Genomic DNA, 221843 nt, shown 5'->3' with positions numbered 1-221843 from the left:
ATTTGCACGGTGCGCCATCCGCGCCGGTATCCCATTATCCAAACATCGAGGGAGAGCGATATGGCGGGGGCAAAACCTGGCCCGACCGGGCTTATCAATACACTCGAAGAGACGCTGATTGCGCTGCTGCTGGGGCTGATGACCCTGATCACATTTGCCAATGTGGTGGCGCGATTTGTGTTCAATTCCAATATTCTCTGGGCGCTGGAGCTGACGGTGTTCCTGTTTGCCTGGCTGGTGCTCTTGGGCGCATCCTATGCGGTGAAGGTGCATGCCCATCTGGGGGTTGATGCGATCCTCAACATGGTGTCGGCGCCGGCGCGCCGGGTGATCGGGCTGATCTCGGTCGGCTGCTGCCTGGTGTTTTCGCTGCTGCTGCTGAAGGGGGCCTATGACTACTGGGCGGTGTTTGCCGATCTGCCGCCCACCTCCGGGCGCTGGTTTCCCACCGGTTTTGACATGTCAGCGCGCAGCCAGAGCTTCTACGAGGTGCAGGATGTGCCGATGGTGGCGGTGTTCGGATTTCTCGAAGAGCTGATCAACTACGGCGACTCCTACGAGAAACTGCCCAAAGTGGTGCCCTATGTGGTGCTGCCGCTGTCGATGCTGCTGATGTTGCTGCGCTTTGGTCAGGCGGCGGTGCAGATCCTGCGCGGCGATGTCGATCGTCTGGTGGCCAGCCATGAGGTCGAAGATGAAATTGCCGAGGTTCAGGCGCAGCGGGGGGAGCACGACTGATGGATGTCGTCCTATTGTTTTCCATGGTCATCGGCCTGTTGCTGATCGGGGTTCCGATCGCGGTGGCGCTTGGCCTCAGCTCGACGCTGTTCCTGCTGATCTATTCCGACAGCTCGCTGGCGTCGGTTGCGGGCACGCTTTTTGAAGCCTTCGAGGGGCATTTCACGCTGCTGGCGATCCCCTTCTTCATCCTCGCGTCAAGCTTCATGACCACCGGCGGCGTGGCGCGGCGGATCATCCGGTTCTCGATCGCCTGTGTCGGTCATCTGCCGGGTGGTCTGGCGATTGCCGGCGTCTTTGCCTGTATGCTGTTTGCAGCCCTGTCCGGGTCGTCACCGGCCACCGTGGTGGCCATCGGATCCATCGTGATCGCCGGGATGCGTCAGGTCGGCTACAGCAAGGAGTTCGCGGCCGGTGTGATCTGTAACGCGGGCACGCTGGGCATCCTGATCCCGCCGTCGATTGTGATGGTGGTCTATGCGGCGGCGGTTGAGGTCTCGGTGGGGCGGATGTTCCTGGCGGGCGTCATTCCGGGCCTGATGGCCGGGTTCATGCTGATGGTGACCATCTATGTGATGGCCAAGGTGAAGAACCTGCCCAAGGGCGAATGGCTGGGCTGGGGGGAAGTTGCAGCCTCGGCGGCCAATGCCTCGGTTGGTCTGCTGCTGATCGGGATCATTCTGGGCGGCATCTATGGCGGGATTTTCACCCCGACAGAGGCAGCGGCTGTGGCGTCAGTCTATGCCTTCTTTGTCGCGACCTTTGTCTACCGCGACATGGGGCCGCTGAAATCGGCGCCAAAACCGAAGGATCTGGGGCAGTTTGTGGCCATGCTGCCCAAGATGCTGGGGCAGACCGTGGTCTATTTCATCCCGTCCTTCTTTCACGCCGATACGCGCCATGCCCTGTTTGAGGCAGGCAAGCTGACGGTGACGCTGTTGTTTGTGATTGCCAATGCGCTGATCCTCAAACATGTGCTGACCGATGAGCAGGTGCCGCAGCAGATTGCCACCGCGATGCTGTCGGCCGGCTTTGGTCCGGTGATGTTCCTGATCGTGGTCAATGTGATCCTGCTGATCGGTGGTCAGTTCATGGAGCCGTCGGGGCTGTTGGTGATTGTGGCGCCGCTGGTGTTCCCGATTGCGATTGAACTGGGGATCGACCCCATTCATCTGGGCATCATCATGGTGGTCAACATGGAGATCGGCATGATCACCCCGCCGGTTGGTCTGAACCTCTTTGTGACCTCCGGGGTTGCGGGGATGCCGATGATGGCGGTGGTGCGGGCGGCGCTGCCGTTCCTGGCGGTGCTCTTCGTGTTCCTGATCATGATCACCTATATCCCGTGGATATCGACGGTGCTGCCCAATGCGGTGATGGGGCCGGAGATCATAACAAAGTAGCGCTGCGGCGCATCCCCCCGCATATGAAAAGGCCCGGGAGCAGTTCCCGGGCCTTTTTCTGCCTGGCGTTATGTCAGGGGCTTTGCCCCTCTGCGCTGGCGCGCATTCACCCCAGAGTATTTTGCGAAAGGTGAAAAGCGGGCACGGGGCGATGTCATCTTTCCCCAAATACTCCCGCCGGAGGCCGCGCCGTCAGGCGCGTTCAGTCGCTGGCGTCGAGAGCCGCGACAATGGGGGCGAAATCCGCAGCCTTCAGGCTGGCGCCGCCGACCAGCGCGCCATCGACATGGGCCACCGCGAAGATCTCCTTGGCATTGCTGGATTTTACCGAGCCGCCGTAGAGCAGTCGGATGGCATTGGCGGTTTCACCGCCGAAGCGTTTGACGAGGCTTGCGCGCAGGTCGTTGTGCACCTCTGCGATCTGTTCGACCGTGGGCACTTTGCCGGTGCCAATAGCCCAGACCGGTTCATAGGCGACCACCACACTCGTGCCGCTGGTGTCGTCCGGCAGCGAGCCTGCCAGCTGGGCGCGAACCACCTCCAGCGTCTTGCCGGCCTCGCGCTGGTCCTGCGTTTCGCCGACGCAGATGATGGCGGTGAGTCCCGCTGCAATGGCGGTTCTGGCCTTGGCGCGGACCATGTCATCGGTCTCGCCGTGATTGGCGCGCCGTTCGGAATGGCCGAGAATCACCGCGCTCGCCCCGGCGTCATGCAGCATCTCGGCGCTGAGGTCGCCGGTATGGGCACCGTAGGTCGCGCTATGGCAATCCTGGGCGCCGATGTCGACCTTGCTGTCGACGCAGACATTGGCTGCCCGGTAGAGCAGCGTTGCCGGGGGGCAAATCACCACTTCGGCTTTGGCCGACTTGCAGCTATAGGCCAGATTGCCCAGCTCGGTCAGCGCACTTGCGGTGCCGTTCATTTTCCAGTTGCCTGCGACCATCTTGCGACGCATCTGCGTATCTCCCTCAAAATCGGTGCTGCCTTCATGCCCCTGACGGGGGACAGCTTGCTGCTTGGCCTGTCCTAGCATTGTTCGGATTGGGGAACAATTCGCCTGTTCGCATGGAGCCTGTGGCCTGCACATGTTGAACAATACCGAAGTTGCGCGCCAAGGCTGCGAAAAACGGCAATGGGGCGTCTATTTTTTCAGGCTGCACGTCTGGGTTGTGATCTGCGTCTGCCCCAGTCCATCGGGGCTGGCAGGTCAGCCTGCGGGCATATCCTTGAAGCTGATTGATTCCCCGCAGCCGCAAGCCTCGGAGACATTGGGGTTGTTGAACTTGAACCCGGCCTCCAGCAGCGAGACCTCATAGTCGATTTCGGTGCCGAAGAGGAACATCTGCGCCATCGGTGCAATCAGCACACGGGCGCCATCCTGTTCGACCACCTCATCGTTGGGATCGGGGGTGTCGACATATTCCATCGTGTATTCCATGCCGGCGCAGCCGCCCTTTTTCACGCCGATGCGCAGGCCGGAATGGCCGCCCTTGTCCATCAGCTTGGCGATCTGGGCCGCTGCCTTGTCGGTGATGGTCACCGCTTGTTTGCCGGGAATGCCGAACATCTCTGTCTCCACTATCGCGCGTTACCTCCAATTTAGGGGGGCGATGGCGCAGGCTCAAGGGGGGAGGGGTCAAAGCCCCATGCAATTGGCATAATAGGTGACTGTTGCGGGCCAGTCGGAGAATACGCCGACAACCCCCACATCCTGGGCCAGCACATCAAGGACCTGGTAGACGGCCGCATCCGAGGTCACCGCATCCGAGATCGACTGGAAATACCATCCGCCGCCGCTGGTCAGCGGACCGGAGCGTTCCAGCGTCCAGGTGATGATGTTCAGATCGGCCTCCTGCGCGGCCCGTGTATAGGCGGAGGGCACGATCCGGTCGCCATCAAGCGTCAGCAGCATCCAGATCGGTGGGGCGATGTAATTGAGGCCCATCTGCTTCAGCTCCTGCATCGAGGGGCGGAAGGTTGCGGGATCCATCGGATCAATCTGCCCTTCATCGGCGTCATGGCGGGCAAAGCGGTCGTCGAGATAGACCGCCTGACGGCCGAACTCCGGCGTATGGGTGAGCCAGTATTTGATATCGCTGAGGTCAAAGCTCTGCACCCAGACATCCGCCGCAGGGATGCCGGCGGCGACATAGGCGTCGATCAGTTTCTGCGCATAGGCGTCCTGTGTCATCCCGTTGAAGGGCATGGCGACGGCGGGCGCCTTTAGTTCGGGCGTGAAACGGGCGCCCAGCTCGCGGAACAGGGCGATGCTGTCGGCATGGCTGAGCAGTGTTGCCTCGCCCTGATGCAGATTGCTGCGCCAGGGGGCCAGACCGCCCTGAAAGGCCTTGGCGCTGGTGGCGGTGGCGTCGCTGCTGTCCATCTTTGGCTGCAGGGTCATCAACTCTGCCAGCGTCAGATCGCTGGTGCGGCATTCGGCGGTGGCGGGGGTGTCGGCACTGGCCGGGGTAAAGGGCTTTGTGCAGTGCTCGGCGAGGGGGCTGGTGAGGATATCGGTGGTGGTGTGCAGATCGTTCTGCGAATGGCGGCAGACCAGTTCCAGGTCTTTGGTAAAGGTCACGTCGCATTCCAGGATCCCGGCGCCCATGGAGGCGGCGGCGCGGTTGCCCTCAACCGTGTGTTCGGGAAACATCAGTGGCGCGCCGCGGTGTGCGATGGAGAACTCGGTGGCTTGCGGGGTCTGTGCGGCGCAGGATTGCAGCTTCGTTTTCAGCGGGCCTTCGGGCAGGGCTGCGACCAGATACGCGGGGCGCGGCCCGTAGCTGAGGCTCATCGCCTCGGGCGCGGTGTCGGCGAGGGCGGGGCTGGTCAGGGCAGGGCCGGTCAGGAGCGGTGCGGCAAGGGCAAGTGCGATCAGCGACGTCGGGCAGGCGAAGATGCGGGGCAAAATATGGAACTCCAAATTGGGTGCGCGCGCCCGCGGGTGGTGTTGCGCGCTGCCGGGGCAGCTGTCGCGGAGGATCGGGCGGCTGCGGCTGAGGTGCCGCCAATAATAAGGCCGATATTACGGGGGGATGCGCCCTCGGGGCAAGGGGGCGGGCAGGGGGAGGCGCATTTATCCTGCGTTATGATCGCGCCACGGGACGGCCACGGGGCGTCGGCTCGGGCGTCAGCTCGGGCGTCGGGGCGGTCGGCAGGGGCGGCAGGGAGTGCAGCCCCGCGGCGGATATGACAAACGCGGCAGGCCAGAAGCGCTGCCGCGTTGCGGATGGTCGGTGCGGACGCAACGATGGGCGAGCGCAGGATCAGGCCAGATCGTTCCTGCGTGGGCTCACATGAAGCCCAGTTCGAGGCGGGCCTCATCGGACATCATGTCCATGCCCCAGGGCGGCTCCCAGGTGAGTTCGACATCGACGCTCTTGACGCCGGGCACCGGCGAGACGGCATCCACGATCCAGCCCGGCATCTCGCCGGCCACGGGACAGCCGGGGGCGGTCAGGGTCATGATGATCTTCACGTCATTCTCGGCAGAGATGTCGATCGTGTAGATCAGGCCCAGCTCGTAGATATTGACCGGGATCTCGGGGTCATAGACGGACCGGCAAGCGTCCACCACAGGCTCGTACAGCTCGTGGCTGACAGAGGAGGGGGCGATCAGCGGTGTGCCTTCCAGCGGTTCGGATGCGTTGGTCATTCGGGCCTCGGTTCGTTTCCTGACTGTTTATATAGGGAAGCCGGGGCCGGGGGTCCAGTGGCGGATCGGTGGCAGCTACGAGATGGTCGAGATTGGAGGCTTGGTGAAACTGAGGGATGAGCGGGCCGGGGCGGGTTCCGGCCCGATGCAGGCATGGACCGGGGAGCCTGGCTGACCAGGCTGCACATGCGCCACGATTGGGGTTGTTTTTTGCAAATAAGGCAGCCGTTCATTGTGGGGCAAAACGCTGATCGAGGGTGAGAGTTGTCCTTCAACTTCTAAAAAGGTCACTTGCTGAAGAAAAATGCGGCACTCCGTAACAATGGAATTGCTCTCTGCATCAAATAAGATTTTCAATAGAAATTGGTCCAAAAACAGATGACTGAAAGGGGGATAATGAGTGGAAACTGCTTCGATCCGCCTCGCCATAATTGATGATCATGCGATTTTCTTGCAGGGACTCTCCTACGTGTTCGAGAGCAGCGCTTTGGACCTGGACGTGACGAGTTTTACGACGGCCACCGATTTTTTGGCAGAGATAGACAGCGGTCGAACCTGGGATGTGGTCATCACTGATCTGGCGATGAAGCCGTTCAACGGGATCGCGCTGATCGGCGCGTTGCGCGCGCGCAATATTGGCGTTCAGGTGATCGTTCTGTCGGCGTCGGAAGATGCGAAAACACGGACCAATGCCCAGATGGTCGGAGCGTTTCGCTTTGTCCACAAATCGTGTGAAGAGCAGGTTTTGCTGGACGCCATCCTTGCTGCCGTCGATGAGGGGCCGCTACCGGCCAAATCTATTGAGAATGGCGCCCGTCGTACGATGTTCCAATCTAATGGAATGGACACGATCGTCCGCCCGAAACTCGGGCCGCAACAGCAGCGCATATTGTCGATGATGGCGGAAGGCCACACCAACAAGAGCATCGCCGGCGCCCTTTCAATCAGCGAGAACACTGTCAAAACTCATGCCAAAACGATCTTCAGGGAACTCTCTGTGGGCAACCGTGCCGCAGCGGTTCAAAGGGCGCGCGAATTGGCGCTGTTCTGAAGGCGGCTTTCCAGCGCGCGCCGCAAGTTGACTTCCCGGTCCGGCAATTCGATCCCGTTCCTGTCTTGACCGTGCCCATCGCCGACCGGGGCACGCAGGAGATAGGTCGTCGGCGCGAATTGCTGTAGGTCACTGATTTCGCTTTCGGAAAACGATTGCCCGGCGACGGGATCCAATACAATCAGATCGGGGACTTGTCCCAGCAGCGTGATCGCGTCTGCCGCTCCTTGGCAGGTGTCCGCATGGGCAAATTTCCAGTACCAGGACGAGACCAGATCCGCCCATGCGCCCATGTTCGGAAGGGTATCCTGCCCAATAACCAGGACAAAGGCCTGATCGCGCGCGGCCTCGACAGGCCGGTGTGACAGTCGCAGCGACACCTGCGTGCCTGTGGTTGTGCTGGACTTGATCTCAAATGTGCCGCCCAGCTCTTGGGCAAGTTCCCGTACGATGCCCAGGCCCAACCCCTGGCCATTGCGGGTTGCGGGCAGGTTTTCGCGTTGGCGCACCGCCTGAATCTGGTCCTGTGTCATGCCTCTGCCCCGATCCGTGACCTGCCACCAGCTCTCGTCGCCGGTCACGAAAACCGACAGCTGCACATATCCGCCGGAGGCCCCGTATTTTACTGCGTTGCTCAGGAAATTTCGCAGGATACGCTCCAGCTTGGGGCGGTCACTCTCGATGATCCCCAGATCATTTTTTACTACGAAATCACAGCCTAGTGCGGCAAATTGCGGGCGATACTCTTCGTCCAGCCGAGACAGCAGATCTGCCACGTCGATTTCGGTATGCGTCAGTCTTGATGCGGGTTGCTCCACATTCGAAAGCTCCTCGACCAGCGCCTCCTGACTGATCAATGCAAAGCGGATTTGACGCACCAAGACCGCCTGTTCCGGCGAAGTGGCCTGGCGATCCATCTCGGCCAGGAAGTTGCGCAGGGCCAATAGAGGCTGGGTCATGTCGTGCTGAATTGCCTTCAGGGAACGTTTGGCCGCGTGTTGGTGCCTGGCGGCTTCGGCAAATTGCTCCAAAGCCTTTTCAGCCTGCCGACTGACCAATTGGGCTGCGAGCGCATCCCTTGTCTTTTGACTGGCCGTTAAATTGGTGGCGAAACAGAAGCTGAAATAGAACAGGATGAACCCGCCATAGATACGGATCACGCCATCTGTTGTGATCAAGAGAAACAGGCCGAACGGCAGGAGTGAGCATATGGCAATGGCGAGGTAGCCAGGCCGGTACACGGTTCCTGCCATGACTCCACCGGCGGTGATTGATGTCAGAAACAGCCCCGCCATAAAAGTCTGGAGTTCAGATGTCGGGCTGGCCAGCTGGATCGCGCAAATGCCCCAAACCAGGCCGGTAAAGGCTGAGATCGCGATGTGGCCCATCAGGTACCGATCAACCTGTTCCGGGGTCTCCTCTGCCTGAGGCCAAGCGCGCGCGTAGAGAACCGTGATCACCACCATGATCGAAGCAAGGCCCGCCCATAGGACCGCCTCGCGGTAGAGATGCACGGAGGCGAGGCTGACGGCGATCAAGGCAATCAGAGTAAAGGCAAAGCGGGCGGAACCTCTGGCCCGCTCTCGCAACATACGGGCTTCTTCTGCCCGTATTTCGGCCGCGGTCGGTGGAACAAGGGCCTGGCTCATGCTGGGGTGGTTGTGACCGTCACATCACCTACCCGGCGCCAGAGATATCCTGCAACCGCCAGCCGCAGCACAGCGGGAAGCCCGGCAAAGAAGAATAGCAGGATGCCAAAGGTCTCCGGGCCATTTACGCCGGATTTGTCGAAACCGGCCAAACCCAGGATCGGAAAAGCGATCCCCATTGGCGCAACAAAGGCCATCTTGGAAGCCGCGTTTTTCAGGGCCAAATAGCTGGCAGCTCTTGGGTGGCCGCTGTCGGCTTCATCCCGAGCGACGATATCTGCAAGCATCGACGTTGGCATCACCGCGTCACAGGTCATGCAGGCCCCCAGGCCGACACAGATCACCTGCATCAATAGGATGTCGCCGGCGCCAACCATGTAGCAGCCCGACAAGACACCGGCGCAAATCGTGATCGCGACTGTCCAAGTTCGGCGCTTGCCGATCATGCTGGAAAGCCAGATCCACAGCGGCACAAAGACTGCCGTGCCCACCAGCAGCAGCAAGAACATCTGACCCACCACCGCAGGTGCATTCAGAACATGGCTGACAAACAGCACCAATAGGCCGACCGTCATCGCGTTGGCTGCCTGCACGGCAAAGAACGCAATCATCAGCCTGCGAAACGCGCGCTCCTGCAAGCAGTTACGCCACGCAGTCCACAGGCTTAAACGGGTCCGGGCCTCCCGGCTTTGCTGTCGCGGCGCCCAGATCAGAAAAAACGCCATTGCGACGGGCATCGTTATGAGAAAGGCCAGCGCCAATGTGCGCAGCGACAGACCCATCTGCGCCCCAATGATCACGGGCGCCAGTGACGCGGCCAGGGCGCCCAGGATTTGAAACACAGCCTTGGTGCCAGCCAGCACCGAGCGCTCGTGCACATTGGGAGAAATCTCCAAACCAATGCTGGAGTAAGGCACATCAAAAGCGGTCACAAAAAGCAAATAGCCGGAGATCACACAGAACAGATACACCGGACCAACCCCGTCCGGGGGCGAGAGCAGCAACCAGGCAAACAGCAAAACCCCGGGGAAAGAAAACAGCATCCACGGTACTCGGGGGCCGCGTGCGCCGAAGGTCCGATCGCTCAGCGCACCAATCAGCGGGTCCGTGAACACGTCAAACAAGCGACCAAACATAAACACGGCCCCTACAACCGCCAGCCCCAACCCCATGTCTATTGCGTAAAAGGTTGGCGCAAAGCTCACGATTGCGAAGCTGACCATGGCCAATGGTGCGCTGAGAACGCTGAAACAGAAAAGCTGCCAGCCGCTCATAACCCGATTGGTGGTTCTCATTATCTCCCCCAACTCATTTGGGTTATTTTGAACGCATTACTGTTTCCAATGGAATAACTTTCTGTTTCGCCCATAAAAATCACCCGTTCGGGTGATTGTCGCTCCCATCCTTAACTTATTAAAAATTAGCTTGTTTTTGCGTGTTTCTGGTCCCGGATCAGAGGTCGCAGGAAGGCTAGGGGATGGGGCCCGAAAGCTGTCCAATGACAATAACGGAGTATCACCATGGGATATCGCGGTCGTGGTTATCTGAGAAATACTGATATGGAAGTAGATGCGTCGGACGCATCCCGTGGACAATTCATCTGGACGCGCCGGGGAAACGATGAGGTCACCGGTTCCGAGTACCGTGACCGTATCTATACCGGACGAGGTGACGACACTGTAGAAGGCGGCGGCGGCAACGATGTCATGTTTGGTGGCAAGGGACGGGACACTGCGGTTTTTTCCGGTTCTGTGCTGGACTATCAGGTTTCAGGTTTTGGCCGTGGACCCTGGACCTATGTCCAGGGCGAGGACGGCTGCGATTTTCTGCACAGTTTTGAAGTGCTGCAATTCGACGATTTCACATTTGATCTGGCGGGCGACAACGCGCCTCTGGTGATCCTGCGCGATAATGGTTTGAGCACGTCAGAGGGTGACGCGCTGCAGTTCCAGGTGGATTACTACGACCTGGACGGGACATCGGTGGAACTGGTATCGGCAAGTGTTACCGGCGGCGGGACATTGACCGCGCAGGACAGTGGAGCCAGCCAGACCAGCCAAATCGGGGTCGGCGGCGGTGCAAGCCTGTCCTTTGATCCCGGGACCGCCTACGACAGTCTCGGCGCGGGCGAGAGCACAACCGAAACCGTGACGCTGGTGATATCGGATGACGAAGGCAATATCACAACTGTCACCTATGATATCGTGATCGAAGGACAAAACGACGGCCCTGTAGCCATGGCCGTGTCTGCGACCGTTGACGAAGACGGCCCGGCCGTCACCGTTTCGGCTGATTACTCGGACGTGGATGCCACCGACACCCACACATTCAGCATCGACACGAGTGCTACGCTGGGAACGGTCACCGACAACGGCGATGGCACGTTTGGCTATGACCCCAGCGGCGCGTTTGACAGCCTCGCGGTTGGAGAGACAGCAACCGACAGCTTTACCTACACTGTGGATGATGGCAATGGCGGCACTGCGACCGAAACCGTGACGATCACCGTCACCGGCCAGAACGACGCGCCGGTTGCCATGGCGGTAACCGATACTGCCGACGAAGACGGCCCTGCCATCACCATTGCGGCGGACTTCACAGATGTCGATGCCGCTGACAGCCACACGTTCAGCGTCGACACCACAGGCACGCTTGGCGCGGTCACCGACAACGGCGATGGCACGTTTGGCTATGACCCCAGCGGCGCGTTTGACAGTCTCGCGGTTGGAGAAACAGCAACCGACAGCTTCGCCTACACTGTGGATGATGGCAATGGCGGCACTTCCACTGAGACGGTCACTGTCACCATCACCGGCCAGAACGACGCGCCGATCATCAATGTCGCAAACTCTGATCTGGTGGAAGAGATCGGCGCGGGCTTTACCACATCCGGCAGCTTTGACGCGCAAGATTTCATCGAGGCCTTTGATCCCACAAGCGGCACGGCTTCGATCCAGACGGTCGGCGGTCAGGATGCGATGCGGGTGAATATCAACACCGAAGACAGGCGTGCGCCACACACCGTTTTTGATATTGTCGAGCAAGGCGCGCTGGAGGCCAGCGACAAGGTCGTCGTGACTGTTCAGGGTGAAGTCGCACGGACAGGCGGCGATCAGGACGTCTTTTTTGGTCTCACCGATGGTGTCGGCCAGGTGTCGTATTTCTCTGTCAACAGCAGGGCGGGACGCCTGTATAACGGCGAACTCAAGACGGACTCGCAGCCGGGAGACTCGCTACAGGATGGTGCGATTGAGCTGAACCTACTCAATCTGAGCGGCGGGCAGCAGAATACCTTTAGCCTCGAAATCGTCCTCGACGGTCTCAGCGATGTCATCTCGGTGTTCAGCAGTTCGGGTGCGCTGATTGGCACGTTCGATGGCTTTGACCCGGCGTCCTCAACACCGGATCAAACCAACGCGATTGATCCGTCTTTGGGTCTCAAGCTGTTCCTGGCGAGTGATGGTGACAACGAGACCAATTACTTTGTCGGCCTTGACTACGATATGGAGATCACCCGTCAGGGCACGATTGAATTCAACGATGTCGATGTCACGGATGAGCACACGGCAGAGATTGATGCGGTGCGCTTTGTGGGCGATGCAGGCGGGCTGACCTCGGCGCAGGCGCTGGCCCTGATCGAGCTCAGCGTGAACAGCACCGCAGCGCAAGCGTCCGGCTCCGTGGACTGGGCTTTTGACATAGGCGCGGTGGATGCGGCCTATCTGGCCGCGGGCGAGACGCTGATGATCGAGTATGACGTGACCGTGCAGGACGGCAACGGCGGCTCTGACACGCAAACCCTGTCGTTCACAGTGAACGGCACAAACGACGCCCCGGTGGCACAAGCGGTGACCGGCACGGTTGGCGAAGATCCGCAGGTCGCCAGTTCCGACAGCGTCGGGGCCCAAACGATCCCCAATATCGGGCGTTTCTATGTCTACGATTTCGACACGGGCACGGCGGCGTCTATCCAGCGCGACGGGGGCGCGAATTTCACCTTTGATCAGATCGCCGCGCAGTATCTCAGCGAGGGCAACGGCGTGATCGTCCAGCCCAACCCCAATAGCACCGGCTGGGCATTCGCGGGCGAGGTGTTCGTGGATGGGACGGGACAGACAATCGCCTCGACCGATTGGGTCATCAACGGGGGCAACGGCGATGTCGACCTGTCGAACCCTCAGTGGATTTTGTTTGCCGACACCAATCAGAACATCGACAGCATCGAGCTGGACATCTCAGGCCTGGATCTTGGAGGCGGTGTCACGGTGGATGCCCAGATTTCGGTCGGCCCGCTGAACTACGAGTTTTTGCGGACGGATGATCTGCGTGTCGACGGCGCTTCTTTCAGCTCAACCCTGAATGGCCCAAGCCCCTCGGTTACGGTTGCGGCGGATGTCACCGATCCTGACAGCGATACCTTTGTGTTCACGATCGACGACAGCGGCACCCTTGGCAACGTCATCAACAACGGCGACGGGACGTTCACCTATTCCGCAGACGGCATGTTCGAACACCTGAACAGCGGGGAGACGGCCACAGACAGCTTCGCCTACACGGTCGATGACGGCGATGGCGGTCTGGACACGGAAACTGTGACGATCACCATTTTGGGATCAGATGACATCCTGTTTGCCTAGGGGACCAGTACAGCAATCGAAGCAGGCACCACATCAAGGTGCCTGCTTTCGCACGGTTTGCGGTTGCAACTGTCCATTCGCCATACGTGTCTGGTGTCAGGGGGCGTTTCTGGCCGATGAGGCCGCCCGTGTCTGAAGCCCTGCCTTTCGGGGGATGCGGAGTGTTGGACGTTTGGCATGACACGGCTGCCAATGCTCATTCCCCCCTTTGCCGGATGTGCCGTCAGCAAGCGGCACCAAAGATGAACCGGCGGCAAACGTCAGTTCGCGGTATTCGCTCGACAGCCGGTGCCGGAGCTTCCCTAGGCTATCGAAGTTTCCTCGACGGCTTTTCGGACGGTCTGGAAAACCTCCCTCAACTCACTCTTTGAAATGCCACCGAAAGCGAGCCGCAATGCCTGTGGCACAGCAACGGTTGTCGCAAAGGGGTCTGCTCCCGATGCCGAGATGCCGTGTTCTTTCAGACGTGTGACGATAGGCTCGGCGCGGACACCCTTCTCCAACGGCAGCCAGGCAAAACCTGCATTCGGGTGCGACAGGATGCGCGCGCCACCCAACGCGGTCCGGCAGAGCTGCTGGCGCTCAGCGCCATCCCGTCTGCGGTTTTCCTCCGAAGCCACCAGCGTGCCATCTTCCACCCAGCCCGTGACCAGACCGGAAATCAGCGCCGGGGTGTTCCATGTCGTCGCCCGGATCGCTTCAAGCAGTCTGTCGCAGTGGTTTGCAGGGGCGATCACGTATCCCAGGCGTAGCCCCGTGGCGAGGCTCTTGGAGAAGCCGCCCACATGAACGGTACGCTCCGGCGCAAGCGAGATGAGGCTCGGCGGCGGGTCCGGCTCCAGAAAGGCGTATGCAGCGTCCTCGATCACCAGAAGATCATGTTTGCGCGCGACGCCGATCAGACGGTGGCGCGTTGGTTCGTCCATGACTGCGCCCAGGGGATTATGGACGGTGGGCATCAGATAGATTGCCCGGATCTTTCGGTCGCGGCACTGTCTGTCCAGATCATCCGGGTTCATCACGCCGTCCCGCCCGTCCACCGGGATGAGGTCAATCCCCTGCAATGTCGCGATGGATTTGAAGCCGGGGTAGGTCAGCGTGTCGGTGGCGATGGCGTCACCGCGTTGAAATAGCCCAAGGGCGATGATGGCCAATCCATGCTGGCCACCGGAGGTGACCAACAGGCATTCGGGATCAATGGGACCAAGCGTTGATGTGAGATTTTCGGCGATGATCCGGCGTTCGTGGGTGCGTCCGCCATGGGGCTGGTAGCGCAGCATCGCCTCAAGATCACCCGTGGTCGCAAGCCGCCGAAGGCCAGCACGCAGCATATCTGCATCGGCTGCGTCACCCGGCATGTTGAAGACGAGGTCGACGAGACCATCGCTGACGGTCTGTCGAACACCAAGCGTCGTCGGCAGGTCAAGGTCGCGCACATAGGTGCCGCGACCAGCCTCGCCGACAATCAGCCCGCGGCGTTCAAGCTCCCCGTAGGCGCGCGTCGCCGTGGCGAGGGCGACGTTGAACTGCTCCGCAAACGCCCGATGTGTCGGGAGTTTGGTGCCCGGGGCAAGCTTGCCCTGCCGGATCACTGCCGAGAGCATGTCGGCCAAGCGTATGTATCTGGATTTCCTCATCTCTTCACTGTAATTAGTACAATAGAAAAATTGTCATATTTAAAGGCTCATGGCATTCCGATCTGAAGTCAACCTTCAAGGTCCACCCCATGTCCAAACTTATCCCGATTTCGCTTCTTGCCTTTGGCTTGTTCACGGTGACATTCGCCGTGAACCTTCAGGCTCCGCTCTATGATGTTTATGCCGCCGAAAGCGACGTTGGGGCGACGGCAGTGACGGTCGCGTTCGCGGCCTATGTCGGAGGTCTCATGCCGACGCTGCTGCTGGTGGGCGGGCTATCGGATCGGATCGGTCGCCGGGTTCCGATTGCACTGGCGCTGATCTTCGGAGTCGTCGCAACCGCGCTGCTGGTGCAGGTGCCAAGCTGGACAAGCCTGGTCATCGCGCGCTTCCTGCTCGGGATCGGGACAGGTCTCGCGACGACTGCCGGAACCGCCTATATGACGGAAATTCGCGGCGCGGAGCGCGCAAGGAGCGCCGCTCTGATTGTCACCTCCGCAACATCGCTCGGCTTTGGTGGTGGCGCTCTGGCGACCGGTATCAGCCTTGGTGTGCAGGGGCCAAGTTTGCTGCCTGCGAGCTATATCGCGCTGTTTGTGGCAGCACCGGTGCTTGCGGTCCTTGTCCTTGCATTGCCGCGGGTCGATACGCCCAAGCCGGTATCGGTTCTGCGCCTGCCGGTGTTCCCGGCTGGCGTTTGGGTTTTCGGGGCCGCGATGGCGCTGGCCTGGTCCACGACAGGCATGACCATTGCGGTTGTTCCGCTGGAACTTGCCGCGAACGACCTTGGCGGCTGGACGGGCCTTGTCATCTTTCTTGCGATCTTCGTGGGCTTTCTGTGCCAGCCGATTGCCCGCCGCATGACCAACGAACGGGCGCTCGCCCTCGGGTTTGTCCTGATCCCGCTCGGCTTTCTCGTTCTTCTGGCCGGTGTCTGGCTGAAGGTTCTGGCATTTGTTCTGATCGGCACCTGCATCACCAGTGCGGCCAGCTATGGCTTTACCTATCTCGCCGCTCTGGCAGAGGTCTCGTTGCATGCGCCGGATGATCGGGCGCGGGCGACGGCGGGTCTCTTCGTTTATGCCTATTTCGGCTTCTCGCTGCCTGTGATTGCCAGCGGCGCACTGGCGGACAGGCTCGGCCTGCTGTCGGCCATGATCGTTTTCGCATCTGTTCAGATCGTGGTGACAGCGATCATCGTGATGCTATGGCAACGGCGACCCGTCCCGTCCTGCGCCGCTGTCAAAGCTGGGTAGCAGCGCAACCGCTAGTTTTGAAAGCCACGGTCCGTCTAAGGTGCGGTATTGGGTGATCTCGGCGGGCCTGAGCCTATCACGGTTGGCCTGGGACAAGCTTGGTCTGGTCTCTCGGCGCCGCATCGCCTCAAGTATGCTATCGGCCCACTGTTCTAATGCTGCTGATCGCATGGAAGTCTGTCTCATTCCGAAACTGCCTATCGGCTTATGCAACGACGCTTTTTAATAAACGTTCGGTCATCAGTGGTGCATCGACCCAAGGGTAATCAGGGATAGTGTTCATGCAAAGAGCAATGCCGATCATTCCCGATATGAGCGTGTCGGTCCTCACTTGAACATCGGCTGCGTCCGGAAGAACCTCTCGGATCAAATCTGAAAAGACTGCGAAATGTGCCAGGGTCTTCTCATCGCTCACGAAGGTACTGACATCCGCGCGGTTCACGTCGTTGGACATAAAGACAAGTCGAAAATGATCGGGATGATTGGTCCAATAGGCGACAAAGGTTTGTGCCGCCGACTGCAACCGCTCACTTGGAGCAGCGATATCCGTTAGCGTCTTCCGGATTTCATCTGACATGTCCGATAGGACGTCCGCCCAAAGGTATCGCAGGATATCTGTCTTGCCCTCGAAATGCGCATAGATCGTCATCGGCGCGCATCCAACCTCCTTCGCCAGACGCCGGATTGAAATCGCTTCGAAGCCTTCTGCTTGGTAAATCTCAAGCGCGTGCTTCCCAATTTTTGCCTGGAATCCAAGGATATCGGTCTCGCTTCGGCGAGGTCTGCCAGCGCGTCTAGCCATGGTTGGACACTCCAATTTAATCTGGAACGCGTCCCAAATAAATCTTGCAATGTCAAGTTTTCATTAATATGGAACGCGTACCAATTATTATTCAGCCTCAGCGCCAACCTCTAGGAGACATGAAATGAAGAAGATCAAACTACTGAACGCGGTCGTCGTGATCATTGGTGCCGTCATCGTCCTCCTAGGTTTGAACGTCGGCCTTGGCGGGATAAAGACACTGGGATGGCAATCGACACGTGATTTCGTTTCGATCACCGATGCGGCAGCATTCCATGCTCAAGATAGTCACATACGATTTATTGGTGGTGTCTGGTTTGGCGTCGGTGCTGTGTTCATGATCGGAGGTTTTGCAATGCGCCAGCTTCGCCCAACCTTGATCATTCTGTCGGCGATGATCGCAGTTGCGGGCCTGTTCCGACTAAGCGCCATGGACACCGGCGGGGTATTCAGCGCTGCCATTGCCCCTTCGTTCGCCTTCGAGCTTGCTGGTTTTCCGCTACTTGCATGGTGGCTGATGGTGTCTGCCAAACGAGAGGCCTAGGGACAGGATCAGAAGGTTTCTGCTGCAACGCGTGATTCACGGTTCCGAAAACGGAGCGGTGAATTGTCTGATTTTTTTGGCTGACGGATGCGCATATGGCGCGCTTTGAGCCCTTCTTTCCCAAGTTCCACGGCGAGCCCCGCGTTGATGGCCGACGTGTGTTGAGCGGAGTATCTTTATCAATCGCGATGGGTTGCGCTGGTGCGATGCTCCTCGGGAGTACGGCCCGCATAAGTCTCTCTACAGCCGCTGAACGCGCTGGAGCGAGAAGGCATCTTCGCGCGGATGATGGCGGGGCTGGCCGCCGGGCACGGCGAAGAACAGGCCGTGATGATTGACGCGACGTATCTAAAAACCCACCGCACAGCGACCAGCATGGCCGCGAACTATGGAGGATAAGGAACTGATCCAGTGGATCAATTCCCCGACGAAGGGAGGTGCGGCCGCCTGATCCCTTGCCCGGCAGGGCATTGCGCAGCAATGTCCAGAGAGGGGGCGAACCAAGTGTAGAATGAACACCAAGCTGCATGCCATCTGCGACAGCCAGGGCACCCGCTCGATCTGTTCGTTACCGACGGTCAGGTGCGACTACATCGGCGCGCGGGCGCTGCTCAGTGGTCTCCCAAATGTCGATTGGCTGCTCGGGGATCCCCGCCCAGTGCAGACCGGACGGGGCTTTGTTCAATCGTTGATATCGTGGTCGAAGTGTTTCACCTGGCCTTTGGGGCCCTTGAAGAAGTGGCGCAAGACCAGCCAGGCGATCAGCGAGAGGGTGGCGTAGATCAGCAGCAGCACCGGCAGGGTGATGCTGCCTGCGGGGGTGGCGACCAGCAGCAGGGCCACCAGCACCGCGCCGGCGGCAAAGCCTATCACGTCCTCGGCCCCGGCTTGATCCATATGGGAAAAGTCGGCGCATACAGCGGCAGCCCTGGTGCCCAACGCCCTGATCTTCATTCGCAAAGCCGAGTTCCTGGGCTGTTGGTCAAACCTCGACCACCTTGTCGGTGGATACGCCGGGTTTGATCATCGCGATGGAGGCATCAATCCATTCGCGCGCCTTCACATAGGCGTCATTCTGCCATGGGGTCGCGCGGCCGACGTTGAACCTGCGGTAGTAGCAGGTGCGATACCCCTGATAGGATTGCAGGATATCAAAGAAGGCCTGATCGCCGGGTCGGATCAAAATCCGAAGGCTGTCTGGCAGTGCAGACCCCTGCGGATCTGGCGGCGCGTGCTGACATCGTTGTGACGATGTTGGCCGATGGCGCGGCCTCTTATGCAGTGCATCTCGGCGGCGACGGATTGTTTGCCTCGACAGGCAGCGCGACCTTGGTGGAAATGGGCACGATGAGCCCTGACCACATCGCCGATCTGGTCGCAACGGCGCAAGAGAATATCCGGGTGATTGATGCGCCGGTCTCCGGGCGACACAAGCTGCTGCAAGTGCAGATCTGCTGGTCATGGCCGACTGCCGTGACGAAGATGCTGATCTTGCGACCGTATTCAATGCGGTGAGCCGACAAACCATCTATCTCAGTCAGTCCGGGGCAGGGGCTGTGATGAAACTGGCGGTGAATTCGCTGATCCACGGGATTATTCAGACGCTTGCCGAAACGATGACCCTGGCCGAAGCCTCCGGCATCACGTCTGAGCAGGCATTCGATGTGATCGTGGCCTCTGCGGCCTGTGCGCCAATGCTCAAATACCGGCGTCCGCTCTATCTGAACGAGGCAGATCACGATGTCACCTTTACCGTGGCACTGGCCCGCAAAGACATGGAGGTGACGGCACAGCTTGCAGATCGACGTGGCACTGCGATGCCGCAAGGCCGAACCACACTGGCCAAATTGATCGAGGCGGAAAAGGCAGGTTATGGCGCCCGCGATATGGCGTCGATATCGACCTACATGCGAAAGGATACACCATGAAAGCGGCGCTGTTTGTTGGCGGCTGGTTGGCACAGGCATATGGGGGATGCGTTCCGCGATCGCCCGACCTATCATTTCCTGATCGGCGGTCAGTTTGTGGCTCATTCCCCCGGATGGCCGGACAACCTGCAGCCGCGCGAAGACCATATTGATTCCGATGTGACCATCTGCAAACCCGACGATCCGATTGTGCAAGACATCAAGAGTTTCCGCCTGACGACCGAGCAATACCATATGCTCGTCGATCCATCGAACAAGGTCCTGGCGACCACGACGTTTTCGGGCGATCATCTGTGGTGGATCGAAAGCACCGTGATCCCGGTTGTCTGGAAACGCCGCTGGGACATGGGCCGCGTCTTCTATTGCTCAATCGGCCACGAGTTGGACGACCTGAAGGTGCCGCAAGTCACCGAGATCATCCGCCGTGGGGCCCTGTGGGCGGCACGTGGCGCTGCCTGATGACACGATATTCAAGTCATAATTATGAGGACACGATATGAAGCTTCTCCGCTACGGCGCGCCCGGCGCAGAAAAACCCGGACTTCTGGATGCGTCAGGCCGCGTGCGCGATCTGTCGGGCGTGGTCCCGGATATCTCTGGTGAGACATTGCGCCCCGCTGGCCTGAAGGCGCTGCACGGGCTGGACCCGGAAACGCTGCCGCTCGTTGACGGCACACCACAGGGCGATCTGCGCCTTGGGGCCTGTGTCGGGAATATCGGCAAATTTGTCTGCATCGGCCTGAACTACGCCGATCACGCCGAAGAGGCGGGGATGCCGATCCCCGAAGAACCCATCATCTTCAACAAATGGACCTCTGCGGTGGTCGGCCCGAATGATGACATTCAGGTCCCGCGCGGTTCGGTCAAAACCGATTGGGAGGTCGAATTGGGCGTCGTGATCGGCGAACCGGGCTCTTATATCGACGAGGCCAACGCGATGGACCATGTCGCAGGGTTTTGTGTGATCAACGATGTGTCAGAGCGCGATTTTCAGCTCAATCGGGCAGGCACGTGGGACAAGGGCAAAGGCTGCGATACCTTTGGGCCAACAGGGCCTTGGCTCGTCACAGTTGATGAGATCGCAGACATGGACAACATGGGGATGTGGCTGGATGTGGATGGCAAACGCATGCAGACAGGATCAACCGCGACATTGATCTTCAAGATCCCGCACCTCGTGTCCTATTGCAGCCAGTTCATGAGCCTGCAGTCGGGGGATGTCATTTCAACCGGCACGCCTCCGGGCGTGGGGATGGGTCAATCCCCGCAGCGGTATCTGCGCGGCGGAGAGGTTGTGACCTTGGGTATCGACGGATTGGGCGAGCAACGATCAAAGGTTTTGCCAGCCTGACAGGATCGCAATTGACACCGGCTTACTGAGCCGGTGTCACCTGATCTGCATGTGCGTTTTCCGCGATCTTCTGGGCCTGATCGCGCAAGATGAATTTCTGGATCTTGCCGGTTGACGTGCGCGGGATCGGCATGAACACGAACTGTCCGGGCACCTTGTAGGGCGCAAGCTGGTCCTTGCACCATGCGCGCAGTGTGGCGGCATCCACATGTTCACCTGTAGCCAGTTCCACAAAAGCACAGGGCGTTTCGCCCCATTTTTCGTGCGGCATGGCCACCACGGCAGCAATCGCGACGGCGGGGTGACGATAAAGCGCTTCTTCCACCTCAATGGACGAAATATTCTCGCCGCCCGAAATGATGATATCCTTGGAGCGATCCTTCAGCTGAATATAGCCGTCCGCGTGCCGCACGCCGAGATCGCCGGAATGGAACCAGCCGCCTGCAAAGGCCTCTTGGGTGGCTGTGGGATTGCGGAAATAACCCTTCATGACGACGTTGCCGCGAAACATCACCTCGCCCATGGTTGTCCCGTCGCGCGGCACGGGCAGCATGGTGTCCGGGTCCAGCACATCCAATCCTTCCAGCGGCAGATAGCGCACGCCTTGGCGCGATTTCAGCCGGGCCTGTTCGGCGGGCGGCAGATCGGACCAGTCCTGATGCCAGTCATTCACCACGGCAGGGCCGTAGGTTTCAGTCAGCCCATAGAGATGCGTGACATCAAAGCCTGAGGTTTTCATATCCGCCAGCAGCTTCTCCGGCGGCGGGGCGGCGGCGGTAAAGAATTGCACGGTATGAGCAAGTTGGCGCTTTTCGGCCTCGGGGGCCGAGATCATCAGCGACATGACAATGGGCGCGCCGCACAGGTGGGTGACGTGCTCATCTGCCAAAGCGGCCCAGATTGGTCCTGCCCGCACCTGACGCAGGCAGACATGGGTGCCGATGATCGCCGACAGCGTCCATGGGAAACACCAGCCATTGCAGTGGAACATTGGCAGCGTCCACAGATAGACCGCATGTTTCGCCATCGACGTCGTCAGCGCATTGCCCTGCGCCAGCAGATAGGCCCCCCGGTGGTGCGAAACCACACCCTTTGGATCACCTGTCGTCCCCGATGTGTAGTTGATCGAAATCGCGTCCCATTCATCCAGCGGCATCAGCCAGTCGAATTCAGGATCGCCCGTCGACAGGAAGGCCTCGTAATCCTGCGCATCTGCCTCGGTAACGGGTCCGCAGAATTCAGCGTCGTCGTATTGGATGACAAGCGGGCGCACTGTTGCCAGCGCCAGCGCATCCTGCATCAAGGGCATGAATTCGCGGTCTACGATGACGATTTTGCACATGGCATGGTCCAGCTGAAACGCCATCACCGAGGCATCTAGCCGGGTGTTCACGGAATGCAGGACCCCGCCACACATGGGAACACCGTAATGGCATTCCAGCATTGCGGGCGTATTGGCCAGCAGGGCCGACACGGTGTCACCGCGCCCGATGCCTTGCTCTGCCAAAGCACAGGCCAACTGACGTGATCGCGCATAAAACGCCGCATAAGTGCGCCGCAACGGGCCATGCACGATCGCAGTGTGATCAGGAAAGACCGAGGCCGCGCGTTCCAGAAATGTCAGCGGCGTCAGTGGCTGATAGTTTGCCGGGTTGCGGTCCAGATCGGTGTTGTAAGGGTTTGCGGTCATGGCTCAGGCGTCCTGCCATTGGGGCGCGCGCTTTTCGATGAAGGCACCAATGCCTTCTTCGGCGTCTTGCGCCAGCATGTTGTCGACCATCACACCCGAGGCGTAATCGTAGGCATCCGCCAGCGTCATTTCGCGTTGCGCGTAATAGGCGCGTTTGCCGGTTGCCAGCGTCATGCTGGATTTTGACGCAATCTTGCGCGCCAACTCCATCGTTACCGTTTGCAACGCGTCAGGTGCCGCGACGCGGTTCACAAGGCCGATTTCGGCGGCCCGCGCGGCTGAGGTTATGTCACCGGTCAGCAGCATTTCCATCGCGTGTTTGTCCGCCACATTGCGCGACAGCGCCACCATCGGGGTCGAGCAGAACAACCCGATGTGAACACCCGGTGTGCTGAATTGCGCCGTGTCCGCTGCAATGGCCAGATCACAGCTTGCGACCAGCTGGCAGCCTGCGGCCGTTGCGATGCCTGTGACCTCAGCGATGACGGGTTTGGGGCAATTCACGATGCCTTGCATCACGCCTGCGCACATCGCCATGACATGGGCAAAATAGGCTTTACCACCATCTCGGTTCAAACGCCCAGCGGTCATTTCCTTGAGGTCATGGCCTGCACAAAACGCAGGGCCATTGGCCGCCAGGACAATGACCCGCACATTTGGATCGGTCCCGGCGGCTGCAAACGCAGCACCGAGTTCCGCCAGCATCGCCTCGGACAAGGCATTGCGCCGACGCACGTCATTCAGGGTCAGGCGCAGTATGCCGTTTTCGTCCAGATCGCGCAGCAGGATGTCAGATGTGGTCACAGGGCTATTCCTTCTGAGTGCTACAGAATGTTGATTTCAACACTGTCGGCCAAGGTGTTCGCGATAAAGCAGTAGCGATGCGCGCGGTCCTGCATCTGCGCGAGCTGTTTGTCACTGACTGAAAAGCCGGTGTCAAAACGCACCACCGGATGCAGATCAATCCGCGTTACCGACATCTGGCCCTTGGGGTTCTTGCCCAGATGGGCCTCGGCATAATCGTGGTAGCTGGCCACCGGCCAGCCCGCCTTTGCGGCCAGCGCAAGAAAGGTCATCATATGGCAGCTCGACAGCGCCGAGGCGAGGGCCTGTTCGGGGTTTGTGTTCTCCGGGTTTCCGCCCCAATCGGGGGCGGAATCGACCAGCAGGTCATAGCGGTTGTTGTATTGCACGGTGTGCTCGTTCGAATAGGCACCGGTTTGCAGTACGGGCGCTGCGCGCTGCCAGTGCAGCTCAATCGCGAGATCTGACATTTCGGTATTCTTTCATGTAGCAGGACGTTAAGCGGCAGCGATCTGTTTTTTGGGATCATAGAACGGGCGCTCGCAGATTGTTGCGCGGACGGGGCCGGATTTCGTGACGACCTCAACCTGTGCACCGATGTTGGCGTGTTCCGCTGACACCATGGCCAAGGCGATGTTCTGCTCCAAACGCGGGGAATAAACCGCAGAGGTGACCTTGCCGATTGCTTCGCCACCCGAATTGATGTCCCAGAATGTCGTGTTGGGACCCGCAAGAGGATCGCCGTCGATGATCAGGCCGATCTGCTTACGGCTGACACCTTCGTCCCTGATACGGCGCAACGCGGCCTTGCCGATGAAATCAGCCTCCATGTCGAGGTTCACCAACCGGTCAAACCCAAGCTCAAAGGGGTTGGTGCCCATGTCGGCATCCGCGTGATACGACAACATCCCACCTTCGATGCGGCGGATGGAGGATGTGTGGCCGGGCTTGAGGCCAAATTCCAGACCGGCTGCCATAATGGTTTCCCACAGCAGATCGCCTTTGGAACCGTCGCGCAGGTAGATTTCATAGCCCAGCTCGCTGGACCAGCCGGTGCGGGACACGATCAGCGGGATGCCGTTCAGCTCGACTTCGCGCAGCCAGTAGTAGCGCAGGTCCATGATCCCGTCGCCAAACAGCGCGCGCATGATCTCGCCGGATTTGGGGCCTTGCAATTGCAGCGGCGAGACATCCGGCTCACCAATCGTGACATCAAGGCCAGAGTTGACCGCAACCCCCTGCGCCCAAAGAAGAATGTCGCTATCAGCAAGAGAGATCCAGAAATGGTTCTCGGCAAGACGCAGCAGGACCGGATCGTTCAGAATGCCGCCATCGGCGTTGGTGATGAGGATGTATTTGCACTGGCCCACGGCCATCTTGGACAGATCACGACAGGTCAGCATCTGGGTGAATTTGGCAGCATCCGGCCCGGTGATTTCCACCTGCCGTTCAACGGCCACATCACAGAGTATCGCGTCATTCACGAGGTTCCAGAAGTTCTGCTCAGGATCACCGAAATCGCGCGGGATATACATGTGGTTGTAGACGGAGAACCCCTGCGCGCCCCAACGCAATGTCGCGTCAAAATAGGGCGACTTGCGGATCTGTGTGCCGAAACCGAAATCATCTGCTTGCATTGGAACTACCTCCCGTTTTGTCCCCGACCGCTTTGATCGGAGACTGTCAAAACCTTTGCGAGATGTAGTCCAGGAGAGGCGGCAAAAGTGGTCCGAAGATTATCACTTCTCAGACCATTCAGGCCGTTTGGGGGGCCATATCAGGACCGATTGGGCCAGAGCGGCAATTTCGGATTTGCAGCGGCCAATTTCGAGAGGTTCGGCAAAGCTGATTTCACTTGGCGCGTGGCAAAATGGGTCATGTAGCGGTCAATGCCGAGGTTTTCGGCATGGAAATCTTCCATCAGGTCTTGAAACGCGGCGAGGCTGGGGCTGATGATCTTCATGATGTAATCGACCCCACCACCGGTGGCGATGCAATCAATGATCTCATCCCGGCTGTTGAGAAAAGCTTCAAAGCGCTCAAAATCAGCCTTTCGATGACGGCTGAGGGAAACCGTCACAATCACCTGCGCGAAATCTGCGAGCCGCTCCAGCGCGATATCGGCATGATAGCCGCGAATGTATCCGCCCGCTTTCAACCGGGTCAGCCGCGCCCAGCAGGGGGTCGCGGAAAGACCGCTCAGCTCTGCCAGCTTGGCCTTGCTCAACTGCCCATGCTGCTGGAGCGCGCTGAGAATGCGGATGTCTGCTGCATCAAGGGCAAGTCTCTTCATTCGCTCTGGTCTTTCTTTGTGTGGAAGCACGGTCATATGACCGACGATCACATGCTAGATTAGGATATCCCTACCTGAAAGCCCTCCGTCAGCTCAGTGGCTTTGCGACCGAAATGAGCGCGACCACGTCCAGCTGATCGGCGTTGTCCGCCAATATGGGGCGTATCTCCGTGTGATATCAGCATGTCGCGGGTAGACGTTTCGCAACGGCAGAGCAGACCGACCCGGAGCAGAAAAAGGTTTCGAGCCGCAGCCGGATCGCAGTTGCATAACATCCGATTGCAGACTGGACGCTGGATAGGATTTGCAGAGAGGAGAGTCTTGCAAGACAACATAGCCTCTGGCCGCTTCGGACGCATTGTTGCGTTCCAGTAGCGGAGACGGGCGCCAGCTCCGAATGTCGCTATCTATACACTGCTGAGCCTGACGGTTGCGGCTGTTGTATTGGATTGCGGGACTGGTGAGGCTAGGGGGGATCCCCGCCCAGTGCAGACCGGACGGGGCTTTGTTCAATCGTTGATATCGTGGTCGAAGTGTTTCACCTGGCCTTTGGGGCCCTTGAAGAAGTGGCGCAAGACCAGCCAGGCGATCAGCGAGAGGGTGGCGTAGATCAGCAGCAGCACCGGCAGGGTGATGCTGCCTGCGGGGGTGGCGACCAGCAGCAGGGCCACCAGCACCGCGCCGACGGCAAAGCCGAGGAACATGAAGCCCGGCGCCAGCACCTCGACGATGGCGAGGCCGATGGCAATCGCGATCCAGACCCACCAGACGGAGAGCAGGGCCGTCATTTTCCGGCCCCTTTCAGCATGTTGAAGGCGTTGCCGAAGGCCTCAATCGCATTGGCGGGCACCAGGATGGTCTGTTTGCCTTCCCCTGCGCCAAGGGCATTGAGCGCCTCGACCTGTTTCAGCGCCACCTGATATTGCGCGGCCTCCAGACCGTTTTCGGCAATGGCTTTGGCGACCACTCCGGTGGCATAGGCCTCGGCATCGGCCTGAATGCGGCGGGCCTTGGCGATCTGCTCGGCGGCGTAGAGCTCGGCGTCGGCGGCCAGTTCCACCGCGCGTTTCTGGCCCTCGGCCTTGGTCACCTCGGCGCGGCGGGCGCGCTCGGCGTTGAGCTGCTGCAGCATGGCGTCGCGGGTGGCCTGATCGAGGTTCACGTCAAGGATCTCGGCGCGGGTCACTTCGATGCCCCAGTCGTCAACGGCGCTTTCGACCAGATGCTGGATCTGACCGATCAGCTGCGAGCGGTTCGACTGCACCTCGTCCAGGTCCATCTTGCCGATCTCGGCGCGCACGATGCCGGCCACGGTGGTGGCAATGGCGCCGTCAACGTCGCGGATCCGATAGACGGTCTTTTCCGGTTCCAGAATGCGGTAGAACACCGAGGTGTCGATCTGCACCAGCACGTTGTCCTTGGTGATGGCGTCCTGGCTGGCGTTGGGCAGCTGGCGTTCCAGGATCGAGACCTTATGGGCGACGGAGTCGAGCAGCGGGACGATGAAGTTGATGCCGGGGCCAAGCACTGCATGCAGGCGGCCAAAGCGTTCGACCACGTATTTTTCGGACTGCGGCACGATGCGGACGCCCTTGAGGATCAGGATGATCAGGAAGATCGCGCCCAGGATATAGATGATGTTCTGCGTCAGCAGGCTCAGCAGGAGTTCTTCGGTCATTATGCCTCGCAATAAATTTGTATGCTATGGTATGCAGTTGGGGGTCGTGGACCCGGGATTCAAGCGTGGGGGGACGGCGCCCCGTTCTTCTTCTCTATGGCGTGTGCGGTGGTGGCAGGCAAGGGGAACGGCCCCGTCTGCGACGCATCCGTGGCGTGCGGGGTGGGGGCTGGATAGGGCTGCCGGGGCTTTGGCGCGGGCTGCGGTCATGCAGGCTTGAAAACCGCGCCGGGATAAGGCACATCCGGCAGGCTCTGCCGGAATGGTCCCGGATCGCGGCGGAGCACGGTTCAGGTGGCAGATGATCCCGTAGGAAATTCCCCGCAGCGGCGGGACCACGCACAAGACAGCCCAAGGAAGAGAACATGGCGCCGAAAATCTCATTTGACCTGAAAGCCACCGATGGCAAGGCCCGCACCGGTGTCATCAATACGCCGCGCGGCGAGATCCGCACGCCTGCGTTCATGCCCGTGGGCACGGCCGCAACGGTGAAGGCAATGCTGCCGGAGAGCGTGCGTGCGACCGGGGCGGATATCCTGCTGGGCAATACCTATCATCTGATGCTGCGCCCCACGGCAGAGCGGATCGACCGTCTGGGCGGCTTGCACAAATTCATGAACTGGGAGCGGCCGATCCTGACGGACTCGGGCGGGTTTCAGGTTATGTCGCTGGCGGGTCTGCGCAAGCTGACGGAAAAGGGTGTGACCTTCAAAAGCCATATCGACGGATCCAAACATGAGCTGACGCCGGAACGGTCGATGGAAATCCAGCGCCTGCTCGGTTCGGACATCGTGATGTGTTTCGACGAATGTCCGGCGCTGCCTGCGGACCGCGACCGGATCGCCGAGTCGATGCGCCTGTCGATGCGTTGGGCGGAGCGCTCGCGCGAGGCCTTTGGCGACCGTCCGGGCCATGCGCTGTTCGGCATTATGCAGGGCGGGCTGGAGCAGGATCTGCGCGAAGAAAGCGCCGAGGCGCTGAAGAAGATCGGATTCGAGGGCTATGCGGTTGGCGGCCTGGCAGTGGGCGAGGGGCAGGAGGCGATGTTTGACTGTCTTGATTATGCGCCCGGTTTCCTGCCCGAGGACAAGCCGCGCTATCTGATGGGGGTGGGCAAGCCTGATGATATCGTCGGTGCGGTGGCCCGTGGTATCGACATGATGGACTGCGTGCTGCCATCGCGCTCTGGCCGCACGGGGCAAGCGTTTACCCGCTACGGCGTCGTCAATATCAAGAACGCCCGCCACCAGGATGACCCGCGCCCGCTGGATGAGCAGTGCAGCTGCCCGGCGTGTTCGAACTATTCGCGCGCCTATCTGCACCATGTGTTCCGCAGCAACGAGATGATTTCGGGGATGCTGCTGACCTGGCATAACCTGCATTACTTCCAGGAAATCATGGGCGGCATGCGGGAGGCGATTGCTGCGGGCACCTTCGAGGCCTGGCAGAAGGATTTCCACGACACCCGTGCCGAAGGCGATATTGAGCCATTGTAGGGGCCAGCAAGGGGGATGCGCCCGGATTGTCGAAAACTTGAGCGAATGTTCATCGGCGGGTCCTGCCCTGAACACGTTTGCGCCACAAATCAGCGGTGATCTGTCAATCAGGCACTGATGACCAACGTGGAGAGATCCGATGAATGAGACGGCTTCAACTGGACTTGCGCATTGTTCGCTGATGATTTTGCTGGCGGCGGGCGTTGCTGTTTTTGCGCTTTTGGACCATGGCGGATCCTATGGGGAGCAGCCGGGGTCGCTGGCGCACCTGACGTCGGCCGCGCAGCGGTAAGGATTGCCGGAGCGCGACGGCACCCAAGGCAACGGCCTGATGTCGTGCGCTTTTTGCTGCGATCTTTGGTAGGGATGATCCCGGTCCGGTCCGCGTTCACTGGTTATGAAGACCTCGCTGCTAGATTCCGCCAAAACGGGAAGGGTCGCGATGAGCTGGTTACAGGCATGGGGGAGCGTGGTGCTGCTGGGCGGCCTTGTGGCTGCCTCTGGCGCTGTGGCGCAGTCGGATCAGGCAGCTAAGGCGCCGGGGTCGCTGGCCGAGGCCTCAAGTTTTTTCAAGGCACCACCGCTTGATGGCTGCCGGATCGCATTTGACGATCTGATCAAGGGCGGCTCCAAAGCGCTGCGGGGCCAGTGGTTTGTGCAGAAGGGGCCGGGGGAGACCGGGCTGCCGGTTGGCGGCCGCGTCGATATGGAACCGCTGCCGCAGCGCGCGGGTGAGGTGCTGACACTGAGATTTCGCAATGGCCGTCTGGTGGCGGATTCTGCCGTGTCCGGGGTGATCCCCGTCGGCGTGCTGGACCGGGCGCCACCTGAGCCGGGCACGGGGCTGAGGGCCGAAAGCGTCGGCCGCGGCGATCTGGCGGATGGTGCGGAGGTCTTCCTCGATGAGCTGGGCATGGGGCGGCTGCCCTGCGGGGAGGAGCAGATGCTGCAACTGAGACTGCAATCAGAACGCGACACCGGCACCGGAGACGTGTTGCGGCAGGATATCCGTCTGTTCCTGATTGATCAGACCCGGATGAGCGGCACCTACCGCGAAACCGGACCGGGTGGGCGGCTAGAACGCGGGGTGATCACCCTGATGCGGCGCTGATGCTGCGGGTCAGGTCATCGGCGGAGGCTGCCGCGCGCGGCCTTCACCATTTGCTCACCCTAGCTGCATTTGCGCCCTTGTGGTCCGGGCGCGCTGCGGGCAATGTGACACCAAACATTGAGGCACGGCGGTTGAAATCCCGACACCGCTGCACCAGATAAACAGCCAATGAGGAGACGCGCCGAAGCTGCCGATAATCGGGGCGGGGGCGTCTTGCCAAACCAAAGGACCGAGTATGCAAGAGCCACTCAATTCATCCTACCCCGTCCTGCCGCTGCGCGATATCGTTGTGTTCCCGCATATGATCGTGCCGCTGTTCGTCGGGCGGGAAAAATCGGTGCGTGCCCTGGAAGAGGTGATGACCGACGACAAGCAGATCCTGCTGTCCAGTCAGATCGACCCGGCGGAAGATGATCCGCAATCCGATGGCATCTACAGTGTCGGCGTGCTGGCCAATGTGCTGCAGCTGCTGAAACTGCCCGACGGCACCGTGAAGGTGCTGGTCGAAGGTCATGCGCGGGTGAAAATCACCGAATATCTGGACAACGACAACTTCTTTGAAGCGCGCGCGGAGTATCTCAGCGAGATCCCCGGCGATGTCACCACCGTGGAGGCGCTGCTGCGCACGGTCGGCGATGAGTTCGAGCGTTATGCCAAGGTCCGCAAGAACATCCCGGAAGAGGCGCTGAGCGCCGTTGGCGAGACCACGGAACCGGCCAAGCTGGCCGATCTGGTCGCCGGTCATCTGGGGATCGAGGTCGACAACAAACAGGATCTTCTGGAAACCCTGTCGGTGAGCGAACGTCTGGAGAAGGTCTATGGCCTGATGCAGGGCGAGCTGTCGGTGCTGCAGGTCGAGAAGAAGATCAAGACCCGCGTCAAATCCCAGATGGAGAAGACCCAGCGCGAATATTATCTGAATGAGCAGATGAAAGCCATTCAGAAGGAGCTGGGCGACAGCGAGGACGGTTCTAACGAAGTCGCCGAGCTGGAAGCCAAGATTGCCGAGACCAAACTCTCCAAAGAGGCGCGCGAAAAGGCCGAGGCCGAGCTGAAGAAGCTCAAGAACATGTCGCCGATGTCGGCGGAAGCCACGGTTGTGCGCAACTATCTGGACTGGATTCTGGCCCTGCCCTGGGGCACCAAATCCCGCGTGAAGAAAGATCTGAGCCGGGCGCAGGATATTCTGGACGCCGATCACTACGGGCTTGAGAAGGTCAAGGAACGTATCGTTGAATATCTCGCGGTGCAGCAGCGCTCGGCCAAGCTGAAGGGGCCGATCCTCTGCCTTGTTGGCCCTCCGGGTGTCGGCAAGACCTCGCTGGGCAAATCGGTGGCCAAGGCAACCGGTCGCGAGTTCATCCGCATTTCGCTGGGTGGCGTGCGCGACGAGTCCGAGATCCGCGGTCACCGCCGGACCTATATCGGCTCCATGCCCGGTAAGATCATTCAGGCGCTGAAGAAGGCCAAGACCACCAACCCGCTGATCCTGCTCGATGAAATCGACAAGATGGGGCAGGATTTCCGGGGTGATCCGGCGTCGGCGATGCTGGAGGTGCTGGACCCGGAACAGAACGCGACCTTCATGGACCACTATTTGGAAGTGGAATATGACCTGTCGAACGTGATGTTCCTGACCACCTCGAACAGCTACAACATGCCGGGGCCGCTGCTGGACCGGATGGAGATCATTCCGTTGTCCGGTTACACCGAGGATGAAAAGCGTGAGATCGCCAAGCAGCACCTGATTTCCAAGCAGGTGAAGAACCACGGTCTGAAGGCCAAGGAATTCGAACTCACCGATGAGGCGCTGACCGAGATCATCCGCACCTATACCCGTGAGGCGGGGGTGCGGAATCTGGAGCGTGAGATCGCCAAAGTGGCGCGGAAATCGCTGACCAAGATCGTCAAGAAAGAGGCGGAGAGCGTTTCTGTCACGCCTGAGAATCTGGATGAATTCCTTGGGGTTGCGAAGTATCGCTATGGTCTCGCCGAGAAGGAAGATCAGGTCGGTGTTGTCACCGGTCTTGCCTATACTTCGGTCGGGGGTGAGCTGCTGAGCATCGAGGCGCTGCGCCTGCCGGGCAAGGGTCGGATGAAGACCACCGGCAAGCTGGGCGATGTGATGAAAGAGTCGATCGAGGCGGCTTCAAGCTATGTCCGCTCGATTTCGCCGCAGCTTGGAGTGAAGCCGCCGAAATTCGACAAGCTGGACATCCACGTCCACGTGCCGGATGGCGCAACGCCGAAGGACGGCCCAAGCGCGGGTCTGGCCATGGTGACGGCGATTGTCTCGGTGCTGACTGGGATCCCGGTCCGCAAGGATATCGCCATGACCGGCGAGGTGACGCTGCGCGGCAATGCGACCGCGATTGGCGGTCTGAAGGAGAAACTGCTGGCCGCGCTGCGCGGTGGTATCAAGACGGTGCTGATCCCGCAGGAGAATGAGAAAGACCTGCCGGATATCCCGGATAACGTGAAGGAGGGGCTGGAGATCATCCCCGTCAGCCACGTCTCCGAGGTGCTGAAACATGCGCTGACCGATACGCCCGAACCCATCGAATGGGATGAGGCGGCAGAAGAGGCCGCCGCCGCTGCCAAGGCAGCATTGGGTGTTCCCGAGGATGGCGCCAGCGCCACCGCGCATTGATCCAGGCCACGGGTGCTGCCCCTAAGCTGTTGAGATCAATCCGCAATAGGTAACAATAGATGGGCGTCCCTTATCCGGGGCGCCCATCTGCCTTATGTCCTGTGAGATGCGTTTGCGACCTTCTTGAAGCAGGCGACCTGTCGGTTCGTCGGCCGTGGGAAGAGGAAGAAATAGATCAGTTCGCCGCATTGTTGGGCCGCTTGATTGTCGCAACATGGGATACGCTGGCCTGATATGACAGGGCGACGAGAAACCGGTTGTTGGCCGGTCCGCCGGGCGGTGGCTTGGCGGAGACGCGGGCGCGGGCCGTGTCATTGGCGGGTGATATCGTCATAATCGCCAAGTCGCAGATAGGCGTATTCACGGTAGAGTTTGATCGTCGGGCGCAGGCCGAAGAGGATGGATCCTACCAGAAACAGCCATGTGCCGGGGGTGACGGTTGCGTCGTTGAAGAACAGGATCGAACCTATCACAAACAGCACCGCAGCGGAGACATCGACCATCGTGTAGGCGATTTCACAATAGGCGTAGATCTTCTTGTGGCGGTCGCTGCGATTGCGATTGTCGGGGTGGAACAGGGCCATCATGTCCTCCGTCGGTCTGTGTCGGCTGCTTTTACCCTAACGCGCGGGGGGACGATTGGTTCAAAGGAGATTTTCATAGCGGCAGTCAGTGCCCCTCAGGGGTTCCACGCAGGCCTCGCAAGAAAAAGGGCGACCGCAAATGGTCGCCCAAATCAGGTTTTATTATTGTTTTCCCGAGATTTCGGGTTCTTCCGTCTGGCGCCCGCTCTTATTCGGCGGGCTTGATCCAAGGCGCTGCATTGGGTAGCGCATCTTGGATGTTCGGGGCGGGCGACAGGGTCGCGATGCCGGGTCAGGCCGCTTTGGGCGCCATTTTTGCCTGCACGGTGGCGATGGCCACGGAGTCGGGGCTGACGTCATCGGCGGTGGCCTGTTTCAGGATTGCCGCCATGGTGACCTCCAGCGCCTCAAGCCGTTCGGCCACGAAGCTGTTGCGGTTGCCGATTTTCAGGATCTCGGTGGCGACATTGATGATGCCGCCGCCATTGGCCACGAAATCGGGCGCGTAGAGGATGCCGCGTTTGTGCAGTGCGGCTGCATCCTCGGCCGAGGCCAGCTGATTGTTGGCACCGCCTGCGACCAGGGCAACCTTCAGCTGCGGAATGGTTTCGCTGTTGAGGATGCCGCCGATCGCGCAGGGGGCAAAAATATCGGCCTCCACCGCGTAGATCTCATCGGGGGCGACAGCAGTGGCGCCAAAGGCGGCAACTGCACGTTCAACCTGTGTGCTGTTTACATCGGTGACGATCAGCTCGGCACCGGCCTTGTTGAGAAAATCGCAGAGATACCAGCCGACATGGCCCAGGCCCTGAACCGAAACAACCCGGTTTCTGAGGTCGATCTGGCCGGTCTTATGCGCCCAGGCGGTCCGGATCGCATTGAAGATGCCGCGCGCCGTGATGGGTGAGGGGTCACCGGAGGCATATTCACCATCGGCAAGCCCGGCGACGGAGCTGGTTTCCTCGGCCAGGATGGCCATGTCCGCGGGGCTCATGCCCATATCCTCGGCGGTGATGTAACGCCCGTCCAGGCTGTCGATGGCGCGGGCAAAGGCGCGCAGCAGCTCCGGGGTTTTCTGGGTGGCGGGATCGCCCATGATCACCGCCTTGCCGCCGCCAAGCGCGAGGCCTGCTGCGGCGTTTTTGTAGGTCATGCCTTCGCTCAGGCGTTTGACATCGGTCAGCGCGTCATCGGCGCTGGCGTAGGGGCGCATCCGCAGCCCGCCGGCCGCCGGGCCAAGCAAGGTGGAATGCACGGCGATAAAACCGGTGAGACCAACCGAGGCATCCTCGACGCGGTAGATTTCTTCATGTGTCGAGGTGGCGACGGGGGTGATTGTGGCTGTCATCTTTGGATTGCTCCTCCATTTCACCGCAGAATACCGCCACGCAACCGCCGGTTTCCTCCAAAATACGTCGCAGTTATTGATGATGTTGGTGGCTTTCCCTAATATCTGGCCAAAATTAGGGGGAAACACGTGGATAAGATTGATCGCAGGATTCTGGCCGCCCTGCAGGAGAACGGTCGGATGAAGATCGCCGAGCTGGCGGAGAGAGTCGGCCTCTCTGCGACGCCCTGTGCGCGGCGGGTCGCCAATCTGGAGGACAGCGGCGTGATTTCGGGCTATTCGGCGCGGGTCGATCAGGCCGAGGTTGGCCTGCCGGTCACCATCTTTGTCGCGGTGGAGCTGGAACGCCAGTCCAGCGAAGGGTTGCAGGCCTTTGAGGCGGCGGTGCGGCGGTTCGATCAGGTGATGGAATGTTATCTGATGACCGGGAGCCGCGATATTCTGCTGCGGGTCGTGGCGCAGGATCTGACCGATTTCGATCAGTTTCTGGAGCATCGTCTGATGCGGGTCCCCGGCATTCGCAACACCCGGTCCAGTTTCACCCTGCGCACGATGATCTGCCGCAATGTGCTGCCGCTGGAGTAGGAGGGGGCAGCGCCCGTGCGGCGCAAAAATCGCAGCGCAGCGGGATTTTTCATCACCCCCCTCTTGCAGCGACGCGCGACCGGCGGTATGACCGCCGCCAAGGGTGATTAGCTCAGTGGTAGAGCGCTTCGTTCACATCGAAGATGTCAGGAGTTCAAATCTCTTATCACCCACCATCTTCCTTTTGCAGTGCCGATTAGCTGACCTCTGCGTCTTGTGGTGCGGACGTGGTGTCGCGTTTCGCGCTTGGTTCTTCTCAGGCCGGAGAAACCTGTCTAGATGTTGAGGCAAGGGCCGGAGGGTCGGGCATCAACGAGGGCGGGCATGGACTATCCGAAGATCTGGTTTCTGCGGCATGGGCAGACGGAATGGAACGCCGAAGGGCGCATTCAGGGACAGCTGGAATCGCGGCTGAGCCCGCTGGGGATTGAGCATGCGCAGCAGCAGGCGGGGCTGATGGCGCCGATTTTGGCACAGGGACCTACCTGCTATGTCTCGCCGTTGGGGCGGGCGCAGCAGACGGCGCAGATCGCGCTTGGCGGTCAGCCCTATGTCACCGACGCCCGGCTGGCCGAGGCGCAGGCCGGCGTGTTTCAGGGCATGACCCGTGCCGAGGTCGCGGCTGAATACCCGGATATCTACGCCGCCAACCCGCTCAATCTGGATTTGTTCTGTGCGGCGCCAAAGGGCGAGGGCTTTGCTGCGTTTCAGGCCCGGATCACGGATTTCCTGACCGGGCTGAGTGAGCCGACCGTTGTGGTGGCGCATGGGCTGTGGGGACAGGTTCTGCGCGGGGTGATCTGCGGCTTGTCGCGCGCGGAAATGGCCGCCTTGCCCAATGAACAGGGCTGCATCTACGAGTTGTCGCAGGGCATGGAGCGGGTGCTGCGCTAGGGGTGGGAATTTTTTCGCAGATTTTTGCGATTTGCCTCTTGCGCAGAGCGCGCGCATTCTCTAAATCCGCGCTCACCGGGTCGTTAGCTCAGTTGGTAGAGCGCTTCGTTTACACCGAAGATGTCGGGAGTTCGAGCCTCTCACGACCCACCATCTCCACCTTGAATTCCATATCAATAAGCTCTGCCAGCGCCAAAGTTGCGAGGCATATGGTTTCGCAGTAGGCTCATGTCGCTCCTTCGGCGCATTTCCCGCCGGAGGGGAGTTTTTTTACCGAGTATATGACGTGGAGTTTATGTCATGAAATATTTTGCAATCCTTTCAGTCGTGGTCTCTGTCCTGTTCTGTCTGCCCGCAGCGGGGCAGGCCGGGTCCTATAAGCCGATCAAGACCGAGGCGGAGTTTCTCGCTCTTGTCGGTGGCAAGACCCTCAGCGCCGATTGGGGCAGTATGCAGATCCTGCCCAACGGGAAAATCAAGGGAAAGACCAACCAGGGCAAGCTGGTTGGCGCCTGGCAGTGGAATGGCGCCCTGTGGTGCCGCAATGTCCGCATCGGCAAGCAGCCGGAGCGGGGGACGGACTGCCAGAAAATCGGTGTCTCTGGAAACCAGATGCAGTTTATCCGTGAGCAGGGCCGGGGCGCGGCCGTTGTCATGGTGATCTCCAACTGATCAGGACTAACCGGTGGCGCGGCTCTGGTACGGCGCGCCATCGGTGCTGTCTGCGGCACCTTGCGGCTGGATGGCGCTGTTGTTGTCGCCGCTTGGCTCCGTGATCCGCGGATCTGAGGTCGGCAGTGATTTTCTCGATGGATTATCCCTGGTGCCCGGCGGGACGCCAGATGGGAATTTCGGAAAAACAATGGGTTAGGCGGCAATTTGGCGGTGGCTTTGTTTTTTTTCACGGAAACCGGAGAAAATGCCAAAACACCGCTTGACGATCCCTCGGTGCTGCGAATATTACAGCCCAACATTCAGCGGCGACGTTGGATGGAACAGCAAGCGGTTGTAGCTCAGTTGGTTAGAGTACCGGCCTGTCACGCCGGGGGTCGCGGGTTCGAGCCCCGTCAACCGCGCCACTGCTGTCCGCCCCGGATCCGGGTTAAGGGATCCAGATGAAAGTAAATGCGCGGTTGTAGCTCAGTTGGTTAGAGTACCGGCCTGTCACGCCGGGGGTCGCGGGTTCGAGCCCCGTCAACCGCGCCACTTTCATACGATGCCCTGTCGTTCAGGGTCCGCCCCGGAGGGGATATATAGGTCAGGCTGCTGCCTGATTTGCCGAAAGGCCCATGCGCGGTTGTAGCTCAGTTGGTTAGAGTACCGGCCTGTCACGCCGGGGGTCGCGGGTTCGAGCCCCGTCAACCGCGCCACTTTCTTCCCTAAATTTGTGGATGAACGCTCCCTGCTTCGGCGGGGTTTTTGCGTTTTGTGGCGAGGCGTTACGGTGATTGCCCTGTCGAGATGTGGTGCGCGCCGGAGCGCACACCACTGGCCTTGTTATTTCGTGGTCAAAGCATCCAGCACGCGTGCCCAGGAGCGGATGCCCTTGTGGAAGCTTTCCAGATCGTATTTCTCATTTGGGGAGTGGATGGCGTCATCTTCATTGGCAAAGCCGATCAGCATCGCATCCATACCGAGGATGGATTTGAAGAAGCCGGCAATGGGGATCGAGCCGCCCATGCCGCAGAATACGGCTTCGCGGTTCCATTCATCCGACAGCGCACCGCGGGCGGCTTCGAATTCGGGGCGGGCGATATTCATCACCGAGGCACGCGAGCCCTCCAGATCATTGTCCCAGACCACCTTGCAGTCAGGCTTCAGCCGGTCTTCGACATGTTTGCGGATTTTCAGGCGCAGCGCATCCGGGTCCATGTCGCCGACCAGACGGCAGGTGATCTTGCAATGCGCCTCAGACGGGATCACGGTTTTGGAGCCGGCACCGTTGTAGCCACCCCAGAGGCCGTTCACCTCCAGCGTTGGGCGGGCCCATTGCTGTTCCAGAACCGAGCGGTCCTTTTCCCCGTGGGCCTGAGTATAGCCTGCGTTGGAGAGATAATCCTTTTCATCAAAGCCGCAGCCTTCCCACTGGCGCAGCTGCTCTTCCGGCACCTCATGTACGCCCTCATAGAAGCCCTCAACCGCGACCTTGCCGGTGTCTTCGTCATAGAAGGACGCGACGATGCGGCTGATTTCGCGCAGCGGGTTGAGGCCGGGGCCGCCGTAATGGCCGGAATGCAGGTCGATGCGCGGGCCGATCAGGGTGAACTCATCCTTCAGCATGCCGCGCAGCTGCGAGGAAATCGACGGCACCCCGCGCGACACCATCGAGGTGTCGCAGATCAGCGCCAGATCCGCTTTCAGCTCGGCTGCGTGCTGTTCCATAAAGGGCACGAGAGAGGGCGAGCCGCTCTCTTCCTCGCCCTCAAAGAAGAAGGTGATACGGCAGGGCAGGGTGCCATTGACCGCCTGCCAGGCGCGGCAGGCTTCGACAAAGGTCATCAGCTGGCCCTTGTCATCCGAGGCGCCACGGCCGCGAATGACGGTGCCGCGCGCGGTCTCTTCCAGCTGCGGCTCAAACGGGGGAGTGGTCCAGAGGTTCAGCGGATCCACCGGCTGCACGTCGTAATGGCCGTAGAACAGCACATGCGGCAGCGCCTCATCCTGAGGGCCGACGTGACCTACCACCATCGGGTGGCCGGGAGTGACGCGCTTTGCGGCCTCGATGCCGATGGATTGCAGATCCGCCACCAGCCAATCGGCAGCCTTGTCGCATTCGGCCTTATAGGCGGGATCGGTGGAGATCGACTGGATGCGCAGCAAATCCATCAGCCGCTGCGTCGCGGCATCAAGGTCGCTGTCAATCCGGTTCAGGACGTCGTTCAAGGACATGGTCAGGGGGCTCCTGCAATTGATGGTTGGCTCGCCGCGAAGCCTAACAGTGCCCGCCGACAGGGGCCAGAGGCCGCCCACCTGTGATGTGCCAGTGATAAGCCTGTGATATGCGTCGGTTTGTAGCGTCAAACGGGCGTTACAATTCTTGCTGCCGTCGGCGCAAAGGTCTATTTGACCTGCATCAAGGCTGGACCGGCCCCTTCACCGTATTTGATTGATCAAACGGAGGGATCGGGTTATTTATTCGGTAACGTGAATATATCAGCCCGACCACAGCTCGCGCCAGATCCGCTGGTGCCAACTATGCCATGGAGGTGCCGGTGGACTATACCGCGAAACTCGACCAAGCGATTGCTCAGCTTCACACCGAAGGTCGCTACCGGACATTTATTGATATCGAACGGCAGAACGGTCAGTTTCCACATGCGGTCTGGACCCGTCCAGACGGCAGCAAACAGGACATAACGGTCTGGTGCGGCAACGATTATCTGGGCATGGGTCAGCACCCGGTAGTGCTGGAGGCAATGCATGGGGCCATTGATGCCACCGGTGCAGGCTCCGGCGGCACCCGCAATATTTCGGGCACCACGGTCTATCACAAACAGCTGGAAGCCGAGCTGGCGGACCTGCATCAGAAAGAGGCGGCGCTGCTGTTCACCTCGGCCTATGTCGCCAATGATGCCACGCTGAGCACGCTGCCCAAGCTGTTTCCCGGTCTGATCATCTTTTCCGATGCGCTGAACCACGCCTCGATGATCGAAGGTGTGCGGCGCAATGGCGGGGCCAAGCGCATCTTCCGCCACAATGATGTTGCGCATCTGCGGGAGCTGCTGGCAGCGGCGGATCCTGCCGCCCCCAAGCTCATCGCCTTTGAATCGGTCTATTCCATGGATGGCGACTTTGGCCCGATTGCCGAGATCTGCGACCTGGCTGATGAATTTGGCGCGCTCACCTATATCGACGAAGTTCATGCGGTTGGCATGTATGGCGCGCGCGGTGGCGGTGTGACCGAACGCGACGGGCTGATCGATCGCATCGACATTGTGAACGGAACCCTGGCCAAGGCCTTTGGCGTGATGGGCGGCTATATCGCCGCATCGGAAAAAATGTGCGACGCCATAAGATCTTATGCGCCGGGCTTCATCTTTACCACGTCGCTGGCCCCGGCGGTAGCGGCAGGGGCGGCGGCCTCGGTTGCCCATCTGAAGACGGCGCCGGAACTGCGCGAACAGCACCAGCTGCAGGCACGGATCCTGAAGATGCGGCTGAAGGGGCTTGGCCTGCCGATCATCGACCATGGCAGCCATATCGTGCCGGTGATCGTCGGCAACCCGGTCCATACCCAGAAGCTGAGCGACATGCTGTTGTCGGATCACGGGATCTATGTGCAGCCGATCAACTTCCCGACAGTGCCGCGCGGCACCGAGCGGCTGCGCTTTACCCCATCCCCGGTACATGGTCCCAAAGAGATTGACGCCCTGGTCAAGGCGATGGATGGGCTCTGGTCGCATTGTGCGCTGAATCGTGCCGAAATGGCGGGCTGAATCATAGCGCTGTGTCAAAATGGTAAGATTGTGGTAGTATGACCATAATCAAAGGGCGCAGGCGAATCGCATTCCGCGGATCCATGACGTCCTGAATGTCGAATGCGGCAGGCTAAAATGGGACAGCAGGCATGATCGGGCGCCTTACTCAGCGCAAATCGAAGACGCACGACGAATCGCCAAGGCCTCGCAGCTTTGATGATTACGAGCTTCGGTTGGGTGACATTATGCGCGGTGAACGGGCCACGATGGGCAAGTCGCTGCTGGATGTCCAACGTGAGCTGCGGATCAAAGCCTCCTACATCGCCGCGATTGAGAATTCTGACCCGACTGTCTTTGACACGCCGGGTTTTATTGCGGGTTACGTGCGCTCTTATGCGCGCTATCTCAATATGGATCCCGACACCACATTTGACGCCTTCTGCCAGGAAAGCGGTTTCCAGGTGGCCCATGGCATGTCCGCCGAGGCATCAGTGCGCAAATCCGCCGGGAAACCGATTGCAACCGGCATGGGTGGGCTGCGCAGCGATGCCTTCACCTCTCCCAATACTCCCTTCGTACCCGCAGCCAGCAGCGTCTTCAGCCAGATCGAGTTGCGCGCGGTGGGGTCGCTTGCGGTGCTGGTGGCGCTGATCGGCGGCATTGGCTACGGCGGTTGGGCGGTTCTGAAAGAGGTCCAGCAGGTGCAGATGGCGCCGGTGGATCAGACCCCCATCGTGCTGGCTGATCTGGATCCGCTGGCCGGTGCTGCCCGCGAGGGGGATGCCCAGAACGAAGATCCCGCACTTGAGGCGCTGGATCGGCTCTATCGCCCGCAGGCGCTGGACGTGCCGGTCATGGTGCCGCGCGACGGCCCGATCGCGACGCTTGATCCACGCGGCTTCGGCAATTTTGTCATGCCGGAGCTGCCCTCGGTTGCGCTGGCAGATGCCAGCCTCAGCACGGCAGCACCGCTGCCCGCCATGCCGCAGGTCGTGGAAGAGACCGCGCCCGCGCTGCAGATGGTCGCCGTGCGCCCGTCCTGGGTTCAGGTCACTGCCGTGGATGGCAGCGTGATCTTTGAAACCATCATGGAGCCGGGTCAGCATTTCGAAATTCCCGCCACCGAAGAGGCACCGCTGCTGCGCACCGGCGAGAGCGGCGCGATCTACTTCGCAGTGAACGGCGCCCATTACGGACCGGTCGGCGAACGGGGGCAGGTGACGAAGAACGTCGTGCTGTCCTCCGATGCGCTCACCGAACGGTTTGCGCTGGCCGATCTGAGCGAGGATCGCAACAGCGCACTGGCCACGCTGGTCGCTGAATTGCAGGCCAGCAGCCTCACCGTTCCCGTGACCGAGACCACGGGCGAATAGGCCCCGTCCGGCCGGATGTCTCCAGCCGGGGCGTCGGACCTGCCTTTGCCATACAGCTGACCTTTCTGAGCCCGGGCCTCCCTCATGGGCCACGCGTGGTGATTGCGACATCTGGCCTGCGACCTTCAGGATTGCCCGCCTCCCATTGAAGCTGCGCGAGACTGCGCGTATCTATGCCCGGAACCCTGAACAGCGCGGACCGGACCTCATGTCGATCAACCACATTCGCCCCTGGCGCCACATCGAACGCCGCAAGAGCCGCCAGATCCATGTCGGCAATGTGCCTGTGGGTGGCGATGCGCCGATTGCGGTGCAGACGATGACCAATACGCTGACCACGGATGTTGCCGCGACGGTGGCCCAGGTGCAGGCCGCAGCGGAGGCTGGCGCCGATATCGTCCGGGTCTCGGTCCCGGATGAGGCCTCCTCCAAGGCACTAAAGGAAATCGTTCGCGAAAGCCCGGTGCCCATCGTTGCCGATATCCACTTCCACTACAAACGCGGCATCGAGGCCGCCGAAGCTGGCGCTGCCTGCCTGCGCATCAACCCGGGCAACATCGGCGATGAAAAACGCGTGGCCGAAGTGATCCGAGCGGCTCGCGACCACAATTGTTCGATCCGCATCGGCGTCAACGCCGGTTCGCTGGAAAAACACCTCCTCGACAAATACGGCGAACCCTGCCCAGAGGCGATGGTGGAGAGCGGTCTGGATCACATCCGTATCCTTCAGGATCACGATTTTCACGAGTTCAAGATTTCGGTCAAAGCCTCCGACGTTTTCATGTCCGCCGCCGCCTATCAGCAGCTGGCCGAGGCAACCGATGCGCCGATCCACCTTGGCATCACCGAGGCCGGGGGCTTTGTCTCCGGCACCATCAAATCCGCCATCGGCCTTGGCCAGCTGTTGTGGATGGGCATCGGTGACACGCTGCGGGTCAGCCTCTCCGCCGATCCGGTGGAAGAGGTGAAAGTGGGCTTTGAAATCCTGAAATCCCTCGGCCTGCGCCACCGTGGCGTCAATATCATCTCCTGTCCCAGCTGCGCGCGGCAGGGGTTTGATGTGATCAAGACGGTGGAGGCGCTCGAAAAGCGCCTGGAACATGTGAAGACCCCGATGAGCCTCAGCATCATCGGCTGTGTGGTGAATGGCCCGGGCGAGGCGTTGATGACAGACGTGGGTTTCACCGGTGGCGGCGCGGGATCCGGCATGGTTTATCTGGCCGGCAAGGCCAGCCACAAGATGTCCAATGATCAGATGGTGGATCACATCGTCGAAGAGGTAGAGAAAAAGGCGGCTCAGCTGGATGCAGAGGCCGCCGCGGCGGAATAGATCCGCGACCACAAACTGACAACGAGATGAGCAAAAGGGCGCTATGATGACATCAGCGCCCTTTTCTCGTGTCTGTTTCGCCCGTCATCTTTCCAGAAATACTCCGGGGGTCTGTGGGCTGGCCCCCAGTGTGACCTGTGCCTGGGCGCAGGCCCCCAGTCCGCCCTGCATATAGGGGGCAACCTGCGTCACACCCCCAGAAAGATCAGCTGCGGTTCTCGCGGATCTCGGCGACCATGATTTCCATCTGATCGGCGGGCAGGTAGCCACGCAGCAGCTCATCGCCGAGGACAAAGGTCGGGGTGCCCGAAATCGCCAGCTGCTGGGCCAGCGCGCGGGTTTCCTGCAGCTGACGGGCAATCTCGGGATCTGACATCCGCGCGAGGATCGCATCGGCGTCCAGATCCAGCCCCTCTGCCAGACGGCGCAGCGTGCCTTCGTTCGGCTCGCCTCCGAGGGTGATCAGCGCGTCATGCACCATCTTGTAGGCTTCATCCCCGGCGACCATCTTGGTGGCGATCGCAAACCGCGAGGTCAGCACGGAAGCCTCGCCGAGGATCGGGAATTCCTTGATGATCAGGCGGATATTGCCATCGCCGGAGACCAGTTTTTCCACCTCTGGCGCGGCGCGGCGGCAGTAGCCGCAGCGGTAGTCCATAAATTCGACCAGCGTGATATCGCCCTCGGGGTTGCCGCCGACCCAGGAAAACCCGTCATCATGCAGCGCGGTCATATTCTCGGCCACCAGCGCATCGTCGCGGGCGGCCTCATCGGCGGCCTGCTGCTGTTCCAGCTTGTTGACAGCCTCCAGGATCACTTCCGGGTTCTCCAGCAGATAGGCACGCACCTCGGCGCCAAAGGCGGCGCGTTCCTCGGCGCTCATCTTGCCGAGGTCGAGCGCCGAAGCGGCGGGAGCGATCATCAGCCCAAGCGACAGGGCGGCCGCCGACAGAACAGGCAGCGCCGGGGCGGGAAGGCGGGCAATACGGGTCATCTCGATTTCCTTTTTTCGTGTTGTTCGGCGGCAATCAGCACATCTTGTGCACGTCGCCAGGCAGGGGATCCGGTGGGCAGCTGCGCGGTGGCCCGTTTGGCATGGAGACCCGCATCCTTCAGCCGACCCTGTAGCGCATAGCGCTCGGCGGTGGCCAGTGCTGCCATGCCGGACTGGCCAAGTTTCGCGTAGGCCTGCGCCATGTCCCGCAGCATGTTGGCGTTGCGGAAATCCTGCGCGCGGGAGGCCTCAAGGGATTTCAGCGCCGCTTTCGGCTGGCCCGCCGCCAATTGCGCGCGTCCAAGGCTGGCGAGGATCAGCGGATCACGCCCCGCCTTCTGAACGGCCCGGCCATAGGCGGCAAGTGCCGGCTGCCAGCGGCGGTTCTCCATCAGGATCTGGCCTTTCAGCTCCTGAAAATAGGGATCGGAGGGGCGGATCGCGAGGGCGCCGTCGATGGCGCGCAGGGCCTTGTTCAGATCGTTGCGGCGGTGATGGGCGATGGCTTCGCGCATCAGGCGCACATCCTTGTAAGGCTCATCCCCGATCCGGCGCAGGGTCCATTTGGGTGACCGGGTAAAGGCTGACAGCTTGCCGCGCACCCGCGCAAACCAATAGATCGCGTTGGCATCGGGTTTGGCGCTGTCACCGTGGCTCGCAAGATAGGCCTCGGCGGCGCGGATCCGGTCGCGGCTGAGCGGATGCGAGCGCATATAGGGATCCTGATTGACCGGGCTCAGCAGCTCTTGCCCGGCAAAGATCTTATGCACATCGACCAGTCCGCGCGGGCTGACACCGGCCCGTCGCAGGATGCCTGCGGCGGTGCGGTCGGCGGAGGCTTCCTCGGCGCGGGTATGAGCCAGAAAGCCGCGCAGCGCGGAGGATTGCGTGCCAAGCGCGATTCCGGCGGCGGCTTCCCCGGCGCCAGCGGCAGCCGCCAGCACCGCAAGAGCCGCGCCAAGCCCCGCCGCGGAGCGCGCAGAGCGCATGTTCTGCATCCGCCGGGACAGGTGGCCATTGGTGATATGCGCGGCCTCATGGGCAATCACCGCCTGCAGCATCTCGGGGCGGTCCACCTTCAGGATCAGCCCGTAATGTATGAAAATCGTTTGGGAATCGATGACGAAAGCATTGAAGGAGCCGTCATTGACCACCAGCACCCGCACCCGTTTGGCATTCAGCCCGGCGGCGCGCAGCACCGGGGCTGCCAGCTCGTTCAGTCCGCGTTCGATATCAGGATCGCGCAGCAGCGAGATCGAGGCCGCCTGCGCCGCGGGGGCCAGTGACCCCGCGACGAAACACAGCGCGGCAAGGGCCAGAGCCGGGATTGACGTGAGGCGGGAGAAGCGGTCAAAGGTCATGGCCGCACCATGGGAGATCAACATGCGAAACTCAAGCCGGTCCAACGTGGATCCCTTCATTGTGATGGATGTGATGGACGCCGCACGCCGGGCCGAGGAAGCTGGACGCCATATCATTCATATGGAGGTGGGCCAGCCCTCAACCGGCGCGCCGGATGCCGCGCGCAGGGCGCTGGCGGAGGCGCTGGATCGCGACAGCCTCGGCTATACGGTGGCGCTGGGTCTGCCGGCGCTGCGCAAGCGGATCGCGCAGCTATATGGCGACTGGTACAATGTTGATCTGAATCCGGAGCGGGTGGTGATCACGCCGGGCTCTTCGGGGGCGTTCCTGCTGAGCTTTACTGCGCTTTTTGACAGTGGCGACCGGGTCGGCATCGGTGCGCCGGGCTATCCCTCCTACCGTCAGATTCTGCATGCGCTGGGGCTGACGCCTGTTGATATCGAAACCTCGCTTGATCACCGCCTGCAACCGGTGCCGCAGGATCTGGCGGGGCTGGATCTGGCGGGTCTGATGGTGGCCTCACCGGCCAACCCGACCGGCACCATGCTGGACCGGGATGCGATGGCGGCGCTGATTGATGCGGCACAGGGGCAGGGGGCGGCGTTTATCTCGGATGAGATTTATCACGGCATCGAATATGACGCGAAAGCGGTCACCGCACTTGAGGTGACTGATGAGTGCTATGTGATCAATTCCTTTTCCAAGTATTTCTCCATGACTGGCTGGCGCGTGGGTTGGATGGTGGTGCCGGAAGACCACGTACGGGTGGTCGAGCGCATCGCGCAGAACATGTTCATCTGCGCGCCTCATGCCAGTCAGGTTGCCGCGCTTGCGGCGATGGACTGCGGTGCGGAGCTGGAGGAGAATCTGGCGGTCTATGCGCGCAACCGGGCGCTGATGCTGGAGGGGTTGCCAAAGGCCGGGTTTGACCGGATCGCGCCACCGGACGGGGCGTTCTACGTTTATGCGGATGTTTCCGAGCTGACCAATGACAGCCGCGCCTTTGCCAAGGAAATCCTGGATCAGGCCGGGGTGGCGGTGACGCCGGGGCTGGATTTCGATCCCAAGCGCGGCGCGACCACCCTGCGGTTCTCCTATGCGCGGTCGACGGCGGATATCGAAGAGGGGCTGGCGCGGCTCAAGAGCTTTATGGAGCAGCGTCGGGTCTGAGAGCGCGTCGCGAAAGGGCAGGCCGTGCGGGGCAAGCGGATGAGGCTGGCAATCAGGCCTCGCGATGGCTTAGTCTTTGGCCAAAAGCCGTGCCGCCACCAGCCGCGCGGCCATCCTGTGTCCTTATGGCAGGGCAATACAAAAAAACGGGCGGAGCAACAGCCATGAGCAGACCTATAAAAGCCCTCGCAGCGCTGCTGCCGGCCCTGGTGATCGCGATGACGCCGCCGGTTGTCGCTGAGGAAACAGCTGCTGCCAGCAGTCAGATCAGCGGGCAGGGCTTCAGCGGTCTGGCGCGGATCCTGCCGCAGGACAGCCGCGCCGCCGATCGCCGCTCGGGGGTGGATGTGACATTGGCGCTGAGCCAGGGGGTGCCGTATCGGCTGTTCACGCTGGATGGCCCGCCGCGCGTGGTGCTGGATTTTCAGGAGGTCGACTGGAGCGGCCTCGGCGCCGAGGCGCTGGTGACAGAGGACGGCATACGGACGGCGCAGTTTGGCACCTATGTGCCGGGCTGGTCGCGGCTGGTGCTGGAGTTGACGCGCCCAATGCAGGTCGAGACGGCGGCGATGGAGGTTGATCCGGTGACAGCGGCTGCGGGGCTGACCGTTGCCCTGCGCGAAACGAGCGCGGAGCAATTTGCCAAAACCACCGGCGCGCCGCGCGATGCCCGCTGGGATCTGCCCGCACCAACGCCAATGATCGCACCCGAGGATAAGGATTCGCTGGCGCCGCTCTTGGTGGTGATTGATCCGGGTCATGGCGGCATTGATCCGGGGGCGGAGGCCTTTGTTCAGGGCGGTCTGGTGCAGGAGAAGGATCTGATGCTGCAATTCGCCATCGAACTGGGCGAGATGCTGGTGCGGTCGGGCCAGTTCAATGTGCAGCTGACGCGCGACGACGATTACTTCGTCTCGCTTGAGCGGCGGATCGCGCTGGCGCATCAGGCCAAGGCGGATCTGTTCCTGTCGCTTCATGCCGACAGCCTGTCGGAAGGGCGCGCTCATGGCACCACGGTCTACACGCTGTCAAAAGACGCCTCTGATGCGGCCTCGGCGACGCTGGTGGAACGTCATGAACGCGGTGATCTGCTCGCGGGGGCCGATCTGAGTCAGGTCGATGACCGGGTGACCGATGTGCTGCTGGATCTGGCGCGGGTGGAGACACATCCGCGCAGTCAGGCGCTGGCCCGGGCGCTGGTCAAGGGGCTCAAGACCCAAGGTGGGGCAATGAACCGCCGACCGCTGCGCGAGGCGGGCTTTTCTGTGCTAAAATCGGCCGACATCCCCTCGGCGCTGGTGGAAATCGGATTCCTGTCCAGCCCGCGCGATCTGGCCAATCTGATGGACCCGGAGTGGCGCGAACGCACGGCGCGGGGCATCCTGAATGGGCTTTTGTCCTGGCGCATTGCCGATGATGAGACCCGCCCGCTGGTGCGTCAGTAGCTGCCGCTCGCCGGGATCGCCGGTCAGGCGGAACGGATCTGGCCCAGCGGCGTTTGATATCCGGGGACGGCCAGCGTCGCTTTCCCCCTGTTTTCTCCGGGTCAGCGGCATCAATATGCCGTTTCCCGTTTTGACCCCACGCGCCGCTGCACCTATATAGGCGGCACTGCGCGAGAAAGGCTCTACAGTGGTCAGATATATTCTATCGTTCTTTGGTTCCATCTTCAGCACCATCACGCTGGGCATCGCGATGATCGCGCTGACCATTGGTGCGGTGTTCTGGATCTATGGCCGGGACCTGCCCAGCCATGAATCGCTGGCGCAGTATCAGCCGCCGACGATCAGCCGGATCTACTCCGGCGAGGGGCAGCTGATTGACGAATTTGCCCAGGAACGCCGCCTGTTCACGCCCTCCGAGGAAATTCCCGATCTGGTCAAACAGGCTTTCATCTCGGCCGAGGACAAGAATTTCTACAGCCACAAGGGCTATGACATGCGCGGCATCGCCGCGGCGGCGGTCGAGGCGGTGCGCTCGCGCGGGTCGAACGTGCGCGGCGCCTCCACCATCACCCAGCAGGTGATGAAGAACTTCCTGCTCTCCGGGGACCGCAAGGCGGAGCGGAAGGTGAAGGAGCTGATCCTGGCTTCCCGTCTGGAAGATACCCTGAGCAAGGAAGACATTCTCGAACTTTACATGAACGAGATCTTTCTGGGGCAGAACTCCTATGGCGTGGCAGCCGCCGCCCAGACCTATTTCAACAAGACACTGAGCGAACTGGCCCCGCATGAGGCCGCGACGCTGGCCGCCATGCCAAAGGCGCCGTCGGATTATCACCCGGTCCGCCAAAAGGACCGCCTGCTGACCCGCCGCAACTACGTGCTGCGCGAGATGCGCGAAAACGGCTATATCTCTGATGCGGTTTACAAGGTCGAGGTCGATCTGCCGCTGCGCTCGGTGCAGAATGGTGATTTTGAGAGCTTCCGCACCGCGCTGCCGCCGCGCGATTATTTTACCGATGAAATCCGTCGTCAGCTTTCGGAGGATTTTGGCGAGGGCGAATTCTTCACCGGCGGCTTTACGGTGCGGGCGACGATCGACGAGGAGATGCAGGCCGAGGCCGCTGTTGCGCTGCGTGCGGGTCTTCAGGACTATGACCGGTCGCGTGGCACCTGGCGGGGCACTGGCGTGACGCTGGACGCCGATCTGTTGGCATCCGAAGACAGCTGGCGCGCGGCGCTCAGCGCTGCTGCCGTGCCGCGTGATATCGAACTGGGCGGCAAATGGCATCCGGCGGTTGTGCTGGAGGTCGGTGACCAGAGCATCAGCGTAGGCGTCGAGGAGGTGGCCGAAATCGGCTCGGTTCCGCGCTCTGACATCAAATGGATGAAGGGCAGCTTCAAGGACAATCTCGCCACCGGGGATGTGGTGCTGGTCCGCGCGGTCGAAAAGGACGGCGCACTGCAACATTGGTCGCTGCGTCAGGTGCCGGAAGTGCAGGGCGGCTTTGTCGCGATGGATGTGAACACGGGCCGGGTTCTGGCCATGCAGGGCGGGTTCTCCTACCAGCATTCGGTGTTCAACCGCGCGACCCAGGCGCAGCGCCAGCCGGGCTCCAGCTTCAAACCCTTTGTCTATGCGGCAGCTTTGGACAGCGGCTATAGCCCTGCGACCATCGTTGTGGACGCCCCGATCGAGATCAACACCCCGCAGGGGCTGTGGCGCCCCAAGAACTCCACCAACAAGTTCTACGGCCCGACACCGCTACGGACCGGAATCGAGATGAGCCGGAACCTGATGACCATCCGACTGGCCCAGGAGGTCGGCATGGAGGTGGTTGCAGGCTATGCGGAGCGTTTTGGGGTCTATGACAATATGGGGGCTTTCCTTGCCAACTCGCTGGGGGCCGAGGAAACTACACTCTACAAGATGGTGGCGGCCTATGCGATGTTTGCCAATGGCGGCGAACGGGTGCAGCCGACACTTGTGGACCGCATTCAGGACCGCCGGGGCGAGACCATCTATCGCCATGATGACCGTGACTGCGTGGACTGCGCCTCGCCTGCGCTGGCACCGGGGCAGGCGCCCCGGATCGTGGACAACCGCGAGCAGGTGATGGATCCGATCACCGCTTATCAGCTCACCTCGATGATGCGGGGCGTTGTGGAGCGTGGAACCGCCTCCAGCGTGATCAACCTGCCGGTGCCGACCGCAGGCAAAACCGGCACCACCAATGACTCGCGCGATGTGTGGTTTGTCGGTTTTACCTCCAATATCGTGGCGGGCTGTTACATGGGTTATGACCAGCCGCGTCCGATGGGCCGCGGCGCCTATGGTGGCACCATGTGTGGTCCGGTGTTCCAGCAGTTCATGCAGAAAGCGACGGCCAAATATGGCGGTGGTAAGTTCGCGGTGCCGGAGGGCGGCCATTTCATCAAGATCGACCGCTACACTGGTGCGCGCCTTGCCGATGCGGCTTCGGGGGCCAATGTGGTAGCGGAGTATTTCCGCGATGGTGAGGAGCCGATCTTTGGTCTGGCATTTGACGGTGGTTTTGCGATGGGGTCGAACCTGCCGCTGTTTGAGGAAGCCGCGCAATCAGCACGCCGGGTGACCACATCGGATGGTGGCACGGCGGTTCTGGGACCGAAGGCGAGTTTTGGCACCATCAGTTCCGGCGGGCTTTATTGACGCCGACTGTTTAGCGCGAACCTATCTGTTGGGCGGGGCGTGGAAATCATGACCCCGCCCCGTTTTATGCTGTGCGGTGACGTGGTGCGCCAATCGCGCTGCTGCCTGCTGCGTCGGCTTGCCCGCAGGGCGCGGGTGGTTTATCACGCAGGCCTGATACGTGATTTCAAGGGATTGCCATGCGCGCCGAAACTCAGAACATCGTGGCCGATATCGAAAAGTCGCTGGAGCTTTTGGCGCAGCGTCTGGATTGGGAAACCGCAGAGTTCCGCCTGGAAGAGTTCAACGCCCGCGTTGAGGATCCCAACCTGTGGGACGACGCCGAGGCGGCGCAGGCCCTGATGCGCGACCGGCAGATGCTGGTTGATGCAATCGACACCTATAAATCCATCAAGCAGGATCTCAGCGACAATATGGAGCTGATCGAGCTGGGCGAGATGGAAGAGGACGATGAGGTCATCGCCGATGCCGAGGCCGCGCTGAAGGCGCTGAAGGAAAAGGCCGCCGAAAAGGAGCTGGAGGCGCTGCTGGATGGCGAGGCCGACAGCAATGACACCTTCCTTGAGATCAACGCAGGCGCTGGCGGCACCGAGAGCTGCGACTGGGCGTCGATGCTGGCACGGATGTATGTCCGCTGGGCAGAGAAGAAGGGTTACAAGGTTGAACTGCAGTCCGAAAGCGCGGGCGAAGAGGCGGGGATCAAATCCGCCGCCTACAAGATTTCGGGCCACAACGCCTATGGCTGGTTGAAGTCGGAAAGCGGCGTGCACCGTCTGGTGCGGATTTCCCCCTATGATTCCGCAGCCAAGCGCCACACCTCGTTCAGCTCGGTCTGGGTCTACCCTGTGGTGGACGACAATATCGAGATCGAGGTGAACCCGTCGGATATTCGGGTGGATACCTATCGCTCCTCCGGTGCCGGTGGCCAGCACGTCAACACCACCGATTCTGCGGTCCGCATCACCCACGTGCCCACCGGCATCGTGGTCACTTCCTCCGAGAAGTCGCAGCACCAGAACCGTGACATCGCCATGAAAGCGCTGAAGTCGCGGCTCTATCAGCTGGAGCTGGACCGCCGGAACGCCGATATCAACGCCGCCCATGAGGCCAAGGGCGATGCCGGCTGGGGTAACCAGATCCGTTCTTACGTGTTGCAGCCCTACCAGATGGTGAAGGATCTGCGCACGCAGCACGAGACCTCCGACACCAAAGGTGTGCTGGACGGCGATCTGGACGGGTTCATGGCGGCAACGCTGGCGTTGAACGTCGCCGGAAAGAGCCGCTCGGAAGCGCAGGGCGAGTGATTTCGACGCGGCATCCTGCCGCTTTGCGATAGCAGCACCCCCGGTTGAGAATTTGCAGACCCGTTTGCCTTGGCAAGCGGGTTTTCTTTGTGTTTTGCTGCGGCTAGGCTGACATCATCTGCCAGCCAGGAGCCCCCGGAGATGACCCAGATCCAGACCAGCGCCCGCGAGATCCTGCGCGATCTTTCGACCGGGCGTCGTCGCGCAGAGGCGCTGATGGAGGAGACGCTGGACCGCATCGAGGCGATCAACCCGAGCGTCAATGCAATTGTGGCCCTGCGGGCGCGAGACGTGCTGCTTGCCGAGGCGGCCGCTGCCGATCGGGCAGAGACGCGGGGGCCGCTGAACGGGCTGCCGATGGCGGTCAAGGATCTCGCAAATGTGGCTGGTGTTCCTTCGACGCAGGGTTCGCCATTGCTCGCAGATTTCGTGCCGCAGACGGACGATCTGATGGTGGCGCGGTTGCGGGCGGCGGGGGCTGTGATTATCGGCAAGACCAACACCCCGGAATTCGGCCTTGGGTCGCATACCTATAACCCGGTCTACGGGGCGACGGCCAACCCCTATGACCGCAGCCGCAGCTGCGGCGGTTCCTCCGGCGGCGCGGCGGTGGCATTGGCGACCGGGATGGTGGCACTGGCGGACGGGTCCGACATGATGGGATCTCTGCGCAACCCTGCCGGCTGGTGTAATGTCTACGGTTTCCGTCCCAGCTGGGGACGGGTTCCGAATGAGCCACGCGGCGATCTGTTCCTGCATCCGCTGTCCACCAATGGGCCGATGGCCCGCAGCCCCGAGGATCTGGCGCTGCTGCTGGATGTTCTCTCCGGTCCCGATCCGCGTCAGCCGTTCTCGACCGGGTTTGCGGCGGCGGATGGTGTCGCCCCCCTGCCTGCCGCGCGACCGATGCGCATTGGCTGGCTTGCAGATTGGGGCGGTGCCTATCCGATGGAGGCGGGCATATTGGAGACCTGCGAGGCCGCGCTGGAGGTGCTGCGCGGCTTGGGACATCAGGTCGAGCCGATTGCACCGCCTTTTGCGGCGGAGCGGATCTGGCAGAGCTGGAGCACGCTGCGTTCCTTTTCCGTGGCCTCTGGTCTCAGGGTGTTTTCCGGGCAGCGGCAACAGCTGAAAGCCAGCGCCCAATGGGAGCTGGAACGGGGCATGGCGCTGAGCGGGCAGGAGGTTCAGGCAGCATCTGATTTGCGGTCGGACTGGCAACGCGTCGCGGCGCGTCTGTTTTCGCAGTATGACGCGCTGGTGCTGCCGACCGCGCAATGCTGGCCCTTTGATATCACGCTTGAGCACCCGCAGGCGATCAACGGCACCGCGATGGACAGTTACCACCGCTGGATGGAGGTGGTGACACCGGTCAGCCTGCTGGGCCTGCCCTGTCTGGCGGCTCCGGCGGGGTTTGGAGCTGGTCAGCTGCCGATGGGCCTGCAGATCTTTTCCGCCCATGGCCGCGACCGTGACCTGCTGGCGCTGGGGCAGCAGTATCATCTTGCGACTTGCTGGCCAGAGCGGCGCCCGCCCGAGCTGCCGTGCTCGGACACGCCCCTGTAAGGAGATCCTCATATGGACGAAAAAGCCTTTGGCGTGCCGCAGTTGCAGCCGATGACCCTGTCGACCCTGGGGCAGGCGCTGCGGCGCGGATGGGCTGATTTTCGGGCCAAACCGGGCTATGGGCTATTCTTTGCTGGGGTCTATGTACTGGCGGGCTGGATCATGGCCTGGATTACCGTTGCGACCGGCACAACCTTCTGGCTGGTTCTGGCGGCCATCGGCTTTCCGTTGGTCGGCCCTTTTGCCGCGGTCGGCCTATATGAGGTCTCGCACCGGCTGGAACAGGGGCGGGCGCTGGGTTTTGGCGCGATCCTGAGCGTTGTGCTGCAACAGAGCCGCCGTCAGCTGCCGTCGATCTGCGCCATCATCATCATTGTCTTCCTGTTCTGGTTCTTCCTTGGTCATATGATCTTTGCGCTGTTTCTGGGCCATTCGACGATGACCAATATCTCCAGCTCGCCCGAGGTTTTCCTGACGGCAAACGGGATAACCATGCTGCTGGTCGGCAGCCTGGTCGGGGCGGTATTTGCGCTGCTGCTTTACATGATCACAGTGATTTCCCTGCCGTTGCTGCTGGATCGTGAGGTGGATTTTGTCACCGCGATGATCACCAGTTTTTCCTATGTGCAGGCCAATTTTCTGGTGATGCTTGTCTGGGCCGCAGGCATTGCCATAGCCACATTCTTGGCCATGGTGCCGGGGTTTCTGGGGCTGTTTCTGGTGCTGCCATTGCTCGGCCATGCCAGCTGGCATATCTATCGGCTGATCGCGACCGCAGCCTGAGCGGCAGCTAGCGAAACCGGGTTCCCACGCCGAGCAACCGCTGCTGAAACGGGCTCAGCTCATGCTGTTCTATGAACCCGGCCCGGCGCGCGGCGCCGAGGATGGCGGCGGGATCCTGGCCGAGATGTTCATAGACCATGCGGGTTACCCGGTCCGACGTGTCGCTTTCGCGGCTGGTGCGCGCAACATAGCCTGCCCAGATGTTGGCCTGCATTGACGGCACATTGGCCAGATAGTTGAAGGAGGAGGTCCGCCCGCCACGCCGCGACAGCAGGAAGGCCACCCCATCATCATGGGCCGAGGCGTAGCCACGGAACTCCCGTGATTGCGGATCCGACGGCAGGCCCTGGTAGCGCATGGCGGATTTCGCTTCATAACCGCGTAGGTAGGTGATGCCCTCGGTGCGAAAGACCAGCGCCAACCCCAGGATATAGCGATCCGTGCGTACAAAGCTGCGGCGTACGAACTGATAGAGGCCGGAGGGAAAGAATGCCTCGGTCACATTGGCAACGCCGGGGCCAAGAAAATCGCCGAGGAACGGCCCCTGAAGGATCTGGCCTTTGCAGGAGAGCTGATCGACGGGATCCAGCAGAATCCGCGCATCAACGTCAAAGAAATTGCAGATCCGGTCCAGCACGTCAGGGCGGGGGAAGCTCTCGCCGGTCAGGTAGCGGTTGAACTGGGTGCGATTGATCCCGAGGCGTCGAGACAGATCCGAAATTGAGCGGTAGCCCTTGGCGAGCTGACGCAGGTTGGCACCGAACATATTGCGCAGTTCCGCCGGCGAACGATCGGCCTGGTTCAAGATTGGCTCCCTCTGTGTCGTGGACCGGGTGTTACACCAGATCTTGTGGTTTCCCTAGGGACTCCCTAATACCCTTGTAGATAATACATGAGGATCTGACGCTATCCAGCATCAATTTTGCGCAAACCGGACACAAATTGACACAGATCTTGTTACAGGTTTTTGGTGTTCCTTTGCCATGATTTATCCCAGAATAGCTCGGGACCAATGTGAGGTATGATATGATTGGCGTCGTTCTTTGGACGGACTACGATCTGCGGCAGGCGGTGATCTGGAGCGAAGATCACGGTGATCTGGTATATTATCGCTGGACCTCGCTCGATGAACCCATAGAGCTGCGCAAGGGTGACTGCGTCGCTTTTCGGGTTGAGACCAAGGGCGCGTTGCGGTTCGCCAGCGATCTGCATGTCATCCAAGAAAGCCAGAGTCCGGAACTGGCGGCGAAGCTTGGCGATGCCGAGCATGAAGCCAGCCAATCGCTGCCCAACAGCCGCTCGGAGGCGACGGTGATGACCTGGGAGGACGCGCGCCACGATCCCTTGTTTGTGGATCCCTCGGTCTACCCGGAGCATAACGCCCATGAGGTAAAAGCGCCTGTTCGTGGTGCCGGTGATAGCCAGCCGTCCAGCGCGACCATTTTGTCCTTCCCTGACAAACAGGCCCGCGACGCCCGCGCGCAGGCGAAACGGCGCAGCGCTGATCGAAAGCTGATCCGTAGCTGATCTGCAGAGCGGATCCGCCGCAGGAGCGTGATCGGATCAGTTTGTATGGGACACGAAAAAGGGCTGCGCGATGGCGCAGCCCTTTTGTCATCCTGTCGGAATGATCAATTTCCGCGCAGCAGGGCAGCTACGCCGGTGCGGGCGATCTTGGTCAGGCCCAGCGGGCGCATCATCTCGGCAAAGGCGTCGATCTTGTCGGGTGCGCCGGTCAGTTCAAAAATGAAGCTGTTGAGCGTGGTGTCGACAACCTTGGCGCGGAAAATATCCGCCAACCGCATGGCTTCCACGCGCTTGTCGCCTTCGCCGACCACTTTCACAATGGCGAGTTCCCGCTCGACAAAGGGGCCTGCGACGGTGAGGTCGGTGACTTCATGTACCGAAACGATCCGGCCCAGCTGCGCCTTGATCTGCTCAATCACCTGCGGCGTGCCGGTGGTGACGATGGTGATGCGCGACAGATGGCCGGTGTGATCGACCTCGGCCACGGTGAGGCTGTCGATGTTGTAACCCCGACCCGAGAACAGGCCGATCACACGGGCCAGAACACCGGGTTCGTTTTCCACCAGAATGGTGATGGTGTGGCGTTCCTGAACATCCGAAAAATTCGGGCGTAGGTTATAGGCAGAATGGCTGGTGGAGCCTTTTTTGATGTGTAGGGCAGACATTTACGTCCCTTTCCTAGAAATCGGGGCAGGGCGATAGCGCCCCGCTGTATCTGTTCCTGAACCGGGTTAAACCAGCACCGCGCCGCCGGATTGGATGACGCCTTGGGTCTCGGCATCGCCCAGCAGCATTTCGTTATGCGCCTTGCCCGAGGGGATCATCGGGAAGCAGTTTTCGTGCTTCTCCACCAGACAGTCAAAGATCACCGGCCCGTCATAGTCGAGCATCTCCATGATCGCATCATCCAGATCCTTGGGATCCTTGCAGATGATGCCCTTGGCGCCAAAGGCCTCGGCGAGCTTGACGAAATCGGGCAGGGCTTCGGACCAGGAATGGCTGTAGCGTTCGCCGTGCAGCAGCTCCTGCCACTGGCGCACCATGCCCAGACGTTCATTGTTGAGGATGAACTGTTTCACCGGCAGGCGGTACTGCACGGCGGTGCCCATCTCCTGCATGTTCATCAGCCAGGAGGCCTCACCTGCGACGTTGATCACCAGCGCATCGGGGTGCGCGACCTGCACGCCGATCGAGGCCGGTGTGCCATAGCCCATGGTGCCCAGACCACCGGAGGTCATCCAGCGGTTGGGATCCTCAAAGCCGAGGTACTGTGCGGCCCACATCTGGTGCTGCCCCACTTCGGTGGTGATGTAGCGGTTGCGGTCCTTGGTCAGGGCTTCCAGACGCTCCAGCGCGTATTGCGGTTTGATGGAGGTCTCCGAGGCGGTGTAGGACAGACAGCGAATATTGCGCCATTCGGTGATCTGCTCCTGCCATTTTGCGATGGCAGCGCTGTTCACCTTGCGGCCGCGGCTCTTCCAGACTTTCAGAACGTCTTCCAGCACGTGGCCGATGTCGCCGACGATCGGAATATCGACGCGGATCACCTTGTTGATCGACGAGGGGTCGATGTCGATATGCGCCTTGGTCGATTTCGGGCTGAAGGCATCCAGACGACCGGTGATGCGGTCATCAAAGCGGGCGCCGATATTGATCATCAGGTCGCAGCCGTGCATGGCCATATTGGCCTCGTAAAGACCGTGCATCCCCAGCATCCCGAGCCAGTTCTTGCCCGAGGCCGGATAGGCCCCAAGCCCCATCAGCGTGGAGGTCACCGGAATGCCTGTGGCCTCGGCCAGCTCGCGCAGCAGCTGGCTGGCGCCGGGGCCGGAGTTGATCACGCCACCGCCGGTGTAGAATACCGGGCGTTTTGCGGTTTCCATCGCCGCCACCAGCTCGGTGATGGCCTCCAGATCGCCCTTCACCGGCGGCTGGTAATGCGACGCGGCGGGTTTCGGCCCCTGATAGGTGCCGGTGGCAAACTGCACATCCTTCGGGATGTCGATCAGTACCGGACCGGGGCGGCCGGCAGTGGCGACATGAAAGGCCTCATGCAGGGTGCTGGCCAGCTTTTCGGTGTCTTTCACCAGCCAGTTGTGTTTGGTGCAGGGCCGGGTGATGCCCACGGTGTCGGCTTCCTGAAAGGCATCGGAGCCAATCATGAAGGTTGGAACCTGACCGGTGAGAACAACCAGCGGAATGGAATCCAGCAGCGCGTCGGTCAGGCCGGTCACCGCATTGGTGGCGCCGGGACCGGAGGTCACCAGAACAACACCGGGCTTGCCGGTTGAGCGGGCATAGCCTTCGGCGGCGTGAACCGCGCCCTGTTCATGGCGCACAAGAATGTGCCGGATATCATTCTGCAAAAAGATCTCGTCATAGATCGGCAGAACGGCACCGCCGGGGTAGCCAAAGACAGTGTCCACCCCCTGATCCTTCAGGGCCTGAACAACCATTTTTGCGCCGGTCATCTCACGTTTCATCTGCTTTAGCTCCAATTGGCGGCATCGTCCGTTTCGCATAAAAAAAGCCCCCGATTTCTGGTCGGAGGCGCATGGGTTCGATTATGGTCTACCGTTACCGGCCCATGCGCGTGGTTCCTACGACTACGACTAGGATATTCATCGTGTTGGCTCCTTTAGCGTTGCAGCGGACCTTAGGACCGGTGGCCGGGGGCGTCAACAGGGAAATGAACCGAAAATACCCCAGTTTCGGACATTTTGTTGCGCTAGCGGGGTTCCTGGAGACATTTTCGCCTTTCGCGCGGCCGAAAATCGGACCACTTCGGCCCTAAAGTCGAAAATCTCCCTGAACCAAAGGCCAAAGTCAGATCACGCGCGACGGCGTTTTGCCAAATTGCGAGGCGCTTCGGACCTAGTTTGCGGGAGTTTCTGCTGCATTGCGGCGCAATTTTAGCTCTGCCACCAGGCGGCGGGGTGGGCGGGTCAGAAACTGTGACCGGTGCCCTGCAGCACGCCATGTTCAAGCGCGTAGCGTGTGAGACCGGCGGTCGAGGAAATGCCAAGCTTGCGTTTGATGTTCTTGCGATGGGTTTCCACGGTGCGCACCGAGATATCCAGCGCCAGGGCAACGTCCTTGTTGGATTTGCCCTGTGCGAGTTCGAGCAGAATGGTCTGCTCACGTCCGGTCAGCGCCTCGCGGGCGGGGTCGTCCTTGGGCTTCAGCGAGCCTTCGGCGCCGGTGCAGAGATAGGTCTCGCCACGCATCACCGTGTCGATGGCCTGGCGGATCTCCTCGGTTGGGACATCTTTCAGCACATAGCCCATGGCCCCATGCGCCAGCGCGCTGGAGATATATTCGGGGCTGTCGTGCATGGACAGGATCAGGATGCGGGTGGCAGGGGTCTGTTCGAGGATGATTTCCGTGGCGCTCAACCCGCCCAGTTTCGGCATATTGAGATCCATCAGGATCACATCGGGTTTCAGCGCGCGGGCCTCGGCCACCGCCTCTTCGCCGTTGCCGGGGATGCCGACAACCTCGATATCGTCATAGCTTTCAAGGATGGATTGAATGCCCTCGGCGACCATCGGGTGATCGTCAACGATCAGAACGCGAATGGTATTTGGCATGGTCTCCCCCCTCATTTGGCGTGGCGCGGTCCAGCCCGTCGCGTGCATCCACCGGTGCGGCGGCGACAGTCTGGCAAGAGCGCCGATTGGCTCAGGACACCCGCTTGGACGCCGGTTTGGAGGCATCACCCGGGGGCAGCAGATGGCTCAGCGGCAGCAGGACCTCGATCACGGTGCCGCTTTGCGTGCCCCGTGATGACAAAATCCTGAGGGTGCCGTCAAGCTGTTCGATTCGTTCCTGCATATTGCGCAGCCCGATGCCCGGGCCGCTGCGGTCCTGAACCGGGGGCAGGCCGCGGCCATTGTCGGTGATCCGCATAGTGGCGCCGCGCGCGTGTCCGCGCAGATCCATGGTGACCTCTGTCGCCTCGGCGTGGCGTTCGATATTGGTGAGCGCTTCCTGCGCGATCCGGTAGAGCGCAATCTTGGCATCCCCGTCCAGACGGTTGCGGAACACGACAGTGCTGAAACGGGTCTCGATGCCGGTGCGTGCGGCGAAATCATCGGTCAGTGCCTTCAGCGCCGGGCCAAGGCCGAGATCATCCAGCACACCGGGGCGCAGGTCGCGGCTGATGCGGCGCACCTCGGTGATGGCGGTGCCCAGATGGGAGATCCCTTTGTTCAGCGGATCCTCGACCCGGTCAAAATCTCCCCGCGACAGGCGTCTGCGCGCGTTGTCCAGCGCGTAGCGCACCCCGACGAGGAGCTGACTGATCCCGTCGTGCAGCTCGCGCGCCACCCGGCCGCGCTCTTCTTCCTGGGCGTCGAAAACCCGCTGGGTCAGCTCTTTCAACTTGGCGTCCGCCAGACGACGCTCGCGGATGTTCAGCACCATGCCGGAGGCAAAGACCAGCCCCAGTGCAAACAGGGTGATGCCACCGATGTAGTAGAACGTACGGCGCACACGGGTCTCGACCTCGGCGCGCGAGGCCGCGACAGAGGCCAGCACATCGTCAATGAACACCCCGGTGCCGATGGCCCATTGCCAGTCCTGCAAGCCCAGCACATAGGCAACCATCTGCGCCTCTTCGCCGGTTGAGGGTTTCTCCCACATAAACGTGTGCCATCCGGCGCCCTGACGGGCCAAGCGGATGAATTCATCCACGACCGGTGTGCCGCGGCTATCGGTCAGCCCCTTCCAGTTGTTGTTGATGAACTCGGTCTGGCGCGGGCTAACCAGATTGGTGCCGTCGTAGTCGTAGACAAAGAAAAACCCGTCGCGGTCATAGATCATTGCACTGAGAATCTGGGTGACCTTTTCCTTGGCCTCCTCGTCATCTGGCGCCGCCAGACCGTAGATGTGCGAAAACCCATTGCGGGCCTGGGTCACATAGTTGCGCAGCTCGGCCATCTTGGCCTGCAACAGCTGCTGTTCCAACGCTTTGATCTCGCGTTCGGCCAATGCGCGCGACTGCACGGAGACCAGCACGGCAATGGCGGCCCCGGCCACGATCAGCGGCAGCGTCGCCAGCAGGGACAGCTTCTGGGCGTAGTTGGGTCGCAAGAATTGGGGGATCAGCTGCATGGTCGAATCGTTACGCAATCCGCCCGGAGAATCAAAGCCCCCACAGCTGCGCTCAGCGCGCGAATCTCGGGATCGGCCTTGGCGGTTGTCACAGGCTGCCCAGATTTTGGCCAAATAATTTGTCCAAAATGCGGTTTTCTACGCAGTAGTAGGTATTCACATGACGCAGCGTACAGCTAGGCTTGCGTCACTCGACAAGACCCGCCTCGGGCACAGACCCGGGGCAATCCAATTAAATGGGAGGAGAAACCTATGGATCGTCGTTCCTTTTTGAAGACATCCGCGCTGGGGGGCAGCGCCGCTGCAGCAACCACTCTGGCCGCACCGGCTTATGCGCAGGGCAAGCGTACCCTGACCATGGTCACCACCTGGGGCCGTGGCGCCGCGGGCGTTCATGACTCCGCACAGCGCGTCGCAGATTCGATCACCGCCATGTCCGATGGCGACCTGACCATCGACCTCAAAGCTTCCGGCGAACTGGTTGGTGCATTTGAGGTATTTGACGCGGTGACCGCCGGTCAGGCCGACATGTACCACGGTGCCGACTATTATTTCACCGGCCAGCACCCGGCCTATGCCTATTTCACTGCCGTGCCTTTCGGCATGACGCCGCAGGAACTGGTGAACTGGTACTACCAGGGCGAAGGCATGGCCCTGCATGATGAGCTGGGCCAGATCTTCGGTCTGAAATCCTTCCTTGGCGGCAACACTGGCCCTCAGGCCGGCGGCTGGTTCAACAAGGAAATCAACAGCCCCGAAGATTTCAACGGTCTGAAGTTCCGTATGCCGGGTCTGGGCGGCAAGGCGCTCGGCAAACTGGGCGCATCGGTTCAGAACATTCCCGGCTCCGAAGTGTATCAGGCGCTGTCCTCCGGTGCGATCGACGGCACCGAGTGGATCGGCCCCTGGGCAGATGAGAAGATGGGCTTCCAGGAAATCACCAAGGTCTACTACACCTCCGGTTTCCATGAGCCGGGTGCGGCGCTGTCCGTGGCGACCAACCGTGACGTGTTCGACAGCCTGTCGCCCGCGCATCAGAAAATCATCGAAATCGCCGCGGCCGAAGGTCACCAGTGGAGCCTGTCGCAGTTCATGAACAACCACGGTGCGGCTCTTCAGCGTCTGCAGACCGGTGGCGTGAAGACCCTGGAATTCCCTGACAGCGTCTGGGATGCCTTTGGCTCCGCGACCAAGGAAACCCTGGACGAGTTCATGGGTGACGAGCTGTTCGCAAAAATCCGCAACAGCGTCGAAGCGTCGATGAAAGCCTCTTCGGGCTGGATCACCAAATCTGAAGGTGCCTATCGCACCCAGCGCGACCGCGTTCTCGGCTAACCACCCCAAGAGTGGGTTCAATCGGATCCTCCGCATCGGCGGGGGATCCTTTCGCAATAGCAGCCGACACGGATGGCTCGCGCCATTAGTGTCCATCGGGTCCCAGGATCCGTGCGGCCTGATTATTATCCCTATGATGACGATCCAGACCGCCCGCGCTGCACGCATTTATTCGAGGGAAAAATGCAGGACGAAAGTGGCGTTTCCTTTTTCGGGACCTTACTGGACGGCCTGATCTGGCTGGTACAGAACATCGCGGGCGCCTTTTACAACTTCGGCTATGCCGTCGCCAACCCGCAGCTCTGGCTCGACTGGTCGGACAAGGCTTCCATCATGCGGTTCGTCTACTATGGCGGGTCGGTTGAGTTCTTCTTTGTTGTCTTCACCGCGTTTCTGGTGCTGACGGCGGTCGGCATGTATCGCCGCTCCATCATGTGGGGGGTCGTGCGCGGACTGGAGGGCTTTGCCAACACGCTGGGTCGGCTGTTTGCCTGGGCAGGTCTTCTGATGGTGCTGCAACAGATCATCATCGTCTTCATGCAGCGGGTGTTTGCGCGCCCGGACATGAGCTTTGGTCTGGGTATCGCGCTGGAAAAAGACATCAGCTGGTTCGCAGAAGAACTGAAGCTTTACAATGCCTTGGTGGTCTGCCTTTGTGTCACATACACCTTTGTGCAGGGCGGCCACGTGCGGGTCGATCTGATCTACTCCGGCATCAGCTTCCGGGCCAAGCGGGTGGTGGACATGCTGGGATCGCTGATCTTCATGATGCCCGCTGCCGTGCTGACCTGGATGTATGGCTGGTACTTCCTGTGGCGCCACCTGATCGTGCCGAAGCCCTCGGCCTCGGACACGCTGGAGCGTCTGGTGATGAAATCCCGCGCGCTGCGCTGGAACATCGAGACTATCGGCTTCAGCCCCAATGGGTTCAACGGATACTTCCTGTTCAAGATCCTTCTGGTGACATTCGCCGGTATCGTATTCCTGCATGCCATCGCGTTTTTCTACCGCTCGTATCTTGAGTTTGTGGAAGGCCCCGGCAGCGAGAACAAACACCTCGACAAGGACAGCCTTGGTGAAGGTGAAGAAGCCTATGAAGGCGCGCATTAAATAAGGGACAGCCCCCATGCTATTCGGACTTGATGGCGTTGAAATCGGCCTGATCATTGTCTTCTTCTGCCTTTTCGGAGGCATTCTCTCCGGCTTTCCAGTGGCCTTTGCCATTGGCGGAGCCGGCATCATCTCCTTCGGGATCATTGCGGCGCTCGACAGTGCCGGGATCCTGGTTCACCAGGCCATCGACACCTCGTCGCAGGTCTATCGCGACCTGGTGGGCTCCGGCGTCAAGCCGGATGTCATATCGGTGTTCAGATATCCTGAACTGCCACGGGTCGCCGAGGCGGTGTTCCCGCAGGGTTGGGAAGTTGCGATGGACCGCAACATCTCCTTTGTCGTGAACCGTATGAACGAACGGGTTCTGGCCGGTGCCTCGATCGAGACCCTGCTGGCAGTGCTGATGTTCGTCCTGATGGGCATCACGCTGGAACGGTCGAAGATCGCCAACGACCTGCTGACCACCATGGCGCGCGTCTTTGGTCCGCTGCCGGGCGGTCTGGCAGTTTCCATCGTGGTTGTGGGCGCTTTCCTTGCGGCCTCCACCGGGATCGTCGGCGCAACCGTGGTGACCATGGGCCTGCTGGCGCTGCCCACCATGCTGCGCAACAACTATTCGCCGGAACTGGCGACCGGTGTGATCGCCGCCTCGGGCACGCTGGGGCAGATCATTCCGCCCTCCATCGTGATCGTTCTTCTGGGCACACTTGCGGGGGATCTCTATTCCACCGCACAGGAAACCCGTGCGCAGGAATTCGGCTGCTCCGATGCGCTGACCTATCTGGGTGAGCCAGCGGTTGTTTCGGTCGGGACGCTGTTCCAGGCCGCGCTGCTGCCGGGTATCCTGCTGGCGCTTCTCTATGCGCTCTATGCCTTTGGCTATGCGCTGCTGAATCCGGAAAAAGCTCCGGCAGTTGTGCTTGAGGGCGGTACTGGCGAGCCGATCACCCGTGGCGAAGGCCTCACCTGGTTCCTCGGTGTGCCGGTGGCGCTGATTGCCGGTGCGTTGCTGCTGGGCCAGGTGAACCTGATCGGTAGCCAGAACATCACGGTTTCGACCTTCTCCGACGCGGGGCAGACGGCATCGCTGCGCACCAATGTGGGTGCGGACTGTCAGGCGGCAATGATTGACCTGCATGGCCAGGAGGCCTGGGATACCGCCGTCGCCGAGCAGAAGAGCATCGACGACGCAGGCGGCGTTGCCCAGGCAACCAAGCTGACCGAGGACGAGATGGCCGCAGCCCGTGTCGCCAAGATCGAAGCCGCAGCTCCGATTGGCACCGGTCTGACCGTGTTGATGGTGCTGATGGGGCTGACGCTGGCAGTTGGTCGCGGGGTTTCGCCCTCGCGGGATCCCAAGCCCTTGATCCTGGGGGCGATTGGCGTGCTGCTGATTGCGCTGGTCGATATCGTGGCAATTTCACCGACCACGACGCCCGGGGTCACCGTGCTGCTGATCGCGCTGCCAAGCCTCCTGGCGCTCTATGGGTGCAAGGTCGCGGCGGTGCGCAGTTCACAGAACGATCTGATCCGCGTGGTGTTCCCGCCGCTGATCCTGATCATTGCGGTGCTGGGGTCCATTCTGGGCGGCATCACCAACCCGACGCCCGCTGCGGCGCTGGGGGCCGGTGGCGCCATCATGCTGGCGGCCTACCGCAAGCTGCAGGACCAGGGGAAATCCGGCTGGATCATCATCTGGGCAACCCTTGCAGTGGCGATCTGTATCCTGGTTGGTGTCAACTTCGATCTGCGGATCAATGGGCAGGATGGGGTTTCGGCAGAGACCATCATCGCCTTTGGTGTGGCATATGGCGCCTATCTCTTTGCGCTCTTCGGGCTGCTCTACGGTTGCTGGGTGCTGTTCAAGGGCGGGGTGCTGACACCGGTGGTGCGCGAAACGGCCAAGGTCACGTCGATGGTCTTCACCATCCTGATCGGCTCGCAGCTGCTCAATCTGGTGGTGATCTCCTTTGGCGGGGAACACTATATCCAGCAGTTCCTCAAGAGCTTTGACAGCGAGCTGAAGGTCTTCCTGATCGTGATGGTGGTGCTGTTCATCCTTGGCTTCGTGCTCGACTTCCTGGAGATCATCTACATCGTGATCCCGATTGTCGGGCCGGTGATCTACGGCGGCTCCTTCGATCCAAAGTGGGTGACCATCATGGTTGCGGTGAACCTGCAGACGTCGTTCCTGACGCCGCCGTTTGGATTTGCGCTGTTCTATCTGCGCGGGGTGGCACCGAAGGAGGTGACCACAGGCCATATCTATCGCGGGATCCTGCCATTTGTGCTGATCCAGGTGGTGGGTCTGGGGATCCTGTGGATGTTCCCCTCCATCGTGACAATCGTGCCGGCGCTGATGCCAAACTGATTGCAATCATCCAAAGACGACAAAGGGCCCCGCTTGCGGGGCCCTTTTTTCATGTCGGCACCGGGGCGAAAGCAGAAACAGGGGCGCTGCCCCTCTGCGCCATGCGGCGCATTCACCCCGGGATATTTGACGCCAGAAGATTGGCCATGCAGCCGTTTGCCGATGGCAGCTGAAGGGGCGGTGCCGAATGGGACCGGCGCCCTGCGGTTCAGGTGAGCTGGAGCAGATCCCAGCGGTTGCCGAACGGGTCGCGCCAGACCGCAACCCATCCGTAGGGTTCATGGCGGGGTGCTTCGTCGAAGGTGACGCCCGCGGCCAGCATGGCGGCATGGTCTCGGGCGAAGTCATTGGTGTGCAGGAACAATCCGACGCGGCCGCCAAATTGATTGCCGATGATGGTCTTTTGAGCACCACTGTCGGCCCGGGCCAGGATCAGGCTGCCCTCACGGGCGCCCGGCGGCAGGATCCGGACCCAGCGCTTGCGCCCCTGATCGACATCTTCGGCCAGCTGCCATCCGAGGGTGCCGCAGTAAAACGCGATCGCGCTGTCGTAGTCCGGGACAATCAGCGTCACGGCATGAAGAGATTGCATTGGGTTACCTGCTGTGGCTGCGCGATTCCGGCAGGTGAATATTAGCGACCTGTTCCGCAATCGGATCGGTCGACAGCGGATGCGCCGTGTCATCAAAGGCGTCGGGATCGGTCATCGGCTGCCAGGCGCCGCGATGATAGACTTCAAGCCCGGTGAACTTCGCCTTGTAGCCCATCTTGGCGCTGCCTGGCACCCAATAGCCCAGGTAGACATAGGGCAGCCCGGCCTCGCGCGCGATGTCGATGTGATCCAGGATCATGAAGGTGCCGAGCGAGTTCTGCGGCAGATCGGGCCGATAGAAGGAATAGACCATGCTCAGCCCATCCTCCAGCACATCGGTCAGCGACACCGCCGTCAGCGCGTTGCTGTCGCGGTCGATATATTCGACGACGCGGCTGCGAATGGGCGTCTCCTCGATCATGGCGGCATATTCGAAGACATCCATATCGGCCATGCCGCCATCGGCGTGCCGGCTGTCGAGGTAGTTGCGGAACAGCGTATATTGATCTTCGGTTGCCCAGGGAGAGGTCGCGCGCCGATCCAGCCCGGCGTTGCGCTTCAACGTGCGTTTCTGCCCCCGGCTGGCGGTGAAGGCGGCGACATTGATCCGGGCAGACAGGCAGGCGGAGCAATCGGAGCAGGATGGCCGGTACAGAACATTCTGCGAGCGGCGGAATCCCTGCTGCGACAGGCTGTTGTTGAGCTGTTCGACACCATCGCCCTGCAGGGCGGTGAACAGTTTGCGCTCCATCCGATCTGCCAGATAGGGGCAGGGCTGCGGCGCAGTCACGTAGAACTGTGGGGCAATCGGCAGAGTGTGGCGCATCAGGCGGTCAGGTGTCCGTTTGGGCTTGGCACAAATGGCCCCGAGTGTCGCGCGGGCGCCGAGTACTGATCACGGAGCCGCTGACAGATCGGGGCATTCTGGCCACAGGGTTATCTTGAATGATAGCAATGCCATCGCACTGCGCCAAGAGGCCAGTTGGGATTAAGGTTTACAGATTGACTATCTTCGCCTTGAACCAGACGGCAGATCAGCGGCGCCGGTTCAGCATGACGGTCCCCATCACCGCATCCGTCAGCCCCTGACCGCGCGCGGACATCAGCATCATGAGGATGGAGATCACCTGCAGCAGCGGGAAGGCCATGGAGACTGTATATCCGGCGGTATGCAGCAAGGCGCCCTGGCCGTCGAGCTTGCGTCCCGACAGGTCGCGCAATTCGATGCCTGCGACGGCCATGCCCCAGGTCGCGGAACCAGAAGCGATGGTTGCAGCACGATAGATGAAACCGATCACCAGATAGAGCAGCGGCCAGATGAACAGCCCGGTAAAGGCGGTGAAAACCACGGCGATACTGGCAAGAACGGTGATCAACAGGCTGTCGATAAGCCAGGCAAACAGACGTTTGGCAGGGACCAGCTGATAGAAATCAGCCTGGTAGTCTGGATCGGGCAGGGCGGTCATCAAAGCTTCCTTATCGCGATAACGGGGTCGAAAGAACCGGGGCGGGGAACCGGGCTCATGGTTTGGCCGTCTGGCCAGGGTGGCGGCTGACACGAGGGCTGATCATCAGCTATGGCGCCAGGCCGCTCCCGCCGGGATAGGCCCCGCCCAATGCGGGCGGAGCTGGCGCTGGTCAGTGACGCTTGCTGCGCGGGCTGTCCGCGTCATCCTCTGCATCATCGATTTCGATGGCTTCATCGTCGTTCTGCAGCGCGCGTTCGTGCATGAACTGATCGAATTCCGATTTATCCTTTGCAGCCCGCAGACGTTGCAGGAAGGCTTCGAAATCATGCTGTTCCTGCTCCAGCCGGTGCAGCGTATCGGCCTTGTAGGCGTCAAAAGCGCTGTTGCCGGACGGGGTCATCGCGGACATGCCATGACGGGCCCAGGATTTACGGCGTGTGGTGCAGGATTTCGAGAACATGCGCTTGCTCCAGATCATGTAAAACAACAGGGCGAGGCCAACCGGCCAGAAAAAGACGAAGCCGAGGACCATGGCGGCAATCCAGGCGCCTTTGCCTTTGCTGTCGAGCCAGGATTCACTGCGGGAAAACCAGCCCTGTTCGGACGGGTGCGGGGCGGTAGAGGTGTAACTCGTCATCGGGGTCTCCAGGTTAACGTTGCGAGGTTCGGCGTCCATGTAAATGCGCTTCACATTATGGAATATCGGACTGCCCCCGCACGGTTTCAAGCCTGCATGTAAACATTTTTCACATTTTCGCAGATCGAAACAATTAACCTATTGATATGTTTGTATTAATTGATGATTTTGTGGCTAAGGGGAGATGTAGCGGGACACTTCCGTTTGCAAACTCGGACACTTCCCGTTGCAGCAACTCATTTTCATGATTTCCCTGCTTTATAGGCCAAAACCCGGTGCCCAGCCAGCTCCGAGAGCTTCGGCTTCCCAGATCCGGCGCCGCGGTTTTGGGACACTTCCCGTTGCAAACTTGAACGTTCGCCGCCCAGACCGTTGAAAAACGGCGGGGCGGCAGAGAGTTTTAAAGCGTGTTAAAAGGGGCATTTAAAGTGCCGGAACGCTGGAACCGAACCGACACAGCGATTGCGGACCCATGTTGGCAGTGACCCAGAAGGCAACAATGCGGGACAGACTGAGCTTTCGCTGCAGGTGCGCCAAGGGCAGCTAAGTAGATAGTCAACTCGTCGAACTGAAGCGTCAGCAACTGTGATTTCCCAAGCGTTCAAAACGTATTCGTTTTGATAGATGGGGTGGATTCCGGCTGAGTGCAAAATGACACCTTTAGCCCCTCCACATGTCATAAACGTTCGCCGTTTGCGTAATTTTGTGTGCGATCCGGCTTAAGATACGCACCAGAGGCCATTTTGGCGTCGTTTTCAACAACCTCGCAAACCCTCGTTTGGGATAAAGATGCGCTAACCGAACCTCTTATTTTCATGCACTTAAGGCAGCGGTGCTTGCCTTGGGGTGTCATTCTGCACTGAGCCGTAACAGACCCCTAGATTCCTGGGAGTGGAATGCGATAGTTAGGCTGACCTACATTTTTTCAGAAGAACATGGTACCATATGACAAATCGAGTTCACATGATTTGGGATAACTCCAACATTTTCCACTCTGGACAACGAGTCTGTGGAGAAAACGAACCAATGCATGAGAAAGAGTTTCGTATCTACTTCAAGCATTTAATTGACTTGGCCGCCGACAACAGGCCGGTTGAGCAAATCTTTTGCGTCGGATCAGTTCCGCCTCCAACAGACGCTATCTGGGAGCATATTCGGGAAATCACTGGAAGAGAGCCCGAAACCTACGAACGGGGCGCGGCAACTGGCACCGAACAAGCCGTCGATCAAGCGCTTCAAGTGAGGATGCTCCGTTTGGGCTATGATGTTAATCCTCCGGAGACGTTGGTTCTGCTGACCGGTGACGGATCGGGATGGGAAGAAGGAGTAGGCTTTTTCGCCGACATCAAAAGACTACACGAGATGGGATGGAAGATTGAGGTTTTGTCTTGGGCTCGCAGTTGCAAGCGCGTTATGAGGGACTGGGCGGAAGCAAATGGTGTATTTGTAGATCTCGAGCCATTCTATTCGTCCATCACATTTTTGCAGTCGAATAGAGCCGCAAAACCTCTCAATCTGAAAGCACGGCCACGTTAGTGATCAACATGCTTCGAGTTAAGTAGAAATCGAGCCTTGCTTTAAGATTGCAAGGCTCGATTTGCCGAATGATGGCTCACAAATAGAGAACCGGATCGAATTACGAGTGGCCTGAAAAAGGGCAGGTCAAAACTGTGCATGGCCTACCACCGGGTAAGCAGACGTTCATGCACCCCGCAGCAGCTGCCACAATGGGCTCGTTTCTGCCGTTCGCAGCAGACGTTTCAAATGAGGGTTTGAAGTTCTTGCTGTGGTAGCGGGAGCCCCGGCCTAAGCCGGAACCTCCTTTTCATCTAGTGCCAGGGCATCGGGGTATTCTTTTGCTATGGGCTCGATCTGCCTGCGCATTTTCCGGTCCAAGGGCATCAGGTATTTTTGCCGTTTGAGGTGAACTCGGGGGAGTTGTTCGAACCCAAGCGATTGGGCGTATTCGGCGTAAGTCATGCCAAGGCGCTTGATGCGCAGGCTCATGGTGCGGCCATGGACCAGTTTGTCACCATCTTTGAAGGCGTGCGACGCAACGCAGCCCTCATAGATCCAGTTGCCAGCCTGATAGATGCCACCGTGATGGCCCTCCTCAATGGCGGCGTAGGAAATCACCAGACGCAGGCCGGGATTGAGCGCCTTCAACATGGCCAGCGCTTCGCTGATGATCTGGGTCACCGGGGCCTTGTGATTGTCCAGCGCGACCCGCGTCAACTCGCAGACCTCGACCTGTTCCAGACCGTAGGGGGAGCCAATACGCGGGGTTGCGCCGCGTGAGAAGACAACGGCGCCGATGAAACGCCCGGCTTCAAAGACGCCGATTTTCACGGTTTTGCCAGTTGGCATGGTCTTGGTGTAGTGCCAGGTTTTGCAGGCCCAGAGGGCGTCATGATAGCCAATCCAGGCCAAGGCAAGCGGGTGTTTGGCCGTGTCTGATTTCCCTAGCCGGTCAAGCTGAGGCTGTGACGCGGCCGTCAAAGGCAGCACAAGGCGTGCCTCTTCCGGGGGACTATGTCGGGATGTGATCCAGTTGCGAAACTTGGGCATTTTGCCCTTCCTTTCCTAGGCGCTCATCTGTTCGGCGCTCGGGTAAAGGGCTCTGCGGCCTCAGATTATTGTGTGCCTTACATCTGGGGCACTTGATGGCGAGCGTGCCGCTAAGGGCGCCAGGCTCAATTTTGAATAACAATCTGCGGCATTCACCACAGCGTTGGTCTTGCAGCTCCAAGTGGAATCACTCCAAAGAGGCCGTGTCCTCGCGAGGGCAGGGGGCGGCCATAAGCTTGAGCTGGTCGGCGGGGGCAAGTGTGAGAGCGAGACCCCGTGCAAAAGGATGCGTCAGCGCCCTTTTGCCTCCCGGTTTCATGCGGGAATACGTAGTGCCCATTTCCAGAACCGGCGGGCGCGCATGGCGCCATAGGCGGCCCAGGTGCGCAGGGCGGGGGCGTGTTCGCTTAGTGCTGCCTCAAACCACTGGCTGTCGGCAAAGGCCACGCGGTAGCCTTCCTCCAACAGTGTGTCGTGGATGACGGCGGATTTCAGGAAATAGGGATCGTCAGGCGAGAACAGCCAATGCAGCCAGGCGGGAACCGAGCTTTCAAACTCGCGGCCTGCCGGGATGGTCAGGAGCCAGCCGCTGTCTTTCTTGCCAATGCTCCAGGTCAGATCGCGCGTGGTGACATAGCTGCGCGTGCCGCCCCGGCGATACCATTCGGTGTCCAGATTTACGTTCATGTCTTGGCCTTCTCGTTGTCGCGTTCTGCTTTGAAACTGGTTGTGAGTGTGGCGCCGAGCCGGTGGGTGACGCTGGTGATCAACCATTCGCCTTCCAGCTCGGGTTTGATGCCGGTCAGGTTGACCTTGGCCTCGGCCATCAGATCGCCCCAGAAGCCGCCGAGCTGAACATTGACCGAGCCGCTGGCGCGGGCGGTGCGGGATAGGGCGGCGTCGGCGGCGCGCTGTGCCTCTGCCTCGTTTGGGTAGCGGTGGCGTAGCTTCAGCTTGGGGTCTTTGTCTCCGGCCTTGCAGGTGCGGATCTCAGCGCTGCCAAGGTCCGTCCATTCCACGATGACGCAGCCATATTTACCGCGTCCTTTCAGTTGCCAATCGCAAGACGACATCTGCGCGCGGTTCACCTCAAACACCGGCAGGGCAGAGCCATCTGCGGCTTTGTTCTCCCCGCGTTTGGCGACAACCAGAGCGCCGCCCGCCGGTTTGGCGACGGCGTCCAGATCCTTGGCCAGACGGGTCAGGAAGTTGAGGTCGCTTTCGGTGGTCTGCGCCAGATACGCATAACGGTGGGCTTTCAGGCTGTCGCTGATCACCGGTTTCAGCCCGTGTTCGCCCGCGATCTTGGTCACGATGTCGGCAAGGGAGACGTTACGCCAGGACCGGGATTTGCGCGCCCGGATACCACTCAGCATATCGGCGGCCTTGGCACCGATAGTCAGAATATCCGGCGCAATGCTGCCGCTCAGCTCATCCACCACAAAGCGCCCGATCTCCACCAGATCGCCGGTGAAGCCAAGCGAGATTTGCAACGCGGCGCCGGTTTTAGGCAGGGCGATGGCATAGTCGCGGTCATCCACTGTGATCTCTGCGCGGTCGGATTTGCTGCCCGCCTCATCAATGACGGTCAGGCCGATCAGCCGGTCGGCAAAATTGCCGGTGACATCTTCACCATCGGCGATAATCTGATAGGCGACTTTCATGACGTGCCCCACAGGCGCAGCGGCTTACGGACAGTGGCCGGGGCCGGATCGGGCAGGGTGATCAGCACCCCCTTGGGGAGGATGGGGCCAAGCCGCGCCAGCCCCGGATTGGCCTCATAAACGGCAACGGTCATGTCCTCGCGACCATAGTGATCCTTGCAGATCTCGTCGATCATATCGCCCTCGCTGGTGCGGTAGGTCTGCATCACAGCCCCCCAAGGAATGAGGACAGGACGCCGTTGTCCTGACCATAAGCTTGCAGGGTTAGCGAGAACTCAATCTTGCGCGGGGCACCATCGGCCAGGAACACGCTTTTGCGTTCCTCAACATGGGTGATCACCCAGCGGTCCCAGACCCAACCGAGGCCATCGACCATCATCATGGGCTTGGCCACTTTGGCTTGTAGGCGCATCATTTCGACCTGCCGTAAACCGCCTTTGAAATGGGGATAAATCACCCCTTCAAGCCGCAGTTCCTCGGCGTCTGGTCCGGTAAACTGAAGGGCCGGGGCACGTCCGATCCGATTCACCTTTTCCCAGCGGTAAGCGGCGGTGCGGGCAAACTGCTGGTAGGAATCCCCGCCCATACCAAAGCGAAAGCCGCCGAGGGCCATCATGACCATGCTCAACATCAGTAATCCAATCCGTCATGCAAGTCGGCGCGGCGCGCGCTTTCCCGTCGGTTCAGCTCTTGCATCACCATCCGCGCAATCGCGGCCTCATCGGTGCCCTGCGGCGGTGCGATGGTGATATTGATCGTGTCGCCCTGGCGGGTGATCTGCGGTGCGGCAGCTTGCGCCGACAGGGCCGGGCGCGGGTCAATCTGGCGCTGGATTTCGCCGGGGCCTGCGACGGCGGCCGCCGGGATCGACAGGGAGGTCGCCGCCATTGCCGCCTTCAGAACCCGCGTGGGCAGGATGCTGCCGGATACGCCGGGCACAAAGATCTCGGCGCTGCGTTCCCCGACCAGATAGGGCATCCCTGCGCGCACCGGCCCGCCTGCGTCTCGCTGCCCGCTCAGGGGATGTGCCCTGGGGGAGCGTTCACGCCCGTCGCCGGTCGCTGCCTTGGCGGTGGGGCTGTCGCCGCTGGCCCAGGCTTGCAGATCCGTCAACCATTGCGGCTTGAGATTGGCCAGCTTGTTGGTGATGAACGTCACCGCCTGGTCCACGATTGAGGCCATGCCGTCCCAGAGCGATTTCATCAACGTGACACCGCTGGCAAAGAGAGAGATTTCGCGGAACTTGGCAATGATCTGCTGCGGCACGCCCAACAGCTCCATGACATAGGCCACCAGCCCGATGGCGCCCTCTATCGCAAGGGTGAAGGGGTTGAACTCCGCCAGCAGCTTGAACACCCCTTTGATCAGCCCCTCATCAAAGGCCGCGCGCACCAGTTCTATTTTCTCGGTAACTGTGCCGACGATCTTGTCCCAATTGTCATAGACGACATAGGCCAGTGCGGCGACGGCTGCGATGACCAGGCCAATGGGATTGGCCATGGCCAGAGCGCCAAGGCGGACAAAGGCACCACTCAGCAGCTTGACCCCGCGCAGCAGCAACAACAGCGGACCTTTGCCAACCCACATCAGCAGTTTGCCCGCCGCGAAGATGGGCGCCATGGGCAGCCACCAGATCAGGCGCAACGCGGCAAAGCCCGCATAGAGGGCTGCGGCTGAGGCGATGACCCGGCCTAAGCTGCCGTCCCATTCAAACAGCGAGGCGACCATTTGACCAAGCGCGGCCCCGGCACCGGTGCCCCAGGACGTCCAGGCGTCGCGGCTGGCGTCCAGCGGTCCCAAGAGGTTGGCAAACCACTGCCAAAGATCACGCGCGGCCTGGATGATTTCGTCCAGCATTGGCGCGGCAGGACCGAGGGCGGCACGGAACCCGTCCCAGAATCCGGTGAAGAACGCGCCAAGGCCGGACCAGTTGTTGTAGATCCAGATACCCGCCATCGCGACACCGGCCAGGAGCGCGCCAATGCCGGTGGCCAGAAATGCCCAGCGGATCGCGATCAACGCGCCGCGCACCAGCTTTAGCGGGTTCAACAGCGCCAGCAATCCACGCGCCAGAAGTGGCGCCAACATCAGCAAGCCGCTGCCTGCCCGGATGATGTGCAGGAACACCGGCAGGATCGAGAACAGCGACCAGCGCAGGGCAATGGATGCGACCCGCAGGCTGAACAGCGCAAGTGCCGCTTTCATCACGCCGTTGATCAGAGCGGGGTGGGCGGCGGCCCAATCGGTCATCGCAGCCACAATCGGCATCAGCGCGGCCATCAGCTCATTCATCTGCGGCAGAACGGCAGTGCCGACGACAACAGCCATCGCCTTGGCAAACTCCAGAAGGCGCTGGCGCTGCACAAAGGTGGTGGCCGCCTGTCGGCTATATTCTTCCTCCATCAGCCCTAGGAGGCTGGCGGTATCGGCAGCCTTGGCCAAGGCGGTTTCCAACATCTCGACATTGGTGATCAGGGGGGTGATTGCGCCCTTGGCTTCCTCACCAAAGAGAATGCCGACCATCGAATTGCGCTGATGAACCGGGATGCTGTCAAACGACTTGGTCACCTTCAGGATGGCGCCGGTTGCATCGTCCTGCATGTCTTTTGCGAGTTGGACCGGGTCCAAGCCGAGGGCCTTATAGACAGCCTTCTGGCGTTTGGTGACATTGCTGCCACGGGTCAGCGCGTTGGTGAAGTTCTTCAGCCCCGTTGCGGCCACTTCCGGGGCCGCGCCTGCGGCCAGCAATGTGGCGCTGAGTGCGGCGATTTCATCGGCGGCAAGACCGGCGGATTTGGCAACGGTGCCTTGCCGGTTGATCACGGCCAGAATGTCGGCCTCGCTGGTCGCCATCGTATTGCCGAGCAGGTTGACGGTATCGCCCAGGACCATGGCTTCCGTGTGGGTCAGGTTCAGGTTCTGACGCCAACGCGCCAGCGCCGTTCCGGCCTCGTCGGCAGTGATGCCAAAGGCGGCACTCATCTTGGCGGCGTCTGTTGCAAATTCCAACAACTGGCGGCGTTTCTCATCATCGGGCAGGTTTTCATCTACCACGCCCATCCGACCAGCGGCGGCGATGATATCGGTCATGCCTTCGGCGGTGGCGGCCAACCCGCCAGACGTCACCAATTCGCGGATCTGCGTTTGCAGGATAGTCAGCCCATTGGCGTCCTTGAATGACACCACCTTGGACACTTCGGCCAAACGCCGCTCTGCCTGGATTGCCGGTTCGGTCAAGCCGAGCAGGGTCCCGCCCAATGCGGCCAACCCCAGAACCTCGCCTTGCAGGGCAGAGCGGCGCGCCTTGTTGGCTTCAAGCTGCTGATTGGCCCATTCCACACCACGGCGCCCGGTTTGTTCGGTGACGTGGCCGATCTTGTCCAGTGCGGCAGTTGCCTGCCGCGCCGGGGCCGAGACCTGGTCGACCAGTTTCAAGATCAGGGCAATGTTCAGATCGCCTGTGGCCATGCCACCCACTCCAATATCAGCCTATTGCTGCGCGCCGTTCTGGGCCTCGGATCGCTCGCGCGCTTTTTCCCGCCACATGGCCAGCTCCTCGATGCTCATGCTGTCCATCACATCCGGGGGCCAGTGGAACACGAGGGCGATATCCGCCATCGCGTCCTCTACAAATTCGGGCAGTTTTAGGGGCTCGCCTCCAGTTCCAGAAACTGCCCCTCCAACTGTTCTTTCTTCGCGAAAAAAAGCAGGGTTTTCGTCGCCAGTTCTGTGAAGTCCTCCGGCGCCAGCTCCGAGGACAATTGCAGAGGCGACAGCGGCGGCTGGGTGATACGGGGCAGCAGTTTGAACATGGCGTCCACTTCCATCCGCAGGATATCCACCATCGACAGGCCGCGCAGTTCCCCAGGCGAGGGGCGGCGCAGGGTGATTTCGGTGATCTTTTCGCCGTCGATGGTAACGGGCGAGGACAGGGTCACAGCGTTGAGTTTTTGGGTCTGGCTCATGGGTCAGGCTTTCAAAAAAGTAGGAGAGAGGGCAGGGCGGATGAGCCGCCCTGCGGGGTGTTCAAGGGGTCTTAACTGCTGCTTTAAAGACCCATTGAGGCGCGAAGGGCCGCCAATTGATCAACGCCGCCGATGACGCGCTTGCCCGCGCGCACGTCGATCTCGAACAGTTCTTCGCCATCGTGCAACAGGCGGAAATAGTCGGCTTCAAGCGTGAGCTTCATTGGTACGTCAGAACCGGGCTTGAGGTCGGCAAAATTGGTGACGGCGAACAGACCGCCAACGGTGGCGACATAGGTGTCAGAGGAAAAGTCTTCTTCACCCATCGCGCCGGGGCGCAGTGTCAGCCGCTTGCGAGTACCAAACATCTTGACCAGCTCCGGCGGCCATTCCGCCAGGGTCAGCTCACAGCGCAACGCCTCCATGCCCATGTCCTGGGCAACGGTGCCGTCCATGCCTGCGCCGCGATGATTGGCAAGCTGGAGTTTCAGTTCTGGCAGCTTGCCCTCGGTGACGCGCCCGCAATAGCTGCGCCCGTCCACGAACGCGCCGAAATTGCGGATTTTGCGGGGGTATTGGATCATCGTTCAGCCTCCTATGCTGCCTGTTTCACGCCGGAAATCAGGTCGTCGTAATAGGCGCCATTGCGGTGGCCCCGGAAAATCAGGTGTTCCAGCGGGGCGGGCGGCTCCAGGTCGTAATCCAGATACAGTTTGCCCGCCTTCAGGGTGGCCTCGGTGTTCAGTTCCGCGTCCATCCAGCAGTTGAAACCCAAAAGGGCACCGCGCTGAACCAAGCCCCGACCAAAGGCCAGAACACCATCGCGGATATCCATGATGAGCTGCGCCGACATAGGACGATCCATGGCCCAATCATGGGCTTCGGCGATGCTCTGGGCGACGATATCAGCGGTCCGCACAACCGAGAGAAACGCCCATTGCGCATCTGCTGAGGTCGTGCGGTTACCCCAGAGACGGAACCCATTGTTGCGGATGATCGTGGCGACTTCGGCCTCGTTCATCCGGTTGGCTTCGGTAGCCGCCGAGTTGATGTGGAACCCAACCGGGCGCGCGGTGCCATTGATGCCGCGCAGGATCTTGTTTGACGGGGAATGCCAATAGCCGTTTTCGACGTCATTCTTGGCGATCAGCCCGGCAACATAGCCGGATGCCGGGCGGGTCACATTGCTGGCGCTGTCGGTGTCAAACGCGGTTACCGATGGGTCGATGATGAACAGACGGTCGGAACCGTAATTCTGCCGGTCCAACTTTGCGTCTTCTTCGGTGGTGTTGGGGCCGTCCTTCAGCACCACGGCGCGGGTCTTTTCCGCCAGGGTAATGAGATTGGACACAACCGGATTGACGCCCTCACCGGGCAGGCCAGAGGTGAAACCAGGTGCCGCCGTGATCCGGGGGGTCATGTCCAAAACGCTGCGGGCATGTTCCAGGGCAAAGACGCCGGTTCCGGTGGTCGGATCGCCAACCACATTGGCCTTGGTTGCAGCGGCGTTTTCCCCTTCCGGGGCGGCCACCACGACCACCTCGGTCGCGCCGTTTTGATAGGCCGCCAGATAGGCATCGCGCAGGGTGCCGCCGACGCCCAGCTCACTGGCGTGGCGCGGGCCTTTCAGGTGGACCGGCTTGTTACGGGGAAAGCCGAGGGGTGCATCGGGCGCGGTGCCGACAAGCCCGATAACGGAGCTTTTGGCCGAGCGGATCGGGCGGAGGCCGTCGTCGATGCGAACGACTTCGACCCCGTGAAGAAACATGTCAGGCATTGTGAGCCTCCTTTGGTTGGGTTCGGAAAGAATGGGCCATGTGATCAGCCCTCGGTCGGCCAGGCGGCCAGCATGGCGGCCTTGTGTTCGGCGGTGGCGTAATCCGCTGCGATCAGGCCACTGAGGAAGTGTTCAACAACCGGATTGTCGCGGTGGATGCTTTGGGGCACATCGGTTTCCCATTTCATCCACAGCAGCTTGATTGCGGGATCTTCCCGCATGGCCAGCTCGCCCGCGTCATCCATGCCGGTGACGTGCCGAAACAGGGTCATGGCTTCCAGCTTGGTCAGGGGGCGGTAGACCGGATCGCGGGGCGGCAATGGCTCAACGGTCCAGTTGCCATCCTGCCAGTCCAGCCGCTCGGTGGCCGGATCATAGGCGGGTTTGGCCGGGGCCGGTGCATATCCCGCAGCCGTCAGATCCGCCTCGGTGTAGGGGGCAGTCCGCCAGCGACCATTCGGCAGGCGCAGCTTTGCCGGTGGCAAGGCCGGGCGCGCACCATTCAAGGAATAGAGGGGCTGTGTCATCAGCTTGCCTTTCAGTAATGGACGTAAAGGTTGGAGTAGTCGCCGCCGGTGTCGTGGGCGTACATCACCCCCTGCGGTGCAAAGAGCAGCGTGGATCCCGTAGCAGCATGGAAATAGAGGGTGGCCCCAAGCGCGTCCGGGGGCTGCGACCAGTCACCATCCGGGCGATAGAAGGTCTGAGCGGCATCGGTGAACACGTTGTTGTTGTGCAATCGCAGACCAAAGCTCGTGCTATTGCCCGCGTAGAGCACCTTCGTGTCGCCCTCAGTCGCCAGATCCACCCCGGAGAAATCCCACGCCGGGGCGGCCCATGTGTGCACGTAATGCGGGGCGGAACCGCCTGACCCGTCCTTGGTCAGTTTCATGACCATGGTGCCATCCGGGGAAACATCCGTGTCGTGACCCGACAACATGCCACCGGGGCTGGAACGGGCCGGAACATGCGCCAGAGTGGTCACGTCCCAAGGCGTTGTCATTTCATAGACCTGCAACGCCCGGTCCACGATGAACCGGCCATCCAGACTGACCTTCAACATCCGCGCATCACTGCTGACCGTCACAGCGTAGAAGTCAGCCTTGGTGATGTAGCTGATTGTCGAGTTGGCCGGGTCCGTCAGGTCACGCGGGTTTTGCAGGTCATAACTGAGGACATATTCACCCGAATTGTAGCCGGATTGATCGTAGGAAAAGGTGATCACCCGGCAGGCGGTTTCGCTGGTTGGCGCAAGAGCCATCCAAGCAATATTTTTGGTGGTGGGCGATCCCGGCACCTGTCTGAACTTATAGCTGCCGCGATACCGCAGACCTGTGGACAGCACATATTCGGGATCAAAGACGCTGCCAGCGCCCCCGGCCTGACCTGCGCTGCCAAGCGACAGCAGCGGGCTGCTCAGCGCGCCGTCATGTCCGACAACGCGTCTCATTCTGGCACCGCCTCTGCGACCGTACGGTCGTGATAGCTGACCCAGACATCAAGGGCGGCATCATCGCTGGCAACAAAGCGCAGCACGTCACCAGCCAAGAGCGTGCCGGGGCCGACCATGCTGGCGCGGGCGTCGCCTTCGGTGATGGTCTGGGCGGGCGTCACCTTATAGGTTTCGCCGCCCGCGTCGATTTCGCAGGTCAGAATAACGCCGGATGCCGCGTCATTGCTGGTCTGGATGGTGGCAATATGGCGGGTGTGATCCGCCGGAACCGGGGGCATGGCGACACCGGCTTGCGTGACATGCGCCAGAAAACGGCTTGGGGTAATGCTCATGGGGTCAGGCTCCTGCAATCATGGCGAGGTGTTCGGCGTCGGATAGGGCGGAAGAGCGCGGCACCCATTGGGCGCTGCCGCCGGGGCCGCCTTGCAACATAGCCCCCGGTTTCGGTGCGCCTTCGGGCAGCAAGCGGGGGTCCAGCGCGTCCAGGTCTTGTTTGGTGGCTAGGGTTAGCAGCTCATTGATCTGGGCCGTGACGTTCTGGGCCTGGCCAATCATGGTGATCAGATCAAAGGTCTGTTCAATGACGGTTGCGCCACCTTCAGCGGGCATGAAATCCGGCGTATCGGCGGCATGGGTGTAGCCATAGAGCTGCTCAACTCCTGTCGCCGGATCGCGGGCGAACACGCCCAGCTCGCGGATATAGAACCCCACGGCGAGCCCTTGATTGGTGACAAAGGCGCGGATGCGCGATGTGCCATCGCCCAGAACCTCCATCGACTGGATGCCAAGCGAGAGCCGTTCATTGACCAGGGCATTCAGTGGCTTGATCTCTGCCGGTTCTGCGCCGTCGCCCAGGGCAACGCGGGTAAACTCCAGGGCCTGACCGATCTGGGCCTTGGCTTGCAGGTTGTCGCCTGCGGCGGTGGTGACTGTGCCGGAAAAATTCGCCATCAGATTGACCTCGGTTGAATGGTGGTTTTGGCGGTGATGTGGGCGGCGGTGCCGCGCATGAGCCGGGCAGGTGCGACGGCAATGCTGGGCCGTGCCGGGCGGATCTCAGTGCGCTTGACCTGGTGCAGTGCCGCACCGATGGTCCGGTGGGTCGGCGCGACCTTCAGGCCAAAGCGGATACCGACGCGCAGATGCGTTCCGCTGTGCAGGGCGGTGGCCTTGTAGAACGTGGTCACAGCGGATCGGGTGACGCGGATTGCGCTCAGGCGTGACCGCACGGGTTTCACGCTTTCAACAACATGGATCAGTTCCGCATAGCTGGCGGCTTGCAGCCCCTGATTGGGGGCAAGGGACAGCGCGAAGGCATGGGGCGCAAGGCGCGGGTCATTGCGCGGTTCAGCAATGCTGATTTGACCGACGATACCCTCCAAAACGCGACGCAGTGCCGTGACCGTGCCCTTGCGACGGTGAACCTCGAGCGCGGCCTTGATCACCCGGCGTTTGGTCGCCTCGTCCCAGGACGGCTCCCAAACATCCACGGAAAACGCCCAAGCCAACCAGCCCAGCAAATCGGCGGGGCAGGTATCAGGGTTCATCAGCGTGGCAACGGGTGACAGATCCGGGCGTGTGCTCTGGATCAGCCGTTCCAAGGACCGCTCCAGCGATGTGCTGTTTGGTGGCAGGATGGATGGTTGTTCAGACATGCTGCCCCCCAACGGTCAGGGACACGTCTTCGGGCGCGCAATAGGCCGCTTGCCAGTCTCCGACCTCGATGTCGGCGGCAGGGCTGATGAGATTCACGCGCTGCACACCTTCGACAAACAGCGCGGCATAGATTGCGCCGCGCGTGATGTCGTGGCCAAGCCGGTGATTGCGGTTGATGTAATCAGCCAGTGAGGCGTGCGCGGTGGTCAAAACCAAGGCGCGATCGGGGCCGTCCTTCAGGAACAATTCCGCGGTGATCTGATAGCGTGGAATACCAGCGCTGCGCAGGCGTGGGTTGTCGGTGATCGGGCGGATGTCTTCGGCGTTCACAGAGGTTTCAACGGCATTTAAAACCTCGTTTGAAGCGGTGCCGTCGCCGGTTTGGCTCAATACCGTAATGGCCACGTCACCCGGCATCGGGTCCACCAGACCGGCATTATCCAGAACGCCCAGCACAAGGGCACCGTCAGGCAATTGCGCGGCCAGTTCGGGCGCAATTTGCAGGCGCGTAAAGGCGGGTGCTGCCACGTCCACGTCTTTGATGCCGCCCGCTGCTGACAGCGCCCAGTAGATGTAGGAGCCGCGCGGGCCGGCGGTGCTGCGACCTTCCATAGATAGCTGGATGCGATGGCGGTATGCCTCGTCGCGTTCCTTCAGCTCAGGTATCGGTGGAATGGGGCTGTCGTCGGCCTCTTGAATGGTCAGACGCTCAACGCCCCAGAAGACACCGAGGTGGTCCAGTGTTGCACCCGTTGAAAGGGCCAGCAGCAGGCCGCGCGCATCGTCGTTAAACTCCAAACGATCCAGCAGGCGGTAGTAGGCAAAGACGCGGATCAGTTTGCTGACCGGCTCGCTTTCGAGCTGAAGGAACGGCGCCAGCTCCGGCTCCAGGCGGATCGCCTCTGCCTTCATATCGGCGAACAATACGTCAAAGCCAACCGAGCGCAGGATTTCCGGCGCGGGAAGCTTGCTGTGATCGATGGCGGTAAAGCCGCTCATGGGCTGGCCTCCGGTGACAAATCCACGGGCAAGGGCAACAGGTTGCCGTCTGGGTCGCTCAATTCCAGAACCGCATAGCCGGGGCGCGCCTCGGTGACCTGTACCCGTGCAAGCGTGATGCGCGGCTCCCAGAGGGCCAGCGCCTCGGCAGTGGCCTGGTAGACGTCAATGAGGGTGTCCCCATTCAAGGGCTGGTCGATGATGAAGGGCAGGTCCGAGCCATAGTCCCGGAGCATCACCGTTGACCCCTTTGGGGTGGTCAGGATGTCGTGTATCGACTGGGCAAGATGCCCGTCGCCCTGTAACGCCCGCCCGCTATGTCGGTTCATACCGGTCACGACTTGGCGCGCTCCGGCTTGTTTGCGCCTGATTTGGCAGCGGGTTTCGGGGCCTCATCCGCCAGGGCAACATTCTCATATTGCGCCTGGGCGGCGGTCAGTTGCAAAGGCGCGCCTTTGGGGCGCCATTCACCAGCGGTCCAGCCGTCTGCGGTGGTCACATAGTCCAGTTTCAATGGCATCTTAGCCTCCTACAATCACAGTTCCGGCGCCGGTCGCGATGGATGAGCCGCAGCCCACCGCATCGCCGACACGGGCCAAGGGTTTGCCGTTCACAAAAACGGTCGATGAACCTGTCGCCTGGCTTGCACCGTGGCAGAGCAGGTCGGGGTTACAGTGGGTTGCCCAGCTATCGCCCTGGCGCAGGGCGGCGAGGCCCTCGATGTCCACATTCGGGCTGCCGCCAGTGGCGGGCCGGGATGGAAAATCGGCATGGCCGGTGCAGGTGTCGGTTTTACGGGCTGCTTTTGGCATTAGTTGATCCTTACTTTGGCGCCTTGCAGGAACAGCTCACCAATCGCTTTGATGGTGATATTGCCACCCGCAGCTTCGATGTATGAGCCGCCCTCAAAGCTGAGACGGAATGTGTCTGGCGCTCCGTGGGGCGGGTTCTTTCCAGTGGGCAGGGCGCCCAAAATGACAGCCTGGGCCAGATCACCGAATGGGGCGGCCAGCATCACCCATTCGCCGGTCTGCAAGGGCCACCACGAATGGCTGCTCGCGGCGCGCTGTGCCATCCAGGGGATCAGGTCAGTCTCAATCTCACCGCATTGGACGCGCGCCCGGCCTGAGGCCGCATCAACCGCAATGACCTTTCCGATCATCAGCAAGTTTTCAATGCGGCGGTCTGCTTCTGCGAGGTGTTCACTCATCGTCAGAGCCTCCAACGTGTTCATAGTCATCGACATGATCCGCGCCGACCTTGGGCGCGATGCCGACATGCAGCTCCACGCCCAAAGAACGCGGCACGGGCTGAAAAAAGCTGATGGGCTGAAGCCAGGTGACCGCCCAAAGGGAAACCGCTTTTGATTTGACCTTGGTCGATATCAACGTGTGCATTGCCGTGGTTCGGGCGGGGCCGATGCCGTCCAGGCCCCAAGTCTGTTCGGGGATGGCGGCCAGCAGCGTCTGGCAGATCCGGGCGGCAAGAATATCGCGACTGATGCCGAGGCCGTCACGGGTGACCACATATGCTGCCATCAACAGCAGAAAGGTTGCCGGTGCCCCTGCATAGGTTTGATCCTGCTTTGCGCCGAGACATGACACCTTCACGGCAGGCGCGGGAATGCCTTCGCGTTTCAGGTCATCAAGGGAGTACTTGCCCTCATGCGGCGTACACTCGCGAAGATCCGGCAATAGGGCGTTGAACCGGCTGCAGATGTGGGCGGGCAGTTCAGACAGAACGTTGTTCGGATCGCTCATTGCAACAGATCCTCCAGCGTCACTGTGAGGAGGTCGTGCAAGTCCAGCTCATCCTCATCAGAGACGCCAAGGTAGGGCCGGGCCGGAATGCCGCTGTCGATTTCATCGCCGCCGATCTGGTGGTGGGCGGCATAGACAAGATTGGAGCCGACCTGGACCTCGCTCTCGCTGGCATAGCTGGCGATGCTGTCCCGCAAATCCCCCTCATCCACCAAAAGCGAATGCACGTCATGGTCGCGGGTTTCGTCATAGCTTTCTGACCAGGGCGCCCAACGGTCGCCGTCGGGGGCGACGGCAGTGTCAAACCGGCGCCGGGTAGAGCTTTCCAGAACCGCCCCGGCATCATCTGCCAGTTCGGCCAGGCGAAAGCCCTCAAGGCGGCGGACCTTGGCAATGGCTTCGGTCAGGCCCGAGGATGTGAGAGTTGCAGCAACACCGGCCATGGATCAAAGCCCCCGCATCTTGTCACGGGTGAACTCGCGCTCCGGGCCGACCGTAACCACCGGACGGGGGCGGGCGGGGGCAACAGGATCGTCTCCGTCGCCGGATTGCGGCGCGCCTGTGTTTAATGTGGCGGTGCCGCGCGCGATGTCCTTCAGGTGTTTCTGGGCGTCCTCGTAGCGGGTGCGGTGTTCGTCCGACAGCACGTCGCTGGACAGCGCGAGCCGGTAAAGAGCGATATCCACGCTGAACTGAACCAAGAGGCCGGGCACGGTCTCCAGCGGCAAGCTGAACCGGACGCCCAGATAGCTGTCGATCTCATCACCCGCCGTTTGCAAGGCGCGGGCAATGGCGGCCTCGTCGGGTACGCCGTCGCCGTTGCGATCCGCCACATAGAGCGCGTCTTGCGAATAGAGCGTCACGATATCTGTCTGAGTGGCGTAGGCCATCAGGTCACCTTCGGTTACTGGTCTTGGATAAGTCGTCGGGGCAAGAGGCTCCCCGATGCAGCACCCCGTGGCCGCGTCGGATCATCGCCCCCCGGTTTAAGCCGGTGCAGTGGCGGCTGGGGTTTCAAACCCGCCACTGGTAAGTGCGTCCCAGGCCGCGTTGCGCTCGGCGGTGGTGATCTTGCCCAGGTCATCGCCCAGAAGGTCGAACAAGGCGTCTATTTTCGGCTTGCCGTCCTTCTGGAAATCCTCGGGGCTGAGGCTTTTGATGGCCTCGCGGATCTGGGCGTCGCGCGCTGCTGCGTCTGAAGCTGGGTCAGCCTCGGCCAGCGCCACCCGCAGGTTCGGCTCCGCCTTCAGGCGGCGCCATTGGTCGGCGTCGAAATCCTTGGCGTTGACCAGGATGCCCGCGTTGGGAAAGAAGGTGCCGCAGCGGCAAAACCCCTCTTTGGGTACGCCCGAAATTGTGTAGCTCTTGGATGTCATAGCGCGGCCCTCCTTTAAGGCAGCCAGGGGTTCACCAGAACCTTGACCTCGTTGTAGTTGGGGTTGGATGCGCCGCCGTCGCCGAGCATCATCTTGACGACCTTGTTGGCCTTGGAGCGGTTGGACCGGCCCACCATGATGTGCGAGGGCATCAGGCCCAACTCGCGCCCGCCGTCACCGGTCACGCCCATCATGGTCTCAAAGGCGGCATCAAAATTGTCACCGTTCAGTTCGGCCTTGGACATATGCGCCATTTGCCAGAAGCCATAACCAGCCGCCCAGTAGGCGTCGGCGCCGTAGAGGTACTGGTTACGCATGAACACATGGTCGCTGGTCTTGGGGTCTTCCTTGCCAATGAGGCTGACCTTTTCGCGCTCTTGGAAAATGAACGGGCGCAGGACTGAATTCAGATCCAGCATATACCAGGGCGACCCGGCGCCATCGGTCATGTTGGAAACGGTTGTCACCGCGCCAGTGCCGTCATGCCCAGCATAAACCGGGTGGTCAGTGTCAAAGAAGTACTGGCCGTCATAGCAGGTCTGGCTTGCTCCGTTGATGATCAGATCGCGGACCATCTGGTCGGGCTTGCGGGCGGCGGCTTCACCAAGGCGGCGGAAACGGGGACCGTAGGTGCCCAGCTTGTCGTTCTTGATGTCCTTGGCCTTGACGCCGATGGTTGTCTCAAATTCCTGGTTGATGATCTGGTAGCCGTGCGACTTGATATCTTTGACCACCCGGTCGCCGATCCATTCCCGCATTTCCGGCGCATCGCCCAACCAGTCGTAGGTCTCGCGATCATCATTGGAATTCACGATGGTGCAGACGTCCTTGTAAAAGGACTGGTTGGCCATCGCCTCATAGCCATCATTGAAGTTCTTTTTGGCGCCTGTCCAAAGTGCCGACAGCACCGCTGGGGTAATTGCAGCCATGATCAGCTCTCCTCGGTTTCAGCTTGCGCCGCGTGGAAGTCTTCAGGGGTGAGGCCCATCTGGCGGCAGATTGCCAGCTCGTCGGGCGACAGCGCCTTGTTTTGGGCCGTGGGGGTCTTGTCGCGCAGTTCGCTGTCTGCGGCGATGACGGGGCTGGCCTCGACCAGTTGCTGGAATTTCTCCAGCCCGCCCTCAGAGCGGCAGGCCGCTACATGGTAGTCGCGGCTGCTTGGCGCAATTTTACCCGCCTCAATGGCGGCGCCGACGGCGGTGTTGATCGCTTCGTCCTGGCGTTCTTTCTCAGCAATTTCAAAGGTGCTGAGTTTGTTCATTGCCAGATCGTAATCGGCGCGCGGGACGAATTTGCCGCTGTCAGGGTTTTCGGCCCGATTGCGGGCGGTCGCCTCATCGGTTTTCATTTTGTTGATCGCCGTCACCACATCCAGATCGGACGCGTTTTCCGGCAGGCCGAGGGCCTCAAGGATCGCCTTGTTCATCGGCAGTACCTCATCAGCGCCACCCTGATGCTCTTCAGTGTTCAGGGCGGCTAGTTCCAGGTTGGGTTGGTTGGTCAGGCCCGCCGAAATCATCTTGCTGATTTCCTTGGCCGCCTTGGTGAAGGTGAAAACGGGGCTCACATAGCGGTATCCTTTCGACGCGATGGAATTGCGGCCTGCGTCATTCCATTCAACGCGCCCCCAGATCGCCCCGTTGCGCGCATCCAGCTCCTTGATCCAGCCGACCGCAGGGGCGGCATCGCCCTTTGCGCCCTTCACTTGGGTGGCATGTTCAAAATCAACGGGGAGGTCAGCACGGTTGCGCGCAAATTCAGCGACCACCGCGTCGGGATTGGTCAGCCGCCATTGGCGCCCGTCACGGCCCGTCAGGTGCGGGCCGGGTGGCGTGAGCTGGATCCAATCGGGTACGCTGTCGCCCTCGGCGTTCAGTGCTAGCGCGATGGTGGTTATGGAGGTGGCCTGTGTCATGAGGCCACAATGCCCCGCCGTGCCGCACTACTCAGCCCTGGCAGGTGTCGGGGGCAAGATCGAGGGTCAGAACGGGGGTGGCGAAAGAGGGGGCTTAGAAGGGCGTAACGGCTGATCTCGCATGATGCCGCCCGAAAACCCGTTCCACCCCTTTCTACCCCCTTTAACCCCCCTTTAAAAACGATCCTCGCAGCATGAGGTCGGGGCGATCAGCGGCTCGCAGGCACTATTCGGGCCAGTATTGAAAATTTCATACCTGATTGCTATCTTTGTGATGCGCGTGAGCCTAGGGAAGCCGGTCTTGAGCCGCGAGGGAATTTCCGCCCCTCCACGCGCGTCACTCCCTCACTATGGTTACGGTTTTTCCGCGCAGCAGCTTTGCCCATTTGGCGGGTGTACTGCGGTGGAATGTGCTCAGGAAGATCTCATCCCCGGCCACAGTGCGCTTCAGAACCAGCCGCCAGCGCTTGGCGCCTTGTCCTTCAAAGATCAGGCTTTCGGTTCCGGTGCCTGATACCTCATGAGCCACGGCGCCGGTTTCCAGCAGCTCCGCAACGCGTCTGAACTGGTCGGCGGTGGCCTCACCATGTTTGCGCCGGGTCTTCTCGGCTGTGTAATCGGAGAACTGCACCACGCGGGTTCTGGCGCCGATCCGGTCTGCCAGCGCCTGCGGCAGCATGGCGACAGGGGCCGATCCGGTGGCCGAACCGTCATGGATGCGGCGCACACGCCAGCTTGTTGCTGTATCGCGGGCGGCGGCGTGGGCGATGGCCGGATCTGCGGCGTTCAGTTTGTCTTGCAGGAAATCGGCCATGCGGCGTTGGCGGTAGAGGCCGGGATTGCTTTCCCATCCGGGGTCGATGCCAACCGGGATTTCCTTCAGCTCGCCGGTACGCGGATTGAATACCTCGCGGCTGGGGGTGTCGGGGTTTTCACTGATGCCGATTTCTTCAGCTTCGCGGCGGGTGAGCTGGCGAACATGGCATTTGCAACCAAAGCCATTGGGCGGATACCAAACCTGCCAAGCCGGATCATCGACCGGCAGCACCATGCCGCTTCGGGCCGCGTGGCTGGGCCGGTGGCGAACGCTGGGGCCGAGCAGATAGACCAGATAGGGCAGGGCGCGCTTGCTGCGCTGGATGCGTTGCCATTGGCCGGCCGCGCGGGCCGAGCGCATATTGGCGCGATAGATGGTCTTGAGACGGCGGGGCGATCCAAGGCGCACTTTCTTCACATCACCGGTAAGCGGATCCACCTGTTCTTTGACACCCCACCAGCCCATGCGGCGCAGGCGTGGGGTCAAAGTCTTCTGGAACTCCTCAAAGGGAATGCCCTTGTCCAGGGCCGCTTGCAGCTCGTCGCGGATGGTTTGCAGGACATCGACCTGCATGGCCTTGGCCACGGTGAAGGCGACGGCGTGCTCTTCAGGCTCAACATCGCGAAAACTGAAGCTGGGGCGCGTGGCCTTATTGCGGAAAAAATCCGCCACCTCAGGCGGCGCGCCGGGATTGAAGCTGTAGCCGGGCCGGTCGCGAAACTCAGCCATCGCTGATGTCTCCCAGGGCGCGGGATTTCACGGCGGATTTAACCAGGCTGTCGAGCAACGGCCGGGTGTCCATTTTGGGGAACGCATCTGCCAGTGTCGCAAGCGCATCCTCATAGGAGGTGGCGGTTTCCAGAAGTTCCAGAACCGGGGCAATAACTGGTCCCATGATCGCCTCCCAATCTTCTGCCAGTTCGGCCTCCAAATCGTCCAGCGGCGCGTAGGGATTGCTTGCAGCTGTTGAGGTTTCAGACCGGTTGGTGGCGGTTTCTGTGGGCGGCGCTGGCGGCTTTGCATCTGCGGCGTTGGATTTCGCCCGTGACGGCGTCAGGATCTCATCACCCGCATCGGGTTCAGAATAGCCAAGCTTACCGCGCACCTCGGACTGGCGCACCCGGACGCCCCGATCCACCATCTCAGCGGTGTGCCGCAGGATCATGTCTACGTCTTCGATCTCGTCAATCGTGATCACCAGGCGTGGATATCGCTTCTGGACCCCAAAATGCAGATCTACATAGGGCTTCACCAGATCCCGGTTCAGAGTTGTGGTGACAGATTTGGCATCGGCCTTGGCAACGTCGTGGCGGACGTCATTATGCACCTCGGCCTGGGCCATAGATGAGCCATTGTCTGAGGTCATGGTCTGGCCGAGCACGGCCTTTGATGTCTGTTCATCGACCCAGCGGGCAAGGCTTTCAAACACCTCGGCACTGGCGCTACCGCTCATGGCCTGCACAAATTCAATTTTCATGGCCTCTGGGATGACTGCCGCTGCGTCGGTGCCGATATTGGCAACAGCTTGAAAGAGCACCTCGACGTCGTCGGGCGTGGCACTTGGCCCATATTTCCCAACACGCAAGGGCAGACCGTAGGTTTCTGCAAAGGCCATCCAGTCTTTCACCGTATAGGCTTTGCACATCCAGCCAAAGGACACGAGCCGGGCCAGACCGCCCCGGATCGGCAGACCGGACTTCAGTTTGGCTTGGTGGGAAATCCACTTGAACGGCTCCAGCTCGACCCCGTCGATCATATCCCGCTCGTCCAACATTCGGATCTTACGACCTGTTTCGCGGTCTACAGTGAAGAACCTAGGGTCGTGATGTAAGAACTCTTTGACCCACCATTCTGTCTTGCTCCGGTCCCAGATGATTTCCGTTTGGGAGAACCCCTTTCCGAGCGCGTCCAGCATATCCTCAATCAGGTCGGAAAACCCGTCATGCTCTGCAATGTTTTCGCGGACGGCATCGGCGATTTTTTCGTCCTGCGGGTCACCGGAGGCCGGAGTGACAACGGGATCAACCCCTGAAATCGCGCGCTTTCGGATGCCCAGAACCGAACCATAGTGCTGGTCTCGCTCCTCCATTTCTTCAGCCAGAACAAGATAATCCTGAATATTGCCCTCATTGGCCGCCAGCAGGATCCGCGACAGGCGCTGCGGTGTCAGACCAAGTGCAACAGAGGGTGCCCATGCGTTGCGGATGGATGTGATTCCCGGTTCGGGCACCCGCTGCGTCAGGCTCTGGAGTTTGATCGGGCGCCCATAGGCATCAAGCAAGCGGGGTGTCATCACCAAATTCCTTTTCTGGCATTAAAACCTGCGGTCAGGTTGATGAGCCGTTTTGTGTGTTTGTCGCCGCCTGGTGCGACGGGGCGATAGACCAGCGGCTGGTATTCGGTTTCTGCGGCTTCGCAGGCCAGGGCTGCTGCCCAGAAGCGGTCGGCGTGGCCGTCGGTGTCGGTGTCCGCGACGAGGCGCCGGATGCCCGTGGGGCCGGTCACAGATTTGATGGCATGAAGATCCGCGCGCAGCTTGGGGTCGCCTTCGGGGATCAACATTGAGCGATCCTGAAAGCGGTCTTTCATACCGGTGGCCAGATCCAGCTTAACCGGCGCGCTGAACAACACGCCGAGAACACGGTCCTCGCCGTGATTACGCTTGGCATCTTCCACCGGCTTTTCGCCCATGCCGGTCTGATCCATGCAGCAGCGCGCCACCCGGTAGCGGCGGAACACATCTGCTAAAAGCTGGTCCTGCCGCGCGAAGCTGATACGGCGCTCGGCAACAACTTCGCGGGTGATCAACTGACCTTCGACCAGTTCCATCACCCAGATCACAAAGAGGTCGTTTCGTGCCGCGATATCCACGCCGACGTAGCAAAGCCCGCCACGATAGAGCGCAGGGTGACCGGCGCGCACATCTTCGCAGGATGAAATCAGATCGTAGTCCAGCCAGGCTGAGGCCGCGTCCAGCCATTTCAGCTCAAATTCTTGTGCCCAGGCGTCTTCGTCGGACATACCGGCGCGCAATTCGTCGATATCAACGTCCAGCCCCTGTTTGACCGCCTCGTAGATATCGACGTGGTGTTTGGAAAACCCATTGTTGAGCGTGGTCATCAGCTCATGGAACTTGTTGCCCTTGCCATTGGGGGTGCTGATCACCCGGATCTTATGGCCACCGCGCGCGGCGACTGGAAAAGCCGATCCCCAGATCCGGCGGCTGTCGGCGTGAAAGGCAAACTCGTCAAACAGCATGTTGCCGCCAAAGCCACGGGCTGCGTCAGGTGAGGCGGAAATCGCTGTGACGCGTGAACCACCCGGAAATCGGACTTCCTGCGCCTTGTAGGTTGCCGCCTCAACATCAATCAGATGGGTTGCGCCGTTCTGGACGACCTCGCGTTTGTGGGCCGGGACGTGGAAATCTTCCTCGGAAAACTCTGGCCGACCCTTGCGCGCCAAGGTGGAGAGGGCCGCGTAATAGCCCTCAGTCATGGGTTTTACGGCGTCTTCAATAGCCTCTTTGGCGGTTGCCTCTGATCGTGACAGGATCGTCCAACGCGTTTTGCGCCCTTCAATCTCGGCATCAACGCAGTCGCCTACGATTTCGCCGCCTGAGCCGAACGTCTTGCCGCCCCGCCTGGTGAACATGCCAATTTTAAAACGGGATGTGTCGGCGATCCACGCCTTCTGGTAGGGCAGGAAGTCAATGACCGGCCCAACGCTAACCGCCATTTTTGGCCTCGGGCGCCTCACGCATTGCAATCAGGTAGGGCTGTTCTTTGTACCACGCGATTGTGCAGCGCATTCCAAGGTGGACGAACCTCTGGCGCCGCCCGAAGAACAGCGCAGCTATTGAGGGCCACATCGGCCCCTTGCGCCAATTGTAGTCACCGACCAGGACAACAGTTCCAATTGCCATATCGCTCATCAGACAAACCCCATGATTTCGCGGGCCTTCTGCGCGGCCTCTTTTTCCACGTCTCCGGCTTCCACCGCCTCATCCAGTTTGCGCGCCATTGCGTCGCGTTCGGCCTTGGCGATTTCATCACGCAGCGAGGTGCTGCGGATTAGATTGTTGAGGGCCGTGGTCAGATCCTTCAGCCCGCGCGGATCGGGAAGCTGATCGGGATTGGCCATCGCCATCTGCAACCGCCATTGAATCGTTGTGAGCTGCTGGAACAGGGCCGAGGTGACGTCGACCTCATCTTGCAGGCTGGCTTCTTCAAGAAAGGCGCGGATCTCGTCTTGGGCCTGTTCCTGCATCTTGGCGTAGTCGCGAAACTCCTGCCCGTAGGCGTGAACGGCGGACTTGCCGATCCGCATTTCCAGCCCGGCGTCTTCAAGGCGAAAATTCAGCGCCTCGGTGACATCCTCATAGTCAGAGAAACCACGCGCTTTCAGCTCATCTTGCAGCCAATGGCGCATCTCGCTTGGCAGTAGGTCGATCTTGCGGGGTGGGGGCATGGTTACGGCCCAGGCCGGGGGCGTTGGACGCCTGAATGGCGCGCTTTGCCTTCGGCGACCTCAACACCGCGACTGGTCGCAGTGGCAATGCGGAATAGCCCGTTGTCAGTGACACTGGCCAAGCCCTGTTCGCTCAGCCAGTCCAGCTCCCCCATGACCTGGTCGCGGGTGGTAGCTACGCCGTAGCTATTGCAGACGTCCACGAGGATGGATGCGTTGGACGTATATTCCGGGCTGTCTGACAGGAATTTTAGAATTGTCAGGCGACGGTGTTTGGAGAGGGTGTCTTGGTATGCGCTCATGGTCTCTTAGGTCCCGATTAGATGGTCTTCGTGTCGGCTGACGATGGTTTCAAGTCGGGCCATAATCTTGGCGTTGCCGTCCATCACAGCGCGGATTTCAGCCAGCGATCCTGTCTGTTTGACCAGCTCCAATTGCAGGGCGTGAATGTCGCCCGTGCCGGGGAGGATCTGCACCGTCTGCTCAAGTGCCGCGATACGGTTTTCGTGGCGGTCCATCCGCTTGGACCCTTCCTTGAACCGTTCGTCGGTGTCTTTCTGACGGGTGGCGAAGAACGTGTAGATGATGGCGCAGACCGAAATTCCGAGATTGGTCAGCTTTAGAATGGTCTCAAGATCCAGGGTCACCGTTTCTGCCCCGCTTCCCACCAGTCGATCACGGCTTGATTTTCCCCTTTCGGCTGCGCCTTAGCGATGTCATCGCCCGCCACGCCGCCCTCAGCGGCGCCGGGCGTGTCATGTCGTAGAGCGTCGATTGCGCTGATGTTTTCCAGAACCTGCGGCAACAACGCGGTGCCCTGGTTCAGCGACTGGCGGAACTGCTGCGACTTCACCTGAAACCGCCCACCGAAATAGAAGGCGACGATTGTTCCTGCCAGCCACCAGAGCGGATCCGGCACCAGGGCAAGCCCCTGCATCCGGGCAGCAAACCAAAGAGGGTCGAACATGGCCGAGGCAAAGAGGGCAAAAGTGGCGATCACCATCAGAGGGCGCGGCAGGCGGTTCATGCCATCCATAAACCGATCAAAACGCCCGAGGGCGGGTCGGTTGAACTCGGCGCCATGTTGGGACAGCGCGGATTGCACGTAAGCGGCGTCGCGCTGTGCGCTCGCCTCAGCATTGGGGCGAAATACGCCCGCTGTTTCAGCGATCACATTGCGACCACCGCCAAAGAGCCACTTCAATAACTGCATATCTTGCCTCCTAAGTCGCAGCCAAACCGATGCGTGAACTGCGGAACCTGCCAATTGCCCGGAGCGTTCACCCCCATGCTGCTGTCCGTTGCCGGAAAGCGGTTTCGCTCAGGTGGTAGCGGGGCGAAATGAATTCCTCGGCGCGCTTGATCCAGCCGCCTTTGCCGCCCGCACGGGTCCGGGCAAATTTACGGGATGCAGGCCGACGGTCAGCGAGGCGCAGATAGTAGTCCCGGCGGGCAATACCGTAGGCATCGACCAGATAGTCCCCGGCCTTTTCATAGGTCCGGTGGGCTGCTGCGGCGGTCTTTGGGCCGAGCGCGCCATCGACTGCGACCGGTTCTTGAAAGCCCGCCAACAGGCGTTGGAGGATCTTTATGGCATTAGCACCGGCATTGACCTGCATGTCAAAAACACTGGCTTGCAGCGCCTGCGGCAACAGGTCGATCCGGGGTCTTGTGAAATAATGCCGGATGAAAATTTCAACGGCCTGCGCGCGGCTCAAAGCGCGCACATCCAACACGTCAACATCGCCGTCATGGTCAAGGTCCAATCCCAGACGGCGCATCGTATGGATGGTGACGCCGTAATTGGTTGCGCCGCCGGGGTCGGCGGGATCATTTACGAACCCGCCTTCGCGCGCGACGATTTCCTCTGCAATAGTTTGGACTGATGGCATGGCCGGTGGCTCCGTCTGTGTAAGACAAAACTACCTGTGACGTTGGGTGATTGCCGTCCCGCCGGGTGTCGGGGGCAATGCAATACTAGATGAAAAAGTCGCCTTGATCGTCGTTGCGTCTGCGCAGACTGGCCGCGACACGCTCGACGGTTCGCAGGGTCACGTCAACCTCGGCGGCGACCACCGAGTGACTTTTGCCTTGGCCCAGCAACATGGCGATCCGCTGGCGGCGCCCGGCTTGACCGCCAAAGTTTCCGGCGGGGACAACCAGTTTGCCGCCGCCGAGTAGTTTGTAAAGGCGAAGGGCATCCTCTGCGCCCAGCAGTTCCGCAAGGCTGGAGCCTGCCTTGTTCGAGATATAGACCTCACGCCCGCCCTTTGCCTCTGCCAGGCGCACGGCCAGATCAAGGCTGATTTCCTCGGCGATGTAGGACAGAACACCGGGCAGATATGGGCGGAAATTGTGGCTCATCGCTGATGGTCTGACCAATCAAAGTCGATGTCCTGGCGGTGGCCCCAAGACTTCAACGCCTGAATGACCTGGTCGATCTGATCATGATCGCGGAGCATATCAACGTCAGCGGGCACCGACTGCCAAGCGGAGCCAAATCGTTTGCGGATGAATGTGTTCAACCCCTTGCGGCTAGGGTCACGCAACGCGTCGGCCTCACCGAGCTTGCGCCAAAGGACATGGACCAAACGCAGATCAGCACGGGGGGCTTTCTTATGGCGGTGGTTCCTGGCTGTCGCAGGTTTGAAACCATCGTTTTTAAGGCGCTTTAAAACGCTTTTTAATTCGGCTTCGGTCATGTCTTTCATCGACGTTTTGCCCGTGACGGCCAGTTGCAGGCCGCGCCGTGCATCGCTGTCCATGCCAAGCTGACGACAGCCGATGTGGATCTTCTGTTGCAGGGCGCGGCTCATCACACAGCCTCGGCTATCGGGGCGGCAACGGGATGCCGGGCTGCATCGTCCCGCATCCGCTTGTCGGCTTGGTTCATTTCCTCGCGGGCCATCGCGTCGAATGCTTCAGGCGCGATCTTGGCAATATCCGCCTCACGCCGCAGAACGACCAGGCTATTGCCCAGGACCAGATTGGCGCGCCGCATTTTGGTGGCATAGCTGCTGAATGCACTGTGCAGCGCGGTTTGGATTTCGGATTGGGTCATTGCCATCGGACGCGCTCCTATGCCTTGGCCAAGTCAATCGTGATATGTTCCCAGGGCGCATCAACGCTGGGCCGTTGGTAGCAACGCGTATAGCTGGCGGTGCCGACAACGCGCATGGCGTCTTTGATGGCCGTCATTGCCCGTTTCCAGCGCTCATCGGTGATGTCCAGCCGCAAGAGCATCATCACCTCACCGCGATTGATCTGGCCGGGCTTCTCGGTGTTGAACGCACGGGTGACGATGGCGCGCAGTTCTGCCGGGGCATCTGCGGACCATTCGTTCAGGCATTCGTCCAGCAGTTGCTTGGCCACCTGCAATTCCGGGCCAAAGTCGATCTTATCGGCGACGGAAACGGTGATTTTGAACAGACCGTCAAAAGAGGTCAGGGTCATATTACCCTTAGCACCGCCAAGCTGTGCGCCGTATTCCTGAGCCAGCAGGGCCTGCAAATCGGTGACGTCGCGGCCAGTATGGGCTTTGAAACGGGCGACTTGGCTACGCAGCGGCAGGGCATAGCTGATGATCTTGCGGACGGTTTCGTCCTGGAGTTTGTCGCGGGCGTTGACCGTTTCCAGTGGAACCAGTTTGCCCTTTGCGTCGGTCATGTATTTGTTGCCATTGGCCTCAACGATGCCGTCGGGGATGTCTGCTCGTTCGAGGGGGTAGGTTTGGGTTTGGGTCATTGCAATTGCTTTCTTTCTGGGGGCTTGGGTTCAGGTCGGGCTATGCGCCCTCTGGGTCCGGCACGTCGGCCAGGCTGCGTAGGACGATACCTGCGTGAACCGGATCCTTGATCATGATGGCTTCTGCCAGCGCGTCGGCGATGCCAATGGGATCGTGCGCGCCTGATACGAGGTCATTCACAGCGGCGCGCACCTTCTCAGGTGTCGGGCGGCAAAAAGGGTGCGGAGTGATCATGTTTCGCCTTCTGTTTTTGTGAATTTCGGGCAGGCGCGACAGGCGCGGGTCATGCGGACGCGAAATGGGTTGGAGTGGGACCAGGTCTCAGCGCGGCGGCGATGGTCGAGGCAAGCCGCACTCGCAATTTCCACCTGTAATGCCGGGCATTGGACCGGTGCGTTCATGAAGACATCACGCACCGTAGATTCAATGCGGACCATATTTCCGGCATACCGGTTGCGGATTGCTTGGCTGACGACGGTGGCACTTACGCCGAGCTGCTTTGCGACCACGTTTTGCGAAGTGCGGTCGCATTCGGCGATTAAGACGGCGACCCACTCCGGCAGGGCCTCGCCCCAACCATCTTGGGCAAGGATCAGGCGGTCGCTCATCACAGACGCCCTCCGGGTGCGTAGACGATCTTTTCGTCGTTGCTGTCCACGACCACCGTCATGCTCCGCTTCACAGGGGGTAGGGGGCCGCTATCTTTGATGAGCCGCAGGGGCGTTTCCTCGCCCAGGCCACGATTGTTGGCGGCGGCGCGCAGGTATCCAGCCAGCCGCAGGGTGCGGCAATAGGCCAGAATGCCTTTCTTCGACACATCAGGCCGCGCCGGTATAAGGGCTGCGTATAAGTCGATGGGGCGAAAGCGCTTTTGCCGACGAATAGCCGTCCACATGATGCCTTCCAGGCTGTCGCGTTTGCTCTTGGAACTGTCACGAACCTCACTTGGCAGCTTGGTTGTATAGAAGGTTTCACCGTTGCCGCGCCCGAACACCCGTACGGCTTGAGCTTGCTTAAGGCGCTGGAAGAACCGCGTTCTGATAGTCTCCGATGCGCAGACGGTTTTCAGATCCTTTGCAGTGAAATAGGCAAGGTCGTTGATATACTTCCAGATCTGCTTTTCTTCAGGCGAACGCGGCTCGGCACTCGGTAGCTCCAAATTGCGCGCGCCGTTTTCATTCATGGAGGCGATCAGCGATGCAAGACGGGCTTTGGACCGTTCTGTATCCCGTTCATGCTGGTTGCCATCGGCTTCAAACTGCCGGGCTTCCTCGGGATCGAAGACAGTATAACAGGTGGCGTACCCGTCCTTGCCGCATTCGCGCACCACACCTTGGCGCTGGAGTGCGCGCAGGTAGTTTTGACGGGTCCACTCGCTGGCGCCGCAGTAGGTTGCGATCTCTGCATGGGTGAAACGCAGGCGGGTGCTGATGTAATCAAGGATTTCCTGTTCAGCGCGGTTGTTGGCCACTGCGTTCACCATTTCAGCCCCCGGCGCGGAGCTGGGGCCTCGTTGGCCATGAACTCAATACCGCCCCACTCATCAGCCCCCATGGATTTCAGGCCAAGCTTGATGGCCTCTTCTTTGACCTGGGCAATGTTCACCACCATCAGGCGCGGGTTGCCGGTGTTGCGTTCGATGATAGACCCCAGCAGATCGTCACGGATCTCAACGCCTGCCGCGTAGATATTCGCCAGCAGGCGGGCGTCTTTCAGGGACGCCGGTTGCGCGGCGACATAGCTCAACACTCGGCTGTCAATGACCGGGAATTGCTTCAATTTCTGAGGGAAGCTCTCGTTGCCGATCATAACCACCGGCGTGTCAGATCCGTCATGCAGGTCACGGATCAGCTCAATGACACCGCGATTGAGCGCATAGTCGGCTTCGTCCACAACCAATGTACGGCCATTCAACGCCAAAGCTTCACAGGCTTGCAGGGCCATGTCTGGAATCGTTTTATGGGCTGACACGCTCAACTCTCCGAGCAGACGGGACAGTAGTGTTTTCTTGGTCCAGTCCGCCTGCATGGAGATATGGATCACGTCGAATTTTGACGCGCAGTAGATGGCCCCAAAGGTCTTGCCGTAGCCGGGGTGGCTATAGAAAACCGCGAGGCCGGGGACGCCAAAGGCACGGTCCTGCAACTGGTTCACCAGCGTTGCCAGTTTCGCGACATTGGTCAGCGGCTGGATGCTATTGCCGACCTCGATAAGCTGTGACATAGTTTGCTCCTACTCAATATTGACCGTCGCCTCGGGGCCAGCCGGGCGGCGGTTTTCTTATCCGGCGCTGTTGCTGCCGAAATCTCCGAAAATTGCCGAATATGCCTTGTATTCAGCGTGTTCTAAAAACCCCTCCAGCCAACCGGCTTCGGCTTCACCAACAGGGTTCCCCTGCCGCTGTCGCTGTGCGATGTCTTCGGCCTGGCGGAACCGCTCCTCGGGGCTGTCGGCCACCGAGAACCCACTGTTCTGCGGTTCTGGTTTGGCTGGGGTCTTGGCTCCCATCTGCAAGATAAGTGCCTCTTGTTCGCGGTCCGCCGCCGGGTCCATGTGATCGCGGAACGTGGTGACCGCAGCGGGTTTGCGGAACACCGGCTTCACCACTTTGGCCTCCAGATCTGCCAGGGTCTCAGATGGCGACGGGGCAGAGTTGGTCATATCGGCGGCAAGTTGTTCGACCGGTATGGGCCGTTGCAGCTCTGCCAGGGCTTTTTCCGCTTTGACGATCTGGCGGTTGCGGCGGGCTGTAGACCGCGCGCCGTCCAGATCGAAGAAACCAACCTTCTGCTGGCATTCGGCAAAGCCCAAATATTGGCCGTCGAGCGCTGAAAGATGTACGCCGCTGTGCAGGTCTTCGGGATCGAAGCGGATGATCACTTTGCGACCCGCTTCCTGGCTCATCCAATCGCAATGGTAGACATTGCCGTGCAGGGTGAGCTTGCCGCTGTCTTTGTGCAATTTCCCGTCTGCCTGGCCCATCAACCAAAGGTGCCGTTGTTCTTCGGTCGCCTTGATAATCGGCGCGGTCGCATAGCTTTCGGCAAATGTCTCGTCAAAGGACCGGCCCTTGGCGGTATCGGATCGGCGACCCGTGCGGGCGTTGTGTTCGGCTATACCTTCCGCCAGGACTTCCAGAAACTCAGCGGCCTTGATTGCTCGGCTACCGTAGTTTTCCGGTTTGGCGTCGGGCCGGTTGCCGACATAGGCGCCTGCAAAGCGCACATCCTTGGCCACATCACTGGCCAGATCGCGGAACGCGCGTTCAATGGGTTTCGCCTGGCCGTGGGCCGGGGTGGCCCAGTGCATGTCGATGCCGAGCAAGGGCAAAACACCGATTGGATCGTCTTCCCGGACTTTGAAACGAAACCGGGTTGGCGCGCCTGCTGTCATCCATTTGTTGGCAAATTCGCGCCCGTTGTCGAACAGGCATCGTTTTGGAATGCCCCAGTTGTCGACCAATTCACCGAATGCCGCCATAACCATGACTTTGTTCGGGTCGTGATCCACGCGCCAGGACAAAAACTTGCCGGAATAGAGGTCTTGAAACGCAACGATTTGGGGGCGGTTGACGGTGCCGTCGGGCCATTCGACAAAGACGTCGATCTTGTGACAATCGGCGTTGACAGCTTCCAGCGCATGGAGGCTCGACCGGTCGCGAGTTTGGGCGGGGTAGCAGCGCATCAGCCCATTAACGCCCTCGCGGAGATAGACTTGCGTTGTGCGTGGCACCTCGGCATCTACCCAGCGCTTTGCGGTCTTCTCAATCGGGATGGGCCATCCCATCTGGCCCGCTTGGCGCTCGGCCATGCGGTAGCATTGCGCAAACGTTGGGCGTTCTGGACGCAGCCAAGCGCTCTTGAGCCAATCCATAAACGGCTGATAGGCGGCACGATCTGCCTGTTGGGTGCGTTTTTTCGGTGCTTTGGGCGCGACGAATGCAAGCCGGTCCTCTGGTGTTGCACCGGCGACAAGGTCGATCCAGTTATAGATCGTCCGGGTACTGGACCCGATTTCGGCGGCGACAGTGTCGACGGCGTGAACATGGCCCGCACCGCTGGTGTGAAGCAGTTCAACCTTGGTGATCGCGTCCAGGCGGCGCGCGGCCTCATCTTTGGATTTCTGGGGCAGGGCTGCATAGGCGGCCCAGGCGCTGTTACGGTCGAGCTTTTCAACCGGGCGGCTGGCGTCATGCTTGATCAGCTTAGTACGTGCGGCCAGCGGCAGCACTGACCAATGATAGAGTAAACCACCGCCGCGACCGACCTTGCGTTTGATCGCACCGGGCACGTCCCGCCAGCCTTCACGGTCGGCTTTTGCAGTCACCCCCCGAGCAGTGCCAGGAATGCCGGGCAGGCGGGCAGCAGCCAGCTCAGCCACAGACCACCATTCCTGTTTTGGCGAGACGGGCGTTGTCATACCTGTGCCCCGACTTTGGCATCTTCGATCAACTCGACCAAGACGTCGCCATACTGCGCGACAAACTGGCGGCGCGCTTCTTTGCTGGCGCGGATGAACGCGTCTGCCAGCTTTGAAAACTGTTGCTCAACCGGTGTTTTAAGCGCAGCACCTGGGGCTTTTTTCCGGTCCAAAACCTCTTTAGCGGATTTGGCAGTTCCATCGCCTAAGGCAGCGCAGATGGCGGACCTGTCCGCTTGTTCTCCGCATTTTGCAATATGCTCTAGGTCTTTGAATTGGACCTTTTGCGGGGCGTCCCGGAGCTGGGCGATTTCACTAGGTGAGAGCTTTTCGCCGACACTGATAAGGCGAAAAATCTGGCGTTCACCCTTGCCGAACACCTCAGCAGCGTTGGCGGCAAAACTGCTAACTGACATTTTGTCAGTTAGCACATCATTTTTGACCCGCCCGCCCGCGCTGCCTCGCTTGGTTTCGGGGTTTTCGCGCTCGTATAGCTCTTTGTGTGCGGCCAGAAACACCGCCATATCCAGCGGCGTCAATGGTGCGCCGGCCACATTGGCATCCACCTCAATACGGATCGCCTGATCGTTGGTGCACTCGCTGACTTTGACCGGCACCTCGGCCAATCCTGCCTCTTTTGCGGCAGTTAAGCGGTGCAGACCATCCAGTAGACGATAGCCGCCTTTGACACGGCGGACCAGGAGCGGTTGCAGGATGCTGCCAACCTCTTGAATAGAAGACACAATGCTTGCAACCGCTGTCTCAGAGGCGGTGCGCAACCGTTCCTCTACCTGAATATCATCTACGGGCAGGGTGTGGGTTTTCTGCCAGGTAGGTGGGGTCATTGGGGATGCTCCATCATAGCTCAAAGTTGGATTTTTGGACCTGTCGTTCTGTGCGACATGGCCGATGAGGTTGCGGCGCTTCACCTGGGCCGCATGGCCTGCATGGGTCAGCGCGCCGGGCATAAGGGACGCCCGCTGGTTTCGAGTTTCAGAAGGTCGGCGAGGCACTCCAAAGAACCGCGACCATTTAGGTGGGCGACAAGGTCGGCGACGCGTTCTTGGGCCGTACTAACCGCTTCTGCGGCGCTATCCACCGCATCAGCAAGCGCCCCGGTGTCACCGCTTCCAAGGGCTCGGGCCTCTTGATGGGCTGTAATCGCTTGTTGCAGTGCCAGCCGGCATCGCGCGTAGTCGGCGGCGTGTTTTGTCAGCTCACCCGCAAGTCTGTGCTGGGGGAATTGGATCAATTCAAAGTCAATCGCGCTCATTGCAAAAGGCTCCAAAGTAAGGGGGCGGCGGGCAGCACAAAGACACAGGCTGCGCCGATAAGGTCGCCCCAGAAGTCGAACGGGTTAGGGAAGTAGTGTCTGAAACCGTCGCGCAACCTTCGCTGCACGGCTGCTACGTTGCGCTGAAAAGCCCCCAGCGGCGCATCCCCATGGCCGCTGGGGTAGTTACCCGATTTAGCGACGAGGACATTGTCGCCGCATGCTATCGGGGAAAGAACCTCAGACGTTCTCATGTCGGCTCACCTGCGCTCTCGGCGCTTAACGCAATGTCGTTTGCCGTGAGTTGCTTACGGGGGCGATTTGGACTGTGCAGCGCATCAATGTAACAATCTTTGCCTTGCAGGTGAGGAACAACATCTTCCTCAGGTCCATCGACCTCGTAGCCTAAGGTGTAGAGCACTAGTCGTATGGTCAGGGTTGAAGGTGTTCCTTGCTGCTCGGCAAGTTTGCGTAGCCACTTACCTGTCACACCGCATGAGCGGCCCAGCTCGGCATAAGAGAGTTTTCCCAATCCTCGGTTTGCGGCTGTAAACTCTCTGTTCAAGAGTTTGGCAAACTGTCGCCCGCTCATCTGTGAAATAATCGTGTTCGGCGTCATCGCATCCTCCTGTAGTTCGACACGATAGAACTAAACTTCTATCAACTCAACACCATAAGTCGATTAGATAGAAGTATAGGGCGATTTATTGTGATCAGACGCTCTCCTGGGGACTTATATTCCCGATTGCGGGAACTATAATTCCCTGTATGATGCAATCATGGTTGGACCGATTGATAGAAGCCAAGCGGTGAGTGGTGTCGACACTGAGGTGTGGCGCAAACGCCTAAGACAGGCGTTGGATGACCGTGGCTTGGACTACGGAGAGGTCTCAGTAGCAGCGGGTAATAACGACGAGTACGTTAGTAAGATCCTGAATGGTCGCTTCAATCCGACGGTGGCAAGAATTCTGAGAATCTGCGAAGTCGCGAATATAGAGATGGCGTATCTTTTTTCAGATAGCCCGTCCGCTGGCGAGCGCGAGGTTATATCGAAGTCGAGTGACCTTACTGAGAGTGATGCCGACTTAGTCAGTCGGTTGGTCGCAAGTTCCCGATCTTTCTGACAGAGCGGTTTCCATCGCGTCTCTAAACGCCTGTATTCCTTTTCCTGGCTTGGCCGCATTCTGCTCAGCTACGCGCTTAAGAATGAGTTCGAGGGTGCGAGCCGTTATTCCGTTGCTGTTCATTGTCTCGCCTGGTCCAGAAAAGTATTACTTGTGATAATACCGCAATGCGGTATTAAGTATGGTCATTACATATGCAGCGTGTGTGTCCAATATGATTAATGATATAATGAGGGTGCATTTGCGTACCCTGGAAGAGATTTCGAACAAAGGCTTCTCGCTCGGTGTTGGCTTCGACGGCGCAGAACCTGTGTTCATGAAGTCTACTTACTCAAGGGAGTGGATCGATCACTATCTAGTGCAACGATATTTTGACCTAGACCCCACCATCCACTTTGGCAAATCTGCAACTGGCTTCACGACTTGGGGCGATCTGAGACGACATTACCCAACTTCCAACAAGTTTTTCGATGATGCGGCTCGTTTCGGTCTAGACTGCGGTAATACACTGTCCATCCACGTCGATGGTCAGGTCTCTATATTAAGTTGTTCAGGGTCGAAATGGGGAGATACGGAGCGTCGATTGGCGAAAGCGGCGCTCTATTCGATCCATGCCGTCCACCATCGTGAGTCCTGCCGGTATACGATCAAAGAGAAGTCAAAAGATGTTATCAGACTGATGTGTGCAGGATACCAGGACCGGGAAATTGCAGAGAGGCTAGGGGTCAAGCTTGAGACAGTTCGGCAACGAAGGCAAACTGCGATGCAGGCGGTCGAAGCGACATCCACCGCTCAGCTTATATCACTTGTGATAAAATATGGCTTGATTTAGCGCTTATCGATTCACAAGCTTGTCGACCGGATGAACATGGCGTTTCTATTAGGAGAACGCCATGAAGCTACATGTTTTTTCATTTGCACAGAGATCGAGTTATTCAGGGGTTCTAGAGGGTTTTTTTGCCCTGAGGAAGCGCAAGCTGGTTGACGAGCTGGGTTGGGCGTTAGCGCACGAGGGTGGGCTGGAGAGCGACCAATATGACAGGCCGGGTGCAGTGTACTCTATTGTCACCGATGACGACTGTGTTGTTGCCGGTGCGCGAGCGTTGTCCTGTGGCGCAGCGTATGGCCGGTGGACCTATATGTTGAAAGATGCAGCCGATGGGAAGCTGGAGGGTATTCCTGAAGGGTTGATGGACGTTTACCCGACGGATCACTCCGCGTGGGAATGTACACGCTTTGTCACCGACGACAGATTGGCGGAAAATTCTTCTTATAGCGTCGAAGCTAAGTTGGTTGTGGCTGGTTTGTGTCGGGGCACACATTGGCTTGGGGCTACCAGTCTACTGTCACTTTCGCCCCGAGCACTCGGCGTACTACTTAGAAGGTTTGGATATAGGGTTCAAAGGCAGGCGAACCGCTATTTGTGCGAAGATGATCAGCGTGAATATTGGGCATTTGTGATGGCCTGCGATCCGGCTGTAAATGAAAAGCTATTCCTCACGTATGCTACGCCAACAGCGCTTGCTAATTCCTCAGGGCGGCATGATTTGCGCGTACAGCCTCTAACTCGTTGTCACCAAGAGCGAGCCGATGTGGTCTAAGATGTGGCGAAAACTGCTCTCAGGTTCAGCGAAGCTGTCGCGAACCGAAAATTTGAAATAATGGCGCTTACGGTACGTCTGTCACACTCAGTGCTGCGATAGCAGTACTGAGTGCACGGCCGCCACTATGTGGGCCGAACTAGTCGGCGGCTGTAGTAGGTCAATTTATTACGTCTAAGTTAATGCCCATTCTCGCGTCGCGGATCGTCCAAATTTCATGAAGCTAGACGGCGCTCCAGCCACAGATCCGGCAATTGAAGATGGCTGGGTGCTATTAGCAGCTCGTTCCCAAGGCGCTTTGTTTGGACGGAGTATTGTAGGTCAAAGCTATGCAACCTAGAATCTGCGTAAAGGTTGCGAATTTCCTCCGCGTTATCATATGTGACGACCCAAGGGATGTCTAAGCGCTGTATTACTTTGGCCAGAGCGGCATGATCGTCAGGTCGATAGAAGCTAGTGTAAAGCTGAGATCCCTTGTTGAAATACGGTGGATCTACGCATAAGAGTGCTTTAGCGGGCAGCAAAGATTTTGCGCGTTTCAAAAAATCTAATGCATCAAGCCGATGCAAGTGAATTTCGTCCTTGTACGCTGCAACCCTTTGTATGCGCTCTACGAGGTCAATCTTATTGAACCGACAGTCCATGAGGTAGTTGCCTTTTTGAGCCAAGCCACCAATTACGCCTCCCTGCGCGATTATTCCGGACCGATTTGTGCGGTTAAGATAAAATGTAGCAAACCCAAGTTTCAGGGGGTCCGAGAAATCTCGTTCACGGTAGATTTCCCGTTGATGCTTCCATTCTTGAATCGATAAATCAGCATTTAGTATTCGATCAATTAATGCATCTGTTTCTTCAAGTGCTGAATGCCAAAAAGACCATATTGAAGCATCCAGGTCATTTAGGTGAACTTCTCTAGCTGCGCCATCAAATAGCAAAGCCAAAGCCAGTCCAGCACCTCCAGCGTATGGCTCAGCGTAAGTACGGTGTAGTAAGTCGTTTTCGCGAAGTATATCCTTCATCACCTTGAAAAGACACGATTTTCCACCGGGGTAACGCAGTGGTGATGCGGTTCGGGTCATTTTTTGAGGTGCTTTCGAAGGTCAAACTCTATTACAGGCAGGATTACTTTCCAGTCTGAACTCAATTGAGCGGCGTCAAAACCGGCGGCGGACCTGTTGTGCTTGGTTTCATTGCCATGCTGATGCACACGGATCACAGCATTCTCTACAGTGTTAACTTGTTCTTTTGAGTAGCCCAAGTCCTTACGTGCCGACAAGTTCTTTTTACCCCAGTGCGCGCTAATATTTCCACTTTCGTGTCGGCCCAACGCCACAGAAAGACTGTCCAAAAACGACCAGATGACAACGTAGAGAGCTGGTACGTGATCCTTCACCGGGATCGAGGAAAGTGAGTAGTACAAGCTACTGAACTTTTCGTTTTTCAACTCAACTAAGTGCTCGTACACGTCTTCTGAGTATTGCAGAAGCTTGCTAGGTTGAGGCCTGATAGGGCGTTTTATGGAAATGGCACTCTGATCGACCGTTGCTGGTTGGCTTGCCGGGATGGTTGTAGCTGCACCAGAATTCCGGGTTTCTGCTACATCAGTTGATGCCGTCGCCTCCGTACTAGCCACGTTGTCTGGAGGGGGCGAGTAACTTTCAGGTTGCGGTTCCGGAGATGAATTTTCCAGGTCCTTCCAAAGGGGAATCGCTTCCTCCAATCTTTCGGCGGAACATCCTAACTCTGCTTCTAGCAACTTGGCCTTAGCAGCGATTGGGGCACTCTTGGCTTGAGAGCCCAGCTTCTTGATTTTCGCTTCTTCCAGCAACCAGGAGAGTAGCTTGTCGAAATCCTCAAGAGGGCGATCTCGCAACACTAGGCTAGCGTCTTTGTCAAATTGGATACCTAGTGCGGATCTCATAACAGGGTTCCCTAGGAGGCGAACCAAATGGGATAGAACATTTTCTGAGTCGTCGCTCCGAATAAGGCACCGTTCAACGGCATAGTCCAAGACTGCCTGACCACGAAGGTTTCTAGGGTTTTGAAAGTAGCGCGTTTTCTGTGAAGTGTCCCACTGTTTGCGCCCTAAGCCATTGCTAGCTCCAGCATGAGCACGTGTGATCCACTTTATGCGTTCATCCTCATCTTCCACTACAACGACTTCGATTTTTCTTGGGGCGTTGTAGTTCTTTGCCAACTTTTTGAAGACCGCCTTGTGTTGGCTGGGAGCTTTTCTAGGATCCTTAAGCAGCTTCAGCGCGCACAAACGCCTGTTGCCTTCTGCTACGATGTAATTTGCATCTTTAGGATCATCCTCAAGGTCTTCTTGGAATACCATGAAGCGTTCGAGGGGGGACAAACCGTTCTTGGCTATGTCTCGCGCTAACTCGACAACTTTTTCACCCTTGCACAGCGCTTCAATGGCTCTTGTTTCCTCAAGGAGACCCTCAAAACGAGGGTTGTCATCATGTAATATCAAACGACTTACAAAGACCTTCTTTACTTCAAGCATAGTCATCAAATTCCAAAATTTGTCTGCTGCGTTCCTTTCTAGCCTTGAAAAAGGATCTGCTCAACCACTCAGGGTTGATTGTGCTCGGTCTGACCGTCGTTCTCCCTTCTCGCCAGTATTCGCAAACTTGAGCGCGGCGTGCATCACAATGTATGCACCTGGTTCGTAACGCGCATCTGGTATGCCCTGGGCGCATGTGCTGCCAATGGCAGCAGTATCGCGAGCCTACCTTGAAACCGTTCCAAGTTACGAGCAATGGACAAAACAGTTGTATTCGTTCATCTATTTGATTTTATGGAGCTAATCCCGTTCTAGGAACTGACCCTTCCGATGGTGCGCTAGTTCCAAGTTCGGTGGGCTACACTGCGGTTAGAAACTCAACATAAGCGCGCTTATTGGGATCTTGCGGCGCTGCTGTGGTGGTGCCGTTTTGGCTGGGGCTATGCCCTCACAGCCTTACAATGAAGGCCGACAGGGCAGGTGGGCGCTGCTGTGCGCTACGCTGGGAAGCCTGGGCAGCATAGAGGCAGGTAGCCCCGGATAATTTGAAACTTGAACTGTCTCAGTTTTCGACATCGGCCCCAAAGTCGCCCGATTTTCAAGTTGTGCAAGACAAGCGCCATTTTGGCCCGAGCCTTTAAAACCCTCTTGAAAGCCCAATTTTTTAGGCTTCATCCGCGTTTGTCCGGATTCCCCCGGCCTCTTCCGGTTACTGCAATATAAATTGTCTCCTAACAGGAGATAAACGGCTGCGCTTTGCTGTCAGACTTTGTGATACATATCCGATGACCTGAACACGCGTTGTATCGCAATTTTGGCAATGCTAGGGTGCCGGTCGGTCACTGGTTCACTGGTTACTAAGACGCTGTCTGACATGCCCCCGGAACTTGAGCGCAGCCGCAGTACCAGCATTAATGTCTCATTCATAAAAGGGCTATTCCGGTATTCCTTACCTTACGTAACCTTTTGAACTCTGGCAGGGCCAAAGGGTGGTTTCCTCAATTGACGACGGCGGCGTCTCACCCCAGTGTCTGCGGATGGGACAGTCGATTGATATTCAGCGCCTTCCACGGGCATTTGATGCGGATCTGGCCGGCGATGCGCTTGCGCTTGTGCCGGACCTTGGCGGCGATGAGGCGCGCCTGGTCGCAGGGGCGGCGGGCTCCAGCCCCTATCTGAAGGAGCTGATCACCCGCGAGGCCGCCTGGCTGGCCCCCGCACTGGCGGATCCGCTGGTCGCGCTTGGTAAGATCATGGAGGCTGTGCGCGGTTTGGCACCGGATCAGCTGAAGCCGGGGCTGCGGCAGGCCAAGCGCCGACTTGCGCTGCTGAGCGGGCTTTGCGATCTGGCCGGGGCCTGGGATCTGATGCAGGTGACCACGGCGCTGACGCAATTTGCCGAACTCTGCGCCGATCGGGCGATCAAGGCGGAAATTGCCGCACTGATCCGCCGTCAGAAACTGCCGGGCCTGACCGAGGCCGATGTGGAGACCGCCGGCGGGTTGACCCTGCTGGCCATGGGCAAGATGGGCGCCTATGAGCTCAACTACAGCTCCGACATCGACATGATCTGCCTGTTTGACGAGACACGGTTTGATCCGGCCGATTTCTATGAGGCGCGTCAGGGCATGGTGCGGGCGACGCGCAACATGTGCACGGTACTGAGCGAACGCACTGCCGACGGCTATGTCTTCCGTACCGATCTGCGCTTGCGGCCCGACCCGGCGGTTACACCGGTGGCCATGGCGATGGAGGCGGCGGAGCGCTATTACGAGAGCCTCGGGCGCACCTGGGAGCGCGCCGCCTATATCAAGGCGCGCCCCTGCGCCGGGGATCTGAAGGCGGGGGCCGAGTTCCTGCAGACGCTGCGCCCCTTTGTCTGGCGGCGGCATCTGGATTTCGCGGCGATTCAGGACGCCCATGACATGCGTTTGCGGATCCGCGAAAACAAGGGGACCGGCGGGCCACTGACGGTGCCCGGCCATGACATGAAACTGGGGCGTGGCGGCATCCGCGAGATCGAGTTCTTTACCCAGACCCGGCAGCTGATCGCCGGCGGGCGGGATGAGAGCCTGCGCCAGCGCGGCACGCTCGACGGGCTGACCGCGCTCGCGGCCAAGGGCTGGGTGCCGCAGGAGGCCTGCGCGCAGCTCAGCGCGCATTACATTGCCCACCGCGAGGTGGAGCACCGCATCCAGATGGTGCATGACGCCCAGACCCACCGGGTGCCGCAGTCCGAAGATGGCATTGCCAGGATTGCCTGTCTGATGGACCGCGACCCGCAGGCGCTGCAGGCGGAGATCCGTGGGCGGTTGCAGGAGGTGCATGAGCTGACCGAGGGGTTCTTTGCCCCGGATGTGCCAAGGCCGCAACCGGCCGCGGCGGTGCCGGAGGCTCTGGATGGCGATATCCTGGCGCGCTGGCCGACCTATCCTGCGCTACGCTCGGCGCGCGGTGCGCAGATATTCGAGCGGCTGAAACCGGAGCTGCTGGCGCGGCTGTCCCGCACCGCCCAGCCGGCCGAGGCGCTGGTGGCGCTGGATGGGTTCCTGGCGGGGCTGCCTGCCGGTGTGCAGCTGTTTTCACTCTTTGAAGCCAACCCGCAACTGATTGATTTGCTGATAGATATTGTCGGCACCTCTGGTACGCTGGCGAGCTATCTGTCGCGTAATTCCGGGGTATTCGATGCTGTGATCGGCGGCTCTTTCTTCAGTGACTGGCCCAAGCGGGAGGGGCTCTGCCAGTCGCTTGCGGCGGTGCTGGCGCAGGAAGAGGATTATGAAACCCAGCTGGATGCCACCCGGCGCTGGTGCAAGGAGTGGCATTTCCGTATCGGGGTGCATCATCTGCGCGGGCTGATCGATGCTGCCACCGCAGGGGCGCAATATGCCGAACTGGCCGAGGTGGTGATTGCCGGGGTGGCGCCGGTTGTCCTGCAGCAGTTTGCAAAGAAACACGGAACGCCTCCGGGGCGCGGGGCGGCGGTTCTGGCCATGGGATCGCTGGGTGCGGGGCGGATCAATGCGCTGTCGGATCTCGACCTGATCGTGATTTATGACCCCGGAACCGCGGAGGCCTCGGAGGGGCCGCGACCGCTGGCGACACGCCCGTATTATGCGCGGCTGACCCAGGCGCTGATCACGGCGCTGACTGCGCGTATGTCGCAGGGGCAGCTCTATGAGGTGGACATGCGGCTGCGACCCTCCGGCACCCAAGGCCCGGTGGCCACGAGCCTCGAGAGCTTCTGCGCGTATCAGCGCAATGACGCCTGGGTCTGGGAACATCTGGCGCTGACCCGGGCGCGGGTGATGGCGGCTGTGCCTGCACCGGGTGCGGAGGGGCTGGCACAGGATATCAACGCATTTCGAGCGGGTTTTCTCGGGGCGCCGCGCAGCCGCGCGGCGATCCTGCCCGAGGTCGCCAAAATGCGCGCCCGTCTGGCCGCTGCCAAGGTGCCGACAGGTCCCTGGGACGCCAAGACCGGCGCGGGTCGGCTGATGGATATCGAGCTGATCGCCCAGGCCGGGGTCCTGCTGAGCGATGCCACCGGGCAGGACGTCGCCGCCGGGCTGGCGGGCGCTGTCGCCTGTGGCTGGCTGGATGCCGCAGATGCAGCGGAATTGCAGCGCGGCTATGATCTATTCTGGTCGGTACAGACGGCGGCGCGGCTGGTCTCGGGCAAGGCAATTGATGCACGGACATTGGGAGAGGGCGGCGCGCTCTTTCTGTGTCGCAGCACCGGCTATGACGATCTCGCCGCGCTGGAGGCGACGCTGACCGAGAGCTACGGCAGATGCGGTGACATCATCGCCGCCGCATTGGAGAGAGAGGGGGCGACAGGCCATGACGAATGAGGCGACGGTTGATGCGGCGCAGCTGGCGCGTCTTGATCCCAAGGGGTTGATCCGGGAAAGCTACCGTATCGAGGGGATTGGCGAGGGCGAATGCCGCAGCATCTTTCTGGATTGGGCGCTGAGCCTGCCTGATGGGGTCGACAGCCGTGTGGCAACCATCGCGCTCGTGGAGCAGCTTGCGGCAGTGCATCCCGATCACCCGATGACGGCTGTTCTGCGCGAGGGGCAGGAGGCTGCCGACAGGCCTCGCAGGCGCGGCGGCTGGCGTTCCCGTCCGCGGTGAACTCACTTGCGCCGCGCGGGATCGGGCCGCAGAGCCTGACGCGACCAAGGCATCGTCTCTGCGTTGCGGATGCCCTTTCAACCGCGCGTCGTTGGGAGTAAGAGAGGCGCATGACAGCATCTTCCTCCGCGCCCGAGCGCGCCCGCGTAAAACTGAAACCCAAAGCCAATGCCCGTGCCCTGCGCCACGGCTTTCCCTGGGTCTATGCCAATGAACTGGTCACCGACCGGCGCACCCGGAAACTGGCACCCGGCACCCTGGCGGTGCTGGAAGACGACGCGATGACGCAGATGGGGCTGGTTGCGGTCAACCCCGAAAGCAAGATCATCGCGCGGATGCTGGACAGCGATCCTGCGGCCGAGCTGAGCGTGGAGTGGTTCAGCGCCCGCCTGCGCCGCGCGCTGGAGCTGCGCGAACAGCTGTATGATGCGCCGTTCTACCGGCTGGTCCATGCTGAATCCGATGGTCTGCCCGGCGTGGTGATCGACCGCTTTGGCGATACCTGCGTGGTGCAGCCCAATGCCGCCTGGGCCGAAGCCCATATCGAACCGCTGACCGAGGCGCTGGTGGCGGTGACCGGGGTGACAACGGTATTGAAAAACGCCTCGGGCCGGACGCGCAGCCTGGAAGGGCTGGACGATATCAGCACTGCCCTGCGCGGCACCGCCCCCGAGGCGCCGGTAGAAGTGTCCATGAATGGCGCCACCTATATGGCGGATCTGACCGGCGGGCAGAAAACCGGCCTGTTCTACGACCAGCGCGACAATCACGCCTTTGCCGCCAAGCTGGTCAGGCCGGGCGCAAATGTGCTTGACGTGTTTTCCCACGTCGGCGGCTTTGGTCTGGCGATGCTGGCGGCTGGCGCAGCGACGGCAACCTGTGTCGACGGATCCGCTCCGGCGCTGGATCTGGCGCGGGACGGCGCAGGTGCCAGCGGTTTTGGCGATCGGTTTAGTGCACGGCAGGGCGATGCCTTTGAGGTGCTGGCCCAGCTCGCCGAAGAAGGGGCGCAGTTTGATGTGGTGATCTGCGATCCGCCAGCCTTCGCACCGTCGAAACAGGCGCTTGAGGCGGGGTTGCGGGCCTATGAGCGGATTGCCAAATTGGCCGCCCCTCTGGTGGCGCCGGGTGGCTATCTGGGGCTGTGCTCCTGCTCGCATGCGGCTGACCTCAGCCGATTCCGCAATGCCTCGGCGCGTGGCATCGGGCGCGGCGGGCGGCGCAGCCAGCTGTTGCACACCGGGTATGCCGGGGCGGATCATCCACAGCTGCCTCAGCTGGCCGAAAGCGGCTATCTGAAGGCTGTGTTCTTCCGGCTCGACTGATCTGTTGCGGTTGATCAGGCCATGAAACTGCTGCTGGACGCCTGTGTCCTCTATCCGACCGTGATGCGTGAGATGCTGCTGGGGGCAGCCCGGATTGGCCATTTCACCCCGCTGTGGTCACAGCGCATCCTTGAGGAATGGGCGCGGGCGGCGCGCAAGATCGGTCCTGCGGGGGAGCCGCAGGCGCGGGCAGAGATCGCGCTGATCTCTGCGGCCTGGCCAAAGGCTGCCGTCACCCCGACAGCGGCGGTTGAAGCACGGCTTTGGCTGCCGGACGTGGCCGATATCCATGTGTTGGCCGCCGCCATTGCCGGCCATGCCGACGGGATCGTGACCGTCAACAACAAGGACTTCCCGCGCCACACGCTTGCCGAGGAGGGGTTGGAACGGATCGGCCCGGACCAGCTGCTTTATGATCTGTGGCGACAGGATCCGGACGGGATTTCGGGCGTGGCTGCGGCTGTGCTCGCCGAAGCAAACCGGCTGTCAGGCGGCGGCTGGGAGCTGCGCCCGCTGCTGAAGAAGGCGCGGCTGCCAAGGGTGGCCAAGGTCTCAGCGGCCTAGCGTGCTCGGCCGCTGAGACCTTGGCGCGGCTCAGATGTCGCCCAGCACCTCAGCGGCGATCTCAAAGGATCGCAGCCGTGCATCGTGGTCATGGATCTGCCCGGTCAGAATGATCTCATCCGGTTGATACCGCTCAAGAATACCAGACAGTTCGGCGGCCACCGTGGCCTTGCTGCCGGTCGCGGAAATCCGCAGCGCCTCATTCACCCCGTTCAGCACCGGCGGGGCGATATGCTGGGTGATATCCTCCACCGGAGCCGGCAGCTTGCCCGGTTTGCCTTCGTGCAGCCGGGCAAAGGCCTGCTGCATGGTGGTTCTCAGCCGCTGCCCTTCGCGGTCGGTATCGGCGGCAAAGACGTTGACCGCGATCATGGCGCGGGGGGCGTCGAGATGCTCTGATGGCTGGAAGCCGCTGCGATAGGCGGCCAGCGCCTGCTCCAGCGCGGCGGGGGCAAAGTGCGAAGCAAAGGCATAGGGCAGCCCCAGCTGTGCCGCAAGCTGCGCCCCATAAAGGCTGGAGCCGAGGATCCACAGCGGCACCCTGGTGCCCTGTCCCGGAAAGGCCCGCACCCGCGCTTCGGGTGTTTCGGGGCCAAGGTAGTTGATCAGCTCGATCACATCATGCGGGAAGGTATCGGGATTGCGCTCACCGGTTTGCAAGCCCCGACGCAGGGCGCGGGCCGTCTGCAGATCCGTGCCGGGCGCGCGTCCCAGCCCAAGATCAATGCGGTTGCCATATAGGCTGGCCAGCGTGCCAAAGGCTTCGGCCACCATATAGGGGGCGTGGTTGGGCAGCATGATTCCCCCGGCACCGACCCGGATCGTTTTGGTCTGTCCTGCGATATGGCCGATCAGAACAGCGGTGGCGGCACTGGCGATCCCCGGCATATTGTGATGCTCCGCCAGCCAGTAGCGGTGATATCCCCAGGCCTCGGCCCGCTGTGCCAGATCAGTGCTGTTGCGCAGCGATTGAGCGATGTCATGGCCTTCGGGTACGGGGGCAAGGTCAAGAACGGAATAGCGCATGGTAGGTCTCCGGGAGCCCGCCCAGGCGGGTCGTTAGGTCTTGTGTCCGCAGGGACATATCTGACTGAAACGCCTGCAACGGGGGATTGGTTGCCCACAGATGGGGATGGCGGCCGCACGGGCCAAGGGGGATGACGCGCCCGGTTGCGCTTGATCTTGTGTAAATTTCAGTGAACCAATGGTTTGCGGCCTGATCTTCAGCTCTTTCCCTTACTCCAGCGCTGTTCGAGCCGGTCCAGCGCGGCAATACGCTCCTCGGTCTTGGGGTGGCTCATCAGCCAGGCGGGCGCCATGCCGCTGCGGGCCTGTGTCAGCTCTTCCAGCTTGCGAAACAGGCTTTTCTGCGGAGCGATGCCGATCCCTGCCTTGGTCAGCAGTGCTGCGGCATATTCATCGGCCTCATATTCATCGCTGCGCGACAGCCGCGCCGCCAGCAGTGAGGTCAGCACATTGGCAATCCAGGGCCCGACAAAAGGCACGAAACGGCCGATGATAAGCATCAGCGCCGTGCGCAGCGCGTTCTGCCCGGAAAAATCAATCATGCGTTTTCGCGCGTGCCCCAGCGCCACATGGCCCAGCTCATGTGCAATCACCGACGCCAGTTCAACATCGCTGACCTCGCCATTGCGGTATTTGCGATAGAACCCACGGGTGATGAAGATCCGGCCATCCGGCGCCGCCAGCCCGTTTACCGGATCGACCTCGTAGATATAGACCGGGATATGGCTGATGCCGAGCGCCGCTGCCATTCGATCCGTCAGCTGGCGCAGGCGGGCATCGGCCAGCTCGGTTGATTGCTGATCAAGGGCCCGATGGGTGCGCCAGACCGACAGGCGGTACATGACCAACCCGTAGATCACGGCGAGAAGGATGGGGGTTAGACGCAACATGCTTTAGGATATGGGGCTGGCGGTGAGAGCGGACAAGGCGCGTGGCCCGACAGACCGCGCGGTGGGCAGCGCGTCAGTCATCGCAGGATGGCGTGGCCGCGCGCGCCTCTGCCTTTACCTCGTCCCAGAGCGCGTCCATTTCCGCCAGGTCACTGTCTTCGGGACGTTTGCCGCGGTCGGAGAGCTTGGCCTCGACCCCTTCAAAGCGGCGGGTGAACTTGGCATTGGCGGCCCGCAGTGCGGCTTCCGGCTCCACCCCCAGATGGCGGCCCAGATTGGCCATCACAAACATCAGATCGCCAAATTCCTCCTCCACCTCGGCCTGGCTCAGGCTATCGCGGGCTTCTACCAGCTCGGCGGCCTCTTCAACGATCTTGGCGATCACATTGTCCGCCGACGGCCAGTCAAAGCCGACACGTGCGGCGCGTTTTTGCAGCTTGTAGGCGCGCAGCAGGGCGGGCAGGCCGACCGCCACACCGTCCAGCGTCCCCTGTTGCGCCTTGCCTGCGCGCTCCGCGGCCTTGATCGCCTCCCAGTCAGCGGTCTGCTGGTCGGCGGATTTCTCGCGGCTCTCGTCACCAAAGACGTGCGGATGGCGCGCGACCATCTTGTTGGACATGGTGGTGACCACATCCTGAAAGGTGAAATGCCCGGCCTCCGCCGCCATCTGCGCATGAAACACCGACTGGAACAGCAGATCCCCCAGCTCGCCCTTCAGCTCATCCCAGGCCTCGCGCTCAATTGCATCGGCAACTTCGTAAGCTTCTTCAATGGTATAGGGCGCGATGCTGGCAAAGTCCTGTTCAATATCCCAGGGGCAGCCATGCTGTGGGTCGCGCAAGCACGCCATGATCTGCAGGAGCCGGTCGATACCGGCGGTTTCATCGTGGATCAGGTTGGTATCGGGCATTGCGGCGGCTCTTGTTCCTGTGTCAGATGCATCAATCCCGAGTCTGACCAAGGAGTCCACCCCCATGCCGGTTGTGAACCGAATTGCCGATTATGCCGAGGACATGACAGCCTGGCGGCAGCATCTGCACCAGATCCCCGAGCTGGCGCTGGATCTGCCGAAAACAGCGGCCTTCGTGGCGGAACGGCTGCGGGACTTCGGCGTTGACGAGCTGCATGAAGGGATCGCAAAGACCGGCATCGTGGCCATCATCAACGGTCAGGAGAGCAGCGCGGCGGATGCCCCCTGTATCGGTCTGCGCGCCGACATGGACGCCTTGCCAATCCCGGAGGAGACCGGTGCGGCCTATGCTTCGACCCATGCCGGCAATATGCACGCCTGCGGCCACGATGGGCATACGACGATGCTGCTGGGTGCGGCGAAATATCTGGCGGAAACACGCAACTTCAAGGGCCGGGTGGCGCTGATCTTCCAGCCCGCCGAGGAGGCCATCGGCGGTGCGCGCATCATGGTCGAAGAGGGGATCATGGAACGGTTCAACATCGGTGAGGTCTACGCGCTGCACAATGCGCCGGGTCTGCCGGAGGGGCATTTCATGACAACTCCGGGTCCGCTGATGGCGGCGGTGGATAGTTTCCATATCCATATTCAGGGCGTTGGCGGCCATGGCGCGATGCCCCATGAAACCCGCGACCCGGTGATGGCGGCCTGCGGCATCGCCCAGGCGATCCAGACCATCGTCTCGCGCAACCATTACGCGCTGGATGATCTGGTGGTGTCGGTGACGCAGATCCACACCGGCACGGTGGACAATGTGGTCCCCGATACGGCCTATATCAACGGCACCGTGCGCACCTTTGATCCCAGGGTGCAGGAAATGGTGATACGGCGCATGGGTGAGATCGTGGCCGGGCAGGCGGCCAGCTACGGGGTCGAGGCGGAACTGGACTATGAGATTGGTTATCCCGCGACCATCAATGACGCGGCCAAGACCGATTTTGCGGTCTCCGTCGCGGCCGAGATCGCAGGCGCGGAGCATGTCGAGGCCGAGGCCGGCCGCGAGATGGGGGCGGAAGATTTCTCTTATATGCTACAGGCCCGTCCCGGCGCCTATCTGTTTCTGGGCCAGGGCAATAGTGCTGGGCTGCACCATCCAAAGTACGATTTCAACGACGATATCGCACCGGTCGGTGCCTCGTTTTTTGCCCGTCTGGTCGAGAAAGCACAGCCCGCAAGCTGATCTGGCGACAGCGCGGGGGCTTTCAGATGACAAGGCCACGCGCATTCGCTAGGAGATGGCCACAACCCGAGAAGAGGGAGCAGTCTGCATGGCGCTAGAAGACGCAAAGAAACAGGTCGATCAGGCCTTCACCCGCGACGACCTGAAGGGGTTGAGCTTTGAAAACACCTTTGGCGGGGCGACGTCCTTTCTGCGGCGCCGCTACACCAAGGACCTGACCCATGCGGATATTGCCGTCACAGGCATCCCCTTTGATCAGGCGGTGACGAACCGCCCCGGCACCAGGCTTGGCCCCCGCGCAGTGCGTGAAGCCTCGGCCCTGCAAAGCCCCGATGCCCCCTATGGCTGGGACATTTGCCCGGCAAGCGAGCTGGCGATTGTCGACTACGGCGATCTGGCCTTTGACTACGCCAATGTCGCGGCCTTCCCCGACACGCTGACCGAGCATATCCGCGGCATTCTGGCGACCGATACGGCTTCGGTGGCCATCGGTGGCGACCACTATGTGTCCTTCCCCATCCTCAAGGCCTATGCCGAGAAATACGGCCCGATTTCGCTGCTGCATTTCGATGCCCATAGTGACACCTGGCAGGATGATGATTTCAGCCGCGTCGATCATGGCACGATGTTCTACAAGGCGGTGAAATCCGGCATCATTGACCCCAAGACCTCTGTTCAGGTGGGTATTCGGACCACCAATGAGGACAATCTCGGCGTGCCCACCATCGACGCGCCCACCGTGCATGAGATTGGCCCGGACGAAACCGCGCGCCGTATCCGCGACGTGCTGGGTGACCGGCCGGTTTACCTGACCTTCGATATCGACTGTCTGGATCCGGCCTATGCGCCGGGCACCGGCACGCCGGTCTGGGGCGGTCTGACCTCGGCGCAGGCCGAAGCCATCCTGAAAAACCTGCGCGGTATCAACATCCTGGGCGGCGATGTGGTCGAAGTGTCGCCCCCCTTTGACACCACCGGCGCCACCGCCATCGCAGGCGCGCATGTCGCCATGAGCATTATCTGTCTTCTGAGCTGGAGAATTACGGGCCGATGACTGACTTTAACCAGCCGATCAGCGGCAATGATCTGGCGCGGTTCTCCGGGCCGAACACCTTTATGCGGCTGCCGCAGGCGACCTCTCTGGAGGGGCTGGATGTGGCCATTCTGGGTGTGCCGATGGATATCGGCACCTCCTGGCGCTCAGGGACCCGCTTTGGGCCAAAGCAGATCCGCGCCGAAAGCGCGATGATCCGGCCTTATAACATGACCAGCGGTGCGGCGCCCTTTGACAGTCTGAACATTGGCGATATCGGCGATCTGGCGATCAACACGTTCTCGCTGCCCGACAGCCTGCGCATCATTCAGGAAAGCTACAGCGCCATCCTGTCCAGCGACGTGACGCCGGTCGCGATGGGTGGCGATCATTCGATCACCCTGCCGATCCTGCGCGCGATTGCGGAAAAATACGGGCCTGTCGCATTGGTCCATGTCGATGCCCATGCGGATGTGAACGACGATATGTTCGGTGAGCGCGAGACCCACGGGACGGTCTTCAGGCGCGCCTATGAAGAGGGGCTGATCGTCGCGGACAAGACCTATCAGATCGGCCTGCGCGGCACAGGCTACGGGGCGGATGATTTCAAGGAGGCGCAGCGCTGGGGGTTTCAGCATTTCCCCGCAAGCGAGCTGTGGAACCGCTCCCTGCACGGGATGGGTGCGGAAATTCGTCGCGATATCGGCAATAGGCCGGTCTATGTCTCCTATGATATCGATAGTCTGGACCCGGCCTATGCACCGGGTACCGGCACGCCGGAAATCGGTGGGCTGACCACACCGCAGGCGCTGGAACTGATCCGCGCCCTGCGGGGTTTGAATATTGTGGGCTGCGATATGGTCGAAGTATCGCCGCCTTATGACACGTCGGGCAACACGGCGCTGACAGCGGCCAACCTGCTGTATGAGCTGCTCTGTGTGCTGCCGGGTGTGACAACCAAATAAGGCCGGCTGTCCAGTGGCAGCCGCCACGAGGGAGAGCGGACCATATGGGTCGAGTGATGATATTTGTCTGGCTGAGCATCGCGGCAGTCGTTGTGGTGCTCGGGTTTATCCGGCTGGCGCCCAGCGATCCGCTGGACTGGAACACCCAGCCGGAATTCACCGAAGACAAGACCTTTCGCGGTGGCGTGTTCCGGGTGCTGCGCAGTGGCGAGGACGGGCTGGAGCGGTTCCACAACGTTGCCAGCAACGCTCCGCGCACCCGTGTGCTGGCCGGTTCGGTTGAGGATGAGATGGTCACCTATGTGACGCGTACGCGGTTTCTGGGCTTTCCCGATTACACCACCGCGCGGCAGGATGGCGATCTGCTGAAAGTCTATGCCCGTCTGCGGTTTGGCCGCTCCGATCTGGGCGCCAACAATGACCGGATCAACAGCTGGATCGCGCAGATGGCGCCCGCACCGCAATAGCGCCCTGATGCGGATCTCCCGGCCGCGTATGCTGCCCGGCCTGATATGACAGGCCAATCTCAACAAACGCATATCGGTGGGATCAGATCCGCGGCAGCGGCTCCGCAGCCGTCGAGATGGCCGGCGCCGTATCAGCCTCAGCCGCAAGGCAGCCCGCCTGAACTTCGCGCCACATCGGCACATTCAGCGACATCTGGCACTGGGCCGTGAACATGCGCCCGTCGACCTGCAGGCAGACAAATTCGCCGAGCTCAACCCGGCTGCCGCTCTTGTCGGTGCAATAACAGTCGATCGTGCGCCCATTCGGCGCGACAACATCGGCCCGAATGGGCGACGCGGTTGCGCTCCAAGCCAGCGCAAACCCCAGCAGATACAGCAAAGAGCGGGGCAGGCCTGGTGTCGCAGGGGGCAGCCACCCAAGCTCAGGCAGGCGGCGCTGCGCATGATCCTTTCCCGCAATATGAGGACTGGCATGTTGCATGACCCTAGCATATCACAAGGGCAGCCTTGCGCAAAAGACAGATCGATACGGATATTGCACGCATGATCCCCGAAGACCGCCTCGAGCAGATTTTACAACGGTTTCAGTATCTTGAGGCCGCAATGGCAGAGGGTGTCGCAGGCGGCGATATTGCGGCTCTGGCCAAGGAATATTCCGATCTGCGCCCGGTTGCCGAGCAGATCAGCGCCTATCGCCGCCTGCTGTCCGATCTTCAGGAAGCAGAAGACATGCTCGCCGATCCCGATATGGCGGCGCTGGCGGAGGAGGAGCTGCCCCAGCTGCGCGCGGCGTTGCCCGAGGCCGAACATGCGCTACAACTGGCGCTGCTGCCCCGGGATGAGGCCGACAGCCGCCCGGCCATTCTGGAAATCCGCCCCGGCACCGGCGGCGATGAGGCGGCCCTGTTCGCCGGGGATCTGCTGCGCATGTATCAGCGCTACGCCGAGGCGCGGGGCTGGGGGTTTGACATCATCGAGGAACAGACAACCGAACTCGGCGGGCTGAAAGAGGTGGTCGCCCATGTCAAAGGCGAAAACGTCTTTGCCCGGTTGAAATATGAGTCCGGTGTCCACCGCGTGCAGCGCGTTCCGGTGACCGAATCCGGCGGGCGCATCCACACCTCTGCCGCCACGGTTGCGGTGCTGCCCGAGGCGGAGGATGTCGATCTGCGCATTGATCCGGCGGATCTGCGGATCGACACCATGCGCGCCTCCGGGGCCGGTGGCCAGCATGTGAACACCACCGATTCCGCTGTGCGGATCACCCATATTCCCACCGGTATTATTGTGGTCAGCTCCGAGAAATCGCAGCACCGCAACCGCGAGATCGCGATGCAGGTCATGCGCACGCGGCTTTACGATCTGGAGCGCCAGCGCATCGACAGTGAACGGTCCGCCGATCGCGCCAGTCAGGTCGGCTCTGGCGACCGGTCGGAGCGGATCCGTACCTACAACTTTCCGCAGGGCCGGATGTCGGATCATCGTATCAACCTGACGCTCTATAAGCTTGACCAGATCATGCAGGGCGATCTGGACGAGATCATCGACGCGCTGACAGCGGACGATCAGGCGCGGCTGCTGGCCGAGATGGGCCAATGAACGCGCCTCAGACAGCCGCTCAGGCGATGGCTGCCGCTGCGGCCCGGCTGCGCGCGGCCGGTGTGCCGGACCCGGCGCGTGATGCGCGGATCCTGCTGGCCCATGCCGCCCGGATCGAGGCCAGCCGCGTGACCCTGATCGCGCCCGAAGATCTGGCGCCTGAAATCGCCGAGCGCTATGAGCAGCTCATCGCCCTGCGCGCCATCCGGGTGCCGGTGTCTCAGCTGATTGGCGAGCGGGAGTTTTATGGCCGCCGCTTCAAGGTCTCCGGCGATGTGCTGGATCCGCGTCCTGAAACCGAAACCCTGATCGAGGCGGCGTTGGCCGAACCGTTCTCGCGGGTGCTGGACCTCGGCCTTGGATCGGGCTGCATTCTGGTCACCCTGCTGGCCGAGCAGCGTGCCGCGACCGGCGTTGGCGTCGATCTGAGCGAAGCTGCCTGCCTTCAGGCGAGCGCCAATGCGGTGCTGCACCGGGTTGAGGCGCGTGCCGAAATCCTGCAGTCGGACTGGTTTTCCGCCGTCGAGGGGAAGTTCGATCTGATTGTCTCCAACCCGCCCTATATCGCACTTGACGAAATGTCGGAGCTTTCGGATGAGGTGCGCGCCCATGAGCCGGAGATGGCGCTGACGGATGGCGGCGACGGGCTTGGCGCCTATCGGACCATCGCCGCCGATCTCGGCGATCATCTGGCCGCAGGGGGGCGGGTCTTTCTGGAGATCGGCCCGACGCAGGGTACGGCGGTCAGTGATCTTCTGCTGTCGGCCGGGTTGAAAGAGGTCCGCATCCTGCCGGATATGGATGGGCGCGACCGGGTGGTCTGTGGCCGCAGCTGTGGCCAAAACAGCTCCTAAACCCGTGAAAATGGCCTGAATTTGCAGTTTCGTAAGAAAAAGCACCGATAATCGCCTGGACCCCCTTGTCTGAAAGGGCGGAACATGATTACTCAAAGAAGTCGCTTTAGGGTGAGGTAAAGAATACCTCCCGGCGACATCAAGCCCAAAATGGTCGATGATCCGGCGCAGAGGCGCGCTGGTATGGATCCACGACAAATACAATCAAGGCTGACGTTAGGCATATGAGATCGTCCAAATCACGTTCGCGTTCCAAGTCGAACCGGAACCGCCCAGCAGGCGCAAATGTTGTCAACCGCGTGTTCGACAGCTCCGGCCCCGAAGGCAAGGTACGCGGAACGCCGCAACAGATCATCGACAAATACAATCAGCTGGCGCGCGATGCCCAGCTGAGCAATGATCGCGTTGCCACCGAGAATTTCCAACAGCATGCTGAGCATTACCTGCGTATGCTGAACGAAGCGCAACGCGAAATTGATGCGCGTCGCGAAGAGCAGGAACGCCAGAACCGCGAGCGTCAGGCTGAGCGGGACCGTGAACGCGCAGAACGTCTGGAGCGCCAGGAACGCGAGGCGGGCAGCCGCTCCGACGATCCGTCCGCCGCGCCCCAGCCCGACGTGATGGATCCGCGCGATGGCAATGGTGACAGTGGCCTGGTGGAAACACCCGAGAGCCGGGATCAGTCCGACAGCGACAGCGACAGCAAACCGGCAAAGCCAGCAGCGCGCAAACCGCGCAGCCGCAAGCCCAAAGCTGAGGGCGACAAGCCTGACAGCAGCTCGACCGATGAGGCAAACGCGGACGCGCCTAAGGCGGGCGCCGATGCCCCGGCAGCAGATGGGGCCGCGGCACCGGAACGCAAACCAGCACCTCGGCGCAAGCCCAAGCCGAAACCCACGGCTGAAGACGCTCCCGAAGCGGCCGAATGATCCGCAGACCGACCGTTCGACCGGATCGACGGATACAGGGATAGATAAAAAGCCCGGTCTCAGCTGAGACCGGGCTTTTCTCTTGTCGGTCACATTGCGGACAGCCTGGGATGGATGTTGTTGCCTGTCTGGCGTGGCTGGTCAGGATTCGTTCTTCAGGCTTCGCGCCAGCGCGCAGAAGGCTTCCAGCCCGACCTGTTCCGCCCGCTCGGTTGGTGGAATGCCCACCGCCACAAGGTGATCCTCAATATCGGGGCTCACGCTCTTGAGACTGGCGCGCAGCATCTTGCGGCGCTGGTTGAAGGCGGCGGCCACCACCTTATTCAGGGTGCCGGCATCTGCCGGATACCGGGGTGCCTCCAGCGCTTTCAGATGCACCACCGCGCTATGGACCTTGGGTGGCGGGCTGAAGGCCTCGGGCGGCAGCGACAGCACGATGCGGGCATCGGCGCGCCATTGCGCCAGCAGCGCCAGTCGTCCATAGGCCTTGCTGCCGGGCTGCGCGACGATCCGTTCGGCGACCTCGCGCTGGAACATCAGCGTCAGGCTCTGCCAGAAGGGCGGCCAGGCCTTTGGTGTCAGCCAGCGCACCAGCAGTTCGGTGCCGACGTTGTAGGGCAGGTTGGCGGCGATGCGGATCGGCGGTGTCAGATGGGTGAGCGGGTTCACCTCCAGCGCGTCACCTTCGATGACCTGCAACCGGCCCGGATAGGCCGCGGCCACCTCTGCGAGTGCGGGGATGCAGCGGCTGTCCTTCTCCACCGCCAGCACGCGCCGCGCGCCTTCGGCCAGCAGACCGCGGGTCAGACCGCCGGGACCGGGACCGATTTCCAGCACGTCGCATTCGCTGAGGTCGCCGGCCTGGCGGGCAATTTTTGCCGTCAGGTTCAGATCCAGAAGAAAATTCTGCCCCAGCGATTTGCGCGCCGAGAGCTGGTGGGTCTCGATCACCTCACGCAGGGGAGGAAGGGAGTCGATAGCGCTCATATCATCTGTACCTTGGGACGGGGCGCAGCGGCTGCGCCTTAGATTTTCATGCCTCCGGCGGGGATATTTCCGGCCAGAAGAAGTTTCAAGTGCTGCTGGCCGCGTTCGGGGTCCGGCGCTGCGCCATGGATTGCGCCAGCCGCAGCGCCTCGATCAGGCTGGAGGGGTTGGCGATCCCCTGACCGGCGATATCGCAGGCAGTGCCGTGATCCGGCGAGGTGCGGATGAACGGCAGCCCCAGCGTGACATTGACGCCGCGATCGAAATCGAGCGTCTTGATCGGGATCAGCGCCTGATCGTGATACATGCAGATCGCCGCGTCATAACGCGCGCGTGCAGCGGCATGGAACATCGTGTCGGCAGGGTGCGGCCCAGAGAGCGTATAGGCGCCGCCCTGCATATCGGCAATCAGCCCGCGCATCCAATCCAGCTCTTCGTGGCCCATGGCGCCATCTTCACCGGCGTGGGGGTTCAGCCCCGCAACTGCAATCCGGGGGTGGGCCAGGCCAAACTGGTCCCGCAGCCCCTGCGCGGTGATTTCAATCGTGCGGCGCAGGCCGTCGGCCGTCAGCTGCTGCGGGACCTGTGACAGGGGGATATGGATGGTGGCGGGCACCACCCGCAGCTCCGGGCTTGCCAACATCATGACGACATTTGGCGTGCCGCCCAGATGGGCGAGAAACTCGGTATGGCCGGGGTAGGCAAATGCGGCGCCGTCAATCAGCGCCTTCTTGTGGATCGGCGCGGTGCAGAGCGCGCTGGCCTCGCCGGATTGCACCAGCGCGACACCGGCCTCAATGGCGCGGATGACACCGGCGGCATTGTCGGGGTTGAGCTGTCCGGGCACGGTTGGGGCGGCAAAGTCGACCCGCAGCACAGGCATAGCGCTGGCACTGACATCGACGGCCTCAGCGGCATTGTCGATCTCTTGCCAGTCTGTTCCCGTGGGCAGGTGTCGCGGATCGCCCAGCCACAGGAACGGGCAACTGTCGCGCAAGTCCTGCCAGGCTTTGACCGCCAGTTCCGGGCCGATGCCCGCCGGTTCCCCACAGCTGAGCGCGATGGGCAAGGGGCGGGCAGGGCGGCTCATTCTCCGCTGATCCGCGCGTCGGCTTTCAGCTGTTCCAGAAGGCTGTCGGCAAAGGCGCCGAGCCGTTGCTGGGTCAGCGCATTGCCGACGCTTTCGCGGCTGGCTTCGGCGTTCACTTCAGCGGTGCGGCCACAGAGCATCAGCAGCATCAGGGTCTGGCCATTGTTGCGGGTCAGCGCCAGCGAGGTCTCATTAGGGTCGAGCTTGGCAAGTTCAATGGCGATATCCTGCGGGATCTCACCCGGCGCCAGGGTCTCGCGGTCCAGTACAGAGGGATCCTGACCCTTGGCCACACCATAGAGATCATCGCAGCTGTCAACCGCATTGACCACCTTGGTGCCAGCGGCCAGCGCCTCGGGGGTGCGGCCTCCGGGCAGATAGTAGGCCGCGTATTCGATGGCGGCGTAGCTGGGTGCGGCGCCGCTGGTTTCGCGCAGATCACGCAGCTGGAACAGGGCAACCGCGCCATCCAGCGGCAGCGGCGCAGTGACTTCACCGGGGCGCAGCGCCAGGACGACCTGTTGCAGCTGGGGGGGCAGGTTGGTCAGCGGCATCCAGGGCAGCCGTCCGCCGCTTTGCCGGGTGGCCGTGGCCGAATATTGCTGCGCGGCCTGCGAAAACGCGCCGGTGGTGGTGATCCGGCTGACCTGTTGGGCGATATCCTCGACCTGGGCGGCATTCTGCGCGTTGATCGGCATGATCAGCTCGGACAGGAGCACCTCGACACCACCGGAACCGGCAAGCCCCATGGCGCGGTCGATCTCTTCCTCGCTGGGGCGGGCCTGTGCCAGATAGCGAGCAGCAACATATTCGCGCCATGCGATGCCGACGCGGGTGAAATCGCGCAGGGTTTCAGGCGCCACGCCGTTCTGACCCAGCACATTCAGGAATTCCTGCAGGCTGAGATTGGCGCGGCCGGCCAGTTCGGTCATACCTGCGACAATTTCTTCTTCGGTCGGCTCGATCCCGGCCTGGGCCAGAACGTCGAGTTTCAACCGGTCCTCGATAAGGTCTTCGCGGGCTTTTTCCAGCGGATCGCCCGGATCGCGCAGCAGGGTCAGGAACCGGGCGCGCTGTTGCAGCTCGTAATTTGTGACCACTGCGTCATTCACCGTCACCGCCGGGGCAAACAGCCCCTGTGCCAGGGCGGCGGGGGCGGGGGCGAAGATCACCGCCGCTGCCAGCGCCACGGCTGTTGCGGTCTGGGTCAGTCGCTGAACGAAGGGGGCCGCATCTTGGGGCCGGAAACTCAGGTGTTTTTGCATGATCGCCTGTACTTCTTGCTGCCGCTGTCCACGGAAAACCCGTTTAACGCGATGGTAAAGCCGAAATCCGTTGTCGGCTCAACACTTGTTGTCGATGTATAGCGCCGGTTGACCGAAAGATCGACCGTCACGCATTCGTTGGAATAGACCAGCCCGAGGCCTGCGCGGGTGGCCCGGGCGTCAGAAATGTCGTAGCGCAGATTGGCGCTGGCGGTCCAGCCGGGGCTGACCTCATAGGCACCGTCGAACCAGAGTTCGGAGACCTCCTCGGCACGGCCTTCGGCGGGATCGGTGCCCAGCCACATATAGGTGCCAGTCAGGCGGCTGCGGTCCGTCATCCAGTCGCCGCGCACCTCCGCCTTGGAGAAGTTGAGTGAGCCGTTCAACAGGCCCCGCGTGGTGATCGCCAGATCGTCGTTCAGCTTCAGCTGTGCGGCCATCAGCAGGTCGGAGGAGGTGCCACCAAGGCCGGAGCTCTTGGTGAACCGACCATCGTCGCTGTCGCGGAACACCTGCCCGATGGTGGCAGAGGCCTGCCAGCCACTGGGCGAGAACCGCGCCCAGTTCAGCCCGAAAGCCACCGTCACCCCGTCCTCGCGCGCATCGGTGGCCGGAAATCGCGACAGATCCAGCAGGTTGCCCCGGTCGAACTCCACGAAATTGCTTTCGTCGTTGGGGACAGCGGTATCGCCGGTATCAGTCCAGCCGATTTGCAGGATCGGTTCCAGAAACTGCGTGGCGCCGGACTGCTCCCGCCGGGTCATCGGGAGGCGAAAGGTAAGCGCGCTGCGTGGGCTGAAGCGAGAGGTGTTATTGGTAAAGACATCGTCGTCATAGACCGCAAAGGCATCCGCCGCAGCGCCCAGCGACCAGTCCGCCACCAGCCCGTTGGCAAAGCGCCAGCTGCGGTGCCAGTCCACATCAAATGTCGCCCGGCCAATATCGCGGCCGCCCGGATCGGTCAGGTTGCCCCGGATGTCGGAGGTTCGGTTATGACCGTGGGTTTCCAGTGACAGGCGCAGCTCGCCACCGATCTGCGTCGGAAAAAACCGCCGTTCATAGTAGAGGTTGCCGACGGAGGAAGGGATCAGATCCTGATTTTCGCTATCTCGCAGTGTCTTGTAGGAAATGGCGCTGGCCCGGAACAGGCTGTCGCGCTCGACCTTGGTCACCACAACTTCGGAGCGGAGCCGGTCCAGATCACGCAGGCCGTAATCGACTAGATAGGCATCATCCGACACCGTCTTGAGATCGAACCGCAGTTTGAACGCATTGGGCAGGTCAAAGGTACCCTCGGCAAAGACATAGCCGCGATCCTCGCCCCGGTAGAGCTCATCCCGGGTATAGGCGCCGTTGATTTCGATCTCGCCACGGCGGAAGGCCTGACGATAGCGCATGTCCAGCGTCCGGGTGCGCGACGACAGATAGGGCGACAGCGTCAGGTCACGATGTGGGCCGATGGTCAGGAAATATGGCAGTTTCACCCCAGTGCCGAGGTTCGAGGTGGTGCGGATCGACGGAATCAGAAATCCATTGGCGCGCTCCAGCGTCGGGTCGGGGAGGCGGATGCCGGGGAAATAGAACACTGGCGTGTCCAAAATCCGCAGCTGGGCGTTCTCCAGATAGAGCTGGCGCTCCTGCTGATCATGGGTGATCCGCTCTGCCCGGATCTGCCAGAGCGGCGGCCGTCCGTCGGTGCAGACATGGCAGGAGGTGACGGCGGTTTTGTAAAGCTGCGTGTAGCGGCCGCCAACGCGGGTCATCTGTAGCGAGGCCAGTTGCAGCTGCTGCTGAAACACCATGCGCGCGCCCACCAGCAGGCCATTGCGCAGATCCCGGTCCAGCTCGGCAGCATCAGCCAGAATGGTGATATCGCCGCCTTCGTCGATGCGAATGGGGCCTTCAATCTGCAGGGCGCCTTGGGTCTGATCAAAAGTGACCTTCCGCGCGCGGAGCCTGACATCGCCTTGGAACGCTTCGACATTACCTTCGGCCACCAGGGTACGATCCGGGGTGATGAACAGCTGATCGGCCACAAGAATTGCGGGCGCATCAGCCGATTGCGCAGCGGCGCCGGGGCGGGCGCTCTGGGCATGGGCGACATCGCTCAGCGCCAGCTGGCCAACCGCCAGCCAGGGAAGAACCGTCGAGAGTAGCAGGGCGCGGCGCATGTTATCCGTCCTCGGCATGTAAGAGTAATCCCATCGTCAGCAGGATCGCCGCCACCGGCGGCGCCCAGCCGGCCAACGCCACGGGGATCTGGCCGTTTTCCCCCAGGATCTGGGCGAAATTGCGCAGAAAATAAAGTCCGAACCCCAGCAGCACCGCTGTCAGCACCGCCAGTCCGGTGCCGCCAAACCGCGTATGCCGCATGGTAAAGGCGGCGCCAACCAGCGCCATGGCGATCAGGAATAGCGGTCGGGCCAGTTCCACCTGCAACCAGACCTCATAGCGCTTGGTGGAGAACCCGGCCTCGGACAACTCGCGGATCGTAGCGGGCAGATCGTATACCGATATCCCGGTCGCAGTGCCCAGCGTGTCGCGAATCCGCTCCGATGTCAGCGTGGTCGAGAGGCGCAATGTCGGGTGCCGCTCGGCGTTGGTCTCGGGGTTCACACCCACGATGAGCGGCCAGACCTTGGCTTTGGTCAGCACCCAGTCGCCCCCATCCAGCGTTGCCTGTTCCGCAAGGGTCTGGCGGATCGGACGGCCTTCGGGGCCGTAAGAGAGGATCGTCACATCATGGAGCGTGATATCGCCGGTATCGCCGCTGTAACCGGTGGCGTGGATGACCGATTGCCCCAGCGCGCCGCCCTGCCGCAGCCACAGGCCCTCACCGGTCAGCGACAGCGCCGCCGGGCCGCCGTTGCGGTAGGTCTCCGCCAGATCGCGGTAGCGGTTGGAGGTCGCCGCCACGATCGGGTTCAACGTGCTGACAGCCAGCACCCCGATCAGCGCCGCCAGCAGCACCGGAGCCGCCAGCGCGCGGATGCCCGAGCGGCCAATGGCGCGGGTCACCACCAGCTCGCTGCTGCGCGCCAGCCCGATGAACAGCACGATGGTGGTGAGGATCATGATCAACGGCAGAAATTCACTCAGCGCCGCAGGGGTATTGAGCAGCGTCAGGCCGAACAGTTGGCCCAGCGAAAGGTCCTGCGCCTCAAACCGGCGGATCTGCTCATTCAGGTCGATCAACATCACAAGCGTTAATAGGACGCCGCAAATCACTGCAAACCATTGCAAAAAGCGGCGCGCGTAATACAGGTCCAGGGTCATGTGGCGCGCTCCCTGCGGGTTTGGCGGCTATGGCGCCGCCGCGCCAGCAGCGGTCCCAGCGGCTTGGCCGCCAATTGCAGAAACGCCAGCCCGACCAGCAGCCCGATCAGCGTCGGCAGGTAGATCAGCGGCCAGAGATCGGCGTTGTGCAGCACCGGCTCGGAGACCACGCCGCGCAGCCCTTCGACAAAGATCAGCAGCACAAAGGCAAGAAGCGCCTGCCGCCAGACCCCAAATCGCGAGAAACCGCCCAGCATCAGGGAGGCAAAGCCGATCAGCACCACGGCGACACAGACCAGGGCACGGGCAAACCGCAGGTGCAGCTCTTCTGCCAGCGCGCCGGCACTATAGGGACCATCGGCGATCAGATTCGGCATCTCGCGCAGCAGCTCCAGGCTGGGGATGGCGCGGATATTGCGGGTTTTTTCTTCAGCTTTGTTGGCAAGGCTGCTGATATCATAGGAGAAATCGGAAAAAATGGTAGAAGACAAGCGCCGGGTCTCAGCGTCGATACGCTGTGACATGCCATCGACCATCACCAGATGGGTTCTGTCGTCGTCGCGCACCAGATAGGCCTTGCCGCCGGTATAGGTGACGCTTTCTGCCGGGTTGCGGCGATCCGACAGGAACACGTCATTGAGCGTCCCATCGGGGTCAATCCGACCAATGTAGAAGGTGACGCCGCGCGCCGGATGCAGGAAATCGCCTTCGCTCAGCAGCTTGGCCGTCACGTTGCGGGCGACCTCGGATTCGCGCTGCTCCAGCGTCGCGATGGAGGCAGGCAGCAGAACATGGGTCAGGATCGACATCATCAGCACGGTGATCAGGCCAAAGGCCAGCGCCGGTTTCGCCATCTGCCAGGGGCTGGTGCCGGTGGCCCGCAGAACCGTCAGTTCGCTTTCGCTGTTGAGCCGGTTGGTCACCCAGACCGATGCGGCAAAGGCCGCAACCGGCAGCACCATACGCACCAGATTCGGCAGGGCAAGGGCGGTGAATTCCAGGAAAACCAAGGCCGACTGCCCGTCGCCGATCAGCCGGTCAAACAGCACCACCGCGCGGTTGATCCAGAATACGGCCACCAGAATCAAGGCAAAGAACCCAAAAAACAGCAGGTATTGGGACAGCACATATCTGTCGTATCGTGACACGCGATCCCCCCAGATCCTACTGCCCTTGTTTTGAGGAGACCTTAGAGGATTTGTTGGCCGGGGAAAACTGCATTCTGCGGACGCGCGACAGTCGGCCGGTGGCCGCCCGCTAGCGCGTTCGGCGCATCCTTCGACGGCGGTCAAACCATATCTGGCCCTAGTCATTGTCGCACAGGCAGGCTACCTGTTGGGGATTGAGGAATTGACCCTGACAGGAGCCCCGCACATGCGTCCGCTGACCCCTACACGTTTTGTCGAATTTGATCCCAAGACCCTCTCCGAGATTGAGGGCCGTGTGGTGGTTCAGATCACCCCGGAGGGGACATTGGGGCAGGCAGCGCGCACGGCAAACCGGCTGACCAAAGGGGCGCTGGCACGTCTTGTTGAAGCAAAGGGTTTTGAGAAGACCAAGGCGGGCGATGTGATTTCGCTGGCCTGGCCCGCTGGCATGAAAGCCGAGGCGCTGGATATTCTGGTCACCCCGCGCAAGATCAGCGCGATCGAGGCGCGCAAGGCCGGCGCCAAGCTGGCCGCGCGCAGCGATGGAAAATCGGTGACGGTGATGGCAGGCTCCATGCCACGCGCTGCGGATCTGGCGCTGGGGATGGCGCTGCGCGACTATCGCTTTGACGATCACAAGACCGGCGACAAGGCCCCCTCCGACGCTGAGGTGGTGATCGCCCATAAATCCCCCGCCGATGTCGAGGCCGCCTATGGCCCGCTGGCAGCCGTGGCCGAAGGTGTCCACATGACCCGCGATCTGGTCAATGAGCCTGCCAATGTGCTGACCACTACAGAATTTGCCAATCGGCTGGCGGAGATGGAAAGCCTCGGACTGAAGGTTGAGGTGCTCGACGAGGACCAGCTGGAAGAGCTGGGCATGCGGACGCTGCTCTGCGTGGGGCAGGGGTCCGACAGCCCGTCGAAAGTGGTGGTGATGCAGTGGAACGGCGGCGAAACCGATGCCGCACCGCTGGCGCTGGTGGGCAAGGGCGTGGTGTTTGACACTGGCGGCATCTCGCTGAAACCGGGCGCGGGCATGGAAGACATGACCATGGATATGGGCGGTGCAGGCGTTGTTGCGGGCACCATGCGGGCGCTGGCCCTGCGCAAGGCGAAAGCCAATGTGGTCGGTCTTGTCGGGCTGGTCGAGAACATGCCGTCTGGCAATGCGACCCGCCCGGGCGATGTCATCAGATCCATGAAGGGTGACACCGTCGAGGTGATCAATACCGACGCCGAGGGGCGCTTGGTTCTCTGCGACGTGATGTGGTACGCGCAGGAGCGCTTCAAACCGGTGGGCATGATCGACCTCGCCACCCTGACTGGCGCCATTATTATCGGCCTTGGCCATGAAAACGCGGGCGTCTTCTCCAATGACGACACCTTCTGCAACCGCTTCCTGAAAGCCGCCGAAGCCGAGGGCGAGGGCGCCTGGCGGATGCCTCTGGGCAAGGCCTATGACGACATGCTGAAATCGCGCATTGCCGACATGAAGAACATCGGTGGCCGCCCGGCCGGGTCGATCACCGCCGCGCAGTTCCTGCAACGTTTCGTCAAGGAAGACACCCCCTGGATCCATCTGGATATCGCAGGCGTCGCCTCGGTCAAGACAGACACCGACTACGCCCCCAAAGGCGCGACCGGCTGGGGCGTCATGGCGTTGAACCGGCTGGTGCAGAATATGTTCGAGACGGACTGAGACAGGCAGAGATACAGACCATGGGGGCGGCCTATTTCTACCATCTGACCCGGCGTTCGCTTGAAGAGACGCTGCCGGTCCTCCTCGACAAGGCGCTTGGCGCCGGGTGGCGCATTGTCGTGCGCGGGGTGGACCGGCAGCGGATCACGCAGCTGGACGAACGGCTATGGCTTGGGCCGGAGGATCAGTTTCTTCCGCATGGTATTCTCGGCGGCCCCCATGATGCGCTTCAGCCCGTTCTGCTCAGCCATGAGACGACGCCGGTGCCCGGTACCAGCTGCCTGATGGCGGTGGATGGCGCCGAGGTCACGGCGGAGGAGGTTGCCGCGCTGGAGCGGGTCTGCATTCTGTTTGACGGCACCAACCCGGACGCGGTGGCCCGCGCACGGGTGCAGTGGAAATCCCTCACCGATGCGGGATGCTCAGCGCAATATTGGTCCGAAGAGAGCGGGCGCTGGGAGAAAAAGGCCGAGAAAACCGCCTAGGTATCAACCCGCGAAGGGGGGGCGGCGCTGGCCTCAGCGCGTCAGGATCAGCGATCCGTTGCGGATCTCTATGCTGGACCAGCGTTGCAGGTAATCCATCCCCAGGAGCGACTGATCCATCTGCCCCTCGTTCACCGAAAGCGTGATATCGCGGTCAGTGATGCCGCCCAGCGACATGCTCTTGACCGTGGCCAGCGCAGTGCGCACCTCGCCATTGGCGGTGCGCGCCCGCCCCAGATAGGCAAGGCTTTCGGGATCAATGCCAACCCGTCGGGCATCTTCACCGTTCAGCACCACGGCGCTGGCGCCGGTATCGACCAGGAAGCGCACCGGCACCTCGTTGACATCGACGGTCAGATAATAATGCCCGTCGCGCGCACGCGGCACATCCACGCGCCCCTCGTCGCGCATCACCACCTGCTGCGGCTGCACCGTGCTGCGGATGTCCTCCCACAGGCCGTAACCGGCTATCACGCCAAGAAAGATGAACGCCCAGATCGCCAGCTGCTGCACGGTTTTGCCCAGCCCCTGCCGGTTCTGCACAAACACCCAGGAGCCAACCGCGACCAGCAGCAACACCAGATAGATCAATCGTGGAGTTTCGATGCCGTCCAACCTGTTTCTCCTGCCTTGCGCCGATCTCTCCCCTCAATATGGGGAGGCACCCGGAAAGTTTCGAGAGGCTCAGCCCCCGGCAAATCCAAAGGCCTGCAACCCGTCCAGCACGAATTGCACCGACAGCGCGGCCAGCAGCATCCCCAGCAGCCGTGTCACAACAGTAATGCCGGTCTTGCCCAGCAGCCGTTCAAACAGGCCGGAGAACAGGCACATCAGCAACAGGATGCTCAGCACTGCAAAGACCACCGCCATCACCATGGCAAATCCGGCAAACCCCGGCTGCTGACCGGTCAGCAGGATCACCGTGGCAATTGAGCCCGGCCCGGCAATCAGCGGGATCGCCAGTGGAAAGACCGAGGGATCGTCAAAGTCATCTTCCTCGCTGCGGTCCTCGCGCCGCTTGTTGCGACGTTCAAACAACATGTCGAGCGCGGTCAGGAACAGCAGAACGCCGCCGGCGATGCGAAAGGCGGCCATGGAAATCCCGGCAAACCCCAGCACCGCCTCGCCAAAGGCCGCAAACACCGCCAGCAGCACCGCAGCGGTGATGGTGGAGCGCAGGGCAATCGCCCGCCGCTGCGCTGGCGTCATGCCCTGGGTCAGCGCCAGAAAGATCGGCGTCAATCCAATCGGATCGACAATCACGAACAGCGTCACAAAGGAGGTGATCAAAAAGGCGGTATCGATCATAGCGCTTCTGCCTTTTCCAGTTTTTCAACCGCCTTCAGCCACAGATCCTCTGCCCGGTCCTGCGCCTCCATCACCTCGGCGTATTTGCGCTGCCAGACCAGCGCCTCATCCTTGCGATCTTCGTCATAGAGGGCAGGATCGGCCAGTTTCTTGGCCAGTTTGTCGCGCATTTCGCTGACCTTCTCCAGCCGTGCCTCGCCTTTGCGCACCTCGGCGCGCAGCGCCTGTAGCGCATCGCGCGACGGGCGTTTGGGCTTTTCCGCCTTGGCCTTGGATTTGCCCGCCGGTTTGTCCCGTGTAAGCAGCAGATCGCGGTAGGAGGGCAGATCGCCCTCATAGGGTTTCACCGTGCCGCCGGAGACCAGCCACAGCCGGTCGGCAACAAGGCTGAGCAGGTGCATATCGTGGCTGACCAGAATGACCGCGCCGGAATAGGCGGTCAGCGCCTCCACCAGCGCCTCGCGGCTTTCGATATCCAGGTGGTTGGTCGGCTCGTCGAGGATCAGCAGATGCGGCGCGGGCAGGGTGGCCAGCAGCAGCGACAGACGCGCCTTTTGCCCACCAGAGAGGCGCCCGACCTCGGTATCCGCCTGATCCGACCCGAGACCAAAGCCTGCCAGCCTTGCGCGCAGACGGGCCTGGCCCTCATTGGGGCGTTCGCGTTGCAGATGCTGCAACGGGGTTTCGTCAATATGCAGCTCATCGACCTGATGCTGGGCAAAGAAGCCGATCCGCAGCTTGCTGGACTGGGTCATCTTGCCCGTCATTACATCCAGCCGGCCCGACAGCATCTTGGAGAGGGTGGATTTGCCCTCACCGTTTTTGCCCAGAAGCGCAATGCGGTCGTCCTGATCAATCCGCAGGTCCAGCCGACTCAGGATCGTGGTGCCGTCATAGCCCACCGATGCGCCCTCGGTGGCGATGATCGGCGGCGACAGTTCTTCGGGTTCGGGAAAGGTGAAGACTGTGCGCGCGGCGTCTTCGGGCGCGCGGATGGTCTCCATCTTCTCCAGCATCTTGACGCGGCTCTGCGCCTGTTTGGCCTTGCTTGCCTTGGCCTTGAACCGGTCGACAAAGGCCTGCAAATGCGCCCGGCGGGCGTCCTGCTTCTTGGCCTGTGCCGCCTGATTGGCGCGGTTGGCAGCGCGCTGGCGGGCAAACTGATCATAGTTGCCGGAATAAAACGTCAGCCCGAGATCTTCGAGATGCAGGATGCCATTCACTGAGCGGTTCAGCAGCTCGCGGTCGTGGCTGATGATGATCACGGTGTGCGGATACTTGACCAGATAGGCCTCCAGCCACAGTGCGCCTTCCAGGTCCAGATAGTTGGTCGGCTCATCGAGCAGCAGCAGATCGGGCTGCGAAAACAGCACCGCCGCCAGCGCGACCCGCATCCGCCAGCCACCGGAGAAATCCGAACAGGGGCGCTGCTGCGCCTCATAGTCAAACCCCAGCCCCTTCAGGATCGAGGCGGCGCGCGCTTCGGCGGACCAGGCGTCGATATCGGCAAGGCGGGTCTGGATTTCGGCAATCCGGCCCGGATCCTGTGCGGTCTCGGCCTCCGCCAGCAGCTCGGCGCGCTCGGTATCGGCGGCCAGCACCGTATCGATCAGCGACACACCCGAGGCTGGCGCCTCCTGCGCGACACCGCCAATGCGCGACCGGCTGGGCAGCGAGATGCTGCCGGATTCCAGCGAGAGCTCATTGCGGATGAGGCGGAACAGGGTGGTCTTGCCGGTGCCGTTGCGGCCCACCAATCCGACCTTGTGGCCTGTGGGGATCGTGGCGCTGGCGCCATCGAACAATAGACGGCCTTCGACCGCATAGGAGATATCGCTGATACGTAACATGGCAGCGGTGTGACCCAGTGACCCGGTGCTGTCAATTGGCCTCGGGGCGTCCAATGGGCCAAAGCGTGCCGCGATGCGTCCGAACGGACATATATGTCGCGACTCTGGCCTGCTACTTTGGCGCGCCGATGGCCCGCACGGGGCAGCGGCAGTGCAACAACCCCCTTCCCATGGCGCGCAAGCCATGCTAGGCGGCGCGCGAAGTTTCCGGTCCCGGGAGGTCCATCCCGCGACCCAAATTGCAGGAGTATGCCAAATGGCTCTGGAACGTACCTTTTCGATCATCAAACCCGATGCAACCCGTCGCAACCTGACCGGCAAGATCAACGCGAAGTTCGAAGACGCAGGTCTGCGCATCGTCGCGCAGAAGCGCATCCACATGACCAAAGAGCAGGCCGGCGTGTTCTACGCTGTCCACGCTGAGCGTCCCTTCTACGACGAACTCTGCGAATTCATGTCCTCCGAGCCGGTTGTTGTGCAGGTTCTGGAAGGTGAAAACGCCATCGCGAAAAACCGCGAAATCATGGGCGCGACCAACCCCGCAGACGCGGCTCCCGGCACCATCCGCGCCGAATTCGCCGAATCCGTCGGCGAAAACTCCGTTCACGGGTCCGACGCACCGGAAACCGCAGCGGTTGAAATCGCCTATTTCTTCTCCGGTCTGGAGCTGGTCGGCTAAGCCACCGCTGTTTCAGCCTGACTAAAATTTGAAAAGGCCGCTCCGGATCATCCGGCGCGGCCTTTTTCTTGCGGTCACGGGTATCACATGGTCATGATGCCAGTAAGCGGCAGCGATCAGCCGTGGCGCGGCTCTGCGGCCGGGCGCGCGCGGCCCGCGTGCAGCCGACGCGGCAGATCACGGGCGGCCTTCAGTGTTCTGCGGGTTGGGGCGTTGATATGGTCGAACCCTCTGCGGGCCAGCCGTTTGGCCAGAGGCTCGCCCGCCATCGTCTTTTTTTCGAGATGCCGCCTCAGCAGGGCAACATTGCGCAGGTTGGCCTTCCAGCCGATGTCGAAAATGTCACCGATCAGGGGCACGGTGCCGATCAGCGCGTCGATGCCGATGTTGCCGACCATCCGCGCCAATGTCCCGGATGAGGCCCCCATGCGATAGCCCGAGAGCACGATATACCCCGCAGGCGCCAGCGCCAGCGCGTCGCCGACGCCGGGGACCAGCCCCAGAATACTGTCCCAGCCGATCCGCGTGCCGATCACCGGCAGGCGAAATGCGCGGTCCATCCCATGGGCCAGCCGCTCAAGCGATTGCAGGCGGTCTTCCTGCGGGATCTGCAGGTTAGGCATGCTGCGGCTCCCGCGCGATGACCCAGACGGCATGGACGATACCCGGAATGTAGCCAAGCAGGGTCAGCAGGATGTTCAGCCAGAAATGCTTGCCCAGACCGACCTGTAGAAAGACGCCCAGCGGGGGCAGGATGACGGCGGCGATGATACGGATAAGATCCATGAGAATTCTCCCGGATGTGCGGTTGCTGTTGCGAGGACAACGCGCATCATTCGGCAAATGTTCCCGGATTCAGCGCCGTTCGATCACGCCGATCTCGTCCAGCGCCCGCTCCAGAGCCGAGCGATTGGCATCGAAACTGCCCGCCTTCAGCGCATCGAACCGCTTGCGCAGCGCCGCCTTCTCCGCCCCCTTGCAGTCGTTCCAGGGCCGTCCCTGAAGCGCCATCACCAGAACATAATAGCCGATGAAATGCGGTCTGTTGCCAGCCTCCAGCAGGCGGGTGTAGGCGGCATCTGCCCCCAGGGCGCGCAGCGCCTCGGCCGAGGTGATCCCTGCCTTGCGACAGGCCTCTTCAAAGGCGGGGCCGAGATTGCGGATCGACGACACAGGGGTGGAGGCAGATGCGGACATATCGGGAACATACTCAAGGCATCTCTGCCTGTCACGACCGTATTTTAAGGAAATTTGAAACATTTCTATGATGAATTGTGCCAAGGCCCAACGCTAAGGTTGTGCGGGTACTATCCTTTTTCGCGCTTCAAAACGCCCACTGGATAGAAGATCGCAAGCACCGACTTCCCTAGTGTGAGATCAACACGCCATCCCTGGTTCAAGCCAGACACGCCACGATACGCCGAAAGGAATGCAGCATGATCTATCCCATCGTTCTCGCCGGAGCCACAGACGCCGATGTCACCAATGGCGCCGACATGGTGCCGATGCACTTTGAGGATGCTGCCGGTGTCCAAAGCCGCTTCCAGACCTTGCTGTCGGCCGTTGCCACTGCCGAGTTCCACGCCCCGACCGTGCTCACCTGCGGCGCTTTTGCCGAGGTGGCGGCCACCCAGATGGAGGCGATGAAGGTCGCGGGCCAGCTGCTGCTGGAGCCGGGCGCCACCAAAACCGCTGCCGGCACAATTGCAGCGCTGCACAGCCTGAAGGCGGCTGCCGACAGCCTGGTGCTGATCCTGCCTGCGGATCAGGATTTTGACGATGCGGATCAGCTTCAGGATGCTCTGGCTCAGGGGATGCAGGCGGCCCAGAACGGCGATATCGTGATGCTCGGCGTGCAGACCGATCGCGCCTGCCGCAGCCACGGCTATATCGAATGTGCACGCAGCCTCAACTCAGAAGGCGCCACCCCGGTCAGCAGCTTCCTCGATCAGCGCAACCCGGCCTTTGATGGCTGGCGTGATCAGCCTGCCGCCAAACTCTGGAGCACTGGTATCTATCTGGCGCGGCTCGACACTTTGATGGCCGCATACAAGAAACACGCCGCCCGCATTCTGATGCCCGCAAAGGCTGCCGCCACCCGCGGTATGAAAGTCGACGGGATCCTCGCGCTTGATGCCGACAGCTACCGTCGGGCCCGCAGCAGCACCTTCGAAAGCGCGATCCTGTGCCATGCCGCGCGCTTGTCCGTGGTCGAAATGGATGCAGGTTGGGACGAGATGTCGGCCTGGCAGGTGGAACCGGAAGTTGCCAGCGACGCCGAGTGGGAGGCTTGGTTGGCCGGCAGCGTCTCGGGCGAGGCGACCTGGTGCAAGACCATGCCGCACAGCCGCAAGGATGGCGCGCAGGGCCCCGCCGAGATGACCCAGACCGCAACCGGTGTCAGTGACGCTGCGAGCCTGGCCAGCTGGTACGCCGATCAGCTGAGCGAGGGCGCCTCCCGCAACAGCAGCGAAACCGAAACCGAGAGCTGGGGCCGCAGCGAGACCCTCGACACCGGCGCTCATCACATTGTCAAACATCTGACCGTCTTGCCGGGGCAGAGCCTGCCGCTGTCTGTTGCGACCCTTGGCACCTACTGGCGGGTGGTCGAAGGCTCCGCGATGGTGACCTCGGATGAGCGGGTGCGGATGGTCTGGCGTGATCAGAGCCTCACCAGCGGTGGCGAAATCCAGCGAATCGACAATATCGGTATCCGTCCGCTGCGCTTGGTCGAAGTGGCCCCGGCCCGCAGTGCCAAGATGTCGAAGCGCAAGTTTGTCCAGGTGGTTGCCTGACCCGATCAGAGCGGCGCGAAAACCTCTCGCCGGTCGCAATCCGCGGATAGCTAACCGCCGAACAGCAGGCCGCGACAGTCAGCGGCCCGCTGTCTGTGTCCAGCACCAGATTATCCGCCGTGCAGCCCGGGGACTGAGATTCGCATGGCCGCATCTTTCGGGCATAGGGCTTCTACCGCGTCGTGCTGACTGAGGAAGACCTGACCGCTCAGATGCGTCAGAAAATCGCCGCGCCGCAATCGGTCCATCACCGGTCCTTTGACCTCCGACAGATGCAGGGTGACCCCCATCTCCGACAGCCGGTGCATGATCTCCTCCAGCGAGTCCAGCGCGCTCAGGTCAATGTCATTGATCGCTGAGCATTGCAGCACCACATGGTCGATCTGCGGATCATCGGCGACCCGCCGGTGAATGCAGTCCTCCAGAAATCGCGCATTGGCGAAAAACAGGCTCTCATCCACCCGCAGCGTCAGCAGGCTGGGGTGGGTTTCCACCTCGTGACGCAGGACATTGCGGAAATGCTCGGTGCCCGGCACCCGCCCGACCTCGGCAATATGCGGGCGCGAGGATTTGTAAAGATGCAGCAGGATCGACAGCAGCACCCCGGCGGTGACCCCGGCCTCGACCCCCAGCAGCAGGGTCAGCGCGATGGTGGCCAGCACTGCGGCAAAATCCGCCTTCGAATAGGCCCAGCTCCGCCGCAGGATGGAGAAATCGACCAATCCAAGAACCGCCGTGATGATGGTCGCCGCCAGGGTCGCTTTTGGCAGGAAGTAGATCAGCGGTGTCAGCGCAACGGCGGCAATGGCCAGCCCGATGGCGGTAAACGCCCCCGCAGCCGGGGTTTCGGCGCCGGCATCAAAATTCACGACGGAGCGGGAAAATCCCCCCGTCACCGGGAAACCACCGGTAAAGGCCGCGCCGAGATTGGCGCTGCCAAGGCCGATCAGCTCCTGATCCGGGTCAATACGCTGGCGCCGTTTCGCCGCCAGGGTCTGCGCCACGGAGATGGATTCGACAAATCCAATGACCGAGATCAGCACCGCCGGCAGTATGAGCTGCGCCAGCAGCTCATACGACAGATCCGGCAGGGTGAAGGGCGGCAGCGCCTGTGGGACGGCCCCGACAATTCTGACCCCGCGCTCCGCCAGATCCAGCCCCCAGACCGCAAGCGTCGTGGCAATCACGGCGGCGACCGGTCCGGCCTTGGTCAGGAAGCCGGCCAGCGGTGCGCTGACCCCAAGCGCACGCAGGGCGGGGTTCAGCCCATGCCGGACCCAGACCAGAAACCCCGTCGCCCCAACCCCGATCAGTGCCGTCGGCCAGTTCAGCTCAGACAGGTTCTGTGCCAGCGACAGGAGCAGTTCGGGCAGCGTGTGCCCGTCGGCATTCACCCCCAGCACATGTTTGATCTGGCTGGTGGCGATCAACACGCCGGAGGCGGTGATAAAACCGGCAATCACCGGATGTGACAGGAAATTGGCCAGAAACCCAAGCCGCAGCAGCCCCATCGCCAACAGGATCGCGCCGGATAGCGCCGCCAGCGACAGTGCTGCAACCCCGTAGCCGATGCTGCCCTGCGCTGCGATCTCGCTCAGGCTGGCGGCCGTCATCAGCGAGACCACCGCCACAGGTCCGACGGCCAGCGCCCGGCTGGTGCCAAACACCGCATAAAGCAGGATCGGCACGATAGAGGCATATAGCCCGGCCTCGGGCGGCAATCCGGCCAGCAGGGCATAGGCCAGCGATTGCGGGATCAGCATGATCGTCACGATCACCGCAGCGATCAGATCATTGGTGAGGTTCAGGCGGCTATACGCCCGCCCCCAGGTCAGCAGCGGCACATAGCGGATCAGCAGAGGAGGCATTCAGGTCTTTCTTCGCGTGACACCGGACCGGGGGGCGGTTCGGTAGCGTTTGGCGGTCAGGGCGCTTGGCATGATGTTGAACAGTGATCACCACGTCGGGTCAAGGGCGCGCAGGACGCGACAGCGCCGCGCGCCGCAACCTGTCAGCGCCGACAGCTGCGCAGGCCAAGAATCGTATAGATCGGGCAGCTGCGCGTCAGCGCCACCAGCAGCATGACACTGCCAAGCGCCACCGACAGCAGTTTCGCCCAGCCTGCGGCAAAGATGGCATAATCACTGAGAAAGGGGGCGGCGATCAGCCCAACACCGAGCATCAGCCGAATGGCCCGGTCAAGCGTACCTATGTTTCTGGTCATCTGGTCACTCCTTTGCGATGTCTCCCACCAGAAAACGCCGGTTCTGCGCAGATGTCTGTGACTAAGTCACCCTTGCTGCGCGCCACCCGCAGCCAGCCGCTGCAATGCCGCGCGGTCGAGGATATCGACACGGCCGCGTGCCAGTTGCACCCAGCCGCGACGCTGGAACTCCTGGATCTGCCGCGAGACCACCTCGCGCGCGGTGCCCAGATCGACCGCCAGCTGTTGATGGGTCACGGCGAGGTGATCGCCAGCCGCGGCCAGATCCAGCAGCGCCTGTGCCAGTCGCACATCGACGCGCTGAAACGCGACCTCGTCGATCACCAGAAACAGATCGGTAATCCGTTTGGAGAAGGCCGAAAACACAAAGCTGCGAAAATCCGCAGAGGCGGCGACCAGGGCGTCAAACACTGCACGGGGCAGGATGGCTGCGGTTACTGCGGTTTCGGCAATACCCTCTGCTGCATAGTCCTCATAGGCCAGCAGGCAGGCGGTGGTCAGCACGCAGCTTTCGCCCGCGTTGATCCGATACAGCAGGATCTCGCGGCCCGTCTCGGAAACCTGCTGCACCCGTACGGTGCCATCCAGCAGGAACAGCATGTTTTCCGGGGATTTGCCGGGGCCAAAGATCACCGTGCCCCGGGGCAGGCTCAACTGAGACGACTGCGCGAGAATATGCGCCCTGGTCTCGTCATCCAGTCGGGCCAAGCCGGGAAAGCGCTCTATCCAGGGGGCCTGTGCCTCGGTCATATCTGCATCTCCGTTTCTGCCTGCGCCAATGTGCCGCCGCCCGCGCTCCGCAGGTCCGGTCTGGTGGGGGCGGGGGAACCGGCAGGTAAATCCGCCCCTGATGGTCCTGAACCCGCGCTTGCCGCGTGGCTGCGCGAGGCCTAGCATAGCGGAATAGGCTTGGAATAACTGAGACCTGTCGCCGCGCTGCGGCTTTCTGCCACCTGCAACTTCTCCACCACGTACTAACTTCTGTGCCAATGGATCGCTCGCTCCGGCACTGTCCGGCAGGCCAGACCGAGGCGGGCGGCGCAGTTTCTAGGAAAGTGACCAGATATGTTCGATGGGCTGACAGCCGAGACACTGGCACGCATGCAATTTGCGTTCACCGTCTCGTTTCACATCATCTTCCCGGCGTTTTCCATCGGGCTTGCCAGCTACCTCGCGGTGCTGAACGCGCTGTGGCTGCGGACCCGGGACGACACCTATTACACGCTGTTCGAATACTGGAAAAAGATCTTCGCCGTTGCCTTTGGCATGGGGGTCGTCTCGGGCATCGTGATGTCTTACCAGTTTGGCACCAACTGGTCGGTGTTCTCGGACAAGACCGGCCCGGTGCTCGGGCCGCTGATGGCCTATGAGGTGCTTTCGGCGTTTTTCCTGGAGGCCGGGTTTCTCGGGATCATGCTGTTTGGCCGTGCCCGCGTCGGCGATGGGCTGCATATGTTTGCAACCGCCATGGTGGCCTTTGGCACGCTGATGTCGGCCACCTGGATCCTGAGCGTGAACAGCTGGATGCAGACGCCGGCGGGCTATGCCATCAACGAGGTGGGCCAATTCGTACCGCAGGACTGGTGGCAGATCGTCTTCAATCCGTCCTTCCCCTATCGTCTGGTGCATATGGTGCTGGCGGCCTTCCTGACCACGGCACTGGTGGTGGGCGGTGTCGGCAGTCTGCACCTGTTGCGCGACAAGACCGATGTGGCGGCGCGGCGGATGTTCTCCATGGCGATGTGGATGCTGGTTCTGGTGGCGCCGATGCAGATCGTGGCCGGCGATATGCACGGGCTGAACACATTGGAACACCAGCCCGCCAAGGTGATGGCCATGGAAGGCCATTTTGACAGCCATCCCGACGGCGCCCCGCTCATCCTCTTTGGTCTGCCCAATGCCGAGACCAAGACAGTCGACTATGCCATTGAAATCCCCAAACTCTCCAGCCTGATCCTGAAACATGACCTGAACGCACCGCTGGCAGGGCTCGATACGATCCCCGATGAAGATGAGCCGCCGGTGGCCATCGTCTTCTGGAGCTTCCGGGTCATGGTCGGCCTTGGCTTTGCCATGCTCGGCCTTGCGCTCTGGTCGCTCTGGGGGCGTCTGCGCGGGCAGCTCTATGAAAACCGCGGGCTCCAGCGGGCCTCGATCCTGATGGCACCGATGGGCTTTGTTGCGGTTCTGGCCGGCTGGATCACCACAGAGGTCGGGCGGCAGCCCTTCACCGTCTACGGGCTACTGCGCACGTCCGACAGTCTGGCACCGGTGGCAGCGCCGGCAGTCGCCGCTTCACTCACGGCCTTCATCGTGGTCTATTTCTTCATCTTCGGCGCCGGAACTTTCTACATCCTGCGGATGATGAACAAAGTACCTGCCACCCGGAACTTGGGGCTGCGCGACGGGCCGATCCGGGCCGCAGGGATCACTCCGGCGCAGCAGGTCGATCCCGATGTCACCGATCAACCCACCCCACAAGGCAACTGACAAAGGTCCTCGCTATGCTGTTTGAACTCTCCTTTATCTGGGCCGGGATCATCGCCTTTGCGGTGCTGACCTATGTTGTGCTCGACGGGTTTGACCTTGGCGTCGGGATCCTGTTCCCCTTCGCCGGTTCCGAACGCGATCGGGCCACCATGATGAACTCCATCGCCCCGGTCTGGGATGGCAATGAAACCTGGCTGGTGCTGGGCGGCGGCGGGCTGTTTGCGGTGTTCCCGCTGGCCTATGCGGTGATCATGCCAGCGCTCTACATGCCGATCACCCTGATGTTGCTGGCGCTGGTGTTTCGCGGTGTCGCCTTTGAATACCGCTGGCGCACCACCCGCTGGCGTGGCGTCTGGGACGTCGCGTTCTTTGGCGGCTCTGTTGTGGCGGCGATCATGCAGGGCATCGCGCTGGGCGCCCTGGTACAGGGGATCGAGATCGAGGGCCGCGCCTACGCAGGCGGCTGGTGGGACTGGCTGACCCCGTTTTCGCTGATCACCGGCCTGGCAGTGCTGACCGGCTATGCGCTGCTTGGTGCGACCTGGCTCTACATGAAGACCGAGGGTGATCTACAGCATCAGATGCGCGGCTATACGCGCTGGCTCGGCGTCGTCACATTAGCGGCAATTGCGCTGGTCAGCCTGCTCACCCCGTTTCAGGACCCGGAGTATTTCCGCCGCTGGTTCAACCTGCCGGGCAGCCTGTTCAGCCTGTTGGTACCGGGGCTGGTTGTGGCGTGCAGCTACGCGCTGTTTCAGGGGCTGAAGGGCGCGCGCGACGCCCAGCCGTTTCTGGCAGCACTTGGGCTCTTTGTGCTGGGTTTCATCGGCATTGGCATCAGCTTCTACCCGTTCATCGTGCCGCCGGGTCTGACCATCGCCGAGGCCGCCGCCCCGGATGAAAGCCTGATGTTCACGCTGGTCGGCGCGGTGGTGCTGGTGCCTCTGATCCTGGCCTATACCGCCTATGCCTATTGGGTATTTCGCGGCAAGATCAACCCGGAGGAGGGCTATCATTGAGCACGTCCGAACAGCCTCCTGAGGGGTCAACCACACCCCGCGGCAGCGCCAGTCCCGAAGCAAAGGTCAGGCATCACCCGCTGGGGCGGCTGCTGTGGTTTGCGGTCATCTGGTGTGCCAGCGTCGGGGTGCTGGCCTGTGTCGCGGCGCTGATCCGCTGGGCCATCGTACCTTAGGCGCGCGCCGGTTTTCTGAGTGCAAAGGCCAGCCGCGATGCAGCCAGGTCACGTCAAGTGGTCGGCCACGTCATGTAATCGACCACCGCATAGGTGGCCACCGGCTGAGGTCGCAGCTGTACCGGGGCCGTCGCAGGCGCCTACTCGCAGGATGGGCGCCGCAACAAGTGGCAGCTGCCGAAGGCGGCTTTCCACCTCCTGGCAGATCGGGCGGACACGATTCGTCGCATCGGTTTCGGGATCAACAGCCCTGCGACACAGACCTACGGCTCAGACCCGGACACCGATCCATAGCCGGACACCGATCCAGCTCCGACATAGACGCGGACCCAGACACAGCTCTGCACGCCTGCGGCGTCTCACGACAGGCCGACCTCGCTGGGCAGAGCCAACAGTTTTCACCGAATACGTTTCACCAACCACAGGCCCCACCCATCGCAGCCCCTTCAAGATGGATCCAGCGGTCATGCCCACATAAAGGCGCAGTCATTTGTGGCGCCGAGAGCTGCCCGTCAACGCAGCCCTTAGAACAGGCCTGCTTCCTTCGCGGTGAGAGCGGCCTGGGTGCGGTTCTTGGCCTCCAGCTTGCGGCACAGCGTGCGCACATGCAGCTTGATCGTCACCTCCTGCAACTCAAGCTCGCGGGCGATTTCCTTGTTCGACAGGCCGCGGCACAGCCCGTCCAGAACCTCGATCTCGCGCGGGCTGAGTTTTTCGGCAAGCGGATGGGCAGGGGCCTCGGCCTCCTTGCGCATCAATTCAACGGGCACATAGATTTCGCCGGCACTCATGAAGCGGACCGCGTTCAGCAGCGATTGGGCGCCCATGGTTTTGGGAATGAAGCCAATCGCCCCGGCATCCAGAGCCTCCTGAGCAGTCCGGGTCGGCGCGCTGCCGGAGATGATCGCAACCCCCTTGCCGCCATTGGCCTTCAGCGCCGTTCCCAAACCATCCAGCCCCTGCATTCCTGGCATATTGTAATCCAGCAGGACCAGATCATAGGGGCCGTTCTCTTCGATCTCGCTCAGCGCGCCAGGCAGATCGACGGTCGAGGTTACTGCCGCGCCGCCTTCTGATGTCAGATAAGCGGAAATGGTTTCACGCACCATGTCGTGGTCGTCCGCCAATAGAATACGCATGTAAGCTCCTGCAAAGTACCGGCCTGAACGTCAGCATACCCTCAATTTGGTTGATAAAAAGTCAATTCCACGCAACCGCAGCGCGTGCAGGGGCGCCTTTTGATGTTACCCGGACTTTGTACAGGCAGGTATTCCCCGCATCATTGCGGCCGTCGAGGCATAAAATCGGCCGGAATTGCCAAAAAAATGCAGCGCTGGTTACGAATCCTATACCAAAGAATAGCAGTCTATCCGCAGGAACAGATGCTCTGGACGGCGGTTTGTGACAGGTTCGACCCAGATCAAGAATGTGCATCACCCGGTAGCGGGGCCGCAATCGGCGGAATGGCACAGGCAAAAGGATAGACGCGATGAAATACTGGCACCTCCACATTGTAGCCCTGCTTGCAGCGGTCACATTGCTCTGCGGTCTGGCCCCTCAGGACGCCCGGGCGTCCCAATCCGGCGAGACGGTTCTGACCGTTGCCGTCAAACCCCAGAACGGCGGCGATACGCAGCAGTTCGTATTCTCGATGGATGAACTGCGCAGCCTGCCGGTCGCCCAGTTCGATACCCGTACCATCTGGACCTCCGGCGAACAGGCCTTTACCGGTGTCAGCCTGGCTGCGTTGCTGGCCCATGTCGGTGTGGATCAACATCAGGCCGGTGTCGTCGTGGCACGGGCAATCAACGATTATGCCGTGGAGATTCCGGTTTCAGACGCCACCAATGGCGGGCCAATGGTCGCCTACGAGCGCAATGGCGCAACAATGTCGGTCCGCGACAAGGGCCCGTTGTGGATTGTCTACCCCTACGACAGCGATCCGACCTACCGTACTGAGGCGGTTTATTCCCGCAGCATCTGGCAGCTTGAGGAGATCACGATAGGCGAATGACCCGAACAGGCATAGGCACAGGTCTTTCATAGGTGCGGCTCAGGGAAAACCCTCTGCTGTCGCGCAGCGTCCTCATCACCGTGGGCTTGGTTCTCGCCTTGCTCGCGGTGCAGTCCGTTCGGCTGGGGCGCGAGGTGCTGGTGCGTCTGGATGGCCTGTCAACCGCCGCCACCGACAGCCTGCAATGGACCCTGTCACAGGCCGAAATCGAACAGCTGAAACTGGAAAACGCGGTGCTCTCCGCCCGGAGTGAGCAGGATCTGTCTCAGGTCCGCCGCGAATTCGACATCCTCTACAGCCGGGTCGCCACCATCCGCGAAAGCCGCACCTTCAAACCGGTGCGGGACGAACCCGAAAACGCCCGGGTTCTGGCGCGGGTCATGTCGCGGATCGACCGGCTGATCACCTATATCGACGGCCCGGATGAGGCGCTCCTGTTCGGGCTGCCCCAGGTGCGGGACATGCTGCGGGACAATCGCGCCGATCTGCGTGTTCTGGCGCTGGCCGGGTTGACGGAACATGCCCGCACAACCGAGGAAAAACGCCTCAACCTCTTTGCGATCCTGTCACGGCTGGCGTGGGTGGTCCTCGCGCTCTGTGTGGCGCTGGGGCTGACGGCATTGATGATGGGACGGCTTTACCAGCGCGGCAAGCGGCTGGCGGAGCGCACACGCTTTGCCGTCAGCCGGATGCGCGCCATGATCACATCATCGCTGGATGCCATTCTGGTGGTTGGTGACGACGGGCGCATTCAGGAGGTCAACGGCGCCGCCGAGACGATCTTTGGCTATTCGCGGGGCGAGGCTACGGGCGCCGATATGGCGGATCTGATTGTCCCCGATCACCTGCGCGACGCCCATGAGCAGGGCATGCAGGCCTATCGGTCCGGGGCGACGCCCAAGGTCATCGGGCAGGGGCGTATCCAGCTGGAAGCAAAGCGTAAATCCGGCGAGGTCTTTCCGGTGGAGCTGTCGATTACGGCCAGCCAGTCGGCAGAAGAAACCGTCTTTGTCAGCTACCTGCGCGATATTTCTGACCGCATCGCTGCGGAGGAGGCGCTGACGCGCGCCCGCGATGAGGCGCTGGCCGGTGAACGGGCAAAGGCGGATCTCCTCACGGTGATGAGCCACGAAATGCGGACGCCGCTTACCGGTGTTCTGGGCGCGGTTGAGCTGCTGGACGGCACGCCGCTCACCGCTGATCAGCGTGAATACCTGTCGGCGATCCGCGACTCCGGCGATCGCCTGATGGCCCATGTCAACGACGTCCTGCAGCTGTCACACCTGGAAACCGGCGTCGAATATGAACATCAGCGCATCTTCGATCTTTGCGATCTGGTGCAGGAACTGGTCGATTCCCATCAGGCCGTGGCGCGCCGCGGCCGCAACGATCTCAGCCTGCATTGCAGCCTTGGCCCCTGTGACGAAGTCCTCGGCCGCCCCGTCGCTCTGAAGAAGGTGCTGGTCAACCTTGTTGAAAACGCGTTGCAGTTCACCACCGATGGCGCGGTGTCAATCGACGTGCTGCGGGTGAGGGGCAGCGATACCGTGGAGATCTGCATTGCCGACACCGGGGCCGGCATCGCTGAGCATGATCTGGACCGGATCTTTGAAGATTTCATCCGGCTGGACGCCAGCTATGCGCGCAGCAGCGAAGGCACCGGTCTGGGTCTTGCGATCACCCGTCGTATCGTGGTGTCGATGGGGGGCGAGATCACCTGCGAAAGTGAGCTGGGGGAGGGCAGCCTGTTCACCATTTCGCTGCCACTGCCGGCCTCGGACGGGCGCGGGCGGATCGGTCAGGCGACCCCCGATACGCCGCTGATTGCGAATGCGGCACAGACGTCTCCGCAGCCCGGCGATACAGCCGCGGATGAGGCACAGTGCGCGCGGATCCTTGTGGTCGAAGACAATGAAATCAATCGCATTCTTGTCGAACGGATGCTGATCACGCTTGGGCATGAGGTGGTGCTGGCTGAGGGGGGCGCCGAAGGGGTGGAGGCCGCACGGCGCGAGGATTTTGATCTGATCCTGATGGACATCAGCATGCCTGAAGTAGACGGGATCGAGGCCACCCGCCGCATCCGCGCCGAGGCGCTGGCGGAGGGCACGCAGATTGTCGCGCTGACGGCCCATGTCGGGCAGCAGGATCACGCACGGATCCTGGCAGGCGGGCTTGCCGAAGTGGTCACCAAGCCGGTGAGCAAGCAGGCATTGGCAGAGGTGATTTCACGCCGCGCCAGAATGCAACGCAGCGCCGCAAAAGAGGTCGCCGGACAGCCGCCCGCACAGCTGCCTGCCGCGCCTCCCAGCCAAATGCCCATGGCGCAGCCTGCACCGCAGCCAGCCGAGGGGCAATCGGACATAACGCAATTTTTTCATGCGCTTGGTGCTGAACGTGGGGCGCAGTTCCTGCACGGCTACAGTGACGAGGTCGATCAGTTCCTGACCGATCTGCGCGCGGCAGATGAGCTGGGGCAGGCGCACCGGCAGGAGGCACACAGGCTCGCTGGTTCCGCCGCGGTGCTGGGCTTTACCGCGCTGCGGGAGGCCCTGCTGACGCTTGAACATTCGGAGATGGACGCCATGCCCGATCTGATGCCCCTCATGGCCGAGTGGGAACAGGCGAGTGCGGAAATCGGTGGATATCTTCCCGGCAAGGCGGCCGGCTGAGCAGCCGCGTGCAAAAGCAAAAACGGCGCGCCGCTGACCCAGAATGGGCATTGGCGCGCCAAGACATGTAACACCGGCTATCAGGTCATGAGATGCCGACCCATGCGGGGCTAAAACCGGCGGCATTTGGCCAGACGGCGTTTAGACCGGCGGCTTACCCTTGAGTGCGCGCATGACCATGGCCACGACGAACAGCACCAGGAATATGAAGAACAGGATCTTGGCGATGCCTGCCGATGCCCCGGCGATGCCGCCAAATCCGAGTAGGGCCGCGATCAGCGCCACGACCAGAAATGTAATTGCCCAACCAAGCATTCTCTCTCTCCTCCAAAAGGTTAGTCCACGATCCGCAGATGAGGAGACAACGTTTCAGCTTGCGAATTGTTCCCGGCAGGTTTCCTGGCCCCCTTGCGCCGCGGCGTCAGCCAGCTCTTGATCATTGACGCCGAAAACGGGCGAAACAGCACGGGCCAGGGGTAGGTGCCTATGTCGGCAAGCTCCAGTTCAGCCTCAGCCCGGGTGCCCATCAGAACCAATGTGCCAGACCGCGCCGCAATGATCTCGTCCAGTTTCAGCTGGTCGATCTGTGCACTGCCGACCTCGGCAAAGACCACGGCCAGAGTGTTGCTCTTGCAGATATCCGGCATGGCCGCGTCGATCGACGGATGGCACAGCACCTCGGCGTTGGTCTCGCATTCATGAATTGTATCTGAGATATCGCAGGTGGTCAGATGATCCTGTGTTGCAATGATATAAATTGGGGTTTCCGCAGCGGTCGTATTGACCGGAACATCGTCTTGCATAAGCTGATAGACCTTCGTTTCGTGCATTCTGCGCCGAATTCAGCCTGCTCGCATTAATCTGTGACATACCATTTAGGGAATAATCCAGTGTCGACCACCGATTGCAAAGATTGTCCCCTGCGGCATCGTGATGTGTTCACGCCGATGACGGAGCAGGAGCTGGCGTTTACCCAAGGGTTCAAGACCGGCGAACTGGTTGTCGATCCGGGCACCACGATCCTGCTGGAAGGGTCAAACAGCCCGCAGCTCTACACCGTGCTAAAAGGGATGGGGACCCGCTACACCACGTTGGAGAATGGCCGTCGGCAGGTGATAAACTTTATTTTTCCTGGTGATTTCATCGGTTTGCAGGCCGGTCTTATGGGGGAGATGAAACATTCGGTCGAGGCCACAACAGCAATGACGCTCTGCGTGTTTCGCCGGTCCGAGACCTTTCGCCTGTTTGAACAGAACCCGGCGCGGGCCTATGATCTGACCTGGATCGCCGCCGTGGAGGAGCATTTCCTCGGCGAGACCATCGCTTCGCTCGGGCAGCGCGACGCTTCGCAGCGGATTGCCTGGGCGCTGGTGAAAATCTACCTGCGGCTGCGCGCTGTCGGTCTTGAGGTCGGCAATACGGTTCCGCTGGCCTATCGTCAGCAGGATCTGGCGGATGCCCTTGGTCTGTCGCTGGTCCACACCAACAAGCGGCTTAAGGTGCTGCGGGATGCGGGCCTTGCCGAATGGCAGAACGGGCTCTTGTCGATCACGGATCTTCAGGCGCTGGCAGACCTGGCGCTTGTCGATCTGGAAAAACCCGAAACGCGCCCGCTGATCTGACCGATCAGCCGCCTGGACGCAGGCAGGGTGCGGCGCCTACAGCGACCGCAGCAGCTTTCGAACCCTGCCTGCCATTCTCCCGATCAGAAGATGAAGTCTTCTTCCTCAAGCTCCTGATCGGACTGGATCGTCACCAGTCTGGTTCCCTCATCAAGCTCAATATTGAAACTGGTCTGCCCGTCGGAATGGCTCAAGGCTGCCATCAGGGCTTGGGGATCGGCGAAGAAAGAAGTCAGAGCAGAGACATCAATCTGATCAGCGTCGCCGTTTTGCCCAAAGTCGGTGATCTGCACTGACCCGGTATCCGCCGTCACGGCAAAGACGTCGTTCCCAGCGCCGCCGGTCAGAACATCGTCACCCGCGCGGCCATTGAGGATATCATCGCCGTCGCCGCCATTCAGGTAGTTGTCCGCATCGTCGCCACGCAATGTGTCATCGGCGGTGCCGCCCAGAATGTTTTCAATGCGGGTGTAGCTGTTGTGGTACTGATCCGTTCCCGTGTTGAGATCAATGTTGAAGCCATAGCCGCGAACATCTGAATTCGCGATGTCATAGGTATCGCTCCCCGCGCCACCATCAAACACGTCGCCGGTTCCGTCGTCAAAACCCGCGCGCAACGTGTCGTTGCCGTGGCCGCCCCGCAGGATGTCCTTGCCGTTGCCTCCGTCGAGCACATCAGCGCCATACCGCCCGGAAAGCGTGTCATTGCCATTGCCGCCATGCAGATAGTTGCGCGAGCCGTTGCCAAGCAACCGATCATTCGTATCGCTGCCCAGAATGTTCTCGATACCCGAGTAGGTATTGCCGTATTGATCCGTGCCATCCCGGAGATCGATATTGAACCCATAAACGCTGACATCGGAATTTGCGATGTCATAGGTATCTCTGCCCGCGCCACCGATAAAGACATCGCCGGTGCCATCGTCAAAACCGGCACGCAGGGTGTCATCGCCAGTGCCGCCGTCCAGGGTATCCTTGCCGCCCTGGCCGTCCAGCAGATCATCGCCCGCCCCTCCGGAAAGCAGATCATTGTCATTGCCGCCGATCAGGATATCTGCACCATCGCCGCCGGCGCCGGGCACCCAGTCATCAATCTGCGTGGTCAGGCTGCCATCCGGGTCAGCCACCGGCAGCTGCGTCGGCAGGTCGGCTGCAAAAGACGCGAAGTTCGGCAGCCAATGGCCAGGCCCGATGTTGGCGCCCATTTCCGCAGCATAAGTTTCGGTCCATTCCACAACATTCGAATAGGCATGATAAAAGGCCGGGTTCTCTGTTTCGGCAAACATCGCCCAATAGCCATAGGCCGAAGAGATCGCGATACCAGCCGAATGCGAAAACCCGACCCCCGCATCCAGACGTGCACCTTCGGTATCCAGCAGGTCTTCAAGCGAACCATCGGTGACGCTCTGCAACATCTGGGCATGGATGTCGTCAAACAGCGCCGTATCTGTTTCTCCCGCAATCACATGGGCATAGGCCGAGAGCGAAAGCGACGAAAAGAAATCGCCCTCATCAATTTCCGTCTCCCCGGATACATTCGTATCCGACTGAATTTGCTCAAACATCTGCATGTAACGCGCTTCAGCCGGCGCATCGTTCTGATGCTGGGCGTATTGGATCAGATTTGCGATCTGCCAGTTTGCATCACCGTAGGAGCCCGTACCCGCATCGGAAGTTCCGGCTTCAATGCGTTGGGACAGACGGGCCTCCAGTTCGGCGGCAAAATGATCACCGGCAGGTGCCAGGTTGTCGATGCCATTGTCCTGAAGCTTGGTGTCGAGTTTCAGCAGCCACGCCCAGCCATAAGGGTCGTTATGGGTGAGGTCGATTTCGCCCTGTACGTCCTCGGCGGAAAAACGGTCATCGGCAAAGGCCTGCAACCCGGCTTGATCACCTGTGGCCTCATAGGCCGCAACATTGGCCAGATGGGCATGCACGCTGGAATGCCAGTCAACCGAGCCATTGAAAATCGGCGCTGTGGCATGACCCCGTGCGTCAAGATACCGGTCGGCCAACGCATCAAAGGTGGTCAACAGCTCATCATCGGCATCGCCATTGAGGTAATCCGTCTCCAGCACTGGATCACCCGGGTCGGTAACACCGTCGTCAGGATCGGAGGTGTCTCCTCCGACTTCCTGCCAGATGGCACCGGTTTCGCTGACAACCAGTTCCAGGTCCTGCTGGCTGACTTCGGCACCATTCGGATCAGTCCCGATGACGGAGATTTCATAGATATGGTCCCGGTCCAGATCCCAGACCTCTTCGTAATTTGGCGTGAACCAGCTCTGATAGGAGACATCGCCGCTGTCAGGATCAACCAGGAATATCGCGGCGTCGTGCCCCGTCAGCGTGTAGGTTACACCGGCAGCGTTTTCCCCCTCCCAGACGCCTGCACCGGGGTCTTGCTGATCCGAGCCGCCGTTGCCAGGATTGGGGATGTCGCCAGTGGCGTCCTGCCAGGTGGCACCGGTTTCGCTGACAACCAGTTCCAGATTCTGCTGGCTGACTTCGGCACCATTCGCATCGGTCCCGATGACAGAGATTTCATAGATATGGTCCCGGTCCAGGTCCCAGACCTCTTCGTAATTTGGCGTGAACCAATCCTGATAGGAGACATCGCCAGTGTCAGGATCAACCACGAATATCGCAGCGTCCTGCCCGGCCAGCGTATAGGTGACGCCAGTTCCGCCAGTTCCGCCTGTGCCTGTGCCTGTGTCGACATCAGGCGGAGGTGTGTCGGGGCCTGTGCCACCGCTGCCGGTATCACCGCCGCCGAATTCGGTCGGACCTTCGCCGGTGTCGGTACCGGTCAAGGCGCCAGACAGCCCAAGATCCGCCGCTGTCAGGGGTGTTTCATGCTGGATCGTGATCACGAGCTCCCCACCGGTGACATTGAGGTTCAACGTGGTCTGATAGGGGCCGAAGGTCATGCCGGACGACACCGCCTCCGCTGAACCATAGCCAGTCAGCTCCGACAGATCGATCATATCCGCAGCGCCATTTGCGCCGAAATCGGTGATCAACAGGCGGCCCGGCACGTCTTGGATCAGAAAGATATCGTCGCCATCCCCGCCGGAAATTGTATCGCTGTCGCCGCCACCGGAAAGCAGGTCATTGCCGCTGCCGCCGCTCAGCAGGTCATCACCGCTGCCGCCCAGCAGCGTGTCGTTGCCAACACCTGCGGTCATCGTGTCGCTGCCCGAGCCGCCTTCTGCATAAAACGACGAACCGGCCAGGGCGCCATCGACAATATCATCGCCCGCATCCATGAAAATCCGGTCGGAGTCTTCGAACGTACCGATGAACGCGATGTCGTTTCCGTTCCCGCCATGGATCTCATCATTGCCCTGGCTGCCGGCCAGCACGTCATTGCCGTCGCCGCCATAGACAGTGTCGGTGCCAATGCTGCCAATCAGATGGTCGTCACCACTGCGCCCAAAGATAAGATCATCACCGTCGCGGCCAAAAACATGGTCATTGCCCGCGCCTGTGTCGATCACATCATTGCCGTATAGCCCCTCGATTTCGTCATCGCCGTCACCGCCTATGAGGGTATCGTCGCCGTGCCCCCCCCGCAGCGTGTCATTCCCGCTGCCGCCGACAAGTGAATCATTGCCCGCATCTCCGATCAGGCTGTCGTCGCCCCCCAGCCCAACGAGCGTATCCGCGCCCGCCGTGCCCATGATCGTGTCTGCGTTGACTGTTCCTCTGACGGGGTTCACCGGATTTACTGGCATCATCTTTCCTTCGCACAACGGAAATCGTGAATTAACGGATTTCAAATCGTCTAGCACGAAAGCAGGTCATCAATAGATTTATGGAGAAAATCGGGCCAAATTGCCCGGAAATGGTTAATAATGATGGTCAATGTTTAGCTAAATTTTTCTAGAAAACCCGGACTGTTTCCAGAACGCGCCCAATCCATTTGATCGGCCCCAGCTGATCAGTCCGCTATCGTCGTCAGGGGCAGAACAGATGGGGGCATTGGCTTAGCAGCGCTTGCAGGCGGGTGCTGGAACTTGGGGTTGAAACAGTGCTACACGGCGCCGTCGGTGCTACAGTCTGTAGCGCCGCACCCGATAACGGGGCTGAATCGGGCCAGATCGAGGGAAACGGTGACAATGGAAAACTCGAAAAACCAAGAAGAAAAAAGGTTTTCCGAAGTTCGGAACGCGGCGCGTCTTTCCGTGGCTCCCATGATGGACTGGACCGACCGCCATTGCCGGTATCTGCACCGGCTGCTGAGCCGTGAGGCGCTGCTTTATACCGAGATGGTAACGGCACCTGCCTTGGTGCGGGGCGGGGCGTTGCATCTATTGGACTTCAGTGCCGAAGAGCATCCGGTGGCGCTGCAACTGGGCGGCTCTGACCCGGAGGAGCTGGCGCAGGCTGCCGTGTTCGGCGCCGAGGCGGGCTATGATGAGATCAATCTCAACTGTGGCTGCCCGAGCGACCGGGTGCAGTCGGGGGCCTTTGGCGCCGTGCTGATGAAAACGCCGGATCTGGTGGCCGATTGTGTTGCTGCGATGCGGGCAAAGGTCGATGTCGAGGTGACGGTGAAATGCCGCATTGGCGTTGATGACCAGGACCCGAAGGAGGTGCTGCCTGCCTTTCTTGAACGGATCGCGGCGGCGGGCTGCGAGCGGGTGACGATCCACGCGCGCAAAGCCTGGTTGAAGGGGCTGAGCCCCAAGGAAAACCGCGATATCCCGCCCCTCGACTACGAGATCGTGCATCAGATGAAGGCGGAATTCCCGCAGCTGCATATCTCGCTCAACGGAGGGGTCGCACGGCTGGAGGATGCGCTCCTGCATCTGGAACGGGGCCTTGACGGCGTCATGATCGGTCGCGCCGCCTATCATCAGCCCAGCGATATCCTGTCACAGGCGGATCCGCTCATTTTTGGCAGCGGCAGCGGAACCGATCCGGTCGCGGTTGTCGGGCAGATGCTGGGGTATATCGACGATCAGATGGCGCAAGGTGCGCGGTTGCATCAGATCACCCGGCATATGCTGGGGCTGTTTGCAGGCCGTCCGGGGGCGCGCAATTGGCGGCGGGTTCTGTCCGAAGGCGCCAGCCGGCCGGGCGCGGATACAAGGTTGGTGGAGACCGCCCTGGAGCAGGTGACAGGCCTCGCGGCCTGATCCACCGGCGCAGCCCTGCGACCACGGGTCACCGCCATTGGCTGCTAAGCCGCACGAATTCCTGAGACAATTTTTGCCCGCCCATGCTAGGGGATGGGAATGTCAGCGCAAGACAGCCGCCCATATCCGCTGCGGATGGGGGCGGTCTGCGGCCGCTGATCCGGGTAAGAGGAGAGCCGCCGATGTCAGCCCTGACAACCAGTCTTGTGACCACTGCCACCCTCTGGCCCGAGCCTGCCGTGCTGGCGCAGATGGCCGGTCTCTTGATCGTGACAGGCGCGGTGGCCGGGGTTCTGGCGGGCCTGCTGGGGGTTGGTGGCGGCATCGTTCTGGTGCCTGCGTTTTTCTACGTGTTTCAGACGCTGGGCTATGGGGGCGACCAGCTGATGCAGATGTGTCTGGCAACGTCTCTGGCGACGATCATCGTGACCTCTCTGCGCTCGGTGATGAGCCACAACAAGAAGGGTGCCGTGGATTGGGACATCCTGCGCGGCTGGGGGCCCGGAATTGCCATCGGCGCCATCGTCGGCGTCACCGTTGCGGCCTCTTTGCGGTCAACCACATTGCAGGCGCTGTTTGGCGTGCTGGCGCTGGTGATCGGCTGTTACATGGCCTTTGGCCGCTCCGATTGGCGGCTGGGCAACGAGATGCCCAAGGGCGCGCGCCGCATCATCCTGTCCCCCATGGTCGGGTTCCTGTCGGTGTTGATGGGCATCGGCGGCGGCAGTTTTGGCGTGCCATTGATGAGCCTGCATGCCACGCCCATTCACCGGGCTGTGGCCACGGCGGCGGGCTTTGGTGTGATCATCGCGGTGCCGTCGGTGATTGGCTTTCTGTTCCTGCCGATTGATCCGTCGGCGCGCCCGCCGCTGACGCTTGGGGCGGTCAATATGGTTGCCTTTGTGGTGGTGATCGCGATGACGCTGATCACCGCCCCCTGGGGGGTGAAGCTGGCCCATGCGATGGATCCGAAACCGCTGAAACGGGTGTTTGCGGTCTTTCTGATCCTTGTTGCGCTCAATATGCTGCGCAAGTCTCTGGGCTTCTGATTTCAGGTATTGGTAAGGTTTTGCAATGGATTGGCAGCGGTTCTTGACAAAGGGGTGGTGTGATTTTCCGGCCCATGCTGCCACATTGGCCTGGGCGCGCCACGCCCATCAGGCCGGGATCCGGGCCCTTAACGATCCGACCAATGCCGATTGGCTGCAATGTGAGGGCACCTGGTTCATCGGTGTTGATGCGCTGCCCAATGACGGGCGCGGCCAGCTGCCGGAGGGGCCGCCGCTGGCCGGCCCCGCCATCGACTTCATCAGCGCCCATCTTGGCGGCCTGCCGGATCTGCATCGCGCGCAGGTCTCCTCTGTCTTCCCGGGCTATCCACGGCCGCGCCCAGGTGAGGGGGAGGCGGCGCTGCGCTACCGGATCAACCGCGACGCGGCGCATGTGGACGGGGTGAAGATGTTCGGGGAGACCCGCCGCCGCCGGGTCGAGGAACCCCATGCCTGGGTGCTGGGGCTGCCGCTGAATGTCAGCAGTCCCGATGCTTCGCCGCTGGTGATCTGGGAGGGCAGCCATGTGATCATGCGCCGCGCCTTTGCGGCGCTGTTTCAGGGCGTCCCTGCGCAGCAATGGGGCGAGGTGGATGTGACCGACGCCTATACCGCTGCCCGCCGGGAGGTGTTTGACACCTGCCGAAGGATCACGGTTTCAGCCCGCCCCGGTGAGGCCTATCTGATGCACCGGCTGTGCCTGCATGGTGTCGCGCCATGGCCCGAGGGGGCCAGCGCCCCCGAAGAGGGCCGCATGATCGCCTATTTCCGTCCCGAGCTGGCGAATTGGACCCAGAGGTGGCTGGCGGAGTGGGAGTAGAGGGCATCATTGGGTTCTTCAGTGTTGAGATCACTTTAGTTGGGAAGGACGTTGGGTGAAGTCACTTAGAGAATATGGTGTCGAGGCTCAGCACCTGCGGCAGGCTTTGGAGAGCTTTAAGGCCGGGAACCACCATGGTGTCAAATACACGCCGTCAACCAGCACCTACATTCTATGCCGTATTGATTTTGAGCTATGGGATCTAAAACCGGTGGTGCGTATGGCATTGCGCCTAGTGGGCGAAAATATTGATCCGAACAATTTTACATCTCAACGGTTCCAAGGCGAGTTATCGACCCTTGGATATCATATTGTTCGGTTCGATGAACTCCGGCAGCGCCGCCTTGGCATGCGAGGGTTCGATGCAGATGAATTGATTGCTCCGCATCGTGTATACGTACCACCCTTCATGGCGGAGAAACGCAATGGATTTGCTTTTCCCGATGTTACAGGTGGTCAAGCGGGGCCAGCTCTCAGAAAGGGCGTGAGCAACCGGTTCGTTCGAAACTCCGAAGTTAGTCAACGAGTGAGACAGAGGGCCAACGGTATCTGTGGCGCGTGTCAAAACAAGTCTTTCGAAACCCCAAATGGTGGGTGGTTTTTGGAGGTGCATCACAAAAAATGGCTAAGCGAAGGCGGTGCTGATGTTGAGGAAAACATGATTGCCCTCTGTCCGAACTGCCACCGTCAGGAGCATTTCGGTAAGAATCGAAGGTACCGATGAATGAGGTGCCGGCAGATAAAAGGTCAGCATCCCTGCCTGAATGTTTCGCGTGCGAAACAATGGGTCAGCAGTTATTCCGCATGATTTTCAGAAGGTTACCGGGGAGTGCGCAACCATTGGCGGGCAAAAGCCGAGCGCTGTCAGCCCGCTATCCGTTGCCGCGCGACATGTGCCGCGCGCCGCGTTAGCTGCGGTTTAGGCGGGCGCTGCGGCCGCCGCGGCGCTTGGTCAGCTCCTTGGCGCGGTCGGGCAGGGCTGCGAGCAGCTCGGTGCGTTCTTCGTTGCTCATCTTTGACCAGCGGGTGATTTCGTCGATGGAGCGATAGCAGCCGGTGCAGATCCGCGCCTCGGGGTGGACGACACAGATTTGGATGCAGGGGGACTGCACCTCGTCACGTTTCCAGACCTCGTCACTCATGCGTTTTATCCCACCTTGATATGGCGCATGCGATCCAGCGCCCCTTGCAGGATATACGATGCGGCAACATGGTCGATCACCTCTGCGCGACGCTTTCGGCTCGTATCCGCCTCCAGAAGCGCCCTTTCGGCGGCGACCGTGCTCAACCTTTCGTCCCAGAAGCCGATCGGCAGTTCGGTCAGCTTGGCCAGATTGCGGGCAAAGGCGCGGGTTTTCTGGCAGCGCGGCCCTTCGGAGCCGTCCATATTGCGCGGCAGCCCCAGCAGCAGGGCGCCGACCTCGCGGGTCTTGACGATCTCGAACAGGCGGTCGGCATCCAGGGTGAATTTCTTGCGCCGGATGGTTTCCAGCGGCGTCGCCACGGTGCCCATACGGTCGGAGATGGCGACACCAACGGTTTTGTCGCCAAAATCCAGCCCCGCAATCGGGGTGAAGGCGGGGACGGCTGCGGCGAAGGCTTCGAAGTCGTCATGGATCATTGGGTCAGTCCTGCATTTTTCGCGGCTTCGGTGATGGTGGCGAGCGCCTCTGGCATCTCGGCAAAGACCTCTTGTGCCTCCGCGTAGATCGCCTGCGCGCGCTCGGTCTCTTGCAGAACGGCAAGGGCGCCGATCAGCCGCGCCCATTCCTGCGGTGTGCCGCCGCTGTCGGCCAGCCGCTGCGACAGCCCCTCGACCATGCCGCGGATCATCTGCTGGCGTTCCTGCGCGCTCATCTCCCCGGCCGCGGCGATATCGTCCTGGCTGGGACCCGAGAGCGCCGGGGTCCCGCCGGGGGCCGGTCTGCTGCCGGGGGCGATCGGCGTATAGTCGACCCCGGCGCGATAGGCGATATCCTCGATCTGGGCGGAGATGGCGGTGATCCAGGGGGCGCCCTCCGGGCCCATGGCCAGGGTCTCGCTCCAGACCTCATAGGCGAGGTCCGGGCGGCCGATCTGCGCCATCATCAGCCCCCAGTAGTAGCGCGCGCCGCCATCAAAGCGGTTGAGCGTCAGTGCGGTGCGCAGGGCGTCCTCGGCCTCTGGGGAGACATAGCCGCCTGCGGCCATGATCTGCAGCTCTGCCAGCTCGCCGAAATCGCGCGCCTCGACGTCGCCGGACATGATGCGGATGTAATTGGCCTTGGCCTGTGCGGCGGCGGCGAAATTGCCGAGGTTCGCCTCATGCTGGGCGAGCAGCGCCTGGCCCTGGGCGTCGTTGGTGCGGGCGGCGGCGGTTTCGCGCAGCTGATCGACCAGGGTCGCGTATCCGGGTTCCACCACGCGTTCGGGGCGGGCGGGGGCATCGGCCTCAGCTTCGGCCTGCGAGGGGCGGCTGGCGGCGCGTTCGGCGGCGGCATCAATCCGCAGCTGCAGGCCCAGATCGCTGTATCCGGGTGCCCCGAGATTGGCATAGAGCAGATAGGTGCCGGCGCAGATCACAGTGGTCAGCACAACAGCGGTTGCGCCGGTCAGCAGGCGCGGCTGCGAGCGGCGGGTGGCGGCGGCCTGCGCCTGGGCATCGGCGGTCAGGATGCGGCGCGAAATCTCTGTGCGGACCCGTTCGGCGTCGCCCTCCTGCAGCACGCCACGCGCCAGATCCTTGTCCACGTCGCGCAGCTGCTGGCGATAGACCTGAAGATCATAGGCCGCAGCAGGCGCGCCGCTGTCACGGCCCCGCAGTAGCACAAGGGACAGCAGAATGGCCGTGGCCAGCGTGATAAGACTGATGACAATCCAGAAGGTCATGGCGGCTCCCGCAGTTTCACACTCATGTATAGGGGCGCAGGCGCGGAAAAAAGGCCTAACTGCTGCGGCGCGCTGTCCCGGCTGGTCGGAGGGCCGCCTGCGCGCCAAAGCACAGGCAAAGCTCAGCCTACAGCTTCGGGCAAAGCGGCGGGCAAACCTGCTGGCAAACTGGCTGGCATAGCGGCGGCGGCGCGTCGTCTTTGGGTCCGCATGTCGCAACCATGCACGATTGCGACGATAAACGGCGCAGCCCGGGGCGATCTGTGGTGCATACCCGGTAGCAGTCTCGAACCACGGATTCGCCCATGAAACGTTATTCTGCCTTTGCTGTCGCGCGTGAGGCGCTGCGCTACCACACCGGATGGGAACGCGCCTGGCGCTCGCCTGAACCGAAACGCCACTATGATGTGATCATCGTCGGGGCCGGGGGGCATGGTCTGGCCACAGCCTATTTCCTTGGCAAGAATTTCGGCATCACCAATGTCGCCGTTCTGGAAAAGGGCTGGCTGGGCGGCGGGAATACCGGGCGTAACACCACCATCATCCGCTCCAACTACCTGCAGGATCCCTCGGCGGCGATCTATGAGAAGGCGCGCTCGCTCTATGAGACGATGAGCCAGGACATCAACTACAACGTGATGTTCAGCCCGCGCGGCGTGATCATGCTGGCGCAGACCGAGCATGAGGTGCGCGGCTACAAGCGCACCGCCCATGCCAATGCCCTGCAGGGCGTGCAGACCGAATGGATTGAGCCTGCGCGCGTGAAGGAGCTGGTGCCGATCATCAACCTCGAAGGGCCGCGCTATCCGGTTCTGGGCGGCCTCTGGCAGGAACGCGGCGGCACCGCGCGCCACGATGCGGTGGCCTGGGGCTATGCGCGGGCCTGTTCCAACATGGGTATGGACATCATCCAGCAGTGTGAAGTCACCGGCGTGCGCAATGAGAATTGCCGCGTGGTTGGCGTCGACACCACCAAGGGCGCCATCGACTGCGACAAGCTCGGCATGGTGGTTGCGGGCAATTGTTCGCATCTGTCGGACATGGCGGGTTTCCGTCTGCCGGTGGAAAGCGTGGCGCTGCAGGCGCTGGTGTCCGAGCCGATCAAACCCTGCATGGATGTGGTTGTGATGGCCAATACCGTGCATGGCTACATGTCGCAGTCCGACAAGGGCGAGATGGTCATCGGCGGCGGCACCGACGGGTTCAACAACTACACCCAGCGCGGATCTTTCCATCATATCGAGGAAACCGTGCGCGCGCTCAACGAGACCTTCCCGATGGTCAGCCGTCTGAAGATGCTGCGCCAGTGGGGCGGGATCGTGGATGTGACCGGGGACCGCTCGCCGCTGATCTCCAAGACACCGGTTGGCAATATCTTTGTCAACGCAGGCTGGGGTACCGGCGGCTTCAAGGCGATCCCGGGTTCTGGCTGGGCGATGGCCGAGCTGATGGCCACAGGTCATTCGCCGCTGGCCGAAGAGTTTTCGATGATGCGCTTCAAGGAAGGCAAGTTCATCGACGAGAGCGTCGCCGCCGGTGTGGCGCACTAACGCTGCAGAATTCAATTTTACGGAGCAAGCACAATGCTGATCCTTGAATGCCCCTATTGCGGCGTCAAAGCCGAAGAAACTGAACTGGCCGCTGGTGGCGAGGCGCATCTGAAGCGTTTTGGTCCCGGCTCGTCGGATGACGAGTTTCATGACTATCTGTTCATGCGCGAAAACCCCAAGGGCGTGCATTTTGAGCGCTGGCGCCATGCCAATGGCTGCGGCAAGTGGTTCCATGCTGCGCGCTGCACCACCACGCTTGAGGTTTTTGGCACCTACAGCGCCCAGACCACAGAGCCGCCCCAGGACATTCTGGATGCGGTCACGGCCAAGCGTCCCGGCTGGACATGGCGGGATCTGAAATGATCGCCTGTCTGAACGTTACCTCCCTTTTCGTCGCCCTCTCTTGCGAAAGGTCCGCCACATGAGCACGCGCCTTGCCAAAAACGGCCGGTTGATCGACCGCTCCAAACCGATCGAATTCACCTTCAACGGCAAGCGGATGAAGGGCTATGCAGGCGACACGCTGGCGTCGGCTCTGTTGGCCAATGACCAGATGATGGTTGGCCGCTCGTTCAAATATCACCGCCCGCGCGGTCTGGTTGCGGCTGGCCCGGAAGAGCCCAACGCCCTTGTTGGTCTGGGCACCGGCGACCGGTTTGAACCCAACCAGCGCGCCACCACGACCGAGCTGTTCTCGGGCCTGTCGGCGCAGTCGCAGAACCATTGGCCGAGCCTTGAGTTCGACGTGGGCGTGGCCAATAACGCGCTGGCGCGGTTCCTGCCTGCGGGGTTCTACTACAAGATGTTCATCCACCCGCGTCCGCTGTGGAAACATGTCTACGAGCCGATCATCCGCCAGTCCGCCGGTCTGGGCAAAGCGCCCGACAAGGAGCTGAAGGACGCCGACACCTACGAGCATTTCTATTATTTCGTCGATGTGCTGGTGATTGGTGGCGGTGTTGCGGGTTTGCAGGCGGCCAAGGCTGCGGCGATGTCCGGTGCCAAGGTTCTGCTGCTGGAGCAGCACAACCATTGGGGTGGCCGCGCGCCAGTTGATGGCGGCACCATCGACGGGATGGAACCCGGCGCTTGGGTCGAGAAAACCCTCGCCGAGCTGCGGGGCATGGACAATGTGCTGCTGCGCGACCGCTGCATGGGCGCGGGCGTCTATGATCACGGCTATGCGCTGGGGTATGAGCGTCTGACCGATCATGCGCCGGGGCAGGGTGGTCCGCGCCACCGTCTGTGGCGGATCCGGGCCAGCCAGATTGTGACGGCGACCGGTGCGATTGAACGGCCTTTGTCCTTTGCGGGCAATGATGTGCCGGGCGTGATGCTGGCGGCCTCGATGCGCGACTATGCGGTGAACTGGGGGGTGACACCCGGCCAGAAAGTGGTTGTGGCCACCAACAATGATGATGCCTATCGCACCGCGATTGCGCTGCATGCTGCGGGTGTCGAGGTGGTGCGCGTGCTGGATGCCCGCGACAGCGGCGGCGGCGCGCTGATGGAAGAGGTTCGTCAGCTGGGCATCCGCGTCGAATGTGGCCGGGCCATTGCCAAGGTGAAAGGCGGCAAGCGCGTCACCTCGGTGGCGATCTGCGCCCAGAACGGCGAGGGTGGTGCGCAGGAGGAGGTCGAGGCCGATGCGGTCGCGATGTCCGGCGGCTGGTCGCCGGTGGTGCATCTGTGGTCCCATTGCGGCGGCAAGCTGGTCTGGGATCAGACCCATGCGAACTTCCGCCCCGATGCCACCCGTCCGCCGCTGGGTGCGGATGGCAAGGGTTTTGTGATTGCGGCGGGAGCTGCCAATGGTGCCGCTGGTCTGGCGGAGGCGCTGAGCGATGCGCAGGCCGCAGGCGAGGCGGCGGCGAAGGCTGCTGGCCGCAAGGTCAAGGCAGGCACCGCGCCCGTTGGTGATGCCCCGACAGAGACGGCGATGGAGCCGGTCTGGCTGATGCCTGCCAAGGCCGACATCAAGCTGCGGATGAAAACCTGGCTGGACTATCAGAACGACGTCAAAGTGTCGGATGTGCAGCTGGCCGCGCGCGAAGGGTTCGAAAGCGTCGAACATACCAAGCGCTACACCACGCTGGGCATGGCGACGGATCAGGGCAAGTTGAGCAATATCAACGGTCTGGCGATCCTTGCTGATGCGCTGGGGTCTGAAATCCCGCAAGTGGGCACCACCACCTTCCGTCCGCCCTATCACCCGATTTCGATGGGGGCGATCGGCGGTGAGGCGCGCGGGGAGATCTTCCAGCCGCTGCGCAAGACGCCGATGTATGACTGGCACGACAGCAATGGGGCGGATTGGGAACCGGTTGGCCAGTGGCGTCGCCCCTACGCCTATGTTCGCTCCGGCGAGAGCGTGCATGACGCGGTGAACCGCGAGGTGAAGAACACCCGCGAGAACCTCGGCCTGCTGGATGCCTCGACCCTCGGCAAGCTGGTCGTCAAAGGGCCGGATGCGGGCAAGTTCCTCGACATGATGTATACCAACATGATGTCGACGCTGAAGCCGGGCAAATGCCGCTATGGTCTGATGTGTTCGGAGAACGGTTTCCTGATCGACGACGGCGTGGTTGCCCGGATCGACGAGGACACCTGGCTTTGCCACACCACCACCGGCGGTGCCGAGCGGATCCATGGCCACATGGAAGAATGGCTGCAGACCGAATGGTGGGACTGGAAAGTCTATGTTGCCAATGTCACCGAACAGCTGGCGCAGGTCGCCGTCGTTGGCCCCAACGCCCGCAAGGTGCTGGAAAAGCTGAATGAAAAAGCGGGCGGCGGTATGGATGTCTCCAAGGAAGCGCTGCCCTTTATGGAATGGCGTGATGGGGAAATCGGCGGCTTCAAGGCGCGGGCCTATCGGATCTCCTTCTCGGGCGAACTGTCCTACGAGATCGCGGTTGCGGCCTCCGAAGGTCAGGCGTTCTGGACTGCGTTGATGGAGGCGGGCAAGGAATTCGGGGTGATGCCTTATGGCACCGAATGTCTGCACATCCTGCGGGCCGAAAAGGGCTTTATCATGATCGGCGACGAGACTGACGGGACCGTTATCCCGCAGGATCTGGGGCTCAACTGGGCGCTGTCGAAGAAGAAAGAGGATTTCCTCGGCAAACGCGCGCATTCCCGCAGCCACATGGCCGATCCCGACCGCTGGCAGCTGGTGGGTCTGGAAACCGTAGACGGGTCGGTTCTGCCGGATGGCGCCTATGCGGTCGGCAATGGTGTCAACGCCAATGGCCAGAAAAACACCATCGGGCGCGTCACCTCGACCTATTATTCGGCCAATCTGGGCTGTGGCATTGCCATGGGTCTGGTCAAGCATGGTCCCAAGCGGATGGGCGAGGTGATCGAGTTCCCCGGCACTGACGGGACAATCTACAAGGCCAAGATCGTCGATCAGGTCTTTTACGACAAGGAAGGGGAGAAGCAGAATGTCTGATCCTGTCAGCGCAATGAATGGGGCGAAATTCTCCGGTCTGGCACAGGTCGAGGACAGCGGGTTGCAGGGGATGATCACCCTGCGCGGCGATCTGGCCTCTGCCACCCTGAAGGCGGCTGTAAAGGCCGCCACCGGCGCGGATGTGCCGACCAGCGGTCAGATCTCTCTGACCGAGCAGGGCGGTGTGGCCTGGATGTCACCGGACGAGCTGCTGCTGCTGGTGCCTTACGGCGAGGTTGACGCCAAGGTGGCGGATCTGGCAGAGGCGCTGAAAGGCGAACATGCGCTGGCCGTCAATGTCTCCGACGCCCGTGGTCTGTTCCGCCTGTCCGGTGACAGCGCCCGCGAAGTTCTGGCGAAAATCTGCCCGGTCGATATGTCGGCTGAGGCCTTCAAACCGGGCCAGTTTCGCCGCACGCGCATGGCGCAGGTGGCGGCGGCCTTCTGGCTGGACAATAACGGTGCATTTCACATCGTTTGCTTCCGTTCAGTGGGCGGATATGTCTACAACTTGTTATGCACCGCCGCGCATCCACAATCTAAGGTAGGTGCGTTAACTGGTTAAGGCAATTTAGCCTTGTGGTGCGTTTTACGTGCAGGTAAAGTGCTTCTGGATTTCCGGGGGCACTTTTTACTTGGCTTTGTTGGTTCTTCACCATTTGTGATTCATGATCACCGCCAATTAGGGAGTTATCTGTCTGCTGCATAGCCGGGCTATGCTGTATTAACTGGTGGGAGGTTAATATGTTCAAGGTCGCTGACCTGCTGCTGCCAATTGCAAGGACGCTGGGCTTTGCTGCCTGCGTGGCACTTGGCACCGGTCTGGCGACCCCGGCGGCGGCGCTGGAAGGGATTTATACCTGCAAGGTGAAATCGCTGTCTGGCCGAGGGTGGATCCCGCCGCTGATCAGCCTGCGTTTCCACGATGAATGGTCGGCGGAAGTGGTGCATTCCGGCAATGTGAGTGCGCTGTCCGGCCGCCCGCTGAAGGCCGGGTTTTTCCGCATCAGCGATATCTCCTACCGGGTCAGCTGGACGGTTACCAGCGCCTCGGTCGGCAATGGCGCGAGCGCGGTGGAAACCCATTATCGCGCGGTGTTTAACACCCAGAACAAGAAACTGTCGGTAAAGGTGATCTCCGGTGGCGTCGGGGAGAAATCGCCACGCGGCATCGGCCAATGCGCCCAGGTCACAAGTTAGCTGATGATGTCGCGGCTGCATCGTAGCGGCAATTCCATAGAAAAGACTTCACAACCTGCGCGCGATTGACGATATAGCGGCTGTATCCATTTCCTGAGAGCGCGAGCATTCCCGATGAAATCTTTGATCAGAGCCGCAGTGGCGGCCTGCACCCTATTTGCCGCAGCGCCCGTTGTCGCGGCACCGGTGACCTATGATTGCCAGATCACCTCCTATGAGAAATACGGATGGCTGTCGCCGCGTGTTCTGGTCTTTGTCGATCATGACCAGAAAGTCACGGGCGTCATGGATGGCGTTATTGCCAGCGTACAGAAAACCCCGATGATCGTGCCTTACGATCTGCGTTCCAAAAACCGGCTCAAGCTGAAGTGGACCGTCAATAATATTGATGCGCGTTCGGGTTCTGCCAAGGCAAGCTATTCGGCCACGATGGATGAGCCGCGTATGAAGCTGTCGATTACAGCGCGCGTGCATGGCTATGATAACCGTCCGTCCGGCAGCGGGCCGTGCACCCGCAGCAACGTCAAGCTGAGCAAGTAAGCCCGCAGTGCAGGATCCGTGGCCGATCGTCTAACGGCCTGCGGCGGCTGCCTCTTTTCGCGCTGACCGGGTTATTTTTTAGCTGTTTCCCCGGCTTGGCCTTGACCAATGGGGGCACCAGCCGCATGTATCTGCCTAGGAACGAAACAGACAATACAGGGGGCCCAGATGGCTTTTGAACTTCCCGATCTTCCTTATGCCCATGACGCGCTGGCATCCAAAGGCATGTCCGCAGAAACGCTGGAATACCACCACGACCTGCACCACAAGGCCTATGTGGACAACGGCAACAAGCTGATCGCCGGCACCGAGTGGGACGGCAAGTCCATGGAAGAGATCATCAAGGGCACCTATGACGCAAATGCCGTCGCCCAGAGCGGTATCTTCAACAACATCTCCCAGCTGTGGAACCACAACCAGTTCTGGGAAATGATGGGTCCGGGCGACAGCAAGATGCCGGGCGAGCTGGAAAAGGCTCTGGTCGACAGCTTTGGCTCCGTTGACAAGTTCAAGGAAGAGTTCTCTGCCGCAGGCGCGGGTCAGTTCGGCTCCGGCTGGGCCTGGCTGGTCAAGGACACCGACGGCGGCCTGAAGGTGACCAAGACCGAAAACGGCGTGAACCCGGTCTGCTTTGGTCAGACAGCACTGCTGGGCTGTGACGTGTGGGAGCATTCCTACTATATTGATTTCCGCAACAAGCGTCCGGCCTATCTGACCAACTTCCTCGACAATCTGGTCAACTGGGAAAACGTCGCTTCGCGCATGTGATCTTTTGGGATCAGTGATTGATCTTGGGCCTCGTCCGGTATCGGACGGGGCCTTTCTTTATTGCGCGGGGGCGGGCCGAGGGGGGAACAAAACGCCTCTTTGGCGGTTGTGTTGGTGAACCCCGATAAAAATGGAGGACCGACATGGCAGACCGCGTGAGATCAAAGGATGGCCGTCAGGAAACCAAGGAAATCCTGGGCGCCGAGGGCAGCGTTTCGCATGGCGGGCGCACCGGTGGCCGACTGGCCCGGGAGGTGGCGACCGAGGACGAGGAAAAACGTGCCAAGGAACGCCCTGCCGGTGCGACACGGGTGACCAAATCCAACGAGCAGGAGGACCAATAATGGCTCAGCTAGACCACGGCACATATGTTCTGGTGACCGACAGCGAAAAGGCATTGCTGCTGCAAAACACCACCGATGCGCAGAACCCGCATCTGGAGGTGCGCCGCAAGGAAGAGCAGGACAATCCCTCCGATATCGAACAATCGGCCAACCGTCCCGGCCGGATGCACGACGGCGGTGTCGGCCACCGTTCGGCGCTGGATGATACCGACTGGCACGAGCTGGCCAAGGAGCGCTTTGCCGACGATATCGCAGAGCTGCTCTATGAGCGGGCGCACAAGGGCAAACTGGGCAAGATCGTTCTGGTCGCCTCGCCGCAGGTGCTCGGCAATCTGCGCGACAAGCTGCACAAGGAGGTGCAGGATCTGGTGCTGGCGGAGATCCCGAAGACGCTGACCAACCACCCGATCGACGAGATCGAGAAGATTGTCCAGCAGGAGCTGGCCGCCTGATCTCAGCGGTGTGCGCGAAACGCATTTATCTGGCAAATTTACAGACCAACGCGGTGCAGGAATGCGCCGCGTTTTTTGTCGTCGAGATCAGCCGCGCAGCGCGGTCAGCGCATCCTCGACGCTGGTGACCCAGGTGAGCGCCGCCGTTGTCTCGGCCCCGGCGAACCCTTCGGCCACCACATGCTCCACCAGGGCCTTCAGCGGATCCCAGTAACCGTCGATGTTGAGGACCAGGATCGGTTTCCGGTGCAGGTCGAGCTGACGCCATGTCAGCGCCTCGAACAGCTCGTCAAGCGAGCCGGCACCGCCCGGCAGCACCACCACGGCATCGGCGTTGTAGAGCATCACCTTTTTGCGTTCGTGCATGGTTTCGGTGACCACATAGGTGTTGAGGTCGGTCTTGGCGACCTCGCGGCGGACCAGATGTTCGGGAATGACGCCAAAGGTGCGCCCGCCCGCCGCCTGTGCCGCCCGCGCCACCCGGCCCATCAGCCCGACGTCCCCGGCGCCATAGACCAGCCGCTGCCCCTGTTGGGCAAGGCCGGTTCCGAGCGCCTCGGCGGCCTCGGCATAGGCCGGACGGATCCCATCGCGCGATCCACAATACACACAGACGGAATGAATACGCATGGCAGTCACCTTTTTTGTTGTGTTCGGCGGGGAAATAAGTCGTCCTTTGGTCCCTGATAGCGGCATTGTATGGCTGGCTCAAGCAAGCGGGGGGGACATCCCGCAGGATCGGACCCGAGGACGACCGGTGGAGGTCTTTTCGGGGTCGGAAGGGAAGGAATGGAATGACGGATGTAACGGGCAAAGGTGGCATATCCGCCATCGCCATCGGGGGCGCTGCTGCGGTGGTCGCGGTGCTGGGCGGGGTGGTTTTCCTGCAATGGGGCGGTGGTGAGCGCGGCTTGGGCGGCGATGGCTCCGCCGCCAATGGCGACAAGGTGGTGATCACGCCGAGCGTCTCCGCCTCAGATCGCAAGCTGGCTTCGCCCGAGGTGGGCAGCGATGCGCCCGAAGAGACGGTGGCAGAAACCGAGGTGACAGTGGCTGCGGCGGATGTGGCGGCACCGGCCGAGGCCGAGCAGGCGGCCGAGGTGGTTGTGGCAGGGGCAGCAGAGACCAGCGCCGTCGAGGCCGCGCCATCGGCAGATGAGACGTCTGCTGAAACACCCGCCGTGACGCTGATAGCCCCGCAGATGGATATTGCACGGTTTGAGACCGATGGCAGCGGAATGGTTGCCGGGCGGGCGACGCCGGGATCGGTGATCTCGCTGATGCTGGACGGTGCGGTGCTGGAGACACTGACGGTGCCGTCGGATGGCAGCTTTGTGCTGTTCACCTCGGTTGCGCCCTCGGATCAGCCGCAGGTGATTTCGCTGACAGCCAGCTTGGGGGAGGCGGTTGCGGCCTCTGATGCAGAGTTCATTCTGGCACCTGTCGTGCCCGTCGCGCCGGTGCAGGTGGCACAGGCCGACGCGGTTGAGGCCCCGGTCGCCGAGGCGCCGGTGGCGGCGAATGTCGCAGCCGATGCGGCCGCTGAGGAAACCGCGACCGTGGCCGTTCAAAGCGAGGCTGCGCAGGCTGAGGCCGTGCAGAGTGAGGCAGTGGCAAGTGAGTCGGTCCAGGCTCAGGTCGTCCAGAGCGAGGTCACGACCGCTGCAACGGAAACAGCTGAAGCCTCTCCTGTTGTGAGCGCTGCACCTGCCGCACCGGTGGTGGCAGAGCTGGCTGCAGAACCGGATGCAGATCCCGCAGATGTTGCGCAGGCTGCGGTGGACAGCCCGGCTGAGGATAGTGCGGTGGCACCTGCCGAGGTGGCGGAAACCACAGTCGAGATGGCTGAGACCGCTGCGGCGGATGTGGCGCAGACCACGGGCCAGGACGCGCCAGCCGCCGCCGCACCGGAACAGGTGGCGGTGCTGCGGTCCGATGCCAGCGGCGTGACGCTGGTCCAGCCCCCCACGCCGAGACTGGCAGAGGCGCCCGATACTGTGGCGCTGGAGACCATTTCCTATGATGATGCGGGCTCCGTGGTGCTGAGCGGGCGGGTGCGCGCGGATGCGGTGGTGCGCGCCTATCTAGACAATGCGGCGATTGCCGATCTGCCGGTGGATGAGGAAGGCCGCTGGTCCGGTATTCTGCCCAATGTGGCGCCGGGGATCTACGCGCTGCGACTGGATGCGCTGGATACCGAGGGCAAGGTGCTGAGCCGACTTGAAACCCCGTTCAAACGGGAAGCGCCGGAGGTGCTGCAACCGCCTGTCGAAACCGCAGCTGCACCCGATGCGGCCCCAACCGGCACGCAGCCTCAGGTGCGCCTGGTCACGGTGCAGGAGGGCGATACGCTCTGGGCGATTTCGCGCGAACGTTATGGCGACGGGCTGCTGTATGTGCGGGTGTTTGATGCCAACCGCGCGGCGATCCGCAACCCGGATCTGATCTACCCCGGTCAGGTATTCTCGGTGCCGGTGCAATAAGACGACTGTCGCCGCGCGGGGGGCTGCGCAAAGACCTGCGCAAAGACCTGCGCAAAGGCCGGGATAATAGTCGGGCCAAAAGTCGGGATACGGCGCAGGGCCATGCTGGCCAAATGGTCGGCACGGCCCTATGTCAGAGGTCTTGCAACAAGGACATGTGATGACGGACAGCGATATGACCACCGCGCAGGAGGAGCGCCGTTCCGGCCTGCGCACCCTGCGCCGCGTTTTTCCCTACCTGTGGCCAAAGGATCAGGCCTGGGTCAAATACCGCGTGGTGGCGGCGCTGGCGGTGCTGATCCTGGCCAAGCTGGTCGCGGTCTATACGCCGATGCTCTACAAGGGTGCGGTCGATAGCCTCGCGGGAGAAGGCGTGCCGCCTCTGGCGTTGGGGGCTGTTGGTCTGACGGTGGCCTATGGCGTGGCGCGGGTTCTGACCACCGGGTTTCAGCAGCTGCGTGATGCGGTGTTTGCGCCTGTTGGTCAACGGGCACTGAGGCGTCTGGCGCTGGAGACCTTTCGCCATATTCATCGCCTGTCGATGCGCTATCACATCACCCGCAAAACCGGCGGGCTGAGCCGGATTATCGAACGCGGCGTCAAAGGCGTGGAGTTCCTGCTGCGTTTTCTTCTGTTTTCCATCGGGCCTCTGGTGCTGGAGCTGGTGCTGGTTGCCGTCATCCTCGCGGTGCTGTTTGACATCTGGTATCTGGTCGTGGTGGCGGTCACTGTCGGGCTTTATGTCTGGTTCACCTTTGCGGTGACGGAATGGCGGGTGAAGCTGCGCCGCGAGATGAACAAGCAGGACACCGATGCCAACCAGAAGGCGATCGACAGCCTGCTGAACTATGAGACGGTCAAATATTTCGGCGCCGAGGATCGTGAGACCGAGCGCTACGATGTGGCGATGCGGGCCTATGCCAAGGCCGCGCTGAAGACTGCCTATTCGCTGGCATTCCTGAACTTTGGCCAGAGCCTGGTGATCACCGGCGGTCTGGTGGTGGTGATGGTGATGGCCGCGATCGGCGTGCAGCAGGGCAATCTGACGGTGGGCGATTTTGTCATGGTCAACGCCTATATGATCCAGATCACCGTGCCGCTGAACTTTCTCGGGACCGTCTACCGTGAGATACGTCAGAGCCTTGTAGATATGGGCGAGATGTTCGATCTGATCGAACAGGACCCGGATGTGAAGGATCGGGGTGATGCCAAGGTGTTGCAGGTCAACGGCGGTGCCATCACGCTGGAGAATGTGGAGTTCGGCTACGACAGCGACCGGCAGATCCTGAAAGGCGTGAGTCTTGAGGTGGCGGCGGGGCAGACCGTGGCCATCGTTGGGTCTACCGGGTCGGGCAAATCCACCATCGGGCGGCTGTTGTTCCGGTTCTATGATGTCACCCGCGGGGCTTTGCGCATTGACGGGCAGGATGTGCGGGATGTCACGCAAAAGAGCCTTCATGCCGCGATTGGCGTGGTGCCGCAGGATACCGTGCTGTTCAACGATACGATCCGCTACAATATCGCCTATGGCCGTGCTGGAGCCACGCAGGAAGAGGTGGAACAGGCCGCGCGGGATGCGCAGATCCACGACTTCATCATGCGGCTGCCTGAGGGGTATGAGACGCAGGTCGGCGAGCGGGGCCTGAAGCTTTCGGGCGGTGAGAAGCAGCGGGTGGGCATTGCCCGTACCCTGCTGAAGAACCCGCCAATCCTGCTGCTGGACGAGGCGACATCGGCGCTGGACAGCGACACAGAACAAGAGATCAAGGAGGCGCTGTCGCGCGCCGGGCAGGGGCGGACGGTGATCACCATTGCCCACCGTCTGAGCACGGTTGCAGAGGCCGACCAGATCATTGTGCTGGAACAGGGCGAGATCGCCGAGCGCGGCACCCATGACGAACTGCTGGCCAGCGAAGGCCGCTACGCGCATCTGTGGCAGCGCCAGCAATCGGATCAGGACGCCGCCTGATCACCCTGCGGGGGATAAGGGGGGTCTGCGGCGCGGCTAGCCGCTGACGTAGACCCCGTCCTTTGGTTTGTAGAAAATCTTTTGATTGTGAAGCCGTCCGAGCAGATCGTGGATCTGGCGCAGGCTGTCGGCGCGGTTGTGACCGGCGATGCCCTGCACGGTCTGACTGCCGTCAGCCAGTGCGTCCCGCGTGCGTTGCAGCGCGGTTTCGATCAGATCGACGTCGGCAATGGTGAGTTCGAACATATCGTTGAAATCGGGCATCTGATGGGTCCTCTCTGCTGGCGGGGCAGGCTGGAACCGCGCGGCTGTCTTCTGGCGCCCGGCTGGTGCTGCGGTCGGCGGAATGTCTTCAGGCTGGCCCAGCTGGCCGCTCATTACCACCAAAATATGCAGATGCGGCGGATTGGTCGCTGGCCGCCGATGGCTGCGCTTTGGTCCCAACAAACGCACAACGCCCCGCGGAGGCGGGGCGTTGGCTGGTTATTCGGCGGCGCGCAGCGGTGTTGAAGGTGGTTTGTCTTTCTCTTTCCCCCAGACCCCGTCCGGCCTGGTCTGTGCGGCTTCGGGCGCCGACATCGCTGGGTCTGGTTCATTGTCCAGCCTGCCTTCACGCTCCCACAGGATCTCGGTGGTGGGCAGGGTGCGGGCCTTGGTCGCGAGGCGCATGTCTCGCGCGATCTGGCTGGACCGCCCGCCGGTAAGCCGTGCAAGCAGGCGGCCAAGGGCGGCGACATAGATCCACAGCCACACCCGGATCGCCAGCAGCGAGGGTGTCACCAGCAGCGTCAGCACGGTGGCAATCCCCAGACCAAAGACCACGGCGGTCGCCAGCTGCTTCCACCACAGCGAGGTCGGGCTGTCGATGGAATAGCCGCCATTGATGAAATCGAGGCTGAGCCCGAACATCATCGGTGCCAGACCGGCCATCGTGGTGATGGTGGTCAGCAGAACCGGACGGATCCGCGCCTCGGCGGTGCGGATGATCGCCTCGATCCGGGGCATCTTCTGGGCGTATTCCTGATAGGTGTCGATCAGAACGATATTGTTGTTCACCACGATGCCTGCCAGCGCCACGATGCCGGTGCCGGTCATGATGATCGAGAACGGCTGCTGCATGACCATCATGCCAATCAGCACGCCGGTGGTGGACAGCACCACCGCCAGAAGAACCAGGATGGAATTGTAAAAGCTGTTGAACTGCGCCAGGAGGATCACGAACATCAGCCCCAGCGCCCCGGCAAAGGCCTTCATCAGGAAGGCGCCGGATTCGGCCTGTTCTTCCTGATCGCCGGTCCATTCCCAGGTGATATCGGCGGGCAGCGGATCGCTCTCCAGCCACTCGGTCAGCTTGGCGATGCGCTCGTTGGCGTTGAGCGCTACAACACGGGCGCCATCCTCCAGCGCCGATTGCAGGGCCTCCTGTGTGGCCGCGCCTTCAAGACTGCGCAGCCTGAACGCTGTGCCATCCGGGCCGGTCAACTCGCCGGTTGCGGTTCCTTCGGGGAGAGATTTGACATAGGCCAGCGTCTGCTCCTTGCCGTCCTCGGTCTCGGTGGTGATGACCTTTGACAGGCCCGGTTCGATATCCGCCTTCACGTCGTAATAGCGCTGCTGTTCGACGCGGCTGATTTTTTCCAGTTTGGGAACAGGATGGCGGGTGATGAAGTTCGACAGCGGCACCAGCCCGTCCTCGGTGCGCAGTTTCAGCGCATCAAGGGTGGAGAGGACGCGGTCTTCTTCGGGCAGGCGAACGCGGATTTCGATTTCCTCGTCCGAGCTGTCGACGCGCATGGTGTCCAGAAGGATGCCGCGCGTGACCAGCTGCACCATGGCGCCAACGGTCGCCACATCGGCGCCGTACCGCCCGGCCTTTTCGACATCGACGTCGATCTGCCAGTCGATACCGGGAAGCGGCAGGCTGTCCTCGATCAGGTCAAGACCGGGGGTTGCCTCGAACTGGGCGCGGGCCTGCTCGGTGGCGGCGGTCAGCGTGTCCCAGCTGTCGCCTTTCAGACGCAGGTGCACAGGTTTGCCGGAGGCGGGCCCCTGCGCCAGCGCGCGGATTTCGGCTTCAAAGCCCGGCAGCTTGGCCAGTTCGGCGTTGATCTCCTCGATCACCGTATCGCCGTCGAACTCGGTTGCCGTCACCTCGCGGGTGAACCAGCCGTTGAACCAGCTTTCGGTCTGGGTCGGCCGGTCCTCCCATGGGATGATCTCGAACTGGACCTGACCGATGGTATCGGGTGGGGTCTGGGCGCCTGAGGCATCGGTGTTCAGCCCGCCTTCACCGGCAAAGGAGAAGACATTCACGACCGCCGGATGCGACAGGATCACCTGTTCGGTCTGGCGCACCATCTCATCCTCTTCGGTCAGCGAGGTATTGCCACGGGCGCGCACATAGGCGGTGGCCTGTTCCGGCTCGGATTCGACGAAGAATTCAACGCCGTAGTTGTTCTGACCGAACATGGTGAAGACGGTCATGATGGCAAATGCGATCGCCCCGATGGTGACGATGGGCATGACCGGATTGCCGACGATGAATTTGATGAAATGGCCAAAGGGCGTGTGTTTGTAGCCGGCATCGACGGATTTCTCGGTCCGGTGCAGACTGGCCGCGCCCAGCGTGACCGAGGCCCCGAAGGCCGCCAGCACAAAGACCAGCGCACCAAAGATCAGCGCGGCGGTATCGGGCACCTGAGCGGGCAGCAGATAGCCCCCGTTAAGCATCTGCATCGCCCCTGCAAACATACCCCAGAGCATCACCGGCACCAGAGCGGCCCGCAGCCACCAGGGTGCAACCGCCCGCAGCCCGTCGGAGAGGTTTTCAAACAGGCGGCTCATGCGGCCGGTGACACCGCCCATGACGGGCAGATAGATCAGCGCCACCACCAGCGATGCCGAGAGCACGAAGATCAGCGTGACCGGCAGCATTCCCATGAATTCACCGGGGACACCGGGCCAGAACAGCATCGGCAGAAAGGCACAGAGCGTGGTCGCGGTTGAGGAAACCACCGGCCAGAACATCCGCTGCGCCGCCTCGACATAGGCGTGCATCGGGCCGGTGCCCTCCTTGATCCGCTTGTCGGCGTATTCGACCACCACGATGGCGCCATCCACCAGCATACCCACTGCAAGGATCAGGCCGAACATCACGATATTGGAGATGCTCACGCCCATCACCGCAAGGAAGGCAAAACACAAAAGGAAGGAGGTCGGGATTGCAAAACCGACCAGCAGCGCGGCACGGCTGCCAAGCGCCGACAGCACCACGATCATCACCAGAGCAACAGCGGTCAGGACCGAACCTTCCAGCTGGCTCACCATGGAGCCGACGACGCGGCTCTGGTCGTTGGAGGTGCCGACGGAGACGGCGGCCTTCAGCTCGGGTGGCCATTTGGTCTTGGCCTCGGCCAGGGTTGCCTTGACCAGATCCACCGTGTCGATCAGGTTGTAGCCCTTGCGCTTGACCACCTGCAACGCCACCGTATCCTCGCCGTTGAACCGCGCGGTGCCGCGACGATCCTCGAAGGTGAAATTGATCGTTGCCAGCTCGCCCAGGGTGACCACGCGGTCGCCATTGGTCTTCACTGGCAGCTCGTAGATGTCGCGCACATCATCAAAGGATGACGGGATCTTCACGGAGAAGGTGCCCTGATTGGTTTCCACCTCACCGGCGGCGATCAGCTGGTTGTTGTTCTGCACAACGGTGATCAGTTCAAGCGCGGTGACGTTATAGGCCTCCAGCCGCAGCGGGTCGATCAGCACCTCGACCATCTCGTCGCGATTGCCGGCGATCCCGGCTTCGAGCACCGGTTCCAGCGCCTCAAGATCGTCCTGCAAGTCCTTGGCGATACGGGCCATCGTGCGTTCGGGCACGGCACCGGTCAGGTTGACGATGACGATGGGGAATTCTGAGAAGTTGATCTCGTTGATGGTGTATTTTTCAGCCCCCTCGGGGAAATCGGCCTCGGCGGCATCCATCGCGTCACGGACATCTGCCATGATCGCGGTCTTGTCCCAGCCAAAGTCGAACTCAAGCGCCACACCGGCGTAGCCTTCGGCGGCGGTTGAGGACATCTTGTCCAGCCCGTCGAGATCGGCCAGCTCGGTCTCCATCACCTTGACCAGCAGGGTCTCGGCATCCTCAGCGGAGATGCCGGGGAAGGGGACAGAGATGAACAGCGCGGGGATTTCGATATCCGGCTCGCCCTCTTTGGGCAGGCTGGCATAGGCAAAGCCGCCGACCAGCAGCGAAATGGCGATGAACGCCAGGATCATACGGGCCCGTTCTGCGGCCCAGCTGACGATACCGGTCATTGGGTAACCTCTTTATAGGTGGGCTCAACAGCGACGCCCGCAACAACAAAATCCTGCCCGACAACAATCACATCCGCCTGTTCAGGCAGGCCGCTAACCCAGACACCGCTGGCCTCATCCCGCAGGAGGCTGACGGGGTAAAATCCGACCGTCCGATCCTCTTTGACCACGCGCACGCCCAGCTGGCCGTCATTGTTCAGCGTCAGCGAGGATTGCGGCAGGTAATGCGCCTTGGAACCTTCGGCGGAGATCACGATATCGGCGGTCTGGCCGTCGCGGATCGCCAGATCCGGGTTCGGCACGGTGATTTCCACCTCAAATGTGCGGGTGGTGGGATCGGCCGAGCGGCTGATAAAGGTCACCTTGCCCGCAGCCAGACGCCCGTTTGCCAGTTCGGCGCGGGCCATGGCGCCAATGGTGACGCGGTTGACTTCGGCTTCTGGCACGTAACCGACCAGTTTGATGGTTTCGAGCTGGATCACCGTTGCACAAAGACTGCCGGGCTGCATCAGGCTGCCCAGTTCGGCGGTGTCGCTTTCCAGCAGCCCGTCAAATGGTGCGAGGATATCCAGACGCGACAGTTCCTTTTCAGAGGCGGCAACCTGTGCCGAGGCGGCTTCGATGCCCGCGCTGGTGGTTTCCAGCCCGGTTTCCGCCGTTGCCACGCCCGCCACCGCAGAGCGCTCGGCAGCCTGCGCCGAAGCCAGCCGGGTTTCAGAGGCAAAGCCCCCTTCGGAGAGTTTCGCCGCAGCGGTCAGATTGATCTGCGCCTCGCGCAGCCGCGCGCGGGCCTCTTCCAGCCGGGCCTTAGCCTCGGGGACGCGGATTTTCGCTTCGCTCAGCCGGGCCTTCGCCTCCAGCAGGGCTGAGGGGCGGGTGCCGGGATCCAGCTTGCACAGCAGATCGCCAGCCTTCACCTGCGCACCCTTGCGCAGCGGTTCGGACAGGACGGTGGATGTGGTTTCAGACCGGACCTCAACCTCGCGGATGGCCTGGGTCTGACCACGTAGCACGACAGCGCTGTCGATACCCCGGGCGCTGCTGCGGATGGCGACAACCCCGACCGGCGATTTGCCGGTCTCCTTGGTATATGCCGCCGCCGCTGCAACGGCTCCGGTTGGATCAGCGGCGTCAGCGGCTGGGGCCGCAGCGTCCGCATCAGATGGGGCAGCCACCGCGTCCACGTCGCTCTGCTCCCCCCGGGCGAAGGCAAGAAGCGCATCCCGCTCGATCACGGCATAATACAAGCCTGCTGTTACAACAGCAGCAGTTATCAGGGGAATTACACGCATCTTGGGCCTTCCTAAATTCATAGTCATCCCATCCGGGACATATAGAACCACTCAACAACCATACCATTAATTCGGCATGTTCAGGCGAACTCGCGCTAAGTGATATGGGCGATATAGGCATTGTCCATACTAAACTCTGTAGTTCAGTTCACATTTTTTGCCTTTTTGGAGCGGTTTGTGCGGGATCGGGCACAACAGGGCCACTTGGCTTGGCACCGGTTGCACTGTAAGAGAAGCAGAACACAGGAAACTTTCCGGCAAGCGCGGGGGCGGTTGCCGGATCTGCCAGGGACATTTTCATGAGCGACACCGACAGCTTTATCGATGAGGTGACAGAAGAGGTCCGTCGCGATCGCCTGTTCAAGATACTCAAACGTTATGGCTGGATTGGCGGCGTGGCCGTGGTGCTGATCGTGGGCGGGGCGGCGCTGCGCGAATACAACCGCGCCCAGACCGAGGCCGCCGCGCAGGCGCTGGGTGACCAGATGATCGCCGCGCTGGACAGCGACGACAGCGCGGCCCGTGCCAATGCGCTGGGTGCCATCACCGCTGAAACCGCCGGAGGCGATACGGTGCTGAAGCTGTTGCAGGCCGGTGCTCTGGCCGACGCAGGCGAGCGCGCGGCCGCTGTTGAGCGGCTGAATGCGGTGGCCAGCAATGGCGAGATGCCAGTGATCTATCGCCATATCGCGACCTTCAAGGCGCTTGGCCTGCAGCAGGACAGCCTGCCCATCGCCGACCGCCGGATCCAGTTCGAGGCGCTGGCCCAGCCCGGTGCGCCGCTGGCGCTGCTGGCGCAGGAACAGCTGGCCCTGATCGACATCGAAGACGGCAATGCCGAGGCCGCTATCACCCGTCTGCGCGAGATTATTGCGTCGGCGGCGGTCACCTCGGACTTGAAAGACCGTGCCTCGCAAGTGATTGTGGCGCTTGGGGGAGCGCTGGAGCCGGCCGCGGCACCAGAAGGCTGAGGACAATATCTGCGCTGACGGGCGCAGCGAGAAACGTGCAGTATAAGTGCAGTAACGGGGCAGGGTAATGACGGCAGTAACAAGCTTTTGGGGAGCAAGGGGCATTCTGGCAGGAACCGCATTGGCGTTGGTCCTGTCCGCCTGCACCGAGCCTGAGGTCATCCTGCGCGGTGAACGTCTGGATCTGCGCGATGACAGCGTCGCCGTGGTGACCAATGAAACCCGCGCCATTGCCCTGCCTGCGGCACGCAGCAACACCAGCTGGCCACAGGGCCCCGGTGTCGAAGGGCTGCGGCCGGTCCACCCGGCGCTTGCCGCCGCTCCAAACGCGATCTGGTCTACCTCCATCGGCGCGGGCGACAGCCGTCGTCAGCGCATCACTGCCACGCCGGTTGTCGGCGATGGCCGCATCTACACGCTGGACAGCGGCGCCAGAGTTTCCGCCGTTGCCACAAACGGGGCCTTGCAGTGGCAGAGCGAGCTGCTGCCTGCCTCCGACAGCTCCGGTCAGGCCACCGGCGGCGGTTTGGCGTTTGACAATGGCGTGGTTTATGTCTCCTCCGGCTATGGTGTGCTGACCGCGCTGGATGCAGCGACCGGCGCGACCCTCTGGCGGCAGGAGCTTGAGGCGACCGGCTCGGGGCAGCCCACCGTGCACGATGGGCTGATCTATCTTGTGGCCGGCGATGACACCGGCTGGGCGGTCCATGCCAAGGATGGCCGGATTGCCTGGCAGATCCAGGCCACCCCAAGCCCGTCAAATATCCTGGGCGCGCCTGCGCCTGCGGTGACCTCCGATCTGGCGATTTTTGCCTTTGGATCCGGCGATCTTACCGCGACCTTCCGCAAGGGCGGCCTGCGCCGCTGGAACGCCTCGGTTGCGGGCAAGCGGATCGGGCGGACGATTTCGCGGATCAGCGATGTGACCGGCTCGCCCGTGGTGTCCGGCAACCGCATGTATGTCGGCAACCAGTCCGGGCGTACTGCGGCCTTTGATCTGGCGGCTGGCGATCGTCTGTGGACCGCCCCCCATGGCGCGGTGGATCCGGTCTGGGCGGTTGCGGGCAGTGTTTTCCTGATCAGCGATCTGGGCCAGCTGCTGCGGCTGGACGCGGACAGCGGCGAGGCGATCTGGGCGGCCGATCTGCCCGGATACTTGAAGGACAAACCCCGCAAGCGGGGCGCCATCGTGGCGCATCACGGCCCGGTGGTGGCCGGGGGGCAGGTGGTTGTCGCCTCCAATGATGGGCTGCTGCGCTTTTTCAGCCCCGAAAGCGGAGCACTGCTGCGCACGGTTGCGGTGCCGGGCGGTGCCAGCACCGCGCCGGTGGTGGCTGGCGGCACGCTTTATGTCGTGTCGACCAAGGGACAATTGCACGCTTTCCGATAGCGCTTTGATGCGGTAGGAGAGGGTTAAACAGCGATGTGCTCTGGCAGGGCACGCGCAGATGCGCTATGGGGCGCGTCTGAATCGCAGAAAGTTGGTCTGATGTCTTTTACCCTCGCTATTGTGGGCCGCCCGAATGTGGGCAAATCCACACTGTTCAATCGTCTCGTCGGCAAGCGGCTGGCGCTGGTGGATGACCAGCCCGGCGTCACGCGCGATCTGCGCGAAGGGGAAGCGCGTCTTGGCGATCTGCGCTTTACCGTGGTGGATACCGCCGGTCTGGAAGATGCCACCGACAACTCGCTGGAAGGGCGGATGCGCCGCCTGACCGAGCGGGCGGTCGATATGGCCGATATCTGTCTGTTTATGGTCGATGCCCGCGTTGGTGTGACTCCGGTTGATCAGATGTTTGCCGAAATCCTGCGCAAGAAATCCGCGCATGTGATTCTGGCCGCCAACAAGGCCGAGGGCAATGCCGCCGACGCCGGTGTTCTGGACGCCTGGGGGCTGGGGCTGGGAGAGCCGATCCGCCTGTCCGGCGAACATGGTGAGGGTCTGAACGACCTTTATGCGCAGCTGATGCCGCTGGCGGATGAGTTTGAAAAACGCGCCAAGGACGACAGCCCGGAGATTGACGTCGTGCTGGATGAGGACGCCGAGGAGGATGACCTCTCGGTGCCGATGCCGACCCGCAACAAACCGTTGCAGGTGGCGGTTGTCGGGCGTCCGAATGCGGGTAAATCCACCCTGATCAACAAGATCCTCGGTGAGGATCGCCTGCTGACCGGGCCCGAGGCTGGGATCACCCGCGATGCGATCTCGCTACAGATCGACTGGCAGGATGTGCCGATGCGGATCTTTGACACCGCAGGTATGCGCAAGAAGGCCAAGGTGCAGGAAAAGCTTGAGAAACTTTCTGTGTCGGACGGTCTGCGGGCCGTGAAATTTGCCGAGGTTGTGGTGGTCCTTCTGGATGCGGCAATCCCGTTTGAACAACAGGATCTGCGCATTGCCGATCTGGCCGAGCGTGAAGGCCGCGCGGTTGTGGTTGCGGTGAACAAATGGGACATCGAGGACGAAAAGCAGGAAAAACTGCGCAATCTGAAAGAGGCCTTTGACCGGCTGCTGCCGCAGCTGCGCGGCGCGCCGCTGATCACCGTGTCGGCCAAGACCGGCAAGGGTCTGGACCGGCTGCACGCGGCCATCATGCGTGCCTATGACGTCTGGAACCGCCGGGTGCCAACAGCGGCGCTGAACCGCTGGCTGACGGGGATGCTGGAACAGCACCCGCCGCCAGCCCCGCAGGGCAAACGGATCAAGCTGCGCTATATGACCCAGGCCAAGACCCGTCCGCCGGGCTTTGTGGTGATGTGTTCGCATCCCGACAAGATGCCCGAGAGCTATAATCGCTATCTGGTCAACGGGCTTCGGCAGGATTTCGACATGCCGGGCACGCCCATTCGTCTGACGCTGCGCTCGCAGTCGGACAAGAACCCCTACAAGGGCAAGAAAAAAGCGCCGCCGTCGAAGCTGCGCAAACATCTGGAAGGCCGCCGCAGCTGAGCGTTGCCGTGCTGACCGCAGGATGAGATTTCGGGCAGCCCCTTCGAGGGCTGCCTTTTTTCATGGGGCGCGCGGCTTCACGCCTGCGACCTTGGCCCCATTTGACCGCAAGCCATTGGCTTTGCTAGGCTTCACCATAGATTATTGAAAGCCGGGGTGGCTTCTCTGCGCAATCTGATGCCGGTCGGGCGGCCGGACCCTCAGATGCGGGGCGCCGCGTCGGGGTATTGTGGGGTATTCACAGTGGCGGTCTGAGCGTCGCCGGGCCACGGGCAATTTGCCTCAGGCCATCGTCATTTCAGCGTCACACTGCGTCTCTAAGGAACATTTCATGGATCTGAGAGCATATACGCGGACTTATTGCGAGAAGGATAACCGGCTGGCGGCGCTCAGCTATTTTGGGACGTTTGCGGTCTATTTCCTGTCGCTGTCACTGGCGATCCGCTACGCCGACATCTGGTATCTGATGGCGCCTGCCGGGGTGGTTTTTGCCTTTGCGGCGGTGCGGCTTTATGTGCTGCAACATGACACCGGGCATCATTCGCTGTTCGAAACCCGATGGCAGAACGAAGTCGCAGGCCATGTGCTGTCGCCCTTCACCTTTGCGCCGTTTGAGGTGATGAAACAGAACCACAATGAGCATCACGCCTATGTCGGCAATCTGGAACACCGCGAGTCCGGTGAGATCCACACCATGACGCTGCGCGAATGGCAGGCGGCGGGCTGGGCGCAGCGGCTGGTCTATCGGCTGTATCGCAACCCGTTTGTGCTGGTGCCGCTGGGGGCGGCGTTCACCTATTTCATCCGCTATCGCTGGCCGAAGAACACGCTGCGCTTTGGCGTCCTGGGGGTGGTGCTGCACAATGTGGTGATCGTGCTGCTGCTCGCGCTGCTCTATGCCATCGCGGGGATGACCGGGGTGCTGATCTGGCTGGGGTTTTCCTTCCTTGGTGGGATGATCGGGGTGTTTCTGGTCTATCTCCAGCATAATTTTGAGGACACCTATTGGGATCGTCGGCCGGACCTCAATCCGCAGGTGGCCGCCCTTCAGGGATCATCGTGCCTCGATTTTGGCTGGTTTTTTGACTTTGCAGTCGCCAATATCACGCTTCATGACATTCATCATTTCAACGCCCGCATTCCCAGCTACCGGCTGCGTCGGTGCCACCACAATCTGCCGCCGGAGATTGCCCCGCGCCGGATCAAATTTGGCGAGGCGGTCCGCGCCATGGGGCTGAAACTCTGGGATGAGGAGCAGCAGCGGCTGGTGCCATTCCCGCAGCAGGCGGCAGGATCGGTCGCCGTGGCGGGTGGGATGCAGGCGACCAACAGGCAGGAGACCTCATGACATCCATTGCAACACTTCCCGGTGTCGGTCCTGCCTTGGCGCAGGTTCTGGCACAAAACGGCTGCGCCACGGTTGAGGCGGTTGCCGGAAAAACGCCGGAGGAGCTGAGCCGGATCCCGCGTATCGGCCGGCTGCGCGCGCAGAAGCTTGTGGCCGAGGCGCGCAAGGCGCAGCAGGTCGCTAAGGGCGCCGGGACCGGACCGGATCACCGTGCCAATGGCGCCACGTCCGCGACAGCGGCGCGCAATGGCGCGGATACCCAGACGGGCGATGCCGCGCAGCTCAGCTCGGCGCTTGCTGCGGCCGAGGCCGCCCGCCGCGCTGCGGAGGCCAAGGCGGAGAGGGCCGTCACCAAGGCCAAGAAGGCCGCCAAACAGGCCGCAGCCCTGGCCGAGGAATTCGCCGCCGCAAAGGTGAAGGCCAAAGCCAAGGCAAAGCGGGTGAAGGCCAAGGCAAAACGCGCCATCGAGAAGGAAAAGGCCAAGGCCAAGGCGATCCTTGAGGCCAAGAACAATCCAAAGAAAGACGGCAGTAAAAAAGACGGCGCCAAGAAAGACGCCAAGAAGGAACCTGCCAAAAAAGCCTCCGCCCGGAAAGAGACCGGCAAGAAGGAGGCAGGCCGCAAGAAGGCCAGTGCGAAGAAACAGGACGATTCTGCCGCTGCCGCAAAGGGCAGGAAGAAATAGGCCTCACCGGAGGCGCGTCTCGCGAGAAAAGGAAAACCGGCGCTGGGGTGCGCCGGTTTTTATATTCTATTAACAGGTTGCAGTGCTCTGTTAAACCAGATCACCTGCCGCCGTCAGGGTCAGGCGACCGCCCAGGTAGGGGGCAAGCACCTCGGGCAGTTTGACGGAGCCGTCTTCCTGCTGGCCGTTCTCCAGCACCGCAATCAGGCAGCGCCCGACCGCCAGACCGGAGCCGTTGAGCGTGTGCAGATATTCCGGCTTGCCACCGTCCGCAGGTTTGAACCGGGCGTTCATGCGGCGGGCCTGAAAATCACCGGTGGTGGAGACCGAGGAAATCTCTCGGTAGGTGTTCTGACCCGGCACCCAGGCCTCGATGTCAAAGGTACGGCGCGCGCCAAAGCCCATGTCGCCGGTGCACAGCACGACGGTGCGGTAGGGGATGCCCAGTTTCTCAAGGATCCCTTCGGCGCAGCGCAGCATACGCTTCTGCTCATCATCGGACTGGCTGGGGTGGACGATAGAGACCATCTCCACCTTCTCGAACTGGTGCTGACGCAGCATGCCGGAGGTATCCTTGCCGGCGCTGCCCGCCTCGGAGCGGAAACACAGCGTATGCGCGGTCATGCGGATCGGCAGGGCAGCCTCGTCAAGCGTGTCGCCCGCAACGGAATAGGTCAGCGGCACCTCGGAGGTGGGCACCAGCCACCAGCCATTGGTGGTCTGATAGCTGTCATCGCCAAATTTGGGCAGCTTATCGGTGCCATACATCGCCTCATCGCGCACCAGAACCGGGGAATTCACCTCGGTCAGGCCGTTCTCATCGACATGGGTGTCGACCATGAACTGCGCCAGCGCGCGGTGGATACGGGCCACGGCGCCCTTCAGCAGCACAAAGCGAGAGCCGGAGATTTTGGCGGCGGTTTCGAAATCCATCGCAGCTGCGACGCCCTTGATTTCAAAGTGCTCTTTCGGTTCAAAGGCGAAATTGGGGATCGCCCCCCATTTGCTGACCTCGACATTGTCGTCCTCATCCGCGCCCTCGGGCACGTCCTCGGCGGGCAGGTTGGGAATGCGGGCCAGCACATCGGTGAGCTTGGCGTCCAGTTCCTTGGCCTCGGTCTGCAGGGTGGCGACTTCGGCTTTCTTGCCGGCCACTTCCGCGCGCAGACGCTCGAATTCGGCATCGTCCCCCTTGGCCTTGGCCGCGCCGATGGCCTTGGCCGCCTTGTTCTGGTCGGCCTGAGCGGTTTCGGCCGCCTGGATTTTGGCCCGGCGGGTTTCATCCAGCGCCAGGATGTCAGAGGACATCGCCGCATCCCCACGCCGCGCCAAAGCGGCGTCAAAAGCGGCAGGGTTCTCGCGGATCGCGCGGATGTCATGCATGGGGGTGCTCCTAAAGCGTTGAATCAGTGCCGCCAGCATATGCCGGATGGGGGCGGGAAGGGGAAGAGGGCGCGCACGTTTGCCGCCGGGGTGTTGTGGGATGGCACGCTAGGGGGCGGTGGTCTACTCGTCCGGTGCCGTGGGCGGGATGTAGTTGTCGGGGTCCGTTTGCCATTTCTTCCATTGTTGGCGCGCTACATTAGAAGTCATTTTATGTCTCGGCCAATGCCCGGGCCAGTTTGGGCTATCAGGCCCGCTTCCATCAGGCAAAATAGTGCCCAGAGTACCAAAACCGCTAGCGAGTTGTTCGTGACTTATCCTCACCTTGGTAAAATTAAGTTGGTTTAGTAAGGAATTGGAGAAATCGGCATAGTCTAGGGTCGTCGACTGATCAAACTGCGCTTCGCTGAGATTTGCATCGCGCATCCGGGTTCCCACAAGACGCGAACCTTGAAGTCGTGCTTTCCGGAGGTATGCCTGCTCTAACGTCGCCCAGCTCAGGTTTGCTCCGTGCATACTCGCTTCGTAGAGCTGTGCGCCCTGCATGTCGGCATCGACAAAGCGCGTGCGCTCCATATATGCTCCGTTTAGCACCGCTTCCTGCATCTGTGCTTCGGTGAAAGTTGCGTTCTGCACCCGTGCCCAACTGAGATCTGCGCTTTGCAAGTGTGCCCCACAAAGGCTGGCGTTCTGTATCTGTGCTCGGTGGAGGCATGTCCCTTGCATCCGAGCGTTCACAAATAGGGCCCCTTGTAGCCGTAGCTTCGATAGGTCGAACCCCTGTAAATTAGCCTCTCGCAGGTCGATAGTTATCCTATTCGGGTCTACGCCGTCGATACTTCGCATGCGGCCTAATACTTGCACCGCGTTTTCCATGTCTGATCGCTTCACCGTGAGGCCCTGCGCCCATGTTCGCAATTCTTTCGTTGCCACATCTTCTGGCGGAATTTCTGGGGGTACTTCGCGAGAGAGTTCGCGCACATAAACGCTGAGCAGTCGCGAAACTCGGGGAGCTGTGTCCGGGCGCTCCTTCACCAGCCCTTCCAGTCGATCAATGGCGGCGTTGCGGCGGGTTATGTCGTCTTCCCAGATATTTTGCTTCTGCTCTTCGTCCCAGCGCTGGCGCATGGCGTGCAGGTCTTCGGTGGCGGCGTTGATCTTGTCGTTGAACAGGGATTCATCAGCTGTCTTGTTGGCCTCGCGCGTCAGTCGGATCCGGATCAGGGTGAAAGGCAGCGCCACCACCGCGCCAAGGGTTGCAGTCATCGCCGCCAGACGCAGCAGGGCGAAACGGGCAGATGCCTCTGCCAACGGATTTTGTGGGACCACAAACCAGATCAGCTCCCACAGCATCAGCAGCAGACCGGTGAACAGCGCCAGAAACAGGCCGGACCACATCAGGGCAAGCAACAGAAACAGCCCGTCGCCGAACTGTCCCAGTCCCAGAATATCTTTGAGGCGGTCTAGCGGATCGGTGTGCTTGCCCTCCGAGCGGGGCATGGCTGCATAGACGACAGCCACCGCCAGTACAAAGCCAGCGAGGGCAACAATCGCCCAAAAATGCTTGGGATCAATCGGCAGGGTAATCGTGGTCATATGGGCAATCTGGATCTGAAATGGGTTGTAAAAACCCTCTCATCGCTCCCGCCATGGGTCAACTGCGTTTGCGGTATCGCAACTGGCCCCGTTAGCCTTGCAAAGCCCCGGGCCAGCGCATAGGTTCCCCTGCAAAATTAAGGGCGTCTGAAGCGCCTGTCACACAGAAGGAATATCCCATGGAAGGTGGCGCACTCGCCCAGTTTCTCCCGCTCATTCTGATCTTTGCGATCATGTATTTCCTGCTGATCCGTCCGCAGCAGAAAAAACTGAAGACCCATCAGGCGATGGTCGAGGCGCTGCGCCGGGGCGATCAGGTGGTGACCCAGGGTGGCATCATCGGCAAGGTGGCCAAGGTCAAGGACGATCGCGAGATCGAAGTGGAAATCGCCGAGGGTGTGAAAATCCGCGTGATCAAATCCACCATCGCGCAGGTTCTGAACAAGACCGAGCCGGCAGCGTAAGTATCCCCGCTTAACCAACTGAAAAGGCAGGGCAATGCTGCAAATTGATCTCTGGAAGCGGGTTCTCATCTGGCTGGTCTGTGTGACCGGCCTTTTGCTTGCCCTGCCAAATGCGTTTTACACGCGCGTCGAGCAGGCCAATGACGCCGCCGCCGAAATAATCGCGAAGGGCGAAAGCCCCGCGCGGCTGGACGTGGCGGGCCAATGGCCGTCGTTCATGCCGTCGTCGCTGGTCAACCTTGGTCTGGACCTGCGCGGTGGCGCACATCTTCTGGCGGAGGTGAAGGTGGCCGACGTCTACGGCGCGCGCATGGATGCGCTCTGGCCTGAAGTGCGCGACGCTTTGCGCCCTGAGCGCGGTGAGGTTGGCACCTTTCGCCGCCAGCCCGCACCGGAGGGGCAGATTCGTCTGAAGATCTCTCAGCCCGAGGGCATGGCCCGCGCGCTGGAGGTTGTGCGTGGTCTGGCCAATCCGATCACCAGCCTGACTGGCGCCGGGGCCACGGATATCACCGTGTCCGGGACCGGTGACATTCTGACCGTAGAGCTGAGCGAGCAGGAGAAGCTGGCCTCTGATGACCGCACCGTGCGTCAGGCGTTGGAAATCATCCGCCGCCGGATCGACGAGGTGGGCACCCGAGAGCCGACCATTCAGCGCCAGGGCAGCGACCGGATCCTGATCCAGGTGCCCGGCATCGGGTCGGCGTCTGAGCTGAAGGCGATCATCGGCACCACCGCCCAGCTGACCTTTAACCCCGTCGTGGGGCGCGGCACGGACGCCGATGCCAATGCGGGTGTCGGCAACAAAGTCGTGCCGTCGCTGGACGAAAATGGTGTGTTCTACACCGTTGAGGCTGCACCGGTTGTGACCGGTGAGGAGCTGGTGGATGCGCAGCCGTCGTTTGATCAGAACGGCCGCCCGGCGGTCAGCTTCCGTTTCAACACCACCGGTGCGCGCAAGTTCGGCGACTATACGGCCGAAAACATCGGTTCGCCCTTTGCTATCGTGCTGGATGAGGAGGTGGTCTCCGCCCCGGTGATCCAGTCGCATATTCCGGGTGGCTCTGGCATTATCACCGGCAACTTCACCATCGAGGAAAGCACCAATATGGCGATCCTGCTGCGTGCAGGTGCGCTGCCTGCGGGGCTGGAGTTCCTTGAGGAACGCACGATTGGCCCGGAACTGGGTCAGGACAGCATCGACGCGGGCAAGGTTGCGACCATCGTCGCCTTTGTCGGGGTGCTGGTGTTCATGGCGCTGAGCTACGGTCTGTTCGGGATCTTTGCCAATATCGCGCTGATCCTCAATATCGCGCTTATCTTTGGCGCGCTGAGCCTGATTGGTGCGACGCTGACCCTGCCGGGGATTGCGGGTATCGTTCTGACGGTCGGTATGGCGGTGGATGCCAATGTGCTGATCTTTGAACGGATCCGCGAGGAGCTGAAGGCCGGTCGAGGTCCTGCACGGGCCATTGACGAAGGCTATTCCAAGGCGCTGAGCGCCATTCTTGACGCCAATATAACCACCTTCATCACCGCCGTGATCCTGTTCGCCATGGGCTCTGGCCCGGTGCGCGGCTTTGCGATCACGCTGGGGCTGGGGATTCTGACATCGGTCTTCACCGCGATCTTCGTGACGCGGGTGATCATCGTGATGTGGTTTGAACGGCGTCGTCCGAAAACAATCGAGGTCTGAGATGCGGCTGAAACTAATTCCCGAAAATACCTCGTTTGATTTCTTCAGACTCTGGAAACTGTGGCTGGGCATCTCTGCGCTGATGATCGTTGTCGGCTTTGCCTCCTTTGCCTTGCAGGGGCTGAATTTCGGCATCGACTTCCGCGGCGGCACCACCATCCGGACCGAAAGCACGACCGAGATCGACGTGGGCGCCTATCGCGGCGCGCTGGAACCGCTGGAGCTGGGGGACATCACCATCAGCGAGGTGTTCGATCCGACCTTTGACGAGGACCAGCATGTGGCCATGGTGCGCATTCAGGCGCAGGGCGATGGTGAGTCGATTTCCGGCGCAGTGATTGCGGATGTGAATGCAGCACTGGATACGGTGGCACCGGGGATCAAATTCGTCTCGGTGGAATCTGTAGGCCCCAAGGTCTCGGGTGAGCTGGTACAGACGGCGGTTCTGGCGGTCGCCCTCGCGATTGGCGCGGTTCTGATCTATATCTGGCTGCGCTTTGAGTGGCAGTTCGCGCTTGGCGCTGTTGCCGCGCTTGTCCACGATGTGGTGCTGACCATTGGCGTGTTCTCGGAACTGCAGATCAAGTTCGATCTGGCCATCATCGCGGCGCTGCTGACCATCGTCGGCTATTCGCTGAACGATACCGTGGTGGTTTTTGACCGGGTGCGTGAAAACCTACGTCGCTACAAGAAAAAGCCACTGGCCGAGGTTCTGAACATCTCGATCAACGAAACCCTCAGCCGGACGGTGATGACCTCGGTGACCACATTGCTGGCGCTGATCTCGCTTTATGTGCTGGGCGGCGATGTGATCCGGGGCTTTGTCTTTGCGATGATCTGGGGCGTCATCATCGGCACCTATTCGTCGATCTTCGTGGCCTCCACCATCCTGTTGTGGCTGGGTGTGAAACGCGACTGGACCAAGCCGTCGAACACTGCAGGCAACCAGTTCGCCAATATCGACGCCTGAGGGTTCAGACCGCGCGACGGATCAAAGGCCGCAGCCCCATGGGTTGCGGCCTCTTTTTATCGGCATATGCGGCGCTGGTATTTTGTCGCGGTGGCGGACATGTTATGCAGCCGGGCAGGGCAGGGTCGCCCGCCCACCACCCGACCACGTACAAAGGATGCACGCCATGCGTTTGAACGAAGTAGCCTATACGGATGCCCTGCCAATTGATGGCTATGGGCCGGGGTTCTTTCGGGTTGGCGGTGAGGTGCATCACGGCAATATCCTGACCGGGGCCACGGGGACCACGGACTGGGGTGGCTATGAGGACAGCGCGCCATTGCTGGCGCTTGCCGGTGATGTGGATGTGCTGTTCGTCGGCACCGGCGCCGAGGTGGCCCATATCCCCGCCGGTCTGCGCCAGCAGCTGGAAGGGGCCGGGATCGGAGTTGAGGCGATGAACTCCCCCGCCGCCTGCCGGACCTATAACGTGCTGTTGTCCGAGGGCCGCCGCATCGCGCTTGCGGCGCTTGCGGTCTGACTGTCGCACGTGCAGGCCTGGGCTTGATCTGGCGCAAGGACAGCGGCCGCCGGATCGGCTTTTTCGAAGCAGAACCAAATGGGTAGGCGGATTTCATGACAGTGACCATCGCAGGGCTGAGCATCGCGCGCGGCGGCGTTCCGGTGCTGGAGGGGGTGAGCTTTGCGCTGACACCGGGCCGGGCGCTGATCCTGCGGGGGCCAAACGGCAGCGGCAAGACCACGCTGCTGCGCACCATCGCCGGGCTGCAACCGCCGCTGGCGGGTGAGATCAGTTTTGACGGCGACGGCAGCGCCGAGGATTTTGCCTATGCCGGCCACGCCGATGGGATCAAGCTGACGCTGACAGTGGCGGAGAACCTGCGGTTCTGGGCGGCGATTTTTGCCACCGGGGCGATTGATGCCGCGCTGGATGCCTTTGACCTCCGGGGTCTGCGCGACCGGCAGGCCGGGGCGCTGTCGGCCGGACAGAAACGCCGCCTGGGTCTGGCGCGGCTGATGGTGACGGGGCGGCGCTACTGGATCCTGGATGAACCGACCGTCAGTCTGGACCGGGCCTCGGTGCAGCAGTTTGCACAGGTGGTGCAGCAGCATCTGGCCGGCGGCGGCGCGGCGCTGATCGCCACGCATATCGATCTTGGCCTGGATGGCGACACGCTGGATGTGGGCCGTTTTCGGGCCAGGCTGCCGGATCTCGACAATTTTGACGGAGCCTTCCTGTGAGGGCGCTGTTGCTGCGGGATCTGAAGCTGGCGCTGCGTGCCGGCGGCGGCTTTGGGCTTGGGCTGGCGTTTTTCCTGATTGTCACCGTGCTGGTGCCATTCTCGGTGGGGCCGCAGTCCGAATTGCTCAGCCGTATCGCGCCCGGCATCCTCTGGCTGGGCGCGCTCCTGGCCTGCCTGTTGTCGCTGGACCGTCTGCTGGCGCTGGACTGGGAGGATGGCACGCTGGATCTGATGGCCACGGCGCCGCTGCCGCTGGAGGCGGTGGTGACGATCAAGGCGCTGGCCCATTGGATCACCACCTCGCTGCCGCTGGTTCTGGCAGCACCGGTGCTCGCGGTTCTGCTCAACCTGCCGGGGCAGGGGTTTCTCTGGCTGGTGGTTTCGCTGCTGCTGGGCACGCCCGCGCTGTCGGTGATCGGTACCTTTGGTGCGGCGCTCACTGTTGGGCTGAAGCGGGGCGGTCTGCTGATGTCGCTTCTGGTGCTGCCGCTTTATGTGCCGACGCTGATCTTCGGAGCCGAGGCGGCGCGCCGGGGGGCCGAGGGCATGGCGGTAGAGACGCCGCTGTTGATGCTGGCCGGTATCTCGGCCGCCTCGCTGGCGCTGCTGCCCTTTGCCAGTGCCGCCGTGCTGCGCGTCAATTTGCGCTAGGATGAATGAATTGAGATCCCTTCAAGCAAGAGCTAAATAGCCACCATGTCGATCTGGGAATACGCCAATCCAAAGAAGTTCCTGACCACCTCGGAGCGGGTCTTGCCCGCGCTGTGGGTCACAGCTGCCGTGCTGACCTGTGTGGGGCTGGTCTGGGGGTTCTTCTTCACACCAGATGACTACCGGCAGGGGTCCACGGTGAAGATCATCTTCCTGCATGTGCCTTCGGCGCTGATCGCCATCAACGCCTGGTTCATGATGCTGGTGGCCTCGCTGATCTGGGTGGTGCGCCGTCATCATGTCAGTGCCCTGGCCGCGCGTGCCGCAGCGCCCGTCGGGGTGGTGATGACGCTGATCGCGCTGGTGACTGGCGCGCTCTGGGGCCAGCCGATGTGGGGCACCTGGTGGGTCTGGGACCCGCGGCTGACCTCATTCCTTGTGCTGTTCCTGTTCTACCTTGGCTATATCGCCCTGTGGGAGGCGATCGAGGATCCGGACACGGCGGCGGATCTCACCTCGATCCTGTGTCTTGTCGGCTCCGTCTTTGCGGTGCTCAGCCGCTATGCGGTGAACTTCTGGAACCAGGGTCTGCATCAGGGCGCGTCGCTCTCGCTCGACAAGGAGGAGAATGTGGCCGATGCGTTTTCCAACCCGCTCTATGTCTGCATGATCGGCTTTGGCTTGATGTTTCTGGCGCTGGTGCTCTACCGGACCGGCACGGAAATCCGCGCCCGCCGGATCCGTGCGCTGATGCTGCGTGAAAGGATGGACGCATGATGCCCGATCTTGGAAAATATGCCGTTGAAGTGCTGTCTTCCTACGGCGCCTCGCTGGTTCTGCTGGCCGGACTGCTGGTGATCACCTTCGCCCGTGGTCGCCGGATACGGCGGGAGATGCAGGCAATGGAACAACAGATGCAGACCCGTGGAGGTGCGCCCCGTGGCTAAGATTTCTCCCGTGATGGCGCTGCCGGTTCTGGTTTTTGGCGGGCTGGTGGCCCTGTTTCTGGCTGGCATGTTCCGCGATGATCCCGAAAGCCTGCCCTCAGCGCGCGAAGGTCAGAGCGCGCCGCCGGTTGTGCTGACCGATTTTCCCGGTGAACCCGGGTTCGACGATGCCACGCTGCGTGACGGCAGCGTGAAACTGGTGAATTTCTGGGCCAGCTGGTGTGGCCCCTGCCGGGTGGAACACCCGAGCCTGGATGCGCTGTCCAAGGAAGGGCTGGCGATTTACGGGGTGAACTACAAGGATCAGGAAGACAATGCCGTTGGCTTTCTGAACGAGCTGGGCAATCCCTATACGGCCATCGGTCGCGATGAGGCAGGTCGGATGGCGCTGGACTGGGGTGTCTATGGCGTGCCGGAAACCTACGTCATCGACGGTAAGGGCACTATCATCCTGCGTTTTGCCGGTCCTATCACGCAGCGGGTGATCGACAGCACCCTGCGCCCGGCACTGGAGCGTGCGGCAGCCAACTGATGCGGCTGCCATCGGCGGGCGGCGCAGGCCTGGCGGGGCAAGCAGGATCCGATCCTAGCCGAGCTCATAGGTGCGGAAGATCTGTTCGTCCTGTATGAACTCTGCCAGCCGATCAAAATCACCGCGTTCTGCCCGCCAGGTGAGATAGGCGCTCTGGACCTCGCTGTTTTCCCAGATCTGGAAAATGACCACCTCGCCGCGCTCTGGTGCCAGCAGGAGATGGGCCTGGATACAGCCCTGAAAACGACGGGTTTCCGGCATCAGTTTCTGCAGCGCCGCGACCAGCTCGTCGTAGAGCTCGGGGATCGCCGTGATGGTGACAATGATAGCTTCTTTTTCAGGAGTGTCGTTCACTGGGCATCCGTCTGAGTTTAGTGCGTCTTGAGGGCGGCTGAGCACAACCTGTTGCATCTGGCAGTGCCGTCGTTACGCGGCTGCTAGATCTGTTGATAAATCCTAGACGGGCCGGCAGCCCGCCGTCCAGTTCGAAGTTTACGTCACGGCATCTTGATGCGATGATTCCGATTGGCCCCGCGAGTTTATGCCTGAATTCATCGTGTTGAAAACAAAAACGGGTGCCCCGAAGGGCACCCGCGTTGATCGCTCAGATGCAGTGACCCGCGCCTGCCTTAGGATTTGGCGAGGTTGCGCAGCACGTAATGCAGCACGCCGCCATGTTCGATGTACTCGATCTCGGGCGCGGTATCGATGCGGCACTTCAGGGTGATGGTCTTGGTGGTGCCATCGCCGTAAGTGATGTCGCAAGGAACTTCCTGCTGCGGCTTGATGGTGTCCAGACCGTGGATCGAGACCGTCTCATCGCCGGTGAGCTTCAGCGTCTTGCGCGTGTCGCCGCCGGTGAACTCAAACGGGATCACGCCCATGCCAACCAGATTGGAGCGGTGGATACGTTCGAAGCTCTCGGCGATGACCGCCTTGACGCCCAGCAGGGCCGTGCCCTTGGCCGCCCAGTCGCGCGAGGAGCCCGCACCATATTGTTCGCCGCCGAAGACAACCAGCGGGGTACCCTGTTCCTGATAGGCCATGGAGGCCTCGTAGACCGAGGTCTGTTCGCCATCGGGGCCTTTGGTATAGCCACCTTCGACACCGTCCAGCATCTCGTTCTTGATGCGGATGTTGGCAAATGTGCCGCGCATCATGATCTCGTGGTTGCCACGACGCGAGCCGTAGGAGTTGAACTCACGCGGCTGCACCTGACGGTCCAGCAGATACTGGCCAGCCGGGGTGGTGGTCGCGAAAGAGCCCGCCGGGGAGATGTGGTCGGTGGTGACCATATCGCCGAGGATTAAGAGCGGTTTTGCGTCCTTGATGTTGGAGATGGTACCCGGCTCAGAGCCCATACCCTGGAAGTAGGGCGGGTTCTGGATATAGGTGGAGCTTGCCGGCCAGTCGTAGGTCTCGGCGTCGGTGGTGTCCACCGCCTGCCATTTCTCGTCGCCTTTGAACACATCGGCGTATTTCGACAGGAAGGCTTCGCGAGTCACGGTTGCTTCGACCAGATCGGCGATTTCCTTTTGGCTCGGCCAGATGTCCTTCAGGTAGACATCCTTGCCGTCCTTGTCCTGGGCAATCGGATCTGACGCCAGATCAATATCCATGGTGCCCGCCAGCGCATAGGCAACAACCAGCGGCGGCGAGGCCAGATAGTTGGCGCGCACATCGGGGCTGATACGGCCTTCGAAGTTGCGGTTGCCGGACAGGACGGAGGTCGCCACCAGATCACCTTCGGCGATGGCATCGGACAGCTCCTGCTGGATCGGACCGGAGTTGCCGATACAGGTGGTGCAGCCATAGCCCACGAGGTTAAAGCCGATCTTGTCCAGATCTTCCTGCAGGCCTGCGGCCTCCAGATAGGCGGACACAACCTGCGAGCCCGGTGCCAGCGAGGTCTTGACCCAGGGCTTGCGATCCAGGCCGAGGGCAGCGGCCTTGCGCGCCACGAGGCCCGCGCCGATCATCACATAGGGGTTCGAGGTGTTGGTGCAGGAGGTGATCGAGGCGATCACGACCTTGCCGCTTTCCATGGTGTAGTCTTCGCCCTTGACGGCGACTTCCTTGCCCATGGGACGCTTGAAGGTCTCTTCCATTTCCTTCTGGAACGCCGCCTTGGCGCCGGTCAGGGCGACATAGTCCTGCGGGCGTTTCGGGCCGGAGATCGCAGGCACGATGGTGCCCATGTCGAGGCTCAGCGTGTCGGTGTAGATCGGGGCGTAATCCGCATCACGCCAGAAGCCGTTTTCCTTGGCGTAGGCTTCGACCAGCGCGATACGGTCTTCGTCGCGGCCGGTGTTGCGCAGGTAGCGGATGGTTTCTTCGTCGATCGGGAAGAAGCCACAGGTGGCGCCATATTCCGGCGCCATATTCGCGATGGTGGCGCGGTCCGCCAGCGGCAGCGTATCAAGACCGGTGCCGTAGAATTCCACGAATTTGCCAACCACGCCCTTGGCGCGCAGCATTTCCACAACCTTCAGCACGAGGTCGGTGCCGGTGGTGCCTTCGACCATGGCGCCGGTCAGCTCAAAGCCGATGACCTCGGGGATCAGCATGGAAATCGGCTGACCCAGCATCGCAGCTTCGGCCTCGATACCGCCAACACCCCAGCCCAGAACGGCCGCGCCGTTGACCATGGTGGTGTGGCTGTCGGTACCGACCAGCGTATCGGGGTAGGCGACCATCTCACCGTTCTGATCCTCATCGGACCAGATGGTCTGAGCGAGATACTCCAGGTTCACCTGGTGGCAGATGCCGGTGCCCGGGGGCACAACGCGGAAGTTGTTGAACGCGCCCTGACCCCATTTCAGGAACTGGTAACGCTCCATGTTGCGTTCGTATTCGCGGTCGACGTTCATCTGGAACGCGCGCGGGTTGCCGAACTCGTCGATCATGACCGAGTGGTCGATGACCAGATCAACCGGGTTCAGCGGGTTGATCTTCTGGGCGTCGCCACCCAGCGCCTTGATACCGTCGCGCATCGCGGCAAGGTCCACAACGGCGGGAACGCCGGTGAAATCCTGCATCAGCACGCGGGCCGGACGATAGGCGATCTCGCGGGGGTTCTTGCCGCCATTGGCGCCCCATTCGGCAAAGGCCTTGATATCGTCAGTGGAGACGGAGAAGCCGCCGTCCTCAAACCGCAGCATGTTTTCCAGCACCACTTTCAGCGCGGCAGGCAGCTTGGCAAAATCGCCAAGACCGGCTTCGGTTGCGGCGGGGATCGAGTAATAGGAGATCGACTTGCCACCCGCGCTCAGTTTGCGGCGCGTCTTGGCATTGTCCTGTCCGACGGTGATAGGCATGTTTGGCCTCCCTCTGGGATGTGAAAACAGGGAATTCGCTACCGGCTATCTGCAACAGGTCGGGCGTGCATTCAATAGCTGAAACGCCGCAGGCAGCATTTTTGTATGCAATAGTACACAAAATTTGCGCCAAGGTGGAATATTAACCCCAAACAGCACCGCGCACGGCCGTCTCAAGAATGATTGATTGGTCATTTCAGGCTCAGCCCGATAGATCCATAAGCCAGAGCAAAAAGGGTTTCTTGTATGAAATGGGTCGCATCGCTTTTTCTGGCCGTGTGGATGACGCTGCCAACCGGGGCCGCCGCGCAGAGCGCTGGCGCGGCCACCGATTTGGTGGTGGTGGAGCTGTTCACCTCGCAGGGGTGCTCCTCCTGTCCGCCTGCTGATGCGCTGCTGCGGCAGCTGACGGCGCGGCCTGATGTGCTGCCGCTGGCGCTGCACGTGGATTACTGGGATTATATCGGCTGGAAAGATCAGTTCGCCGATCCCGCCCACACCCGCCGCCAGAAAGGATACGCCAACGTCGGCGGGCGCCAGATGGTCTATACCCCGCAGATGATCGTCAATGGTCAGGACGATGTTGTCGGCGCCAATGCGATGGAGCTGACCGAGGTGATCGCCCGCCATCAGACCCGGCCGAGCCAGGTGTCGATCCGCATTGATGGCAGCGCCGCTGATGGCGTCGCTGTCGCGTTGCGCCGGGCCGATACCGCGCCGGTTCTGTCCGGGCCGATCTCGGTGCAGCTGGTGCGTTATGCGCCGCTGAAAACCGTGGATATCTCACGCGGGGAGCTGGCGGGCCGTCGGTTGGATTACGCCAATGTCGTCGAACAGATCGACCGCGTGGCGGATTGGGACGGGCAGGGCACGCTGGAGCTGACTGTGACGCTGACCGATGCCCGCCCGGCCGCACTGCTGGTACAGCAGGCGCCCTATGGTGCGATCCTGGCCGCAGCCAGGCTGAACTGAGACAGGCTGAACTGAAACAGGCTGAAGTGGGCCGGGCAAACCTGAGCCAGGCCAGACGAAGACCGCACGCCGCAGCACCCCGGGCAGGCTCAGGTCGCGTCCGGCTTCCGGTCTGCCGGTGTGGGTTTCGGGATCGGCACATAGGGTTTCCACCGCCGGTGGATCCAGAACCACTGCCCCATATGTTGCCGCACCAGTTCCTCCAGCCGTTTGCAGACGGTGGTGGTCATGGTGATCGGATCAGACGGGGCGATCTCCTCTTGCACCACAATCTCAAAATCGAGGCCATTGGGTTGGCGAATGGCGTAGACCGGGATCATCGCAGCCTTGTATTTCAGCGCCAGTTCGGCTGGCACGATGGAGGTCACGGCGGGTTCGCCGAAGAAGTCGATATTGACCCCGCCATGGGCATGCAGATCCGCCACGATGGCAATGATGCCGCCCTGTTTCAGGTGGCGGACCATCTCCATCATGCCGCGTTTTCCCTGTTCGAACATGGGCTTACCGGTCTTTTCAATGGCGCGCACATAGTGGTCGTTGAAATAGGGATTGGCCATCCGACGATAGAGCGCGCCCATGGCAAAGCCGCGCTTGATCAGATTGGCGCGCGCGGCGTCGTAATTGCCGAAATGGCCGGTGACCAGAATGACCGGACGCCCTTCGGCGCGGGCGCGTTCCAGCGCCGCCAGACCGGGGCCGGAGACCGGCGCCGCCCAGGCGCGCTCCAGAAAGGGTTGCCCGGCGTAGAGTTCCGCCACCACGCGCCCGACATTGTCGCTGACCTCATCGCAGAGACGCGCCACCTCCGCCTCCGGCAATTCGGGGCAGGTCAGCGCGAGATTGTCGCGCACCCGTTTGTGAAACCCCGCCAGCGGTGCAGCCTTGCGCATCACCCAGCCCATCGCCGGAATGCGTTTGTCATAGGGGATCAGACCCAGCGCGCCGATGATCGCGCGCAGCGCCAGATTGCTGGCGTAGTAGCTGGCGCGGCGGCCTGGGGACAGGGTGGAGGGATCAACGGGCATGTCCGGTCGGCCTGCAATTGAGGAAAGCAAAATCAGCCGCGACCATAAACGGCGGCGCCAACAGGCACAAGCAACCGACCCCGTGATCGGCAACGCAGCTCTTGGCCATACGTCCGCTCAGATCCGGTGGACGCGGCCCTGGGCCGCGCCGCCGTTGCGGGCGCTGAGATCAGTCCTCTTCGTCCTCGTCAGTGGCGCGCAGCTCGATCTCGCCGGAATTCACCAGCTCTCGCAATGCGTTGACGATCGTGCCCATGGCACCTTCTCCAACGCTGCGCTTGACCTTGCCCCGTTCGGCCACTTCCTCGCGGATGTTGTTGGCCATCCGGCTGGACATATTGGCCAGCATGAATTCGCTGGATTCCACATCGTCCTCGTCGGTGGCAAAGGCGATGGCGGTGACCAGATCCTGCTGCGCCAGAACGCGCGCGATCTTGGGCACATCGACGGGGCTGACGCGCTGTGAGATCAGAGCATAGGTGAAGATCGATTTGCGGACGTCACCGGCGAATTCCTCGTCTTCCTCATCCAGCGCGGTCAGCACCTCGTCACGTTTGCCCGCTGCCGCCTGGGTCAGGATGGCCCCCATGCGCTGGCCCGGCGTCTCTTCAAAGGCGACCTCGGGCCGCGCCTCGATCTGCGCGGCGAGGGACAGGCCAATGCGATCCACTGTATCCGGGGTCACGGCGGCGGTCTGACTGACAGCATAGGTGATGCGGCGGGCCACGGGACCGGGCAGGTGGATCAGCATCTGCGCCGCCTTGGTGGTGTCGAGTTTGGACAGAAGGACAGCGGCGACCTCGGTGCTTTCGGCCTGAGCCAGCTCCGCAAGCTCCTCTGGCGGCAGGGCGCGCAGACGCTCCCACGGGTCGCCAAACTGGCGCACGCCGGCCTCCTTGCGCAGGCGGCTGGCCGTCTGGCGGCTGATCTTGCCCTCCATCGCGGAGAGCGCACCAGCCAGACCATTGGGAAAGGAGAGGCCGACGTTGTCGAGCATTTCGGCAAATTCCCCGGCCACCTCATGCAGGGTGGTGCGGTCGATCAGCCCCATGCGGCCCATCTGCTGGGTCAATTCGATCTGCAAATCGTCCGGCAGCGATTCCAGCGGGATATCGGCCCCTTCGTTCAGCAGCAGGCGGACCACAATGGCGGCTTTGGCCTTGCCGCTGAGTTTGGATTTGGCGGCGGGCATACCACCGCCCATTGCGGGCATATCCAGCGCACCGCCACCCATGCCGCCCATCCCCATATCGCCGCCGCCGAAATCGCCGCCGAAATCCATCCCGCCAAGCGGAGCCGGGGCGGAGAAATCGCCAAAGTCATCTGAGGAGGCCGCCATGGGAAGCGCCAAAGCATTTTCATTCTGCATTTATGAGCCCTAGCCAAAAAGATTCTCTTTCTGTTGTCTCCAATCTAGGGCGCAAGCCGTAAAGAAATGCTGAAAATCAATAGCTTTGCGTCTGTCCCGACAAAAGCGCCTCGCGCAGCGAGACCTCGGCCCAACTGCCACTGCCGCCATCGGCGCGGATCAGTTTCCACTGCTCCAGCGCAAGACCGTATTTTCCTTCAGCTACAAACCCTTGCCCCATGTAAGACCGCGCCAGATGGTTCTGTGGATCCAGCGCAATGGCACGAGTGTAATAGGACATGGCCTGGTCCCGATAGCCCTGCTTACGATAGGTAAAGCCCCAATAGGTCAGCACCCGGCTATCCATCTGGTCAGGCATCGCCGCCAGCACCGCCTGCGCGTCGCCATAGCGCCCGGCATAGGCGAGTTCGCGCACGGCGTCATACATTTCATCCGGGTCGAGCGAGGAGTGTTTGGGCGCGACGCAGCGCTGTTTCTGATCGTCCCAGACCTTGGCGCCCTTGCAGGTCTTGGTGGTGTTGGTGGGCTTTGGCGCGGCGCTGTCATCGCTCCCCGCCGCCAATGACTGGCCTGCAAAGCCGGTGGCAAAAGCAGCCGAGAGCGCCAGCGCAGGCAGCGCGGCACAGCTGGCCCGCAGCACCGATGCGGGCAGAGAGCGGGCGAGGAGGGCGGTTCGTGTCGGGATGGCAGGCATGGGATTGTCCTTTTGTCGCGCGCGCCGCGGATCTGCGGCCTGAGGTGTCTTCACCTTAGAGGGTGGACCACCGGGGCGGGATAACAAGACAGTGAGGCGCAGCGGCACGAAAAAGGCCGCCCTGCGTGTGGCAGAGCGGCCTGTGCAATCACAGAGATCACAGGTTGGCTTAGTCGCCAAACACCCGGGCAAAAATCGTGTCGACATGTTTTGTGTGATAGCCCATGTCGAATTTCTCGTTGATCGCCTCTTCGCCAAGGGCGGCAACCACATCGGCATCCGCCAGCAGCAGCTCGCGGAAATCAACACGATCTTCCCAGACCTTCAGGGCGTTGCGCTGCACCATGGAATAGGCGTCCTCGCGGCTGACACCCGCCTGCGTCAGCGCCAGCAGCACCCGCTGCGACATAACGAGGCCGGGGAATTTGTTCATGTTGTCCAGCATGTTCTCAGGGAATACCAGCATCTTGTCGATGACGCCGGCCAGACGGTTGAGCGCAAAATCCAAGGTCACGGTTGCATCCGGGCCGATGCCGCGCTCCACCGAGGAGTGCGAGATATCGCGCTCATGCCACAGCGCCACGTTTTCCATCGCCGGGATCACAGCCATCCGCACCAGGCGCGCAAGGCCGGTGAGGTTCTCGGTCAGAACCGGGTTCTTCTTGTGCGGCATTGCCGAGGAGCCTTTCTGGCCCATCGAGAAGAATTCGGCGCCTTCCAGCACCTCGGTGCGCTGCATGTGGCGGATTTCCACTGCGATATTCTCGATCGACGACGCGATGACGCCCAGCGTGGCAAAGAACATTGCGTGACGGTCGCGCGGGATCACCTGGGTCGAAATCGGTTCAGGGCTGAGGCCGAGCTGTTCGCAGACATGTTCTTCAACGCGGGGGTCGATATTGGCAAAGGTGCCAACCGCGCCGGAGATCGCGCCGGTGGCAACTTCGGCGCGGGCATTTTGCAGACGCTGCTTGTTGCGGTCCATTTCGGCATAGAAACGGGCAAAGGTCAGACCCATGGTGGTCGGCTCGGCGTGGATGCCATGTGAGCGGCCGACGCGCACGGTGTCCTTGTGCTCCAGCGCGCGTTTCTTCAGCGCGGCGAGCACCTTGTCGACGCCCTCGAGCAGGATGTCGGCGGCACGCACCAGCTGCACATTGAGGCAGGTGTCCAGCACGTCCGACGATGTCATGCCCTGATGCACAAAGCGCGCTTCCTCGGAGCCGACATGTTCGGCCAGATGGGTCAGAAAGGCGATGACGTCATGTTTGGTCACGGCCTCGATCTCGTCGATGCGGGCGACGTCGAATTCCACGTCCTTGGCTTTCCATACCGCGTCGGCGTTCTCGCGCGGGATCACGCCGAGGTTCGCCATGGCTTCGCAGGCATGTGCCTCGATTTCGTACCAGATCTTGAATTTGGTTTCCGGCGACCAGATGGCAACCATTTCAGGACGGGAATAGCGGGGGATCATGGGCAGCAGCACCTTATTGTAGCAGGGCAGAAGGGAAGCGGATGATGCCGCGCGTCTTAGAGCAGCGCGCCTCACAGGGCAAGGGCGCGGAGCCAGCCCGCGACAGAAAGCGCCCGATTTCAGCTGTCTTATGTCCCGCATCCGGCGCATCGGTGCGTTTTGCGCCACTGATAGGGAGGCAGACGGCATCCGTTACGGCCGGCAGCCAGCGGCGACATCCGCCCGCCCAAGAAATGCCGCCGTCAGCGCAGGGTCAGAACGGCAGATGTGCCGGATCCACCTCAATCTCGGCCTGATCCAGCCGCGTCGTCACCTTGGCGCCATGTTCCAGCGTGCGATGCACCGGACAGCGGTCGGCGATATCCATCAGCTTGGCGCGTTGATCTGCGCTTAGGGGGCCGGTCAGATAGATCACGCGGGTAAACTGGTCGATCTGCGCTGGACCCGAGGGTAGGGCATCCTGCGCATGGACCTTGTCATGGCAGACATCGACGCTGACGCCTTCCAGCGGCCAGCCCTTGCGCCGGGCATACATGCGGATGGTCATGGAGGTACAGGCGCCGAGACCGGCGGCGATAAACCCATAGGGTGTCATGCCACGATTGCTGCCGCCATAGGCCAACGGTTCATCGGCGTAGGTGTGATGACGGGGGCCGGACTGGATATCCTGCAAAAAGCCGTTCGGATCAGCTTCGGTGACGCGCAGCACGCCTTCGGGGGCACCGGGGGGCGGAGCAGGCGGCGACAGGTCGATATAGCGCCCGGCCCAGGCGGCGATGAGGTCAGCGGCATATTCGGCATCACGGGGACGCGAAATCAGGTGGTCGGCATCGTCCAGCGTGACAAAGCTCTTGGGGTGTCTGGCCGCCATGAACAGCTCTGCTGCATTGTCGATGCTGACGGTGGCATCCAGCGGCGCATGCATCACCAGAAGCGCGGCATCCAGATCAGCAACGGCGCTGGTCAGCGCCTCGCTGCGGATGTCGTCGAGGAATTGCTTGCGGATCAGGAACGGGCGGTCGGCCAAACAGACCTCGGCCGCACCTTCGGTCTCAATCTGCTCCAGTGCCTCGCCAAACTGATGCGCCACATGGGCCGGATCGGAGGGCGCGCCAAGCGTCACCACGCCGCGCACCGACGGCAGGCCTGCACGGGCGCGCAGCACCGCAGCGCCGCCCAGCGAATGACCGATCAGCAGCGCAGGCGCCAGCCCGCGCCCCGCCAGATATTGTCCCGCCGCCACCAGATCGGCGACATTTGAGCTGAAGTTGGTATTGGAAAACTCGCCATCGGAATGACCCAGACCGGTGAAATCAAACCGCAGGACGGCAATTCCCATCGCCGCCAGACGGGCCGAGATGCGCCGCGCCGCCGGGATGTCCTTGGAACAGGTGAAACAATGCGCAAACAGCGCCGTTGACAGGATCGGCCCTTCGGGTAGATCCAGTCGCGCAGCCAGCTGGTCACCGGAGTGACCGGAAAAGGAAATGCGTTCGGTGGGCATAGGAATGGCCTTTATCTGGGGGTCGCCCTAAGGTGCGGCGACAGCCGGGCAGGTACAAGCCATCAGGCCCCGACGTCACGGGAAGGTGAGGGATATTGACAACAAATACGACCCTGGATCACTGCGCGGGGATCGGCGCATTCACCCCACTGGATGCGCGTGACCGGCAGATGTGGCAGCGCCTGACCACCTTTTGCGCGCGCGAGCCAAGGGCGTTTGAACGGGATCCGGCAATCGGCCATGTGACCGGATCCGCCTTTGTGCTGTCGCAGGATCTCTCTGCGGTGCTGCTCACCCATCATGCCAAACTGGACCGGTGGTTACAGTTGGGCGGACATTGCGACGGCATCGCCGATGCAGGGTTCACCGCCTGGAAAGAGGCCTATGAGGAAAGCGGGCTCAGCCGGATCAGCCGTATTGGGGAGCAGGTGTTCGACATAGACATTCACGAGATCCCGGCCAATGGCCGCGAGGCGGCGCATCTGCACTACGATGTGCGCTACCTGTTTCGGGCCGAGGCAGGCGAAATCCGGGCCACTGCGGAATCAAAGGCGCTGGCCTGGGTGCCGCTGGCAGAGCTGTCGCAATATAGTTCCGCGCGCAGTGTGCTGATCCTGAGGGATAAACTCGCCCGGTGGCAAAGCGGAGGCGCCTGACGGCGCCACAGGTTCAGCGGTCTCTCCCCCAGCGGGGAAGCGCCCGCCAGTGGGCGCTCTGCCCAGGCTCTTTGCGCGACGCCCTGCGGGTCACTTCCCGCCCGCCGTGCCCATCAACGCCGGATCGAACGGGTAGGTGGTGAGGTTCTCATAGCCGGTTTCGGTAATCAGCACCTGATCCTCCAGCTTGATCGAGAAATCGCCGCCTTCGGGGCTGACCAGTGCCTCGACACAGAGCACCATGCCCGGCTCCAGCTCATAGTCGAAAGCGCCCTCGACCATTTGATCGGGATAGGCGACCAGCGGCCATTCATCACAGAGCCCGACACCGTGCATCATGCAGCCGTATTTCTGTTTCTGGAACTGAGCATCCAGCAGATGGCAGCTGCGCGACAGCTCCTGCAGATTCACGCCCGGTTTCAGCATCTCCATATTGCTGCGGATGTGCTCAACCCCGTGCTGCATCGCATAGATCATATCGGCAGGCGGCGCGCGGTCGCCGATCCACCAGCTGCGCGAGATGTCGATACAGATCCCGTAGGAGCCGACCAGATCGGTGTCAAAGCTGATGATTTCGTTGTTCTGGATGATGCGCCCGCCGCATTCCTGAAACCACGGGTTGGTGCGCGGGCCAGAGGTTAGCAACCGGGTTTCGATCCATTCGCCACCCCGGCGGATGTTTTCGGTGTGCAGCACTGCCCATACGTCATCTTCGCTGATCTGACCGCCGGGGATGGCGCTGCGGGCATAGCGCTCCATCGCGGCGACAGCTGTTTCACAGGCGTGATTGGCGCAGCGCAAGGCGCGGATCTCATCGGGGCCTTTCACGGCGCGGCATTTCTCAGTGAGCTCCTCGCCGGGGAAGACCTCCAGCCCCTGTGCTTCGAGCGCGCGCAACCCGTGCAGCATGATCTTGTCCACGGCGATCCGCCTGTTGCCGCCGCTGTGGGCGCGCAACAGCTCACGCACCTCATTGGCAAAGACATCCGCCGCCACATCCACCTTGTCGCCGCGATCAAAGTAGAACAGATCCGCCCCGGCGCGCTGTTCGCGCACCAGCGGGTTGAATTCGCTGAGGAAAGGCGCCTGTTTGTAGTCCCACATCACCATGTAGCCGTCAGCGCAGATCAAGAGTGCGCGAAACGGGTTATGGGTGTTCCACAGCTGCATATTGGTGGAGTCGGTGGCGTAGCGGATGTTCATCGGGTCAAACACCAGGAGGCCGCCGTAGTCGCGATCGTTGATGAACCGGGTCAGCCGCTCCCAGCGGTAGCGGCGCATCGCCTGAAGATCAGGCAGCTGCAACCCTGCGGCGGCCCATTCGCGATAGGCCAGTTGGGTGGGGCCGATCTCGACCCGGTCCTGATCGTTAGGCGTATTGTCGCCAAGGGTGGCGCCGCGCGTGGGATCAATCTTGCGGGTGTCGCGGTAGTGCTCGTTCATCTCCGGCTCCATCTCTGGACAGATCTGTCCAAAGTGGCGCGGGGCTTGCGCCGGTGTCGCTGCCAAATACGACTGTTCGGACGGTCGTTTTCAGGCTGATGCGCAAGCTGGCGGATGAAATGGCAGGCTTTGCTTGCTACAAGGTGGCATGAATGAGATTCTGCAAACCCGCCTGCCGTATAATCCCCTGGAAGAGCGCAAGCTGCCCGGCATCCAGCCGCTGGCGCCAGAAGACTGGCTCTATTTCGACGCGGCCTTCGCCGCGCAGATGACGGAGCGTGAGCGGCTGCTGACAACTCAGCGGGCGGAGGTTCTGCAATGCGGGCCGGGGGCGATGCCCGCTGCCTGCGAGTTGCTAGAGGCGGTTCTGGCGCAGCTCTACCCGGAGGCTGCGCCGTCTCGGCCAGGCCATGTGCTCCGGCCTGACGGGGCGCAGGTGCAGCTGGACTGGGAGGATCCCCTCGGCACGCTGGGGCGGATCGCGCAGCAGGATTTCTGCATTCTGGAAAAACCGCAGGGGGCGGATGAGCATGTGCTGACCGGGGCGGTGCTGTGCTTCCCGGCGAACTGGACCCTGGCGGAGAAATACCTGCGTCCGCTGATCGCCATCCATGCGCCTGTCGACAGCTATGATGCGGGCATTGCGGCGCGGGTGCAGCGGCTGTTTGACGGGGTCCAGCAGGGCCGCCCGATGTGGCGGTTCAATGCGCTGTGGTACGCCGATGCCACATTGCATCAGCCGCGCCGGGTCAGCGGGGATCGTCCACGTCCAGCGGCGGATGACGCCGGGTATCTGCGCAGCGAACGGCAGACGATTCTGCGGCTGCCGCGCAGTCGCGCGGTAGTTTTCAGCATCCACACGAGCGTGCTGGCCCGTGCGGATGTCTTGGCCCAATGGGGGGCACCGGCTGCATCGGCCTAGAGCGGGTGCGGCTCTAGAAGGCGATGGCAGCTGAGCTTTGCAGGGCCAGCAGCGCAGTTGCGCCACAGATGATATGCAGATGGCCGCGCAGCTGCGGGCTGTGCAGAATATGGGCCACCGCCGAGAGCATACGCGGCGGCACTGCCGCCAGCAGACCACCGATCCGGGCCATGTCGTAGTGGGCAGCCCGCGGATGTTGCAGGATGGCCTTGGTGCGTGCCCGCGCCCTGTTACGCGCCTCGATGGCGTGGCGACCGGTGGCGCGGAGTTCCGATGAGTCGAGCATGGCCGCGCAATGTTCGGCAAGCTGTGCAGCGGTGACATCGACCGGCTCGAAACAGGCCCGGCCGCGCAGCCGTCCCTGGGGTCGTTGTTTGGGATCGGCTGCGGATTGCGACGCGTCCGGCGCAGCGATCTGCGGCGCAATAACGGCGGAGGTGTCAGCCGCAGCGTCTGTCGGCGCGGTCACTGGTGATACGGTCAGCAACACCTCCGGCGGTACGGTTGCAGTCCCGTCTGCTGACCCGTCTAGCGGGGTGGCCATAGCCGCCTCGGAGGGTGTTTCGACCTCTGAAGCGTCCGAAAACGCACCAAGAAAGGCCGCCCGGGTCAGCGTGACGGGGGTGTCCAGCCAATCCACCGTCGCCACCTCAAGCTCTTCTGTCAGGCGGCGCAGGACCACCGCCAGCAGCAGCTCGCTCAGCTCGGCGTCGCAATGGTCAGGATGGTTCGGGATAAGCGTCACATTCAGCGCGCTGCGCAGCCGCGTCTCGGTGCAGTCCGCATCGGCGCTGTTGGCCCGCGTCGGCTTGATCGGATGGCGCAGATAGCGCAGTTCAATGCGATAATGATCGCACTCAAGCAGGATCAGATTGGGGCTGCGGGATCGGAACTGCCGCACGGCGTGACCATATTCCTCCAGCGTATCGACCACCGAGGCCGAGCTGCTGGACAAGGCCTCCGGGTGTCGGGCCTCAAAGCCGAGCTTGCCTTTGTACTGAACTGACTGTGTCACCGTCGGGATCCTCCGCTCAGATGTTTCAACAATTAAGTTAAAATTTGAAATGGTGGAAAGTGAGGCGGCGACAGGCGATTGGTAAAATAATCCTTAGGTTATTTGAATGCGTCGGTGAATCTATCTATCATTTTGAAAATGTTGATATTTCTTGCCATTCGACCTGCTGTCACGCGACGAATGGGGCGAAACATGGGCGGGGAATGGTCACATTGATGCCGCAGCGATTGCCAATCGCCGCCAATCACTTGCAGTGTTTCCGATCAGTTGACGTAAGGGGAGCGTGTCAGCGGCAGGGGGGGCCGGGATCCGGCATGACGCGGGCCGCCGCTAGGCAAGGCCAAGTATGAAACGGGCAACATACCACCCGGTCAGCGCGAGCAAAGCCCAGCCCGTCGCCGCCAGCAGAGCGCGTGAGATGCGATTTGGCCGGTAGGCCGCAAAAAGGCAGATGAGCGCCACGATCGGCATGGCGATGGGCAGTAGAACAGCAAGGATCATGCGGCGATGGAGACCGAGCGGCGGGGGGATGTCAAATCAAAAGTCGCCCCGTTGGGCCTGCACGCAATATCGCGTCGGCGGAGCGCCATGATCATATGCCGCAGCCACCCACATCTGACGAGGACGACGGCGAGCTGAGCTGCTGCGGCGCATATGAAAAAGGCGCCCCCCGAAGGGAGCGCCCAGTCAGCCTGCGTGATCGGGGATCAGCAGCTGTAGTACATGCCGTATTCCACCGGATGCGGGGTGTGTTCGTAGGTTTCCACCTCTTCCATCTTGAGGGCGATATAGCCTTCGATCTGGTCCTTGGTGAACACGTCGCCCTGCAACAGGAAGTCATGGTCGGCCGCCAGCGATTCCAGCGCTTCGCGCAGGCTGCCGCAGACGGTGGGGATGCCGGCCAGCTCTTCTGCGGGCAGGTCGTAGAGGTTCTTGTCCATGGCTTCGCCCGGATCAATCTTGTTCTTGATCCCGTCAAGGCCGGCCATCAGCAGGGCGGAGAAGGCCAGGTAGGGGTTTGCGGCCGGATCTGGGAAACGGGCTTCGACGCGCTTGGCCTTCGGGCTCTCGGTCCATGGGATCCGCACGCAGCCGGAGCGGTTGCGGGCGGAATAGGCGCGCAGAACCGGGGCCTCAAAGCCGGGGATCAGGCGCTTGTAGGAGTTGGTCGAGGGATTGGTGAAGGCGTTCAGGGTCTTGGCGTGCTTCAGGATGCCACCAATGAAATACAGCGCTTCCTGGCTGAGATCGGCATATTTGTCGCCCGCGAACAGCGGCTTGCCGTCCTTCCAGATCGACATGTTCACATGCATGCCGGTGCCGTTGTCGCCATAGATCGGCTTCGGCATGAAGGTTGCGGATTTGCCGTAGGCATGTGCCACGTTGTGGATCACATATTTGTATTTCTGCAGCTCGTCGGCCTGTTTGGTCAGGCTGTCAAAGATCAGGCCCAGCTCGTGCTGGCACGAGGCCACCTCGTGATGGTGCTTGTCCACCTTCATGCCCAGACGCTTCATGGTCGAGAGCATTTCGGAGCGCAGGTCCTGGGCTTCGTCGATCGGGTTCACCGGGAAATAGCCGCCCTTCAGACCCGGACGGTGACCCATGTTGCCCATTTCATATTCGGTATCGGTGTTCCAGGAGGCGTCGGTGGCGTCGACCTCGAAGGAGACTTTGTTGATGGTGTTGGAGAAGCGCACATCATCAAACAGGAAGAATTCTGCCTCGGGGCCCATATAGGCCACATCGCCGATGCCGGAGGATTTCAGATAGGCCTCTGCCTTCTGCGCGGTGCCGCGCGGATCGCGGGGGTAGGCTTCGCCGGTATCGGGCTCAACCACGGAGCAATGGATGCAGATGGTCTTTTCGGCATAGAACGGATCGACATAGGCCGAGCTGGTGTCGAGGATCAGTTTCATGTCGGAGTTTTCGATCGACTTCCAGCCGGCGATGGAGGAGCCATCGAACATGAAGCCCTCTTCGAGGAAATCTTCATCCACCAGGTCGACGTCCACGGTCACGTGCTGGAGCTTGCCCCGCACATCGGTGAAACGGATGTCGACATAGGCGGCATCTTCGTCTTTGATCATCTTCAGAACTGCGTCTGCGCTCATTTCCAATGGTCCTTCTGATCTTTTTGTCTTGAGAGTGTCCGGGCTGGCCTGCCGCGCGGCGACAGGGACAGCCGAGTATTATGTGGTCAGGCTCAGAGCGCGTCCGAACCGGTTTCCCCGGTGCGGATGCGGATTGCCTGCTCAACGGGCGAGACAAAGATTTTGCCGTCGCCGATCTTGTCGGTCTTGGCTGCTGCCACAATCGCCTCGATGGCGGCATCAACCTGATCATCGTCCAGAACCACCTCGATTTTCACCTTCGGCAGGAAATCGACGACATATTCGGCGCCACGGTAGAGCTCGGTATGACCTTTCTGACGGCCAAACCCCTTGACCTCGATCACCGAAAGACCCTGTACGCCCACGTCCTGCAAGGCTTCTTTCACCTCGTCGAGTTTGAACGGCTTGATGATGGCTTCGATCTTTTTCATCGGGGTGACTCCTCGCAACCTTGTCGAGAGAGGTCAGATCACTTCTACTGAGCCGCGACAACAAGAGCTGCAAGCGCTGCGGCGAAACTGCGCAGGATTTCATCGGATGTGCCTAAAAATTAGGCAGTGCGCCCGTTTTATGCGCAGTTCTGAATCCGCGTCGCCGTTTGCTGCCCCAATCGAGAGGTCAAAGGAATGAGCGAATTGCTGACCGCTGCCCAGATGCGCGCCATTGAACAGGCCGCCATCGGCTCTGGCGAGGTCACCGGTCTGGAGCTGATGGAGCGGGCAGGGCGGGGCGTGGTCGAGGCCATTTTCGAGGAATGGCCGGAGCTGGCGGGGCCTGCGGCTACCCAAGTGGGGGGCGCTGCCCCCCGGCCTGCGGCCTCCCCCCGGGATATTTCTGGCCAGAAGAACGGTGCCGAAGGACCCTACCGTGCCGTGGTACTCTGCGGGCCGGGCAACAATGGCGGCGACGGTTTTGTTGTGGCGCGACTGTTGAAGCAGCGCGGCTGGGAGGTGGAGGTGTTCCTTTATGGAGACCCGGACAAGCTGCCGACGGATGCGAAGGTGAATTATGAGCGGTGGCGGGAGCTGGGAGCAGTCGTTCCATATGTCGACACTGGGAGTGGCGCATTTGCACTGGATCCTGCAAAGCACCGGGAAAACACTCTTCTTGTTGATGCGCTGTTTGGAACTGGACTTACGCGGCCGGTCGAGACGTTCAATTCGTTTGGCCGGCTAACCGAGATAACCGAGTGGCGTCTGTCAGAAAGCTCCAGAACGGGGGCTTTCCCGGCGCCCCGCGTGGTCTCAATTGACCTACCCAGCGGGGCGTGCACGGACTCTGGAAAACTGCTGCGTAGTAAGGAACCGGCACGGGAATTTGAGGCAATCCGCGCTGATCTCACGGTGACCTTTCACAGCCGGAAGTTGGCGCATGTCCTGGCAGATGGACCCGAGCAGTCAGGCAAGGTTGTGGTCAAAAGCATCGGCCTGAAAACAGGGCAAGGTGCCGCAACTGGCGGCGTCGTGACCTCGGTTGCGCCACCGATAATGTCGAAGCGAAGCGGTCATCACAAATACACCCACGGCCACGCCCTCATCCTCTCCGGCGGACATGGCCGGACCGGTGCCGCGCGTCTTGCCGCCCGCGGAGCGCTTCGCATCGGGGCAGGGCTGGTGACCGTCGGCTCGCCGCGATCGGCAATGATAGAAAATGCCAGTCAGCTGACGGCGATCATGCTGCGGCAGATCGACGGCGCGCATGGGGTCAGCGAGCTTCTGGAGGACAAGCGGTTCAATGCGGTCTGCCTTGGCCCCGGATTGGGGCGCGGGGCCGACACCCAGGCGGTGGTCATGGCGGTGCTGAAGGAAAAACGCGCCACCGTTCTGGATGCTGATGCGCTGACCCGGTTCGAGCTGAAACCCGACGTCCTGTTTGAGGCCCTGCACGACACCTGCGTGATCACGCCCCATGGCGGCGAGTTTGCCCGGCTGTTCCCGGATATCGCAGAAAAACTGGCGGCACCCGCCACCTCCGGTCCCGCCTATTCCAAGGTCGACGCCACCCGTGAGGCGGCCAGACGCGCGGGCTGCGTGGTGCTGTTCAAGGGGCCCGATACGGTGATCGCCGCGCCGGACGGGCGCTGCTCGGTCAATTCCGCCCATTACGAGCGCTCCGCGCCCTGGCTGGCCACCGCCGGGTCGGGCGATGTGCTGGCAGGCTTCATCACCGGGCTGCTGGCGCGCGGGTTTTCCCCGATGCAGGCGTCCGAGACCGCCGCCTATATTCACGTCGAATGCGGGCTGGAATTCGGCCCCGGGCTGATTGCCGAGGATCTGCCCGAGCAGATCCCTCGCGTGTTGCGCAGGCTTGAGGGGCGAACCGGATAGCCGGGGCAGGGCGCGGGTGAAAAAGTTGCGCCCGAACCGCGCTTTCCCTTTTGCATCCGTCAAAAAGCTTTGCTATTGAGCGCTTCACGGTGGCTGTGACCACCGACAGGATGCGGGTGTGGCGAAATTGGTAGACGCACCAGATTTAGGTTCTGGCGCCGCAAGGCGTGGGGGTTCAAGTCCCTCCACCCGCACCAATCACCCCTTGATATTGCTGGATAATTTTCCAGTTTTAGGGTTTTGGCCCCCACTCTGGCCCCCGCTTTATTGTTCGCTGGGGGCCTGAAATAGCCCGTCGATCTGGGCCACGGAATAGACCGGGCGCGACCCTTCGAAGGGGGTGCTGGGCGTGATCTTGCCGTGCCGCACCATGCGATAGAACTTGTCGCGGCCAAACGGCCAGCGCGGGGAATTGATGGCCTGCGTTGCGGTCACATACTTCACTTCGTCGGTGATGATCTGATCTGCCATCATGTGCCCCCTCTGCAATCTGCTCTTTCATAGGATATCTGATGTACGATGTCGCGTTCAGGGGGCGCTTCGCAGAGCTGCCCCCGCCGGTACTGGTAGGCGATATCAACAATACTAATCGCAGTGTGGACCATGCCGATAACAGCCCAAAACCACAGGTTTCCTCTCGACATCAGGTGTCCTCCGAAACATTCGGCACGTCCCGCCATTCCTCGAATGGCTCGCGATCTCGCCTGCCTTTCCATTTCTGTTGCAGGCGGCGTTCCGTTTTTGAGGGCCAATACCAGCGGAGTTCACTTGTTGCGCTCTCGTCTGTTGCTAGGTAGATATCGGGGGTGTGATCCATCAGGTGTCCTCCTTAGCCAGGGCAGCGCGGCAATAATCTCTGATCATGATGGCCGTTCCACGCACATCCTTGTCGGCCACTTGGTTCGTCTCTACTGCGCCGCGAATGGCGTCAGAGTGGCGGGCAGCACGACCTAGCGCCTCCCGCAGCCTATCCACTTCATCTTGCAGGGCGGCCGTCTTCGGGTTGGGGTTGATGCAGTCAAACCAACGTTCGCAATCGTCCAGAGCGCGTTCAGCGGCTTCAATGTCGTGTTCAGTGCGGATCGCCATACGAAGACGCGCGAAGTCCTTGAGCATTGTCTCCGCGCGCGCGTGGTGGACAAAATCAGGTGCTGACATCCTCAGCCCTCCAGTGCTGCTTTGACGGGGGTCTCCTTGTGGCTTGCTCATCTACTCGACCTCTCCTGTTTGTGATAGGGCTGCGCGGGCGGTGGTGTCGCCAATGCAGCCGCCAACAAAGAACGCACCAGACCTGCCGTCCGGCTTGCAAGCCCATTGCCTTGCCGCGCTATCCATGACGGCGCCGTAACCGTATTTCTCACACAGCACATTTACCTCGCAATCTTCTCTCGCGGTTATGGCGCCAGCCCTTGCTATGGCGTCAAGTCTGTGTTTCTCGAACCACTCCAGCGCCTCCCGCAGCCGTGCGTTCTCAGCCTGTAGTTCGGTGATGTGGTCCTCATACACCTGCACGGAATGAATGATGTGATCTGCGTATGGGCCAACGTGCAGGCGCCGTCTTCCGATCCATGCTGCAAGGTTTAGGACGGGTTTTCTCATTCGCCATGCCCCTCCAGTGCTGCTTTGATGCGGGCTTCGTGGTCGGCTTGAGCTGCTGCTTTGGCTTCCTCTACGGAATTGTAATACCCATCAGTTTCAGGGCTTGCACAGGACAGGTCCCAATACGGATGACACCCGTGCTGCGTGATCTGAATACGCCCGCTCGTGACAGTGTTCCACCGGTCACCAAGTTCGTCCCACACCAGCGGTTTGACCTTCACCCCATCCGCGCTTTCACGAACTTTCAGGTATGCGGTGAGCAGCTTAGACTCCTCAACCCATTCAAAAACACGTTCTGCGTAATTTCTGTCAGTTACGTCAATGTCATGAGTATCACTGATGATACATTCGATTTCATCAATGATTTCCTCCGCCAGCGCATCCGCTGCTTTAATCAGGTCGGTCATTGGGGGTGTCCTGTTCAATAAGACAGCGGACGGAAAATGGCAGCATCTCCCAGAACTTTGCCGAGCCTTCTGGATCTCGGCTCATGACTTGTAACTTTTGACCCAAAGCGTAGAGGTTCCTTGCCATCTGGTCCTGTTCCCTCTCCATCTGGTATTTTTGCCAGAGTGCAGGATCCCACGGCTTTAATCTGGGTCTGGCATCGGACCATCCACCGTGACGTCCGGCAGGTGTGCCATCTGCTCGGAATTTCTGAGTGGTGCCCCCCACGAGGATCAGGCCATTCTTGTAGATCTGAGTGATCTTCGACCGGGTCACGTGAAGCCGGTTTCTCATGCCCGCTCGCGAAACGAGTAGAACATCCTGACCGACTTCGAACTGTGTTCCTACCATCACCCTTCCCCCTCAGTGCTGGTGGACTTGAGGGCGGCGCGGGCAATGGCCTGCATGTGGAATGGCGCGAGGGCTGTATCGGTGTAATGAGATTCGATTCGCTTAAGCGCGCCCCGTGCCGCCTGTAGCTGGGCGCGGAGGGCGTCACGTTCGTACAAGAGGGTGCGCATGATCGCTGCGGCCTCTTTGCAAGCTTCAACGTCTTCTTCTGATACGAGAAGACCAGTGGAGCGCGCTATCTCGGTCAGCTCCGTTTTAATGAACGTTTCCACCGCCTCTTTGCTTGTGTCAGTCATGTGTGTTCTCCGTTCAGCGCGTCAGGCAACGATCAGGTTGCCCAGGCGGTGTTGTGCGATAAGGGTTTCCCCGAGTGCGCGGGTCACGTCGTCCCAGCCCCAAAGCTCTCCGTTTCTGCGCCGATCAAGAGCGTCGTGGCAGTCGGAGCAGGCAAAGACGGCGAGGAAGTCCATCGGCTTCTCAGCGGTTCCGGCCCAGCCAAATGCGCGGATATGGCAGAGACTGGTGGTCTCGGAGTTCTGGTTGCAGCAGGACAGGCGGAGCGTGCAGGGCTGGCCTTTCGCCGCGGCGCGCAGCTTGGTCATCTTCGGGCCGATCGCCTTCATCGGCTTGCGGGTAGGTTTCGGAGGCTTTGCGCCCTTCAGGCCAAGTGGGCCCCGCCCCATGAGGTCGGTCATGCGAACTCTTCCTCGTATTTGAGCGCTTCCGGATCGGTCAGGCGAAGGCCCAAGCCGCACCAGTGCCGCTGCATTTCGTCCATAAAGGCAGTCATCTGCTTAACCGTCATCAGCCGGGTAACTGGCAGGTCAAACGCCTTCACCGCCGCCAGCTTTGCCTCGTAGGGCAGGTGCTTCATGGTGGCGTCATAGCTCTGCCGAAATGCCTCGTTCTCCGCCCGCAGGATCGGCACTCCGAAGTGCAGCTTGCAGTAAGCGCGCACTTCCTCGTGGGTCTGGTCCTCAAGATGCCGCGACACATCTGTGAACCAGCGCTGCGCAAGTCTGTTCTGAAGGCCGGACCGGCTGGCACCCTGGGTGATGGTCACCGTTAGCGGGTATTTGGTCCTGGCGGAGATAAGGCGCGACAGGGCACCGATATCGTCTGCGGAGCGGAGAACGCGCGTTGCCATCTCACCCGCCCCCGGCCATCGACCACTCAGCGGCCATGACCTCTTTGACCTGTTCCAGGCTCTCACCAGTGCGCGTAGCGGTTTCCTCAAGGCACGTTTGAACCGTGTCCTCGCAGATAAAGGGCACCAGCCGTCTGGCCTCGCTTTCTACCTGTGCATAGGTTTCGCGGATCTGCTTTGGAGTGGCCATTATTCATCCCTCTCGGTGAGCTTGCGGACCATATCGTCCACATCATCCAAGAAGGCGCGAACGGAATCTTCCATCTCGCGGATCGCTTTGTGGTTCGCATGAATCCGCACGATGTTAAGCGCCAAGTTGTCAGGCAGATCCGGGCAAAACGATACGAAGTCACACCAGTCTCGCCCGGTACACGCCATCTGCCATTGCATTTGCTCTCGGTAGGCCTTCTTGATCTCGCCGCCAGTCATAACCCTGATGTGTTCAGTCGGCTGCGGACACTTGATCTCGACAAGGCCGAAATCTCCGACGAGACCATCGGGGGAAGCCCCCGCCATGCCTATCAGGGGGTGATCTACGAACGGCACCTCCTGCACCATCTGGCCTGCTGTCATGGCGTACATGGCTCGGGCCTGAGGCTCGGTTTCGTTCCCCTGATCCATGGCGGCGCTTTTGAACGTCTCAGTGGCGCGCCCTGTGAGGCGTTCGCAGACCAGTTGAGCGCGATAGTTCTGATAACCCGCTTTGCTCTTGTCCATCATTGCATCGTTGACCCTTGAAGCGGTCACTTTCCCGAGGCGCATCTGGTGCCATTCATCGCCGCCTTGCTTGATCATTTCTGGTCGCTCCGGTCCTTGATGGTCTGCTGCAAGCGACCAGCAACGCGGGCGAAATGCTCGGCGGGGAGGTCGTGTAGCGCGCCAAGTTTCTCAGCGGTGCAAACGATGTCCTCTGTTATGCCCGCCCGATCAATCAGTTGCCGCAGCTCGTCGTATTGGCCAACGCTGATCGGCTCCCCGCGCCCTGCGGCCTGTCCGTCGTCATCGTCAATGGTAGCCACGTCGAAGATCATGCTGAAGAGATACCGGCGGGCATAACTGGCTGTGCTTCCGAATGCGTGGGTCTGTGTCTTGTTCGCCGTTCCCTTCATCCCCTTGTCATCAAGGGGTATCTCGGCGGTCCCACTTTCTTCGTGACCGCCCTTGTGTCGCAGTGTCCAGCGCACCGCCATCATACTGGTCTTTTCTGTCGTGGCTGGGAATGTGGAGAATGAGAACCCATGCCTTGCGACAATGGGCTTGCAAGCCGCATAGATAGCCGCGAGATCGGCGTACTTGGACCGGGTCTGATCATTGCTCTTGTTCTTTGCGACAGGCAAAATTTCAGCTTGGCAATCTGCCATTGCGTCACTGAAGGCGCGCCGCGAGGCTTCCGCGTCCATGCGCTCCTTCATAGCAAGCATCCTCTCCAGCTTGGCCAGATCGGAATTCGGGTCCATTGCCACCCGCTCGATCATCGAAACCATCGGGTCGGCAGGTAGCGCTTGGTCTTCCTGAGCAATATTTGCAACTTGGTTCATTGTCTCACCTTTCGGAAAAGACCCCCGGCGCGAGTTTGGGACAGGGTGCGCCGGGGGAGAGTTGGCCGCACGTATTGGTGCGCGGCTCAGGGAGGATCAGATTGCAGCGCCGGCCATCCACGCGATGAGGCGAAGAATGGGGCCAGCGGCGAGATACGCGCCAGCTGCACAGAGGAATGCGAGGAACCAGACGCCCCAGACAAAAGCTGCGGTCATATCCTCGTGGAAGCGCTCTTGATCAGCTTCACTGTTGAGCGTCTCGAAGGCGTCCGCGACACAGCCGGGGTTGCCAGTATCCAGACCCCGGCAGGGCTTCCGTGAGTGGTTCGGGGGCAGAGGCCCCGCCGGGGCGGAGGCTGCGGCGTAGTCAGTGCGCAGCTTTTCGATGGTCTTGCCGATCTGGTGGATGTTGCAGGCGCTGTTCATTTGCAGGCCCCCCGGAGAGCGTCAATCACCTCATTTGGGATCCAGCCGCCATGCTCATCAAAACCAACCTCTATACTGTTCAGAAGGGCCTCAGCCGCCAGAGCGATGCGCTCAAGCTGAGGAATACGGGTGAGGCGGCGAGCGTCGGGGTGATCCACAGACTTCACGTCCATGCGATATACGGTAGGGCATTCGTCTGCCTGCGCTTGTCCTCTGGCTACCCCATTGCCGACTTCATATTCTGTGAGGTCGTCAATGGCCCCGTGCATGATGCCGCCGACTTGGAATGTCGGTTGCGCAGAGCGCGTCCCCTTGCGCTTGAAGCCCATGACGTAACGACGCCCGCCGCGATTTGTGGCAAGATAAAGATCGTCTCGACCGCCAAACCAAGCCCAGCCACCCAGATCTGGCGTACCAGCTTCACGGTCTGCTTTGATATGCTCGAAAATGTTCATGCCATAGCCCCCGCGATTGTCTTGGCCGCGAGACGCAAACCTTGAGCCTTGTAGAATTGCGCGATTTCGCCCTTCGCCTTTTTCTCCATCTCATCCGCTTCTGTCTCAAGAAGCTTGATCAGGACGTCGGCCTGCGCCGGGTGCGCCACCTCAGAGATGTTGATCGAGGCGTCAGCCAGAGCGCCAATCTCGCTGTATCCGGTGCCGAGGGGCGCGGTGACATCCGCATCGCCCCCGACAGCCTTGAAGATGCCATCCTCAGAGGGAATGACGTGGATAGGGTGAATGGTCATGTCGGTCACTCCGCTGCGATTTGATGGATAGGGGCGGCGTAATCCGCCGGGTCGAACTCAGCGCCGTCATCGTCAATGATGTTCTCGCCGTCGTTCAGCGTCTCTGCGAGCTGTGCCTCAATGATCCGCTCTGCGCGGGTCACGTCTGCCTTGCCAAAGACCTCGGCCAGCTCATCGCGGGGCACGATCACCTTGCCCATCATATCAACCAGCTCATCACGAGTGAGGTCAGTTGAGCTGAGGACGATGGACGTTTGGTAACGAGGCTGGAGGTCGAACAGACCAACCACCGCATCAGCGATAGAGGCGTAAACCCCATGCCCGCCAGCGCAGCCAACAGAGGCATCCGGCGCGTCATGGTCGGTGGTGAAAAACACCTGCGCCATGCACTCGATAACGTCGCCGAGGTAGATGGTCTTGAATACGCGGTCTTGCATCTCAGACCTCCACCAATTTGCCGTTCACAAGCGAATACCACGTCATTGGATCGACCCCATCTTGACCGGCAATGCCCGCAAAAACACTGATGATCTCGTCATCATCGTTTCGCTCAGTAAGGAAAATCGCACATCCCTCTGCCGCCATTGCGCGACCACCATAACCACAAGCCATAGCTGCGCCGCTGTCGCCTGTTGCGGATGCTGCGCCGCTGTCGCCTGTTGCGGATGCTGCGCCGCTGTCGCCTGTTGCGGATGCTGCGCCGCTGTATCCTGTTGCGGATGCTGCGCCTCTGTATCCTGTTGCGGATGCTGCGCCTCTGTCGCCTGTTGCGGATGCTGCGCCGCTGTCGCCTGTTGCGGATGCTGCGCCTCTGTATCCTGTTGCGGATGCTGCGCCTCTGTCGCCTGTTGCGGA

The 221843-nt window shown here is 61.2% G+C and carries 227 protein-coding genes, 6 tRNA genes and 2 pseudogenes; 95 read left to right on the top strand and 140 right to left on the bottom strand.

Features of this window, described 5'->3' with window-relative positions; all coding sequences use genetic code 11:
- Positions 1 to 60: 60 nt before the first annotated feature.
- A complete protein-coding gene (locus VXL81_RS17495) occupies positions 61 to 738 on the top strand; it encodes a TRAP transporter small permease (protein ID WP_340545955.1) in 678 nt (225 codons plus the stop codon).
- Positions 738 to 2141: a TRAP transporter large permease gene (locus tag VXL81_RS17490; protein ID WP_416555423.1), complete on the top strand. Its 1404-nt coding sequence runs from the start codon at positions 738 to 740 to the stop codon at positions 2139 to 2141. The genes VXL81_RS17495 and VXL81_RS17490 overlap by 1 nt, the downstream gene beginning before the upstream one ends.
- Positions 2142 to 2343: 202 nt before the next feature.
- Here the strand turns inward: VXL81_RS17490 and tpiA are convergent, their stop codons facing one another.
- The 4 genes from tpiA to VXL81_RS17470 form a co-directional block, all read right to left on the bottom strand.
- Entirely contained in the window at positions 2344 to 3096 is a 753-nt protein-coding gene (gene tpiA, locus VXL81_RS17485; protein ID WP_340545953.1) for a triose-phosphate isomerase, read from the bottom strand.
- 252 nt (positions 3097 to 3348) lie between these two features.
- Positions 3349 to 3708 carry a HesB/IscA family protein gene (locus VXL81_RS17480; protein WP_340545952.1) on the bottom strand — a complete coding sequence of 120 codons (360 nt, stop codon included), beginning with the start codon at positions 3706 to 3708 and terminating at the stop codon, positions 3349 to 3351.
- 69 nt (positions 3709 to 3777) lie between these two features.
- Positions 3778 to 5049, bottom strand: coding sequence for a glycerophosphodiester phosphodiesterase family protein (locus VXL81_RS17475; RefSeq protein ID WP_416555421.1), 1272 nt, complete (start codon positions 5047 to 5049; stop codon positions 3778 to 3780).
- A gap of 384 nt (positions 5050 to 5433) precedes the next feature.
- Complete coding sequence (locus VXL81_RS17470) at positions 5434 to 5796, bottom strand: SUF system Fe-S cluster assembly protein (RefSeq protein ID WP_340545951.1); 363 nt, start codon at positions 5794 to 5796, stop codon at positions 5434 to 5436.
- A gap of 400 nt (positions 5797 to 6196) precedes the next feature.
- Here VXL81_RS17470 and VXL81_RS17465 point away from each other — a divergent pair, with 400 nt between their 5' ends.
- Positions 6197 to 6847 (top strand): response regulator transcription factor, encoded by a 651-nt coding sequence (locus tag VXL81_RS17465; RefSeq protein ID WP_416555419.1) that lies wholly within the window; start codon positions 6197 to 6199, stop codon positions 6845 to 6847.
- Here VXL81_RS17465 and VXL81_RS17460 read toward each other — a convergent pair.
- Together VXL81_RS17460 and VXL81_RS17455 are read right to left on the bottom strand one after the other, a co-directional pair.
- Positions 6817 to 8496 (bottom strand): sensor histidine kinase, encoded by a 1680-nt coding sequence (locus VXL81_RS17460; protein WP_416555417.1) that lies wholly within the window; start codon positions 8494 to 8496, stop codon positions 6817 to 6819. The two genes, VXL81_RS17465 and VXL81_RS17460, sit on opposite strands and share 31 nt — an antisense overlap.
- Positions 8493 to 9791 carry an MFS transporter gene (locus VXL81_RS17455; RefSeq protein WP_416555415.1) on the bottom strand — a complete coding sequence of 433 codons (1299 nt, stop codon included), beginning with the start codon at positions 9789 to 9791 and terminating at the stop codon, positions 8493 to 8495. Before VXL81_RS17455 ends, VXL81_RS17460 begins: the two co-directional genes overlap by 4 nt.
- A 264-nt stretch (positions 9792 to 10055) precedes the next feature.
- On the opposite strand from VXL81_RS17455, the gene VXL81_RS17450 reads away from it, so the two are divergent.
- Positions 10056 to 13133, top strand: coding sequence for a VCBS domain-containing protein (locus VXL81_RS17450; protein ID WP_416555413.1), 3078 nt, complete (start codon positions 10056 to 10058; stop codon positions 13131 to 13133).
- Positions 13134 to 13435: 302 nt separating this feature from the next.
- Here the strand turns inward: VXL81_RS17450 and VXL81_RS17445 are convergent, their stop codons facing one another.
- Positions 13436 to 14746, bottom strand: coding sequence for a PLP-dependent aminotransferase family protein (locus VXL81_RS17445; protein WP_416555411.1), 1311 nt, complete (start codon positions 14744 to 14746; stop codon positions 13436 to 13438).
- A 113-nt stretch (positions 14747 to 14859) separates the two neighbouring features.
- Between VXL81_RS17445 and VXL81_RS17440 the strand changes: the two genes are divergently transcribed.
- On the top strand, positions 14860 to 16026 hold the full coding sequence (locus VXL81_RS17440; protein ID WP_416542114.1) for an MFS transporter: 1167 nt from the start codon (positions 14860 to 14862) through the stop codon (positions 16024 to 16026).
- A gap of 205 nt (positions 16027 to 16231) precedes the next feature.
- Here VXL81_RS17440 and VXL81_RS17435 read toward each other — a convergent pair whose 3' ends face one another.
- Positions 16232 to 16828, bottom strand: coding sequence for a TetR/AcrR family transcriptional regulator (locus VXL81_RS17435; RefSeq protein WP_416542115.1), 597 nt, complete (start codon positions 16826 to 16828; stop codon positions 16232 to 16234).
- A 124-nt stretch (positions 16829 to 16952) separates the two neighbouring features.
- Here VXL81_RS17435 and VXL81_RS17430 point away from each other — a divergent pair, with 124 nt between their 5' ends.
- Positions 16953 to 17372 (top strand): DUF4345 domain-containing protein, encoded by a 420-nt coding sequence (locus VXL81_RS17430; RefSeq protein ID WP_416542116.1) that lies wholly within the window; start codon positions 16953 to 16955, stop codon positions 17370 to 17372.
- Between the two features lie 95 nt (positions 17373 to 17467).
- A pseudogene (locus tag VXL81_RS17425) lies at positions 17468 to 18021 on the top strand (IS5 family transposase); the annotation flags it as partial.
- A gap of 32 nt (positions 18022 to 18053) precedes the next feature.
- Here the strand turns inward: VXL81_RS17425 and VXL81_RS17420 are convergent.
- Together VXL81_RS17420 and VXL81_RS17415 are read right to left on the bottom strand one after the other, a co-directional pair.
- Positions 18054 to 18269 (bottom strand): hypothetical protein, encoded by a 216-nt coding sequence (locus VXL81_RS17420; RefSeq protein ID WP_416555409.1) that lies wholly within the window; start codon positions 18267 to 18269, stop codon positions 18054 to 18056.
- An 88-nt stretch (positions 18270 to 18357) separates the two neighbouring features.
- Positions 18358 to 18555, bottom strand: a pseudogene (locus tag VXL81_RS17415) (M24 family metallopeptidase); the annotation flags it as partial.
- Between VXL81_RS17415 and VXL81_RS17410 the strand changes: the two are divergent.
- The 4 genes from VXL81_RS17410 to VXL81_RS17395 are packed head-to-tail and all read left to right on the top strand — an operon-like array spanning position 18513 to position 20651.
- The gene (locus VXL81_RS17410; RefSeq protein WP_416555457.1) at positions 18513 to 18887 is read left to right on the top strand and encodes an NAD(P)-binding domain-containing protein; all 375 of its coding nucleotides are present in this window, start codon (positions 18513 to 18515) and stop codon (positions 18885 to 18887) included. The pseudogene VXL81_RS17415 and the gene VXL81_RS17410 sit on opposite strands and share 43 nt — an antisense overlap.
- Entirely contained in the window at positions 18833 to 19300 is a 468-nt protein-coding gene (locus VXL81_RS17405) for an NAD-binding protein (RefSeq protein ID WP_416555407.1), read from the top strand. The genes VXL81_RS17410 and VXL81_RS17405 overlap by 55 nt, the downstream gene beginning before the upstream one ends.
- 12 nt (positions 19301 to 19312) lie before the next feature.
- A complete protein-coding gene (locus tag VXL81_RS17400; RefSeq protein ID WP_416555405.1) occupies positions 19313 to 19759 on the top strand; it encodes a ThuA domain-containing protein in 447 nt (148 codons plus the stop codon).
- Between the two features lie 37 nt (positions 19760 to 19796).
- Positions 19797 to 20651 carry a fumarylacetoacetate hydrolase family protein gene (locus tag VXL81_RS17395; protein ID WP_416555403.1) on the top strand — a complete coding sequence of 285 codons (855 nt, stop codon included), beginning with the start codon at positions 19797 to 19799 and terminating at the stop codon, positions 20649 to 20651.
- A 22-nt stretch (positions 20652 to 20673) separates the two neighbouring features.
- On the opposite strand, the gene VXL81_RS17390 is transcribed toward VXL81_RS17395, so the two are convergent.
- The 7 genes from VXL81_RS17390 to VXL81_RS17360 all read right to left on the bottom strand — a co-directional run bounded on the left by VXL81_RS17390 (position 20674) and on the right by VXL81_RS17360 (position 27116).
- On the bottom strand, positions 20674 to 22341 hold the full coding sequence (locus VXL81_RS17390) for an acyl-CoA synthetase (protein WP_416555401.1): 1668 nt from the start codon (positions 22339 to 22341) through the stop codon (positions 20674 to 20676).
- A gap of 3 nt (positions 22342 to 22344) precedes the next feature.
- Entirely contained in the window at positions 22345 to 23145 is an 801-nt protein-coding gene (locus tag VXL81_RS17385; RefSeq protein ID WP_416555399.1) for an enoyl-CoA hydratase, read from the bottom strand.
- A 20-nt stretch (positions 23146 to 23165) separates the two neighbouring features.
- A complete protein-coding gene (locus VXL81_RS17380; RefSeq protein ID WP_416555397.1) occupies positions 23166 to 23615 on the bottom strand; it encodes an OsmC family protein in 450 nt (149 codons plus the stop codon).
- A 27-nt stretch (positions 23616 to 23642) separates the two neighbouring features.
- Positions 23643 to 24782: a glycine cleavage T C-terminal barrel domain-containing protein gene (locus tag VXL81_RS17375; RefSeq protein ID WP_416555395.1), complete on the bottom strand. Its 1140-nt coding sequence runs from the start codon at positions 24780 to 24782 to the stop codon at positions 23643 to 23645.
- A gap of 140 nt (positions 24783 to 24922) precedes the next feature.
- Positions 24923 to 25438 (bottom strand): Lrp/AsnC family transcriptional regulator, encoded by a 516-nt coding sequence (locus VXL81_RS17370; protein WP_416555393.1) that lies wholly within the window; start codon positions 25436 to 25438, stop codon positions 24923 to 24925.
- 509 nt (positions 25439 to 25947) lie between these two features.
- The gene (locus tag VXL81_RS17365; protein ID WP_340545934.1) at positions 25948 to 26226 is read right to left on the bottom strand and encodes an NfeD family protein; all 279 of its coding nucleotides are present in this window, start codon (positions 26224 to 26226) and stop codon (positions 25948 to 25950) included.
- The gene (locus tag VXL81_RS17360) at positions 26223 to 27116 is read right to left on the bottom strand and encodes an SPFH domain-containing protein (protein ID WP_340545933.1); all 894 of its coding nucleotides are present in this window, start codon (positions 27114 to 27116) and stop codon (positions 26223 to 26225) included. The genes VXL81_RS17365 and VXL81_RS17360 overlap by 4 nt, the downstream gene beginning before the upstream one ends.
- 365 nt (positions 27117 to 27481) lie before the next feature.
- On the opposite strand from VXL81_RS17360, the gene tgt reads away from it, so the two are divergent.
- The 3 genes from tgt (at position 27482) to lon (ending at position 32373) form a co-directional block, all read left to right on the top strand.
- Positions 27482 to 28612 (top strand): tRNA guanosine(34) transglycosylase Tgt, encoded by a 1131-nt coding sequence (gene tgt / locus VXL81_RS17355; RefSeq protein WP_340545932.1) that lies wholly within the window; start codon positions 27482 to 27484, stop codon positions 28610 to 28612.
- Between the two features lie 442 nt (positions 28613 to 29054).
- On the top strand, positions 29055 to 29723 hold the full coding sequence (locus VXL81_RS17350; RefSeq protein ID WP_416555391.1) for a hypothetical protein: 669 nt from the start codon (positions 29055 to 29057) through the stop codon (positions 29721 to 29723).
- Positions 29724 to 29958: 235 nt separating this feature from the next.
- Positions 29959 to 32373 carry an endopeptidase La gene (gene lon / locus VXL81_RS17345; protein WP_416535159.1) on the top strand — a complete coding sequence of 805 codons (2415 nt, stop codon included), beginning with the start codon at positions 29959 to 29961 and terminating at the stop codon, positions 32371 to 32373.
- 311 nt (positions 32374 to 32684) lie between these two features.
- On the opposite strand, the gene VXL81_RS17340 is transcribed toward lon, so the two are convergent.
- Both VXL81_RS17340 and VXL81_RS17335 read right to left on the bottom strand, forming a co-directional pair.
- Positions 32685 to 32960: a YrhK family protein gene (locus VXL81_RS17340; protein ID WP_416538973.1), complete on the bottom strand. Its 276-nt coding sequence runs from the start codon at positions 32958 to 32960 to the stop codon at positions 32685 to 32687.
- 289 nt (positions 32961 to 33249) lie between these two features.
- Positions 33250 to 34305, bottom strand: a complete 1056-nt coding sequence (locus tag VXL81_RS17335; RefSeq protein WP_416555389.1) for a Leu/Phe/Val dehydrogenase — start codon at positions 34303 to 34305, stop codon at positions 33250 to 33252.
- A 129-nt stretch (positions 34306 to 34434) separates the two neighbouring features.
- Between VXL81_RS17335 and VXL81_RS17330 the strand changes: the two genes are divergently transcribed.
- The 8 genes from VXL81_RS17330 to VXL81_RS17295 all read left to right on the top strand — a co-directional run bounded on the left by VXL81_RS17330 (position 34435) and on the right by VXL81_RS17295 (position 37154).
- On the top strand, positions 34435 to 34890 hold the full coding sequence (locus VXL81_RS17330; protein ID WP_340545927.1) for an Lrp/AsnC family transcriptional regulator: 456 nt from the start codon (positions 34435 to 34437) through the stop codon (positions 34888 to 34890).
- Between the two features lie 101 nt (positions 34891 to 34991).
- Positions 34992 to 35066, top strand: a tRNA-Val gene (locus tag VXL81_RS17325).
- A gap of 148 nt (positions 35067 to 35214) precedes the next feature.
- Complete coding sequence (locus tag VXL81_RS17320) at positions 35215 to 35784, top strand: histidine phosphatase family protein (protein WP_416555387.1); 570 nt, start codon at positions 35215 to 35217, stop codon at positions 35782 to 35784.
- A 77-nt stretch (positions 35785 to 35861) separates the two neighbouring features.
- Positions 35862 to 35937: transfer RNA gene (locus VXL81_RS17315), tRNA-Val, on the top strand.
- 147 nt (positions 35938 to 36084) lie between these two features.
- A complete protein-coding gene (locus VXL81_RS17310; RefSeq protein ID WP_340545925.1) occupies positions 36085 to 36456 on the top strand; it encodes a hypothetical protein in 372 nt (123 codons plus the stop codon).
- A gap of 330 nt (positions 36457 to 36786) precedes the next feature.
- Positions 36787 to 36863, top strand: a tRNA-Asp gene (locus tag VXL81_RS17305).
- A gap of 50 nt (positions 36864 to 36913) precedes the next feature.
- Positions 36914 to 36990 (top strand) — tRNA-Asp (locus VXL81_RS17300).
- A gap of 87 nt (positions 36991 to 37077) precedes the next feature.
- Positions 37078 to 37154: transfer RNA gene (locus VXL81_RS17295), tRNA-Asp, on the top strand.
- 127 nt (positions 37155 to 37281) lie between these two features.
- Here VXL81_RS17295 and VXL81_RS17290 read toward each other — a convergent pair.
- The gene (locus VXL81_RS17290; RefSeq protein WP_416555385.1) at positions 37282 to 38673 is read right to left on the bottom strand and encodes a M20/M25/M40 family metallo-hydrolase; all 1392 of its coding nucleotides are present in this window, start codon (positions 38671 to 38673) and stop codon (positions 37282 to 37284) included.
- Between the two features lie 323 nt (positions 38674 to 38996).
- Between VXL81_RS17290 and hemA the strand changes: the two genes are divergently transcribed.
- The 3 genes from hemA to ispG all read left to right on the top strand — a co-directional run bounded on the left by hemA (position 38997) and on the right by ispG (position 42905).
- A complete protein-coding gene (hemA, locus tag VXL81_RS17285; protein WP_416555383.1) occupies positions 38997 to 40220 on the top strand; it encodes a 5-aminolevulinate synthase in 1224 nt (407 codons plus the stop codon).
- A gap of 131 nt (positions 40221 to 40351) precedes the next feature.
- Complete coding sequence (locus tag VXL81_RS17280; RefSeq protein WP_340545922.1) at positions 40352 to 41575, top strand: helix-turn-helix domain-containing protein; 1224 nt, start codon at positions 40352 to 40354, stop codon at positions 41573 to 41575.
- Positions 41576 to 41783: 208 nt separating this feature from the next.
- Positions 41784 to 42905, top strand: coding sequence for a flavodoxin-dependent (E)-4-hydroxy-3-methylbut-2-enyl-diphosphate synthase (ispG, locus tag VXL81_RS17275; RefSeq protein WP_340545921.1), 1122 nt, complete (start codon positions 41784 to 41786; stop codon positions 42903 to 42905).
- 205 nt (positions 42906 to 43110) lie between these two features.
- On the opposite strand, the gene VXL81_RS17270 is transcribed toward ispG, so the two are convergent.
- On the bottom strand, positions 43111 to 43899 hold the full coding sequence (locus VXL81_RS17270; protein ID WP_416534240.1) for a DsbA family protein: 789 nt from the start codon (positions 43897 to 43899) through the stop codon (positions 43111 to 43113).
- Complete coding sequence (locus VXL81_RS17265; protein ID WP_340545919.1) at positions 43896 to 45284, bottom strand: M48 family metalloprotease; 1389 nt, start codon at positions 45282 to 45284, stop codon at positions 43896 to 43898. Before VXL81_RS17265 ends, VXL81_RS17270 begins: the two co-directional genes overlap by 4 nt.
- Between VXL81_RS17265 and VXL81_RS17260 the strand changes: the two genes are divergently transcribed.
- From VXL81_RS17260 to VXL81_RS17235, 6 genes are all read left to right on the top strand, one after another.
- A complete protein-coding gene (locus tag VXL81_RS17260) occupies positions 45283 to 46431 on the top strand; it encodes a pyridoxal phosphate-dependent aminotransferase (RefSeq protein ID WP_340545918.1) in 1149 nt (382 codons plus the stop codon). The two genes, VXL81_RS17265 and VXL81_RS17260, sit on opposite strands and share 2 nt — an antisense overlap.
- A gap of 164 nt (positions 46432 to 46595) precedes the next feature.
- Positions 46596 to 47876: an N-acetylmuramoyl-L-alanine amidase gene (locus tag VXL81_RS17255; protein WP_416555381.1), complete on the top strand. Its 1281-nt coding sequence runs from the start codon at positions 46596 to 46598 to the stop codon at positions 47874 to 47876.
- A 187-nt stretch (positions 47877 to 48063) separates the two neighbouring features.
- Positions 48064 to 50565, top strand: coding sequence for a penicillin-binding protein 1A (locus VXL81_RS17250; protein WP_416534237.1), 2502 nt, complete (start codon positions 48064 to 48066; stop codon positions 50563 to 50565).
- A gap of 179 nt (positions 50566 to 50744) precedes the next feature.
- Positions 50745 to 51869, top strand: a complete 1125-nt coding sequence (gene prfB / locus VXL81_RS17245; protein ID WP_340545916.1) for a peptide chain release factor 2 — start codon at positions 50745 to 50747, stop codon at positions 51867 to 51869.
- 141 nt (positions 51870 to 52010) lie between these two features.
- Positions 52011 to 53435, top strand: coding sequence for an amidase (locus tag VXL81_RS17240; RefSeq protein WP_416555379.1), 1425 nt, complete (start codon positions 52011 to 52013; stop codon positions 53433 to 53435).
- A gap of 12 nt (positions 53436 to 53447) precedes the next feature.
- Positions 53448 to 54218: a DUF2189 domain-containing protein gene (locus VXL81_RS17235; protein ID WP_340545914.1), complete on the top strand. Its 771-nt coding sequence runs from the start codon at positions 53448 to 53450 to the stop codon at positions 54216 to 54218.
- A gap of 7 nt (positions 54219 to 54225) precedes the next feature.
- Here VXL81_RS17235 and VXL81_RS17230 read toward each other — a convergent pair whose 3' ends face one another.
- Positions 54226 to 54984, bottom strand: coding sequence for a helix-turn-helix domain-containing protein (locus VXL81_RS17230; protein WP_340546329.1), 759 nt, complete (start codon positions 54982 to 54984; stop codon positions 54226 to 54228).
- Positions 54985 to 55244: 260 nt separating this feature from the next.
- On the opposite strand from VXL81_RS17230, the gene VXL81_RS17225 reads away from it, so the two are divergent.
- Positions 55245 to 55745, top strand: coding sequence for a hypothetical protein (locus tag VXL81_RS17225; protein WP_340545913.1), 501 nt, complete (start codon positions 55245 to 55247; stop codon positions 55743 to 55745).
- A 104-nt stretch (positions 55746 to 55849) separates the two neighbouring features.
- Here VXL81_RS17225 and ilvN read toward each other — a convergent pair whose 3' ends face one another.
- The 4 genes from ilvN to VXL81_RS17205 form a co-directional block, all read right to left on the bottom strand.
- Positions 55850 to 56410: an acetolactate synthase small subunit gene (gene ilvN, locus VXL81_RS17220; protein WP_340545912.1), complete on the bottom strand. Its 561-nt coding sequence runs from the start codon at positions 56408 to 56410 to the stop codon at positions 55850 to 55852.
- Positions 56411 to 56476: 66 nt separating this feature from the next.
- On the bottom strand, positions 56477 to 58228 hold the full coding sequence (locus VXL81_RS17215) for an acetolactate synthase 3 large subunit (RefSeq protein WP_340545911.1): 1752 nt from the start codon (positions 58226 to 58228) through the stop codon (positions 56477 to 56479).
- 462 nt (positions 58229 to 58690) lie between these two features.
- Positions 58691 to 59335 (bottom strand): response regulator transcription factor, encoded by a 645-nt coding sequence (locus VXL81_RS17210; protein ID WP_416534233.1) that lies wholly within the window; start codon positions 59333 to 59335, stop codon positions 58691 to 58693.
- Between the two features lie 91 nt (positions 59336 to 59426).
- Positions 59427 to 60860: a cache domain-containing protein gene (locus tag VXL81_RS17205; protein ID WP_340545909.1), complete on the bottom strand. Its 1434-nt coding sequence runs from the start codon at positions 60858 to 60860 to the stop codon at positions 59427 to 59429.
- 252 nt (positions 60861 to 61112) lie between these two features.
- Here VXL81_RS17205 and VXL81_RS17200 point away from each other — a divergent pair, with 252 nt between their 5' ends.
- The 3 genes from VXL81_RS17200 (at position 61113) to VXL81_RS17190 (ending at position 65679) form a co-directional block, all read left to right on the top strand.
- Positions 61113 to 62195, top strand: coding sequence for a TRAP transporter substrate-binding protein (locus VXL81_RS17200; RefSeq protein WP_340545908.1), 1083 nt, complete (start codon positions 61113 to 61115; stop codon positions 62193 to 62195).
- 183 nt (positions 62196 to 62378) lie between these two features.
- On the top strand, positions 62379 to 63305 hold the full coding sequence (locus VXL81_RS17195) for a TRAP transporter small permease subunit (RefSeq protein ID WP_416534232.1): 927 nt from the start codon (positions 62379 to 62381) through the stop codon (positions 63303 to 63305).
- A 16-nt stretch (positions 63306 to 63321) separates the two neighbouring features.
- Positions 63322 to 65679, top strand: coding sequence for a TRAP transporter large permease (locus VXL81_RS17190; protein ID WP_416555377.1), 2358 nt, complete (start codon positions 63322 to 63324; stop codon positions 65677 to 65679).
- A 208-nt stretch (positions 65680 to 65887) separates the two neighbouring features.
- Here VXL81_RS17190 and VXL81_RS17185 read toward each other — a convergent pair whose 3' ends face one another.
- The 4 genes from VXL81_RS17185 to VXL81_RS17170 form a co-directional block, all read right to left on the bottom strand.
- Entirely contained in the window at positions 65888 to 66271 is a 384-nt protein-coding gene (locus VXL81_RS17185) for a VOC family protein (RefSeq protein WP_416534230.1), read from the bottom strand.
- A gap of 4 nt (positions 66272 to 66275) precedes the next feature.
- Positions 66276 to 67097, bottom strand: a complete 822-nt coding sequence (locus VXL81_RS17180) for an arginyltransferase (protein WP_416555375.1) — start codon at positions 67095 to 67097, stop codon at positions 66276 to 66278.
- A gap of 208 nt (positions 67098 to 67305) precedes the next feature.
- Positions 67306 to 67737: an RDD family protein gene (locus VXL81_RS17175; protein WP_340545903.1), complete on the bottom strand. Its 432-nt coding sequence runs from the start codon at positions 67735 to 67737 to the stop codon at positions 67306 to 67308.
- Positions 67738 to 67909: 172 nt separating this feature from the next.
- Positions 67910 to 68377 (bottom strand): DUF2852 domain-containing protein, encoded by a 468-nt coding sequence (locus VXL81_RS17170; protein WP_416534228.1) that lies wholly within the window; start codon positions 68375 to 68377, stop codon positions 67910 to 67912.
- 963 nt (positions 68378 to 69340) lie between these two features.
- Between VXL81_RS17170 and VXL81_RS17165 the strand changes: the two genes are divergently transcribed.
- Entirely contained in the window at positions 69341 to 69913 is a 573-nt protein-coding gene (locus tag VXL81_RS17165; RefSeq protein WP_416555373.1) for an NYN domain-containing protein, read from the top strand.
- Between the two features lie 270 nt (positions 69914 to 70183).
- Here VXL81_RS17165 and VXL81_RS17160 read toward each other — a convergent pair whose 3' ends face one another.
- From VXL81_RS17160 to VXL81_RS16925, 48 genes are all read right to left on the bottom strand, one after another.
- Positions 70184 to 70945 (bottom strand): protein Mom, encoded by a 762-nt coding sequence (locus VXL81_RS17160; RefSeq protein WP_254682474.1) that lies wholly within the window; start codon positions 70943 to 70945, stop codon positions 70184 to 70186.
- Positions 70908 to 71126, bottom strand: a complete 219-nt coding sequence (locus VXL81_RS17155) for a Com family DNA-binding transcriptional regulator (protein WP_102849295.1) — start codon at positions 71124 to 71126, stop codon at positions 70908 to 70910. Before VXL81_RS17155 ends, VXL81_RS17160 begins: the two co-directional genes overlap by 38 nt.
- A gap of 134 nt (positions 71127 to 71260) precedes the next feature.
- Positions 71261 to 71632 (bottom strand): DUF1353 domain-containing protein, encoded by a 372-nt coding sequence (locus VXL81_RS17150; protein ID WP_260079469.1) that lies wholly within the window; start codon positions 71630 to 71632, stop codon positions 71261 to 71263.
- Positions 71629 to 72609 carry a contractile injection system protein, VgrG/Pvc8 family gene (locus VXL81_RS17145; RefSeq protein ID WP_416555370.1) on the bottom strand — a complete coding sequence of 327 codons (981 nt, stop codon included), beginning with the start codon at positions 72607 to 72609 and terminating at the stop codon, positions 71629 to 71631. Before VXL81_RS17145 ends, VXL81_RS17150 begins: the two co-directional genes overlap by 4 nt.
- Complete coding sequence (locus VXL81_RS17140) at positions 72606 to 72815, bottom strand: tail protein X (RefSeq protein ID WP_311199243.1); 210 nt, start codon at positions 72813 to 72815, stop codon at positions 72606 to 72608. The genes VXL81_RS17145 and VXL81_RS17140 overlap by 4 nt, the downstream gene beginning before the upstream one ends.
- The gene (locus tag VXL81_RS17135; protein WP_051338946.1) at positions 72815 to 73240 is read right to left on the bottom strand and encodes a phage tail protein; all 426 of its coding nucleotides are present in this window, start codon (positions 73238 to 73240) and stop codon (positions 72815 to 72817) included. The genes VXL81_RS17140 and VXL81_RS17135 overlap by 1 nt, the downstream gene beginning before the upstream one ends.
- Positions 73240 to 76077, bottom strand: a complete 2838-nt coding sequence (locus VXL81_RS17130) for a phage tail tape measure protein (protein ID WP_416555367.1) — start codon at positions 76075 to 76077, stop codon at positions 73240 to 73242. The genes VXL81_RS17135 and VXL81_RS17130 overlap by 1 nt, the downstream gene beginning before the upstream one ends.
- Before the next feature lie 21 nt (positions 76078 to 76098).
- Positions 76099 to 76227 (bottom strand): GpE family phage tail protein, encoded by a 129-nt coding sequence (locus tag VXL81_RS17125; RefSeq protein ID WP_081698684.1) that lies wholly within the window; start codon positions 76225 to 76227, stop codon positions 76099 to 76101.
- A gap of 26 nt (positions 76228 to 76253) precedes the next feature.
- Positions 76254 to 76574 carry a phage tail assembly protein gene (locus VXL81_RS17120; protein WP_416555365.1) on the bottom strand — a complete coding sequence of 107 codons (321 nt, stop codon included), beginning with the start codon at positions 76572 to 76574 and terminating at the stop codon, positions 76254 to 76256.
- Positions 76575 to 76657: 83 nt separating this feature from the next.
- A complete protein-coding gene (locus tag VXL81_RS17115; RefSeq protein ID WP_416555364.1) occupies positions 76658 to 77158 on the bottom strand; it encodes a phage major tail tube protein in 501 nt (166 codons plus the stop codon).
- A gap of 11 nt (positions 77159 to 77169) precedes the next feature.
- Entirely contained in the window at positions 77170 to 78351 is a 1182-nt protein-coding gene (locus VXL81_RS17110; protein WP_416555362.1) for a phage tail sheath C-terminal domain-containing protein, read from the bottom strand.
- A gap of 44 nt (positions 78352 to 78395) precedes the next feature.
- Positions 78396 to 78878, bottom strand: coding sequence for a hypothetical protein (locus VXL81_RS17105; protein WP_416555360.1), 483 nt, complete (start codon positions 78876 to 78878; stop codon positions 78396 to 78398).
- An 11-nt stretch (positions 78879 to 78889) separates the two neighbouring features.
- A complete protein-coding gene (locus VXL81_RS17100) occupies positions 78890 to 79801 on the bottom strand; it encodes a hypothetical protein (RefSeq protein ID WP_416555358.1) in 912 nt (303 codons plus the stop codon).
- Positions 79798 to 80136, bottom strand: a complete 339-nt coding sequence (locus tag VXL81_RS17095; protein WP_416555356.1) for a hypothetical protein — start codon at positions 80134 to 80136, stop codon at positions 79798 to 79800. The genes VXL81_RS17100 and VXL81_RS17095 overlap by 4 nt, the downstream gene beginning before the upstream one ends.
- A gap of 4 nt (positions 80137 to 80140) precedes the next feature.
- A complete protein-coding gene (locus VXL81_RS17090) occupies positions 80141 to 80755 on the bottom strand; it encodes a phage tail protein (RefSeq protein ID WP_416555354.1) in 615 nt (204 codons plus the stop codon).
- The gene (locus VXL81_RS17085) at positions 80755 to 81459 is read right to left on the bottom strand and encodes a phage tail protein I (protein ID WP_416555352.1); all 705 of its coding nucleotides are present in this window, start codon (positions 81457 to 81459) and stop codon (positions 80755 to 80757) included. Before VXL81_RS17085 ends, VXL81_RS17090 begins: the two co-directional genes overlap by 1 nt.
- A complete protein-coding gene (locus VXL81_RS17080; RefSeq protein ID WP_416555350.1) occupies positions 81452 to 82459 on the bottom strand; it encodes a baseplate assembly protein in 1008 nt (335 codons plus the stop codon). The genes VXL81_RS17085 and VXL81_RS17080 overlap by 8 nt, the downstream gene beginning before the upstream one ends.
- A complete protein-coding gene (locus tag VXL81_RS17075; protein WP_416555348.1) occupies positions 82456 to 82788 on the bottom strand; it encodes a GPW/gp25 family protein in 333 nt (110 codons plus the stop codon). Before VXL81_RS17075 ends, VXL81_RS17080 begins: the two co-directional genes overlap by 4 nt.
- Before the next feature lie 5 nt (positions 82789 to 82793).
- Positions 82794 to 82979 (bottom strand): hypothetical protein, encoded by a 186-nt coding sequence (locus tag VXL81_RS17070; RefSeq protein WP_416555346.1) that lies wholly within the window; start codon positions 82977 to 82979, stop codon positions 82794 to 82796.
- A gap of 1 nt (position 82980) precedes the next feature.
- Complete coding sequence (locus VXL81_RS17065) at positions 82981 to 83271, bottom strand: PAAR domain-containing protein (RefSeq protein WP_416555344.1); 291 nt, start codon at positions 83269 to 83271, stop codon at positions 82981 to 82983.
- Positions 83271 to 83669, bottom strand: coding sequence for a phage baseplate assembly protein V (locus tag VXL81_RS17060; protein ID WP_416555342.1), 399 nt, complete (start codon positions 83667 to 83669; stop codon positions 83271 to 83273). The genes VXL81_RS17065 and VXL81_RS17060 overlap by 1 nt, the downstream gene beginning before the upstream one ends.
- Complete coding sequence (locus VXL81_RS17055; RefSeq protein ID WP_416555340.1) at positions 83662 to 84219, bottom strand: hypothetical protein; 558 nt, start codon at positions 84217 to 84219, stop codon at positions 83662 to 83664. The genes VXL81_RS17060 and VXL81_RS17055 overlap by 8 nt, the downstream gene beginning before the upstream one ends.
- The gene (locus VXL81_RS17050; RefSeq protein WP_416555338.1) at positions 84216 to 84662 is read right to left on the bottom strand and encodes a phage virion morphogenesis protein; all 447 of its coding nucleotides are present in this window, start codon (positions 84660 to 84662) and stop codon (positions 84216 to 84218) included. The genes VXL81_RS17055 and VXL81_RS17050 overlap by 4 nt, the downstream gene beginning before the upstream one ends.
- 3 nt (positions 84663 to 84665) lie before the next feature.
- A complete protein-coding gene (locus tag VXL81_RS17045; RefSeq protein ID WP_416555336.1) occupies positions 84666 to 85109 on the bottom strand; it encodes a gp436 family protein in 444 nt (147 codons plus the stop codon).
- Between the two features lie 96 nt (positions 85110 to 85205).
- Entirely contained in the window at positions 85206 to 85595 is a 390-nt protein-coding gene (locus tag VXL81_RS17040; protein ID WP_416555334.1) for a hypothetical protein, read from the bottom strand.
- A gap of 14 nt (positions 85596 to 85609) precedes the next feature.
- Positions 85610 to 86524 carry a Mu-like prophage major head subunit gpT family protein gene (locus VXL81_RS17035; RefSeq protein WP_416555332.1) on the bottom strand — a complete coding sequence of 305 codons (915 nt, stop codon included), beginning with the start codon at positions 86522 to 86524 and terminating at the stop codon, positions 85610 to 85612.
- 2 nt (positions 86525 to 86526) lie between these two features.
- On the bottom strand, positions 86527 to 87510 hold the full coding sequence (locus tag VXL81_RS17030; protein WP_416555330.1) for a phage protease: 984 nt from the start codon (positions 87508 to 87510) through the stop codon (positions 86527 to 86529).
- Between the two features lie 337 nt (positions 87511 to 87847).
- Positions 87848 to 89056: a phage minor head protein gene (locus VXL81_RS17025; RefSeq protein ID WP_416555328.1), complete on the bottom strand. Its 1209-nt coding sequence runs from the start codon at positions 89054 to 89056 to the stop codon at positions 87848 to 87850.
- Complete coding sequence (locus VXL81_RS17020) at positions 89049 to 90620, bottom strand: DUF935 domain-containing protein (RefSeq protein ID WP_416555326.1); 1572 nt, start codon at positions 90618 to 90620, stop codon at positions 89049 to 89051. The genes VXL81_RS17025 and VXL81_RS17020 overlap by 8 nt, the downstream gene beginning before the upstream one ends.
- Positions 90620 to 92062 carry a terminase large subunit domain-containing protein gene (locus VXL81_RS17015; protein ID WP_416555324.1) on the bottom strand — a complete coding sequence of 481 codons (1443 nt, stop codon included), beginning with the start codon at positions 92060 to 92062 and terminating at the stop codon, positions 90620 to 90622. The genes VXL81_RS17020 and VXL81_RS17015 overlap by 1 nt, the downstream gene beginning before the upstream one ends.
- Entirely contained in the window at positions 92052 to 92258 is a 207-nt protein-coding gene (locus VXL81_RS17010; RefSeq protein ID WP_096706368.1) for a hypothetical protein, read from the bottom strand. The genes VXL81_RS17015 and VXL81_RS17010 overlap by 11 nt, the downstream gene beginning before the upstream one ends.
- Positions 92258 to 92794 carry a phage protein Gp27 family protein gene (locus tag VXL81_RS17005; RefSeq protein ID WP_040170659.1) on the bottom strand — a complete coding sequence of 179 codons (537 nt, stop codon included), beginning with the start codon at positions 92792 to 92794 and terminating at the stop codon, positions 92258 to 92260. The genes VXL81_RS17010 and VXL81_RS17005 overlap by 1 nt, the downstream gene beginning before the upstream one ends.
- 2 nt (positions 92795 to 92796) lie before the next feature.
- Positions 92797 to 93096, bottom strand: coding sequence for a hypothetical protein (locus VXL81_RS17000; protein WP_040170660.1), 300 nt, complete (start codon positions 93094 to 93096; stop codon positions 92797 to 92799).
- A gap of 6 nt (positions 93097 to 93102) precedes the next feature.
- Positions 93103 to 93441: a DUF2730 family protein gene (locus VXL81_RS16995; protein WP_036766944.1), complete on the bottom strand. Its 339-nt coding sequence runs from the start codon at positions 93439 to 93441 to the stop codon at positions 93103 to 93105.
- Positions 93438 to 94007: a holin family protein gene (locus VXL81_RS16990; protein WP_416555322.1), complete on the bottom strand. Its 570-nt coding sequence runs from the start codon at positions 94005 to 94007 to the stop codon at positions 93438 to 93440. Before VXL81_RS16990 ends, VXL81_RS16995 begins: the two co-directional genes overlap by 4 nt.
- 67 nt (positions 94008 to 94074) lie before the next feature.
- Positions 94075 to 94686 (bottom strand): holin-associated N-acetylmuramidase, encoded by a 612-nt coding sequence (locus tag VXL81_RS16985; protein ID WP_416555320.1) that lies wholly within the window; start codon positions 94684 to 94686, stop codon positions 94075 to 94077.
- 85 nt (positions 94687 to 94771) lie between these two features.
- The gene (locus VXL81_RS16980; RefSeq protein ID WP_416555318.1) at positions 94772 to 95158 is read right to left on the bottom strand and encodes a hypothetical protein; all 387 of its coding nucleotides are present in this window, start codon (positions 95156 to 95158) and stop codon (positions 94772 to 94774) included.
- A complete protein-coding gene (locus tag VXL81_RS16975; protein WP_416555316.1) occupies positions 95155 to 95610 on the bottom strand; it encodes a gp16 family protein in 456 nt (151 codons plus the stop codon). Before VXL81_RS16975 ends, VXL81_RS16980 begins: the two co-directional genes overlap by 4 nt.
- Positions 95610 to 95861 (bottom strand): hypothetical protein, encoded by a 252-nt coding sequence (locus tag VXL81_RS16970; RefSeq protein ID WP_416555314.1) that lies wholly within the window; start codon positions 95859 to 95861, stop codon positions 95610 to 95612. The genes VXL81_RS16975 and VXL81_RS16970 overlap by 1 nt, the downstream gene beginning before the upstream one ends.
- Positions 95862 to 95872: 11 nt before the next feature.
- Entirely contained in the window at positions 95873 to 96538 is a 666-nt protein-coding gene (locus VXL81_RS16965; protein ID WP_416555312.1) for a DUF3164 family protein, read from the bottom strand.
- 40 nt (positions 96539 to 96578) lie between these two features.
- Positions 96579 to 96719 carry a hypothetical protein gene (locus VXL81_RS16960; RefSeq protein WP_416555310.1) on the bottom strand — a complete coding sequence of 47 codons (141 nt, stop codon included), beginning with the start codon at positions 96717 to 96719 and terminating at the stop codon, positions 96579 to 96581.
- A 50-nt stretch (positions 96720 to 96769) separates the two neighbouring features.
- Positions 96770 to 97147: a hypothetical protein gene (locus VXL81_RS16955; RefSeq protein WP_416555308.1), complete on the bottom strand. Its 378-nt coding sequence runs from the start codon at positions 97145 to 97147 to the stop codon at positions 96770 to 96772.
- The gene (locus VXL81_RS16950) at positions 97147 to 98022 is read right to left on the bottom strand and encodes a hypothetical protein (RefSeq protein WP_416555306.1); all 876 of its coding nucleotides are present in this window, start codon (positions 98020 to 98022) and stop codon (positions 97147 to 97149) included. The genes VXL81_RS16955 and VXL81_RS16950 overlap by 1 nt, the downstream gene beginning before the upstream one ends.
- Complete coding sequence (locus tag VXL81_RS16945; protein WP_416555304.1) at positions 98016 to 98762, bottom strand: AAA family ATPase; 747 nt, start codon at positions 98760 to 98762, stop codon at positions 98016 to 98018. Before VXL81_RS16945 ends, VXL81_RS16950 begins: the two co-directional genes overlap by 7 nt.
- Before the next feature lie 57 nt (positions 98763 to 98819).
- Positions 98820 to 100958 carry a transposase domain-containing protein gene (locus tag VXL81_RS16940; RefSeq protein ID WP_416555302.1) on the bottom strand — a complete coding sequence of 713 codons (2139 nt, stop codon included), beginning with the start codon at positions 100956 to 100958 and terminating at the stop codon, positions 98820 to 98822.
- Complete coding sequence (locus VXL81_RS16935; protein ID WP_416555300.1) at positions 100955 to 101926, bottom strand: ParB/RepB/Spo0J family partition protein; 972 nt, start codon at positions 101924 to 101926, stop codon at positions 100955 to 100957. The genes VXL81_RS16940 and VXL81_RS16935 overlap by 4 nt, the downstream gene beginning before the upstream one ends.
- Positions 101911 to 102231 carry a hypothetical protein gene (locus VXL81_RS16930; protein WP_416555298.1) on the bottom strand — a complete coding sequence of 107 codons (321 nt, stop codon included), beginning with the start codon at positions 102229 to 102231 and terminating at the stop codon, positions 101911 to 101913. The genes VXL81_RS16935 and VXL81_RS16930 overlap by 16 nt, the downstream gene beginning before the upstream one ends.
- 250 nt (positions 102232 to 102481) lie before the next feature.
- On the bottom strand, positions 102482 to 102850 hold the full coding sequence (locus VXL81_RS16925; RefSeq protein ID WP_061047881.1) for a hypothetical protein: 369 nt from the start codon (positions 102848 to 102850) through the stop codon (positions 102482 to 102484).
- Positions 102851 to 103010: 160 nt separating this feature from the next.
- Here VXL81_RS16925 and VXL81_RS16920 point away from each other — a divergent pair, with 160 nt between their 5' ends.
- From VXL81_RS16920 to VXL81_RS16910, 3 genes are all read left to right on the top strand, one after another.
- Positions 103011 to 103355 (top strand): helix-turn-helix domain-containing protein, encoded by a 345-nt coding sequence (locus VXL81_RS16920; protein WP_061047892.1) that lies wholly within the window; start codon positions 103011 to 103013, stop codon positions 103353 to 103355.
- A 181-nt stretch (positions 103356 to 103536) separates the two neighbouring features.
- Positions 103537 to 104187, top strand: a complete 651-nt coding sequence (locus VXL81_RS16915) for an autoinducer binding domain-containing protein (RefSeq protein ID WP_416555296.1) — start codon at positions 103537 to 103539, stop codon at positions 104185 to 104187.
- Between the two features lie 61 nt (positions 104188 to 104248).
- Positions 104249 to 104956: an acyl-homoserine-lactone synthase gene (locus tag VXL81_RS16910; protein ID WP_416555294.1), complete on the top strand. Its 708-nt coding sequence runs from the start codon at positions 104249 to 104251 to the stop codon at positions 104954 to 104956.
- 215 nt (positions 104957 to 105171) lie between these two features.
- On the opposite strand, the gene VXL81_RS16905 is transcribed toward VXL81_RS16910, so the two are convergent.
- Together VXL81_RS16905 and VXL81_RS16900 are read right to left on the bottom strand one after the other, a co-directional pair.
- A complete protein-coding gene (locus VXL81_RS16905; protein ID WP_416555292.1) occupies positions 105172 to 106035 on the bottom strand; it encodes a DNA adenine methylase in 864 nt (287 codons plus the stop codon).
- On the bottom strand, positions 106032 to 107474 hold the full coding sequence (locus VXL81_RS16900; RefSeq protein ID WP_416555290.1) for a hypothetical protein: 1443 nt from the start codon (positions 107472 to 107474) through the stop codon (positions 106032 to 106034). The genes VXL81_RS16905 and VXL81_RS16900 overlap by 4 nt, the downstream gene beginning before the upstream one ends.
- A gap of 1031 nt (positions 107475 to 108505) precedes the next feature.
- On the opposite strand from VXL81_RS16900, the gene VXL81_RS16895 reads away from it, so the two are divergent.
- From VXL81_RS16895 to VXL81_RS16880, 4 genes are all read left to right on the top strand, one after another.
- On the top strand, positions 108506 to 111322 hold the full coding sequence (locus VXL81_RS16895; RefSeq protein ID WP_416555288.1) for a glutamine-synthetase adenylyltransferase: 2817 nt from the start codon (positions 108506 to 108508) through the stop codon (positions 111320 to 111322).
- On the top strand, positions 111312 to 111605 hold the full coding sequence (locus tag VXL81_RS16890) for a hypothetical protein (RefSeq protein ID WP_340545900.1): 294 nt from the start codon (positions 111312 to 111314) through the stop codon (positions 111603 to 111605). Before VXL81_RS16895 ends, VXL81_RS16890 begins: the two co-directional genes overlap by 11 nt.
- A gap of 110 nt (positions 111606 to 111715) precedes the next feature.
- Positions 111716 to 112930 (top strand): RSP_2647 family RNA methyltransferase, encoded by a 1215-nt coding sequence (locus VXL81_RS16885; RefSeq protein ID WP_416555286.1) that lies wholly within the window; start codon positions 111716 to 111718, stop codon positions 112928 to 112930.
- A gap of 21 nt (positions 112931 to 112951) precedes the next feature.
- Positions 112952 to 113494, top strand: coding sequence for an RSP_2648 family PIN domain-containing protein (locus VXL81_RS16880; RefSeq protein WP_416555284.1), 543 nt, complete (start codon positions 112952 to 112954; stop codon positions 113492 to 113494).
- 30 nt (positions 113495 to 113524) lie between these two features.
- On the opposite strand, the gene VXL81_RS16875 is transcribed toward VXL81_RS16880, so the two are convergent.
- The 3 genes from VXL81_RS16875 to mazG all read right to left on the bottom strand — a co-directional run bounded on the left by VXL81_RS16875 (position 113525) and on the right by mazG (position 116320).
- Entirely contained in the window at positions 113525 to 114520 is a 996-nt protein-coding gene (locus tag VXL81_RS16875) for an LLM class flavin-dependent oxidoreductase (RefSeq protein WP_416555282.1), read from the bottom strand.
- A 197-nt stretch (positions 114521 to 114717) separates the two neighbouring features.
- Complete coding sequence (locus VXL81_RS16870) at positions 114718 to 115410, bottom strand: M48 family metallopeptidase (protein WP_340545896.1); 693 nt, start codon at positions 115408 to 115410, stop codon at positions 114718 to 114720.
- 73 nt (positions 115411 to 115483) lie between these two features.
- Positions 115484 to 116320, bottom strand: a complete 837-nt coding sequence (gene mazG, locus VXL81_RS16865; protein WP_340545895.1) for a nucleoside triphosphate pyrophosphohydrolase — start codon at positions 116318 to 116320, stop codon at positions 115484 to 115486.
- A 64-nt stretch (positions 116321 to 116384) separates the two neighbouring features.
- On the opposite strand from mazG, the gene VXL81_RS16860 reads away from it, so the two are divergent.
- The 4 genes from VXL81_RS16860 to VXL81_RS16845 all read left to right on the top strand — a co-directional run bounded on the left by VXL81_RS16860 (position 116385) and on the right by VXL81_RS16845 (position 120025).
- Positions 116385 to 117560, top strand: coding sequence for a M20 aminoacylase family protein (locus VXL81_RS16860; RefSeq protein WP_416542140.1), 1176 nt, complete (start codon positions 116385 to 116387; stop codon positions 117558 to 117560).
- A gap of 88 nt (positions 117561 to 117648) precedes the next feature.
- A complete protein-coding gene (gene speB / locus VXL81_RS16855; RefSeq protein WP_416539765.1) occupies positions 117649 to 118614 on the top strand; it encodes an agmatinase in 966 nt (321 codons plus the stop codon).
- On the top strand, positions 118611 to 119558 hold the full coding sequence (gene speB, locus VXL81_RS16850) for an agmatinase (RefSeq protein WP_340545892.1): 948 nt from the start codon (positions 118611 to 118613) through the stop codon (positions 119556 to 119558). Before speB (VXL81_RS16855) ends, speB (VXL81_RS16850) begins: the two co-directional genes overlap by 4 nt.
- A 44-nt stretch (positions 119559 to 119602) precedes the next feature.
- On the top strand, positions 119603 to 120025 hold the full coding sequence (locus VXL81_RS16845; protein ID WP_340545891.1) for a DUF1499 domain-containing protein: 423 nt from the start codon (positions 119603 to 119605) through the stop codon (positions 120023 to 120025).
- An 82-nt stretch (positions 120026 to 120107) separates the two neighbouring features.
- On the opposite strand, the gene VXL81_RS16840 is transcribed toward VXL81_RS16845, so the two are convergent.
- Positions 120108 to 120395 carry a hypothetical protein gene (locus VXL81_RS16840; protein WP_416555455.1) on the bottom strand — a complete coding sequence of 96 codons (288 nt, stop codon included), beginning with the start codon at positions 120393 to 120395 and terminating at the stop codon, positions 120108 to 120110.
- 173 nt (positions 120396 to 120568) lie between these two features.
- Here VXL81_RS16840 and prfA point away from each other — a divergent pair, with 173 nt between their 5' ends.
- The 3 genes from prfA (at position 120569) to VXL81_RS16825 (ending at position 123407) form a co-directional block, all read left to right on the top strand.
- Positions 120569 to 121624, top strand: coding sequence for a peptide chain release factor 1 (gene prfA / locus VXL81_RS16835; RefSeq protein WP_340546327.1), 1056 nt, complete (start codon positions 120569 to 120571; stop codon positions 121622 to 121624).
- Entirely contained in the window at positions 121621 to 122478 is an 858-nt protein-coding gene (gene prmC, locus VXL81_RS16830; RefSeq protein WP_416538953.1) for a peptide chain release factor N(5)-glutamine methyltransferase, read from the top strand. The genes prfA and prmC overlap by 4 nt, the downstream gene beginning before the upstream one ends.
- Before the next feature lie 224 nt (positions 122479 to 122702).
- A complete protein-coding gene (locus VXL81_RS16825; RefSeq protein ID WP_416555280.1) occupies positions 122703 to 123407 on the top strand; it encodes a DUF4167 domain-containing protein in 705 nt (234 codons plus the stop codon).
- Between the two features lie 141 nt (positions 123408 to 123548).
- On the opposite strand, the gene rsmA is transcribed toward VXL81_RS16825, so the two are convergent.
- The 6 genes from rsmA to lptF all read right to left on the bottom strand — a co-directional run bounded on the left by rsmA (position 123549) and on the right by lptF (position 131173).
- The gene (gene rsmA, locus VXL81_RS16820; RefSeq protein WP_340545888.1) at positions 123549 to 124394 is read right to left on the bottom strand and encodes a 16S rRNA (adenine(1518)-N(6)/adenine(1519)-N(6))-dimethyltransferase RsmA; all 846 of its coding nucleotides are present in this window, start codon (positions 124392 to 124394) and stop codon (positions 123549 to 123551) included.
- A gap of 85 nt (positions 124395 to 124479) precedes the next feature.
- On the bottom strand, positions 124480 to 125484 hold the full coding sequence (gene pdxA / locus VXL81_RS16815) for a 4-hydroxythreonine-4-phosphate dehydrogenase PdxA (protein ID WP_416546173.1): 1005 nt from the start codon (positions 125482 to 125484) through the stop codon (positions 124480 to 124482).
- The gene (locus tag VXL81_RS16810) at positions 125481 to 126749 is read right to left on the bottom strand and encodes a peptidylprolyl isomerase (RefSeq protein ID WP_416542145.1); all 1269 of its coding nucleotides are present in this window, start codon (positions 126747 to 126749) and stop codon (positions 125481 to 125483) included. Before VXL81_RS16810 ends, pdxA begins: the two co-directional genes overlap by 4 nt.
- The gene (locus VXL81_RS16805; protein WP_416555278.1) at positions 126734 to 128938 is read right to left on the bottom strand and encodes an LPS-assembly protein LptD; all 2205 of its coding nucleotides are present in this window, start codon (positions 128936 to 128938) and stop codon (positions 126734 to 126736) included. Before VXL81_RS16805 ends, VXL81_RS16810 begins: the two co-directional genes overlap by 16 nt.
- Complete coding sequence (gene lptG, locus VXL81_RS16800) at positions 128922 to 130025, bottom strand: LPS export ABC transporter permease LptG (protein ID WP_340545884.1); 1104 nt, start codon at positions 130023 to 130025, stop codon at positions 128922 to 128924. Before lptG ends, VXL81_RS16805 begins: the two co-directional genes overlap by 17 nt.
- On the bottom strand, positions 130022 to 131173 hold the full coding sequence (gene lptF / locus VXL81_RS16795; RefSeq protein WP_416555276.1) for an LPS export ABC transporter permease LptF: 1152 nt from the start codon (positions 131171 to 131173) through the stop codon (positions 130022 to 130024). The genes lptG and lptF overlap by 4 nt, the downstream gene beginning before the upstream one ends.
- Before the next feature lie 226 nt (positions 131174 to 131399).
- Here lptF and VXL81_RS16790 point away from each other — a divergent pair, with 226 nt between their 5' ends.
- Both VXL81_RS16790 and VXL81_RS16785 read left to right on the top strand, forming a co-directional pair.
- Entirely contained in the window at positions 131400 to 132875 is a 1476-nt protein-coding gene (locus VXL81_RS16790; RefSeq protein ID WP_416555273.1) for a leucyl aminopeptidase, read from the top strand.
- A gap of 20 nt (positions 132876 to 132895) precedes the next feature.
- A complete protein-coding gene (locus VXL81_RS16785) occupies positions 132896 to 133360 on the top strand; it encodes a DNA polymerase III subunit chi (protein WP_416555271.1) in 465 nt (154 codons plus the stop codon).
- 33 nt (positions 133361 to 133393) lie between these two features.
- Here the strand turns inward: VXL81_RS16785 and VXL81_RS16780 are convergent, their stop codons facing one another.
- From VXL81_RS16780 to VXL81_RS16770, 3 genes are all read right to left on the bottom strand, one after another.
- A complete protein-coding gene (locus VXL81_RS16780; RefSeq protein ID WP_416542149.1) occupies positions 133394 to 133975 on the bottom strand; it encodes a retropepsin-like aspartic protease family protein in 582 nt (193 codons plus the stop codon).
- Between the two features lie 69 nt (positions 133976 to 134044).
- Entirely contained in the window at positions 134045 to 134668 is a 624-nt protein-coding gene (locus VXL81_RS16775) for a MarC family protein (protein WP_340545879.1), read from the bottom strand.
- Positions 134665 to 136518 (bottom strand): ABC-F family ATP-binding cassette domain-containing protein, encoded by a 1854-nt coding sequence (locus VXL81_RS16770; protein WP_340545878.1) that lies wholly within the window; start codon positions 136516 to 136518, stop codon positions 134665 to 134667. Before VXL81_RS16770 ends, VXL81_RS16775 begins: the two co-directional genes overlap by 4 nt.
- Positions 136519 to 136774: 256 nt before the next feature.
- Between VXL81_RS16770 and ndk the strand changes: the two genes are divergently transcribed.
- The gene (gene ndk, locus VXL81_RS16765) at positions 136775 to 137197 is read left to right on the top strand and encodes a nucleoside-diphosphate kinase (RefSeq protein WP_340545877.1); all 423 of its coding nucleotides are present in this window, start codon (positions 136775 to 136777) and stop codon (positions 137195 to 137197) included.
- Positions 137198 to 137313: 116 nt separating this feature from the next.
- Here the strand turns inward: ndk and VXL81_RS16760 are convergent, their stop codons facing one another.
- From VXL81_RS16760 to VXL81_RS16750, 3 genes are all read right to left on the bottom strand, one after another.
- The gene (locus VXL81_RS16760; protein ID WP_340545876.1) at positions 137314 to 137820 is read right to left on the bottom strand and encodes a DUF4112 domain-containing protein; all 507 of its coding nucleotides are present in this window, start codon (positions 137818 to 137820) and stop codon (positions 137314 to 137316) included.
- A complete protein-coding gene (locus VXL81_RS16755; RefSeq protein WP_014874958.1) occupies positions 137813 to 137983 on the bottom strand; it encodes a YqaE/Pmp3 family membrane protein in 171 nt (56 codons plus the stop codon). The genes VXL81_RS16760 and VXL81_RS16755 overlap by 8 nt, the downstream gene beginning before the upstream one ends.
- 69 nt (positions 137984 to 138052) lie before the next feature.
- Positions 138053 to 138394: a TfoX/Sxy family protein gene (locus VXL81_RS16750; RefSeq protein WP_416534210.1), complete on the bottom strand. Its 342-nt coding sequence runs from the start codon at positions 138392 to 138394 to the stop codon at positions 138053 to 138055.
- 239 nt (positions 138395 to 138633) lie between these two features.
- On the opposite strand from VXL81_RS16750, the gene VXL81_RS16745 reads away from it, so the two are divergent.
- Positions 138634 to 139992: an alginate biosynthesis protein gene (locus tag VXL81_RS16745; protein ID WP_416555269.1), complete on the top strand. Its 1359-nt coding sequence runs from the start codon at positions 138634 to 138636 to the stop codon at positions 139990 to 139992.
- Positions 139993 to 140102: 110 nt separating this feature from the next.
- Here VXL81_RS16745 and VXL81_RS16740 read toward each other — a convergent pair whose 3' ends face one another.
- From VXL81_RS16740 to VXL81_RS16730, 3 genes are all read right to left on the bottom strand, one after another.
- Positions 140103 to 141860, bottom strand: coding sequence for a SulP family inorganic anion transporter (locus VXL81_RS16740; RefSeq protein ID WP_416555267.1), 1758 nt, complete (start codon positions 141858 to 141860; stop codon positions 140103 to 140105).
- 143 nt (positions 141861 to 142003) lie between these two features.
- Positions 142004 to 142216, bottom strand: a complete 213-nt coding sequence (locus VXL81_RS16735) for a DUF2892 domain-containing protein (RefSeq protein WP_340545873.1) — start codon at positions 142214 to 142216, stop codon at positions 142004 to 142006.
- Between the two features lie 66 nt (positions 142217 to 142282).
- Positions 142283 to 142966 (bottom strand): Crp/Fnr family transcriptional regulator, encoded by a 684-nt coding sequence (locus VXL81_RS16730; RefSeq protein WP_416555265.1) that lies wholly within the window; start codon positions 142964 to 142966, stop codon positions 142283 to 142285.
- A 315-nt stretch (positions 142967 to 143281) separates the two neighbouring features.
- Here VXL81_RS16730 and VXL81_RS16725 point away from each other — a divergent pair, with 315 nt between their 5' ends.
- The 3 genes from VXL81_RS16725 to VXL81_RS16715 are packed head-to-tail and all read left to right on the top strand — an operon-like array spanning position 143282 to position 145901.
- Positions 143282 to 144706, top strand: coding sequence for a cytochrome ubiquinol oxidase subunit I (locus tag VXL81_RS16725; RefSeq protein WP_416555263.1), 1425 nt, complete (start codon positions 143282 to 143284; stop codon positions 144704 to 144706).
- A gap of 14 nt (positions 144707 to 144720) precedes the next feature.
- On the top strand, positions 144721 to 145725 hold the full coding sequence (gene cydB, locus VXL81_RS16720; RefSeq protein ID WP_416546155.1) for a cytochrome d ubiquinol oxidase subunit II: 1005 nt from the start codon (positions 144721 to 144723) through the stop codon (positions 145723 to 145725).
- Positions 145722 to 145901 (top strand): hypothetical protein, encoded by a 180-nt coding sequence (locus tag VXL81_RS16715; RefSeq protein WP_416555261.1) that lies wholly within the window; start codon positions 145722 to 145724, stop codon positions 145899 to 145901. Before cydB ends, VXL81_RS16715 begins: the two co-directional genes overlap by 4 nt.
- Before the next feature lie 524 nt (positions 145902 to 146425).
- On the opposite strand, the gene VXL81_RS16710 is transcribed toward VXL81_RS16715, so the two are convergent.
- A complete protein-coding gene (locus VXL81_RS16710; protein WP_340545868.1) occupies positions 146426 to 147040 on the bottom strand; it encodes a response regulator transcription factor in 615 nt (204 codons plus the stop codon).
- A 350-nt stretch (positions 147041 to 147390) separates the two neighbouring features.
- Between VXL81_RS16710 and VXL81_RS16705 the strand changes: the two genes are divergently transcribed.
- Complete coding sequence (locus tag VXL81_RS16705; RefSeq protein WP_340545867.1) at positions 147391 to 147915, top strand: molybdopterin-dependent oxidoreductase; 525 nt, start codon at positions 147391 to 147393, stop codon at positions 147913 to 147915.
- Positions 147916 to 147947: 32 nt separating this feature from the next.
- Positions 147948 to 150587 (top strand): ATP-binding protein, encoded by a 2640-nt coding sequence (locus VXL81_RS16700; protein ID WP_416555259.1) that lies wholly within the window; start codon positions 147948 to 147950, stop codon positions 150585 to 150587.
- A gap of 141 nt (positions 150588 to 150728) precedes the next feature.
- Here the strand turns inward: VXL81_RS16700 and VXL81_RS16695 are convergent, their stop codons facing one another.
- Both VXL81_RS16695 and VXL81_RS16690 read right to left on the bottom strand, forming a co-directional pair.
- Positions 150729 to 150902 (bottom strand): DUF1328 domain-containing protein, encoded by a 174-nt coding sequence (locus tag VXL81_RS16695; protein WP_340545865.1) that lies wholly within the window; start codon positions 150900 to 150902, stop codon positions 150729 to 150731.
- 20 nt (positions 150903 to 150922) lie between these two features.
- Positions 150923 to 151390, bottom strand: a complete 468-nt coding sequence (locus tag VXL81_RS16690) for a hypothetical protein (protein ID WP_416555257.1) — start codon at positions 151388 to 151390, stop codon at positions 150923 to 150925.
- Positions 151391 to 151534: 144 nt separating this feature from the next.
- On the opposite strand from VXL81_RS16690, the gene VXL81_RS16685 reads away from it, so the two are divergent.
- Positions 151535 to 152209, top strand: a complete 675-nt coding sequence (locus VXL81_RS16685) for a Crp/Fnr family transcriptional regulator (RefSeq protein WP_416534243.1) — start codon at positions 151535 to 151537, stop codon at positions 152207 to 152209.
- Between the two features lie 83 nt (positions 152210 to 152292).
- Here VXL81_RS16685 and VXL81_RS16680 read toward each other — a convergent pair whose 3' ends face one another.
- Positions 152293 to 155949 carry a DUF2891 family protein gene (locus VXL81_RS16680; RefSeq protein WP_416555255.1) on the bottom strand — a complete coding sequence of 1219 codons (3657 nt, stop codon included), beginning with the start codon at positions 155947 to 155949 and terminating at the stop codon, positions 152293 to 152295.
- A gap of 381 nt (positions 155950 to 156330) precedes the next feature.
- On the opposite strand from VXL81_RS16680, the gene dusA reads away from it, so the two are divergent.
- The 4 genes from dusA to VXL81_RS16660 all read left to right on the top strand — a co-directional run bounded on the left by dusA (position 156331) and on the right by VXL81_RS16660 (position 159946).
- Positions 156331 to 157353: a tRNA dihydrouridine(20/20a) synthase DusA gene (dusA, locus tag VXL81_RS16675; protein WP_416555253.1), complete on the top strand. Its 1023-nt coding sequence runs from the start codon at positions 156331 to 156333 to the stop codon at positions 157351 to 157353.
- Positions 157354 to 157535: 182 nt separating this feature from the next.
- Positions 157536 to 158402 carry a sulfite exporter TauE/SafE family protein gene (locus tag VXL81_RS16670; RefSeq protein ID WP_416534198.1) on the top strand — a complete coding sequence of 289 codons (867 nt, stop codon included), beginning with the start codon at positions 157536 to 157538 and terminating at the stop codon, positions 158400 to 158402.
- A 25-nt stretch (positions 158403 to 158427) separates the two neighbouring features.
- Positions 158428 to 159222, top strand: a complete 795-nt coding sequence (locus VXL81_RS16665) for a hypothetical protein (RefSeq protein ID WP_416555251.1) — start codon at positions 158428 to 158430, stop codon at positions 159220 to 159222.
- Between the two features lie 55 nt (positions 159223 to 159277).
- The gene (locus VXL81_RS16660) at positions 159278 to 159946 is read left to right on the top strand and encodes an HNH endonuclease (protein ID WP_416546139.1); all 669 of its coding nucleotides are present in this window, start codon (positions 159278 to 159280) and stop codon (positions 159944 to 159946) included.
- A gap of 184 nt (positions 159947 to 160130) precedes the next feature.
- Here VXL81_RS16660 and VXL81_RS16655 read toward each other — a convergent pair whose 3' ends face one another.
- Genes VXL81_RS16655 through ccmI form a run of 3 tightly spaced genes read right to left on the bottom strand, consistent with a single transcriptional unit; the run spans position 160131 to position 162090 of the window.
- Positions 160131 to 160364 carry a DUF1289 domain-containing protein gene (locus tag VXL81_RS16655; protein ID WP_416542162.1) on the bottom strand — a complete coding sequence of 78 codons (234 nt, stop codon included), beginning with the start codon at positions 160362 to 160364 and terminating at the stop codon, positions 160131 to 160133.
- Positions 160365 to 160369: 5 nt separating this feature from the next.
- Entirely contained in the window at positions 160370 to 160843 is a 474-nt protein-coding gene (ruvX, locus tag VXL81_RS16650) for a Holliday junction resolvase RuvX (protein ID WP_416542163.1), read from the bottom strand.
- A complete protein-coding gene (gene ccmI, locus VXL81_RS16645) occupies positions 160840 to 162090 on the bottom strand; it encodes a c-type cytochrome biogenesis protein CcmI (protein ID WP_416555249.1) in 1251 nt (416 codons plus the stop codon). The genes ruvX and ccmI overlap by 4 nt, the downstream gene beginning before the upstream one ends.
- Before the next feature lie 305 nt (positions 162091 to 162395).
- Between ccmI and VXL81_RS16640 the strand changes: the two genes are divergently transcribed.
- The 9 genes from VXL81_RS16640 (at position 162396) to VXL81_RS16600 (ending at position 170398) form a co-directional block, all read left to right on the top strand.
- Positions 162396 to 163640 carry a sarcosine oxidase subunit beta family protein gene (locus tag VXL81_RS16640; RefSeq protein WP_416555247.1) on the top strand — a complete coding sequence of 415 codons (1245 nt, stop codon included), beginning with the start codon at positions 162396 to 162398 and terminating at the stop codon, positions 163638 to 163640.
- 33 nt (positions 163641 to 163673) lie between these two features.
- Positions 163674 to 164003: a sarcosine oxidase subunit delta gene (locus VXL81_RS16635; RefSeq protein WP_416555245.1), complete on the top strand. Its 330-nt coding sequence runs from the start codon at positions 163674 to 163676 to the stop codon at positions 164001 to 164003.
- 58 nt (positions 164004 to 164061) lie between these two features.
- Positions 164062 to 167094: a sarcosine oxidase subunit alpha family protein gene (locus tag VXL81_RS16630; RefSeq protein WP_416555243.1), complete on the top strand. Its 3033-nt coding sequence runs from the start codon at positions 164062 to 164064 to the stop codon at positions 167092 to 167094.
- Entirely contained in the window at positions 167087 to 167659 is a 573-nt protein-coding gene (locus VXL81_RS16625; RefSeq protein ID WP_416538932.1) for a sarcosine oxidase subunit gamma, read from the top strand. Before VXL81_RS16630 ends, VXL81_RS16625 begins: the two co-directional genes overlap by 8 nt.
- A gap of 179 nt (positions 167660 to 167838) precedes the next feature.
- A complete protein-coding gene (locus VXL81_RS16620; RefSeq protein WP_340545851.1) occupies positions 167839 to 168294 on the top strand; it encodes a hypothetical protein in 456 nt (151 codons plus the stop codon).
- Positions 168295 to 168408: 114 nt separating this feature from the next.
- Entirely contained in the window at positions 168409 to 168834 is a 426-nt protein-coding gene (locus VXL81_RS16615) for a hypothetical protein (protein WP_416534192.1), read from the top strand.
- 168 nt (positions 168835 to 169002) lie between these two features.
- The gene (locus VXL81_RS16610; protein ID WP_102896828.1) at positions 169003 to 169602 is read left to right on the top strand and encodes a superoxide dismutase; all 600 of its coding nucleotides are present in this window, start codon (positions 169003 to 169005) and stop codon (positions 169600 to 169602) included.
- 143 nt (positions 169603 to 169745) lie between these two features.
- On the top strand, positions 169746 to 169946 hold the full coding sequence (locus VXL81_RS16605) for a hypothetical protein (protein ID WP_340545849.1): 201 nt from the start codon (positions 169746 to 169748) through the stop codon (positions 169944 to 169946).
- Positions 169946 to 170398: a host attachment family protein gene (locus VXL81_RS16600; protein WP_340545848.1), complete on the top strand. Its 453-nt coding sequence runs from the start codon at positions 169946 to 169948 to the stop codon at positions 170396 to 170398. Before VXL81_RS16605 ends, VXL81_RS16600 begins: the two co-directional genes overlap by 1 nt.
- A gap of 87 nt (positions 170399 to 170485) precedes the next feature.
- Here VXL81_RS16600 and VXL81_RS16595 read toward each other — a convergent pair whose 3' ends face one another.
- Positions 170486 to 171028, bottom strand: coding sequence for a TIGR00730 family Rossman fold protein (locus tag VXL81_RS16595; RefSeq protein WP_340545847.1), 543 nt, complete (start codon positions 171026 to 171028; stop codon positions 170486 to 170488).
- A 164-nt stretch (positions 171029 to 171192) separates the two neighbouring features.
- On the opposite strand from VXL81_RS16595, the gene VXL81_RS16590 reads away from it, so the two are divergent.
- Together VXL81_RS16590 and VXL81_RS16585 are read left to right on the top strand one after the other, a co-directional pair.
- Entirely contained in the window at positions 171193 to 172881 is a 1689-nt protein-coding gene (locus VXL81_RS16590) for a LysM peptidoglycan-binding domain-containing protein (protein ID WP_416555241.1), read from the top strand.
- 160 nt (positions 172882 to 173041) lie between these two features.
- On the top strand, positions 173042 to 174850 hold the full coding sequence (locus VXL81_RS16585) for an ABCB family ABC transporter ATP-binding protein/permease (protein ID WP_416534190.1): 1809 nt from the start codon (positions 173042 to 173044) through the stop codon (positions 174848 to 174850).
- A 36-nt stretch (positions 174851 to 174886) separates the two neighbouring features.
- Here VXL81_RS16585 and VXL81_RS16580 read toward each other — a convergent pair whose 3' ends face one another.
- The 3 genes from VXL81_RS16580 to VXL81_RS16570 all read right to left on the bottom strand — a co-directional run bounded on the left by VXL81_RS16580 (position 174887) and on the right by VXL81_RS16570 (position 180462).
- Complete coding sequence (locus VXL81_RS16580; protein ID WP_340545844.1) at positions 174887 to 175114, bottom strand: hypothetical protein; 228 nt, start codon at positions 175112 to 175114, stop codon at positions 174887 to 174889.
- A gap of 219 nt (positions 175115 to 175333) precedes the next feature.
- The gene (locus VXL81_RS16575) at positions 175334 to 179170 is read right to left on the bottom strand and encodes an efflux RND transporter permease subunit (RefSeq protein ID WP_416555239.1); all 3837 of its coding nucleotides are present in this window, start codon (positions 179168 to 179170) and stop codon (positions 175334 to 175336) included.
- The gene (locus tag VXL81_RS16570; protein ID WP_340545842.1) at positions 179167 to 180462 is read right to left on the bottom strand and encodes an efflux RND transporter periplasmic adaptor subunit; all 1296 of its coding nucleotides are present in this window, start codon (positions 180460 to 180462) and stop codon (positions 179167 to 179169) included. Before VXL81_RS16570 ends, VXL81_RS16575 begins: the two co-directional genes overlap by 4 nt.
- Positions 180463 to 180761: 299 nt before the next feature.
- Here VXL81_RS16570 and VXL81_RS16565 point away from each other — a divergent pair, with 299 nt between their 5' ends.
- The 5 genes from VXL81_RS16565 to VXL81_RS16545 all read left to right on the top strand — a co-directional run bounded on the left by VXL81_RS16565 (position 180762) and on the right by VXL81_RS16545 (position 186417).
- Entirely contained in the window at positions 180762 to 181433 is a 672-nt protein-coding gene (locus tag VXL81_RS16565) for a hypothetical protein (protein WP_416555237.1), read from the top strand.
- A 67-nt stretch (positions 181434 to 181500) separates the two neighbouring features.
- Positions 181501 to 182823, top strand: coding sequence for a PQQ-like beta-propeller repeat protein (locus tag VXL81_RS16560; RefSeq protein WP_340545840.1), 1323 nt, complete (start codon positions 181501 to 181503; stop codon positions 182821 to 182823).
- Positions 182824 to 182922: 99 nt separating this feature from the next.
- Entirely contained in the window at positions 182923 to 184383 is a 1461-nt protein-coding gene (gene der / locus VXL81_RS16555) for a ribosome biogenesis GTPase Der (RefSeq protein WP_340545839.1), read from the top strand.
- 331 nt (positions 184384 to 184714) lie between these two features.
- Entirely contained in the window at positions 184715 to 185731 is a 1017-nt protein-coding gene (locus tag VXL81_RS16550; protein WP_416542168.1) for a fatty acid desaturase, read from the top strand.
- Positions 185728 to 186417 carry a helix-hairpin-helix domain-containing protein gene (locus VXL81_RS16545; protein ID WP_416555235.1) on the top strand — a complete coding sequence of 230 codons (690 nt, stop codon included), beginning with the start codon at positions 185728 to 185730 and terminating at the stop codon, positions 186415 to 186417. Before VXL81_RS16550 ends, VXL81_RS16545 begins: the two co-directional genes overlap by 4 nt.
- 90 nt (positions 186418 to 186507) lie before the next feature.
- On the opposite strand, the gene serS is transcribed toward VXL81_RS16545, so the two are convergent.
- Both serS and VXL81_RS16535 read right to left on the bottom strand, forming a co-directional pair.
- Complete coding sequence (serS, locus tag VXL81_RS16540) at positions 186508 to 187800, bottom strand: serine--tRNA ligase (RefSeq protein WP_340545836.1); 1293 nt, start codon at positions 187798 to 187800, stop codon at positions 186508 to 186510.
- A 123-nt stretch (positions 187801 to 187923) separates the two neighbouring features.
- On the bottom strand, positions 187924 to 189396 hold the full coding sequence (locus VXL81_RS16535) for a pentapeptide repeat-containing protein (RefSeq protein WP_416555233.1): 1473 nt from the start codon (positions 189394 to 189396) through the stop codon (positions 187924 to 187926).
- Between the two features lie 179 nt (positions 189397 to 189575).
- Here VXL81_RS16535 and yajC point away from each other — a divergent pair, with 179 nt between their 5' ends.
- The 9 genes from yajC (at position 189576) to VXL81_RS16490 (ending at position 195900) form a co-directional block, all read left to right on the top strand.
- The gene (yajC, locus tag VXL81_RS16530) at positions 189576 to 189860 is read left to right on the top strand and encodes a preprotein translocase subunit YajC (RefSeq protein WP_416555231.1); all 285 of its coding nucleotides are present in this window, start codon (positions 189576 to 189578) and stop codon (positions 189858 to 189860) included.
- Between the two features lie 34 nt (positions 189861 to 189894).
- Positions 189895 to 191556 carry a protein translocase subunit SecD gene (secD, locus tag VXL81_RS16525; protein ID WP_416555229.1) on the top strand — a complete coding sequence of 554 codons (1662 nt, stop codon included), beginning with the start codon at positions 189895 to 189897 and terminating at the stop codon, positions 191554 to 191556.
- Between the two features lies 1 nt (position 191557).
- Positions 191558 to 192526 carry a protein translocase subunit SecF gene (gene secF / locus VXL81_RS16520; RefSeq protein WP_340545833.1) on the top strand — a complete coding sequence of 323 codons (969 nt, stop codon included), beginning with the start codon at positions 191558 to 191560 and terminating at the stop codon, positions 192524 to 192526.
- Between the two features lie 166 nt (positions 192527 to 192692).
- Positions 192693 to 193046 (top strand): Mth938-like domain-containing protein, encoded by a 354-nt coding sequence (locus VXL81_RS16515; protein ID WP_340545832.1) that lies wholly within the window; start codon positions 192693 to 192695, stop codon positions 193044 to 193046.
- Positions 193047 to 193141: 95 nt separating this feature from the next.
- A complete protein-coding gene (gene ccmA, locus VXL81_RS16510; RefSeq protein ID WP_416540037.1) occupies positions 193142 to 193768 on the top strand; it encodes a heme ABC exporter ATP-binding protein CcmA in 627 nt (208 codons plus the stop codon).
- Complete coding sequence (gene ccmB, locus VXL81_RS16505) at positions 193765 to 194421, top strand: heme exporter protein CcmB (RefSeq protein WP_340545830.1); 657 nt, start codon at positions 193765 to 193767, stop codon at positions 194419 to 194421. Before ccmA ends, ccmB begins: the two co-directional genes overlap by 4 nt.
- A gap of 45 nt (positions 194422 to 194466) precedes the next feature.
- Complete coding sequence (locus tag VXL81_RS16500) at positions 194467 to 195198, top strand: heme ABC transporter permease (protein ID WP_416534182.1); 732 nt, start codon at positions 194467 to 194469, stop codon at positions 195196 to 195198.
- Positions 195195 to 195368: a heme exporter protein CcmD gene (gene ccmD, locus VXL81_RS16495; RefSeq protein WP_416555227.1), complete on the top strand. Its 174-nt coding sequence runs from the start codon at positions 195195 to 195197 to the stop codon at positions 195366 to 195368. Before VXL81_RS16500 ends, ccmD begins: the two co-directional genes overlap by 4 nt.
- On the top strand, positions 195361 to 195900 hold the full coding sequence (locus VXL81_RS16490; RefSeq protein WP_340545827.1) for a DsbE family thiol:disulfide interchange protein: 540 nt from the start codon (positions 195361 to 195363) through the stop codon (positions 195898 to 195900). Before ccmD ends, VXL81_RS16490 begins: the two co-directional genes overlap by 8 nt.
- Before the next feature lie 54 nt (positions 195901 to 195954).
- Here VXL81_RS16490 and VXL81_RS16485 read toward each other — a convergent pair whose 3' ends face one another.
- Both VXL81_RS16485 and acnA read right to left on the bottom strand, forming a co-directional pair.
- Positions 195955 to 196254, bottom strand: coding sequence for a putative quinol monooxygenase (locus VXL81_RS16485; protein WP_416555225.1), 300 nt, complete (start codon positions 196252 to 196254; stop codon positions 195955 to 195957).
- A gap of 275 nt (positions 196255 to 196529) precedes the next feature.
- Positions 196530 to 199217, bottom strand: a complete 2688-nt coding sequence (gene acnA / locus VXL81_RS16480; protein WP_416534179.1) for an aconitate hydratase AcnA — start codon at positions 199215 to 199217, stop codon at positions 196530 to 196532.
- A gap of 246 nt (positions 199218 to 199463) precedes the next feature.
- On the opposite strand from acnA, the gene VXL81_RS16475 reads away from it, so the two are divergent.
- Complete coding sequence (locus tag VXL81_RS16475) at positions 199464 to 200189, top strand: DUF1223 domain-containing protein (protein WP_416555223.1); 726 nt, start codon at positions 199464 to 199466, stop codon at positions 200187 to 200189.
- Positions 200190 to 200278: 89 nt separating this feature from the next.
- On the opposite strand, the gene VXL81_RS16470 is transcribed toward VXL81_RS16475, so the two are convergent.
- The 5 genes from VXL81_RS16470 to VXL81_RS16450 form a co-directional block, all read right to left on the bottom strand.
- Positions 200279 to 201214 carry a lysophospholipid acyltransferase family protein gene (locus VXL81_RS16470; protein WP_416555221.1) on the bottom strand — a complete coding sequence of 312 codons (936 nt, stop codon included), beginning with the start codon at positions 201212 to 201214 and terminating at the stop codon, positions 200279 to 200281.
- 169 nt (positions 201215 to 201383) lie between these two features.
- Entirely contained in the window at positions 201384 to 202583 is a 1200-nt protein-coding gene (locus tag VXL81_RS16465; protein WP_416540043.1) for a flagellar motor switch protein FliG, read from the bottom strand.
- Positions 202584 to 202659: 76 nt separating this feature from the next.
- Positions 202660 to 203277 carry a tetratricopeptide repeat protein gene (locus VXL81_RS16460; RefSeq protein ID WP_416555219.1) on the bottom strand — a complete coding sequence of 206 codons (618 nt, stop codon included), beginning with the start codon at positions 203275 to 203277 and terminating at the stop codon, positions 202660 to 202662.
- Positions 203278 to 203446: 169 nt separating this feature from the next.
- On the bottom strand, positions 203447 to 204751 hold the full coding sequence (gene purB, locus VXL81_RS16455; RefSeq protein WP_340545820.1) for an adenylosuccinate lyase: 1305 nt from the start codon (positions 204749 to 204751) through the stop codon (positions 203447 to 203449).
- Between the two features lie 253 nt (positions 204752 to 205004).
- The gene (locus VXL81_RS16450; protein ID WP_416555217.1) at positions 205005 to 206255 is read right to left on the bottom strand and encodes an alpha/beta fold hydrolase; all 1251 of its coding nucleotides are present in this window, start codon (positions 206253 to 206255) and stop codon (positions 205005 to 205007) included.
- Positions 206256 to 206425: 170 nt separating this feature from the next.
- Between VXL81_RS16450 and VXL81_RS16445 the strand changes: the two genes are divergently transcribed.
- Positions 206426 to 206911, top strand: coding sequence for an NUDIX hydrolase (locus tag VXL81_RS16445; protein ID WP_416542451.1), 486 nt, complete (start codon positions 206426 to 206428; stop codon positions 206909 to 206911).
- A 90-nt stretch (positions 206912 to 207001) separates the two neighbouring features.
- On the opposite strand, the gene dddP is transcribed toward VXL81_RS16445, so the two are convergent.
- Positions 207002 to 208354 carry a dimethylsulfonioproprionate lyase DddP gene (dddP, locus tag VXL81_RS16440; RefSeq protein ID WP_416542178.1) on the bottom strand — a complete coding sequence of 451 codons (1353 nt, stop codon included), beginning with the start codon at positions 208352 to 208354 and terminating at the stop codon, positions 207002 to 207004.
- A 148-nt stretch (positions 208355 to 208502) separates the two neighbouring features.
- On the opposite strand from dddP, the gene VXL81_RS16435 reads away from it, so the two are divergent.
- Positions 208503 to 209276 carry a heme-dependent oxidative N-demethylase family protein gene (locus VXL81_RS16435; RefSeq protein ID WP_416555215.1) on the top strand — a complete coding sequence of 258 codons (774 nt, stop codon included), beginning with the start codon at positions 208503 to 208505 and terminating at the stop codon, positions 209274 to 209276.
- 13 nt (positions 209277 to 209289) lie between these two features.
- Here the strand turns inward: VXL81_RS16435 and VXL81_RS16430 are convergent, their stop codons facing one another.
- From VXL81_RS16430 to VXL81_RS16420, 3 genes are all read right to left on the bottom strand, one after another.
- The gene (locus tag VXL81_RS16430; RefSeq protein ID WP_416555213.1) at positions 209290 to 210291 is read right to left on the bottom strand and encodes a hypothetical protein; all 1002 of its coding nucleotides are present in this window, start codon (positions 210289 to 210291) and stop codon (positions 209290 to 209292) included.
- Between the two features lie 707 nt (positions 210292 to 210998).
- Positions 210999 to 212405 (bottom strand): type I glutamate--ammonia ligase, encoded by a 1407-nt coding sequence (glnA, locus tag VXL81_RS16425; protein WP_340545814.1) that lies wholly within the window; start codon positions 212403 to 212405, stop codon positions 210999 to 211001.
- 92 nt (positions 212406 to 212497) lie between these two features.
- Complete coding sequence (locus VXL81_RS16420) at positions 212498 to 212836, bottom strand: P-II family nitrogen regulator (protein ID WP_014874894.1); 339 nt, start codon at positions 212834 to 212836, stop codon at positions 212498 to 212500.
- A 195-nt stretch (positions 212837 to 213031) separates the two neighbouring features.
- Between VXL81_RS16420 and VXL81_RS16415 the strand changes: the two genes are divergently transcribed.
- Entirely contained in the window at positions 213032 to 214732 is a 1701-nt protein-coding gene (locus tag VXL81_RS16415) for an NAD(P)H-hydrate dehydratase (RefSeq protein ID WP_416555211.1), read from the top strand.
- Between the two features lie 112 nt (positions 214733 to 214844).
- Positions 214845 to 214929: transfer RNA gene (locus VXL81_RS16410), tRNA-Leu, on the top strand.
- A 67-nt stretch (positions 214930 to 214996) separates the two neighbouring features.
- Here the strand turns inward: VXL81_RS16410 and VXL81_RS16405 are convergent.
- The 16 genes from VXL81_RS16405 to VXL81_RS16330 form a co-directional block, all read right to left on the bottom strand.
- Entirely contained in the window at positions 214997 to 215206 is a 210-nt protein-coding gene (locus tag VXL81_RS16405; protein WP_416555209.1) for a hypothetical protein, read from the bottom strand.
- A gap of 169 nt (positions 215207 to 215375) precedes the next feature.
- Positions 215376 to 215549, bottom strand: coding sequence for a hypothetical protein (locus tag VXL81_RS16400; RefSeq protein WP_416551679.1), 174 nt, complete (start codon positions 215547 to 215549; stop codon positions 215376 to 215378).
- Entirely contained in the window at positions 215549 to 215890 is a 342-nt protein-coding gene (locus VXL81_RS16395) for a hypothetical protein (protein ID WP_416555208.1), read from the bottom strand. The genes VXL81_RS16400 and VXL81_RS16395 overlap by 1 nt, the downstream gene beginning before the upstream one ends.
- A 51-nt stretch (positions 215891 to 215941) precedes the next feature.
- Entirely contained in the window at positions 215942 to 216331 is a 390-nt protein-coding gene (locus tag VXL81_RS16390) for a hypothetical protein (protein WP_416555206.1), read from the bottom strand.
- Positions 216328 to 216738, bottom strand: coding sequence for a hypothetical protein (locus VXL81_RS16385; RefSeq protein WP_416555204.1), 411 nt, complete (start codon positions 216736 to 216738; stop codon positions 216328 to 216330). The genes VXL81_RS16390 and VXL81_RS16385 overlap by 4 nt, the downstream gene beginning before the upstream one ends.
- A complete protein-coding gene (locus VXL81_RS16380; RefSeq protein ID WP_416555202.1) occupies positions 216722 to 217129 on the bottom strand; it encodes a hypothetical protein in 408 nt (135 codons plus the stop codon). The genes VXL81_RS16385 and VXL81_RS16380 overlap by 17 nt, the downstream gene beginning before the upstream one ends.
- A complete protein-coding gene (locus VXL81_RS16375) occupies positions 217129 to 217425 on the bottom strand; it encodes a hypothetical protein (protein ID WP_416555200.1) in 297 nt (98 codons plus the stop codon). Before VXL81_RS16375 ends, VXL81_RS16380 begins: the two co-directional genes overlap by 1 nt.
- A gap of 21 nt (positions 217426 to 217446) precedes the next feature.
- Positions 217447 to 217824, bottom strand: coding sequence for a DUF1364 domain-containing protein (locus VXL81_RS16370; protein ID WP_416551675.1), 378 nt, complete (start codon positions 217822 to 217824; stop codon positions 217447 to 217449).
- Complete coding sequence (locus VXL81_RS16365; protein ID WP_416555198.1) at positions 217821 to 218276, bottom strand: hypothetical protein; 456 nt, start codon at positions 218274 to 218276, stop codon at positions 217821 to 217823. Before VXL81_RS16365 ends, VXL81_RS16370 begins: the two co-directional genes overlap by 4 nt.
- Position 218277: 1 nt before the next feature.
- The gene (locus tag VXL81_RS16360) at positions 218278 to 218466 is read right to left on the bottom strand and encodes a hypothetical protein (RefSeq protein ID WP_416555196.1); all 189 of its coding nucleotides are present in this window, start codon (positions 218464 to 218466) and stop codon (positions 218278 to 218280) included.
- Complete coding sequence (locus tag VXL81_RS16355) at positions 218466 to 219071, bottom strand: lambda exonuclease family protein (RefSeq protein WP_416555194.1); 606 nt, start codon at positions 219069 to 219071, stop codon at positions 218466 to 218468. Before VXL81_RS16355 ends, VXL81_RS16360 begins: the two co-directional genes overlap by 1 nt.
- Entirely contained in the window at positions 219068 to 219814 is a 747-nt protein-coding gene (locus VXL81_RS16350) for an ERF family protein (RefSeq protein ID WP_416555192.1), read from the bottom strand. Before VXL81_RS16350 ends, VXL81_RS16355 begins: the two co-directional genes overlap by 4 nt.
- A 96-nt stretch (positions 219815 to 219910) precedes the next feature.
- Positions 219911 to 220240, bottom strand: a complete 330-nt coding sequence (locus tag VXL81_RS16345; protein ID WP_416555190.1) for a hypothetical protein — start codon at positions 220238 to 220240, stop codon at positions 219911 to 219913.
- Positions 220237 to 220695 carry a hypothetical protein gene (locus VXL81_RS16340; RefSeq protein ID WP_416539527.1) on the bottom strand — a complete coding sequence of 153 codons (459 nt, stop codon included), beginning with the start codon at positions 220693 to 220695 and terminating at the stop codon, positions 220237 to 220239. The genes VXL81_RS16345 and VXL81_RS16340 overlap by 4 nt, the downstream gene beginning before the upstream one ends.
- The gene (locus VXL81_RS16335) at positions 220692 to 220988 is read right to left on the bottom strand and encodes a hypothetical protein (RefSeq protein WP_416539528.1); all 297 of its coding nucleotides are present in this window, start codon (positions 220986 to 220988) and stop codon (positions 220692 to 220694) included. The genes VXL81_RS16340 and VXL81_RS16335 overlap by 4 nt, the downstream gene beginning before the upstream one ends.
- A gap of 5 nt (positions 220989 to 220993) precedes the next feature.
- Positions 220994 to 221425, bottom strand: a complete 432-nt coding sequence (locus tag VXL81_RS16330) for a hypothetical protein (RefSeq protein WP_416539529.1) — start codon at positions 221423 to 221425, stop codon at positions 220994 to 220996.
- Between the two features lie 201 nt (positions 221426 to 221626).
- Here VXL81_RS16330 and VXL81_RS16325 point away from each other — a divergent pair.
- A partial coding sequence (locus VXL81_RS16325; protein ID WP_416555188.1) for a hypothetical protein occupies positions 221627 to 221843 on the top strand: 217 nt, incomplete at its 3' end.

This window comes from Phaeobacter sp. JH204B (genome assembly GCF_048055755.1).
Taxonomy (GTDB): domain Bacteria; phylum Pseudomonadota; class Alphaproteobacteria; order Rhodobacterales; family Rhodobacteraceae; genus Phaeobacter; species Phaeobacter bryozoorum.
The sequence above is the reverse complement of the archived record's forward strand: the minus strand, read 5'-3'. Positions and strand labels throughout refer to the sequence as shown.

Excerpts from the sequence above, each read along its gene's own strand:
- yajC (WP_416555231.1), top strand. The coding sequence starts at position 189,576 with ATGGAAGGTGGCGCACTCGCCCAGTTTCTCCCGCTCATTCTGATCTTT.
- VXL81_RS16625 (WP_416538932.1), top strand. The coding sequence starts at position 167,087 with ATGTCTGATCCTGTCAGCGCAATGAATGGGGCGAAATTCTCCGGTCTG.
- VXL81_RS17080 (WP_416555350.1), bottom strand. The coding sequence starts at position 82,459 with ATGAGCGGCTTTACCGCCATCGATCACAGCAAGCTTCCCGCGCCGGAA.
- ccmA (WP_416540037.1), top strand. The coding sequence starts at position 193,142 with ATGACAGTGACCATCGCAGGGCTGAGCATCGCGCGCGGCGGCGTTCCG.
- VXL81_RS17270 (WP_416534240.1), bottom strand. The coding sequence starts at position 43,899 with ATGACCCGTATTGCCCGCCTTCCCGCCCCGGCGCTGCCTGTTCTGTCG.
- VXL81_RS16775 (WP_340545879.1), bottom strand. The coding sequence starts at position 134,668 with ATGATCGATACCGCCTTTTTGATCACCTCCTTTGTGACGCTGTTCGTG.
- prfB (WP_340545916.1), top strand. The coding sequence starts at position 50,745 with ATGCGCGCCGAAACTCAGAACATCGTGGCCGATATCGAAAAGTCGCTG.
- VXL81_RS16875 (WP_416555282.1), bottom strand. The coding sequence starts at position 114,520 with ATGCGCTATTCCGTTCTTGACCTTGCCCCCGTACCCGAAGGCCATGAC.
- ilvN (WP_340545912.1), bottom strand. The coding sequence starts at position 56,410 with ATGTCTGCCCTACACATCAAAAAAGGCTCCACCAGCCATTCTGCCTAT.
- VXL81_RS17195 (WP_416534232.1), top strand. The coding sequence starts at position 62,379 with ATGCAGGACGAAAGTGGCGTTTCCTTTTTCGGGACCTTACTGGACGGC.
- VXL81_RS17210 (WP_416534233.1), bottom strand. The coding sequence starts at position 59,335 with ATGCCAAATACCATTCGCGTTCTGATCGTTGACGATCACCCGATGGTC.
- VXL81_RS17050 (WP_416555338.1), bottom strand. The coding sequence starts at position 84,662 with ATGGCCGGTGTTGCTGCAACTCTCACATCCTCGGGCCTGACCGAAGCC.
- VXL81_RS16365 (WP_416555198.1), bottom strand. The coding sequence starts at position 218,276 with ATGGCAACGCGCGTTCTCCGCTCCGCAGACGATATCGGTGCCCTGTCG.
- VXL81_RS17075 (WP_416555348.1), bottom strand. The coding sequence starts at position 82,788 with ATGAACCGACATAGCGGGCGGGCGTTACAGGGCGACGGGCATCTTGCC.
- pdxA (WP_416546173.1), bottom strand. The coding sequence starts at position 125,484 with ATGAGCCGCCCTGCCCGCCCCTTGCCCATCGCGCTCAGCTGTGGGGAA.
- secD (WP_416555229.1), top strand. The coding sequence starts at position 189,895 with ATGCTGCAAATTGATCTCTGGAAGCGGGTTCTCATCTGGCTGGTCTGT.
- VXL81_RS16350 (WP_416555192.1), bottom strand. The coding sequence starts at position 219,814 with ATGAACCAAGTTGCAAATATTGCTCAGGAAGACCAAGCGCTACCTGCC.
- VXL81_RS16560 (WP_340545840.1), top strand. The coding sequence starts at position 181,501 with ATGACGGCAGTAACAAGCTTTTGGGGAGCAAGGGGCATTCTGGCAGGA.
- VXL81_RS16475 (WP_416555223.1), top strand. The coding sequence starts at position 199,464 with ATGAAATGGGTCGCATCGCTTTTTCTGGCCGTGTGGATGACGCTGCCA.
- VXL81_RS16935 (WP_416555300.1), bottom strand. The coding sequence starts at position 101,926 with ATGCCCGGCGCGCTGACCCATGCAGGCCATGCGGCCCAGGTGAAGCGC.
- VXL81_RS16755 (WP_014874958.1), bottom strand. The coding sequence starts at position 137,983 with ATGGATCTTATCCGTATCATCGCCGCCGTCATCCTGCCCCCGCTGGGC.
- VXL81_RS17280 (WP_340545922.1), top strand. The coding sequence starts at position 40,352 with ATGATCGGGCGCCTTACTCAGCGCAAATCGAAGACGCACGACGAATCG.
- VXL81_RS16945 (WP_416555304.1), bottom strand. The coding sequence starts at position 98,762 with ATGTCACAGCTTATCGAGGTCGGCAATAGCATCCAGCCGCTGACCAAT.
- VXL81_RS16740 (WP_416555267.1), bottom strand. The coding sequence starts at position 141,860 with ATGCCTCCTCTGCTGATCCGCTATGTGCCGCTGCTGACCTGGGGGCGG.
- VXL81_RS16395 (WP_416555208.1), bottom strand. The coding sequence starts at position 215,890 with ATGTCAGCACCTGATTTTGTCCACCACGCGCGCGCGGAGACAATGCTC.
- VXL81_RS17130 (WP_416555367.1), bottom strand. The coding sequence starts at position 76,077 with ATGGCCACAGGCGATCTGAACATTGCCCTGATCTTGAAACTGGTCGAC.
- VXL81_RS17085 (WP_416555352.1), bottom strand. The coding sequence starts at position 81,459 with ATGTCTGAACAACCATCCATCCTGCCACCAAACAGCACATCGCTGGAG.
- VXL81_RS16970 (WP_416555314.1), bottom strand. The coding sequence starts at position 95,861 with ATGGCAATGACCCAATCCGAAATCCAAACCGCGCTGCACAGTGCATTC.
- VXL81_RS17360 (WP_340545933.1), bottom strand. The coding sequence starts at position 27,116 with ATGACCGAAGAACTCCTGCTGAGCCTGCTGACGCAGAACATCATCTAT.
- VXL81_RS16805 (WP_416555278.1), bottom strand. The coding sequence starts at position 128,938 with ATGCCGAGGACGGATAACATGCGCCGCGCCCTGCTACTCTCGACGGTT.
- VXL81_RS17370 (WP_416555393.1), bottom strand. The coding sequence starts at position 25,438 with ATGAAGAGACTTGCCCTTGATGCAGCAGACATCCGCATTCTCAGCGCG.
- lptG (WP_340545884.1), bottom strand. The coding sequence starts at position 130,025 with ATGACCCTGGACCTGTATTACGCGCGCCGCTTTTTGCAATGGTTTGCA.
- VXL81_RS16730 (WP_416555265.1), bottom strand. The coding sequence starts at position 142,966 with ATGACCGAGGCACAGGCCCCCTGGATAGAGCGCTTTCCCGGCTTGGCC.
- VXL81_RS17440 (WP_416542114.1), top strand. The coding sequence starts at position 14,860 with ATGTCCAAACTTATCCCGATTTCGCTTCTTGCCTTTGGCTTGTTCACG.
- VXL81_RS17350 (WP_416555391.1), top strand. The coding sequence starts at position 29,055 with ATGAGCTGGTTACAGGCATGGGGGAGCGTGGTGCTGCTGGGCGGCCTT.
- VXL81_RS17100 (WP_416555358.1), bottom strand. The coding sequence starts at position 79,801 with ATGAGACGCGTTGTCGGACATGACGGCGCGCTGAGCAGCCCGCTGCTG.
- VXL81_RS16695 (WP_340545865.1), bottom strand. The coding sequence starts at position 150,902 with ATGCTTGGTTGGGCAATTACATTTCTGGTCGTGGCGCTGATCGCGGCC.
- VXL81_RS17060 (WP_416555342.1), bottom strand. The coding sequence starts at position 83,669 with ATGAGTGAACACCTCGCAGAAGCAGACCGCCGCATTGAAAACTTGCTG.
- VXL81_RS16950 (WP_416555306.1), bottom strand. The coding sequence starts at position 98,022 with ATGGTGAACGCAGTGGCCAACAACCGCGCTGAACAGGAAATCCTTGAT.
- VXL81_RS17180 (WP_416555375.1), bottom strand. The coding sequence starts at position 67,097 with ATGCGCCACACTCTGCCGATTGCCCCACAGTTCTACGTGACTGCGCCG.
- VXL81_RS16470 (WP_416555221.1), bottom strand. The coding sequence starts at position 201,214 with ATGCCCGTTGATCCCTCCACCCTGTCCCCAGGCCGCCGCGCCAGCTAC.
- VXL81_RS17115 (WP_416555364.1), bottom strand. The coding sequence starts at position 77,158 with ATGATCCAATACCCCCGCAAAATCCGCAATTTCGGCGCGTTCGTGGAC.
- ndk (WP_340545877.1), top strand. The coding sequence starts at position 136,775 with ATGGCTCTGGAACGTACCTTTTCGATCATCAAACCCGATGCAACCCGT.
- mazG (WP_340545895.1), bottom strand. The coding sequence starts at position 116,320 with ATGCCCGATACCAACCTGATCCACGATGAAACCGCCGGTATCGACCGG.
- VXL81_RS16500 (WP_416534182.1), top strand. The coding sequence starts at position 194,467 with ATGTCGATCTGGGAATACGCCAATCCAAAGAAGTTCCTGACCACCTCG.
- VXL81_RS16595 (WP_340545847.1), bottom strand. The coding sequence starts at position 171,028 with ATGCGTATTCATTCCGTCTGTGTGTATTGTGGATCGCGCGATGGGATC.
- serS (WP_340545836.1), bottom strand. The coding sequence starts at position 187,800 with ATGCATGACATCCGCGCGATCCGCGAGAACCCTGCCGCTTTTGACGCC.
- tgt (WP_340545932.1), top strand. The coding sequence starts at position 27,482 with ATGGCGCCGAAAATCTCATTTGACCTGAAAGCCACCGATGGCAAGGCC.
- VXL81_RS17265 (WP_340545919.1), bottom strand. The coding sequence starts at position 45,284 with ATGTTGATCTCCCATGGTGCGGCCATGACCTTTGACCGCTTCTCCCGC.
- VXL81_RS17010 (WP_096706368.1), bottom strand. The coding sequence starts at position 92,258 with ATGAGCGATATGGCAATTGGAACTGTTGTCCTGGTCGGTGACTACAAT.
- VXL81_RS16620 (WP_340545851.1), top strand. The coding sequence starts at position 167,839 with ATGTTCAAGGTCGCTGACCTGCTGCTGCCAATTGCAAGGACGCTGGGC.
- VXL81_RS17165 (WP_416555373.1), top strand. The coding sequence starts at position 69,341 with ATGATTTGGGATAACTCCAACATTTTCCACTCTGGACAACGAGTCTGT.
- VXL81_RS16615 (WP_416534192.1), top strand. The coding sequence starts at position 168,409 with ATGAAATCTTTGATCAGAGCCGCAGTGGCGGCCTGCACCCTATTTGCC.
- VXL81_RS16680 (WP_416555255.1), bottom strand. The coding sequence starts at position 155,949 with ATGATGCCAGTAAATCCGGTGAACCCCGTCAGAGGAACAGTCAACGCA.
- ispG (WP_340545921.1), top strand. The coding sequence starts at position 41,784 with ATGTCGATCAACCACATTCGCCCCTGGCGCCACATCGAACGCCGCAAG.
- VXL81_RS17175 (WP_340545903.1), bottom strand. The coding sequence starts at position 67,737 with ATGACCGCCCTGCCCGATCCAGACTACCAGGCTGATTTCTATCAGCTG.
- VXL81_RS16405 (WP_416555209.1), bottom strand. The coding sequence starts at position 215,206 with ATGATGGCAGATCAGATCATCACCGACGAAGTGAAGTATGTGACCGCA.
- VXL81_RS16610 (WP_102896828.1), top strand. The coding sequence starts at position 169,003 with ATGGCTTTTGAACTTCCCGATCTTCCTTATGCCCATGACGCGCTGGCA.
- VXL81_RS16545 (WP_416555235.1), top strand. The coding sequence starts at position 185,728 with ATGACATCCATTGCAACACTTCCCGGTGTCGGTCCTGCCTTGGCGCAG.
- VXL81_RS16845 (WP_340545891.1), top strand. The coding sequence starts at position 119,603 with ATGGGTCGAGTGATGATATTTGTCTGGCTGAGCATCGCGGCAGTCGTT.
- VXL81_RS17455 (WP_416555415.1), bottom strand. The coding sequence starts at position 9,791 with ATGAGAACCACCAATCGGGTTATGAGCGGCTGGCAGCTTTTCTGTTTC.
- VXL81_RS16565 (WP_416555237.1), top strand. The coding sequence starts at position 180,762 with ATGAGCGACACCGACAGCTTTATCGATGAGGTGACAGAAGAGGTCCGT.
- VXL81_RS16860 (WP_416542140.1), top strand. The coding sequence starts at position 116,385 with ATGCCGGTTGTGAACCGAATTGCCGATTATGCCGAGGACATGACAGCC.
- VXL81_RS17030 (WP_416555330.1), bottom strand. The coding sequence starts at position 87,510 with ATGACACAGGCCACCTCCATAACCACCATCGCGCTAGCACTGAACGCC.
- VXL81_RS17095 (WP_416555356.1), bottom strand. The coding sequence starts at position 80,136 with ATGAGCATTACCCCAAGCCGTTTTCTGGCGCATGTCACGCAAGCCGGT.
- VXL81_RS17310 (WP_340545925.1), top strand. The coding sequence starts at position 36,085 with ATGAAATATTTTGCAATCCTTTCAGTCGTGGTCTCTGTCCTGTTCTGT.
- VXL81_RS16770 (WP_340545878.1), bottom strand. The coding sequence starts at position 136,518 with ATGTTACGTATCAGCGATATCTCCTATGCGGTCGAAGGCCGTCTATTG.
- purB (WP_340545820.1), bottom strand. The coding sequence starts at position 204,751 with ATGATCCCCCGCTATTCCCGTCCTGAAATGGTTGCCATCTGGTCGCCG.
- VXL81_RS16895 (WP_416555288.1), top strand. The coding sequence starts at position 108,506 with ATGGGACAGTCGATTGATATTCAGCGCCTTCCACGGGCATTTGATGCG.
- VXL81_RS16330 (WP_416539529.1), bottom strand. The coding sequence starts at position 221,425 with ATGCAAGACCGCGTATTCAAGACCATCTACCTCGGCGACGTTATCGAG.
- VXL81_RS16980 (WP_416555318.1), bottom strand. The coding sequence starts at position 95,158 with ATGAGCCACAATTTCCGCCCATATCTGCCCGGTGTTCTGTCCTACATC.
- VXL81_RS16370 (WP_416551675.1), bottom strand. The coding sequence starts at position 217,824 with ATGACCGACCTCATGGGGCGGGGCCCACTTGGCCTGAAGGGCGCAAAG.
- VXL81_RS16790 (WP_416555273.1), top strand. The coding sequence starts at position 131,400 with ATGCGTCCGCTGACCCCTACACGTTTTGTCGAATTTGATCCCAAGACC.
- VXL81_RS16940 (WP_416555302.1), bottom strand. The coding sequence starts at position 100,958 with ATGACAACGCCCGTCTCGCCAAAACAGGAATGGTGGTCTGTGGCTGAG.
- VXL81_RS17320 (WP_416555387.1), top strand. The coding sequence starts at position 35,215 with ATGGACTATCCGAAGATCTGGTTTCTGCGGCATGGGCAGACGGAATGG.
- dddP (WP_416542178.1), bottom strand. The coding sequence starts at position 208,354 with ATGAACGAGCACTACCGCGACACCCGCAAGATTGATCCCACGCGCGGC.
- VXL81_RS16965 (WP_416555312.1), bottom strand. The coding sequence starts at position 96,538 with ATGACCCAAACCCAAACCTACCCCCTCGAACGAGCAGACATCCCCGAC.
- VXL81_RS17470 (WP_340545951.1), bottom strand. The coding sequence starts at position 5,796 with ATGACCAACGCATCCGAACCGCTGGAAGGCACACCGCTGATCGCCCCC.
- VXL81_RS17205 (WP_340545909.1), bottom strand. The coding sequence starts at position 60,860 with ATGCAGCTGATCCCCCAATTCTTGCGACCCAACTACGCCCAGAAGCTG.
- VXL81_RS16515 (WP_340545832.1), top strand. The coding sequence starts at position 192,693 with ATGCGTTTGAACGAAGTAGCCTATACGGATGCCCTGCCAATTGATGGC.
- VXL81_RS16465 (WP_416540043.1), bottom strand. The coding sequence starts at position 202,583 with ATGCAGAATGAAAATGCTTTGGCGCTTCCCATGGCGGCCTCCTCAGAT.
- speB (WP_340545892.1), top strand. The coding sequence starts at position 118,611 with ATGACTGACTTTAACCAGCCGATCAGCGGCAATGATCTGGCGCGGTTC.
- rsmA (WP_340545888.1), bottom strand. The coding sequence starts at position 124,394 with ATGAGCGCTATCGACTCCCTTCCTCCCCTGCGTGAGGTGATCGAGACC.
- VXL81_RS17120 (WP_416555365.1), bottom strand. The coding sequence starts at position 76,574 with ATGAGCCAGACCCAAAAACTCAACGCTGTGACCCTGTCCTCGCCCGTT.
- ruvX (WP_416542163.1), bottom strand. The coding sequence starts at position 160,843 with ATGATCCATGACGACTTCGAAGCCTTCGCCGCAGCCGTCCCCGCCTTC.
- VXL81_RS17255 (WP_416555381.1), top strand. The coding sequence starts at position 46,596 with ATGAGCAGACCTATAAAAGCCCTCGCAGCGCTGCTGCCGGCCCTGGTG.
- VXL81_RS17490 (WP_416555423.1), top strand. The coding sequence starts at position 738 with ATGGATGTCGTCCTATTGTTTTCCATGGTCATCGGCCTGTTGCTGATC.
- VXL81_RS16355 (WP_416555194.1), bottom strand. The coding sequence starts at position 219,071 with ATGATCAAGCAAGGCGGCGATGAATGGCACCAGATGCGCCTCGGGAAA.
- VXL81_RS16535 (WP_416555233.1), bottom strand. The coding sequence starts at position 189,396 with ATGACCACGATTACCCTGCCGATTGATCCCAAGCATTTTTGGGCGATT.
- VXL81_RS16725 (WP_416555263.1), top strand. The coding sequence starts at position 143,282 with ATGTTCGATGGGCTGACAGCCGAGACACTGGCACGCATGCAATTTGCG.
- VXL81_RS16340 (WP_416539527.1), bottom strand. The coding sequence starts at position 220,695 with ATGAACATTTTCGAGCATATCAAAGCAGACCGTGAAGCTGGTACGCCA.
- VXL81_RS16590 (WP_416555241.1), top strand. The coding sequence starts at position 171,193 with ATGACGGATGTAACGGGCAAAGGTGGCATATCCGCCATCGCCATCGGG.
- VXL81_RS16460 (WP_416555219.1), bottom strand. The coding sequence starts at position 203,277 with ATGCCTGCCATCCCGACACGAACCGCCCTCCTCGCCCGCTCTCTGCCC.
- VXL81_RS17045 (WP_416555336.1), bottom strand. The coding sequence starts at position 85,109 with ATGGCCTACGCCACTCAGACAGATATCGTGACGCTCTATTCGCAAGAC.
- VXL81_RS16910 (WP_416555294.1), top strand. The coding sequence starts at position 104,249 with ATGAAGCTACATGTTTTTTCATTTGCACAGAGATCGAGTTATTCAGGG.
- VXL81_RS17040 (WP_416555334.1), bottom strand. The coding sequence starts at position 85,595 with ATGACATCCAAGAGCTACACAATTTCGGGCGTACCCAAAGAGGGGTTT.
- VXL81_RS17260 (WP_340545918.1), top strand. The coding sequence starts at position 45,283 with ATGCGAAACTCAAGCCGGTCCAACGTGGATCCCTTCATTGTGATGGAT.
- VXL81_RS17145 (WP_416555370.1), bottom strand. The coding sequence starts at position 72,609 with ATGAAAGTCGCCTATCAGATTATCGCCGATGGTGAAGATGTCACCGGC.
- lon (WP_416535159.1), top strand. The coding sequence starts at position 29,959 with ATGCAAGAGCCACTCAATTCATCCTACCCCGTCCTGCCGCTGCGCGAT.
- VXL81_RS16670 (WP_416534198.1), top strand. The coding sequence starts at position 157,536 with ATGTCAGCCCTGACAACCAGTCTTGTGACCACTGCCACCCTCTGGCCC.
- VXL81_RS17480 (WP_340545952.1), bottom strand. The coding sequence starts at position 3,708 with ATGTTCGGCATTCCCGGCAAACAAGCGGTGACCATCACCGACAAGGCA.
- VXL81_RS17160 (WP_254682474.1), bottom strand. The coding sequence starts at position 70,945 with ATGCCCAAGTTTCGCAACTGGATCACATCCCGACATAGTCCCCCGGAA.
- VXL81_RS16810 (WP_416542145.1), bottom strand. The coding sequence starts at position 126,749 with ATGCAAAAACACCTGAGTTTCCGGCCCCAAGATGCGGCCCCCTTCGTT.
- VXL81_RS17035 (WP_416555332.1), bottom strand. The coding sequence starts at position 86,524 with ATGGCTGCAATTACCCCAGCGGTGCTGTCGGCACTTTGGACAGGCGCC.
- VXL81_RS16925 (WP_061047881.1), bottom strand. The coding sequence starts at position 102,850 with ATGACGCCGAACACGATTATTTCACAGATGAGCGGGCGACAGTTTGCC.
- VXL81_RS17450 (WP_416555413.1), top strand. The coding sequence starts at position 10,056 with ATGGAAGTAGATGCGTCGGACGCATCCCGTGGACAATTCATCTGGACG.
- VXL81_RS16345 (WP_416555190.1), bottom strand. The coding sequence starts at position 220,240 with ATGAACAGCGCCTGCAACATCCACCAGATCGGCAAGACCATCGAAAAG.
- VXL81_RS17365 (WP_340545934.1), bottom strand. The coding sequence starts at position 26,226 with ATGACGGCCCTGCTCTCCGTCTGGTGGGTCTGGATCGCGATTGCCATC.
- VXL81_RS17375 (WP_416555395.1), bottom strand. The coding sequence starts at position 24,782 with ATGCAAGCAGATGATTTCGGTTTCGGCACACAGATCCGCAAGTCGCCC.
- VXL81_RS16390 (WP_416555206.1), bottom strand. The coding sequence starts at position 216,331 with ATGAGAAAACCCGTCCTAAACCTTGCAGCATGGATCGGAAGACGGCGC.
- VXL81_RS16600 (WP_340545848.1), top strand. The coding sequence starts at position 169,946 with ATGGCTCAGCTAGACCACGGCACATATGTTCTGGTGACCGACAGCGAA.
- VXL81_RS17495 (WP_340545955.1), top strand. The coding sequence starts at position 61 with ATGGCGGGGGCAAAACCTGGCCCGACCGGGCTTATCAATACACTCGAA.
- VXL81_RS16920 (WP_061047892.1), top strand. The coding sequence starts at position 103,011 with ATGGTTGGACCGATTGATAGAAGCCAAGCGGTGAGTGGTGTCGACACT.
- VXL81_RS17020 (WP_416555326.1), bottom strand. The coding sequence starts at position 90,620 with ATGACACCCCGCTTGCTTGATGCCTATGGGCGCCCGATCAAACTCCAG.
- VXL81_RS16985 (WP_416555320.1), bottom strand. The coding sequence starts at position 94,686 with ATGCCATCAGTCCAAACTATTGCAGAGGAAATCGTCGCGCGCGAAGGC.
- VXL81_RS17460 (WP_416555417.1), bottom strand. The coding sequence starts at position 8,496 with ATGAGCCAGGCCCTTGTTCCACCGACCGCGGCCGAAATACGGGCAGAA.
- VXL81_RS16450 (WP_416555217.1), bottom strand. The coding sequence starts at position 206,255 with ATGCCCACCGAACGCATTTCCTTTTCCGGTCACTCCGGTGACCAGCTG.
- VXL81_RS17025 (WP_416555328.1), bottom strand. The coding sequence starts at position 89,056 with ATGGCTGAGTTTCGCGACCGGCCCGGCTACAGCTTCAATCCCGGCGCG.
- VXL81_RS16445 (WP_416542451.1), top strand. The coding sequence starts at position 206,426 with ATGTGGCAGCGCCTGACCACCTTTTGCGCGCGCGAGCCAAGGGCGTTT.
- VXL81_RS16575 (WP_416555239.1), bottom strand. The coding sequence starts at position 179,170 with ATGACCGGTATCGTCAGCTGGGCCGCAGAACGGGCCCGTATGATCCTG.
- VXL81_RS16975 (WP_416555316.1), bottom strand. The coding sequence starts at position 95,610 with ATGAGCCGCGCCCTGCAACAGAAGATCCACATCGGCTGTCGTCAGCTT.
- VXL81_RS17240 (WP_416555379.1), top strand. The coding sequence starts at position 52,011 with ATGACCCAGATCCAGACCAGCGCCCGCGAGATCCTGCGCGATCTTTCG.
- VXL81_RS16890 (WP_340545900.1), top strand. The coding sequence starts at position 111,312 with ATGACGAATGAGGCGACGGTTGATGCGGCGCAGCTGGCGCGTCTTGAT.
- VXL81_RS16705 (WP_340545867.1), top strand. The coding sequence starts at position 147,391 with ATGAAATACTGGCACCTCCACATTGTAGCCCTGCTTGCAGCGGTCACA.
- VXL81_RS16885 (WP_416555286.1), top strand. The coding sequence starts at position 111,716 with ATGACAGCATCTTCCTCCGCGCCCGAGCGCGCCCGCGTAAAACTGAAA.
- VXL81_RS16745 (WP_416555269.1), top strand. The coding sequence starts at position 138,634 with ATGATCTATCCCATCGTTCTCGCCGGAGCCACAGACGCCGATGTCACC.
- VXL81_RS16375 (WP_416555200.1), bottom strand. The coding sequence starts at position 217,425 with ATGACTGACACAAGCAAAGAGGCGGTGGAAACGTTCATTAAAACGGAG.
- VXL81_RS16915 (WP_416555296.1), top strand. The coding sequence starts at position 103,537 with ATGGTCATTACATATGCAGCGTGTGTGTCCAATATGATTAATGATATA.
- VXL81_RS17110 (WP_416555362.1), bottom strand. The coding sequence starts at position 78,351 with ATGCCTGACATGTTTCTTCACGGGGTCGAAGTCGTTCGCATCGACGAC.
- VXL81_RS16685 (WP_416534243.1), top strand. The coding sequence starts at position 151,535 with ATGACGGAGCAGGAGCTGGCGTTTACCCAAGGGTTCAAGACCGGCGAA.
- VXL81_RS16880 (WP_416555284.1), top strand. The coding sequence starts at position 112,952 with ATGAAACTGCTGCTGGACGCCTGTGTCCTCTATCCGACCGTGATGCGT.
- VXL81_RS17055 (WP_416555340.1), bottom strand. The coding sequence starts at position 84,219 with ATGAGCGATCCGAACAACGTTCTGTCTGAACTGCCCGCCCACATCTGC.
- VXL81_RS16550 (WP_416542168.1), top strand. The coding sequence starts at position 184,715 with ATGGATCTGAGAGCATATACGCGGACTTATTGCGAGAAGGATAACCGG.
- secF (WP_340545833.1), top strand. The coding sequence starts at position 191,558 with ATGCGGCTGAAACTAATTCCCGAAAATACCTCGTTTGATTTCTTCAGA.
- VXL81_RS16335 (WP_416539528.1), bottom strand. The coding sequence starts at position 220,988 with ATGACCATTCACCCTATCCACGTCATTCCCTCTGAGGATGGCATCTTC.
- VXL81_RS16655 (WP_416542162.1), bottom strand. The coding sequence starts at position 160,364 with ATGAGTGACGAGGTCTGGAAACGTGACGAGGTGCAGTCCCCCTGCATC.
- VXL81_RS16760 (WP_340545876.1), bottom strand. The coding sequence starts at position 137,820 with ATGCCTAACCTGCAGATCCCGCAGGAAGACCGCCTGCAATCGCTTGAG.
- ccmI (WP_416555249.1), bottom strand. The coding sequence starts at position 162,090 with ATGACCTTCTGGATTGTCATCAGTCTTATCACGCTGGCCACGGCCATT.
- VXL81_RS17380 (WP_416555397.1), bottom strand. The coding sequence starts at position 23,615 with ATGTCAGATCTCGCGATTGAGCTGCACTGGCAGCGCGCAGCGCCCGTA.
- VXL81_RS17200 (WP_340545908.1), top strand. The coding sequence starts at position 61,113 with ATGGATCGTCGTTCCTTTTTGAAGACATCCGCGCTGGGGGGCAGCGCC.
- glnA (WP_340545814.1), bottom strand. The coding sequence starts at position 212,405 with ATGAGCGCAGACGCAGTTCTGAAGATGATCAAAGACGAAGATGCCGCC.
- VXL81_RS16990 (WP_416555322.1), bottom strand. The coding sequence starts at position 94,007 with ATGCAGTTATTGAAGTGGCTCTTTGGCGGTGGTCGCAATGTGATCGCT.
- VXL81_RS16640 (WP_416555247.1), top strand. The coding sequence starts at position 162,396 with ATGAAACGTTATTCTGCCTTTGCTGTCGCGCGTGAGGCGCTGCGCTAC.
- VXL81_RS16400 (WP_416551679.1), bottom strand. The coding sequence starts at position 215,549 with ATGGATCACACCCCCGATATCTACCTAGCAACAGACGAGAGCGCAACA.
- VXL81_RS16585 (WP_416534190.1), top strand. The coding sequence starts at position 173,042 with ATGACGGACAGCGATATGACCACCGCGCAGGAGGAGCGCCGTTCCGGC.
- VXL81_RS17230 (WP_340546329.1), bottom strand. The coding sequence starts at position 54,984 with ATGTTCGGTGCCAACCTGCGTCAGCTCGCCAAGGGCTACCGCTCAATT.
- VXL81_RS16690 (WP_416555257.1), bottom strand. The coding sequence starts at position 151,390 with ATGCAAGACGATGTTCCGGTCAATACGACCGCTGCGGAAACCCCAATT.
- VXL81_RS16605 (WP_340545849.1), top strand. The coding sequence starts at position 169,746 with ATGGCAGACCGCGTGAGATCAAAGGATGGCCGTCAGGAAACCAAGGAA.
- VXL81_RS16710 (WP_340545868.1), bottom strand. The coding sequence starts at position 147,040 with ATGCGTATTCTATTGGCGGACGACCACGACATGGTGCGTGAAACCATT.
- VXL81_RS16630 (WP_416555243.1), top strand. The coding sequence starts at position 164,062 with ATGAGCACGCGCCTTGCCAAAAACGGCCGGTTGATCGACCGCTCCAAA.
- VXL81_RS17070 (WP_416555346.1), bottom strand. The coding sequence starts at position 82,979 with ATGCCATTGAAACTGGACTATGTGACCACCGCAGACGGCTGGACCGCT.
- VXL81_RS16415 (WP_416555211.1), top strand. The coding sequence starts at position 213,032 with ATGAGCGAATTGCTGACCGCTGCCCAGATGCGCGCCATTGAACAGGCC.
- VXL81_RS17005 (WP_040170659.1), bottom strand. The coding sequence starts at position 92,794 with ATGCCCCCACCCCGCAAGATCGACCTACTGCCAAGCGAGATGCGCCAT.
- VXL81_RS16905 (WP_416555292.1), bottom strand. The coding sequence starts at position 106,035 with ATGACCCGAACCGCATCACCACTGCGTTACCCCGGTGGAAAATCGTGT.
- VXL81_RS16435 (WP_416555215.1), top strand. The coding sequence starts at position 208,503 with ATGAATGAGATTCTGCAAACCCGCCTGCCGTATAATCCCCTGGAAGAG.
- prmC (WP_416538953.1), top strand. The coding sequence starts at position 121,621 with ATGAACGCGCCTCAGACAGCCGCTCAGGCGATGGCTGCCGCTGCGGCC.
- VXL81_RS16825 (WP_416555280.1), top strand. The coding sequence starts at position 122,703 with ATGAGATCGTCCAAATCACGTTCGCGTTCCAAGTCGAACCGGAACCGC.
- speB (WP_416539765.1), top strand. The coding sequence starts at position 117,649 with ATGGCGCTAGAAGACGCAAAGAAACAGGTCGATCAGGCCTTCACCCGC.
- VXL81_RS17105 (WP_416555360.1), bottom strand. The coding sequence starts at position 78,878 with ATGACACAGCCCCTCTATTCCTTGAATGGTGCGCGCCCGGCCTTGCCA.
- tpiA (WP_340545953.1), bottom strand. The coding sequence starts at position 3,096 with ATGCGTCGCAAGATGGTCGCAGGCAACTGGAAAATGAACGGCACCGCA.
- VXL81_RS17215 (WP_340545911.1), bottom strand. The coding sequence starts at position 58,228 with ATGAAACGTGAGATGACCGGCGCAAAAATGGTTGTTCAGGCCCTGAAG.
- VXL81_RS17015 (WP_416555324.1), bottom strand. The coding sequence starts at position 92,062 with ATGGCGGTTAGCGTTGGGCCGGTCATTGACTTCCTGCCCTACCAGAAG.
- VXL81_RS17430 (WP_416542116.1), top strand. The coding sequence starts at position 16,953 with ATGAAGAAGATCAAACTACTGAACGCGGTCGTCGTGATCATTGGTGCC.
- VXL81_RS17235 (WP_340545914.1), top strand. The coding sequence starts at position 53,448 with ATGGACGAAAAAGCCTTTGGCGTGCCGCAGTTGCAGCCGATGACCCTG.
- VXL81_RS17140 (WP_311199243.1), bottom strand. The coding sequence starts at position 72,815 with ATGCAGACCTACCGCACCAGCGAGGGCGATATGATCGACGAGATCTGC.
- acnA (WP_416534179.1), bottom strand. The coding sequence starts at position 199,217 with ATGCCTATCACCGTCGGACAGGACAATGCCAAGACGCGCCGCAAACTG.
- VXL81_RS16900 (WP_416555290.1), bottom strand. The coding sequence starts at position 107,474 with ATGACTATGCTTGAAGTAAAGAAGGTCTTTGTAAGTCGTTTGATATTA.
- VXL81_RS16930 (WP_416555298.1), bottom strand. The coding sequence starts at position 102,231 with ATGAGCGCGATTGACTTTGAATTGATCCAATTCCCCCAGCACAGACTT.
- VXL81_RS17090 (WP_416555354.1), bottom strand. The coding sequence starts at position 80,755 with ATGGCGAATTTTTCCGGCACAGTCACCACCGCCGCAGGCGACAACCTG.
- VXL81_RS17340 (WP_416538973.1), bottom strand. The coding sequence starts at position 32,960 with ATGATGGCCCTGTTCCACCCCGACAATCGCAATCGCAGCGACCGCCAC.
- VXL81_RS16735 (WP_340545873.1), bottom strand. The coding sequence starts at position 142,216 with ATGACCAGAAACATAGGTACGCTTGACCGGGCCATTCGGCTGATGCTC.
- VXL81_RS16580 (WP_340545844.1), bottom strand. The coding sequence starts at position 175,114 with ATGCCCGATTTCAACGATATGTTCGAACTCACCATTGCCGACGTCGAT.
- cydB (WP_416546155.1), top strand. The coding sequence starts at position 144,721 with ATGCTGTTTGAACTCTCCTTTATCTGGGCCGGGATCATCGCCTTTGCG.
- VXL81_RS17135 (WP_051338946.1), bottom strand. The coding sequence starts at position 73,240 with ATGTTGAGCATGGTCATGATGGCCCTCGGCGGCTTTCGCTTTGGTATG.
- VXL81_RS16420 (WP_014874894.1), bottom strand. The coding sequence starts at position 212,836 with ATGAAAAAGATCGAAGCCATCATCAAGCCGTTCAAACTCGACGAGGTG.
- VXL81_RS16570 (WP_340545842.1), bottom strand. The coding sequence starts at position 180,462 with ATGCGTGTAATTCCCCTGATAACTGCTGCTGTTGTAACAGCAGGCTTG.
- ccmD (WP_416555227.1), top strand. The coding sequence starts at position 195,195 with ATGATGCCCGATCTTGGAAAATATGCCGTTGAAGTGCTGTCTTCCTAC.
- VXL81_RS17185 (WP_416534230.1), bottom strand. The coding sequence starts at position 66,271 with ATGCAATCTCTTCATGCCGTGACGCTGATTGTCCCGGACTACGACAGC.
- VXL81_RS17000 (WP_040170660.1), bottom strand. The coding sequence starts at position 93,096 with ATGAGCGCATACCAAGACACCCTCTCCAAACACCGTCGCCTGACAATT.
- prfA (WP_340546327.1), top strand. The coding sequence starts at position 120,569 with ATGATCCCCGAAGACCGCCTCGAGCAGATTTTACAACGGTTTCAGTAT.
- VXL81_RS16360 (WP_416555196.1), bottom strand. The coding sequence starts at position 218,466 with ATGGCCACTCCAAAGCAGATCCGCGAAACCTATGCACAGGTAGAAAGC.
- VXL81_RS16665 (WP_416555251.1), top strand. The coding sequence starts at position 158,428 with ATGGATTGGCAGCGGTTCTTGACAAAGGGGTGGTGTGATTTTCCGGCC.
- dusA (WP_416555253.1), top strand. The coding sequence starts at position 156,331 with ATGGAAAACTCGAAAAACCAAGAAGAAAAAAGGTTTTCCGAAGTTCGG.
- VXL81_RS17170 (WP_416534228.1), bottom strand. The coding sequence starts at position 68,377 with ATGACGAGTTACACCTCTACCGCCCCGCACCCGTCCGAACAGGGCTGG.
- der (WP_340545839.1), top strand. The coding sequence starts at position 182,923 with ATGTCTTTTACCCTCGCTATTGTGGGCCGCCCGAATGTGGGCAAATCC.
- VXL81_RS17390 (WP_416555401.1), bottom strand. The coding sequence starts at position 22,341 with ATGACCGCAAACCCTTACAACACCGATCTGGACCGCAACCCGGCAAAC.
- VXL81_RS17335 (WP_416555389.1), bottom strand. The coding sequence starts at position 34,305 with ATGACAGCCACAATCACCCCCGTCGCCACCTCGACACATGAAGAAATC.
- VXL81_RS16955 (WP_416555308.1), bottom strand. The coding sequence starts at position 97,147 with ATGAGCGACCGCCTGATCCTTGCCCAAGATGGTTGGGGCGAGGCCCTG.
- VXL81_RS17065 (WP_416555344.1), bottom strand. The coding sequence starts at position 83,271 with ATGCCAAAAGCAGCCCGTAAAACCGACACCTGCACCGGCCATGCCGAT.
- VXL81_RS16870 (WP_340545896.1), bottom strand. The coding sequence starts at position 115,410 with ATGTTGCGTCTAACCCCCATCCTTCTCGCCGTGATCTACGGGTTGGTC.
- VXL81_RS16750 (WP_416534210.1), bottom strand. The coding sequence starts at position 138,394 with ATGTCCGCATCTGCCTCCACCCCTGTGTCGTCGATCCGCAATCTCGGC.
- VXL81_RS16785 (WP_416555271.1), top strand. The coding sequence starts at position 132,896 with ATGGGGGCGGCCTATTTCTACCATCTGACCCGGCGTTCGCTTGAAGAG.
- VXL81_RS17420 (WP_416555409.1), bottom strand. The coding sequence starts at position 18,269 with ATGGATCAAGCCGGGGCCGAGGACGTGATAGGCTTTGCCGCCGGCGCG.
- VXL81_RS17290 (WP_416555385.1), bottom strand. The coding sequence starts at position 38,673 with ATGTCCTTGAACGACGTCCTGAACCGGATTGACAGCGACCTTGATGCC.
- VXL81_RS16380 (WP_416555202.1), bottom strand. The coding sequence starts at position 217,129 with ATGGTAGGAACACAGTTCGAAGTCGGTCAGGATGTTCTACTCGTTTCG.
- VXL81_RS17435 (WP_416542115.1), bottom strand. The coding sequence starts at position 16,828 with ATGGCTAGACGCGCTGGCAGACCTCGCCGAAGCGAGACCGATATCCTT.
- VXL81_RS17190 (WP_416555377.1), top strand. The coding sequence starts at position 63,322 with ATGCTATTCGGACTTGATGGCGTTGAAATCGGCCTGATCATTGTCTTC.
- VXL81_RS17125 (WP_081698684.1), bottom strand. The coding sequence starts at position 76,227 with ATGGCGGATATCGCCCTCGTGTTCCACTGGCCCCCGGATGTGATGGAC.
- VXL81_RS16635 (WP_416555245.1), top strand. The coding sequence starts at position 163,674 with ATGCTGATCCTTGAATGCCCCTATTGCGGCGTCAAAGCCGAAGAAACT.
- VXL81_RS17405 (WP_416555407.1), top strand. The coding sequence starts at position 18,833 with ATGGCCGACTGCCGTGACGAAGATGCTGATCTTGCGACCGTATTCAAT.
- VXL81_RS17395 (WP_416555403.1), top strand. The coding sequence starts at position 19,797 with ATGAAGCTTCTCCGCTACGGCGCGCCCGGCGCAGAAAAACCCGGACTT.
- VXL81_RS17150 (WP_260079469.1), bottom strand. The coding sequence starts at position 71,632 with ATGAACGTAAATCTGGACACCGAATGGTATCGCCGGGGCGGCACGCGC.
- VXL81_RS16385 (WP_416555204.1), bottom strand. The coding sequence starts at position 216,738 with ATGACCGACCTGATTAAAGCAGCGGATGCGCTGGCGGAGGAAATCATT.
- VXL81_RS17225 (WP_340545913.1), top strand. The coding sequence starts at position 55,245 with ATGATTGGCGTCGTTCTTTGGACGGACTACGATCTGCGGCAGGCGGTG.